Source organism: Vibrio sp. Isolate22, assembly GCF_022398115.1.
Taxonomy (GTDB): domain Bacteria; phylum Pseudomonadota; class Gammaproteobacteria; order Enterobacterales; family Vibrionaceae; genus Vibrio.
In genome coordinates, this window is sequence record NZ_JAKEUW010000001.1 from 1 (window position 1) to 230686 (window position 230686).

The following is a 230686-nucleotide window of genomic DNA, read 5'->3' on the forward strand; positions in this document are numbered from 1 at the left end:
ATGAGTAGGAAAGGAAACTGCTGGGACAATGCTTGTGTTGAGAGTTTCTTCCATTCTATGAAAGTGGAAGCGATCCAATATGAGCCGATTATGACGAGAGAGCAGATGCGCCAAACGATCTTCGAGTACATAGAGGTTGATTATAATCGAACGAGAAGGCACAGTGCTCTTGGGTATCTAAGCCCAGTTAACTTTGAACAACAAAATGTCGCTTAATGAAGTGTCCAGTCTGGCTGGAGCAGATCAGTACTCCCTAACTTACTGAAACAAACACGCCGAAGTATCCTTGAGGTGTCTGGTGATGGCGCTTACGACACGAGAGCGTGTCACGCTGCTATTAAGATTAAGGGAGCCATTGCGCTTATTCCCCCAAGAGAAGGGGCAGCCTTCTGGGAGCGTGGTCACCCTCGAAATCTCGCCGTGGGTTGCCAGAAATTATACGGCTCAAATAAGTATTGGAAAGAGCGGTATGGATACCACAAGCGTTCACTCTCAGAAACAGCGATGTATCGAGTTAAACAGTTGCTAGGAGGGAAACTGAGCTTAAGAAATTACAATGCCCAGGTGGGTGAAACTTACGCGATGATAAAAGCGTTGAACAAGCTTACTAGGTTAGGTATGCCTAAAACCTGTCGTATTGACTAAGAAATACGCGAAACGGGTTGGCTCTATATCTAAATTTAATTACGCAACACAGCCAATATTTACGTCCGCATAGATAGATTCTATTTACATTTATAGAGTACACCGTATTGGAAAGAGCGGTATGGATACCACAAGCGTTCACTCTCAGAAACAGCGATGTATCGAGTTAAACAGTTGCTAGGAGGGAAACTGAGCTTAAGAAATTACAATGCCCAGGTGGGTGAAACTTACGCGATGATAAAAGCGTTGAACAAGCTTACTAGGTTAGGTATGCCTAAAACCTGTCGTATTGACTAAGAAATACGCGAAACGGGTTGGCTCTATATCTAAATTTAATTACGCAACAAAGCCCTCCCAAGTGGGAGACCGACTCCCAATGTCCGCAACAGGGATTGGAAAAGCGTTAATGATTGATATGCCAAAGATGGAGTGGATTCGATTAATTTCATCACAAACTAATCATGACGTTGAGTCGATGCTAAAACGAATGAATGAGTATTCTAAGTATGACTATAGCTATGACTTAGAAGATAACGAAGATCTTGTGCGCTGTGTTGCCGTGCCAATTAGAAATAAATATAACAATATTATTGCGGCTATCTCAGTAACCAGTATTAAAGAATATATGTCTGACGAGAGAATGACAGAATTAATCCCTATTATTACTGAATATTGTCAGAAAATATCCAAGCAACTTAATTAACCCTACAAGTGTATGTAACTTACACTTAAATTATAAATAATAAATTAATCAGGTACGACTATGTCTAGAACCGGAAAAATTCTAGCCATTGGTGGGGTGTTTGTCGCCTCAATCATTGGTGCAGCAATTGCTACAAACTCTCAAGGTAATAGCCAATCGAGTATTGCAGCTGGTGAATCTCAAGTTCAAACACTGCGTTTCAGCATGAGCTCTAATAACAAACACCCAATTTATGATGGTGCTGCTAAATTCAAAGAGATCGTTGAAAAATTTACCGAACTGAAGGTGGATATATACCCCTCAGCACAGTTAGGTGATGATCGTGCAGCCATTGAAATGTTGCAGTTAGGTACGCTTGATGTATCTATTCCATCAACAGGTCCGCTTGCTAATTTCTACCCAGAATACAATGTGTTCGACCTACCTTTTATGATCACCAGCGAAGATGTAGCTGACAAAGTTCTCCGAAGCGAGTTTTCTGACGATATGTTGAAAAGACTAGAGTCTAAAGGCTTAGTCGGACTAGATTTCTGGGAAAATGGTTTTCGCCATCTTACCAATTCTCAGCATGCAGTTAGAACGATTGAAGATGTTAAAGGCTTGAAGATACGAACAATGGAGAGTCCACTTCACTTGGACGCATGGAATGCGATGGGCGCAACGCCAACACCAATGGCGTTCAACGAACTGTTCACAGCGCTACAACAAGGCACCGTTGACGGGCAAGAAAACCCATATCCGAATATCGCATTAAACAACTTGTTCGAAGTACAAGAAACTATTTCAAACACCGGCCATGTATACACACCCTTAGCCTTAATTGTTAGCCAAGCTACATGGAACAAGCTAAGCCGTCACGACCAAAGAGTCTTGCGCCAAGCAGCAATTGATGCTGGCGACTACGAGCGCCAGGTTAACCGTCGAGTAAACCAAGAAAGCTTGGATGTTATTAAGAAAAACATGGAAGTCGTAACCCTGACACCTGAAGCTCTGGTTGGTTTCCAAGAAGCGACTAAACCAGTTATTGAGAAATACACACCAATCATTGGTAAAGATGTTGTATCCGCTTTCCAAGAGCAAATTAAAAAAGCAGAAAGTGAATTAGCAACTCAGTAACTCAAGCCATCACTTTATATTTAGAATCTTACTTTTTTAATACTGACTATTTTAATACTTAGTTTTTCATGGTTATAAAAATAAACCATAAGAAGTAATCGTTCTAAGTAACAAGTGGATAAGGAATCTTATTATGTTGAATTGGTTAGACAAGTATTTTGAAAATACGATAGCCGTAATACTGCTCATTATTATGACGGCAGCAATATTCTTACAAGTAGTATCCAGAACATTCGATTATTCAATTGCTTGGACTGAAGAATTAGCTCGCTACTGTTTCATTTGGCTAGTTTATATCGGCATCAGTTTTGCCGTTGCAAAAAAGAGCCATATTAAAATTGAAGCGATATCTATGTTAATTGACGACAAAGAAAAGAAGTACCTAAGCCTATTCTCAGATTGTGTATTTTTGATTTTCTCCGTCGTGATCTTATTTAAATCCACACAAATGGTAGAACACCTCTATCAGTTGGGACAAACATCGCCAGCGCTTGGGCTACCGATGTGGATAGTTTACTTAGCTGGTCCAGTAGGATTTGCACTTACGACTCTCAGATTGATTCAACAGATGGTCTCGACCACTGACGACATCAAAGCAGCGAAATAAGAGGTAATCATGTCAGTATTTATTTTGTTTGCGACATTCGCACTGCTCGTTATTGCCTCTGTACCTATTGCTATCTCACTAGGTATGGCAACGCTGCTCACTATTATTTCGACGGGTACGCTAAGCGTTGATTTCCTTGTGAGTACCTTAATCACGTCTGTTGATTCGTTTCCAATCATGGCAGTGCCATTTTTCATTCTAGCAGGTGACATCATGGGCAGCGGTGGTATCTCGCAGCGTTTGGTGAACTTTGCTAACTCACTGGTAAAAAACATCACAGGTGGCTTCGCGATTGCTTCGATCATTACATGTATGTTCTTCGCTGCTATCTCTGGATCGGGTCCAGCAACGGTTGCTGCCGTCGGTGGCATCATGATCCCTGCGATGATCAAATACGGTTATGACAAAGGCTTTGCAACAGCGGTTGTTACTGCAGCTGGCGCGATTGGTGTAATGATTCCGCCAAGCATCCCTATGGTGATGTACGGTGTGTCTGCTGGCGTATCCATTGGTGATTTGTTCATTGCAGGCATCATCCCTGGCATCTTGGTTTCACTGTGCTTGATGGTATGGGCATACATCTACTCAAAGAAGAAAGGCTACAAAGGGTCAGACGAACCGTTTAGCTGGAAAGAAGTATGGGCTCAATTTAAGCATGCTCAGTTGGCACTACTCATTCCCGTGATCATTCTGGGCGGTATCTACGGCGGTATATTCACTCCAACAGAGGCGAGTGTTGTAGCTGTCGTCTATGGCCTGGTAGTAAGTCTATTTGCCTACAAAGAAATAACCTTCAAAGACTTACCGCAAATCTTCACTAAATCTGTGATTACTTCAGTGATTGTATTGTTGATTGTGGGTACAGCGACCGCTTTTGGTAAGTACTTAGCGCTTGAACAAATCCCGACGCAGATTGCTAACGCAATGCTTGAGTTTTCGGATAGCAAAGTAATTTTCATTATTTTAATGGTGGCACTGCTACTTGTCGTTGGCTGTTTCATGGAGACAGTAGCTGCAATCATTATCCTGACGCCTATTCTGGTTCCTGTGGCCATGTTATTCGGTTTCAACCCAGTTCATATCGGCATCATCATGGTAGTAACTCTGGCTATCGGGTTTATCACGCCTCCTCTGGGTCTAAACTTATTTGTCGGTTCAAGTGTTTCTGGGCTCTCTGTTGAGAAGCTCTCAAAAGCAATTATTCCGTTCTTCCTAGCCATGATGTTTGCACTAACACTGATTGTATTTATTCCCCAGATCTCTCTGGTTCTGATTTAAGTAAGGTATTTATTGTGAAAATTATTGATGTCATTCCACACGCAATCTCAGTTCCACTTGAGACACCGTTTTACTTTGCTCAGGGCTGGGTTCATAGCCGTAGCTCAATGATCATTGAAATTGTTACCGATGAAGGAGTTATCGGTTTTGGTGAAGCCTTGTGTCATGGACTGCAAAGCCCACACATCGCTGCTGCATTTGTCGAGCATACCTTTAAGCCATTGCTACTTGGACGTAGTCCGTTCGACGTAGAGGTACTTTGGGAAGAGATGTACAACGTGACTCGTCCATATGGTCAAGGTGGTTCTGCAGTAAACGCGATCAGCGGTGTTGATATTGCCCTGTGGGATGTCATTGGTAAGGCTCTCAATAAACCGATCCACTCCCTCATAGGTGGTGCATTCCGCAAGGAAGTCACCCCTTATGCTACAGGCTTCTATCGTATTGCAGACGCAAAATACCCAGAAGCCGCGATCGAAGAAGCACACCGTTATGTCGATGGTGGCTTTGAAGCCTTCAAGCTTAAGATTGGATTCGGTGTAGAGGAAGATATCGCCTTCATTCGTTCAATTCGCGAAGCCGTCGGTAATGACGTGAAAATCATGGCAGATGCTAATGGTGCTTACAACGCGGCTGCAGCACGTCGCATCATCAAGGAAACAGAAGAATTCAATCTGTATTTCTTGGAAGAACTATTGGCACCTGAAGATATCACTGGCTACCAAGAAATCAAAAACCTCTCTAAAACTTATATCGCCGCTGGTGAACAACTATTCGGAAAGATGGGATACCGCCCTTGGCTTGAACAGAGAGCACTCGATGTTATTCAACCTGACTTATGTTCTTCAGGCGGTATCACGGAATGTAAAAAGATTGCAGCAATGGCACAAGCAAACCACACCATGATGATTCCACACGTGTGGGGTTCTGGCATTGGTATTGCGGCTTCTTTGCAGTTTATTGCTTCACTACCAAGCTCACCACTATCACTCAACCCTATCGAGCCAATGCTTGAGTTTGACCAATCTTCACACCCATTCCGCAAAGATCTCATTTGCGATGGCATCAAGATGGAAAACGGCAAGGTACAAATTTCTACCAAACCGGGCATAGGCGTTGATGTGAATACCGACATCATCAAGCAATACAAAGTTAACTAACTAAGCGAAGTTAACTAAACGAAAGAGTTACCTAGATACACAAAGTAAAGACATCAACTAAACCTAAAACTGCGCGCCTTAGGGCGCATCTGTGAGCTGTAATTATGAATCAAAAAAACACAATCAGTTGGCTAATTCTGGACTGGGGAACGACAAACTTTCGTGCCTTTGCAACCGAACTTGAATCATTACTAAGTAAGTGGCTTGGCGATTACCAACACTTACCAATTTATATGGCTGGCATGGTTGGCTCAGCACAAGGTTGGGTTAACGTACCATATGTTTCCACTCCAACTAATGTGGAGTCCTTGGCTCAAAACACCCACCAATTCGAGCTTCCTTGGGGGGCAACCGCAACCATCATTCCAGGTGTCAGCCATTATGATGAACATGGCAACTACGACGTAATGCGGGGCGAAGAAGTTCAGTTATTTGGACTTCTAGAGTTAGCAGGAAAACCAACGCTTGAAGCAGCCTTTCCGGGTACTCACAGCAAACACGCAAATATTGAAGCGGGTAAGTTGGTCTCGTTTTCAACCTACATGACCGGAGAGCTTTTTTCCGCACTGTCAACACACACCATCCTAGGACGTGGCTTACCTGACCAAGTCAGCTCTAACGCTGCTTTTGTAAAAGGGGTAAAAGAAAGCTCGAACTCGTCAATTACCAATCAACTTTTCAAAACCAGAACACACCGTCTGTTCGGCAATCTAGAAGAAAATGAAGTGTTTGATTACTTATCAGGGCTGTTAATCGGCAACGAAGTGCGAGAACTGCATCAAGAGAGCATCTACTTAGTAGGCGGAAAAGCCCTATCAGAACGCTATGACCAAGCATGTCGTCAACTGGATAAAACAACCGAATACGTGAATGGCGATGACACTTTCATCGCTGGAATGTTAAAAATTAAAGAGGCAATGAACCATGACAAATAAAGACTTTAATCTAAGTGATCACCTACCACTCGTTGCCATTATCCGTGGTGTGGAACCAGTAGACTGTATTCGAGTGACACAGATTTTGATTGAAGAAGGCTTCTCAATGATCGAGGTGCCATTGAACTCACCAGACGCACTGACCAGCATTAAAATGTTGGTCGAGCACTTTGGAGACCAATATCTTATTGGTGCAGGTACTGTCACTACACCTGAAAAAGCGCAAGCAGTGATAGATACCGGTGCAAACCTAGTTGTCACACCAAACTTCAACGAACAGGTTGTGAAAATGTCAGCGGCAGCAGGTTGCGTAAGCTTCCCTGGCGTTGTCACTCCAACCGAGGCATTCGCTGCACTTGCGGCTGGTGCGACAGGGTTAAAACTATTCCCAGTATCTATGCTTGGTCTTGATGGTTTTAAAGCACTGAAATCCGTACTGCCTCCAGAAGCAATCTGCTTACCTGTAGGAGGAATCAACCCTACCACCGAGAGCATGAAACCTTACTTGGACATCGGTGCGAAAGGTTTTGGTTTAGGAGCCTCTCTCTATAAGCCTGGCTTATCTGACGACGAGATTCGAGCCAACGCCAAAGCATTCAACATCGCCTTTAAAGCGTCTATCGCTGAGTAAGTGATCCATACAAAGTAAGCTTGAAACAACGATACGGCTCATATTTTTCTACGTGATAATTCTAAATGGTCATAGAGAATAGTATGAGCCGTATTTCGTTTACATTTATTTTAGCCCGCCGCTTGTTCCCAATCAGTCAGTAACTTCATAATTACGCGAGAGTCTTGATGAGTCGCCATTGGCGCTGTGAGTTGCGTATCGCCTTGCTCGACTGCTTGGCGGATATTACGCACTTGATAATGGAAGCCATCGCCTTGCGCTTCGACTTTCACTTCACGTTTCGACGTTTCGTATATCTCAACCGTAAATGTGTTCTCTTCGGTCGGTAACCATGGGTTGGTATCGAGAGTGATACAGCCTTTACTGCCTAAAATCGTAAAACCATGCTTTAAGCCATGATCTTCTGCAGTATGAACCTGCGCAGTGAACTGGCCATTGAAGCGCATCATCGCTGACGACTCGCAGATATTGCCATCTTGACCACGTCGGCCAATTGCTGAGATCTGCACGTCATTAAACACGCTCTCACCAAACTGGTGTTGTGCGACAGAGTGGATCAGCGACATAGGGTAACAGCCAAGGTTATATAACGCGCCCTTACTCGCAGGGTTCACAAACTGGTCAATCGCCGCAACGTATGAACCTTGGATTGAGCGTACTTCACCAATTTCTCCGGTTGCCAGTTCTTGATGAAGCTTGGCGATCAATGGGTGATTTAAGTACATCAAACCTTCTGCGAAAAATACGCCCGCTTCTTTCACCGCTTGTAGTGCTTGTTCGGTTTTTTCCATATCCACCGATAACGACTTTTCACACAGAATCGCTTTGCCTTTTTGAGCGGCTTTAATCACGTATTCGTGGTGAACATGGTTAGGTAGCGCGATGTAGATAATGTCGACCGATTTATCTTCAATCAGGGCTTCATAGCTATTGAAGGTTCGTGTTGGTTGGTATTGATCAGCAAACTCATTGAGTGTTTTCTCTGTGCGTCCTGCAACAGCATAAAGCTCGCTTTGAGCATCGCCTTTAATGGCGTCTGCCATAACGCCTGAGATAAAGCTGGTTCCTAGAATTCCCCATTTCATGCTTAGATCTCCTTCTTATGAGTTTCAAAGGCTTGTACTAATTCTGTTATATCACGCTCGATAAACGCTTGGGTGTGAGGCATCCCAAAGTGCTGGTTAATGGCTTCACGGTTAGCGTATTGCTCAAGCAAGATCACTCGGTCGCTTTGGGTTTGGTCATAGGTTGCAATCGCTTGTAGGCAGCCCGGTTCGCTCTGCATATCTAGACAAAACTGTTCGATGGCTTCAACCGCAGCCTCACGTTCAATGTTGGTTTTAATCCTAAGTTCCGCAGTAACAAAGATAGTTTCGTTTGTTTGAGGCATTCCACGCTCTTATTTTAATCAACTATTGGTTTGCCATTAATATAATTAACCCCTAATAATTGATAAACTCACCTTTTGTTTATTATTTATCAACCAAGAGTGTTTAATGGATAAGTTAACTAGCATGAAAGTCTTCGTTTACGTGGTGGAGCAAGGTAGCTTTCGTAGTGCTGCCAACCACTTCAATCTATCGGCGACCATGATCAGTAAACATATCCATCATCTTGAATCGAGCCTTAACTCTCAGCTGATTCATCGCACTACGCGTAAGCAGTCTTTAACCGATTCAGGGCAGCTCTACTATCGAGAATGTAAACGAATTCTGGAAGACATCAGTAATGCTGAAAATCTAATTCAAACCTTAGAAAATCAGCCTCAAGGCACGGTCAAAATAAACTGCCCAGTGACCTATGGGAACAAAGTGCTAGCCCCTATAGTGGCGAAGTTCCTTGCCAATAATCCGACAATTAATGTCGAGCTCGTACTGAACAACGATCTTGTTGATCCCTACTCTTCGGATATTGATTTAATTGTGCGAATTGGTGACCTGTCTGACTCAAGTTTAGTCGCCAGATACTTAGGTGATTACGAGATGTGTTACTGCGCAGCGCCTGAATACCTAGACCAACATACAAAGATTCGTGTATTAGAAGATCTCGCACAGCACCCATCGCTTGGATTTAGTTACAGCAGCCGTCGTGATGTGAGTGGGCGTGAACCCCAACTACGCAATACACAAAACGGTGACTCACAATTCCTAGCCCCTAAGAACCACCAAGCGGCGCATAGCACGGGGAATAAAGGCCAAGTGCGTTTGATGTCGAACAATGGGGATGTGTTGCGATATGCCGCCCTACAAGGCGTGGGCGTGTTGTTACAGCCGACTATCTCAGTCGCAGAAGAGATTGAACGTGGTGCTCTACTGGAGATCCTACCCGGTATGGCACCTTTGCCTAAGCCGATTCACTTACTCTATAAAACCAAGCAACTGTCTTTGAAGAACAGGACCTTTGTCCAGTTCTTGTTAGCCGAGCTTTCTAAATAACTAGAGTGATCAAAGCAACTAAGGTGGTCTACGTTACTAATAGCTTTGGAGCAACGATGAAGGTTAAAGCGTTTGCCAATGACTCATCAAGTAACTGCCAAGGCCAGAAGGCGTAGTATTGTGAACGACCATCTCATCACATTGGTTGAACACCATGAAGTGTTTAAGCTCATCAGATAAGGCATGAATCAACGACTCATGGTTTTTGATTCTATCTTCCACAACCAAGTTACGAATATTGAGTAAACGACTCTTTCTGTCGACCTTGCAATCCATTCGCGCCACCAGCTCTCCTTGCCATAGAATCGGCAAACTGAAATAACCAAACTGGCGCTTGGCTTCAGGAACATAGCACTCAAGAAGGTAGTCAAAGTTAAACAATGATTGCATTCGCTTACGTTGAATCAACAGATTATCGAACGGAGAAAGTATCTTTAACTTGGTTCGAGATAGTGGCTGATTAAGTAACTCAAACGCATTTGGCAACATGTAGTAATCAGCACCTTGAACATCCACTTTCACTATTCGCTTGTCTTCAAGCATCTGTTGGAGTGTTTTCTGTATCAGTGGCTTGGTGTTCTTAAGGAGATAACTCATTTCCGATGCGATCCCCACACCGTTCGCCTCTAAATAACGAATAATCAGGTGCTCAATGTACTCTTGTTCTGTGGGTTCAGAGGTATCAATACCACTCGGTACAACTCGCTCGGTTAGGTCATACACTTTATGGAAATTCACTCGGCTCGGCACCATTAAGTCACCTTGCATAAACAAAGTTTCTAGCGCCTGTTTGGCCGGTTTACCGCCCCATCCGCCGGGGTTTGGCCTATCGCCTTCAAAATCTTTCGCCATTAATGGCCCTTCGTTCTCAATGCGTTTAAGAACATGTGCCATTAGGGCCTCGTCTTTTTTATACCAATGCTTCAGCTTATCGCTCGCAAACCCATTCTTTCGATGCAAGCTGAAGCGGTAGTCTCGCATAGGTAAATACGCAGCAGCATGCGACCAATACTCAAATACCTCTCGACGCTCTAACAACGTATCCAGAAGGTTCAGTTGGTAGTCTGGATTACGATTCCACAGCGTATGATGGTGGGCTCGCTGTATCACCGAAATAGTATCAATTTGCACATACCCAAGGTTTTCAATCGCAGACAGCGTCCTCGCCAAAGCTCCGCCATTACGTTTCTTTTTAGGCGGCAGCTTTTGCGAAAGCAGTACAATTTTTTTCGCTTGTGCGAGTGAGAGTGATTCCATGAACTTCAGACTTTAATTGATAGCAATGACCGGCTTATGATTCAGCAATAAGCTCTTGAAGGATCTGCTTGTACGTTTCGACTGTCTGCGCGCCCGTGACTGCACTCTTGCGGTTAAATACCACGGTAGGAACCGCAGAGATCCCCATGCGTTGCCATTCGAACTCTTGCGCTTCTATTTGCTTTAAGTTGTCGGTGTTCTTTAAGCGTTTCAGTGCCTTCGTTGCATCTAAGCCAACCGCTTCAAGCTCTTGCGCAATAACATCCAGATCTGACAGATCTTTCTGCTCTGAAAAATGCGCTGTGAAGAAGCGCAGCTTCAACTCAGTCTGTTTTCCGTAAGCTAGAGCAAAATCAAGCAGCACATGTAAGTGGCGTGAATTCACCATTCTCATGCTGTCATAAAAATTGAAATCGAACCCTACCGCTTTGCCGCGAGCTGCCAGTTGCTCACGTGAGCGCTGACTTTCTTCTGCACTAGAACCGTATTTTCTCATGATATGCTCACGCAGGTTTTCACCCTCTTGCGACATATCTGGATTCAACTCAAATGGCTGCCATTCAAGTTCAATCTGTTGTTCTAAACCAAGCTCTGCAACAGCCTGCTCTAGGTTTTTGTAACCGACGACGCACCATGGGCACATTACGTCAGAAATAATATCGAGTTGAAGCTTCTTACTCATCGTCATTCCAAATATCGTTGCTAAGGCGTATCCAATACAAAGTGGATATCCGTGTTGTCACTAAGACTACAACAATTTGAACACCCGTTCAAATACCAATGTATTCGCTCTCAAATTTCTCTCAATCAGCCTTTGACTTAAAGTTAACTTTAAGTTGTAGAGTGATACAAAACAGAGACAATGAGACAAAGATATGAAAAGAAAAACACCACCCTACCTTACCGGCCGCTTCTTTGATGGCATTAGCTCAGGGCTATTTATGTTGGCACTTCCGTGGTTAATGCTAGCAACGCCCAATATGGGCACTTTTGTTGCGCTCACGGCTCTGGTTTGTACGATCACCACTTTTCTTGCTACGCCCTATTTTTCAGCCTTGATCGACCGCCATTCTCGTAAAAATATTTTGATCATCGCGCAGGTAATCCAGGCTTCAACCGCATTTATTGTCGCTGCAATTTACTGGTTTGGCGTCGGTTCTATTGTCGTCCTAGGTGCAGCTCAACTCATTTTTTGGGTTTCAAGTAGCCTTGCCTGGCACACCAACAATGCCTTTACGCAAGAGAATTACGACCACCATGAATATGCCAAAATTTCGAGTCACCAAGAGATTATTTTGCAGTCAACAACCTTGGGTGCTGGCGCTCTTGGCGTTGTGTTACTCGAGCAGTGGAGCATTATTGAATTTGCGATTTTTGCAGGTATTGCCTCGAGCATTTCAGCAATAAGTTACTTGGTGACACCTTACAGAAGACAAATCACGGAGAGTGTGAACACACCATTCAAGCAGCAATTGGGCGAAATTAAGGATGTGTTCTCTCAATCGCCTCAATTCTATGGTTTCCTGATTGTTTCTTGTCTCTCATATCCGATGGTGACCTTTTTGAGCCGTTTAATTCCGATTTGGTTTTCAGAACTGAATATCACCGGAGACTGGCTTGCACTTTACAATATCTCTCTCGGCATGGGGGCACTGATTATTGGGATATCTTTACCACTGATTCTGAAGTCTGCATCTCACAAAACAATCATCCAAATAGCGATGTACATCATCGGAATCTCTTTATTGTTGATGAGCCAAGCAGAGAATCCTGCATATCTTATTGTTCTTACTTTCATTTTCGGTGCATTCAACGCACTCAATAGAATTGCCCGAACCAACTGGATGCACCATGCGGTAGCAATAAAACAAAGAGGAAGAGTAGATGGGGGGCTTGCGCTATTCGCTACATTAACCCAGAGCTTAAGTTATGTGTTGATTGCCGTATTGGCGCAAGCCGATGCGATTATTTATGGTTTTACCATTGCTGGAGCCGTGGTTCTGGCTGCCACATTTTGGATGGGTAAACTTGGCAGACAAATTAAGCCGGAGTGTACCTTAGCAAATCAATGTTAAGGCGAGTTTTAAAATTCGAAATTTCCAATAAAAAAGCCGGCTCATGTTAGTGAGTCGGCTTTGATAAAAATCTAAAAAGGATTTCGAACGTTACGCGAGAAGCTTCTCCAACACTTGGAATACGCCCGCATCAACATTACTTGGCGCACCAAAACGAGCAATCTCTTTTAGTTTTGGATGTGCATTTTCCATAGCATATGAGTGGTAACTTTCTTTAAGCATCTCGTAATCATTTAGGTAGTCGCCAAAGCTCATGGTCTGTTCGTAAGTGAAACCTAATGTGTTCTGGAGATGCTTAATTGCCGCCCCTTTTGAAGCTTCAGCATTCATCACATCCAGCCAAATTTTTGCGCTTACAACCACTTGGTAATTCTCACCAAACTTAGCGTCGATGCTTGGGTTTACTTTCTCTTGTGAGCCGTCAAAGTGGCAAATAGCAACCTTGATAAACTCATCTTCAACCGTCAACAAGTCTTCTACTTGCTCACGGCGATGGTAGTACTTAGAGATCTCTGCTAGAGCACGCTCGTCTTTGGTTTCGATGTATGCCGATTTCTTACCACACAACACAACATGGGCACCTTCTATAGCACGCGCTTCTTTGATGATATCTTTGATGGCATCTGTATCTAGCAAGCAGCTGTAGAGCTCTTCGCCTTTATGCATCACTAATGTGCCGTTTTCAGCAACAAACATCATGCGGTCTTTAATAGGAGCAAAAGTTTCCATTAAACTGTAGTACTGACGACCCGACGCAGCAGCAAAGATAATGTCTTGAGCTTCTAGTCGCTCGTAGAGGTTAAAAAATTCTGGGTCTAATTTTCCGTGTTCATTAAGCAGAGTACCGTCCATATCAGCAGCGATAAATTTGATGTTCTGTTGTGGCATTTCAGAGCTTACCTATAAATATAAATAAAATTGTAAATTATGATTTTTCGTTATCTTGGGTAACGGTTCTGCGTTCGATTATATCGTTAGAGTAGCCAGTGAGTGCAATGCTTTTCGGTCGGTTTATTTGCCTAAATCTTAGATCTTGTTTATGCCTAATGAGATTTCAAATAGATAACTGATCGGATATCAAGCGTCATCAAAACAACAAGCTGAGCAGGCCAATTTAAGGCGACTTTTAAAATTCACATTGACCGCTAAAAGAAATAGGCTTACTATTAATCGTCTTTTAACGATTAGCATTAAGTGAGCCACCTAAGTATGACTGCAACATGCCAAGCAACAGAAAGCTGTTCTCTACCTCTTCCGCCAAGTAATGCAGAAGCAGAAAAAGAAATGGCAGCGTTAGCAAAAGCACTCGCGCATCCAGCTCGAATTCGCATACTTAGCATCTTGTCTGCACTAGAAAAGTCAGGCGGCTGCTTAAACAGTGATCTGGTGAGTGAATTAGGTTTAGCTCAATCAACAGTGTCAGAACACTTAAGAATATTAAAAAACTCAGGCTTCATTACCGCTGAGTCTATTCCGCCAAAGATGTGTTACCGCATCGACCGCGACAATATTCAACGCTTCGAATCGGTATTTAACAGCATTTTAAAATAGAAGTTCACGCTTGAATGATTGGCTTTGATAGCCTTTACTTTTAAGCGTGTTTTTTTGCCATAATAAATCGTTTTTCGACGATTTACGATACAAACAAAGAGAGATTACCATGAAACCAAAATTAGGTTTTCTAGATCGCTACTTAACACTATGGATCTTCATCGCCATGGGCCTTGGTGTACTGCTGGGTACCCTATTCCCACAGATCGAACAGTGGAACGATTCAATGTCTGTTGGCACCACCAACATTCCACTTGCGATAGGCCTTATCTTAATGATGTACCCACCTCTGGCTAAGGTTAACTACAACCTGCTAGGCACCGTGGTAAAAGATAAGAAAGCCATCAAGCTCTCTTTGATCATGAACTGGTTGGTTGGCCCAATTCTAATGTTCGTATTGGCACTGACTTTCTTGGGTGATCACCCTGGTTACATGGTCGGCGTAATTCTGATTGGTCTTGCTCGTTGTGTGGCAATGGTTCTAGTTTGGAACGACATCGGTGGCGGTAACAAAGAATACGGTGCCGCGTTGGTTGCTCTAAACAGTGCTTTCCAAGTGGTTAGCTACAGCTTTATGGCGTGGTTGTTCATCAGCGTTCTTCCTCCAGTATTCGGTTACGAAGGCATGCTGGTTGATATCTCAATGATCGATATTGCACACAGCGTACTTATCTACTTAGGTATCCCATTCTTAGCAGGCTTCCTAAGCCGTAAGATCCTTGTGTCGATGAAAGGTGAGCAATGGTACACCGACGTGTTCATTCCGCGCATTTCTCCAATGACGCTAATTGCATTGCTAGCAACTATCGTTTTGATGTTCAGCCTGAAAGGTGAAATGATTGTTGAGCTGCCAATGGACGTTCTATTAATTGCGGTTCCACTGACAATCTACTTCACTGCGATGTTCTTCATCAGCTTCTTCATCGGCAAGAAAATGGGCATTGAGTACGACAAGAACGCATCGATTGCATTTACAGCAACAGGTAACAACTTTGAGTTAGCGATTGCAGTTGCAATCTCTGTATTCGGTATCAACTCAGATCAAGCATTTGCAGGCGTTATTGGGCCACTGATTGAAGTACCTGTGCTGATTTACCTAGTGAACGTTGCACTTAAGATGAAAGACAAGTACTACAACGGTCTAACAGTGAAATCTGCCAACTAAAAAATTACATATCGCTTTAAACAGAAAGGCTCACAAATTACTTTGTGAGCCTTTTCTTTATTCCAGTTCATCCAATTCTCATCCAGCTTATGTTTCGTCTAATAGGCCTTTCAATGCTTGTTCAAGCCATAGCAGTGCTGGCCCTTTCGAGCGTGTTTTCGATAAAACCAGATCAACCGGAGGCGACCACGTTTTGTGGTCAAATGAAACATTCACCTCTATCAAACGCTGTTTACTCAGCTCTTCTTCAACAAGGTGTTTAGGTAAATACGCCCAACCGACATCACTACCAAGGATCATTTCTTTGATAACGATAAAACTGTTTGACCACCATACCTTGCCCGCTATAAGTGGAAACTGATCCATCATCTTGCCTTTATCTCCCCTCAGCATGAGCTGACGATGTGGCAGTAAATCCGACAATTTCGCGACAACCGTTTTGGCTAGCTTGTGGCTTGGGTGGCACACAGCAACAAACGGTAAATGCCCAATAAAGCAAGGTTCAGAACCGACATCAAAAGCCAAGTTGGTGAACATCAAGCCAAGGTCTGCCTTCTCTTCAACTACGAAAGGATTCACTTCTGTTGTGGTACAAGCGATCAACTCAACCTCAGTAGCAGGGAAATGTTGGCTGAATTCACTCAGGGTTCTGGATAGATTGGGGACCAACAAGGAATCATCTAATGCGATTTTAATAAGCCCTTCTTCACCCGTTCCTATCGCACTAACGGAAGCATTGAGGTCTTCAACCTGAAGTACGATTGCTTTCACTTGTTTAAACAGTTGCTCCCCTTCTTTCGTTAGCGAAGGTTTGCGAGTCGAACGATCAAATAACTCTACATTGAAATCTATTTCAAGATTGCTGATGCCTTGGCTTACCGCCGATTGCACCTTACCCAAATGACGAGCACTTGCTGAGAAAGAACCCAGCTCCACTGCGTAAACGAACATTTTAAGCTGTTCAATGTTATACATGCCACCAACCTATTATCACCATTAGTGATAGTTACTATCTTTCTATAATCATAATTAAAGATAATATACCTTTCAAACAGCAAATATAGATTCAACAAAAAGAGAAAGTACATGTCACACAAAGAACGAATTCTACATATGGTGCTATTTGAAGTGTTCGCACTAATCATGATGGCAGGGCTAGCAACCTACATTACTGGTAATGGAGCCGGGGAAATGGCGGGGTTAGCGCTTGCGATGTCGCTGATAGCAATGGCTTGGAACTACGTCTACAACTACGGCTACGACAAAATCTTCGGGGCAGACAGAACAAAACGAACGAAGAAAACACGAGTTTTACACGGATTGGGGTTTGAACTTGGTTTAATGACAGTAACGCTGCCAGTTTTGATGTGGGTGTTAAAGCTCGATTTTCTAACCGTATTGATTATGGACATCGGCCTAGTCATTTTCTTTGTACTCTACGCTATCGGATTTAACTGGGCGTACGATTCAGTAAGAGACTACTTTGTTACACAAGGCAAAGTTAACGCTCTCAATTAATGCACCGATTCGCTCAAATATCATCACTGAGCGATAAACAAAACGAATTGCCAGATTCAGTATGGATCTGGCATTTTTCGTCACAACTTAAGTACATCCTTGTTTGTTAACGCTTTTCCAACATTTGAGAACCCGGGTAGGTCCACAAGATCCAAGTTTAATAAACCACCACTCGCGAATCAGCATCACAAATCCAGCCATCAACTCCTCGTACCAGTTGTGCATCTGCTTACATACAGGTACTTTTAGCGACCTCACGGGACATACATTCGCGCAATAGCGTCCATACAAGCTTCTTTTTCGAGCAAAAGTGTTCGGTTTAACATTTCAAGCCAGTTTAATTAACAATTTTATGCTCAAACGCTCATTTTTAATGTTCGTTTATTTTCGCGTTCGCAAATTTATGCACAATACGCGTGCTAGATAAGCAAAAATAACAAGGACTCGAACATGACAACAAACAAACAACCTTCTTTATTTGGGCAATGCCTCGCCGAATTTATCGGTACTGGCCTGCTCATCTTCTTTGGCGTTGGCTGTGTGGCTGCACTGGTATTAACAGGTGCAACATTCGGACAATGGGAAGTTAGTATCATCTGGGGCTTCGGCGTATCTATCGCGATTTACTGTACAGCTGGCGTTTCTGGCGCACACATAAACCCTGCAGTAACCATTGCATTAGCCATGTTCCATGGATTTGATAAGGCGAAGGTAGTGCCTTACATCATCTCTCAATTACTTGGTGCCTTCTGCTCTGCAGCTTTGGTTTACAGCCTATACAGCAACTTGTTTACAGATTACGAAATTGCTCATAACTTTGTTCGTAGCAGCCAAGACGCACTATCAACTGCTGGTATTTTCTCGACTTACCCACATGCTTCACTCTCTTTCTTCGGCGCTTTTGCTGTGGAATTCGTGATTACTGCAGTATTGATGTTTGCCATTCTGGCACTGGGTGACGAGAACAACGGCGCATCACGCGGCGCAATGAACCCTCTACTGATCGGTATTCTTATCGCGGTAATTGGTGGCTCATTAGGTCCACTAACTGGCTTTGCTATGAACCCAGCACGTGACTTCGGACCAAAACTTTTCGCTTACTTTGCAGGTTGGGATTTTGCATTAACCGGTGCTCGTGATATTCCTTACTTCATCGTTCCAATTCTTGCTCCAATCGCTGGTGCGTGTTTTGGTGGCTGGTTGTACCCACGTGTTATCGGTGCTCACCTACCAGTGGAAGGCCAAGGCTGCACAATTCCAAACCAATGTGAAACAGAAGAAGAAGCTGAACAAGCTCAAGCTTAACCCCAAGCAACCTTACATTTACTAAAATATAAATAACGGAACAAAAAGGATTCTTACCATGACCGAGCAAAAATACATTGTTGCCCTAGACCAAGGCACTACAAGCTCTCGCGCTGTAATCCTCGATCACGATGCAAACATCGTAAGCTCTTCTCAACGAGAATTTACTCAAATTTATCCAAAGGCAGGCTGGGTTGAGCATGATCCAATGGAAATCTGGGCGACTCAAAGCTCTACATTGGTTGAAGCTCTAGCTAAAGCAGGTATTCGCAGCGACGAGCTAGCGGGTATCGGTATCACTAACCAACGTGAAACCACCATCGTTTGGAACAAAGAGACAGGCAAACCGGTATACAACGCTATCGTATGGCAATGTCGTCGTACTGCAGAAATTTGTGAAGAACTAAAAGAACGTGGCCTAGAAGACTACGTGCGTGACAATACAGGTTTAGTCCTTGACCCGTATTTCTCAGGTACAAAAGTAAAATGGATTCTAGACAACGTTGAAGGCGCTCGTGAAGACGCTGAAGCAGGTAAGCTACTGTTCGGTACGGTTGATACTTGGTTGGTTTGGAAGATGACTCAAGGCCGTGTACACGTTACGGATTACACTAACGCATCACGTACTATGTTGTTTAACATCAACGACCTATGCTGGGACAGCAAGCTACTAGACGAGATGGGTATTCCAGCATCAATGATGCCTGAAGTGAAACGCTCTTCTGAAGTTTACGGCCAAACGAACCTTGGTGGTAAAGGCGGTACTCGTATTCCAATCGCTGGTATTGCGGGTGACCAACAAGCAGCGCTTTACGGTCAAATGTGTGTTGAGGCTGGCCAAGCGAAAAACACGTACGGCACGGGCTGTTTCCTACTGATGAACACAGGCCAAGAGAAAGTAACATCGAAGAACGGTCTATTAACGACATTAGCGTGTGGTCCAAAAGGCGAACCAGCTTACGCACTTGAAGGTGCTGTATTCATGGGTGGCGCATCTATCCAATGGCTACGTGATGAAATGAAACTACTGGCTGGCGCAGAAGATTCTGAGTACTTCGCAACTAAAGTAGATACGTCAAACGGTGTTTACGTTGTTCCTGCATTTACTGGTCTAGGCGCACCATACTGGGATGCTTACGCTCGCGGTACGATTGTAGGCCTAACTCGTGGCGTTAACTCTAACCACATCATCCGTGCAACACTGGAAGGCATTGCTTACCAAACTCGTGACGTACTGGATGCGATGCAAGCGGACTCTGGCATCAAGCTAGCAAACCTACGTGTTGATGGCGGTGCAGTAGCGAACAACTTCCTAATGCAATTCCAATCAGACGTGCTAGATACAGAAGTTCACCGCCCTGAAGTAACGGAAGTAACGGCTCTAGGTGCAGCGTACCTGGCTGGTCTAGCGGTTGGTTTCTGGGACAGCATCGATGAGCTTCAAGACAAAGCAGTACTAGACCGTACTTTCTTGCCACACCACGATGAAGAGAAACGTAACCGCCGTTACAAAGGTTGGAAGCGTGCTATCAAGTGTGCACAAGTTTGGTCTGAACTGCACGATGACGACGAAGAGTAAAATCGAGCGTTCGAATAATCACTCTCTTATCGATTGAATTGTTAGTTCCTCAGTAAACGAAACTAAAAAGAGCACTATTTGTGCTCTTTTTTGCGTTTGAGGCCTTTTTTTCATGTTTTGATCAACGTTTTTGCGGTTTAGACATAATTCCTTACTATCATTACTTCTCTCTGAGTATCAATTCGAGCACAATAGCGCGAGGTAATATTTAGAATTAGGTGCGCTAAAGTATTGCAGCGCGCAGGGAGTGGTAAGTTAAGTGAAGCAGATACCAAGACACCAGCAGATTGTAGACCTGGTAAAAACACAAGGATATGTGAGCACCGAAGAGCTCGTAGAGAAGTTCGATGTTAGCCCACAAACCATCAGACGAGATCTCAATGAGCTGGCTGATAGCAACAAAATCCGTCGTTATCACGGTGGTGCAACCATTCCTCTTAGCTCAGAAAACACCTCTTACAACACTCGTAAAGCGCTTAACTTCAATGAAAAAGATGTGATTGCCGACGAGCTGGTAAAACACATTCCAGATGGCGCAACCTTGTTCGTTGATATCGGCACTACGCCAGAATCAGTGGCGCGCGCGCTGAACAAAAACCACAAACAACTCAGAGTCGTGACTAACAACATCAACGTTGCCAGTATCCTGCTACCAAACCCAGAGATAAAGGTTATCTTGGCAGGTGGCGAAGTGAGAAACCGTGATGGTGGCATCGTGGGTGAAGCAACACTCGATTTCGTGAAGCAGTTCCGCCTCGATTTCGGCATTCTTGGGATAAGCGGTATCGACTTTGACGGCTCACTGCTTGATTTTGACTATCATGAAGTTCGAGTGAAGCAAGCCATCATCGAAAACAGCCGCAGCATCTTCTTGGCAGTCGACCACAGTAAGTTTGGTCGCAACGCAATGGTTAAGCTCGGTAACATCTCTCAAGCACACATGGTATTCACCAATAAACAACCACCAGAAGAGATTCTGAACATCCTTAAAGATTCAGACATTCCGTTAGAAGTTATCGAGACCGCTGCTCAACCACTAGCGTCGGACGAATAAAAAAAGCTCAGAAATCATGTTCATTAAAAGAGCTCATTATTGATAGATCACTTTATCGATAATGGGCTTTTTTGTTACTTAGAAAGTCGTACTTGAACATGAACAGTATCACTTCTATGCTCGAATAGGAGTTATTTTGAACCTTCGCTGTCATAAGCGAAGGTTTTTTTATGCGCAAATCACATAAAACGCGCATAAACGAAAATAATAAATGACCGCAAACGAAAGTTAATATAGGATTAAATTATGTTCTAAAATGCTCGTTCGCTCAGAAAGAGGTCAAAACCATGAGTGCTCAACAAACTAATTCAAACAATAGTACATCTTCAACTCTAGACTTAATCGTTATTGGCGGCGGCATCAATGGTGCGGGTATCGCGGCAGATGCTGCTGGTCGTGGTCTAAACGTTGGTTTATACGAAGCAAATGATTTCGCCTCTGCGACGTCTTCTGCAAGTTCAAAGCTAATCCACGGTGGCTTACGTTACCTTGAACATTATGAGTTTCGTTTAGTTTCGGAAGCACTCGCAGAGCGTGAAGTGTTGCTGAGAAAAGCACCTCATGTTGCACAACCAATGCGTTTCCGTTTACCGCACCGACCATTTTTACGCCCAGCTTGGATGATCCGCTGTGGCCTATTCCTTTACGATAACTTAGGTAAACGTACGACGCTTCCTGGAAGTAAAACGGTGAACTTGGCTCAATCAGGTTTGCTGAAACCAGAAATGAAAACAGGTTTTGAATACTCAGACTGCTGGGTAGATGATGCGCGTATGGTATTGCTGAACGTGTTGGCGGCGAAAGAAAACAACACAGAAGTACGCAACTACTGCCGAGTTGAAAAAGCACACCGCGAAGACGACATTTGGCACGTAACAATTCTTGATGTGATGACAAACCAACGTTTCGAGCGCAAAGCAAAAGCGTTGGTCAACGCTGCTGGCCCTTGGGTGAAACAGTTCTTTGATGATGGTTTAGAACAAACCTCACCGCGTAATATTCGCCTAATCAAAGGTTCACACATTGTGGTGCCGCGCGTTCATGACGAACCACAAGCGTACATTCTACAAAACAAAGATAACCGCATCGTGTTTATGATCCCTTACCTAGATAAGTTCTCGATCATCGGCACAACCGACCTTGAATACAAAGGCGACCCTCGCGAAGTGGCTATCGACGATGTAGAAGTTGATTACTTGATCGATATCGTTAACCAGCATTTTGTTAAGCAGCTAGAGCGTAACGATGTAGTGTGGACATACAGTGGCGTAAGACCGCTTTGTGATGATGAATCTGACTCGCCACAAGCGATCACTCGTGACTACACACTGGAGTTGGATGCAGAAATGGATCAAGCACCACTGCTATCTATCTTTGGCGGCAAGTTAACGACTTATCGTAAACTCGGTGAAGCGGCACTGAACAAGCTAGAACCTTACCTAAAACACATGGGCGTACCTTGGACAGCTAACGACACGCTACCGGGTGGTAACTTCAGCTGCAGCCGCGAACAGCTTGCCGCAATGATGCACACTAAATACCCTTGGGCATCAGAAGCACTGTTACTTCGTTACGTGACCCAATTTGGTACTTACACATGGGACCTACTTGAAGGCGCTACGTGTGAGGCGGACCTTGGTATCCAGTTCTCAAGCGAAGCACACGGTGTTTACCAAGCTGAAATTGATTACTTGATCAACCAAGAGATGGCAATGACAGACGAAGACATCTTATGGCGCAGAACCAAGCTTGGCTTGTACATGAGCGAATCTGAGCAACAAGCATTGTCTGATTACTTAAAAGAGAAGCTACAACGTAAAGTGGTAAGCTTTTCTCAAGTAGGCTAATTCCACCAGCCAACAAGCACAGTTCAAAAACCTGATTAATAACCAAGCTTAGCGTCCCCCACGCTAAGCTTTTTTATTATTTGTCTTTCAATTACTTGCCCTTCAGTAGTCGTCACTCGACCCAGATCGCCCTATTACCCTCTCTATTTTCAACAAAAACTAAATAGTGTTTTATCAAATGGGTTAATTATCAACTTTACGAAAGGTTGCTATTCTTTATCTCAACAAAACAATTCATTCAAAACGCTCACGATGTCAGCGCTTTAATAAGGAATCTATTCCATGCAAAAAGTCATTCTGATCACAGGCTCTACCGACGGTATCGGCTTCGAAACAGCAAAAGTACTCGTTCAGCAAGGTCACCACGTTTTATTGCATGGACGTAACCCAAGCAAGCTTAAAGACGTTGAGCAGCAACTTATCGCTCTCTCTACGGAAGCGAAGATCCAAAGCTACGTGGCCGATCTGTCCATTCTGGCAGATGTTGATGCGCTAGCTGACGAAGTGATTGCCGAGCATGAGAAGGTTGATGTATTGATCAACAACGCGGGTGTGTTCAATACTCCCAACCCAATCACCAAAGACGGTTTAGATGTTCGTTTTGCAGTAAACACAGTATCGCCGTATCACCTGACCAAACGCCTGTTGCCAGTGTTAAATTCGTCGAGCCGAGTGGTTAACCTTTCTTCAGCTGCGCAAGCGGCAGTGAACATCGAAGCACTAGAAGGGAAAAAGCTACTTTCTGATGGCGATGCTTACGCGCAAAGTAAACTGGCGATCGCCATGTGGACAGGTGAGATGGCAAAAGAACTAGGCTCTACTGGGCCAATGGTTGTTGCTGTTAACCCAGCTTCTTTATTGGGCAGTAAGATGGTGAAAGACGCCTACGGTATTGCGGGGGGCGACCTGAGCATTGGTTCTGACATTCTCGTTCGTGCGTCACTCTCTGACGAATTCGCACAAGCTAGCGGTCAATATTTTGATAATGACAACAATACTTTTGCTAACCCACACCCAGATGCGCTATACGGTGACAAAGCACAACAAGTTGTCACCAAAATAGAAGAGATTATCGCTACAACACTTTCTTAAGTCAGCGATATATCGTTGATTTGATGGTTCTAAGAAAAAGCCCTGCACTTTTATGATTTGACATAATGATGCAGGGCTTTATCGTTCAATCTTAGTCTTGTTCCCAATACGGCGGGTTACCGTAGTAGTCAGAAAAGTAATCAATAAACGCTCTTACTTTAGGAGCAAGCAGCCTAGTACTTGGGTACACCGCCCAGATCGCAGGTTCTGAAGTGAGTGGGTAATCTTCCAACACTTGAATCAGCTGACCACTTTTTAGTTGCTCATACGCACACCAATTCGATATCACTGTAATACCAAGCCCACCAACTGCAGCATCACGCAGTGCCTCTCCGTTATCCGCTCTAAAAGATCCTGTCGCCTTAATCGTTTTCGCTCCGTTTTCAGTATGAAAGGTCCAGTTTTCTAGACCAATCAAGCTAATACATTGATGGTCATTAAGGTCTTGAGGCGTGGCAGGCTTACCATATTTGATGAGATAATCTGGCGATGCACATACGACTCGTTTATCTGTGGCAAGCTTGCGAGCAATCAGAGTCGAATCCTTTAATTCAGAGATTCTAATCGCGATATCGAAACCGCCTTCCACAAGATCTACCACGGAATCTGACAATCTGAAATCGACTTTTAACCCTGGGTATCGTTCAAGGAACCCTAGTAATGCCGGTATTAGGTGCAGGCGTCCAAATGAAGCAGAAGCGGTAACACGCAGCGTTCCGGTTGGTAAATCACTACCGACTCCAACCGCCGATTTTGCGGCATCGACACTCGACAAGACCTCTTCGGCATGAGGTAGAAATGCTTCTCCCTCTTCAGTGAGTGACACTTTACGAGTGGTGCGATGCACCAAGCGAACACCTAAATTGTCTTCCAATTTACTGATGTGCGAACTCGCCACAGCGGGAGATAAACCCAACTCTTGGCCGGCCATGCTGATGTTATGTGTGGACGCTAAACGAACAAACAATTTGAGGTGTTCAATGTTCATGTGATTACCAACAGAATCTTAAAAATCATATCGCTATAACCCACATTATGCGTCATCCCACTAACAATACAATATGTGCCGCCCCTTAATGACATTCAGATTCTCGGAGCCAAAAAAGAAAAAGCTCCCGAAGGAGTTTTTATTGTCGATATCTAAAAGCTGTTGTTCATTAGCTGTTCAAGCGAGCATATAGCGCATCTTTCAGCACAGAACGGTCATGCTTCAGTTGGTGCATTGAGCCATCATCAATGGGTGAATCTTTCAGCTCAAGTTTACGAATCTCTTTATCAAGGTTGTCGTATGTCTTCATGTCTGTTGCAAAGCCATCATCAGTTTTAGCAAGCTCAGCAATTTTGTCTTTCATTTCAGGAAATTCGTGAACAAGAGAGTGACTTTCACCTAGCATAGAAACCTCTTCAGTTGATTAAAGTGATTGGTATTACACGTTCATTATTAACCTTAGCAAGGGACTCAAATAACAAATGGGATCCAGTACACAGCATAGAATATAGACAATTTAGATTCACAAATTTACAACATCCCCCGACAAAATCGAGGGTGTTAAATTGAATTATCTCAGTAACGATATAGGCTCACGAGAATCATGAATTCTCGTAAGCACGACTTTTATCTTGTTGGATTTAAACCCTGCTGACAGATATCAGTTTTGAGTGAGACCTGTCAGCTATCAGTGACCTACCAGGCAAAAGTTTGAATCACGCTATCCTTCGCCATTGGATTAGACGTAATCGCATGATTCACCTTGGCTAAGAACTGCTCTCTAGAATCAAGTAGGAAACCTTTCTGAGTCACGATGTTGTTGCCATGGTCACCCCAATAGAAAGTATCGATATTGAGGTTCTCGAGTAAGTATTTTTCCTCTTCTAAGATCTGAAGTTGAGTCGGCATGATGAACGTACCATCATTAACTTGCTTCTCCAGAACCGTTCCTGGTTGTATTGCTAACGCCATTGGCGCTATCTGCTCAGGTTTCATGATATTCAACAGCCTTGTTGTCTCGACAATGTGCTCGCGGGAACGCTCACGACCGCCGAGTCCAAAAATAAACGACAGTAGAGTTTCTATACCTGCATCTTTTGCCAGTGCCATGCCCTCAATCGCTTGCTCTGGTGTCATACGCTTTTTGATATTATCAAGCACTACAGGATCACCAGACTCAAGCCCCGCATACGCCATGCTTAGCCCTGCACTTTTCAGCTCTTTAAGCTCACTCAAGCTCTTCCGACGGAAATCATTCAAACCGCTATAGAGTGATATTTTCCTACTTTCAGGAAAGGTGTGACGAAGCTTATCCAAGACCTTAAGTAGATAATCCGTACGAGCCGCCATCACATTGCCATCAATAAGGAAAATCGATTCAACGTAAGGGTAGATCAAGCGAGCCTCTTCAATATCTCTAAACACGTCTTCAATGTCGCGAACCTTAAATCGCTTATCGCTGAACATATTACAAAACGTGCACGTGTTGATGCTGCAACCTAGTGTGGTTTGAATAAGAATACTCTTCGCCTCTATCCATGGACGATATACTTTTCCCTCATATTTCATATTGGTATCTCCGGTCTACAAGCACAGAACGTGCTTGGATACACCAAAGCGTATCAACGTCAGCATTCGTTGATAATCCACAATATAGTCGAATCAGTTTTTAGATTTTAAATAAAATACCCTCTCCAGATAGAGAGGGTATTAATGTACTTATTGATAGAAGAGGAACTTTAATCTCAATGTGAGATGATTAATAACCTACTGCTTAGATTCATATAATTTTGTTGGAACTTCGGTTTCACAACGCTCAAGGTCATAATCTTGAGTCGTGCCACTATTACCTTGGAATCGAATTCTCACGATCATACCTCTATCAACAAACCAACGAAGATCTTCGCAAGAATAACGATAGCTCAACTCCGAAATGTGCGCTGTTGACCATCGAGAGTCACCAGGCAGTGAAATGACATAATAAATCACGCCATTCTCTGTAATCGTCATTCCTTTTATATCGCTTAGGTGTTCAATAGCTGTATCAATTGTTTCTTGATCTGCTGTTGGTTGTAGCTCTTCAATTGGGACACTCAAACAGCCAGAAAGAGCCGTTGCTGACAGACAAGCCAAAAAAAATAGATTTCAATTTCATTTTTATTCTCATTTCAATTACATAGCGAAAATAACGCTAAAATGAGATTCTATTCACGAGATAAATGAATGTGTATCTATACATCTACTAATTTATAAAAAGTGTGATACAGAGTGCTTATTCACTTAATTTGGGGCTTTCTAAAAGAAGAAAATGACTCGCAACGCACTCTCTGAAAAAACCGCAAGCTTTTGAAAATCTGAGATTTTAATTGCACATTACCTAAAGACCAATCATTGGAAGCATCTGTCAATTGATGGTGTAACGTGCCAGAAAACACACTTGATGCTCAGAAAGCGAACTAAATGCTAGTCACTCGTCGCCAAGCGCACCGCCGCTTCTGCATGAATCGCGGTAGTGTCAAACAAAGGAACATCAGTATGTTGTTGCTGAATCAGCAAGGCGATTTCAGTACAGCCGAGAATGACAGCTTCTGCTCCTTGCAGGCTTAGCTTCTCAATGATCTGATTATAGATAGCGCGAGACTCTTCTTTTATTTCGCCTCTGCATAGCTCTTGGTAAATGATGTCGTGTACTTGCTTTCGTTCGTCCTCATCCGGGACCACCACATCAATACCAAATTTATCAGTTAAACGCCCTTTGTAGAAATCTTGTTCCATCGTGAAAGCTGTGCCGAGCAATCCGACTTTTTTCACGCCCTGCTCAAGTAGCTTCTGCGCCGTTGTATCAGCGATATGCAGAATCGGAACCGTGATCTTTTGTTCGATTTCAGGCACGACTTTATGCATGGTATTGGTACAAATTAAGATGAAGTCTGCGCCACCTTTCTCAACCGATAATGCCGCTTCAGCTAAAATATCAGCTGTCTCAGCCCAGCGGCCTAGGTGTTGTAACTTTTCAATCTCATCGAAGTTCACGCTATACATACAGATCTTTGCAGAGTTAAGACCGCCAAGCGTCGCTTTAACACCTTCGTTAATGGATTTGTAATAGCTCATGGTCGATTCCCAACTCATGCCACCAAGCAAACCGATCGTTTTCATTTTTCCAATCCTTTAATTTCCACCTATTCCGATTAAAGCTCCATGCGCTAAAAATTTATAGTACGATCTTGCTGAAAATGAGACGAAGCCTTCGCTATTTAGCAAAAAGGCTCGAATGAACCATTCGAGCCTTTGCTGTTTTATATGAATGTTTGTGTGGGTTAATACACCTCGCACCAATCGGATTTCATGTCGATCAGCGTCCAACCATCTCTAGAGTTCGCTTCGTCGAGTGCTTTATCAAGCTTACCAACATGGGATTCACGATCGTACTTCCACTCTCGTTCGGCATCGGTGTGATGAACAATCATCGCCATTGAATTTGGCTGGCTCGTTGCCCATTGCATCATCGCTTGGTCACCGTCTGAGTTACCTACTGCTAGAATCGGCTTCTTACCGATAATATGCTGAATATTAGTAACTTTTCCGGCTTTATCATCAATAGTCAAAATAGACGAGTCTTTAGTAACGGTCGGATTGCCGTCGTTATAGCTGTAGTTGTATTTAAGTGCGCTACCGATGATCTGCTCTGGCGAGATATTGTAAGCATCAGTAGCCCATACTCTCATGAAATCAACGCCGCCACCCGACACGATATAAGTTTTGAAGTCATGCTCTTGAAGGTAGGTCAGCATCTCTTTCATTGGTTGATAAGTCAGATCGGTATAGGCTTTGTTGAAGCGTTCATCTTTCGCTGCAGCTAACCATTGCTCAACATCTTTTTGGTATTGTTCGACTGTCATACCAGAGTGCGTCGCCATGATAATTTTCAATAAACCTTCTTCGCCGCTTCCTAGAACACTCTTGATGTCATCTTCAAGCACGAACTTAAACGGTGCTTCCGTTTTCCATTCAGGGTGTTCAGGCGCCATCTCTTTAATTCGATCTAATGCAAAAGCTAATTGGAAATAGTATGGCTTTTCAGACCAAAGCGTACCGTCGTTATCAAACACGGCTATACGATCTTGGACCGCAACGAATGTATCAGACTCCGCTTTTGTAGCTTGACCAACAAAATCCACGATAGCGGATTTACTCTCACTATCCTTCCATGAAGGCAGCAGATTAGGATCACAGTCTTTAGCAAGAGATGAGAATGAGAATGAGAGGCTAGATAATATCGCGAAAGATAAAAGGGTTATTTTCTTCATAGCACTACCATGTTGTTGAATTAATTAACGGACTTAATGTCATTCATCCTAGTTGCTCTACTCTGATTTTCCACTTATGAACACTATAACTGCTGTTTATGTTGCTATTGGTACAGACGTAAAACGAGGGCTAACCTCACGGCCAACCCTCATTGTTTAAACGCTAAATTAAAAGCTTAAATGCTAGGCGGAGTTCCCTCACCATTGGAAGCGATGGCGTCAATTTGCACCAAAGCGCCCATAGGAATATCAGAGACACCGATCACTGTGCGCGCAGGCAACGGACCATCAAAATAATGCGTGCAAGCGTCATTGAGCACATCTAAATCAGCCATATATCTCAATTGGATATTTAGCTTCACGATGTCATCCATGACATGTCCAACGCTCTCAATTACTTCTTTAATATTATTGAGGCACTGCATCGCCTGCTCTTTGGCACCATGCGTCGCAATCGCTCCAATTCTAGGATCAAGTGGCAACTGGGCGGAAATATTGTTGTAGTGAGAAAAAGCCACGGTTTGTGTTGAAATCTCACTGATTGGCGCATCTTTGGTGTTGTTTGCCTTAATCACAATTCCATGACGATCTTCAACCGCTTGTGGCGGAGTGCCATCGCCATGTGAAACGGTTGCATCCATTTGTACTAACGCTCCCATAGCTAAGCCTTCAACCACAGTTACTGAACGTGCTGGCATATAGCCCACAGATCTTGCAATCGCCGAGTCAGGGAAGAAGGTAGTGTACACTTCATTGATGACAGCGAGGTCATCAAAGCTTCTCACATGGATGTTAACCTTTACGATGTCATCGAGTGGGACTTCAATGCTTTCCAGTATCGACTTGATGTTTTTGAGACATTGAATGGCGTGCTCTTTTGCTCCGCCAACAACGATATTGCCCGATTTAGGATCAATCGGCAGCTGAGCTGAAATATGATTATAGTGAGAAAAAGCGACCGTCTGAGTCGATAAAGAACTGACTGGTGCGTGTTGGGTGTTTCGCGCGATTTTTACCAGCTCACAAGCATCTTGTGGGTAAGTGCCTTCACCATTAGAGAGCACAGCATCCATTTGCAAATGAGCACCTTCGAGCGGTAAATCAGCAACAGCAAGTGTCGTACACGTTGGTGTGTAAGACTGGAAAAACGATGCATAAACTTCATTCACAGTGTCGAGATCGGCAATGTTTTTCAAGTATAAGTTCACTCTCACAACATCATGCATACAATGTCCAATGCTCTCCACTATCGCTTGAATGTTCAATAGGCACTGCTTTGTTTGATCCACTAATGATCCAGAGACTAAGCTACCTGTTTTAGGATCAATCGGTAATTGAGCAGACAGGTTATTGTAGTGTGAGAATGCCACAGATTGTGTTGAGAAAGGGCTCAATGGTGCATCTTCAGTATTTCTTGAAACTTTAATAATATCGGCACTCATGTCGATACATCTCCTATTCGAGTATTGATGTCAGATAGAGCCAATTAGCTGCATGTTTACCGACATTTAAAAACAAAAGGTACAAAAATAGCCGAACCAATAAATCGTGATAAATACTGGTTCAGCTTAGTTCGAACTACACAGTGGAAGCTTTACGCTCCCATATATAAATCTCTACAGAGAACTTAGGAAGCTGCTGATTTTTTCCTCATGACGCTTAACGGTTTCTGGTGTTGGGATCACTGCATCTTTATGTGTAAAGTACACCAAAATCGCCATCTGAGCTGTTAGTCGGTTTTCAGCTTCATCGAACGCCACTGAGTATTCACTTTCTAGTGCGCCGCGAGTCACTTCTTCTTTATCATTAGCAGGTAGGCAATGCAGCAACATTGCGCCCAGACGCGCCTTAGCCATTAGCTCTTCGGTAATCACATAGTTAGGCATGAATGCCGCAAGACGCTCTTCCTTCTCATCCATTTGCGTTACCCAATAGAAGCTGTCTCCGTACACCACATCACAATCACTGATGCGCTCTACGTCATCAGTAATTTCAATCGTGCCACCAGACTCTTCACAGAAGTTCAGCGCCATCTCGATCCACTCTTGCTCCATGTGATATTTCTTAGGACCAATTTGCTTGAAGCCCATACCGTACTTGGCACACGTCAACATCAGCGAACGACACACATCTGTCGCATCACCCATGAATGCCAATGTTAAATCGGACAATTTACGTCCATCTGTGATGTGCTCTCTGATCGTGTAGAGATCCGCTAGCATTTGAGTTGGGTGGAAACGAGTATCAAGGCCGTTGATTACTGGCACTGTCGACATTTCAAGTAGGCCGTCTAGTGTTTCAGGGCTATTAGTACGAGCCATGATGATGTCGCACATACGAGATAGCACACGAGAAGTATCATCAATCGACTCTTTACCACCTAAGTGAATGTCTTTTGGTGATAGGAACAGTGCATGACCACCTAGTAGTGTTGCCGCCACCTCGAAAGAAACACGTGTACGAGTAGAACCCGCTTCGAAGATCATTCCTACCGATTTGCCTTTGAATAATGGGGGAATTGCGTTGTCTTTGCGCGCCTGTTTCAGGTAAGTCATCAGCTCCATCATGTTGTCCATCTCTTCTACAGAGAAATCTTTCATGGAAACCATGTGCTCTAGGTTTGCTTTGTTTAGTTCAGTTGCGCTAGAAGAAGGTAATTTCATAATAAGTTCCTATTTTTCATAATTTTGTGTGCGGTTCTTTTCAGTTCACTTTGATGACAGTTTGATTTCGAATACCTACCATCACTCTCAAGAGCCGCTACGTTTGGATTAAATTGGTTTTACTGTTGCAACTAGACTCTTGGCACTTGTTGAGTAATGCAGTGGATATTGCCGCCGCCTAACAAAATTTCTCGAGCCGGAACGCCATTCACTTCGTAGCCTGGATAAATATCTTCTAAGATCCCGATAACATCGTTGTCGTAGCGTTTATCCAACAAGGGCAATACAATTTGGTTATTGGTAATCAGATAATTGGCATACGATGCAGCTAAACGCTCACCGGCTTCGCGCTCCATTCCGTCGGCAATATCAATACCTGCCGCTTCTTCCTCGGTCATGAATAGAGGTCCTGGCATTGGCAGTTTGTGTACCTTTATCTGACGGCCTTTGGCATCTGTCTGACTGGTAAGGTAGTCATAGGCTTCGTTGCTGATCTCATATTGAGGATCGTTCTTGTCATCACACCACGTTAAAACCACTTCACCCGGCTTCACAACGTGGAGAATGTTGTCCACATGACCATTCGTTTCATCGTTGTATAAACCACGAGGCAGCCAAATGACCTTCTCGACATTGAGATGTTCGCAAAGCACTTCCGTCAGCTCTTCTTTGCTCATATCTGGGTTGCGGCTTTCGTGTAATAAGCACTCTTCTGTTGTGTAAAGCGTGCCTTCGCCATCGACATGAATTGAGCCGCCTTCTAGTACAATTGGAGCGCGGTATCGAGAGTCACGGATGGTTTCACACATCTTTTGAGCGACTTGGTTGTCACGATTCCAAGGAGAATACAAACCATCGACAAAACCACCCCAAGCATTGAACTCCCAATCCACACCTCGGCGTTCACCACTGTCATCAACAACATAAGTTGCCCCAATGTCACGCATCCAAGAGTCATCGGTCGAGATTTCCAATACTCGAACATCTTCGGGCAAACGAGACACCGCGTTCTCATACTGCTCTGAACTCGCTAACATAGTTACAGGTGTTGTTTGGCTTATCTTAGTGGCGACGTCTGCAAACACGGCTTGGGCTGGTTTTGCACCATTACGCCAGTTATCAGTACGTTCTGGCCAGGCCATCCAAATTTCGCTATGTGGCTCGTGCTCCCCTGGCATTCTGAAACCATCGTGTTTTGGAGTAGTCTCAATTAGTTTTTTCATCGTTATTTCCCCTAAATTATGCTCGAACTTCTTTTTGGTCTTGCGTGTCGGCTGTGTCGTTACCATCCGATCCTTGCTGCTTCTTACGCTTTAGAGCGCCTAGTAAAATCCATTCACCAGCGAGAACGGTGGCAAGTACGCCAATCAAAACAGGTCCTGTGTATCCCCAATCAGCGACAGTTAGATCAAGAGCCTCAGGGAAGATAAATAAAATCACGGCTTGTAGGATGACGAAGAAACAAACAATCGACATTACCCACTGAGCCAACATACCACCCGGTACTTTGAAAGGACGCTCACGTTGGCCATCAACCACACGAAGCTTTAGGTATGCCGGGAACATGAACAGATAAGGAAGTAAGAAAATGCAGCTAGAGAAAGCAAATATCGACCAGAACAGATCATCATTCCCTTGTGCAAACAGTGCGTAAGACAAGATAACAACTGTTGATACTGTGCCCGTGATGTTGTTGGCACCAACTGGAGAACCTTTATCTGATACCTTCGCGACAGGTGCTGGAAGCTCACCTTCTTGAGCGGCTTCAGCGGCAGCTCGGCTAGCCCCCATAGTCCAGCTCACCATATTGCCAATAAGCGTTAGTAGGGCGAATGTACCAAAGATGTAGACCATTGCTGTACCAAACACACCATTACCAAAGAGTGTTTTGAAGGTATCGATAAGGCCTGCTACTAAACCAATACTCTCGACAGGAAGCGCCATCAAGATTCCTACCGTACCGAAGATGTATAAGAAGGCAGTGATACCGATAGAAAGGAAGACGGCCTTAGGCATATCGCGAACATCTTTCATTTCCTTGGTCATGGTCGCGACTAGCTCAAAGCCCATCAGGTTGAATACAATCGCAGGCAAGAAAGACACGGCTGAATCTAATGAAGGCATCATTGCGGGTAACGTAAATTCGTTAGCAACACCGTTTTTCATTGCATAAATGAAGCCGCCGATACCTAATGTGCTGATAACTATGATTTTTAGTACAGCACCCACATTCGTAACCCAAACACCGATATCGGCTGATACATTACAGATCCAAACCGTCAGCCATGTAAGCAATATACAGATGGCGATTTGGCCCCATAAAGACAGTCCCGGCATGAAGAGTTCGGCAAACATCCCTGCAAACATGATGTATACCGCTGGCATCCATAGACCAACGTTAATCCAGTAAAACCACGTTGTTCTCACTGCCCATTTAAAGTTGAAGGCTTGTTTTACCCAGTCGTATATCCCACCTTCACCGGGGTAGGTGGTACTCAATTCGGAAGTAATTAGGCCATATGGGATTACAAAGAAGACCAGCATTAACACCCACCAACCAATGGCACTGACACCAATACTGGCTGACGCGGTTAATGTGTCGACCACCAAAACTGCACACAGTGTAAAGAGTGCAATTCCCGTAACCCCCATTTTTCCTTGCGTTTCGTTACTCATCTCTTAGCTCCTTAATCTCTAATTCGGGATTAATTAAACGGCAAAGTGATGAAGTGAACTGGGATGAAAATTGAATATCGGTTTTACATAAACGAGTTCGGGGAAAAAACAAAATAAACCCAACAAATATTAGATTTATAACGCTAAAAGTCGGAATAGTTGATTTTGGTCAATAACCATTCGATTAATAAATACATTTTCTATTTCAAAATCAAGATCACATATCTAGTTAAACTAGAGATAATTAAGGCTTTCTGTGACATATAGAATACTTAAAACATCAAATATTGAGCACAAGTCGAATTGTGATTTTTATCTCCACTGTTCCGACAATATTTAAATACTATCCAAATCAACTTATTTGCTATGAGCGAAATATCATTTGGAGAATTAAACATGTCGAAGCCTATTATTGTTGTTGCTGTCGGTGGGAATGCTTTACTACAACGTGGTGAGGTAATGAGTTGCGAAAACCAAAAAAAGAGTATTGCGCAAACCGCCGGTTCTTTAGCAGAGCTCAGTAGAGACTACCGTTTGGTTGTTGTGCACGGAAATGGCCCTCAAGTAGGCTTACTCTCTTTGCAAAATGATGCTTACAAAGATTGCCCACCTTATCCATTTGATGTGCTTGGTGCTGAGACTCAAGGAATGATTGGCTACCTGATTCAGCAAGGATTGAACGCTGCGATTAAAGACCGCTTTACAACCACCATTCTTACTCGAATCGTTATTGATGAGAACGATCCTGCTATTGCTGACCCAACCAAGTTTATTGGCCCTGTCTATACAGAAGAACAAGCCAAACAACTCGCAGAAGCTAACCATTGGATTGTGAAGCCTGACGGTTCACACTGGCGCCGTGTGGTTCCATCCCCTTCACCAAAAGAAGTGCTAGAGATAAAAGCCATCAAAGACTTGCTAGAGAAAGATCACTTAATTATCTGTGGCGGCGGCGGCGGTGCTCCAGTCGTAGAAAAAGATGGCGCTTATGTAGGTTTCGAAGCTGTAATCGATAAAGACATGACAGCTGCCCTCATTGCAGAAGAAATTGGCGCAGAACATTTGCTGATTCTCACCGACGGCTCCCATGTTTGTTTAGATTGGGGAACACCAAAAGAAGAGAAGCTTGAAAATGTATCAGTTGAGCAAATGAAAAAGTACACATTCCCAGCAGGTTCTATGGGCCCGAAAGTGGATGCATGTTGTCAATTTGTTGAGAAAACAAAACAACACGGACATATTGGCGATCTATCAAGTGCATTAGAGATCATAGAGGGTAAGACAGGGACACATATTAAAGCATAATATCTGACTATCATGTTTTATATAAATAAAGGGTTATGAAGTCTAAGTTTTAGATATTGCAGTTGGAACTTTGATTGAAAACCCTTTAAATTTTTTAGTTTAAAAAATAAGGACCATTAGATGCGCAAGGTAAAAACTGAAGAGAAATTAATTAGAATTCATGATGCTGTTGTACAACTAATGGAACGCCGTGAAGCGACAGATATTTCAATGTACGATGTAGCCAAAGAGTGTGGAATGGCTACGTCCACGGTTTACCATCACTATCCAAATATCGAGAATCTGTTCCACAACCTTTTAGATGATGTATTTATTGATTTTGATTCTCTCCTAAGTAAATGTATTGCTCCTGAAAATGTAAATCACTGGACTGATATCAACCGTATGATAGAAACAGCGTATGTGAATTACTATAACAACCATCCCATTGCTAAAAAGCTGATTTTAGGTCGCCATACATTTACAGAGTTAGGACATGCCGATACCGAAAATGATTTAATCTTAGGCAAAGAAGTGGAAACCATTTATCGACAATTTTTTGATGTCCCACAGTTACCACAATCTATAAATGTCTTCGCTATTTCACTGCAAGTCGCTGATAAAATTTACTCTTTATCATATCGCCAACACGGTCATATCACCCCAGAGCTTGCTAATGAAGCGATTAGACTGACAGAATCCTACCTACAGTTATACATTCCTCATATTTGCCCTAAAACGATGAAAAGCCAAACCCACTAATCTTCAACTATGGCTGCTTTGAGGTTTACCCCACTAAAAAATGTCGTTATGGTGATTTGTAATACATCATAAAAACAAGGACAGTCAGAGCGCTATGAATAGTACGATTGAGACCATCTTGGGGCATCGCTCCATTCGTCAATATACCGACCAACCAATAGAAAAAGAGCACCTAGATTTAATTGTCCAGGCAGGTCTCGCCGCGTCATCATCAAGCTTATTACAGGCTGTTTCCATCGTTAGAGTAACAGACAAAGAGAAGCGTAAGCTGCTAGCGGAATACGCAGGCAACCAGCCTTATGTGGAAAGTGCCGCTGAGTTTTTGGTGTTCTGTATCGACTATCAACGCCACGCTCAGATTAACCCTGAGGTAAAAACCGACTTTACCGAGCTTACCCTGATTGGCGCCGTCGATTCTGGCATTATGGCGCAGAACTGCATGTTAGCAGCAGAGTCATTGGGATTAGGTGGCGTATACATTGGTGGCTTACGTAACAGCGCTCAACAGGTTGATGAGCTATTAGAACTTCCACAGCACACCGCCGTGCTATTTGGTATGTGTTTAGGTCATCCTGCACAACAACCAGAGATTAAACCCCGACTTCCAGCTCATGTGGTGATGCACGAAAACCAATACCAACCATTGAGCCTAGATGAAATCGCTAGTTATGACGATTCAATGCAGAGCTACTACGCCAACCGCTCAAGTAACCAAAAGCAAAGCAGTTGGTCACAGCAGATCACACAAAAACTCTCTGGTGAATCTCGCCCACATATTTTGCCGTACTTGAACAGTAAGCAACTGACTAAGAGATAGCGTTCAAAACCTCGCTCTGATACACAAGCTCAGTTTCAATCACCACAAACAAAAATGTCAGCGTATATGCGCTGACATTTTTCATTATTCTGAGGTCGACTCTCTTAGAGGTATTTCTCTATCGGGAGAAGCTGTAGGAAGCCTGATTGCATGCGTTCCCACTTACCGGTTTCTGGTTCGCTGTCCCAACTTTGCTCACCGGAATACCAATACACATCACTATCTTCTAGCTCCAAACGCCAACTGTTGTCTTCGCTCATCGCCTTTTCGATGGTTTCAGCTAGCGTTTCAGCAATGGCTTTATTTTCGATGATTAACACCGACTCCGTATTTAGGTAAGTCGAACGCAGGTTGAAGTTGAATGAGCCAATACTCGCAATACTGCGGTCAAATACCACTGATTTAGCATGCAGACCATAAGCCGTCTCTGGCGCACATTTAGACACGTCTTGGGTAGATGCTTCACACAACTTGGAATCTGGTTTTAGCTCGAACAGGTCGATTCCATGCTCTAACATATCGTAGCGTCTGCCCGCGTAAGCAGAGTGGTTAGTAACCAAGTCATTTGACGCCATTGAGTTGGTCAGTGCCTTTATCTCAACGCCTTCGTTATTCAACGTTTGCCACTCTTCTAATTGGCCATCATCGAATACCAAGTAAGCCGACTCAAGCAAGATCTCTTGTTTAGATTCACGGGCTAACTGCCCTAACAGAACCGCTGTTGCTTTTGGTTCATCAGTATTGTCTGAATCGACAGGCACAGGGCGATCGTAAGCAAAGCGAGCATTCACCCAAGTCATCTCATCAAGAGCCTTTTTAAGCAGGCTATCTGCCGATTCACGATTTAATGGTAACTCAGGGTAGTTTTTGTATTGCGGAATGGTTATGTCGTCAATCTTTGAAAGATCCGGTTGCTCTTCGTCACCCAACATAGCGACAGGGTAAGACCAACGGCTGTCCCAGTATTCAATAAAGCTGGTTTGGATAGTGGTAACGACGGTCCCCATCACCAATACATCACGATCGCGGAAGTTAATCTCGTCAGAAAGATCGAAGTATTCATCACCAATATTACGTCCACCCACCACAGACAAAGTGCCATCTACAGTGAAGGATTTATTGTGCATACGACGGTTTAAACGAGAGAAATCGCCAAGGAAGCTCAACCATTTACTGAAACCACGGCGCGTTGGTGTTGGGTTAAAAATTCGGATCTCAACATTCGGGTGAGCGTCGAGTGCTGATAACAGCCCTTCACGCTCATTGAGGTTGATGTCATCCAGCATCACTCGAACCTTAACACCACGATCAGCGGCGGCTAACAAACGGCTAGCGAGATACTTGCCCGATTCGTCCGAGTTCCAGATGTAGTATTGAATATCGATGGTGTGCTCTGCACTTTCAACCAATGCCAAGCGCTGAGCCAAAGCGTCCCAACCGGATTCTTGTAAACGAACGGCCGTCGTCGCCTGTTCTGATGCAGGTTGATATTCATCCGCCAAAACCGATAAAGCGCTTGGTCCATAAGAGGTGTACGGTTCTGCTGGGTGATCGATGCCTTCTGGTAATGAAGAACAGCCGCCGAGTACAGCGACGAGTAATAAGGTTAAGCTGATGCGTTGGAGCACAGGCATGTGTTTGACTTCCTTTTCACGGTGAGGTCTTTGAATTGGCCTCGACAACTTTTCAACGACCAAATTGTTCGAGGTTATTCATTGATTATTACTGCTAAATCCAGAAATTTATAGGTAATTATCCAGTATAAGTAAAACTTAGCGACTTCATCATGAGGAACACTGTACCGAATTAACCTATTCAGGCATCAATACTGACTACAAGGTCACGATGCCTTCAATTGTTCGATACCCAAACAATAAAGGCCTAAGGGCTTTCTCACCATCTCAACAGTGATCTCAGTTCTATCCGGGTTACAGTTCAATGCAAGCGCATAGCCATGCAAGTAGTCTACTAGCAAATGAAGAGCATCTTCGGATTGCTCTGATGTAAGATTCAACGGATTCACTACCGCCTCAAAGCGCTCACTAAAGACTTCAACGGGCCCAAGCGATTTCATCGTCAGCAAAGTTTCTAGTAGCCCGCGATAGTCATTCAACACTGAAAGATAGCTCACGCTAAGCTGATACAAGTTCTCTTGCCACACTTGGTTTTGCTCAGGCTGTGCCACTTCACCTACCAATGAGACAGTGATCGACTCCAATAGATCATTTTTGTTTTTGAAGTAATGGTATATCGCCATCGCATCGACACCGAGCTCTGTGGCTAATCCTCTGATACTCGGAACTTTACCGCCTTCACGCATCATGCTCTTTGCCGTATCTAAGATCTTTTCTGCACTCAGTTGACTTGATCCACTCTTTGGTCGACCTCGCTTTTGATCCTTGACAGTCATAACACCACCTCTTAAACTTAATTTCTACACTGTAGAATATTTTAATTTAATACAGCATAAATGCCAAGTTCCTGTTCAATTTCGGAGTTAACAATGTCAAATATTGTCTTTATCGGTACGAGTCTTGATGGTTACATTGCAGACAAAAACGGTGGTCTAGATTGGTTACAAGCCATCCCAAATCCAGAGGGTGATGACATGGGGTACAACGCCCATATCGGTCGTATCGATGCTTTGGTAATGGGCCGAAACACCATGGATATGGTGTTGAGCTTCGGTATTGATTGGCCTTACACAAAATCGGTTTATGTTTTGAGTAACACGTTGACTGAAGTGCCTAAAGAGCTTGAAGGTAAAGTGTTCTTGATAAAGGGCGAACTCACTCAGATCATCGAAGACCTCAACAGCAAAGGCCTAAACAATCTATATATTGATGGCGGTGTGACCATTCAAAACTTCCTGAAAGAAGACCTGGTTGATGAACTGATTATCTCGACAATCCCTGTCGTTCTTGGTGGTGGTGCTCCGCTATTTGGTGACCTAGTCTCTCCTCTCGACTTTACGCTAAAAAGTGTCGCGACTTACCTCGATGAGATCGTAACTACTCACTATTTACGTAAGCGTTAAACTAATGTCCATATAAAGGGAATGTAACGATCAACACTGAAAACAGTGTTCACGCTGCATAACCTTTATAGCCCCTACTAAAAACCCCCCTAAAGTAGTACCATTTATCGTATCTCATTCTCAATGGTATTGATGTCTTATGAAGCTTTTAGTCGATCGCACTGGTGAACAGTTTTTAGAAATTCTGGAAGAATCAGGAGACAAACTGACAGTTCAATTCATTAGCAATGAAGGAAATCGAAAAGGTAAACCGTTTCAAGATAGCTTGAGTGGCTTGTTCCTCACAGGCTGGAAGCCTCGCACGACCTCAACCGCTATTGGCCTACAGCGCTTTAAACAAGGTAAATTACAAGATCCAAAAGTGAGCTTTGCGCTTCACCAGCTCTACCCACTTGGCCGAGATGTAAAACTACCTTCTGGTGATATCGCCACAATCGCAAGCTACGCCAATACCCACAGCGACGGCTACTATATGTTGTTCGTCTCAATGATGAATTGAAGCGCCTTAAGATGACGCCAGAATGGGAGCTATTACCTTCAGTTGTGAGATTAGCCCTGCCTTATTACCCAGCCCCAAGAAGCCAGCAAGAACTCGACAATATTGATGACTTCGATGCCTGGGCGGGCGGGTTTTGAATTTCGATTACCTTTGTTAAATAACACCTAATAGCTCCATTATTATCAATTAGTTTTTGATAATAATTCTAACCAAGCGCGGTTTATCATCATGAACCTTCCTACTATTCTTTGTTCATCGGCACTGATGATTGCTCATCCAATAGAGAACAACTCAGTGAACAGCACCACTTCGGTGAATCAAATAATATAGGTAAAGAACATGACTCAACTGACTATCATTGCAAACATTGTCGCTAACGAAGACAAAGTTGAACTGGTTAAAGCAGAGCTGCTAAAGCTGATTGCTATCACTCGCGCTGAAGAAGGTTGCATCAACTACGACCTACACCAAGACAACGAAAACCCAGCGCATTTCACTTTCTACGAAAACTGGACGTCTCGCGAACTTTGGCAAGCGCACATGGGAAATACTCATCTCGCTGAATACATGGCTGCAACCGAAGGTTGTGTAGCGTCATTCACTCTCAATGAGATGACGAAAATCGGTTAGTCACTGACTGCACACATTAACAAACAATAAAAAGCCCGTTCAGAACACCTGAACGGGCTTTTTCATTGAACTTGATATTCTCTAAGCTACTGACTCGCTCAGTGCAGGTTCAAGCACTGCCTTTTGTTGTTTCTGCCATTTATCCACGACCAGTGCAGCGATCATGTCACCTTCTACGTTCACAGCCGTACGGAATGTATCTAACGGGCGTTCAATAATCAGCAGAATCGCGATTGCTTCCAGTGGTATACCAGCGGCCAATAACACCAGCTGCATGCCAGACATAGATCCAGATGGCATACCCGGAGCCCCGACAGAAGAGACCATCGCCATAATGAAGATCATCACCAAGCCAGAAGTCGTGAGGTCCACACCAAACAGTTGAGCCAAGAAGATTGCCGCAACACCTTCAAAAAGTGCCGTCCCATCCATGTTCATCACTGCGCCAAGTGGTAACACCATGCTACTTGTACTTTGCGATACGCTGAGCTTTTCTTCTGCGCTCTGCATCGCCAGTGGCAAAGTAGCAGAGCTTGATGACGTTGCGAACGCCATCGCCATCGGTGCCGAGATACCTTTGAATAGTGTGCTAAGACGAATCCCAGTCATCACCTTCGCAATAGTCGGCAAGACAATCGCTCCGTGAATCAAAGTCAGCACAAACACGAGCAAAGCAAACAGTGCCAATTGCTCAAACAGTGACTCACCACCACGAACGGTAAAATCGAGGACAATGGCGAAAACCGCCAACGGAGCTAAACGAATTATCCAACCAACAATGGTATTGATGCTTTTGTTCAAGCCATTAAGCACCTCGAAAATCGGGTGTTTTTCTGGCAATGAAGAAAGTAGAGCAATACCCAACATAAATGAGAACACGACAATCGCGAGCAAGTTACCATTGGTTAACGCCGCTACCGGGTTCACGAGCGCCATGCTAAACAACTTGCTGGCAATCGCAGCTCCACCTGCCGCATCTTCGCTTATAAGCTGAACATCGTCTCCAATCGTAGCAACGCTAGATAAAGGCTCCCAAGCAGGTAACAGCAATGAAGCACCCAAGCCCAAAGAGATGGCTATCAGCGTCGTGAAGCTATAGAAAAGTACGGTATTGCGGCCAATTTGCTTCAATCGAGTGATCGAACCAATGCTTGTTATACCTTGCAACAACGAGAATAAAACCACTAACCCAACGACCATTTTTAGCAAGCCGATATAAGTAGTTTTGCCGAGCATTAAGAACTGATACCACCCCGTTTGGGTAATACCAGAGGTTGAAGAAATAAGTTGTGCAAAAAGCCATGCAAGCAAAGCAGCTAACATTAACTGTAGAGGTAAAGAGTGGCGAAGTTTAGTCAACATAAGGACAATTCCAGTAACCTTGTAGGACAATTCCAGTAACCTTGTAGGACAATTCAGATACCTTTATTAAAGGGAGCAACCTTTAATAAAAATATTCTTTGGTAAAGCATGCCTAAGAAAAAATAAAGTCCGTTAGATTTGATCTAACGGACTTTAAGAAAACCAAATGAGGTTTAAGATTTAAGGCTATTTATCCATGTGTAGAACAGTACGGATAGACTCGCCTTTGTGCATTAGTTCGAATGCTTCATTTACGTCTTCAAGGCCCATAGTGTGAGTGATGAACTCTTGTAGTCCGAACTCACCCGCCATGTAACGGTTTACGATTTCTGGAAGCTCAGAGCGGCCTTTTACACCACCGAAAGCAGAACCACGCCATACACGACCTGTTACTAGTTGGAACGGACGAGTTGAGATCTCTTGACCTGCACCTGCAACACCAATCACAACTGATTCACCCCAACCTTTGTGACAACATTCAAGAGCTTGACGCATCACGTTTACGTTACCGATACATTCGAATGAGTAATCAACACCACCGTCTGTCATCTCAACGATAACGTCTTGGATTGGCTTGTCGTAGTTCATTGGGTTGATGCAGTCAGTCGCGCCAAGTTGTTTTGCTAGCTCGAATTTGCTCTCATTGATATCAACACCAATGATTTTGCTTGCACCAGCCATACGAGCACCGATGATTGCAGAAAGACCGATACCGCCTAGACCGAATACAGCAACTGTGTCGCCTTTTTCAACTTTAGCTGTGTTCAGTACCGCACCCATACCAGTGGTTACGCCACAGCCTAGAAGACAAACTTCCTCAAGAGGTGCTTCTTTGTTTACTTTCGCTAGTGAGATTTCTGGAAGTACAGTGTACTCAGAGAAAGTAGAACAACCCATGTAGTGGAAGATTGGCTCACCGTTGATAGAGAAACGGCTTGTGCCGTCTGGCATTAGACCTTTACCTTGAGTTTCGCGAACTGCTTGGCAAAGGTTAGTTTTGCCAGACTTACAGAATTTACATTCGCCACACTCAGCTGTGTAAAGTGGGATAACGTGGTCGCCAACTTCAACGCTTGTTACGCCTTCGCCAACCATTTCAACGATACCGCCACCTTCGTGACCAAGGATAGAAGGGAAGATACCTTCTGGATCGTCACCTGAAAGAGTGAATGCGTCAGTGTGACAAACACCAGTAGCAACGATACGAACAAGTACTTCGCCAGCCTTTNCCGTTGATAGAGAAACGGCTTGTGCCGTCTGGCATTAGGCCTTTACCTTGAGTTTCGCGAACTGCTTGGCAAAGGTTAGTTTTGCCAGACTTACAGAATTTACATTCGCCACACTCAGCTGTGTAAAGTGGGATAACGTGGTCGCCAACTTCAACGCTTGTTACGCCTTCGCCAACCATTTCAACGATACCGCCACCTTCGTGACCAAGGATAGAAGGGAAGATACCTTCTGGATCGTCACCTGAAAGAGTGAATGCGTCAGTGTGACAAACACCAGTAGCAACGATACGAACAAGTACTTCGCCAGCCTTTGGCAGTTCAACGTCAACCGTTTCACGCTTTAGCGGCTCACCTGCTTTCCAAGCGACCATTGCTTTAGATTGGATATGAGTTTGACCAGGTTTGATTTCGATAGTCATGTGATATTTCCTATATTAGTCAGTCAACGTTGAGCCTGTTTGTTATCGCTCTCTCGTTTTGTTGAGGCTAGTATAGGTGTGACCATCCGATTTGATAATCCAATATTTTTGAGAATGATTATTACACAATGGTAATAATCAATAGTAAGATTAACTTCGTCTAACGGTAAATCAAAGGTTTAGTCTAGGCTGAATAAAATCGATAAACGCGGAGATACGCTTAGATACCGATGATGATCTATAGAATACCGCATTGACTCGCTCTCGATCTGTGTCATTCAGCTTCAAATGCTCCAATACCGGAATCAGTCGCCCTTCAGCAATATCTTGCTGCACCATAAAGCCAGATAAACAAGCGACACCATTACCTGCTAATACCAATTGGCGCACAGTCTCACCGTTGCTTGCTGTCATGGTTGGCTCTACGAAGTTTTGGTTTGGCAGTGGCCAGTGATTCAACACCTTCGCACCAGTAAAGCCCACCGTCTGATGCGTTGATAGCTCATCTGCATTTTGTGGTATGCCGCGTTTGGCCAGATAAGCAGGAGATGCCACCATATAGAGGAGACTCTTACCTAATGGGCGAGCGTGGAGCGTGGAGTCCGTTAATTTTCCTATTCGTATAGCGACATCGGTTCGTTTCTCGATTAAATCGACAAACCCTTCATTTGAGGTCAGTTCAAGCTCAATATCAGGATAAGCCTCATTAAACTCACCGACTATCGGCACTAACTGGTGGAACACAAATGGGCTAGCGGCATCGACTCGCAAACGTCCTTTTGGTAGTTCACCGCGCGACACAATCTCCTCTTCAGCGCTTTGGATCATTTGCAAACCTAACCTAACGGAATCAACAAACTGTCGCCCCTCTTCCGTCAGTTCAACTCGGCGAGTGGTTCTATTAAAGAGAGAAACGCCCAGCTGACTCTCTATTCGACTGACGCTTCGAGAGACGCGAGCCACTTGGATATCGAGCGTCTGCGCCGCTGCAGAAAATCCACCGCTATCAACAACAGTAAGCATAATTTCTAAATCATCCGATCGCGTTAACACGGGAATCTCCTAAACCATGAACAGAACAACTATTGCATTTATAACAAAAGTAATTTGTTAATCACACTGTTTTTGGCAAAGGATATTTCTCTCATAATCCTCGCCAACAAAACGAGCCAGCAAATCGGCTCCACTTTTAAGAACCACCTTTGAGAGAAATAACTATGCCTCTAGCTTTACTTGCACTGACGCTCAGCGCCTTTGCCATAGGAACCACAGAGTTTGTTATTGTTGGCTTAATACCAACGATGGCGGCCGACTTAAATGTATCACTACCATCTGCGGGATTATTAGTGAGTTTGTACGCACTTGGCGTTGCGATTGGCGCGCCAGTACTCACTGCGTTAATGGGAAAATGGAATCGCAAAGTAGTGCTGCTAACCGTAATGTCTCTGTTTGTTGTCGGGAACTTACTGGCATGGCAGGCTCCTGGCTACAACACCTTGATTGCCGCGCGTATTCTCACCGGCCTAGCACACGGTGTATTCTTCTCGATCGGCTCAACCATCGCGACTGGATTGGTGGCCAAAGAGAAAGCGGCAAGTGCGATCGCGATTATGTTTACCGGTCTAACGGTAGCACTCGTGACTGGCGTACCACTGGGCACTTATATTGGTCAAACATTTGGCTGGCAAGCGACCTTCTTGATCGTGGCTCTACTGGGGTTAATTGCTCTGATCGGCAGTACGTTATTGGTGCCTAACAACCTAAAACAGCCACCAGCAACGAAGCTTTCTGCTCAATTGAAAGTTCTGACTCAACCAAGATTGCTACTGGTTTATGCAATTACAGCACTGGGATACGGCGGCACATTTACCGCGTTTACGTTCCTTGCTCCAATCCTAGAAAATGTGTCTGGTTTCGACTCAAGTGCCATCAGCCTAATCATGTTGGTCTACGGTGTTTCAGTCGCGGTAGGCAACATCTGGGGCGGTAAGATGGCCGACAAAATGGGGCCAATCAAAGCACTAACAGTTATCTTTTCTGGTCTAGCTGCGGTACTGGTTGCATTTAACTTCACGGCGGTTAACCCGTACGCATCAGTTGCTACTATTTTGATTTGGGGTGCTTTTGCCTTCGGTAATGTTCCAGGCTTACAAGTCTATGTAGTTAAGCTCGCAGAAAAATACACGCCAGATGCAGTAGACGTAGCATCAGGCTTGAACATCGCAGCCTTCAACGTAGGCATCGCACTTGGCTCTTGGGGCGGCGGTATCATTGTCGCAGAGTCTGGCTTAATGAACACACCTTGGATTGGTGCAGTGATTGTCTTAGTCGCACTAGCACTGACTCGATTCAGTGGTCTATTAGACAAGAAACAGACTCAGCAAGTCGCTACATCTAGCATCTAGCATCTAGCATCTAGCTAGAATAGAAAAACAAAGCCCGAATCTAGGTTCGGGCTTTGTCTATTTGGTTGTTCTACTATTCATTATCAATTGGCTTCAAAACTCGGCATGGATTACCGACTGCGACCACATTGTCTGGAACATCTTTGGTCACCACACTACCCGCACCGATCACACTGTTCTTACCAATGTTCACTCCCGGACAAATGATCACACCAGCGCCAATCCAAGCATTGTCACCAATCGTGATTGGCGTACCGAACTCAACGCCTTCATCAACACGGCTCTTCACATCCAATGGGTGGCCTGCTGTAAGGACTTGTACATTCGGAGCAAACAGCACATTGTCGCCAATCGTTACTTCAGCCACATCTAACACGACACAGTTAAAGTTGGCGTAGAAGTTCTTACCCAACTTAATGTTTGAGCCGTAGTCGCAGCGAAATGGTGGCTCTAAATAAGCGCCTTCAGAATCAGGGATCAGCTTATCAATCGCCGTGCGCCATTCATCGGTATCTGGAATACTGTTGTTAAGCTTTTGCAGAACCTTACGACACTCGATTCGCTCCGCGTACAGCTCTTCATCCCACGCTAAATAAGGCTCTCCGGCCAACATTTTCTGTTTTTCTGTTTTCATCATCTTTATCTACTCACCAAAAACTTTTCGCCGATTATAGAGGCTTGTACTGACACAATAATCAACGCTGCGCACAGTTTTACTATTCAATTCTTGCGTGAAAAATAGATAACGGACAACCGATAAATAGGCTGAATCGACGCTATAGGTAAATAACAAAATGTAATGACAAGCTAAACAATCGATAATTATCAATTTATGAAATGCGCGCTATTCTAGTGATAATAGATCATGGAATAGAGGCGATAATGAAAGCAATTACCTACCAAAAATTGAGTGATACATTCTCAGTATCAGAACTTCCAACACCCAATTTAGAAAGTGAATTTGATGTCTTGGTTAAGGTTGTGGCTGTCGCGCTTAATCCCGTAGATGCGAAAATCAACCTTTGGCATGAAATGGTGCCAAACATGGACGATCAATTTGTTGGTGGCTTAGACGTTTCAGGTGAAATCATCGCAGTCGGCAGCAAGGTAGATAATTGGCAAGTTGGCGACAAGGTGCTTTATCACGGCGATATGCGACGCCATCATGGTGGTTTTGCAGAACTCGCCGTTCAAGACTCTCGCACTTTGGTTCCACACCCAGATACCTATCCAGAACAGGCAGCGGCTTTACCTTGTGCTGCGTGGACAGCCTACCGCGCTTTGGTGGATAAACTTCATGCCAGCAACAAAGAGAGTTTACTCATCACTGGTGGTTCAGGTGGTGTAGGCAGCTTTGCGATTCAAATTGCCAAAGCACTTGGGGTAAAAACCATTATTACCACTTGCTCACAAGCCAATCATGCGGCGGTTCGCCAGCTTGGTGCGACTCACACCATCGATTACCGCAGCTCAGATGTCGTTGCAGAAGTGATGAAGATTACTCAAGACCAAGGTGTGGATATTGCGCTGGATTGTGTCGGCGGAGATAACGACAAACTTGCCGCTGATGTATTGGCTTATGAAGGCGAAATGGTTGAGTTAGTGCAAGTGGTAACGCCAGAACGCTACGACAATGCTTTTCTGAAAGGACTGAGCTTTCACCAGCTTAGTCTAGGCTCAGGCCACGTGAATGGGCCTAAGGGCATGAAGACCTTGGTTGATGCAGGCAACGCCGTTAATGCTTTGGTTGAATCAGGTGACGTAGTCGTTCCGAACCTCAAGGTGATTACTCTCAACGAGATTGGTCACGCACTACTAGATATGAGAAACCAGCGCACGGTTGGCAAAATCATCGCCAAGCTAGCTGACTAGTCTCAACAACTCTACCGAACATCCCCCGCCTAGAAGTGATTCACTCCAGAACCTTCTAGGCATTCCTTTAAGTCGAGTATCTTAGCGACTGAGTACTGAATCTCGAATGACAAGACTACCCGTAGTGTCGATGGCATCTGCGTGTTCCGAATCTCCAACGATTTGTAGAATCGCCTTTTGGGTCATTTGCTCTAATGGAACGCTCACAGAGGTTAAGCTTGGTGTGAGGAACTCGCCTACTTTACTGTTATCAAAGCCGACGATAGAGAGATCTTGAGGTAATGAATACCCCAGCTCAGTTAACGCCTTAATCGCACCAATCGCCATGTCATCGTTTTCGGACAGAATTGCAGTGAAACTTGCTTTGCTTGCCACTAAAGCTTGCGCGGCACGGTAGCCACTCTCCATGGTCCAGTTGCCTTGAGCAACGTTAGATTGGTTTAGCTCAATACCATGCTTAGTGAGCACATCTTGATACGCTTGATAACGCTGTTCATCAGTCGACGAGCCAGCTTTACCACGGATAACCGCAATCTCTGTATGTCCCTGCTCTATGATGTGTTCAACCATCAAACAAGCACTTTGATAATGATCGGTAGTGATAGCATGCTCAGGCTTCGAAGGCATTTCTCGGTTGAGCACAAGAATGGGAGTGTCAGTACTCTCGATGATCTGCGCAATTTCAGATTCACTCAAGCATTGCGGGTAAATGATGATCCCGGCGCACTTCATATCGAGTAGAAAGTTAATGGCTTTTCGCTCGTCTTCAGCGCTGTGTTTACCATCGGTAATCACCAACTGATGATTGGATTTTTCGCTGTAAGAAGCGGCGTGATACATCAAAGATGAGAAGTAAGGGCCATTGAACAGCTCATTAGTGATCACAAAGCCGATGAAGTTGGTCTTCTTGGTCGCCAATTGTTGAGCTAATAGGTTTGGTCGGTAGCCCGTTTCTTGAATCGCATCAAATACCTTTTTCACCACATCTGGGCGCACGATATTCTTACCATTTAAGACACGAGAAACTGTCGACTTAGATACACCCGCACGGTTCGCGACATCAAGCATTGTGACCATTCGCTTCTTTTCCTCATATAAAAAATTAGTCGACATAAGCCGACTAATTTAATGCTAATTCATATTGCGCGTATCTTTATATTACATAGGACGACGCAACAAGAGGCATTCTAAATAGTGGCACCGTTAGATGCAATCACGCCTTTATACCACTCGAACGACTTCTTGCGCTTGCGTTCTAGTGAGCCAGATTGATCGTTGTGCTTATCTACGTAAATGAATCCGTAGCGTTTTTTCATCTCACCGGTGGTGAACGACACTAAATCGATACAGCCCCAAGGGGTATAACCCATCAAATCAACACCATCAATCGCAACGGCTTTTTTCATCTCTTTGATGTGGTCACCAAGGTAAGCAATGCGGTAGTCATCATTAATGCAGCCATCTTCTTCAATGGTATCAACAGCGCCAAAACCGTTCTCAACGATGAACAATGGCACTTCATAACGTTCATACAGAGACGCTAAACAGAAACGTAAACCCGTTGGATCAATTGGCCAGCCCCAATCGCTAGACTGGATGAACGGGTTATCAACCGAGTTCTCATGACCGCCGTCCATCGCCTCTTCTGTAGATTGGTGAGAAGAAGAATCCAAGGTATTCGACATGTAGTAGCTAAAGCCAAGGTAATCCGCTTTACCTTCTTTTAGGATCTGCTCATCTTCTGGCTGCATTTCAATATTGAAGCCTTTGATTGCCCAGTCACGCTTGGCATAATTTGGGTAATGACCACGAACCATTACATCCGAGAAGAAATAACGATCGCGCATCGCTTGCTGCGCCACCATGATGTCTTCTGGCTTTGAAGAACGAGGGTAGAAAGGCACCATCGCACACATTGCGCCGATCTGCAGATCTGGGTTGATCTCATGACCTTTCTTCACCACCAATGCGCTCGCAACAAACTGATGGTGAACCGCTTGGTACATCGCTTCTTGCGGCTTTTCGCACTGTGGGAACTTCACGCCAGAACATAGCCATCCGAAGATGTCCGCCGAGGTGTTCATCTGGTTATTGATCTCGTTAAAGGTCATCCAGTATTTCACTTTGTGCTGGTAACGCTCCATCACCGTGGTTGAGTACTTAACAAAGAAGTCGATCACTTTGCGATTCATCCAGCCGCCGTATTCTTTTGCTAGATGGTAAGGCATTTCAAAGTGGCTCAGCGTCACTACCGGCTGAATATCGTATTTCAGAAGCTCATCAAACAGGTCATCGTAAAATTTTAAGCCCGCTTCACATGGCTCAGCTTCATCACCATTCGGGAAAATACGCGTCCACGCGATACTAGTGCGGAAACACTTAAAGCCCATCTCAGCAAATAACTTAATGTCTTCTTTGTAACGATGGTAGAAATCCACAGCAACTTGGTTAGGGTAGTTTTCACCATCGATTACACCATCGGTGATTCGACGTTGTACACCATGAGCGCCTGCCGTTAATACATCAACCACACTCACACCTTTACCATTCGCATCCCAGCCGCCTTCTAGCTGATGCGCCGCAACCGCGCCACCCCATAAAAAATCGTTTGGAAATTCGTTGTTCATACCATTACTCGCTACAAGTTATTCGCTAGAAAATAGATAGGTTTAAGGTAACAAACTTAAAAGCTGCCACTCTGAAACCGATTTCAAGATGCAATAAAGATACACACTGAAACCGGTTTCAACAATATCTTTTTGATCTTTTTTTGATCCAAAAGATAAATTTGGCGTGTTCGGAAAAGTGAAAACCGTGTTTGACCCGTCTACCAGTGTAGGCTTTATGCTCAGCACCCAATCATCAAGAGGTGTGTTATGTCTATTCATCGTTCCTTCGCAGTGCCTCGTCCGCTGCTTTCATTTTTCGACGGACTGTCCGACCCAGCAAAAGGAATTGCACTGGCGCTTATCTCAAATGCGCTGTTCATATTAGTAGGCGTTATTGTCCGAGAGTTGAGCCAGACCATCGATATTTTCCAAATCTTGCTATTTCGACAACTGGTTTTCGTCACCTTATTAATGCCATCGATAATCAGCAACATAGATGCAATGCTCCACCCTAAAATGGTGTCGATGCATATATGGCGTGTTACCGGAGCGTTTATCGCACTCTACTTCAGCTTCTTAACCGTCAGTAATATTCCGTTTGCCGATGCAACCGCATTAGGGTTTCTGAAGGTGTTGTTCGTGGCTGTGATCTCTCGTCTATTCCTGAAAGAAAACGTTGGCTGGGCTCGCATGACGACGATCTTAGTTGGCTTTACTGGAGTGATGTTAGTCGTACAACCGACCTTAGAAAGTGAATCTCTGTTCTATGTTGGAACAGGGTTAGTCGCAGCATTAGGTGCTGCTATTGCGGTTATCTGTGTGAGGAAAATGGCGAATGTAGAATCGAAAACCGTTGTATTGGCGTACCAAGCCATCTTTGTTGGCGCTGTTGCGTTAATCCCAGCGATCATCGAATGGCAATGGCCGACATGGTCTGAATTGGCTTTATTAGTTCTGGTCGGCGTTATCTCTTCTATCGGACAGTGGTTTGGAGTGACAGCCTATAAATGGGGAGAAGCGAACGTGGTGTCGAATGTCGAATACTCACAAATGATCTACTCAATGGTTCTAGGCTATCTGTTGTTTGCGGAGCTGCCAAATTCACTCGCTTTGATCGGTGCGAGCGTGATTTTATTCAGTGCAATCCTGCCGTTTATCATCAAAGCGAAGCAGAAACAGTAACTGTCATTGTTCAGGCTAACTGTTAACTGATTAGCTATTTATGCCCCAAACCGCATTTAGCAAGGGGCATTGATCATTCGTTTATCAATGGTGCTCAAAATACTGATCATGTTGTGATTTAGCAGCCTGATCTTGAGTTCCCGGGTAGAACTGGACGAGCGTCTGGTCGGCGAGCGTAAGATGAATCCAACCTTCTTTAACCCTTAGCCAATTGGTGCCGTTTTTATCATAGACAATAGGAAAACGGCCCCAGCCAGAATCCGACACCTGTAATTCTTGAAAGCGCTCAATCGAGGTAAGCTGATCGCTTTCGAAACTTGCACTCGAATAAACAGGCAAAGGTGCAATCGCATCGCTTGGTTTAAAGGTATAACAACTTACAGACGCAGAAGTGCGATCAAACCATTGATATGGTTGAGCTCCGGTTAGATCATAAACCGTACAATCATTGAATTTGATAGCCCAGTCTTGATGATCTTTGAAGCCAAGGTAGCCGATCGGTTGAGATGGTTCGATTGTCGTCTCTGGTGCATCAACCTGCGCTAGCTCCGAAGACTCACACCCCACCAAGCTCAGACTAAAAACAAAAGCCAAAATGCGCTTCATCATTCCCCCTCAAATCCGTAAGTCATTCAATCAAGTCCTTACATTAAACGGTAAGTTCCAAGCGATTACCATCAGGATCGAGGACACAGCTCTCATAATAACCATCGCCCGTTCTTCTTGGACCGTCTAAACGTTCATAACCATCTTCGACTAAGCGGTGAGTCAGTTCATCGACGGCTTGTTCTGACCCCAACGAAATCGCCATATGAACAAATCCAGTGAACTGATCATAGATGTCATCTTTCGATTCCGGGACCGAGTCCATCTCCATCAGCTCTAATCGACTGCCGCTATCAAAAGATAGGAAGTAGGAAGAGAAACCTTTAGTTGGATTATGGTATTTCTGGTTAGACGTCGCACCAAAGTAATCTTCATAAAATCGTTTAAGTACTTCGAGTTGTTTGGTCCAAATCGCGATATGTTCAATCTTCATTTCTAACACCTAATGTGGATATTTAGCATCAGATTACTCGCCAAATTAGGAGCAATAAACAGAACAGATACCGCCAAATACCTTCCTATTTATTTGGTGATATTTCACCCAGTCGCTGCGCAATATTGCCATATCCAATTTGTGTAATAGATAGCTTTGCTCCATAGTCGGTGTTTTACACAATCGAGATTCAAACTGTGAGCTATTTTAAACTGATCATGCTAGCTGCCATATGGGGAGGCTCGTTCCTTTTCATGAGAATTGCAGCGAATCCTTTAGGCCCTGCGGTCCTAATTGAAGCGCGAGTTTTGTGCGCGGCAATCACCCTACTTTTGGTTTCTTTTTATCTAAAGAGAAAGCTCTCATTTAATGCTCACTCAAAACACTTTTTCATTCTTGGTTTGTTTAACACCGCGCTTCCTTTTTTGTGTTTCGCTTATGCTGCCCAAACTTTGAATGCTTCAACCCTTGCGATTTTGAACTCCACAGCACCGATATGGGCGGCGATCATAGGTGCGATATGGACCAAAACTGCACTTGAGAGCAAAGTGTTGCTTGGGCTCGGCATTGGTGTGACGGGCGTAACCGTGTTGGTTGGATGGGATGCGTTCAATATTGGACAAGAAGCCATTATTCCAATCTTTGCTGCCGTTATGGCCGCATTTAGCTACGGTATTGCATCTAACTACACCAAAACAGCACCCAAGGTTGAAGCCTTCAATAACGCGCACGGCAGCATGTGGGCAGCGGTGTTAATCGTACTGCCATTTGTGTTGTTCATGCCAATGCGAGAAGCACCCGATCTCACTATCACCACATCGGTCATCTTATTGGGTGCAGTATGTACCGGGTTAGCGTATCTACTTTACTTTAATCTCATCAATGAGCTTGGTGCGCCTTCAGCGCTATCTGTGACCTTCTTAATTCCAGTCTTTGGTATTCTCTGGGGTAACTTATTCTTAGGTGAAGCCATTGGTATTAATACTGTCGTTGGCTCTGGCTTAGTTATCACAGGCACCATGCTGGTGACCGGTTTATCACCAACACAGATGCTCAAAAACGCGCGCCAAAAGCGAAAACAAAAAGCGGAATAACCAGATATAAAAACGGCCTCATTTTGAGGCCGTTTTATTTGATTCACATGTAAGTCAGCCGATTTTAGACTTCTTCATATACTGCTGGATCTTGTCCCTCAACCACTGATGAGCAGAGTTTAAATCGGTTCTTTTATGCCAGATCATATATTGCTGCATCGGCAAGATTTCAAATGGTTGTTCGAGCACTTGAAGCTGAAAAGAGTCTGCAAACTGGTTAGCAAAATCACGCGATGTGCTGCCTACACAATCCGAGCCCGATACCAACACACACATTGTCATTAGCGAATCACACTCCGCACTGACCTTTCTTTGCTTAAGCGGCGATTTAGTAAAATAGTCAGCGGTGTATAAACGCGTACGACGCATTCGGAAAGTAATGTGCTTTTCATGATAATACTGCGCTTCTGTCACTGAGCCATTGATTCGTGGATGTCCTTTTCTGGCAATAAGTACTAGCTCATCTTCAATCAAAGGCTGCTTTAGGTACCCATTCACTTGTGGGTAGTGAATATCGATAGCTAAGTCCGCTTGTTGCATGCTCAGACTTTGCAGCAAATCCTCTTCATTATTCGGCACCATGGTGAATTCGATTGAGATATTCCCTAAAGAGTCATCCTGTTCCACAAGTGGTTGTAGCTTGGTCAAACCTATCTCATTAACCAGGACTCGAAACACATGATGCTGCTGATTGTCGAACTGCTTTAACGTACTCACCGCACTGGTAATTCCATCTAGAGCAGGTTCTACACGACTTGCCAGTTGTACCGCCGCATTGGTCGGCGAGATACCCCGCCCCTCACGAATGAAAAGGTCAGTATCAAGTTGGGATTGCAGTCGCTTCAACGCGCCACTCACCCCCGGTTGAGTCATGCCAAGAGATTCAGAGGCTAAGGTGATCGACTTCAATCGATATACCTCTAAAAACACACTCAGTAGATTCAGGTCTAGCTTTTCAACATCGCTCACAGCTGCTCTCCATGTTCGCTTGTGGTCGCACTCAACATACGACAAGGTTTAATCTTGAACCTTCACTTTAATACAACTTCAACACATAACTGTTCGTGATGTGTTAAATAAAGCTTACTTTATTTTTTGCTATATGTGTAAGTCATACACTTTCTTCATCGAAACGAAACCCGAACTGAAGAGGCTCGTATGACAACTTCACGCACTTTCAAAAACGCAACACTGTTCCTTGCAATCTCTCTTGCATTCCCTTCCATTGCAGCGAACCACGACCACGCGCACTTTAGCGAGATCGGTGATCAAGGTGGTAAAGATGCAACTGAAATGACGGCACAGGCAAACAAAGAATTCGCTAAAACCCTAAACTTCTCAGACACTCGTGCTTTCGACAATAACAACAAAGGACTGATCGCAAGCTTCGACCAAGAAACTGGCGACATCATTCGTAACAGCTTCAACTTCATTGAACCAAGCGTTGTTAATGCCGACAAAGCACCAGATTCCGTAAACCCGTCTTTGTGGCGCCAAGCCGTTCTGAACCAAGCAGCAGAAGGCCTCTATGAAGTAGTTCCTGGACAGATTTATCAAGTTCGCGGCGCCGATTTAGCCTCAATCTCTTTCATCCGTAGTGACAGCGGTTGGATCGCTTATGATGTTCTGCTGACTAAAGAAGCGGCAGAGAAATCACTGAAGTTTTTCAAAAAGAATGTTCCTGACGGCGGCGAATTACCAATCGTTGCGATGATCTATTCACACTCACACGCCGATCACTTCGGTGGTGCTCGTGCGATTAAAGACGCGTACCCAGATGTGAAAGTGTATGGCTCTAAGAACATCACTAAAGAGATCGTAGATGAAAACGTGCTAGCAGGTAATGCGATGTCTCGTCGTACTGCTTATCAATATGGTGCGACACTGAACCGCCATGAACACGGTATTGTTGATGCTGCACTCGCTAAAGGCTTATCTACCGGTAGCATCACTTACGTATTACCAGATTACGAATTGAACCATAACGAAGAGATCGAGACTTTGGTTATCGATGGTCTTGAAATGCAGTTCATGGATGCTTCAGGTACGGAAGCAGCCTCTGAGATGGTGACCTACATTCCAAGCATGAAAGCGCTATGGACGGGTGAGCTGACTTACCAAGGCATGCACAACCTTTATACTCTACGCGGTGCGAAAGTTCGTGATGGTCTGAAATGGTCTAAGAAGATCAACGAAATGCTAGTCACTTGGGGTGAAGACACCGAAGTACTGTTCGCTTCGCACTCGTCACCAATCTGGGGTGAACAAGAGATCTCTGATTACCTAAAAATGCAGCGTGACGCCTACGGCTTTACCCATAACCAAACCCTTCGTTTAGCCAACAACGGTGTGGTTCTTCAAGATATCGGTGACGAAATCTACAAAGTGATGCCAGACAGCATCCAACAATCTTGGCACACCAATGGCTACCACGGCACGTACTCACACAATGCACGTGCGGTATACAACATGTACCTTGGCTACTTCGACATGAACCCTGCAAACCTTAACCCACTACAAGTGAAACCAGAATCGGTTAAGTTTGTCGAATACATGGGTGGCAGTGACGCTGTGATTGAGAAAGCACAGCAAGACTTCAAAGAGGGTGAATACCGCTTTGTAGCAACGGCTCTGAATAAAGTGGTTCAAGCTGAACCAGACAACAAAGTTGCACGTGGTTTGCTTGCTGATACATATGAGCAACTGGGCTATCAATCAGAAGGTGCAGGTTGGAGAAACATCTACCTAACAGGTTCACAAGAGCTTCGTATCGGCACGCAACCTGGCGCACCGAAGACAGCATCACCAGATGTATTGGCGAATATGACAATTGAGAACCTGTTGGATTACTTAGCAGTAAAAGTGGATTCATTGAAAGCGCAAAACACGCCATTTACCATGAATATTCAACTGCCTGACGTGAAAGAGTTCTACTACGTAGAAATGTCTAACGGTAACCTAAACAACATTCAGGTGAGTGAGCTGCAAGATGCCGATACTACGCTGATCATTAATAAAGCAGACGTGTCTGATATCGTATTGAAGAAGACAACACTCAATAAACTGCTAGAAGACGGTCAAGCTGGCGTGAAAGGTGACAAGTCATCACTGAACAAACTGCTCTCTTCTCTGACGGAAGCCGACACCTCATTTGAGATTGTCCCACGTCCAAATAAAGGTGAAGAAGTGGACGCTGAGCTATACAAAGATTCAGCAGAACATGCCCACTAAAACCATTACGCACTAACGGAACAACAACGACAACAACGTCAAATCAAGCCTAAAAGGCAGACGGCTATTAACGACAAAGCCTCACCCATTCGATGGGTTGAGGCTTTTTTTGTTTGATAAGTCATCGAGCGATTTATTTCAGATTTCTCAATAACGGACGATCTTGTTATCGCTATCCTGTGAAGTATTAGAAATTTTGCGCAATAAAACTTTGTTATAAAAGTGCTTCGGAATCGGTATCAAGGGAAAGGTATGCAGAAAAAAATTCTGATCACAGGAGCAACTGACGGCATTGGCTTAGAGACCGCAAAAATGCTCGCTCAGCAGGGACATCACATTCTGATTCATGGCCGAAACCCTGCCAAGATCAACAAAGTTGTGGCTGCTCTATCTCGACTGTCTAAAACAGCGGTCATTGAAAATTATATAGCAGACCTATCAACACTTTCAGAGGTCGAAGCGCTCGCCACTCAGATAATGGCTGACCACCAGCGACTCGACGTTCTCATCAACAACGCAGGCGTGTATAAGGTGTCGGACATCACCACTTCAGACAACCTTGATGTACGTTTCGTGGTTAACACCATTGCACCTTATTTACTAACACAAAAGCTGCTTCCTCTTTTTGATACGCAAAGCCGTATCGTCAACCTATCTTCAGCAGCTCAGTCACCCGTAGATTTAAGTGCTCTTATCAGCCCAAATGCAGGAGAGTTAGATGGTCCCGTTTACGCACAAAGTAAACTCGCACTAACGATGTGGTCGATTGATTTGGCGAATGCCTTAGCAAATAGCCCAGCAACGAATGGCCTCGCGGTTATTCCAGTAAACCCAGCCTCTTTCTTAGGGAGCAAGCTGGTCAAAGATGCTTATGGCGTTGATGGTAATGATCTTGCGATTGGCGCAGACATCCTTTGTCGAGCAGCGCTCAGCGATGAGTTTGCCAATGCCTCAGGACGATACTTCGATAATGACTCTGGATTATTCAAAGACCCTCACAACGATGCTCTCGACCCCACTAAAAACCGTAAACTGGTGGAAGTGATCGAGCGACTGTTGCAAGAAAAGTTATCCGCCGAACCCCATTGATTCTGGCAGATACAGAGCACTATGCATACCTAATAAAAGCTTGGCTCAATTGCTGAAAGAGTGAATCTACATTGGGCATGGGCGTCACATGTTCAGATAAAAGCGTGTGAACATGTGGCTCTACAACGGTTGGATTGCCGCAAATCTTATTGTAAAAATTCACGGGCGCAACGATGTGTTCTAAGTCTGCATCTAACAAGATACAGGCTTGGGAAAGTACGATTTGACCGCCCCCTCGCTTGAGCAAAACACGTTGAGCCGTCCCTACTATTTTTTGCTTGTTGATATTGAGATTGTAATCGCCATCGCAATAAGAACCTGGAGTCGCATGCACATCCACATCAACGCCTAACTCTCTAAAAAATTGAGTTAAAACATCACATAAATGCAGATAAGCTTTTTGAATATTGTACGCTTCATCGCTCGGCCAATGATAAATGTGCGACAAGTTAATCACGCCCGGTAGCTGGGGAACGGGAGCACCACCCGTTTTACGCGAAGAGAGTTGCCAGCCTTGTGCCTCAAGCTGCATTCTGGACTCCAACGTCACTGGCCACTTTTTACCTGCAGGTAAAACAAGTGTCGGCGTTTTGGCTTGCCACAACATTAAGGCTTGCCCAATCTCACCATTCTGAATCTGCTGCAATAGCTCATCTTCTTTTTCAAACGCACGATCAACATCAATGTGCGGGTAACGCACGAGCTTATTCGTTAACTTCAATGCACTTTCCTCTACAGCTTGTTGGGTTCGAGTTATTCATTGACCCTAGATTAATAACATATCCCCCAAATCCAATACAACATAGAGCCAGAGGTTCAATATTTTATTATTCCTATCTAGGCAGTATCGGCTTAGTTAAGAACCTCGCGCTTGGACAGCTTTAGTCAAGCAAGGTTGTCTGATATGGTGGCGGCAGAACTTCAGCAATTGTTTTAGATAGTATTGAATATGAAAACACTCACCATACTTGATGGCGGCATGGGCCGAGAACTCAAAGAGATTGGCGCACCGTTCTCACAGCCTCTTTGGAGCGCTCAAGCTCTGATTGAAGCCCCGGATTTTGTTAGCCAAGCGCACCAAAACTTTATCGATGCAGGCGCTGAAATCATAATTACCAACAGCTATGCGTGTGTACCTTTTCATTTGGGTGAAGAACTGTTTGCACAAAGAGGATTTGAGCTAGCAGCGCTGTCTGGCGAATTAGCTAAAGCAGTTGCTGACCAAGCGCCTCAAGCGGTCAAAGTGGCAGGCTCTATTCCACCACCATTTGGCAGCTACCGACCTGACTTATTCAAAGTCGAAGAAGCGGCATCTATCATTCAAACCCTCTACGATGCACAAGAGCCAAATATCGACCTGTGGTTGGTAGAAACCCTATCCAGCGTACAAGAGTTTGAGTCCATTCATGGGGTACTTAAGCAATCAACGAAACCGTGTTACTACGCCTTTAGCTTAGAAGATACCAAAAGCGACTCTGCATCTATTCGTTCTGGTGAGAGCGTAAAAGAAGCCGTCAAGCTTGTTTGTCAGTCTAACGTGACAGGCATCATGTTTAACTGTTCAGTACCGGAAGTGATGGATCAAGCGATTATCGATACCAAACAGGTAATGGATGAGTTAGGCCAAGATCTAGAAATCGGTGTCTATGCAAATAACTTTGCCCCGATCAGCAGCGAGCATGAAGCGAATGACATGCTTCAAGAAATGCGCGAGTTAGATGGCCAAGGTTACTTAACCTATGCAAAACGCTGGCATGCCCTTGGCGCGAATATTATTGGCGGGTGTTGCGGCATCGGACCAAAACATATTAAAGCCCTAGCGAATTGGAAACTTGAGGTAATTGAAGAAAAGTAGTTTGGGCTCAGTGGCAGTTACGTGCCCTGTTACTTGTATTCCAATACAGGGCGAAGTCCACATATATGTTGCTTAAAGGTCATCTATCGATTCAAGTGACATTATGCGCCTATGGTCTGAGGGCTCAAAAACCGATTCTCTCAACCTAGCGATCTCATACTCTTTATCCATCGTGACACTGCTGTTTAAAATTTGACGGCGCTGCTCCAAGTAGCGCTCGATTTTTTGATTTAACGCTAATTCTCGTTGCTCTAATTCCACCATCCTTTGCGCTGCTTCAGTACCAATTAACGTCTCATAAGCGATGTAGCGTTGCTGCTCGTCTTCGTCATTCGCAACCTGACTCAATTGCACAGAAATAAGATCGTCTTGGTAAACACGACGGATCTCTTCTGGCATTTCATCCAACTCTTCTTTAAGTAAGTAATTGTAATCATTGCTCGAGACGGCAATATCTTTGAGAGACATTTTCTTAATGGTTACTTGACGATGGAGGTTTTCATCGCTGAACAGTAGTGCCTGTTCCTCTATGCTAAAGAGTGAGAGCTGATGTTCAAGTAGCTCATTATCGATTCGAATCAAATCATCAAGGCTCAATGCCTGTTCCACCTCAATTGACATCAATAGCTCTTTATAAAGTAGATATTGCTCAAAAAGACCATAGTGCTCAGGGCGATAGCGTTCATGGTTTCTTGTCATGAATTCTTTAACCCTTGTTTTTAACTGTTCGATATCCATCGTCGAGTCATCAAACCCTGACAGAAAATAATCAAACGTATCACGCAATGATGCTTGGTCGATTTCCGTATCCTGTTGGGAAGGTGCTTGAAGCTCAGGCTCTTTCAAAGAAACTTTGGGCTTTGCAAACTTTACAACTTGTTCACTCTCTTGCGGTATTTCTGCTGACGCGAGAGGCTCTTCAAATGCGACTGGTAAACTTTGCGTCTGGTGTGAGCGCGGAACAGACGCTTTAAAATAGGCTACGCTAGCAGCCACAGCAATCACAGTGATAACTAGAATAGCCTTATTCATTTTTATAAGCCCTGCAGTTTTAAGCGGTTCGCATGTTGTCGATAAATGCTTGGAACAGATAAAAACAGTGCCGTATGTCCTAGAACTTGGTTAATTTCGTCCACATGGTTCATTCGATAACTATCGTTAATCACTTTACCTAAGTGTGTGCTGCAAACACCAACCATTCCGTCGTTCTCTTCGCCACCCAAGATTGAAGAACCAAAAGCCAATAGGCTCACTGCTTTCAGCGGTCCATCAACGAGCGCATCTTTCGGGCTGGTCAGTAATCGGTTACCACTCCATGAGTAGTAGTAAACATCGTGCTCGATGTTGTTTACCTTCGTAGTAACAACAGGCGCACCTTGACCACATTCTGTTGTTGGTACACCTTCTGGGTATTTCTTGTTGAATGCCAACGACTCATGCGTAGTCAGTGCTTTTAACGCACCAGTAGCATCAACCGGTAAAGTAGAACCACTCGATAGGTATTGAGTTATTTTCGAAAGATACCCAATGATATTTGCGCCAGCGCTATTTACTAAGGTGCCATCGGGAGCGACGGTATAGAAAAGGTCAGCAAACTTGGAGCCTTTATTTACTCCACCAATACTCGTCACAGAGGCCACGAGTTCAGGGGCTACCGACGCGACATAGCGGGAAGTCGGTCCGCCGTGGCTATGCCCAACCAAGTTAACTTTTTTAGCTCCTGTTCGAGCAAGGTATTGTTTCACCTGCTTTAAAAGTTGCTCACCGCGAACCTCGGTGGTATTTGCAGAGGACACTTGCGCAGTGAATACTTTGGCTCCATCTTTACGCAAGGTTTGAGCTATCTGATAAAAATAGTCATAACCTTGAATGTCATCGAAGCCTAAAAAGCCATGAACTAATACGATTGGGTATTGTGTCTCAGTGTATCCTTTACTCGGTGCAGCACTAACCAAGTGACTAAAGATAGCCGTAAACATCATTACGATGCTTATCATGTGTTTCATTATTATTATCCTTAATTGACTCTATATGAATGAACTTACTTTCAATGTCCATTGGAGCATATCAATCAAAGAGAAAGGGTAAGTGGGAGTAATGGATTGTAAGAAGCGTAAGTATTTCAATGAGTTGAACTAGTGATATAAACCCTGAACAAATCGAAGCAAGTGTTCTCTATTTGTATGTGAGCCCACTGAGTACACTGGAACAAAACAACGATTGGAGTAAGTGATGAGTGACACGCAACGTAAGATTAAATGGGGTATCGCAGGGCTAGGCAATATCGCGAATAGATTCGCCACAGCGCTAACAGAGCACTGCTCATTTGGCGAACTCTACGCGGTGTCAGCACGTGACCAATCAAGAGCGGCTCTTTTTGCTAATAAGTTTGATTGCGATAAAGCTTATGGATCTTATGAAGCCATGGCTCAAGATCCCGATGTTGAAGCGGTGTACATTGCCACAGTACACCCATATCACAAACCTCTAGCCAAACTATTTCTGAGCCATATTAAGCACGTATTGGTAGAAAAACCTGCTTTTACCAACCTTGGTGATTGGTTAGAAATGAAAGCCCTGGCAGAGCAAAATGGCGTAATGTTGCTAGAGGCAATGAAGACCGTCGTGTTCCCAGCTTATCGCGAGCTTACATCGTTTTTAATCAGCAACCAGATTAAGCTTGACTCGATAGAAGCCAGCTTTGGTAATGAGCACGACTACGACCCTAACCTATTTATCTTCAACCCAGATTTAGCCGGCGGGGCAACACTTGATGTTGGAGTGTATGGTCTGTGGTTCTTCTACGATTTATGTCGCACTCTTGAGATTACGCCTTCTCTACCTAAAGTCGAAATGTCGAGCCTCTATGAAGGTTCGAATGTAGATACCGATTCGTGCTTCCAGTTCTCTGGAGAGATCAACGCGACCATATCGGCTTCGACGGTAAGAAACTTGCCACGCGCAGCGCGATTAACAGGCCCAGATATCGCCATTACGATTAAAGAGAAGTGGTGGAACCCAGCCCATATAACGGTGGAGTACAAACAAGAAACTTTCACCATCGAGCACCCCGTTCAAGGTAATGGGTTCGAGTATCAAATCGAGCACTTCTCGCAACTTGTATTAGAGGGCAAACTTGAGTCTGATATCCTATGCTCAAAGGTAAGTGCACAGGTTCTTGAAACCATGGAAAAAGCGCTCGCTGATGCAGGCTACCAACACTTAACTCAACCTAATATTTAGGAATTCGAATTGGGCAACCTAAAGCGCAAGCTTGAACTGTACGAAAAGATATTTCAGGCTTTTGGGCCTGGAGTATCACGCTGCCAAGTCAGCCAAATCGCAACGCTTCTACATGTGAGTGAGCGTCACGTTCAAACCCTACTCAAAGCAATGACCGCGCAAGGCTGGATTGAGTGGCAAGCCAGTTCAGGACGCAATAAAAAGGCACAACTCACGTGTCTGATTGAACCGATGGAAGCGTGCTACCAATACGCACAAAGCCAAGCAGATTCCGGCAATATCGAGCAGGTCTTCAGCACCTTAAGCTTTAATGGACGCAATGCTGGTACAGAGCTGCAAGCCTTTCTAAACAGCACGAATCAATCGGCTCAGAGCGTCGCGTACATCCCCTTCCACCGTGAATTAGAAGCGCTTCACCCTCAGGGTGTACTGAGGCGTACCGAGCGTTTCTTAGTGATGCAAATTTGCCAGCGTCTCACCTCGGTACAACAAGGTAAATTATGTGGCGACTTGGCTTATCATTGGCAACCCAATGAAGATGCAACGATCTGGCGTTTCCAAATTCGTAATGGTGTGCGATTCCACAACGGCCGAACACTGGAAGCTCAAGACATTGCACACTGTCTGACTTTGCTCTCTTCAAGCAAGTTATGGTATCGCTGCTATCAGCATATTACTGAAGTCTCTGCATCTTCAGGCAACATCATCACAATAAAACTCAGCAAGACGGATTGGCATCTACCCCACTTACTTGCTAGAGCCGAAGCATCGATTTTTGAGCCTAATTCTGTCGATAGGTTGGTCGGTTCCGGTCCATTCTCATTGGCGATATTCTCAAACAAGATGCTAAGACTGAACCGCAATGATGCGTATTCAAATCTGGTTCCGATCCTAAATCGAGTCGAATTATGGGTTTACCCAGAGTGGGCAGAGAGTAAAGCGTGTGCGCAAAATCAGGTGTGCGTAAAAATGCCTGAAAAGACACTCAAAGTTGGCGAATACAGTTGTGCACATGCGCGAGCTCACGGCTCTACTTTTTTCAAAATTCAAAATCCAGAGTTGTCTTCACCCAACCGAACATTCACCGTTGAAGACACCTCGGAATGCCAAGCTTTTTTCAAGCAATTTTCAGCGCCTGGTGAGACTAAACTCACCGTCGAGTATGGGGATTTTTCAACAATAAGAGACGTTGCTTTATGCAGCATTATCGATGAAAACCACTCATTCTCTTCTTGGTTAGGCTTCTTCACCCGTTTCCCTTTCGAAGATTTGTCGCTACCCGTTGAGATGCTCGCAAACATCGAGCAGGCTTTAATCTCAATTCAATGCGAACCAGACTTTGAGCAAGCCGCCAAGACACTCTTGAAACTCAAATGCTGGCTATACAAAACTGAAGTAGTGGTTGAGCTTAAGCAAGAGGCATTCAATCTTGAGGTATCTGAAAAAATACACGGAGCACGAGTAAATGGATTCGGTTGGTGTGACCTCGATAAGTTGTGGATTAGCCATATTTGATTCTATCTTTAACAGAGATAAGTCATTCAACACATAGACTTACCTTTAACACTCCTCTGCCATAAGCAAAGCGTGCGGGTGTTAAGTTACGATGAAACTAGGCTCAACCCTATAGAACCAGTAGAAGGTAAATCATGAATAGACACCTAAAAGGCTCAATACTGCTCCTCAGTGCATTTTCTTTTAGCAGTATGGCAAGCACGACCTGCAACTCACTTACTGGCTGTGAGAAAAAGTTCTGTGAGATCGAGCATCAAATCGAAAAAGCTAAGCAATACGATAATCAATACAAAGTCGACCGACTCACAACGGCATTGAAAGCGGCAAAAGAAAACTGTAGCAACGAAGGTTTGAAAGACGAAATTCTCGAGAAAATTGAATCTAACGAACAAGATTTAGCTGAATACCAAGCCGACTTAGAAAAAGCCAAACAAGACAACAGATCGGACAAAATTAAAAAGTATCAGCGCAAGATAGAAAAAGAGCAGCGTAAAATTGATGACTTAAAGCAAGAACTGTCTGAAATTCCTTAAATCAAATTCGCGCACTTCGAAGCAGCTTCAATAAAAACATGGTCTTACTCATTCGTAAGACCATTCGTAAAAGACCGCTATAAATCAGCATCCACAGTCAACACAACAACGCCAATGGCTTATCCAGCCAACGCGACCACAGACTCTTTATAGATGCGATTAGCCACCTTGTAGGCGGCAGGTGATGTCAGTCTCTCCTTACATCGGCTTTTAAATTGCTCGATATCGATCGCTTGAGCATCCAATAAGTACGTCAGCTCACTCAAAGAGTTAGCCTCAAACACGGCTTGGCCCAGTGGCGTACATGCGTAGCGGCTCGACTCTTGATAACCAATAGCTGTCAGTACCGACTCCGGCAACTCCCAGAACTTAGCAATGGTATAAGTGAGGCGAATAGAGTAGCTATTAATTAAGCGCTTCAACGCCAATGAGTTAGGTGGCACAGAAGGGTCAACATGCTTGAAAGCCTCCACCATCATTTGGAAAATGATCATCTTACCTAGGTTACGGATCAACCCAATAAAATAGGCGCTAGACTGGTCTTCTTGAGATGGAGACTCTTTCATTAACTCCTTTGAAAAAGAAGCCGTTTGGATGCTGTGATTCCAAATTTTCTCACCGAAGTGGCGCCAATAAATATTATTGCTTGGGGTAAAATTTTTCATGTAAGAATTAACCACACCCTCCACCAAGCCTTGAGAACCCATATTTAAGAATGCGGTTTTTAGATCGGTTACCTGTTTTTCACTGCGTTTGTAGTATGCGCTGTTCGCTAATTTAATGACATCAGCTGCCATGCTCGGCTCTCGCTCAATCACCTTAAGCAGAGCATCGACATCAAACTCATCACTCTGTAGTTCACCCATTAATGTCGTGACAGAAGCAGGCATCACAGGCAATTCATTGAGAAGCGCTTTAGGGGAACGAATCAAACGTTCAACTTGGCAGGCCACAAAGTCACTAAATGGATCCGATTCCGTTCGCAGACGTGACTCTCCAAACAGATAATCAAGAAATTCTCCATCGTGAAGGCTCATCGATTTATCGACGATTAATGATGATGGTTGATTTGATGAAGGCGGAATAAAGATTGAAGGCTTAACAGTCGCTTGCTCGAGAGAACGGTCTTGATCAGAAACGACTTGTTGAGAGGCACTTTGTGAGGAAGTTAATTGCTTACCTTGCTTGGAAGCAAAAGGGGAAAATAGTGCCTGTAATACCCTTTTAAACATCAATACGGCTCCTAGATGAATACAACATAAATCGGGATATATAACGGCGGTGATTATCGCACAGGTGACTCATAAACCATACAGTGATAAATGAATCATTAATTTTTTTAGCTGTATATAATCTATTACTCATCAATCGGTTAAAGAAAAATGATGTATATCCTCAAACAAAAAGAGCGAGCTAATAACACTTGCTCGCTCTCTCATACATTGGGACTATGAGGCTAATTAAACTAGCGCTCAGCGACTTCCAATACGATCTTACCAACGTGCTTTTTCTTCAAAAATTCATCTTGTGCTGTATGAATATCGGCAAGCGGGAAAGACTGCGCAACAATCGGCTTAATCTGCTGTTTTTCAATGCGGTTAACTAAGTTTTGGAACACTTGTGGCTCCAACACCGTGCAACCGAAAAAGCTGAGGTCTTTTAGATACAGAGTACGAACATCAAGCTGAACCATCGCACCACCAATTGCGCCAGACACGGCATAACGACCATGTGGCTTTAAGACTTCAAGGAATTCAGGCCATTTGTCACCGGCGACTAAATCGATCACAACGTTAACGCTGTTTGCACCTAGCGCTTCAACTAAATCAGCATCACGAGCAATGACTTCATCGGCACCAAGATCAAGTAACTGTTGGTTTTTACTTGGGCTAGTAATCGCAATCACATGTGCGCCACGAGCTTTTGCCAATTGAATCGCTGCGGAACCCACACCGCCTGATGCACCAGAGATCAACACGCGATCGCCTTCAGTTACATTAGCTCGAGTCAGCATGTTTTCTGCTGTCGAGTAAGAACATGGAAAAGACGCCAGCTCAACATCCGACATACTACTGTCCACCGCATACGCGTGCTTTGCTGCGACTTTCGTGTATTCAGCAAAACCGCCATCACACTCAGAACCGAAATACCATGGCTGTGGCAGCTCTCGCCCATACACTTCTGTTAAACAAGGCTCGATAAGAACACGCTCACCAATACGATCTGAAGAGACTTCATTGCCGACTGCTACGATGAAGCCGCACACATCTGCACCTTGGATACGAGGAAACTTTAGCGCTTCACCCGACCAACTGGCATCGTCTGAATCATCGCTTTTTGAATACCAACCGATTCGTGTGTTGATATCGGTATTGTTAACGCCTGCCGCCATCACTTTGATCAGCGCTTCATTAGGTTCGATTTGAGGAACAGCGATATCTTCGCGGTAGCCAAGCATTTCTGCTCCGCCGTGACCCAACATCTCTACACCTTTCATCATTTTCGGTGTTTCGAATTTCATCGTGTTTCCTCGAGTAATTTTGTCACCATATTCTGTGCCGATGCCACGGCTTCTTCGCCTAATACCGGCCACGCGCTTGAAACGCCTTCATGAAGTAAAAACAGGGGCGTTGCGAGATCATCTCGCAGGCTCTGCTTGCCAATGAGCACTCGAACCTGTTCTTTGTGTTGCGTAACGGCTTGGTTAATAAGCTCATTATCTGGGAACGCAGCAATCGCATTCATCGACATGCAGCCGTGTGGTGCATACTCTTCTAACCATTGTTGAAGCTTATTGAAAATATGAACGACAGCTTCTAAGCCAGCTTCAGGAGATGCTTCTAACAGGAAGTTCAGGTAGCGCTGATGTCGGTATTCCAATGCACCAACAATCATCGCTTCTTTTGAAGGGAAGTGTTTGTATAGGGTTCTTAGGCTAACATTACACGCCGTTTTCAGCTGCGCAACGCTCGGTTCCGCAAAACCTTGTTGGCTAAATGCCACTTCAAGGCTTGCTGCAATCTGTTCTCTCAACATAGTGCTCTCTTACGTACCCGACAAAAGGTAGAATGATTCTTCTACCTACAGGGTAGAGCGATCACTCTACCCATGTCAACTGACAACTTTACGTGCAAGATAAATGACAAATTCCGCACCTAAATAAGGTGCGGAATTTATCAATATAGATCAGGAGTTTATCTCTTCTGTTAGAGTCGACTGCGAATCGTCACTAGTACAGACAACGCGCCACAAAGTACCAGTACCACACCTAAATCTTGAATCATTCCTGCTAAACCAAGGCCGGAACCAATCAGGGTGTAATACATCAAACCAAACAATGCACCTGCACTTCCGGCTTGAGATTGGTAACGCACCAAAGCTCGGCTTAGTACATTAGGAATCGCGATTACAAACGCCATCACCACCAGCATCATTGGTAGTAAGAACCAGATCGTGCCTTGTGAAAAATACACACCAACCGCACTTAGCGTTTGAAGAGCAGCCGCTATACCGATCAAAGATGGAGAAGAAAATTGTCTCTTCAATAGTGCCTTGTTCACTAAGCTGCCGAACAAAGTTCCGAAGCCAAGTACAACACCACTATAACCAAACTGCTCTACACTGAAGCCAAGTTGTAAGAAGGTGAATGAACCCAGTTGGTAATACGAAAACAGTGCAATATTGAACGAAGCAACGAGCAACGCAGACATCCATATATCGCTATCTTTTACCATACGCATTCCAAGCGATTTTAATTGCAACGGCTGTTTAGATTGTTGCGTTTCTGGCAGAGACCATAAGCTATGAACCAATAGCGCTAACACCATAATAAATAGAGCCATAAAGACATATTGGTGTCCGCCAGCTTCGCTCAATTGACCACCAAGCAACAGTCCGATAATTGGGCTAATTGATAGCCCCATGCCCATGTAACCAAACACTTTTGCCAACTCAGGTCCGCTAAAGGCATCTCGCAACATGGTTTGGGTCACAACGGAACCAACCGCAAGTCCAAAAGCGCCCATCGCTCGAGCGACCATTAACCAGGTGAAACTATTGGTTTGCAGTGCAATAAGTGCAGAGCAAGCAAATAACCCAAGCCCCAATAACATTGTTGGTCGGCGTCCCCATTTATCAGCAAGTACACCCCATACCACCACGCCTAATGCAAATGCAGAGAAGTAGATCGAGAGAGTTTGTGCCGCTTGTGTGTAACTGACATCAAAGGATTTCGATATTGAATCCAGAGTTGGGCTATAAATGGTTTCTGCTATTTGCGGGAACATCAACAGCAATACCATTTGCCACAAAGAAGGTTTCGTTTTCATCATTTTTCCAAATCGGTGAACTTGACGAGAAGTTTATAGAAAACTAACCTTGACTCGTTAACAACATTAAAACCAAAAACAACAAGATTGGGACAAATGGCATTAATTAGCGAAACGAGTAACTTTGATGCAGACGGATTACCCGCCCCCGTAATCGGTGTTGCTGCAGATATAGGCCAGCACGATTCAGGTATCCACTACCACAAGAAAGGACAGCTGCTGTATGCTCCACAAGGCTGCATCACCTTGACCTTAGAAGATGCTCTTTGCATTTTACCGCCGACCAAAGCGGTCTGGATCCCGCCTTATACCAAACATAGAGCGCAGATGACTAACGTCGTGGCCTATCGTTCGCTCTACTTCGACAGTCATATTTACACATGCCCTGAAGACATAGAAATCATCGAAGTAAATGAGCTACTAAAGGCGCTAATCAACAAAATGTCGTTTTGGGAATGGGACATTGCATCGGAGCAAACCACCAATACTGCCAACCTATTTTGGGAGGAATTCTACTGTGCAAATAAGCACTCATTCATCTTGCCACTTCCTACAGATCGCAGATTCAAACGCTTTTGTGAACAAGTGAGAAGCGACTCATTCTTAGCCCCTGGGTTATCGACATTAGCGGATTCAGTTGGGGCAAGCACCAAAACCATCACTCGACTGTTCAAGGCAGAAACCGGCATGACTTATCAAGATTGGCGGCAACAATGGCGGTTATTTAAAGCCATCGAACTGATCTCAGAAAATCGACAGGTCGGCGATGTCGCAGAGCTATTGGAGTTCTCATCCAATAGTGCGTTTATTACCTTTTTCAAACAACAAACTGGACAAACACCCCTCGCTTTCACCAAGTTGAGAGCGTGACGGATGCGTTTCCATGAGTTCAGTTCAACGTCTCTTACATACAAAAAACCAGAACATGAGTTCTGGTTTTTATTGGGGAATAATAAACTAATCAATCAACACCAATGAATCTAAAATCCCTTTTCCGCTGTGGATCCCGCCTTCATTTTCACTAGCCGGCTTGCTGCGAATCAAGTAACCCGCATAACCATCAAGTTGAGTGACCGGCTTTCCTTGGTAATATGCGGTGAACAACCCAACCTCACTCACAAGATCATCGACCAAGGTTTGTTGAGTATCACGCACCGCAATAGTTGGAACATCACGTTCATGTGGATATAAACGCTGCATTAGAGCCCATGCATCGTACTCTTCAGGCTTAAGTCGACTCAGTTGCTGGCTAATATCGTCACCGAATACACAGTGGCCACCGCCCTCACCCTGATTTTTTAACACCCATTCTTTCTTGTTAGCTTGCGTGTTGAACCATTCAATCGACTCGCTGGTGATAGGCTTCATGTCGGCTAGAACGCTCTTCACAAGTTGAGCCTCTTCAAGCGTTAAACCCCAACGCGCATATTCTGACGCAGGCATCATAGTGACCAACATTTGCATGGTTTTACTGGTTGCTAGCTGCTGACTGATGGTGGCATTCATAGCGACATAGTGTTGTTCGATGAACAAGCGAGTTTGACTCAATGTGTGGCAACAAACGGGCTCATTTAACTCAGGCGCCCAATAATCTGAATACTGATAGCCAGCACGTAGGTACACCACATCGACGGCACCAACATCTTGTAGCAACAAGCGTTGGTTATCCCCCGTTGAAAGCTGGCAACTCAGCTGCTCAAAGGTACGACGCACCGTACGGACACCTTGCTTTTGCAGTTCCAGTTCAAGCAAGTGCTGGTCATAGACGTTATCTTCGTTCTTCTGCACCACCATCAAAAATGTAGGTTTAGCTGCATCATCAAAGTGCTCTCTTACCTTTCTTGCCGAGGTAGCAATACCGAAAGCCAATTGTTCAAGTCCTCGGTTTTCTTCCGGGATTGCTGATGAATCTTCCAACCAATTTTTATAAGTCTCTGGCCACTGATTATTCATGAACGTGTGAAATTCAGTCGCGCGCTGACCAAAGGGTGCCATACCTGCTGCGATACCATTGAACTCAATCACTTTTGCTCCATGCTGACGGTCATCCATAAAATCGGTTCGCATCAATAGCAAAGGTTGGCGGGCAGGACTCAAGCGTTCATCAGCACTACCATGAGCTTGTTGATGAAGTGCCATTAAGCGACCAAAGAATGGATCGGCTTGCGCCATATCGCTCAATGACGACTGCAGAAAATCATGATCTTCCGATACGTTGCTGATCAGCTTAGTGATAAGCGGAGTCACGCGACGCAAATGTTCATAAACCTCACGCTCCATTGTCATTGGCGCTAGGCTAAATGAGCAATGCCTTGCGGTATTGTCAGCTTGTCGAAAAGCGACACCGTGCATGATCGCCCACTCACAGGCATCTTCAATTATTTGTTGTGGAATCAATGACGCTGACATTGGATTCATTTTGCTCTCTCACTATTATCGGGAATTACGCCCCCAATTAAGACGATACTCAGTCTGAAAAGACGAACGAAAAGCGAAAAATATTTTACGAATTACAATGTATTCAACCACCATCTACTCTTGAGTGTCTTGCGTCTTATTTACGATCAGTTCTCTCAGCCAACGATGGCTAGGCTCAGAATCAAAATAACGGTGCCACAATAGGAATAATCCACCAGGCACCAAATCGATGGGAACGGGCTTCATCACTAATTCACCGCTATCGATATAATCGCGCACCGAGTTGTATGGATAGCACATCAACAGGTCGCTCTGTTTACACAGTTTGATAGCACTAGTGATATCCGACACGTTAGCGGCCTTGTTGATCTCTAACTGCTTAGCGTTAAGCACTTCCATCAATAACCAGTCGCCCGCTCCGCCCGTCACCAATTGTATATGTCGATACTTAAGAAAGGTGTCGAGGTTCCACTCTTCTTGCAAAGCAGGGTGATCGTTACGCATCAAACAAACAGAATAATCCAAACACAGCTCAACATAATCCAGTTCATCCGGAATACATTGCACATGGGTTGAAGCGCGTTCATCTAATTCAAAAATACCGATACCAAAATCGACTTCGCGCTTGAGTAAACGTTTGAAACTATCACTACTCCACGTGGAGCTGTTGATGGTGATATGGGGTGCATCGGCAAGCGCTGTCGGCATAAATTGCGGATAAACCGCAGTGTAGGCGGTCTCAACAAGGTCTATAGTGAAAGTACGCTCGCTCTCCTTAGGATCAAACACCTCAGGGACAGTTAGCTTTTCGATTTGCAGCAAAATTTGGTGGATCTTGGGCGCTAATACGAGTGCTTTTGGAGTTGGGAATAACCCTTTAGACTCACGCTCAAATAGCGGGTCGTCAAACAAAGCTCGAAGCTTGGTGAGTTGTTTACTTACCGCAGATTGGCTCAAAAACAGCCGCTCTGCCGTTTTGCTCACACTACGTTCTTCAATCAGAACATGTAAGCACAACAGCAAATTCATATCGCATTTAAGTAAGCTTTTAACATCGACCATGATATTCCCCAAATTCAGGTTAATGATGATTATTTGTCACTTTAAATCATATCATGCTCTTGGTAAATTGAGCGCATGTGAGTTAACACACTCAAAGAATAATAGAATTAAGGAATACTCATGGATTTTCTAGCACTACCAAAGATTGACTTACACTGCCACCTAGACGGAAGTGTTCGCCCAGATACGATTATTGATCTAGCAAAACAGTACAATATCGAACTACCTGAAGACCGTGATGCGGTTGTTCAATCTCTAACAGTGCCAGAAGATTGCAAAAACCTAGATGAGTACCTAGCTTGTTTCAGCCTGCCACTAAAAGTGATGCAAACTGAAGAAGCGATTGAGCGTATCTCTTTTGAGCTTTACGAAGACGCAGCACTAGAAAACGTTAAGTACCTAGAAGTTCGTTTCGCACCAATCCTGCACGTGAATAAAGGCCTGTCTCTTGACGCGATCATTGCTAGTGCAGTGAAAGGCATGAAGCGTGCTGAAGAGAAATACGACATCAAGGGCAACTACATTATGTCTGTACTGCGTATGTTCCCTAAAGATTCAATCAAAGACGTGATCGATGCAGGTAAGCCATACCTTGGTAAAGGCGTTGTAGCATTTGATATTGCTGGCGGTGAAAAGCCAGGTTTCTGTGCTGAGTTCCCTGAATACACGCAATACGCGATTGAACAAGGCTACCGAGTGACGGTTCACGCAGGTGAGCAATGGCACGGTCAAAACGTTTACGACGCAGTGACTATGCTGGACGCTGAGCGTATCGGCCACGGTGTTCACATCCAAGGTAACGAAGATGCGTACAACATTGTGAAAGAGAAGCAGGTTGCGCTTGAAACTTGCCCAACGAGTAACGTTCAAACTAAATGTATTCACAAATTCAGCGACCACCCAATTTCTGAATTCAAGAAAGATGGCATCGTTGTAACAATCAACACAGATAACCGCACTGTGTCGAACACAACAATGACTAACGAAGTGAAACGCGTATGTGAAACTTTCGACCTAACGAAAGAAGATTACGCAGAAATCTACAAGTACTCTGTAGAAAGCGCATTTGCTTCAGACGAAGTAAAGCAGCACCTAATGGGTTTTGTTGAGCAAATCTAACGGTTAAAAGCGCCTTTTGCTGAAGAGCTAGGCTCACTTAAAGCTAGTGCTTAAAAGCAAAAAATAGGAAGAGAAAGGCTGACGCTTTTCTCTTTTTTTATGTCCATTTATCAGTATTCTGATACCAATATTGATTCGCAAGATATAAACCATGAACACAAAAACAGAACTCGAAAAAATGCTCACTGGCGAGGTTTTTGACGGCGCCGACCATGAGATTAGCCAAATGCGTTCTCATGCCAGTAAAGCCCTGTCAGACTTCAATCAATGTACAGACGATACTCAACAGCCAAGTTTGCAAACAAACCTGTTTGGCAAGATTGGGAGCAGCATAGTGCGCCCCCCTTTTCATTGTGAGTTTGGTAAAACCATTGAGATAGGTGATGATACCTTCATCAACATGAATGTGGTCATGCTGGACGGTGCTAACATCAAAATTGGCAACAATGTTTTAGTGGGGCCAAGCGTTCAATTTTATACCGCTTCTCACTCTCTGGATCACCGCAGTCGTCGTCAGTGGGAAACCTTCTGCTTCCCTATTATCGTTGAAGATGATGTATGGATTGGTGGGAACTCGGTCATTAATCAAGATGTGACGATTGGCGCTCGCTCTGTTATCGCTGCCAACTCTGTCGTCAACAGTGATGTACCACCAGATTGCCTCTACGGCGGCACGCCAGCCAAACTGATTCGTTACTTAAACACCGAGCAAACAGACAACGACGGTAAATAAACAGTAAGCCAATCTAAAATGCAAAAGGGGATGTTTAATATTAGACATCCCCTTTTAGTTAGTTGAGCTTGTCTGTTTTATCCGGCAAGCTCTGTTCCATCGCTTTTTCATAATCGCTTTGAGGAGAGCTCAAATAGGTAGTTTTGACGAACTTTTCCCAATCAGAAAACAGGCTCTCTAGTGGCTTATCCGAAAACTGTGAGACATCACCATTGCTCTTAATAAGGTCCACAAATGCCTTCTTCCCCCAAGATAGTTCAATAAACTCCCCTATCGTATAACCAACCTCATAAATCGCAGGGCTGCTGTTAGGCTGGATGTAAAGCTCTTGAACCAACCCGTCGAAGCGACGATTGATCGCATTTCTATTACTCAGATGAAACCAATAATCTTCAGATTTATAGATAGCGATAGCTTCCCATAACCAACGCGGGTTATTCAGAAAGTTGGGATTCACTTGCAGCGTCAGGAGATGAACAAATTCATGCAGCGCAGTCTTTTGAATTTCACCACCAGAGTGAAGCAACCTAATTTCATGACTCTTAGGCTCTATGTATCCCGTAGAGAAAGCGTATCGATAGCCAATGCTTCGCTCTTGTTCATCTAAATAATCCTTTTGGTCCTGCCATACTCTAACGGTCACCGTCGGCATAGATTCAAGTTCGAACGCTTGCATCAACGGAACTCGGTTGAGCAACAAGGTGTTATGAATACTGGGAATGACAGAGGGTGATGTTCCATTGTAGAGGACATATTTAAACGGCCCTTTGTCTGACTCGTAACAATCGTCACATGCCTTATCACCACGAATTTGAAGCACAACAGCGACAAACAATACCAACACTGACAATGTCAGAATCAAGAATGTAACGATCGATTTAGATGGGTATCTTTTCATTTTCTACATCCTCAGTGAAGTTATCTCTCTGCGCGTCACTCTTTTAGATCAACACCTAGCCTCTGTAACGCATTTTGGCACTGTTCAGCATCGACAAATTGGATACCTGCTATGCCGACTGCTTCCGCCCCTTTGACGTTATAGGGCATGTCATCGATGAAGACTGTTTCTGACGCTTTGAGGTTGTTTTCAGATAGCAGCGCTTGGTAAATTTCGGGCTGCGGTTTGAGCATGCCAAGCTCTGCAGATACCGCCGCACCATCAAATAATGGCCAAAATTCGTAGGTCTTTTTCAAATACTCGACAATCTCAACCACATTATCGGTAAGCGCATACACGCCATAGCCAGAGCGCTTTACACGCTCAATGAGTTCTACAGAACCATGCAGTAAGATCTGCGTTTGTTTAACGTAATAAAACAGGCGATCACACTCTAATGGAGATAAGTTGAGTTCGCGTTGATAACGAAGCTTGGCCTCGCTCTCACTCAAGAAACCTTTGTTTAAATCCAACCAAATTGCACTTTGGAAGATAGAACGTGCACGTGATTCCAAATCGTTAATATCACCGAATGTAAGACGTGCTATTTCCAGTGGTGCCCAACGCACAATCACATTCCCTACGTCGAACACGACATTTTTGATTTCATTTGCACTCATACACTCTCCAGAGAGCGTCATGTAATCAATCTAGGCAAACACAAAGTGCCGCAAATTAAGAATCATGACGAACGTTTATAAATTAAAGCTTCATGTAGAATATACAATCAATTGAACATAGAAAAGGCCATCATTACGATGGCCTTCTCATTATTTGCAAGTGAGCTAATTATCAACACAAATCGGCTTCGGATGAGACGATCGTTGGCGCACCAGCTGAAGCATTCGAGCGATAAATAACAACACAAGTTTCGCTTTCTTCAGCATTCGAAAATGAATAAACGATTAGTTTAACTTCTTCCATTGGTATGGTGTTATGCCATTGGCTCGTTTAAAAGATCGAATGAATTGCGAGGAATCGGCATAACCTAAGTGAAGGGCTACATCAGAAATTGCATAGCCTTGCTGTGAAAGGACTCGCTTTGCAAACTCGAACGATAGTGACTCCTTAATTGCTTTGAAAGTGGTCTGTTCATCCTTCAGTGCTCTCTGTACTGTGCGCTTTCCTATTCCATTGAGGTCACAAAACTTATCTAAGTCGATATCCATTCTTCCTATATATGACAGCAAGGCATGTGAGACTCTATCGGAGTCTACCATCGGTTCAGGCTTAGCTGGGCTTAATGAGACAGAGTCTAGGGAGGAGTAATAAATACGTGTGTGCTCTGCCCAAGGTATTGGGGCGTATCGGACTGAACCTGTAGTTCGCGTAAGTCTTCAGCGCTGTTTGCGACTAAATCATATCGAATAGGGTTAGATAATTCCGGATATCTTATTTTCAAATAAGCATGTACATAAACAATCAGAAGCAACTCTGACTCTACATGCTTCAAGGCTAGCTTGGTCGTTTTTAGTGATACCGAAAATCCGAGCTTATCCTCGTGTATCGTCAGCTCATCAATAGAAAAACAGCGCAGAAAGCTATCCATCGAAAGCTCACTAAACCATACCTCTTGACCGATTTGCTGAGCACTTTTTAACAACAGTGAGGTAAATGAATCAGCGCTTAAATGCAGTCGCAGTTCGTGTAAGAAAAGAGCAAATACGTTAAATGGAATATAGGTAGCAGACGAGGTGCTCATACTAAAAGGTAGGTTCGCTTTTGCAGCTAGCTCATCAAGAACTCCTTGTTTGAAACCAAACGAGTTATCCTCTTGCAAAGCCTGTTGAAAATGGATTGCTATACGCTTATCTATCAGCGGTATATTAAGTCCCATTCTATACCCTTCCCCTATTTTTATGACGTAGAGTGCACATTTTGGCTTTCTAGTTTAGCCTCTATTCTCTTGAATTAACAAGATACACATTTACGATTAAGCCTCAAAATACACCGACTTAAGCCGTTTAATAAGACTCATTTCTCATCCTCCAAATGCCCTTATGTGTTATAATTCTTAGTCTCTCAAAGCGTGCTGAATCCCTGATTTAGTTCACTATTCTTTAACCACAGTGAATCCACTTTAACGTTATCGAACTATGAAAAAATACGAATTAGTTGTCCAAGATATTGTGAGTAAGATCTGTCAAAACAGTATCAGCCATAAGCTTCCAGCAGAAAGAGAACTCTCTGAAATATATGGGTTATCTCGATTTACTATTCGAAAAGCACTAGCAAAGCTAGAAGCGATTGGCATGGTCACATCTAAGGTGGGTTCAGGTTACTTCGTCAACACAGCTCTAATTGGTACACCTTTAGTCTATAACTCGATCACAGAGAACAGCTTTGAAGAGATCTCTTACAAAAAAATTCAGTTAAACAAAGCACTACCCGACAATCACGAGCAGCAAATTTTTTCATTAAGCGACAAGGAATATATTTGGAAAATTAGACGCCTTCGATTGATCAATAATAAAGTGGTTCAAATTGAAGAAGCAAAAATCCCGGTTAGCGTATTTCCTGAAATGAATGCTGAGATCATAGAAAGCTCGATTCAAAAGCACGCTTTGTCCAAAGGGCTACAGATCGATAGTTATTTGACGACTTATCAGGCTGTTAACGTATCTAAAGAAGATGCTGAACTGCTTGGTTGTAAAAAGAATGTCGCTGCGATGAATATTACTAACCGAGGTTTCTTAGCGTCTGGTGAGTTATTTATAGTCAGCGACATTATTGATATTAATTACCAATGCACGTATCACACCCCTTTTAACAGTGAGAGTATGAGCTACCGAGACAAGAAGTAATAATACTAACCAGAATAAGATGATGATGATTATATTTAGTGAAAAAGGGTGACTGACTATTAAAAATATTTATTTAATTCACCAATAATATAATCTTGTTAGTACCTAATTTTAATTAGACAATCAACTCAAAAAAATGGCCGCTAATAGCGGCCATTTTATTTTAAAAGTACGAGTTAAGGGGTATGGATAGCGCCATCAGGAAGGCGGCTTTGTGTCCACTCGTGGGGGCGATACATCACAGGAAATTCCGCAGCAGCCTCTTGGTCGATCTCAACACCGATTCCGGCAATTTCAGATGCGTATAAGTAACCATTGATTGGCTCTGCTGCATTCGGGAATACCTTATGTGTATTCTCGTTGTATTCGACATGCTCTTGAATCGCCGCATTATGTAAATGCACATTCAAATGCGTGTTCACCGCAGCACCAATTGGCGTCATATCTGGCGGACAGTGCCATGCAATACGAACACCGAAGTTCTGGCATAAGTGTCCAAGTTTAAGAGCTGGCGTAATACCACCGATTTGTGAAACATGGCAACGGATGAAGTCGATTCGACGATTCGCAATCAGAGATTTCCACTCTTCAGGGTTATTAAATAACTCACCTAAACCCAATGATACTGAGCTCTGACTACGAATGTTGTCTAACCACTCGGTTTGATTTGGCGGAAGAATATCCTCAATGAAGTACGGCCTATATTGCTCGACTTCCTTCGCAAATTGTATTGCCTGATTTGGGAAAAGACGCTCATGCACATCGTGAAGGATATGGAATTGGTTACCATATTTCTCTCTCAGCGACTTAAACATGGTTAGCGTGTTGTCCATGTACTGATCTTGGTCGTAGTAGGAACCTTCAGTCGGGTTTTGAGTGGTATGTAAATCGCTTGGAACACCGCCATAGAAGCCAAGCTGACAACGTATATGCTTGTAGCCTTTCTCTAAGAAACCTTCAACCAAATCATAAATGCCTTCCATGGTGTCGCTTGTCGCATGCGTATACACAGGGATTGCGTCACGAGACTTACCACCAAACAATTGATGCAGAGGCATACCTGCTAACTTAGCTTTAATATCCCATAATGCCATATCAACACCAGAGATCGCATTATTGATGACAGGTCCATTTCGCCAGTAAGCGTTAACCATCATCATTTGCCATAAGTCTTCAATATTATTGGCGTTTTTCCCAATAAGAATAGGTTTTAAATATTCATCGACCATTGTTTTTACAGCAAGTGGTCGCTGTTGGAATGTCGCACAGCCAAAGCCAGTCACACCTTCATTCGTTTCAACGACAACGGTAATTAGGTTGTGCCTATCTGGCTTAGTAATAATACAATGGATATCGGATATAATAGTTTCTTTCACAATTAAATAACCTAAACTTAAGTCAACTCCTATTATCTAACCGCTTTAAAAATCACATTTCAAGGGCTAATTTTTGCCTAAAAATAATTGGTACGTTAAGTGTTTTTTTTTGATAAACAAAACATACCAATTGGCAAAAAACGGTGAAAAAATAATTTTTGGGATTTTAAATGTGATTGAGATCTCTTTTTATTCCGTTGGATTTAAATTGGTTGTCGTTATGATTTCTCGAGTTAAATATATTCCAATAACAGGTGTAGTATGCAAATGGTAGAAAAGAGTGATGCCGTTGTGAATAGCTCTAAGTCATCATCGAAAAAGAAAAACTTCAAAGAAAATATACAGTTATTAGTCACTGCTCTTGGCGGTGAAGAGAATATCGTGAGCATCACGCACTGTATGACAAGACTGAGATTCAAATTAGCCGACGAGTCATTGGCTAACGAAGATGACATCAAGCAAATCACAGGTGTAAAAGGTGTCGTTCTTCAACAAGGTCAAACCCAAGTGATCATCGGGGTTGAGGTCGAGAAGTGGTTCAACGCCCTATCAAATACGCAAAAAGCTGATTCAAGTCCTGCTGATGAGCTAGAGAAAGGCAAGCTATTCCAAGGCGTAATGCGCATTGTTGCTGGCATCTTTGGCCCTGTAGTACCAGCTATTGCGGGTGCCGGTATGCTAATGGGTCTACTATCGGGCCTTATTGCTACCAATGTTATCTCTGAAACCTCAGACACGGTTTACTTCTTCCGTTCAATTTCTATTGCAGTGTTCTTCTTCTTACCTATGCTGGTTTCTTTCTCTGCAGCCAAGGTCTTTAAAGTAAATGAGTACATCGCACTTGCTGTTTCCTCAGCAATGCTAGCACCCAAGCTAGTAGATAAAGCGGCGATGCTAAAAGACGCAGGTGCAGCTCCGGAGCTAACGGTTCTTGGCGTAGTTCCGATTGAACTGCTTAACTACGGCGGTGCGATTGTTCCTGCGATTCTTGCAATCTGGTTGCTATCTAAAGTGACACCTCTGGTTGATCGAATGGTCCCTACTTCAGCTAAGCCAGTGTTCACACCGCTACTGGCGTTTACAGTAACTTCGACCATCACACTCTCTTTTGTTGGCCCTGCGGGTATTTGGCTCAGTAACGGTGCTGGTTGGGTAATGAGTTCATTGCTGGAGATCTCTCCGACATTAACAGGCTTTGTGTTTGGTCTAACTCGCCCGATTACGATTGTATTTGGTATTCACCACAGCATGACACCAATCAGCCTGAACAACTTCGCGCTGTATGGTAAGGATCTACTGATGCCTATCATGTGTTTGGGTAACATGGCGATTGCGGGTGCAACCATGGCTATCTGGCACAAACAACGCAAGACAGTTTCTAAAGAGCAATCTTCGATTACGATGGGTTCAAGTGTAACGGCGATTCTAGGTATTACAGAGCCAGCTCTGTTTGGTGTCCTAACTAAATACACCAAAGCGATGATGACCGCGAGTTTAGCAGCAGGTGTGTTCGGTGCTATTTCAGTAACGATTGATACTCACTTAACGAGCTACATTCTTTCTTCTGTATTCAGCCTGCCAGCTTACCTTGCAAGCGGTACACAAAACTTCCTTCAAGCAATAATGGGCGTGGTAGGTGTATTCACACTGTCTTTCATTCTAACCATGTTGTTTGTAAAACTAGACAACAAATAAGCTCCTTTTGACTTGCTCAAAAAATCCACGTGGCTACCTACTTTGTAGCCACGTTCCATCATTTGATACCCAGAATCCAACTTTTCGAAAAGGCACACTATGAGCCATATTGCGATTATCGGCGAATGCATGATTGAACTGAATGGCGCACCATTTGGCCCCATGCAACAAAGCTATGGCGGAGACACGCTCAACGCCGCTATTTACTTGAACCGAAGTGCCACCAGCAATGTTGAACAGACAGGTAATCCTTCAATACGTACCAGCTACGTGACTGCGCTGGGATCTGATGCCATTAGCCAACAGATGCTAGAACGCTGGCAAAGTGAGGGTATATCGACAGATCTTGTCGCTATCGACGAAAAACGTTCTCCAGGTCTGTACTTGATTCAGCTGGATGACGAGGGAGAAAGAACCTTCTTATACTGGCGCAACAACTCTGCTGCACGCTATCTAGTTCAGCACCCTAATTTCGATACGATCTGCCAATCACTAAACGATGTGGATATGATCTTTTTCAGCGGTATATCGCTCGCAATATTGCCACAAAGCGATCAAATCAAGTTACTAGCAGTCATCCAGAAACTGCGTTCAGAAGGCGTCACTATCGCTTTTGACAGTAACTACCGACCGAAGCTATGGGAATCAGAAAGCGCGACCAAAGAGTGCTATCAACTGGGTTATCAAGTCACTGATATCGCCTTGGTTACCTTTGATGATGAGCAGCAACTATGGGGCGACCAAACCCCTCAAGACACTATCGACCGACTACACAGGCTTGGTGTGAAGACCATCATTGTAAAACTCGGGGCTGAAGGCTGTTTGGTCAGTGAAACTCCAGAGAAAGCACCAAGCCTCATTGAGACCACGCCAGTCGAAACCGTCATCGATAGCACTTCGGCCGGTGATTCATTCAATGGTGGTTTCTTATCTTGTTATTTATCGGGTGGCTCTGTTGAGCAAGCCTGTCGCCAAGGTAATGCACTGGCGAGACTGGTCATTCAGCATCATGGCGCCATCATTCCTAAAACCATCACAGATACTCTTTTTACCTCTAATTAAGAATTACACTATGTCTACAATCAACGACCAACTTAAAGCCCTAAAAGTTATCCCTGTAATTGCTATCGATAACGCAGAAGACATCATCCCACTAGGTAAAGTGTTAGCAGAAAATGGACTGCCCGCAGCAGAGATCACGTTCCGTTCGGATGCTGCTGTTGAAGCAATTCGACTACTTCGCCAAGCACAACCAGAGATGCTGATTGGCGCAGGAACTATCTTAAATGGTGAGCAAGCACTCGCAGCCAAAGAAGCGGGCGCGACCTTCGTGGTTTCTCCTGGTTTTAATCCAAATACAGTAAGAGCGTGCCAAGAAATCGGCATCGATATTGTGCCTGGCGTAAACAACCCAAGCACGGTTGAAGCGGCACTAGAGATGGGGCTCACAACTCTCAAGTTCTTCCCAGCTGAAGCTTCTGGTGGCATCAGCATGGTGAAATCTTTAGTTGGACCATACGGCGATATTCGACTCATGCCGACTGGCGGCATCACACCATCTAACATCGATAACTACCTAGCCATCCCTCAAGTTTTAGCTTGCGGTGGTACTTGGATGGTCGACAAGAAGCTCGTTACCAATGGCGAGTGGGACGAGATTGCACGACTAACACGCGAGATTGTTGAACAAGTGAATCCTTAGTCGCCAACGCTCTAGAAAGAACACACTCCCTTTCTTCCAAAACAACAAAGCCACAGCAGACGCTGTGGCTTTTCTTTTCACTATAAAACGGAATCTATCAATTAAGCAGCCAATAGCTCACGGGATTGTCTGGGCACTGATAAGGTCCACATTCAACAAAGGTAGCGATAGCATTGAGTGCAACCACGACGATGGCTAATAAGCACGCCACACGCCCCAAGTTACTCATCTTATAAGCTTCTTGCGACGGCTCTTTATTAGTCAATATTAGAATGACGGCAACCGCTAATATGGTCGCAGCAAATAACACGAAAGCCCAAGTGTAATAGTGCATTCCAAAGATAGGACTGCCATAGCCAGGCGTACCTGGAATCACATGCAGCGAGACCTGCCTTAGTGAAGTGGCGACGCCATATAACGCGCCGATCAAAACAATGCCATAGTGACGAGGTTGAGGTCCATAAACCACATTCAACATAAAGCCAAACGCAACCATCACGAAGCCGATGCGCTGCAATAAACACAGCGGACAAGGCAACTCACTAAGAACAAACTGAAGGATAAAGCCTATCAACAGAACGGCAGTCATGCCGAGTAGGCCAAGCGTATTTAGGAGCGTTAACTGATTTCGATTCATGTTAGCTCCTTACAATAAGATGGGTAACGAATCAGTCGCATGGTGATTGAACCAATACAACCCAAGGATCACAGAGCCCGCAAAAAAAGCCATAAGCCGCGGTCTTCTTCTCGAAAAAAGCGCATAACATCGCCACGAGTAATAGTAGAAACAGTAAAGACATCATAAGAGGTATTCCCTCGCTATTTATCAAGTCCAGTCATATTGAACGTCAAAATGAATATCCACACCTACGCCCCAAACAGCATTCAAAATCGGCAAATCTATGGATTACGGATTAAAAATCATCAATTTAATACTTGTTAGTAAGCGTTAACCTGTCAAGTTTCCGCGACTAACAAAACGCTTCTGTGGATAGAAGATGCAAGTAACACGCCGAATCAAGAAAAGCATGCGCACCTCAAAATCAGGCATACCACGAAACGAAGCACAGATATTACGATTGGCTACACTTACCAAACAGGGATAACACTAAAAGAGCGAATGGCTAGGAAACTTAATGAAAACAACAAGATTAGTCTCTGCCCTATTTCTTACCAGCCTTGCCATTCCTAATATTATTTGGGCCAACTATGCGATCGTTCTACCCGGTCAACATGAGCAAGGGATCGACTTACAAGGTAATGAAATATCTGCCCACGACGTGATTAGTTGGGAGCTCAACCATAGTGATTTGATATTTGGAGCTAATGCTAACCAAAACCTTAAAACCAATATTCCGGCCGTTGGCTACATGTACAACCAAAAGTTAGAGTTAAACTCAGGTCCACTCGAAGACGAGATTAGAGAAATAGCAGAACGGTACGGCATCGATTACGAAGATTTCTTTTTACACTTTTCAGAAGACACCATCCTTACAGAGCCCAACCCAACTCATGGCGAGAATACGCTGTTAAACCGTAACCCCATGCTTGTGGGTTATACCGCAGACGCAATGCACGCAGGTTTTGCCCTTTACCAACCACCACCTTGGGATGCCGATGTCTTTGAACATTTCCAACAAGGTGGTGCACTCTACCTTTACCATTCAGAACAGTTCAACAGTGTCGATTTTGAGTTTTCACGCTTTGCACAAGGAGGGAGGTTTTGGATTGAATACCCTTCTGAGGCGAACAGCAACAATCAAGTCACTGCATGGTCTCATCTTGTTATAAGTGAAGATAACACCGAGAACATGACTCAAAACCAAGCGGTTAGCTGGCAATTACCCTCTGATTGGGTACGAGCAAGCACTCATGATGGTAGTGGCAAAAGTTATGGTGGCGGGCAGTATTTCGGTTCGCCTTTTGTCCGTGATGGCGGTCGTTTATACGTAGTTAGAGTGCGCTGGCAAGGTCAAGAAAGTGATATTCGACCTCGTTTAAGTCGCATCCAATTCAGAGATAGTTTTCCAATAATCGCCAAAGAGGACTTACCGTCGAAAAAAGTGACGCTTGGTTCTAAAGAGAGCAGCCACAGCCCGTCCCCTAATGAGCCAAAGCGTTGGCGAAAAATTCGTGGCTTCGACCAATCGGCCGACCTAAACCAAGACAACTACTTGTCTCCTGCTGAGTACCAGAATCGAAGTAACAAATACGCCACCGCTCGATTTCGTTGGGAATCTCGCGTTATTCCTTTTGGTCAAATGTGGGACCAAAATTCGTCATGGTCACTAACCAATCTGGCCAATCCCGGGCTATTGATGACAATGGGCAGTTATTATGGTCAAAATTGGACTAAGCTAGGTGTCTCTGGCGCCTACAACGATGACACCAATAAGCTCTTAGGTAGCAATCAATTTGATATCTACTCTGGGGGAAACATCGCTGAACTTGATGCTATCGCAGGCTCAACTGAAGCGGATGAGCGCTATAAACAACAGTTTTCCGCCTTTCTCAAACGACTAACTACCGTTAACGACAAACCGTTAATTGGACTCAACATTGGAACGGCTAACCTCTATGGTCGAAATGGACAATCTCACCTCATAGATGCAGGAAACCTGTATTTCAGGGAGCACTATATATTTCCGTCAACGGGCTTTAGCGGTTATGGCGGGCTATCGAAGTTTTGGGATAACTCAGCACTCGGATATTCAGGTTCGAAGGTTATTCAACAAGCCACTACGCGCTATGGACGAGTGCAGTTCTTTGGAAACAACCAAGAAAATTGGCAACAAGACCAGTACTCAACTCTCGCTATCTATTACCTCAACCATCACCCCGAGCACAGCTACTTCAACCAATGGAACAGTGGTTACGTATATGGGAGCAACAACACCACAACAGATAATTTCTGGAAAGCTGGCGTACCTAAAAATATGGCTTACCGGCCAACACCACTGCTCAACGTTGATCTTGGTGTACCTTCAGGAGCCATACCAAAGGGCTTCCAACCACTTGCACTGATGCTCTCAACCCGCACTCCACAACCTGAGGATTACACGATTGTTGGCAACACTTCGCAAACCCGCATCGATCACCCAAATCTACCGAATGGCAAGGTTTCACTATTACCTACTCATGCCTATTTCCTTTATCAGTCAGATAAACAGGTCATAGAAGGCGGCCCAGAAGACATGGTCATTGCCAGAGAGTTTACGCATGGACGCGTTCTCTATCGCACCGATTTTTATGGGAAAAACGCTGATTTTTATACCGTAGAGAAAGTCTCTATTCGATTAGACCCACCAATGAAGCCCGTAAGTGCTGATGGCATAGTGGGAGAATATATAGATGAAATACAGATAGGTGGTTACCAAGGTTTAATACTTCTTTACTGAAGCCGATCAAACTTGAAATGGTCACCATGAAACAAAGAAACCTAGCAAATGGTCGCTAGGTTTCAAAGATAAAAACGAATTACTCTCTGCTTACTTAAGAGGATCGTTATCAGGCAATGCGTTGTGTATCCATAACGCCAGGCGCTTCTTAATATTTGCACCATCCAACTTACTGTCTGGTAACGGAGTGATTTGATTAACTTCAACAAGAAATAGATAAACAGCCTTAACCTTGATTGGTTGAGATGAGTTCGGCAAATCGAAACCTTGCAACTTTGCCATTTTAAAACCGACTTCGAGAGCCTTCTTAACCAGCTTATCTTCATTCATGATCTTCGCGGTTTTCGACATATCATCTCCATCATCTTCGTAGAATGAACCTTGAGTATATCAAACCAAATCTTCGACAAGATTACCGCGCTCTCAATTCGAGCATTCTCTTTGATAAATTACATAAAACGATTCGTAGATCCGAAATCAATGCCCACCCAATTGACATTCACAAGATAAATACAAACACGCAAACGATATCTTAACAAAACACTCAATAAATGAGACATTCAGTCAAGAAACTGAAAGTTAGACCGTTTTTAGCTTACCAACACAAAGAATACAGAATACTATTATTGTCATATATATACTTTTAACTTTATAAAACAAGAATAAATCACTGTTATTTAACTAGTTTTATACCACATCGACTTAGATCATATTTACAGTCACCCGTAAAGAAAACTTATTTACAAAATACTCATTAAATAAATAAAATAGACCCACTAATCTTATACTGGTGTTAATAATGCGTTACCTATGGGCTTCATTCTGTCATAAAAACCCAATTCCCGGACGAATCGTTCATATCCTTGTTATCTTGATAGCATTAGCTTCTATCGTGGTTCCATTAATGACAAAAGATGCCACAACGATACTAATTTCACTTTGCGTTGCTTTGGTGTGTTTTGTGCTGTTTGTGTTCTTTGCCCTCGCCGACAAAATGCGTTCGGGTATGCACTAATCAAATATATAGCTCACTCTTAAGCACCAAGAATGATAGAAAGAAAAACGCCCAAAGTTATCCACTTTGGGCGTTTTTACTTCAGAAGCGAATCACTTTAAAACCTGTGATCAATAAAGATCTGCAAACTCTTCAATCCGATTCTTTCCTCTTAATAACAAAAAGTTAAGAAAGCGCGATGTTGAAGTCGAGATTACTTTCTCTTCAGGAACTTCATGCTTTTCCAAGAGCGCAATGGCGAGATCTAAATGTGCAATCTCCTCACAAAAGTGCGCATCAGATCCAGTCGAAAAGTAAACACCTATTTCCTTACCGATTTCCACAATGTTACTGCAGCGAACATCACTGCCTTTGCGGCTTTTCCCCGTCAAAGAGGTATTGTTCACTTCTATTGCTACATTGTGCTCTTTCGCACATTCAAGTACCGCCCGAATATCAAATGGGTAATTGGGGTTACCGAGGTGTCCAAGCACATCAACTTCCCCTCTTTTAATCACATTGATCAACGCTTGAGTATGTACCTCTTCCGTTGAAGGCGGGAACACAGGTTCGTGGAAACTGGTAATAGTCCAATCAAGGTGCTGATAGGTTGAAGGTGCTAGATCTAAATCACCTTCAACATTAAGAGTATTCGCTTCCACTCCACGTAGGATTCCAACATCGTGAAGGAAACGGGGCAAAATTCTTTGGTTATTGAAAAACCAGTAGTGGGGGGCACCCGGCATTTCAGGAGCGTGATCCGTTGTGCAAAGAAGTTTTAGCCCCTTCTCCTGTGCTGCTTTCGCATTCTCTATAATAGTGCTGTAAGCATGGCCGCTAGCAAGAGTATGAGTATGGCTGTCGACGACGATCTTCATAGCGACCTCCTAAAATCAATTGATGTCAAAAGAACCATCTTGGTTCATGTACAGTGTCAGATCTGCTTTTACTGAGTGATTCAAAACCATGTCTACATTCTTAGAATCTGAGCTTTGATAAAACGCGAGTGCCTCTTCTGGTGTTGAACCACCGCGAATCTTTCGGTTCACCAAGCGCTCTTCTAAAAACTTAGGATCGGTATCAATGAAGATAGTGAAATCAGCAAGTTCGTTAAGCCCATTCCATACAGGCTCATTGAGCAGTAGCCAGTTACCTTCAATCACTACAATTTCTTTCTCTACCGTAATAGCATCATCAACCGGATCATGTAGGTTACGGTCGTAGTATGGCCATTTCGGATCTTGGACTTTGAGCTTTTTTAGCTTGTCTATCAGGGATGTGAGGTTAAAGGTCTCGTGGGCACCTTTGATACTACGCAGCTTTATCTTCTCGTCACCGCGCATGGTGTAATTCGAATCAAGAATCTCATTTGGGTAGTGGAAACCATCAAAAGGGAGAACCTGTAATGGCACGACATTAGGAATTGTCTGGGATAGATGCTCCCAAAATGCCGCTAAGGTCGATTTCCCGCTGCCGGGAGGTGCAGCCAGGAATATCACCGTTCGTTCTTTTTTTTCTTGGTAAAGGCGAGAAAACTTTTCAACCAATGGCTTATGAATTTGTTCGATATTGTTATCTGGGAATACAGCTTCAGTCTCAAAGCCACTGACATTTAGGGAAACTTTCATATGAAAAGCCTTAATCTAAAATTTCGTTCTCCACGGTTTCTAGCAAACCCTCACAAGCGAGCTTTAACACGGTTTTGACCAGTGACTCATAGCGAGCTTGAGAAAAGGAGTCGAATGATGAAAATTTTAATTGGTTAATCGAATCAAGATAGATACTGCTATCGTACTTTGAGAGCGTTGATTGGTTGCTGATGAAGTCGTAAATCACATCATCACTAAACGAAATCGGCTCTTTTTGTTGAGCGACAAAGCCGTGCATTTGGTCAAACAAGTTAATGTCAGCGTAACTCTCTAGTGAGATCTTACCCATCGCAAACATCAATTTTGATACCACATCAATCTCGACTAATGGACCATCTTCTTTGAGAAGAGGGGTCACGGCATACTCAATCACCAAAGGATCTTGTACGAATACCCTTGGCAACAAATGCTTCAACTTGGCTGTAATTAGCTTATGAGATGCTTGAATAAAACAAGTGGCGGTTTCGCACTCTTCTAACGCATCTAATAAATTGTCTTGCACCGTAATAACATGTCCCTTATTGGTCGTGGCAGCTGTGTAGCTGCCACTAAATCATCGATTAAGCCGTTAGACTAACGCCATAGAACTCCAGCAGTGCTTTCTCCGCCAGCTCGTTCCAAACGTAGTTGTTGTCTTTCAAAATTCGGTCTAGCTCACCGAAGAACGGGTCTTGGTCTGCTAGCTTGTGGAATTCATCAATTGCCGTCAGTGGCAGGTCAATGTGCGGGTAGATTAACTTTTTACCACCAGGGATATCCAATTGATTTAGGATAGTGTGAGGTGCCGCTTCTAGACCACCAACATGAGTTAACATAAATGATGGGTTGATCTTACCCGCTTCAGAAAGTTCAATGGATTCAACCATATCCCCCGTTGAACCGCCAGAGGTTCCGACAATATGCGTTGATTCATAGTGCACATTGTAAAAATTGAACGGTACTTTAAACTGCTTGTCCGTTGGACCTGCAAAGAAGTTCAGACAGCCATCGTTACCTAATAGCTCATCAGCTTGCTCAAGCACCTGTGCAACCGCTGCATATACCATGACATCATCATAGCCATTACCGCCATTTAGCTCTTTTAAGTACGCCACAGGGTCATCAACTTTTGCCGTGTTTACGTAATGAAGTTCAATACCATTCTCGGTCGCTTTCGATACCGGGATAAGGCTTTCTGCACGAGCAAGGCGAGCTTCATCAATATCAGTCACGACAATGCGGCTTGGCTTAACTGGGCCATTAATCGCGTAATCAATCGCGCCAATGCCCATAGGGCCAGCACATGCAAGAAGTGCTAGCGCACCACCTTCTTTAATACCCATTTGATGCTCGTACACGTAAGGCGTGGTGTGGTAGCTCGCATGGAAGGCACCAATGATGCAAGACATTGGCTCAGCAAGTGATGCATTTGCGTAGTAAGAGCTCTTGTATGGCAGTACACAGTCCAAGTCGATTGCGACTTTAGGGATGATTGAGTACGTCGCGTTGCCACCAAATGTTTCGTAGCTGTAGCCTGCTGAATAGCCCGTTGGTAGGCCCATTGCTGGCTGAAGTACAAATGGTTCACCTGGTTTAAAACGGTCTTGTAAGTTAGCGCCTACTTCTACAATCACGCCTGCATATTCGTGACCCGTCATCACAGGAACTTCTGAAATGTTCTCTGGTACACGTTTGTGGTTGCTGCCTAGCAATGCTGCTTTGTAGGTAGATAGACAGATGCTGTTAGAAACGTTTTTAACCAGCAGTTCATCATCTGAAATCTTTGGTAAGTCGAAGGTTCTTAGTTGAACGTCTTTCTCACCACAAATTACCGCTGCAGTTGTTTGAACCATGATTTTTTCTCCGAAAAGTGGGGCCAGAACCTGACCCCAGAATATTAATTAAGCTTGCTGACCGATGGTGTCCATTAGGTTGTCTAATGCTGGGTCATGTAGGAAGTTCTTGATGGTCACCACAGGAAGGCCTGTTGCTTTGATTGCGCGACTCTCAAGGCTCTCGTGGGTCACGACCACGTCAGCGTTGCTTGGAACTTTCTCGATTGCGAAGTTCTTCACTTCAACATTAAAGCCTGCCTTTTCGAGTTTACGTTTGAAGGTTGATGCCCCCATCGCGCTTGACCCCATGCCTGCATCACATGCAAAGGCGACGAATTTGATGTCTTTAGCTTCTGCTTTTACCGCTGCTGTTGGAGCTTTAGCCACTACGCCTTCTGCTTTCATATCCTTCATGTCAGTCACAGATTGCTCGAACTCATCTTCAGATTCTGTCTTCTTGCTAACTTTCAGGATTGCACTTGCCACTAGGAAAGACACAATCGTTGCTGTCGTTACACCGGCAATGGTTGCGAAGAAGCTGCCTTTTGGTGTTAGTGCTAGGTAAGAGAAGATTGAGCCTGGGCTTGGACCTGCAACCAGACCACCATCAAGTAGGTTGAACGTTGCAATACCTGTCGCTGCACCTGCAATCATCGCGAGAATCATGATTGGCTTCATTAGCACGTATGGGAAGTACAGCTCATGGATACCACCGAAAAAGTGAATGATGATTGCACTTGGTGCTGATTTCTTACTTAGACCTTGGCCGAATTTCGCGTAAGCCAGAAGCATACCCAGACCAGGGCCAGGGTTAGACGCCACCATAAAGAAGATAGATTTGCCTGTTTCCGCTGCCGCTTGCAGACCTAGAGGGTAGTAAATACCTTGGTCGATAGCGTTGTTCAGGAACAGTACTTTTGCTGGCTCGTTAATAATCGCAAGCAGAGGTAGGAAGCCAGTCGCAACTAACGCTTCGATGCCAGATTTTACGAACAGGTTCGCTGCCGTTACTGATGGTCCAACAATCGCGTAAGCAAATAGACACATCAACATGCCGAAGATCCCTAGCGAGAAGTTGTTCACTACCATCTCAAAGCCAGAAGGGATCTTGTCTTGTAGGCGTTTATCAATTTGAACAATCACCCAGCCACTTAGTGGCCCCATGATCATTGCACCAACAAACATTGGAATCTCGGCGCCAGCGATAACCCCCATAGTACCGATAGCACCCGCTACAGCACCACGCTTGTCACCGACAATTTGACCACCGGTATAACCAATAAGTAACGGTAATAAATAGGTAATCATCGGGCCAACAAGTTCACCGAAATATTCATTCGGCATCCAACCTGTTGGGATAAATAATGCAGTAATAAAGCCCCATGCAATGAAGGCTCCGATATTTGGCAATACCATGGCAGTCAGATGACCACCAAAAGCTTGCACTTTGGCTCTTATATTTGTAGACACGTTATATTCCTTATTTTCAAAGGTTATTATTAGTAACTTTTAATAATTTCAAGCACTTCAGCTTTTGAAGAAGAAGCAGCCAGTTTGGCAATGTTTTCTTCATCAACCAGCATTTCGCTCAGTGCTTGAATAACCTCAATGTGTGTATCTGAATCCTTTGCAGCTAATGTTAATAAGACATTGGCAGGCCCCATATCAGACCCAAAATCCACCGGGTTAGAAAAGACATGAATACCAAGACCTGTCTTTAGTACACCTGCTTCTGGGCGGGCATGAGGCATAGCAATACCTGGACAAAGAACGTAATAAGGTCCATTATCATGCGTTGACTGAATGATCGCGTCTGCGTAGTTATCGGTAACGTACCCCTTGTCTTGCAGGTAACGAGTCGTTTCCTTAACAGCATCTTCCCACTTATATTCAGAGTGGTTAATAACATCAATTAAGTCGTGGTCAATAAGGTCATAAAGCATAATATATCCCAGTTATTCTTTGTTCGTTGTTGTTGGGATTATTATCAATGGAAGTTGAGGAATAGAGAAATGGCAACAAAATGAGACTTCTATCACTTAAACTTTACTGTCAAACGATTAGTTATTCTCTACCTCTCATATTTATCATGAAATTTAATTACAAATTTATTATTAACAACAAGTCAACATTGTAAATTTGATCGAGAAAACAAATTAAGGATTAAATTCAAATATCACAAATGTGATGAATATCTATTTATACGTATTGACCAAGCATTAATTGTGATAATGATTACATTTAATTTGGGCGCTTGGGTAATGTTAAGCGCTAAGATCAGTGACCAAGATCCCGTATGAAATACAAACACACTGCCTTGTAAGTGAGTAACATCTCGTTGACTCACTGAATTGGGCGCGCCTCATATTGAATAGTTTAGATTCCATTGGCACAGATACGGAAAAGCCCAAAGTTATTAGCTTTGGGCTTTTCTTCTAGCGACTGTGGTTGATTACAACCGAGTGATACGACAACCGAGTCTTACAGCGTCATATGCAGAATTGGAAATGGTTTCCCCATATCATCAAGTGGTGAGCGTGATTCAATTTTGAACCCCATGTGCTGATAGAAACCTACCGCTTGTGGGTTTTGCTCATTCACGTCAACTTTGGTAGCTGCCAACTGCTCAATCGCATGTTGCAACAACACCGTGCCGACACCTTGTCCTCGAACTTCATTCAAAACGAAAAGCATCTCGATTTTTGCATCATGGACTCCCACGAAGCCAACAATCGAACCACTTTCATTTTTAACGCATTTCAAAGAAACCGCAGGGAACGCATGTTCCATGATGATAGGTTTAAAAAACTCAATATCTTCTTCTGTAATAAAGTCATGAGTTGCTCGGACTGAATTCTCCCAAACCTTAAGCATTTCTGCATAATCCTCAGGAAGCACATTTTCTATAGTCATAATTTTCTCTTGATTGAACTGAATATAAACATGTGCAGTCGCGAAACCGTAGTCTAGCAGTGGTTAGAAAAGCAAAACAACCGTCTTTTCTCGGTTAATCAAAGATTTCGCTAACCCTATTAATCAGGCATTACCACAATACCCATAGTTTCAAGCAGTTGCTCTTGTTGCCAAGCGACAATTTTAATGCCCGATGTGTCAACCTTTCGAGGATCTAACCCCTCTAGTTCAGCGTGACACAAGTTTGATCCCTGCATACTGAACTGTCCCCATACATCTTCAGAGAATACGCCTCGGCTCAGATCCGACTCCTTTAACGACGCTCCCGCAAGGTAAGTTCCTACCCAACGGTTCTCAAACAGCTCACATTTTTCTAAACAAGCCTGTTCAAAGTTAGCATATGACAAGTTACAGCCTGTGATATACGCAGAGCAAAAGTACATTCGATTGCTCACCTGGTTGGCAAAGTTTGTTCTCGTAAAGTTAGCCCCTTTCAAGTCACATTCACGTAGCTCAATCCCATAGCAATTGGCGTTACTAAAATTCGCCATGGCGAGCTGGCAGTTCTGAAAACTTGCATCACGCAGGTCTGCAATACCAAAGTGACACCCTTCGATATCACCTTGCTCAATGAACTTACAATTGATAAAGGTCGTGTCACGTAGGTTACAACGCCTAAAGTCACAGCGAATGAAGGTACATGCTGTGAAAGTCATATCGGACAAATCTTGTTGAGCGAAATTGTGGTGATGATAAGTACTGTTATTAGTGTCCATTTAGCCCCCTAAAGAAAGTAAGCTAAGACTACCACTGAGATCTTCAGAAAACATCAAATTAAAAACCAACAAAAACAGCAACTTAAAACACCTGTTTTTTGCCAATTTAAGGCGCCAAATAGGCAATTTAAGCAGGTTATTTCCAGTTAATAGAACGCGCTTATTTTGAAAAAAGTTTTGTATGCTAGAGGCGCTTACAGGGAGAAAGGGTAATGAGACGAGTTAGGTCCATTTAGAATGTAAGCCCACCCCTCTAGACTGGACGGTTGGTATGCTTCTCGCTACACTGTTTGTCATTCTCGGCATAAAGAGTAAGACCAATGAAAGACATGCGACAAGCTATGCTCGATGCAGGGTTTAGCCTTATTAATGAACATGGGTTCGCAGGCGTTGGCTTGATGACTTTTTAAGTGATGAGTCACTTTCTCGTCGTGACCGTGTAAAAGCCTATTTTGACTTTTGGTGCGCATCGAAACTGACTGAAGACTTCAATATCCAGTGTCTTGTCGTCAAACTCGCTGGTGAAGTATCAGGCTCAGAAAATCCATTGCAATCGACCATGGCGGAAGGAGCAGAGAAGATCATCCTACGTATGGCAAAGCTGTTCGAAGAAGGCAATCAAGCGGGTGATTTCGATATCGCAGAACCTGAAACGCTATCACGGACACTTTATGCTCTCTGGCTAGGATCAACCTTAATGGCGGCGATGCAAAGAAACCGTTCGATTCTCAACAGTGCGATGGAAGAGACTTTACTCGCACTGAGTTCAAAGGACTAATCAACGACAATGCTCAAAGGCTCGCATGTTCCGCGAGCTTTTTTATTCCTGGACTCAACGAACGCTTTGCTTCACTTTATCGACAGATAAATCACCTTGTGCGCGGCAGCATTCCATTAGCTTTCAAAAGGGTATTAAGTGTAGGGTCGATATGTTTGAAAAACTTAAGCCAACCTTCACACAGGTAATTTAACCCAGCCTCACCGTCACGACTGGTAATGATTCTGTTCTTAGGGCACTCACCATGGCATGCAAACTTAAACTCACAAGTTTGGCACTGTTTAGGGAGTGACTTTTGCTTCGCAAATCCAAAGGTTTGTTGAGCAGGTGAAAACGCCAATGTTGATAATGGCTTGTCGTGGATATTGCCCAACTTGAATTCTGGGTAAACATAATGGTCGCATGAATACACATCGCCATTGGGTTCAACCGCTAACCCTTTGCCACAGATTTCACTCAAGGTGCACATGGTGCTGCCTCTTCCCATCCAAACACCGACAAAATTTTCAAAGTAAGGGATAAGTACTCGACCAAAATCATACTCGAACCACTCATCAAAAACGGCTTTAAGAAACTCTCCCCACTGTAAAGAACTAACACTCCAATATTCGACCTCTCCCGAAACCGGAATAATCGCTTGCTGGTTACTCAACCATTTATTGTTAGAGTGAGCCTCGCGCTTATCTACGACAGGGATGAACTGAAGCTGTTTGGATCCAACTTCGTCACGCAGAAAACGATAAACTTCTAACGGGTGTTGGCTCGTTACATCGTTCACACAGGTCAAGGTTGCAAACTCAACACTGTGCTTCTTTAAACAATCAATTCCTCGCATGGTTTGAGAGAAGGTCCCCTTGCCCGCTCGGTTGGTGCGGTAGTGATTATGCAAATGCTCGGGGCCATCAATGCTCACACCAATAATGAAGTGGTTCTTCTTGAAAAAATCACACCACTCGTCATTGAGTAAAGTGCCGTTAGTTTGCAGGTCGTTACTAATTTTGCTGTAGCTTGGGCAATACTTGTTTTGCAGTTCGACCACCTTTCTAAAGTACTCAATCCCCAGTAAGGTAGGCTCACCACCATGCCAAGAGAAGATAATTTCTGAAGTGTTTTGGCCTTCGATGTACTGCTTGATATACCGCTCTAGCAGTTCCTCATCCATCACATATTGAGTGCCCTTCGGGTATTCAAGCAGCTGTTGCTTTTCCAAGTAATAACAGTAGGAGCAACTGATATTGCACACCGCCCCAATCGGTTTTGCCAACGCTTGAAGCTTGCTGTGTGCTTTACCGTTGAATTGAGGAATAGCGCTTAGATTTGATAATGATAGTGCCGTCATGAAAAGTACCTCGATGTAAAAGTTATTGTATTTGCTAAAACAATCAGTAGTTCCTTTACACGGTATCTAGCGGCCAACTCAGCTTTACCGCGCTAAGTTGGCCAACTGATTCATTTCCTCTATTTCACGTTCTCAAACGGGTTCCACGCTTCATCAACGGGCACAATATTTTGTGCTTTTTCGTACTCTTGATACTCAGCGACCATCTCATGGAACAGATCGGGCAATTGCTCTCTTAAGTCGTGCTGTTCGGCAGGATCTTTCTTGGTGTTGTATAGATGCCACTCGCTATCACCACCCATGCCGGTAGAGATTCGAATGATCTTATAATCACCTTTCAGCAAAATTCCGCTGCCAAACAGTTCGAACGGAATCGAGTTATCTGAGCTGTGAACCTTTGGTGTCTCTCCTTTGAAGTAAGGCACTAAGCTCACACCACTCATAGGTGCCACTTCTCGACCTTGATACTCTGTTCCTGGATGCTCGACATCAGCAATTTCAAGAATGGTGGCTGCGATGTCTTTAACTTGTGACAAGTCATCGGTTTGAGTGCCCGGCTCTAATGCTTGCTCTCCCTCTAAGACGGCTTTCGCAGGTTTAACAATGAACGGAACTCGGATACCACCTTCCGCGGTATAGGCTTTATACCAAGACAAGCCACCGGTAGACGCACTCGCCCACTCAGGACCAAGTGACACACTAGAGTTTGCTTTACCTAAATTTTCAGTTGAGTTATCAAAGTGATGCGCCGTCCAAGTTCGAATCAGATCACTGATGTTTTCACCGGTAATATCTGCAGCTTCTGGGCCGTTATCTGCCAGATACATGATGTAGGTGTTGTCGTATTCCCCGATCTCTTTTAGGTAATCGACAATCTGGCCAACTTGCTGGTCTTGCATTTCCATCATGCCCATCGCCACAGCCATTTTCTTGCCGTACCATTTTTGCTCTTTCTCAGAGAGTGAATCCCAAGGACGGCTTAATGAATTACGACCTGAAATATCCGCACCTTTAGGAATCACGCCCATCTCTTTCATACGTTGAAAACGGTCTTCTCGAACCGAGTCCCAACCATGCTCGACGTAATAATCAACCTTGTCTTGATATGCGGATTCTGGTGCTTGCAGTGGAAGATGAATTCCGGTGAATGGGACGTAGGCAAAGAAAGGCTTGCCGTCGTCTTTTTTGCTGTCGATCATCTTGATGATCTCGCTGGTATAAACCTGATCTGAGTATTCACCTTTATATTTATCTTCGACGACTTCACCATTACGGTATGTTGGCTCAACTTCAACGCCTGGAATTTCACCTTTTTGAAGCGCATCGGCTGTCGCTGCATTTTTGGCAGGAAACATCATGTCGCGGTTAAAGTGATTCGATCCGCCAGCTAAAATGCCATAACTTTCCGAGAAACCTCGGTCATCAGGCAAGAAGCCATCTTCATGACCTAAGTGCCATTTACCCGATAAGTAGGTGTTATAGCCATTGTCTTTAAGTAACGTAGCTACTGTTACGCCCTTTTTGGTGAGATAACCTTCATAGCCGGGCTTGCCAATTGCCCCCGGATACACAGCATAATCAAAGGTGCCTAAACCAACCTCGTGACTATTGGCACCGGTAAGCATCATTGAACGCGTTACTGATGAGGTTGGTGAAGCGTGAAAGTTAGTGAATTTCACCCCCTCTTCAGCCAACGCCATCAAGTTAGGTGTATCGACTTCTGAGCCATAAGGCTGGGTATCTGCAAAGCCCACATCATCACCAACAATAACCACAATATTCGGTTTTTCAGATTCGGCGGCAAAGGCTGCACTGCTTGCTGCTGCCATTGCGGTGAACAGCACGGATTTCTTGAATGTCTGCATAAGACGTTCTCCAATTTCTATGATTAACTTTTTCTACGATTAACCTTTTTGTGATTAACCTGAGCTAGGATTTGAATTAGTGCGCGGCTTGGGACATCCAATGTAATAAGTCGAGCGCAGGGTCATAATCTTGAGCGGCTGCCATACCAATCCAGGTGACAGCTTCCGCTTGGCTCACTTCAACGCCACTACCAGAGAAATACATCAGGCCAAGCTGAGTTTGAGCTTCAGGGCTACCTTTACTCGCGGCGGTCTCGAACCATTGAGCAGCTTTATCATCGTTCTGCTCGACGCCCTCTCCGCTCAGGTATAAATAAGCGACAGAGAGCTGGGCATCCAATTGCCCTTGGTAAGCTTGATCCAACAGTTGCACGACATCTTGATGCTGCTGCGATTGAACCATAGTGGCCTGGTTCTTAGAGCTTTCGCTTCCAACGCTTGCTTTGGCAAAAAACACAGCAGCCAAAACACCGGTCAGAATCACGGTAGTTAAACGTTTATTGATCATTTATTTCCTCCTCGGGAATAAAAGTCACAACGTCCCTGTTGAATGGTTTAGGTGAAAATCAGGAATGGCGCGATGATGCACAAGCTAGACAGCAATACGTTTTCAATTTTCATAATTGGCTCTCGAGTAATAGTTGTGAGTGAATCAAGGACTGAACTAAATGGTCATAAAATTCAGTCAATTAAAACAAAGACTTAAATCGCTTTCTCAATGATGGTTTCAATCGCCTGTTTCGAGATTGGGTAGAACTGAAAGCAGATGTCTTTTTCAATCGCTTCCGCAATGTTGCTCTTCTCTTGCTCATCAAAGTCCCAGCTGCTGAAACGCTTCATCGCACCGACGCGGGTTTGGAAGTTGTTTAAAAAATCCAACACTCTCTGGTAAACCATCTCATCGGTTCCCGTCGTGTCGACCGAGAAAGCTTGAGCTAACTTCGTCGCATTCGGTATATAGAATTCCGGCAGAGCTTCAATCACAACCGGCATCAGTACCGTGTTAGCATCGCCATGTGGAATGTGACTAATCGCACCAAAAGCGTGAGCACAGTTATGAATCGGAATACCGCCCAATGAAGAGTAGAACGCAGAGATCGCCATGGTGCTAGCTTGAAGAAGATTGCCGCGTGCCGTGAGATTTTCAGGTTCCTCAAGTGCCACGGGTAAGTTTTCAACAATCAATTTTGCCGCTTGGATACCGTAAGCATCGGTAAAAGAGTTGCTCATTGGCGAAACAATCGCTTCAACCGCATGTGTAAGTGCATCCATCGCAGTGGAACGAGTAAGGTGAGCGGGTAATTTAGTCGTAACCGTTGGATCAAGAATCGCAATGTCAGCTTCTAAACCAGACGCCACCAAACTTGCCTTAATGTTTTCATGCTCGTTGTAAAAAACAGCAATCGGAGAAGCTTCTGCGCCCGTGCCTGCTGTTGTTGGTACCGCAATGTGAGGCACTCGAATGTCTTCGTTATTTGGCCACACTTCCATAAAGCCACCGCCGGCAATCACAGTGCGGATATTATCAATCTGTTTATGAAGTGCGTATTTCACGCCTTTCGAAGCATCAATCACACTACCGCCACCGACTGACAAAATAGCGTCTGCATTCAAGTTATTCGCAAACTCAATTGCAGAGTTAATGTTGTCGCACGTCGCATCCGGAGCAATGTCGGTATATACGCCGACGAGTTGCGCAGCATCTTGGCTAGCTTCCGGATTAACAAACAGTGCCGAGAATTGCTCAACAAAGCCCAACGATTCCAAGCCCTTATCAGAAAAAAGCACGACTCGCTTCGCACCCAATCGAGCAAACAGAGACGGAATATTTTCGATACCGTTCTCCTGAGCGTGAACAATGGTTTTCAGTTGAAAATTAAAATTATTGGCTGTCATGGTGGTTACCTCATTTCTAGTTGATGACTAAACAATAACCAATACAGACCGGTCGGTCTAGAGTGTAAATGTCAAAGATATGTCAATTAAGATCCTTGAAGATCATTTCGCACATACAAAAAAACCCGCAAATGCGGGCTTAGGAATATTTGATTCAATGAGTTAAACAACCGAGGTTAACGCAAGTGAGCGGGCACCTTGGTTTTATCTCGATTGAGGTAGTAGTAGAGATAAACCAAAGAGTAGATGGTTACAAACGCGTCAAGCGCAAACACACCACTCCAACCATAGAACCACTCATAGTCATTAATACAAACGTTGTATAAGAAGATGCCAACAAACATCGACTTCTCAAACGCGCTGTAAATCATGGTCGAAGTACGTAATGACTTGTACTTGGCAGAGAACATCAATAGCACGCCAATACAACCAACCATGACACCCCAGTGCTGATAAGTACCTAACAGATACTCTTTGTTTTCCATCATGGTCTCGTTGTAGGAAAACAGCGTCTGCATACTCCAGTCCGGTGCCAAAAAAGTCGAAAAAGCAGTAGCAGTCAACAATCCTGTGATCATCAAATACGACTTCATGGTTCTCTCAAAAAAACGTTCTAACATAAGTAACCTCTTAAACAATTTCTAAAATGAATAGCGGAATGTCAGGTGCGATTTACTTGCCTAGCATGTTCATCACAGCCGTCTTTAATTCGTTGTCTTCTTTTGAAAACAGATGCTTAACGCGATGATCTAAGCCGGTTTCCAATACTGTTTTAGCGTGAGAGAAGGTGATAAACCCTTCTTTGCCGTGATAATTGCCCTGCCCTGATTCGCCAATGCCACCAAACGGCGCATCGTCGACCGCCAAATGAAAGACACAGTCATTGATACACATACCTCCCGAATGCACTTGCTGCTTCACTTGAGACTGGAGGCTAGAGTTAAAGCTCATCAAGTACAGAGCTAAAGGTCTTGGTTTGCTATTGATGATCTGGAATGCTTCATCAATGTTTCGATAAGTGATCAACGGCAGTAACGGGCCAAAAATCTCTTCGTTCATCACTTTAGAAGACAAGCTGGGTTCAACGATCAAATGCGTCACTAATCGATGAGTATCTAAGTCCATAGCATCGTCATGGCACGCAACAATTCGTGTCCCTGCTTGCTGTTCGTCATTCAATAGGCCGACAATACGGTCACATTGGCGGGGGTTAATCAAAGAGGTCAAATTCTCGGAATAGATCCCTTCATCAAACAGCAGTTGGTACTGTTTTTTGTACTCAAGAATAAAGGCCTCGAGCTTATCTTCGGGAAGTAATACGTAATCCGGAGCAACGCATACTTGGCCGTTATTAAGGCTCTTGCCATAAATGATTCGCTCAACAGCAAGATCAACTGGCATGTCTTCGGCCACAATCACTGGCGACTTACCACCCAATTCAAGCGTGACAGGGGTTAACGCGTCAGCCGCAGACTTCATCACCTGACGCCCTACTTGAGTTGAACCCGTAAACAAAAGGTGGTCGAACGGCAGCGCAGAGAAAGCCGCAGCAACTTCAACTTCTCCTTCAACAAGGCAAACTTCATCAGAGTGGAATACCTCACCCAACAAGGCTTTCATTACTTTATTGGTTGCGGGAGTAAATTCACTCATCTTAATCATCACTCGATTGCCCGCAGCCAACGCTGAGATCAGCGGCCCTACAGACAACATGATAGGGAAATTCCACGGAGTAATAATTCCCACCACACCTTTTGGTTGATAAACCACTTCAACACGAGAAGTTGAAAGTAAAGGGCCGGAGTGGCGAATCGATGAAGTCGACCAATGAGGCAAACACTCAATGCTATGGTCGATGTTTCCCAGACAAGGAAGAATGTCGGCCATCAAGGTGTCTTGTCTGCTTCGGTGACCGTAGTCTTCACTGACCGCTGCACACAAATGGTCGGTGTAATCAATAAGTGCAGATTTCAGAGCTAATAACTGTTCAATTCTCACCGGTACCGTTGGCATCGGATCATTTGCAAAAGCTTCCTGCATTTTCTTCAACGTCGCTGTCATTTGTGTTGCCGTCAATTCATGTTTCATACGTCACCTCATCGTTGGGAGATGCACACAATAGCACAAAACAAACCGGTCGGTCTAGGTGTTTTTTGTCAGAGAATCGTTAATGCTAGTTGATGTAAGTAAATAAGTTGTTTGCAATTAGGGAACAAAATCCGAGTAATTTGAATAGACAACAGCCAGACAGCACAACTAAATGTAGCATCAGAAAGTCACCAAGACTTAGGGTGTTACGTACAAAAAAAGAGGCGAACTGCATAACAGTTCACCTCTTTCTGTATGAAGTCGGGAGTATTACTACTCCCTAAAGAGCACACATTACCCTTAATTTTTATTACTTAACTATTACCAAGAATAGGACGCACCAACACCAGCTGAAAAGTTTACATCGTTACCTTTAGTACCCGAAACGTTACCGTTAAGAGTCCAGTTCTCAGTTAGTTTGTGAGCGTAGCCAACCGCGATTGCAGATTGATCACCTGCACCACCTAAACCAACACCGAACGCTGAAGAGTGACCGTAACCAATGTATGGACGAGCTGCTGTTACTGCTTGAGCTGTAGCCATAGTAGAGTCTAGATCTTCATATACATCATCAATACGAGAGTTAATCCCCGCGATTTGGCCTTCAAGTGCTTCGATGTTTGCTTCCATGGCGTGAGTTGATGCATCAGCTTGAGACTGAATGTAAGCAACTGCTTGGCCTTCACCTACTGAACCAGGTTCATGATGACTTGGCTCACCATCTTGTGGTGGTAGAACAATGTCTGGCGCCTTCGGTACAGATGGAGCAACGTTTGAAGGTGGGTTAATACCGACCTCACCGTTGTTCCCATTTGCAAACTCCTTACGCGCATGTTGCATTACCGCTTTGGCAGTTTCCATCTTACCTTGAAGCGTTTGACCTGCTTTTTCTAGACCAACAATTAGATCAGCATTGCCTACGCCACCATTTTCAGGAACACCAACTTCGCCTTGGTTCTTGAGATCATTAATCTGAGCTTGCAGGTCAGCGATAACCTTAGTCAGGTCTGCGTTCATGTTAGAAGCTGCATGTTGGATTTTACCTTTCGCCTCTTGATTATTAGCACGAAGCTCGCCTTCCATAACTGCGCGGGTATCTTTCAACCCTTGAATAAGAGCATCATTATTACCATTACCTGTCTCTGCCAAGTGGTCGATGCGTGCATTTATGTCTGTCAACTCTGCAGATAGTTCACTCTTCGCCATATTTGCGTAAGAATTGAAAGCTACTGTCGCGTTGCCTTTCGCAAGTTTCAGCTGCGTTTCTAACTCCGCTGCACCTGTGTCAACTTTCTCATTTAGCGCGTAGATATCACCTGAGTTCTGCTCAGTTAGAGACTTCATGTAAGCAAAACTATCGCCTAATTCTGTCTTCATATCTGCCGCTTCTGAAGCAAGTGCCACTNAGTGGTCGATGCGTGCATTTATRTCTGTCAACTCTGCAGATAGTTCACTCTTCGCCATATTTGCGTAAGAATTGAAAGCTACTGTCGCGTTGCCTTTCGCAAGTTTCAGCTGCGTTTCTAACTCCGCTGCACCTGTGTCAACTTTCTCATTTAGCGCGTAGATATCACCTGAGTTCTGCTCAGTTAGAGACTTCATGTAAGCAAAACTATCGCCYAGTTCMGTCTTAGCATCTTGTGCTTCAGCACGTAGAGCGGCTTCCATAACTGCRCGGGTATCTTTCAACCCTTGAATAAGAGCATCATTATTACCATTACCTGTCTCTGCCAAGTGGTCGATGCGTGCATTTATATCTGTCAACTCTGCAGATAGTTCACTCTTCGCCATATTTGCGTAAGAATTGAAAGCTACTGTCGCGTTGCCTTTCGCAAGTTTCAGCTGCGTTTCTAACTCCGCTGCACCTGTGTCAACTTTCTCATTTAGCGCGTAGATATCACCTGAGTTCTGCTCAGTTAGAGAYTTCATGTAAGCAAAACTATCGCCTAATTCTGTCTTCATATCTGCCGCTTCTGAAGCAAGTGCCACTTTGCTAGTGTCGAGCTTATCATTAGTTGCGACAGCCAGAGAATTGATGCCTTGCTTAGTTGCTTCTGCTAATCGCTCATCGTTCTTATCAGATGCAAGTGATAACGCAGTAATCAGGTTCGCTTGAGCATCCATCTGTTTTTGCATGTCTGAGAAAGTTGTCTGAAGATCTACTTTCATATCAACTGCTTCTTGATGTAATACAGCTTCTTTACCCGCGTAGTGCGCTTCCATGTCAATAAGAGCAGTAGTGGTTGCACTAGTTACGTCTTTGAATGCTTTAGTAACAGCTACCTTTGATTCATCAAATGCAATGGTAACTTCATCTTTCGCCACTGATAAACCAGACACGAGGTCCTCATGTTGAGTGTCTAATTGACCAACAACCTCTGTCATTGCAACTTTTGCACTTGTCAGGTCAGTGATCAATTTTTCTGAAGCAAGACGAATCCCTGTTTCTGAAGCATCAAACTTGGCTATTACATTTGTCTTGCTCATAGCAAGTTCAGAATCTAGGCGGCGGATGCCAGCAGTCAGGTTGTTAAGTTCATTCTGAACTTCGACTTTAGCCACCTTTAGGCCTTCGATTACATCCGTATTCTTAGCGTCAATTTCTGCGATCTTAGAGTCTAGTAGTTGTACTGAATCTTGAAGGGCAAGTTTAGCGTTAGACGCAGCATGGATCAGTTCTTGAGTGCCGTTATCAACTCGCTCATTCAGTGCATAGATATCACCAGAATTTTGCTCAGATAGAGACTTCATGTAGGCGAATGAATCGCCTAGTTCTGTCTTCATATCTGCCGCTTCTGAAGTAAGTGCGGCTTTACCAGCATCTAACTTGTCGCTAGTAGCAACTGCTAGTGCGTTAACACCTTGCTTAGTTGCCTCTGCTAGACGCTCGTCATTCGCATCGGACTCTGTAAATGCATTAACAATCAGATCTTTAGCGGTGTTGAACGCAGCTGACATATCAGCAAACGCAGTGTCGATACGATCTGTTGTTAGTTGGATGTTAGTAGCGTTATCTTTAGTCGCCATTGTGTTTTGGCGAACTACGGCGTCAGTTTCTTCGAAGCGGTCTTCGAGTGCATTTTTGTACTCTTGCGCTTTCTTCGCTTGGTCGAACTCAGTATCGTCCATACCATGCTCACCACCTTTTGAGCCATCTTTGGCTACACCAGATAGGTAGTCTAGTAGTGAAATCGTTGTAGGCTCACCATCAGCCGCATTTGGAACTTCGAATGAAATTTGAGCAAGTTGACGAGATAACTCTTCGTTAGTTTCTGCTGCGTCGACGATTTTTTGTGCTGCGTCAGCGCGTTCTTTGTCAGTTTCAGCAGTCATGTACTCTTTAATTACAGCGTCTGCTTCTGCTTGCTTATCTTCGTCTAAGCTATCGACGATCTCGTCGATTTCGCTAACTAACTCTTCACCAGAATCAACTACTCGCTCACCATCAATTGGATCTGTTTTAGGAAAGTGTTCGTCTGCAAGTTTCTGTTTTTTCTTATCGACAACGATGTCTTCAAAATCTTCAATCGGAGTACCTTCTTCACCACTTAGGTGACCATTACCCTGCATTTTTTCTAGTAGAGATTTCTGACCATCAATAGTGATAGAAGCAAGAACATCTAGTGCTTGTTGTTTCTCATCACCTTCTAGTTCTGAGACTTTAGACGCCACTTCTTCGTAGAAGCCACCAACGTGCTTGCTCCATTGGTTGTTGCGTTTATCGTTAACGATTTTCTCGAAATCTTCAGTCGGGATGGGGTTGCCGAAACGATCTTTCGCGATCTCACCAGTTTCTGGGTCAACCTCGAACATATCAGGGTAGTGCTCCAGGAACGCTTCGTTTTTGCCTAGGAACTTAATGATGTCGTCAGATGATGTTTCGTTACCGATCATCATACCTAGAACTGCCATCTTCTGCTCACGAGTTTCAGCCATAGCGTACATCGCTTTGTAGCCTTTCTTATCGTAAGGCGCAATGGTACCCATTAGTTCGTTTACTTTCTTAGCTGTTGAGCCGTCTTTAGGTGACTTCCATTTTGGTGGATCGATATTAGGAAAATGCTTGTCTGCAAGTTCTTGCTTTTTCTTATCAATAACGATGTCTTCAAAATCTTCAATCGGAGTACCTTCTTCACCACTTAGGTGACCATTACCCTGCATTTTTTCTAGCAGAGAACTCTTACCGTCGATAGTGATAGAAGCAAGGACGTCTAGTGCGTGTTGCTTTTCATCACCTTCAAGGTCTGAGACTTTAGACGCCACTTCTTCGTAGAGGCCACCAACATGCTTGCTCCATTGGTTGTTGCGTTTATCGTTAACGATTTTCTCGAAATCTTCAGTCGGGATGGGGTTGCCGAAACGATCTTTCGCGATCTCACCAGTTTCAGGGTTAACCTCGAACATATCAGGGTAGTGCTCCAGGAACGCTTCGTTTTTGCCTAGGAACTTAATGATGTCGTCAGATGATGTTTCGTTACCGATCATCATACCTAGAACTGCCATCTTCTGCTCACGAGTTTCAGCCATAGCGTACATCGCTTTGTAGCCCTTCTTATCGTAAGGCGCAATGGTACCCATTAGTTCTTTTACTTTCTTAGCTGTTGAGCCGTCTTTAGGAGATTCCCACTCAGGCGGGTTGAAACCTACTTCAGTATTCTTCTCGCGAAGTTTTTCTTCAATCAACTCATCTGAGTACTTTTCAGTTGGTGCCGGCACGTCATCGCCAGCCAAGTAACCGTTGTTTTGAAGTGTTTCAAGCAGAGATGCGCGCCCTTGAATTGATAGAGAATCAAGAAGATTGATTGCTTTTTGAAGGTCTTCACCTTCTAGTTTAGAGATGCGAGACTCAAGATCGCTGTAGAAAGAAGCAACTTGCTTAGTCCACTGTGCGTTACGTTTACCGTTAACTAGGTCTTCAAGTTCCTGTGTTGGTGTTGGGTTGCCTTGGTAATCAACTCCATCGAAAAACTCTGGGTACGCAGCAACAAAGTCCTCATTTTTAGCAAGAATCTTAAGAATGTCTGAATCGCTAGTTTCGTTTACGATCATCATCTTAACAACAGCAGCCTTATCGTCGCGGTTATCTGCCATCATGAACAGTGCTTTGTAACCTTGCATGTCATTTTTAGACACGTTACCCATTGCGTTCTTTAGAGTTTGTAATGTTTCTACAGGTGTTGGTTGAGCTACATTTACTGTTTGGCTATACGCGCTAACAGATAGGGATGCTACTGCAATTGCTAAGATTGATTTTTTCATTGTAACCTCAAAGAGATTGGAACAGGAGTTTTGTGTGCCTTTATTGGGTACCAAGTACCCTTAAGATGTGCGTACTATATACGCATAACATTGTGTACTCAATACCCAAAAATGACAAAATCTGATCTTTTTTTGAACTTTTTGATAAAAATGAAATAAATCAGTAGATTATTAATTCGACACTAAATTTAGAAATTAAGCAGTGTGTCTAAATAAGTTAGAGTTTTGAAATACCGAGTAGGTCCGTAACAGTTAAACCAAACAACACACGAATGAGATGGAGGGCATCTTCATTCGGTAATTTTTGCTCTAGTATTTGGCCTAAACCTACCACCCGGCTACTGCTCTCTCCCCCCTTTTTATAAGCTTGCATGATAAACATACGCATAATCATACGAAATTGATGATGCTGTAAACTTCTCTGCCATGAAGCCAAGAGCGTTTCTTTATTTGAAAAGTCGAGTCGTTGAATCAGGATAGGGAACACCTTACCCTTGATAGCGACGTCAAAATTCGCGTTACTAGGGTAGTAACCTTGAAGAGTGCTTTTGCGTAAGCCGGTTTCTTTACTTAGCCTGTCATAAGTGACGTGCTCCCACCCTTCATTGAGAAAGATTTCTAAGATAAGCGCATTGTAAGATTGAAAATTTTTCTCTCTCTGCGCCTTGGTAATTCGAGCCATAGTAAATCCTTATTTTTCTAAATAGCAGCGTGAGAGAGGTAAATAGCGCCCTCTTAATTGTGTAACAGGCATCGCAGATCTTTATGCCTCATGGAAGATTCGAGTAATGACCACGTTCTGATTAAATCACTTGATGCCAATAAACTTGAATAAGCCAACTGTTAGACACTGATTTTATTTAGGCGAACTTCACCAATCCAATCACCTATAATTTAGCTGATTCTTTATCCGTAAGAACAGAGTAAATTAAGCAACCTAGTTTGGTTTACGGTGTTGGTATTGTGGCAGTTACTCTCTCACGCAAAAATACACACCAGATGCAATAGCGCGCCTTCAAACCAAAAATATGCGTAACCAGTACGCATAATAACAACTAGACTAAGTCAATGTCATTAATTTTTCGCGGAAGCGTTTATTATGGGAGAGCACAACCAACCTGACAGAAAAACGGGACGTTACTTGTGACAAGTTATTTCGTTGATTTCACAGAGAGAAGCAATCACAAATGGTGATTTACCTATTTTTGGCGAATTACACCTTTACTAAGCATGTTTGCATGGTATTTTACTTCAAATAATGCGTACATAGGCACCTATAATTTAGGTGCAGCGATCCAACAGAGTAAAAGTAATAATCAATGGCAAGAATAACTGCAGATGAGAAAGCTCGAAAACAAGAAGAACTCAACAACATCATTCTTGATATTTTCTGGAATGAGGGCTTTCATGCTGTCACATACACTGAAATTGCTAAACGCTTTGGCACGACTAAGAGTGCGATACAACGTTACTTCCCTTCTAGTGATGACTTTCCTCTAGCCTGGCAGGGAAAGATCGGTCCAATCATGATGGGGAGCCTCGATTGGTCTTCAAAAGAGCAATTTGTTGATTCTTGGATGGCGGCACTCTCCAACGAAGAGGATATTCGATTTCGCCGTATCATGGAATTACTCTACATTGAGACCTCTAAGCCTCTGTCATCTCAACCAACTAAGCTCGGTGTCGAGCGTTTCACTAAGCAAATCATAAATTCTTTTGGTGATGATTCTGTCGCACATGAGGTATTTGGACGGACATTTTACTATTTATTAAACCGCTAGGTTGGAGTTGATGTTGGCTTTTCTTCTCAATACATACTTAAATAGAACGCTGTAATGGCTTAGCTGAACATAGACCTTCAGTAGTACAACTATTGTGGATCATTCACTGAAAAGCAGCCATCACACCTACGTTTTAGATTCAGGGTTGAAAAGTTAGCTTTAAAGTCATCGTCAAGTTGATGATCAAAAATGGCCGCTCAAGGCGACCATTCATTATCTCTTTAATTCATTGTTTTAAATGAAAAATTAGCTTTTCGCGATATTAGCAATACCTTCAAGCTGAAGAACTGGAGCGGCATCAATGTCTTCCGCGTTCATCATAGATGACACACGTTGCATCGAAGAAAGCAGCAAACTTTGCTCCCACGGCTCAAGATTTTGAAATTTGTTAACGAAGCTATCTTGCAGTGGTGGTGGAGCGTTGTTTAGCAGCTCTTGACCTTTCTCGGTTAAGTTTGCATGTACTTTACGACGGTCAGCAACACTACGGATACGTTGTACATAGCCATTCACCTCTAGACGATCAATGATCGTAGTGGTGGTCGCTTGGCTTACATTGGTGTGGTTAGACAGTTCTTTGATCGTCACGTTACCCATTTCTTGGATTGCTCTCATTAAGATTAATTGAGGGCCAGTCAAACCATACTCTTTACTCAGCTTCTTCGAATGTAAATCGATAGCGCGAATAATTTGGCGAATAGCGACCAGGATTTCGTCATGTTTGTCCAAGATGCAGACCTTTGTACTAATATACGGTGAATGTTTTCACAGTGCTCAAGCGACTCGAAACTCCAATTAATAGAGCCAAAGCTGCTCGGGAATTACACTGTAAATTGATAAATTACTTCATTAATTTTTCCGCATTGTACTGATGTTCATACTATTCTCAATCTTTTCTATGCCTCTGAGTTTGAACGTGACAACACTTTTGTACTTTGAGTACTGATATTCCGGTTTGAAGCGGCGAACCATCAAAGAAAAGTCGCGAACAAGAGAAAAATAAAAAGAGAGTAGAGTCAAATAGGTAGCGAGATTTCGCTACCTATTTGTCATTAAAATCGAGTGTGCTCAACTCAAACGACTAAGCAGCATTATTGAGTTGGAAATTTCCCGTCAATGCGTTGTAAAACTCACTGTTATCCAAGATTCCGACCAATTGATTATCTTCAACCAACAAGATCGGATGGTTACTGATCTGCTTGAGCTTAATTGCGTCGCGCATGCCAATCTCAGGGCTTACCACAACCACACTCGACCCGCTGATCTCGGTTAAATCATCAGACTCATTCCACTCGACAAGTGCCAAATCCGATTCACCTTTTACAGATAGCTCCCCTTCGCTCTGCTCAACCCATAGGTCTTTTGAATCGCAGATCTGCCAGCTTTCATCTTCTTGTTTCAGAGAATCCAGAGGCTGCATCAATGAGCGACCTTTTAGTACATTCAATGGGTTAGTATGAGCAACAAAGTCCTTCACATATTCCGTTTTAGGTGTGAGTACGATCTCTTCGGGCTTACCGTGTTGGATCAGTTTGCCAGACTCCATGATTGCGATGTTATTACCAATCTTCAGCGCTTCATCTAGATCGTGACTCACGAACAGAATCGTTTTGTTTAGCTTACTTTGCAGCGTGATCAACTCATCTTGAAGCTGAGCACGAATCAATGGGTCAAGTGCCGAGAACGGTTCATCCATCAATAAAATGTCAGTATCCATAGCAAAAGCACGCGCTAAACCAACACGTTGCTGCATGCCGCCAGACAGCTCATGCGGGAATTTCGTTTCCCATTCAGCTAGACCAACCATTTCAAGCTGTTCACGCGCCTTAGCACGACGAACATCTTTGGCGACACCTTGCATTTCAAGGCCAAACGCCACGTTATCCAACACGGTTAACCAAGGCATCAGGGCGAATTTTTGGAACACCATAGAAACACGGTGAGTACGCAAGTGGCGCAGTGTCGCTTCGTCGCACTTTTCACCCAAATCAACCAGCTTATCGCCATCTTTGATTGCCAATGAACCACGGCTGATCTCGTTTAAACCATTCACGGCACGAAGCAATGAAGATTTACCCGAGCCCGATAAGCCCATCAAGACACAAATTTCGCCTTCTTCAACCGTTAGAGAGACATTATCTACGCCCACGACTTGGCCTGTTTCATCAATGATCTCTTGGCGAGTTTTCCCTTGGTCGAGTAGCTCGAGCGCTTGCTTCGACTTATCACCAAAAACGACATCAAGATTTTTAATGGTAATCGCGTCCATTGTCTTTTTTTCCTGAGAGCTAGACATGATTAAGCCTCCTTCTGATTGGGTGTTTTGCACAAGCGATCAAGAATGATAGCGACTAATACAATCGCCAGTCCGGCTTCAAAACCTTGTGAGATGTTCACTGTGTTCAATGCACGAACAACAGGCTTACCAAGCCCGTCAGCACCGACAAGAGCGGCGATAACCACCATAGAAAGCGACAACATAATGCATTGGGTAACACCTGCCATAATGCTTGGCAGAGCCGCCGGTAATTCCACTTTGAGTAACAACTTCATACGGCTAGCACCAAAGGCTTTGCCTGCTTCAATCAACTCTTCAGGCACTTTAGTCACGCCCAAGTACGTCAAGCGTATTGGCGCGGCGATAGCAAAAATAATGGTCGAGATTAAGCCAGGAACGATGCCTAAGCCGAATAGCACCAAGGTTGGGATAAGGTAGACAAACGTTGGTACCGTCTGCATTAAATCGAGGATTGGGCGCAATAAGGTGTAAAGCCAAGGGCGGTGCGCCGCCATGATGCCAACCGGCACGCCAATTAATACGGAAATCGTTGTCGCCGCAAAGACGAGAACAAAGGTTTCCAGCATTTCTTGCCAATAGCCAAGGTTGAGGATGGTCAGAAGCGCCGCGACAACGAAGATCACCAACGACAATTTACGGTGTAAATACCAAGCAATCGCAGCGGTAATCACGATAGGGAGCGCAGGCGGCATCCATTTAAATACATCGACTAAAAACAGAATAACGGTTTCTAAAAAGATAGAAATAGCATCAAAAAAACCTGCTGCGTTGATTGTTAACCAGTCAACACCAGCTTCCATCCATTGTCCGACAGGGATTTTGTTTTCCGTAATAAAATTCACAATATTGCCTTTTATTATGGGTGGGCTACTTCAAACCAATCGATAAATTGGTAAGCCCACCTTTATTATTTATGTAGCTGTTGAGATAGGTAGAACTAAGCTTTAACTTGTTTTAGGTATTCAGTAACGGCTTGCGTCGCTGATTCGCCTTTATGCGTTTTTACGTTGTCTAACCAAGCTTCCACTTGTTGTGGATTGCTGTTCAGCCATTGTTGCGCCGCTTTTTCAGGCTTCACATTCTGGTTCAGAATCTCTTCCATCAGCTGGTTTTCCATCTCTAGAGTGAACTCTAAGTTCTGTAGAAGCTGACCGACGTTTGAACACTCAGACAGGTAGTTTGAACGAACATTGGTGTAAACATTTGCGCCGCCGTAGTTCGGGCCGAAGAAGTCGTCACCACCAGATAGGTATTCCATCTCAACGTTACTGTTCATTGGGTGCGGTGCCCAACCAAGGTAAACAATCCATTGGCTACGACGTGCTGCGCGTGATACTTGCGACACCATGCCTGCTTCGCTTGATTCAACTAGGCTGAAATCTTTTAGACCGAAAGCGTCAGAGTCGATCATCGATTGGATTAGGCGGTTGCCATCGTTACCAGGCTCAATGCCGTAGATACGGTCTTTAAATTTGTCAGCATGCTTTGCTAGGTCTGCGAAGCTTTTCACACCGGCGTCGTACACATACTTAGGTACAGCGAGCGTGTATTTCGCACCTTCAAGGTTGGCACGAACGGTTTCAACGGTGCCCGCTTCACGATATTTAGCAATATCGCCTTCCATGGTTGGCATCCAGTTACCTAGGAATACATCAATGTCGCCATTGGCCATAGAAGAGTAAGTTACGGGTACTGAAAGCAAGTCTGTTTTGGTTTTGTAACCAAGACCTTTCAGTAGCTCAGAAGTGACGGCAGTCGTTGCGGTGATGTCTGTCCAACCGACATCAGCAAAGCGCACGTTTTCACATTGCTGTGGCTCAACAGTAGCGTTCGCCGCAAATGCAAATGAACTGATAGCGAGTGTTGTTAACGTTTTTTTCGCCACGTTCTGAATATTTAGAGTCGTCATAATGGTTCCTTTTGATCTTTCCTTTTGCTGCTCTATCTCAAACGGATAGCGGCAGTTCTGCTGACTTTTGACTTATGATTGGTGTTACTATTTTTGTTATTTTTAAGCAGTAACAGAGGCTTAAGCTTCTCTTACTGGCTTATTGATTCTTTGTTTTTCTTCCCATTCCGGCGCAATCCACACTGGAACATCCTGCTCTTTAAGCATTGGTTTACCCAAAATCAAATCAGATGCGCGTTCGGCAACCATGATGGTCGGCGCATTTAGGTTGCCGTTTGGAATGGTTGGGAAAACAGACGAGTCGACGACACGCAGATTATCAATGCCACGAACACGACACTCTTCATCAAGCACCGCCATTGGATCGTTATCTGAACCCATTTTGCAGCCACAAGAAGGGTGATAAGCACTTTCAACATTCTGCTTAACCCACTCATCAATCGCTTCATCGGAGGTAACGTTTAGACCCGGCTGAATCTCTTCACCACGGTAAAAATCCATCGCTGGTTGCGACAGAATTTCGCGAGTCAGACGAATACAATCACGCCAATCTTGGCGGTCTTGCTCGGTCGAAATGTAATTGAAAATGATCTCTGGTTTGGCATGTGGATCTGCCGAAGTGATCGCAACCGTACCGCGACTCTCTGGCTTATTAGGTCCAACGTGTACTTGGAAACCATGGCCATCAAAGGCCGCTTGGCCGTCGTAACGCATTGCTGCTGGTAGGAAATGATATTGAATATTTGGCCACTTCAACCCTTTGCGAGAACGAATAAACGCACACGATTCAAAGTGATTGGTCGCACCCAAACCTTTGCGCGTCAAAATCCATTCTGCGCCAATCATGCCTTTGCTCACCAAGCCAAGCTTGCTGTTAAGCGTGATAGGTTCGTTACAGTGGTATTGAAAGTACACTTCTAGGTGGTCTTGAAGGTTTTCACCTACGCCATTCAACTCGTGTTTCAGTTCAACGCCCGCTTTTTCAAGCACCGCTTTCGGGCCGATACCAGATAGTTGAAGCAGTTGAACAGAACCGATAGACCCCGCAGAAGAGATCACTTCTTTGTTCGCTACCGCCACTTGGGTATTGCCTGACTTTTCAAACTCGACACCAACCGCTTTCAAGCCTGATTGGTCTTGTGCTTCAAGTAAGAAACGACGAGCCACAATGCCTTTCATCAAAGTAAGGTTTGAGCGCTTCAATGCACGACGTAAATAAGCATTAGAGGTTGAGGCTCTAACACCTTTATCTACCGTCATGTGCATAGTGCCGAAGCCTTCTTGCTGGTAGCCGTTGTAATCTTGAGTTTCTGGGTAACCGGCGTCTTTACCTGCATCAATGAACGCTTGGTAAAGCGGGTTGAGCTCCATATCGTTGCCGTTACAAGTACCGACAGGGCCATTGTCGCCACGGTATTCGTCGCCACCTTTGTTCCACGATTCAGCACGGCGGAAATAAGGCAAACACGCTTGGTAATTCCAACCGGCAGCGCCCTCTTCTTCCCACTGGTCGAAGTCACACGCGTGACCACGAACATAAACCATTCCGTTGATCGATGAACTGCCACCTAATACCTTGCCACGTGGGCAATGCAGTTCACGCCCGTCAAGGCCCGGCTCTTTCTCTGTTTCAAATTGCCAAGCGTACTTTTCAGTATTCATTGGGTAAGAAAGCGCGGTCGGCATCTGGATAAAAATGCTCTTATCCGTACCACCAGCTTCCAGTAATAAAACGCTATGTTCACCGCTTTCCGTTAGCCTATCCGCTAACACACAGCCGGCCGAACCCGCGCCGACGATAATATAATCGTAGCGTTGTTCCATGTTATCTATTCCCTGAGGTGAGTCAGTAGAGCTAGCTACTTTAAGCTAGCCCATAAAATTGAGTGTTACGCGTTAGGCATAAGGGCTGGCGTAGTCGCCAAGTTCGATAAGAATGCTCTTAGTCTGCGTATAGTGAAGTAGAGTCTCTGGTCCATTTTCACGGCCAATACCCGAAAGTTTGTAGCCACCAACAGGCATTTCTGCCGGTGAATCACCCCACGTGTTCACCCAGCAAATACCTGCCTGCATTTGATGAATAACGCGGTGAGCGCGAGAGAGGTTTTGCGTGAATACGCCAGCAGCAAGGCCGTATTTAGTGTCGTTAGCACGGCGAATCACATCGTCTTCATCAGTAAACTTCATTACCGACATCACTGGGCCAAAGATCTCTTGCTGGACGTGTGGCATGTGGTCTTCGCAATCCACAAACACGGTTGGGATAACAAAGTTGCCGTTTTCAAGACCGTTGTCTGTCACTTGATAGCCGCCCGTCAGCAAGGTTGCACCCGACTGTTTAGCTAGCTCAATCGCTTCAAGGACTTTTGAAAGGTGTTCTTTAGAAATTAACGCACCGATCTGAGTTTCCATGTCCATTGGGTTACCAACGATCAGCTTCTCTGTGCGCGTTTTAAGTTGGTCGATAAAATCGTTGTATATATTTTCATGAACATAAACGCGAGTACCGTTAGTACACACTTCGCCTTGGGTATAGAAGTTCGCGACCATCGAAGCAGAAACTGCATCATCCAATTTCGCATCATCAAACACGATCATAGGTGATTTACCGCCAAGCTCCATAGTGACTGACTTCAGCGTTTTCGCGCTGTCAGCCATCACGGCTTTACCCGTACCGGTTTCACCCGTGAAAGAGACTTTCGCGATGTCTGGATGCGCGGTTAGCATTTGACCCACACGGTAGTCGCCCTGAACCACGTTGAACACGCCATCAGGAAGACCTGCTTCGGTAAAGATCTCAGCAAGTTTGAGAGCGGTTAGCGGTGTTTCTTCTGAAGGTTTGAAAATCATCGCATTACCCGCAGCAAGCGCCGGAGCTGATTTCCACATCGCGATTTGGATAGGGTAGTTCCACGCGCCAATGCCAGCACAGATGCCTAGCGGTTCACGGCGTGTGTAAAAGAATTGAGATTCGCTCAGCGGTTGTTGGTCGCCTTGTAGAGTTGGAGCAAGGCCCGCAAAGTATTCAATAACATCAGCGCCAGACGCCACGTCTACTTCAATTGCTTCTTGCAACGGCTTGCCCGTATCAACAACCTCAAGGTTCGCAAGGTCATTGTTTCGAGCCCTAAGGATTTCAACGGCCTTCAAAAGTATGCGACTACGCTCTACCGCTGTCATTGCTGACCATACCGCAAAGCCACGCTTCGCGGATTCGATAGCGCTATCCACATCTGCTGCAGAGGCTTGGCCTAGCGTGGCGATAGGTTCGCCGTTTGCTGGGTTGATGCTATCAAAGGTTTCACCAGACGTAGCTTTGACCGCTGCGCCATCAATGTATAACGAGTTCATTTCCATTTGAGATTCTGACTTAATTATTGTTATTAGACTCTACTGGTCTAGTTTGAATGTTAGGTGTAAGTATTGGTCGTTCTAGTGCTGTTCTAGTTCTAATACTGCGTTCTATTTGGTACTGCACGAGTAGAACGTCAGTTGTTTATCAAGGTAATCGTTGATGATGGCGCGCGCCTTCTGAGCATCGATACCATCTGGGTTTAACGTGCCTCTCAGCCATAAACCATCAATCAGAGACGCGATTCCGTGAGCAACGAGATCTGCTTGTTCATGATCCAAAATACCTTTTAATTCAAGGCGCAAATGCGAGAGCAAACGTCTTTCATTCACACGCTGTAATCGTTTTAACTGTTCGTCATGCATGGAGTATGACCAAAACGCCAACCACGCCTTCGCGACCTTATTCTCGGCTTGATAGCCTTCGAAGTTGCCATCGATGATCGCATTGATCCTCTGTTGGTGAGCATCAACAGGGAGTGCTTTTAATGAGGTTGTGATGGTATTGGACAGTTGGCGAAGGATTTCACGCATGGTCTCTTCGAGCAGGCCGTGCTTGCCACCAAAATAGTGATTAATGATGCCGGTAGAGACTCCCGCTTCTTTGCTGATCAACGCAATACTCGCGGCGTGCAAACCCACTCGGTCGATCACGGCCATGGTGGCTTGAACGAGTTGTGGTTTACGTATATCAGGCATCCCAACCTTCGGCATTTCTCAGTCCTTTTATTTTTTATTGAACGTTCAGTTAAATATAAAATGACAGAAATTTAGTTAGGGTTCAAATGATTATTTAAAACAAACCATTAACAAAGTAGCGCTAGACAAACAACAACTACCATAAAAACAGATACTTAACATTCATTTAGTGCACTAATCAAACTCATTGAAAGTTTGAACTATGATGGTTATGGCTCAATAGATATTAATTGAAACGCCTAAGTTTTAAGCAGCAGAGGAAGTAGGCTTACTAAATAAGAGCCCCTCTTTTCAGCTCTATTTTTCTTTGGAATAAAGGAAGGGAAAGCAGGTGAAAAAATAAAAGTACCCGAATATTTGGGTACTTTAAGTTGGAAATACTATCAATAATATCGCTCGATATTTTATCGAGAAGCGACACGTTACTAGAAAGCCAAATGGTAGCTATTGCTCGACTGATCGAGTGTGATCACCCAGCTCTGTTCTTGCTCCTTACTACTCATTGGCACCCAACGAGCATAGATCTGCTCCCAGTTTCCATTGACTTCTAACTCTACGACATCGGTGTGTGTTGGATAAACGGTTGTGATTCGAGAAGTAGGCTCTGCAACAACATCACCATTGCTCATGACAAATGCTGACTCAGAGTACAAATGAAGAGCCCCTGCCGTCGTTCCCGTGTAATCCATTGACAAGCTAATCTTCTCCCCAATATCAAATGAGAAACCAACAGGCGCCACAATGTCAGACGTACTGATCGCGGCAGGTTGGATTGCTGACGCAGGCAGTTGAGCTGGCGTCGGAGACGGTGTCGCAGCTGGAGTCTGCGCAGGTGATGCACTCGTATTACCACCGCCACCTCCACCACCGCCGCCACAAGCACTGACTATGAGTGAGAAGGATGTCATGGTGATTAATTTGCTTATCTTATTCATGGTGCTCTCCTACTCATCCGTCGCTGATATAACTTTGTTAGTGGTCGATGCTTTGTACCATTCACCATCGGTTTCACCGCTGCTGGTTACCCATGTAGGGAATGACGTATACGCATCACTGATATCAACCAGTTCTACAGGGTGATCCCATTCGTCTCGAATATTAATAACCCACGGCATGTTATTGCTGGTTTTGAACGACTCAGAGCCTGAAGAGCTGTCATCATGACTATTGAACAAGGTGTCATTCATATCACTAGTACCTGAAAACTCTTTCAAGTGAGTTTGCCACGTCATACCTGGTGGGGTCGCAACGAAGTCACCGTGATAAGTACCATCAGCGCCAAAGATAAACGAGTCATAAGGTGGGTAACCTATGTCATCACGTGATACTGGTGTAGTAAATTCCACGTACAGTTGGTAGTTAAGCACGTCAGCGTTTTGTACCCCAGAACACGCACTTTGGGTTCGGTAGAAAACACAGCTTTCTGTTAGTTCACCTAAGTTTTCCAGATCCTCTCTTAGGTTTTCTGACACCATCAAAATCGTCTCACTGTCTCCCGCTTGTAAAATCGTGTGACCAACAGCGACGCCGTTACGAGTCAGTGTGGTAGACGCTACATTCGCAGGCAAGACATTCGGCAACTTCACAGCATAACCATTCGAGTAGCCTGCACCCATCGCTTGAAGCGTGTAATCTACAGTCAAATTTTTGAGTTCTCGTTGACCGTTAAGCTGCTCCGTGACTTGATAACGCCAAACCACATCATTGAAGTCGCAGTCACCTTTTAGCGGCCAGTTATCCTCAAAGGCAATTGTTGCGTAGCTATTCGAACTTGGGTAGACGGTTGTCACTGTCACATCTTCATTGTTCTCTTGAACAAGCACCTCATATTTCGAGTCTGTTGTGCCATCTTCGTTAACCCCATCAACCGCAGAAAACGGAGTCACGTCAACCGTGAAGATCAAGTCGTTGAAGTCATTGTCTCCACTAGGTCGGTAGATATCTTCAAAACCAAGCACCAAGAACTCATTCTCGGTATCAAGGAAAGCCACATTGTGCCTTCTATTTTCAGCGGTCGCCTCTGGATTCAAAGCAGGATAGCTGTAGAAAGGCGTTCCCCAACCACCAAGCCAAGGGATGTTGTTATAAGATCCTTCCCAGCCCCAACCGTTAGAGATGATAAAGAAGGCCAATGTTTGACCCGCGGTGAGTTGGACATTGAGGTCGATGGTATCCCCTTCTTGCATTTCCCCAACATCAGCAACGGATGTATTAGGAAACACCACAACGTGTGCGTTGATGTCATCTTTAGTTGCAGGTGGGTTGTCGGTATCAAAAACAAAATAACCGAGGGTATTTCGATAGCCCGCCCCTTCGTTGAGGAACGTCAAAGATACAGTGGCGTATTCCGCGCCATTTAGTTCATCGTCAATATCAATACTTGAATAACGCTCTGGAGCAATGAACGCACTATTGACCGCACTCCCTTCAGGCAGCATCGAATAAACGTTAGTTAAAACATCTTGCGGAAGTGACTCTGATATTGAATAGGTATTGTTGGGTTTACCTTTTGCAGAATAGTTAGAAGCATCCGCTCCAGATTCAAATGTAAAGTCTGCGGTTGTCAACGCCATCGCAACACATGGCACCAAGCAACCCGGCAGTATGACTGAATTCCAATTCCTCATTCTGTTCCCTCTCTTCACCAGCCTTAAACGTGTAGAGAGAAACAGATCAAGTATAATGCCGAAAAACAAAGCACTAATTAACAATAACTTAGAATAGGACCTGTCACTTTTCTCAATTTGAGAATGAAGTTGAAATGGAAAAAACAAACACAAAAAAGGTCACTAGTTTGATAGCGACCTTTATTGGTTTACCTAGAGCAAGACTAGAAGTAATAAACACACAATTACTGAGTAATAATAGGTATCGATTGCCATGCCCTTTGGTGTAACATTTCGCAGCCAGATTCGGTAATCACGATGTTCTCTTCGTGGACCATCATGCGGTTTTTCGCAAATGCCATGCCCGGCTCAAGGGTGAGCACCATACCGGGTTTTAAGACTACATCTCCGTTAGGCACATGTGATGGCCACTCGGTTAGCTGCATGCCTAAGCCGTGCCCCAGGCGACCTACATCGTTGCCAAGTGCACCGTTCTTTTCGAGTACAGACCACATAGCTTGCCACACCTCCCCAGTGGTGCGTCCCGGCTCAGCAATTGCGAGCCCCGCTTCTGTCGATTGATAAACAGCATCATAAGCTGCGATAGTGTCAGGTGCTGCATGACCAAAGGCATAATTACGGTCAAAGTCGCTGAAGTATCCATCAAAATTAGCCCCCGAATCGATGATTAGCACGTCACCTGCACCAAGCACGCGGTCGGTCGGCCCCATGATAATGTTGTCGTAGCCACCTTGACCGGATGCGGATATAAGATATGGACACGCATCAGCACCCAAACGTAACATCTCCAGATGCATAGCTTTGCACGCCTGTCGTTCTGTCATCCCTATCGAAAGGTTATTGCGAAGATATTCAAAGCCCACAGCCGTGACTTGGCAGGCAAAGCGAACTTTATCGATCTCAGCTTGAGACTTTACACTACGCAAGTCTCGAATCACCAACGACACATCAACCATACTGTGGTGACTCAGTTTCTGCTGTAATAACACATAGTTTGCAGCGGGCATACGCAGATGTGTTTCAGGGCCAACCATCGAACCGATTCGGCGAGAACCTTTGGAGACTTCTAACAATGTAGCCGCGAGCAAAGAGATACCGTCGTCTTCTGGTCTTGGTGACGGCCAACTGCGCACGTCGTCAATCCATGTATCGTCGAAACCAGCGACACCAATCTCTGGCACCACGGCGATAGGCTTGCCAGTCGCAGGAACCACCAAAAACCAAGGTCGAGTTGGGCTTTCCCAGAACTGCGATTTGAAGCCACTGAAATAGCGAAATTCTGGTTCGGTCGTAAAGAACGCTGCATCGATGTTCTGAGCACGTAGACGTTGTTGTAACTCCACAGTACGTTGCTCTAGTTCTGCTGATTCAAACCCTCTCTGCGGAGGTGTTAACGGCAATATACTCATATTTCTATCCTTGATTGAATAAGGGTAACTCGACGAATTAATTGAATAAAATGTCTCTTGGTAACAAAGCGATACTTGGGAAGAAAATCAGCAAAGCAGACATCAATATCAAGATAAGGAAAAACGGTAACGTCCCACGGATGACCTCCATGTAAGGCCGATCAAAAATCGCTATCGCAGTAAAAATGTTACAACCGAATGGAGGTGTTGCCGACCCAATAGCCATTTGCAACGTTACCATCACACCGACCAAGATAGGATCAATTCCTGCGGAAGCAACTATCGGCATAAAGATAGGTGTTAAGATCAATAGAACAACCAATGAGTCCACAAACATGCAACCTACAAAGAAAGTCAGCGCGATAACAAACAGAATGTATTCAGGTGAGGCGTTTTCTAAGTCAAGAGGTGCTAGCAACTCCTGAGGAATTTGCTCAAACGAGATGTACCAAGAGAAGGCCTGCCCCACCCCAACCAGCACAAAGACAACTGCGGTAATCAAACCGGTATTCAGCGCTGCATCGCAGATGTCTTTTACGCCAAGTTTGCGATAGAAAACGCACTCAACAATGATTGCATATAACACAGCAAATGAAGCCGCTTCCGTAGGCGTGACCACGCCAGAATAGATTCCACCGATAATCAAAGCAGGGAAACCAAGAGGAAGAATCGCTTTCTTGATCGCTTCAACACGCTCGGCTGTGTTGGCCTTTTCAACCAAAGATATGGTATCGCTGTGTTTCACACTGTAGGCATAGCTGTATAACGAGAACAGGCTAGCGAGCACTAAGCCCGGACCAATACCAGCAATAAACAACTCCCCAACACCGGCGTTGGCTAAGGTGCCGTAAAGAATCAAGCCGATGCTCGGTGGAATAAGAAACGCGATGTCACTTGCATTGATGATCAACGCCATAACAAAGCTGTCTTTGTAGCCCGCTTGCAGTAACTTCGGACGCATGATTTGGCCGACCGACACGACGGTCGCTTGGGTCGAACCGGAAACAGAACCAAACAAGGTACAACTGATGCACGTCGTAATCGGCAGGCCACCACGCAGGTGTCCAACAAACGCTTGAATCAGGCCAAGTAAATTATAGGCTGTATGTCCACGCGTCATAATATCGGCCGCCAATATAAACATGGGAACGGCAATCAATGCGTTCGGTGAGATGCCCGTGACCATCTGTTGAATCAGCACTCCCGGCTCAACCTGAGAGAAATGAATCAAGCCAATCAAAGCTCCAACCGCTAACGGCACAATCATAGGGAAGCTCAAAAACAGCAAAATCACCATCACAGAGACAAGCGTAAATGTGATGACATAAATATCTAATTCGCCGGCAATAATGTCCGAGAAAAACTGAGCAACATCGTTCATTCGAACTCACCTATTTTTGTGTTTCTATTTTCAATCACGTCAAATGACACGTAGATCTCTTTGTGCAATAAGTTCATCAAGAAGCTCATGCTGTATTGCAATCCGGCAATGAAAAAACCAATTGGAATGATCGCGTATACCCAATACACAGGGAACTGCAAGGCTGGGCTTAACCGATTGATGTCTTTCAGCTCTTTAACGTAAAAGAACGCGTGGTAGGTGAGATAGAACATCAGCATTGCGGTTAATAATGCAATGATGGTTGTGAGAACTTTCTGAGCTCTAGTACTCAATGAATCGTAGACCGCGGTCATACGAATATTTCGACCTTGGCGCACCGCATAGGCGAAGCCGACGAAGGTAACAGAGACAATCAGAAACTGATTGAGCTCTTCCGAGAAAAATAGGCTTTTATTGAAGGCGTAACGACCAATCGCATTGGCAGTCGAGTTGATCATCATCGCGAGAATGGCAGTCATGATCAGAACGCGCTCTAGCTTTTCTGTCGCGACACTTATTTTATGTAGCAGTTCTTTCATAGCAGGCAGTGCTCCATACTTCGTTCAGTGACACGAGTCCATTGCCACTATTTGGAGAAGGTTGGGGGAAGCTATCCGCTGGAATATATAACGGATAGCTATCATCCTTACTAACGCTTTCTATTGCGTTGCTGAAGCAGCCTTCACTTCATCTAGGATATCTTCGAGAATAACTTTCGCACCCTCACGAGCTTCGCTTTGCTGACCTGCTGGGTATGCATTCGCCACTACGTCGTAGTATGTCGTGTGTAGTTTCTGGCTTAGCGTTTTAAAGCGCTCGCGCTCTTCATCCGTCAGCACGACCACTTGCATGTTTGGACGCTCTTTTAAGATCTTGTCCATGTTCTCTTTGTTGATTCGGATCTGATAGTCGTATGCGGCTTGGTCTGCTGCTTTGATGGCTTTATCGACCATGGCTTGTTTCTCTTCAGACAAGCCGTTATACCACTTACTGTTGGTCGAAACGGTACTCACATAAGGTTGCTGACCTGGGAACATTAAGTAGTCTTGAACCTCATGCCACTTCGCGTTATAGATGAAGTAGATAGGGTTAACCATGCTATCGATGGTCTTAAGTTGCAGTGAACCGTACACTTCACCCCAAGACAGAGGAGTAGGCGTTGCACCAAACGCTTTGTAGGTTTCAACAGGGATGGTTGAAGTAAAAGTTCGGATTTTCTGGTTAGCAAAATCTTCAGGTGTACGGATAGGTTTATTGCCGCCCCAAACCATTTCACCTTCAGACATCATCGACAGCAGCTTTAGGTTTACGCTCTCAAACTTAGGTGCCAACTTGTTGTAGATAGTTGGGCTTTCCGTTAACACCTTATGAGTGATTGCTTCATTGGTACCCAGTACATACGGCAAGCTCACCGCCTGAACCTCAGGCACATAAGACCCTAAGTGACCCGCACCTACCGACACAAATTGAATCGTGCCTTTAGCAGCCAACTCTACGATGTCGTTCTCTGTACCCAGTTGACCGTAGTAATAGATGCGAACACGGATGTCGCCATCAGATTCCTTCTTAATCACTTCCGCAAATTTTTGCGCATAGATATCTTGAACGTCTGTTTTGTCCTCTTCTGAAGCAAACTTCCATGTTTCGGCATTAACGCCAAAAACCATGCTCAAACTTAGCAGTGCTACGCCTAATCGTTTCATCCTGTCTTTCCTTTTATTATCCTAATTACACGTTAGCGACCTTGGTCACTTTACGCGCTTCAGTTTTGGCTGTGACGACAATAAACTCCGTTTAAAGTCAGCCATCTGCAGTGCCAAATGCGTCACTGCTGAATCCATATCTCTACTTATTGATTCAAATTGAATTGCTTCTAGTTGGGTCGCTTTTAAATTGATCGTGCTAAACGATCGTTCACTAGCTGAATCCAGTAACTCGCCCCGAGCTTTAATATGCCATCGTTAAAGTCGTATTCAGGGTTATGCAATGCGCAGCCACCGACCGATTCCGTGCCGTTACCCAACAGCACATAACAGCCCGGTTTAACGCGAAGCATACTTGAGAAGTCTTCCGAAATAGTCAGCGGGTCACAGGCGTCATTAACGTTCTCTACACCAAGCACCTTCTGCGCGGCCGCAACCGAGTATTGGGTTTGTTGCTCGCTGTTGATGGTTGGGTAAAAAGTATTGATGAACTCGAAATCGTAAGTCGCGCCCGCAGCCTGACAAATACCTGCCACAATCCTCTCCATACTTTGTTTGATTCGATCGAGAGAAGCTTCAGTGAAGCAACGACAATCACCTTTAATGGTTACTTGGGTCGGAATAACGTTAACTGTGCCATCGGTAATAAACTCGGTCGCAGAGACTACAGCCGTATCGTGAATCGCACTGAGATTACGAGATACTATGGTTTGAAGACCAAGAATGATTTGTGAGCCAACGACTAAAGGATCGACCCCTTGGTGAGGCAGAGCAGCATGCCCACCCACACCATTGATAGTGATCTTAAAGCTACTTTCACTGGCCATTAATGATCCGGGGCGAAGCATCAACTCACCTTCCGCTAAACCGGGGAAGTTATGAACTCCATACACTTCATCAATAGAGAATCGTTCAAATAGGCCATCATCAATCATTGCTTGCGCGCCACAACCGTGCTCTTCATCGGGTTGAAAGATGAAATACACAGTGCCATCGAAGGTTGAGTTCCCTTCCAATAGGTTTTCGGCCAAATAGCTTGCGGCGCCGAGCAGCATTGCGGAGTGACCATCGTGGCCACAAGCATGCATTTTTCCATCATGTTGTGAGCAGTGTGCGAAATTGTTTTGTTCGTGAATATGTAGCGCATCCATATCAGCTCTCAGACCAATGCTCGCGTCACTCGATCCTGAACGAAGTATCCCAACCAATCCTGTTTTACCGATGTTACGCACCACCTCGATACCAAAACTGTGTAACTTGTCAGCGATAAAATCGGAGGTCAGGTTCACATCAAAACCACACTCAGGGAAGCGATGTAAATGTTGACGCCACTCCGTCATGCTTTGAATAAGCAGCGAAGAAAGTTGGTCTGGTTTAATCGAGAAAGTAGATGGCATAGTAGTAGTCCCAAAGCGAAATTCTTTGTATTAACGTAATAATGTGGAGTTAATTTGGCTGCTCTGAATGTAAACGCGAAGCGAGCAGCTTTAATCGAAGGTCGTTACAACGACTGCGGCCTTCGGCAATTATCTGAGGGTGGGTCTAGGTGGTGCTCTAACAGTGCACCAAAACCTTTTATGGGCGAGGGGTAGTTCATCAATTGAAGCGAGTGCCAAGCCAACACTTGATTACTGCTGACAACGGGTTTATCTAGCTCCGCTTCAATGGATTCAAGCATCGAGGCTGCACGCAGTGCCGTGCAAGAGATAAACAGAAGGTCCGCGTCAGGGTCGTAAACTTGTAGTGCGGCATGTTTTATGTCCATTGGATCGATGAACGTCATCGCAGTGTCATCTTCAAAGCCAAAGCCAGCAATGCTCAACACCTCAACGCCTTGCGACTCAAAAAAAGCTGCAACGTCTTGATTCACAGCTTCGGTATAAGGCGTTAATACTGAGATGCGCTTCGCTTGGAATCTTTCAAACGCCTCTAGGGCCGCAGTCACCGGATTCGTTACTGCTGCATTTGGGCAAGATTGATGAATCAGCCGGGTAATTCGTTCACTGCCAATCGCTACCGTGCCTGAGGTGCAGGCGTAAATCACCACATCCAATTCAGTACCTGGAAGGATGGTATCAGCGCAAGCAGCGATTCCTGGCTCCATCTTCCGCAGGTTCTCTATCGTCAAAGGGTTATAGTTTCGAACTCGGCTGGTGAACGATTGCACATCGTCTGGAAACAACATGTTTAAATCACGCTCAATATTGAAATCTGTCGCTAACGCAATCACACCGACGCGTCCTGCTGGTGCCAATTTCTCCAATTCAAACTGTAAAGTAGCAGTTGCAGATTTCATACTTTCCGACTCCTTGAGCTGGCAATATCAACACTCAGCAAATGTTAACGACATGTATCATGCGAACTTCAAGCTCTGTAATTTTGAACTTTACATTTCGTTCACAAGGTTAATAATGCATCGACAACTTTAAGGATTATCATTAAATGAATACCTTATTGTGCGGAAATTCCGCATTTTTATTGCGTTATAGTGATTTTTTGTTCTGAATCCTCTTTAATTAATTTTTGGAGCCAAATACCTTTAACTCGATCACACACTGAAAAAAAGAAACAATATATTTACAAATCAACATTGGGAAGTATGGGTATGACACAACAGCCTGCATTGGTGGTCGACAGTTTCGACAAGAAGATCCTCAACATCGTACAAGACTCAAATAGAGCCACATCAGACAAGATTGCAGAGAAGGTCGGGCTCTCTCCTGCTGCCGTTCAGCGCCGTTTAAAACGTATGAGAGCACAAGGTGTAATTAAGGCTGATGTCTCGGTGATTAACCCAAAAGCGGTCGGTCACGGAATGACGTTTATCGTTCAGGTAACACTTGAACGTGAGCGTGTGGATTTGATGCATAACTTCAAAAAAGAGATGAGTTCGAACCGTTCTGTGCAGCAGTGCTATTACGTCACAGGCAGCTCTGATTTTATCTTAATCGTCACGGCTGCAGATATGGAGGGGTACGATAATTTTACTCGTGAGGCATTCTTCGATAACGCCAATATCAAAAGCTTTCAAACCAATGTGGTGATGGATAACGTCAAGGTCGGGCTGACGATACCGATTGATGAGCAGCGCGATTAGAAAGCAAGGCGTGTCATAGGATGAAGTCAAAAAGAGAAAAAAAAGACGGTATGAAGAAACTTTACATACCGCCAACTTTGGGGCTTACTTTATTATTCGTTGTTCGCAATTCGCTATTAACTGCTAACTATGTACTTATCGTTATTACATTTTATTGTCGATGATTTGTTGGTAGAGGTCCGGGTCAGTTGCCCCTTCAGTACCAATCACTAGCACTCGGCTCTCTTGCGTTAAATTCAGTTTTTCAGCGAAATTTGGTTCTTGTTTAGCGATGATCGCTGCGGCAAATCCTGGAACTGCAGATTCACCACCTTCTATTGACACTTCCGTTTTCTCGCCACTCGCCAACATGCGCATCGCTTGCGGGATCGCCTCTTCACTGAGTGTCATAAAATCATCAGCGCCGTTTTGGAGAATCGTCCATGCCAAGCTCGAAACCTCACCACAGGCAAGTCCAGCCATCAGCGTCTCCAGATCGCCCGTTACCACAATCGGTTTACCCGCTTGAGCACTCTTCTGCAAGCAGTTAGCCTGTTCAGGTTCGACAATTACAAAGCGTGGACGATCAACACCCCACAAATCCCAGAAATAGCCACAGACAGCAGATGCCAAACCACCTACTCCACCCTGCACGAAAACATGAGTTGGGATTTCACCATCAAGTTGCTCGACAATTTCAGCCAGCATCACGGTGTAGCCCAGCGCAACGTCTTTTGGGATTTCCATGTAACCTTCGTAAGAAGTATCCGATACAATCACGCGATTTTTCGCTCGCGCTTCTGAATCAGCTAAACGAACCGATTCATCGTAGTTACCTGTAATACGAACCACTTCGGCACCAAATGCTTCCATCGCTTGCTTACGGCCTTCTGATACGTCACGGTGAATGTAGATAACACAACCACAACCAAACATTTGTGCGCCCCACGCAACCGAGCGACCATGGTTTCCATCTGTCGCGCAACTGACAACGATTTCAGCAACTTCTGATTTCCATTCCCCGTTTAACAATTCACTGATGGTCGGATTCTTTCCATAGCGATTGGCGATCTCAAGCTGAAGCTGACGGGCAACAGCATAAGCACCGCCCAGAGCTTTAAAGCTTTTTAGGCCAAAACGTTGAGATTCATCTTTGTACCAGAATTTGTTTACGCCGATCTCAGCAGAAATCGCGTTCAACTCATGCAAAGGAGTAACGGCATAGCCCGGCCATTGTGAAATATCCTTAATTGCCAGCTCAGAACTCGCAACACTCAAAATTTCAAGTTGCTCATTTGAGTACTCCAATTCAGGGCGTGCTTTAGGGTTCGCATAGTGTGTCAGAGTGCCTGCCAGTAACTGCATAAATGATCGTCCTTATTAGTCATTCACATTGCTCCTTACTACAGCCAAGCCAAAAAGTAGCGGCTTGTAAGGTTTGCGGAGATTAAATTCTATCGGACAAAAAGTGCCTTAATTACGCTTTCTAAATTCAATATCTGAAGGAATTCTTTGTTACCCCACTATAAAATGCAGAATTTAGTCATCCTGAAAATATCGCAATCAAATCTCAATTCACTATAGCAACAATTCGAATTATTGAGCGTGTGTATAGCACTATCCCCCCAAGGAAATAGACGCCACAAAAAAGGTTGATAATGACAAAGCCACTATCAACCTTTAGCAATCGGTGGAGAACGCTCAGTTGTCGTCCATAAACTTACTCAATACGGGTAATGAAACTGTATTTATCAGAATCCGCTTTCGTCATCCAATGTTCACCAGACGCTGGGGCTGAATTTAGGGTAAACATGTAAAAAGCGATCCCTTTGTCTCCCATCACCTTGTTAAAGTAAGTCGCTTGACTGCGATGACTCTCATTAGTGTAAGGAAATTCTTTTGCGGTTTTATCTCCCTCAGCCCAACTGTGTACACCAACCTGCTTATTCTGTTCAATAGCTTTACTGGTGTCTGCACGTTGTAAAATACGTGGGTAGCCCGCTGCGAATAAGTCCGTCCCCCCCGAGAAAACCGAACCTCTTGGAGTCACGATGGTTGTCATCTTATTGCTATGGATCATGCGTCCGGTGTACATGTTAATTTCATCATCGGCACTCCCACCAATATGATTATCGAACTTTAATGTCATATCTCGGCCTTGAGATAACTTCACAATGTCAAACAGCTGAGAATAGGTTGATACGCCTAACGTGGAGTCAATACGCTCACCAACAGCAGACTTATTAAATCTATCTCGGTAGAAAGCTTTAAAAGCGAACGAGGTAGTAATCGTGACTTTGTTATCTTGTAGAGAGCGGGTTAGAACCGTAGAGCCTAGCGTCGTCACGTAATCTAACGCTTCGGTATAGAACTCAAATTCAATAGGCCGTTTTCTATCACTGGTTGTCGTTTGGATTAATGTGGTTTCATTCGACACTGAGCGCTGTGCAGCATTGCAATCAAACTCATCATAGAAATCCCCTTCCTTATAAATGCCACAGGTATCGACTCCAGCATCAGGGAAATACATGTCAATGGTTTGACCTAGTCGGTCGACAAGCCTGATGACTTTCTTCTGCCCGCTAATATCCTCGGCAAACATCACTTTCTCGTACAGCACACCATCGTAATTCAGTGTGAAGGCTTCTTGGAGCTCTTCTCGGTCTTGATACAACTTTCCTAGCTTGGCCGATGAGAACACATAATCGGCTTTGGGTTGAGGTAATTGTTTCTTCATGGTGTTGGAGCCAGAGTGGCATCCAGCTAAAAAGATTAGTGGTAATGCCAATAACGCGCTTCGATAGTACTTCATGCAATGATTCCCCAAACGTAAGATGGGAAAATTCTATTATTTAGCCGTCAAACTATCTGTCTTGAGAATGTAATAGAATGTACAGCGACTGATACCATTCATCAATCTATATCCAGCTCATACAAAGCCAACAAGTTAGACCAGTTACATAGCCTTACATTAGCTTATCTACAGATATATATAATGCCGTCGAAACCAACATTAGCCATATGAAATCAAACACTTACGGCTAAGCCAACTTAAATTTCAGTAAAGGTATTGTATGAAGCGGTCACTATCTTGGACCATTGTTTATCCAATCATAGTCATTGCACTTGTTTGTATTTTGCTCTTCTCCTTAATATCTACCATTATTCTGGAAAATTTTGTTCAAAGAGTATCGATTGAGAACGCGAAGAACTATGTAACAACATTCCATAGCATTCGTAATTACTACGCCTCACATGTGGTTGAAAAGGTGGTCAATAATGAACACTTAGTTGCTGGAACCGCTCACCACGCCCAAGAGAATAGTATTCCCGTACCTGCCACTTTCCTTATCGAAATGCTTGATAATTCTGATAAAGACCTCACCATCACGACGTCGTTTACTAGCCCGTATCCATTCAAAAATCGCCAAGATAGGCTGTTTGATGAGTTTCAAAAACGCGCGTGGGTTGCGATAAACAAAAAGCCCGATGACTTTTATGTAGAGTTTGTAAAAGAGAATAATCAAACACTTGTCCGAGTTGCACGCGCAGACCGCCTGAGTAACGCCAATTGCGTGAACTGCCACAACAGCCACCCAGATTCCCCCAAACATGATTGGAAACTCAACGATGTTCGCGGCCTGCTAGAGGTCACTACTGTCGTTGATGATTGGCTTGAGTACGGTGAGATGATCAACAAGTCGCTGACCCTCATCAGTATCCTAAGTTTTCTTACGGTCATGCTAATCAACTACAAGGTGGCTCGCAGGGTTTCAACACCACTAAAAAACATCACTCGTTCACTTAGCTTGTTAGCTCAAGGCAAAGATGAGAACGTGACGTTATTACCCGCGAACTACTACGAAATATCAGAACTACAGCTGGCATTTTCTGGACTATACGACAAAGAGCAACAGCGTAGAGCCTTAACTAAGAAAATCGAAACGCTCGCTTATTATGATTCGCTCACTAAATTGCCCAATCGCTTAGGCTTCTTACGCTCGCTTGATGATCTGTTAGCAATACAAGAAGAAAATAATCAGCATGTCACTGTATTAATCATTGATATTAAGCGCTTTAGAGATATCAACAACACCCTTGGCTATAAGGCAGGTGATACTATTTTGCTTCACCTATCTAAACGCCTATCTAGCTTCTCAACGATGATTGATCTTCTGTTAGGTCGACTTGATGAGAACAAATTCTGTATTGCCGTACCCGCGAAAGAGCACGATGGTGACAAGGGTGCTGAAGCGTTTTTCGCTATGTTAAGCGATGTGATCTCTAATGAGATTATTATTGATGACAACAAGATAAAACTGGTTGCTAACATTGGTGCGAGCTGCAGCTCTCACGGCGCGCAAACCAGTTCCGAAATGCTGATACAAGCCAACATTGCGCTGTATGTCTCTAAGGAAAGAGGCGAAGGTATCACGGTACGACACCAACCCGAACTGTCTTACGCAGCACTGCAACGTGTAGCGTTAATTAAGGAGATGAACAACGCCATCGAAGAGCGCGAGTTTATCCCTTATTACCAACCTCAGTTTTGTGTCCAGACAAAGCGCATTATCGGGGCTGAGGCACTTATGCGCTGGAAAAAGGCCAACGGTGAGATTGTAAGACCAGATCTATTCATACCTTTGGCTGAGCAGTCGCATTTAATCATTCCAATGGGGGCACATATCTTCGAACAGGCAACGACCGACTGCCACCACTGGCAGAGCCACAAAGAGTTAAGCGGAGTAAAAGTCGCGGTCAATATTTCCAGTATTCAGTTTTCTGCACAGAATATTTTGGAGTTGACGCAACTGATACTCGAAAAAACGGGGCTTTCTCCAGATCTATTGGAATTAGAAGTCACCGAGAGCGCCATGCTAGGTGACGTATCCAAAGTCGTAGCAATGTTGAACGACTTAAAGAGCCTAAAAATCGAAATCGCATTGGATGATTTCGGAACGGGTTATTCATCTCTAAGTTACCTAAAACTGCTGCCGATTGATCGCTTAAAAATCGACCGCGAGTTTGTCAAAGACTTACTGAAAAACACCGATGACCAATCCATTTTGAACATGATATGTAAGCTTGCAAACGAACTCTCTCTTAACGTTCTCGCTGAAGGTGTCGAGGAGAAAGCGCAGCTGGAGTTCTTGAACCAAGCAGGATGCGATGAAGTACAAGGCTTTTATTTTGCCAAACCCATGCCACTAGACAAGTTCATTGAGTTTTCGAAGCACCATAATGCCATGTATCCCGAAAGGTAGACTTAGTTCACCTCACACCTACCGCTTTCCATCTAGTCTATTGAAATAGAACCTCACCATTAAGCCCATTCCAAAGTTGGGCTTAATGGTTGCCAGTCTTACATTTGAACAATGTTTTTTATTTTTGTTATAAATGCCAATTCAGCATTGAACTAACTTATAAAGTGTTTAATCATTCGCATCAGGTATTTTTCGTGAAGCATTCGAACCTAATATGCAACTATGATTACCTAATAAGATAATTGCACTCACGGAATCTCATAAGTTAAACACACGATAAGGCTGATAATGGAATGACAAAACCTAGAATGATCATCGTGGAAGACGATTTAAAGCTTCAAAAAATGTTGCAAGACTACTTTATCGCGCAAGATTTTGACGTCTCGGTACTCGATGATGGCAGCAGTGCTGCACAGACTATCCTCGCGGAACAACCAGACATTGTATTACTGGATCTGATGCTTCCTGTAAGCGACGGACTTACAATCTGCCGACAGACGCGTACACATTACAAAGGTAAAATCCTGATGCTCACTGCTAGCGACGACGACTTTGATCATGTCGCAGGCTTAGAGACAGGGGCTGATGACTATGTCACTAAGCCAATCAAACCAAGAGTTCTGCTTGCAAGAGTTCGTTCATTATTACGCCGCCAAGACACTAATACTGCTTCAGCCGATGACTCAGACAGCCTACAGTTCGATCAACTGGTGTTAAAAAACACTTATAAGAAATGCGAACTGGCAGGTGAAGTGTTGTCACTCACAGACAGTGAATTTGACCTACTTTGGCTATTGGCGAGTAACCCTGATACACCACTATCACGTGACTACTTGACACAAACCTTGCGTGGTATTGAGTATGACGGCATTGATCGAACCATTGACAACAAAGTCGTGCGCCTGAGAAAAATACTGGGTGACGACCATACGCCAGCAGAAAAAATTCAGACCATTCGCGGTAAAGGTTACTTATTTGTTTCCACCGCTTGGCACTAAACTCGCTCAGTACGAGCGTAATGAAAGAGAACGATTATGCGACGTATCTATTTGGAGTCCCTAGTAGGGCTGTTAGTTTGTTTTATGGCAGGTATTATCGCCTATGAAATCTGTGTCTATCAGCTCAATACTGACTACGAATATGTACTGCAAGATTATGAAGCGGCAGCCCACCAACAGCTGATAGAAAACATCGCAAAGAATCAGGGGCTTGAAGCTGCTCATCAAGCCATAAACCAGTTTGTCGAAACCACACGAAATAAACTGGTGATCCTCAGCCCACAAGATGAAATACCAGGCCCCGTTTCACAATTCTTCATTGCTAATCCAGACACCTTTATCTTTCATGATGATGAACGTGACCTATGGTTTCGCTTAGCAAGTAGTGACGACACTTACCACTACCTCCCCAACAGCGAAGCGCTTGTTAGGCAAAAGATAGAGTTGGAAGATGACCTCATTTGGTTGTTCTTTTTAGGGAGCTTTATCTTATATGGCTTGTGCCATGTACTGATCATCTTCCGACGAGTTAAGAAACTTGAATCCGCTACTCTGCGTTTTGCAGAAGGAGATCTTTCGACGCGAGCTGAAACCTCAAGCGGCATCGCGATTGGCTCATTGAACAAGTCCTTCAACCTCATGGCCGATCGAATTCACCGCTTAGTTGAAAGTAATCGCTCACTCACCAATGCGGTCGCTCATGAACTACGCACGCCAATATTTCGTATTCAGTGGCAAGCTGAAATGCTGAAAGACACGCCGTTGAATGAAGAACAAGAGAAAACCATTGAGAGCATTGTTGAAGATACGGAAGAGATGGAAAAGATGGTTGATGAGCTCTTGTATTATGCCAAGCTCGATAGCACTGCTCTCGAAAGCCTTCAGCAGCCATTGGAAATAAACGACTTTCTCGAGCACGCGACGACGCGTTGGAGCAAAGAGACCGCGCTCAGTATTGACCTTTGCTTATCAGAGCACGAGCAATCGATAGTGGCAGACGAAACCCTGCTCAATCGCGCTTTGGATAACCTCGTACGTAATGCAATGAAATTTGCACGCACGCAGATTTCAATTGAAGTAACCAAACACCAAGAGCAGCTGCAAATTGCGGTACATGACGATGGTGATGGCGTTGCAGAAGAACACCGAGCACACCTGTTCGATCCCTTTTATGTTGGCGACAAAGCACGTAACAAAGCTAAGAGCGGTCATGGCTTAGGACTATCTATCGTCCATAAAATCTGCGTCCAACACAATGCAACCGTCCAAGTCGCTCAAAGCCCTAGTTTGAACGGTGCGGTCTTCACCATCACTTTCCCACTCTGTAACGAAGCAGCTGACAAAGCCATACAGTAACGACAAAACACCTCTGGAATAATGTTCACATCGGTTGGGAGGCACTGTCTCCCAATCCATTTATTCGATCTAGATAACCTTGGCACCACTATTAATGGCTTGTCACTTGAGTGCGGCGAAGAACCGCTCCGACGTTCTTTACGAGTCATTAGTGCCAAAGGCAAAGCCTCTAGATCCCATTTATTCTAAAGGTATGTTTATGAAAAAATTATTAGTTGTTTTAGGTATTGTCTCTCTTGCCGGTTGTTCAGGTATTACCCACAACGATGAGGTGTACACTGCGCACGCTGAAAGCTTCAACATCGTAGGCTTCCAAATTCCTGGCAATACACAGGATCGTGCAATGGAACTGGTGCCTGAAGGTGCAAGTGTTGATACCATCCGTTCAACAAACTCTGACACCAGCTCTGCCCTTGGTATCATCAACCGCATTATCGGTATCGACTACGTTCAAGTTGGCGGTAAAAAGCAGTAATTTGCGAGAGCTTACGTAACGTTAAACGCAAGCTAATCCAAGCAAGAATCTTCAAACCAGTGGCATTCGTCGCTGGTTTTTTTGTTCCTGACTTTTTGAGCACTGTGCCAAAAGACGTCTCAAAAATCGCGATACGAAATAAATGACAACTTAAGCAATAAGCGTCTAAAAGATAGAATCTTCGTCAAAATCATTTTTAAAATCACTTAATCGTCGCAAAGTACAACGTACGCATTTCAACCATTTACTCTTCTATCAGCTTGAACTCGATTAATTGAGGCACAGATCAATTCATACAATGGTGTTATTTCACTTCGATAAATAACAGTTAATAAATTCATCATGATTTTATAAAAAAACATATGGGTGCATTCAAAAATAAACAGAAATCATAACTATCTGTAAATACGAGAAATATAATTTTCATGAATAAAAGAGATCGCTGCCATGCTACTAATTAATCCGATCGAATGATGTAAATTCAATGTGATATTTTTGTTATGTTTCCATGGATTTTACATGGAAAGAGAAAAGAACAATGAAAATGAAAAAGCGTTTAGTTGCCGTTGCTATAGCTAGTGCTATGTCTTTATCAGTGCACGCGGGTGAATCCGTTAGCATTAATCAACCGATCAACTTTACAAGCTTCTCTGGGCTAAATACTCAGTTAGGCGTCAGCAATGCTTCAAGCTTCAAAATGGTTAAAGAAGTTAACCTGAAAAAGCGCGGTATCTACAAAGTTAAGATCCAACAAAACATTTGGGGGACGCCGGTTTGGGGACACTACCTAAACGCAACCCAAAGTGTTCAAGGTGGCGCGCTTAAGTCTGTTCAAGGCCGTTACTTGAAAACGACATCTCTAGAGCGCTCCTTCGTCAAGCCATCAATCAATAGCGCTCAAGCGGTTGAATTTGCGAGTAAAGATCTAAAGGCTCAAGGCTTAACGAGTAAGTCTTTAGACAATATCCAGCATGAGTTGTTTATCTATCAAGGTGAGAATAACCAAGGCGTCAGCAAGCAAGGTTCGGATAAAACACGCTTAGTGTACGTTGTGTCTTACCTCCTCAAGGGTGGTGACAAGCCTTCACGACCATTCACTATGCTAGATGCTCACTCGGGTGAAATCATCGACCGTTGGGAAGGTATTGCTCACGCACAGATCGGTACAGGGCCTGGTGGTAACGAAAAAACAGGTATGTACGAATATGGTACGGACTATCACTATCTTGATGTGCAAGAAAACGGTACTCAATGTGTGATGGAGTCGGACAACGTTGTCACGGTTGACCTAAATGGCGCAACAGATGGCGATACTGTTTACAGTTACGAATGCCCTCGCAACGAACACAAAGAAGTAAACGGTGCCTATTCTCCATTAAACGATGCCCACTACTTCGGCAACGTTGTCTTCGATATGTACAAAAACTGGTTCGATACTGCACCACTTTCTTTCAAACTCATGATGCGTGTTCACTACGGCTCAAACTACGAGAACGCATTCTGGGATGGTAAGGCAATGACATTTGGCGATGGTGAAAGCTTCTTCTACCCGCTTGTTAGCCTTGACGTATCAGCACACGAAGTCAGCCACGGTTTCACTGAGCAAAACTCAGGTCTGATCTACGCAAACCAATCTGGCGGTATGAATGAAGCCTTCTCAGACATCGCTGGTGAAGCTGCAGAATACTACATGAAAGGCACCAACGACTGGATGGTCGGTCGTAATATCTTCAAAGGTGACGGTGCTCTACGTTACATGGATGACCCATCACGTGACGGTTCATCAATCAACAACGCATCGGAATACTACGATGGCTTGAACGTGCACTACAGCTCAGGTGTATTCAACAAGGCCTTTTACCACCTTGCAACGACACAAGGTTGGGACACAAAGAAAGCGTTCGAGTTGTTCGTATTGGCTAACCAGATCTACTGGTCGGAAAACAGTGATTTCTGGCAAGGTGCTTGTGGCGTGAAAAGCTCAGCGACCGATCTTGGCTACAATACCGATGACGTAGTTTCTGCATTCGCATTGGTAGGAGTGACGCCATGTGATGAGCCGCCACTACCGCCAGAGCCTGAATATCAGCGTCTAGAAAATGGGGTTGAAGCACCAGTGGCTGGTGAAACAGGTTCCAAGACTTACTTTGATATCGAAGTACCCGCAGGCCAAGACAAACTAACGATTGATCTGGCTGTCTCTACGGGTGATCCAGATATGTATGTCGGTCTCGATTATGCACCAAGCCCACAAGAGAACATCTGTAAGAGTGAAAGCGTGACCAATGAAATTTGTGTCATCGAGAACCCAACAGCAGGTCGCTACACCGTTAACATTCTGGGCTACTCAGATTACACAGGTGCCAACCTGAAAGCGTCGTATGAAGCAGGCAGCACTAACGTACCACCTGTAGCTTCATTTGAGCACTCTGTGGTTGGTAAAGAAGTCGAACTTCGCAGCACCAGCTCAGATAGCGACGGCCAAATCGTCTCTTACCAATGGAACCTTGGTGATGGCAACACGCAAACGGGTGAAGTAACTCGCTACACCTACGCTGAAGCGGGCGACTACGTAGTAACACTGACCGTAACTGACGACGCTGGCGTTGCAACATCAACAAGCAAATCGATCACGATTGAAGGTGACTCTGCGGAAGGTTTCCCACTAAAACTGAAGTTCGGTAACAAAAATCCGAATGGTAAAGCTCGCGTCAAGCTGGCATGGGATTACGACACTAACGATTACTTCGTGATTAAGCGTAATGGCAAAAATGTTGGTGCAACAGACTTCAACTCATACGTCGATAAGTTCCGTCACAACGGCACAGTAGATGTGGAGTACCAAGTGTGTACCTCAAGCGATGTTTGTTCAGAAACCAAACACTACCGTTTCATCAAAACACAATAATCGATAGTTAATTCAGGGCTCCGAAAGGGGCCCTTTGACTATATGGGTAATGAAAACCCTCATAGCTAAAGCAATAAGAAAAACAACAATATAAACGATAGAAAGGACATCAAATGGCTATTCAAAAAAGTATTCTCACGGTGGCTCTATTTGGCAGCGCAACGGCTTACGCATCCCTGGGGATTACATCGCCAGAAAGCTCAGAAGTTTGGATCACCACCGATGCTGACGCTCAGCACCTGATAGTGGAACACGGCGCAACGGTTTACACAGCAGTAAACGGAAACAAGCACTCCATCGTTGCAAAAATCAACGCAAAACAATTAGCTAAACTGTCTAGCCATATGCATGAAGAGACTCACCGTTGTGGCGGCTACATGGTGCACGAAGACAAAGCAAGCGCGCTAAAAGCTTCAGCAATGCCACTAACAATGAGCACCTTCGAAAAACCGGTGATCAGCCATCAAGAGACAGTGAATGATTTACTCGCTCAGGTTGAGCCAAGCAACATGGTTACGACCATCGAAAATCTAACCAACTTCACCAACCGTTTTTATACCACTTCCACGGGTGTTGCTGCTTCAGATTGGCTGCTAGAGCGTTGGAAAAGGGAAATCAAAGATGTGCCATACGCTTCAGCACGCCAAATCACGCACGCAGAGTATCCGCAAAAGTCTGTCGAAGTCACCTTACTTGGCGCGAAGTATCCAGAAGAGATCGTTGTCGTTGGCGGACACCTCGACTCAACGGTTGGTTCTTGGACGAGTGAAGGCACAATCTCTCCAGGAGCAGACGATGATGCGTCGGGGATTGCTACGGTTACTGAATCTCTGCGTTTGATGATAGCTAGTGGTATTCAGCCAGACAAAACCATCAAGTTCTATGGCTATGCGGCGGAAGAAGTAGGACTACGTGGTTCACAAGATGTTGCTAATGCACTTAGAGACGAACAAGCAAATGTTGTCTCTGTACTTCAGTTGGACATGACTAACTACAATGGCTCGGCGCACGATATCACCTTCATCACCGACTACACTGATAGCAACCTAACGGCTTACCTAAGTGAGTTGATTGACACCTATGCTAGCGACATCAGTTACAGTTTCGACCGTTGTGGTTATGCCTGTTCCGATCACGCCTCATGGCACAACGTCGGCTACCCAGCAGCTATGCCGTTCGAGAGCATGTTCAACGATTACAACCCTAGCATCCACACTCAGCATGATACGATTGAGAACTCAGACCCGACTGCAACCCATGCCTCAAAGTTCGCTAAGTTGGCGATTGCTTATCTCGTGGAAACTAGTCTGGATTCACCTGTTGCAGGTCCAACAGAGCTTCAATATGACATCCCTGTTGAAGGACTATCCGCAGGCTACGGTGACGAGCAATTCTTTACCGTAACGACGGAATATGCAGGGAAATTGACCGTAACCATAACGGGGCCTCGCAGTGGCGATGCCGACTTATACGTCAAATATAACGGTGTGGTATCGAAAGCGAACTTTGACTGCCGCCCGTACCAGAATAGCAGCAACGAACAATGTGTATTGGACAAACCTGCGGGTGAATTCAGCATCATGGTGCGCGGCTATCGCAACTTCAGCGATGTCTCTATCGTCGCTAACTTTGTTCCTGATTGGTTGTAAGGTCGGTTGATTACTAACTAATCAACAACCCGAAAAACACTGCAAAAACTAAAAACCCGCGAGTTCAATCCTAAATAGAATTGAGCTCGCGGGTTTCTTATTCTCTCCAGAGGAAAGTTCGAACAATGACCTTAAACGATCATCACGCCGTCTTTTTCATCACCTTAGTACAAATATACTCACCAATAGGCATCGCTGAAGTCGCCGCTGGCGATGGTGCATTGCACACATGCAAGCTTCTTGGGCTTTCCGCAAACAGGAAGTCATGAACCAAGGTGCCATCTTTGAGTACCGCTTGAGCACGAATACCTGCCGGGTAAGGTTTAAAGTCAGACACCGTGATACTCGGGCAGTACTTATTAACCAACCTTAGATAGCCCGGCTTCCACCACGAGTTTTTGAACTCTATCAAACCGGTTTTTAGGTGCTTAACCGTCACCTTCCAAAAACCAGTAAAGCTCAGCATCTGCAAGGTATCCTTAATGCTAAAGTTCAGCCTACCGTAACCTTCTCGTTTCCACCCTTGAACCGCGTTGGGTCCTACCGTTACCGAGCCATCAATCATGCGTGTTAAATGTACGCCGAGGAAAGGCAGTTCAGGGTCAGGGATCGGATAGATAAGGTGATTCACCACTTGGTTATGTTTAGCATCAAGCTGATAGTATTCACCGCGATAAGGGACGATTTGGAAGTCAGTTTCAATACCGAGCATCTTAGTCATTCTGTCCGCCATTAAGCCTGAACAAGTGATCAAGAATCGACTGTTCAACTGCAAGGTCTGCCCATCCACTTTGCAGGTCAATTGCACCTCGTCGTCTTGTTCGTCCGCTAGGATAACTTCAGTGCCCAAGCTCAACTCCCCGCCCGCCTCAACAAACTGCTGAGCCATCACTTCGGTGACTTTTTTGTAGTCAACGATACTGGTAGTTTTGACGTAAATCGCCCCTAAGCCTGTGATGTTCGGCTCGGCCAGTTTGAGCTGCGCTTGATCCAACAAATCGACATCAATATCGTTATCGTGGCAGCGCTGATAGAGCGCGTTCATGCGCTCAACTTCTTGCTCATTGGTCGCAACCAATAACTTGCCGCAGTTTTCGACGGGGATATCATGTTGGCGACAAAACGCGGTGGTGCGCTCTACGCCGCGCTTACAGAAATCCGCTTTCAAGCTACCCGGAGCGTAGTAAACACCAGCGTGAATCACACCACTGTTGTGACCCGTTTGATGCTGCGCAAAGCCACGTTCCTTTTCAACTAAAAGGATACTTTTATCAGGGTGAGCTTGTTTCAGTTGCCATGCCGTCGACACGCCAACAATGCCACCACCAACGATAATATAGTCGTATATTGAGTTCATAATGTTCCTACATTCAGTCCTTTAAATTATAGGGAAGAAGCGACAGTGCCAGGCTCGGTTTGAGACAAAGACTCTTGCTCTTCATCCGACTGCTTTTTCACTTGATTGATATCGTACTTACGACCGCTGTAGACGAAGATAGCAACAAACAGTGCTACACCGACCAAGCGAATCACAATTGACACATCAGGCCAAACCAAAGCCACACCCAAGGCAATCAATACTGCGCGCAACACAAGATTGATTTCGCTCTCGAGGTAACCTTCAATCGCTGCAATAAATGCATAAGTGCCAATAATAGCAAAGCCGCCAGTCACTAAAACCGAGGTCACATCCCAACTTACCAAGTTGGTGTAAGCGATAAGCAGTGGCACCAAGTACAAGCCTTTGGCGATCTTCCATGCCATTAAGCCCGTTCTCATTGGCGGCGTTTTAGCAATCGTCGCTGCCGCAAAGGCGGTTAAACAAACCGGTGGCGTCACGTTGCTGTCTTGCGATAACCAAAAAATAATCAAGTGTGCAGAGAGCAGCGCAAGGCTGATCGCTTCTAAGCCTAAACTTTGCTCAAGCAGGGTTTCGACAAAATCAGCGGGCACTAACGCAATCAGTTCTTTTGCGGTTTCCAGAGCCATAGGTGCGTTAAGCAGTTCCAGCTTTTCTGGTGCTGCCAACATGAAAATTGCTTTCGCCTGCTCTGGTAATTGACCCGAAACCAACAGGTCAAGCAGCTGGCTTTCAGCAATCAACTTGTACAAGGCTGGAGCAGACAGAGTGCCCAACACGATATAAGCCGCGGTGACTGGCAAGCCCATACCGAGAATCAAAGATGCTAGCGCGATCAAGGCAATCATCACCAACAAGTCACCATTGGCCCAGCTATTGATCATCAATGAGAAGGTATTACCAATGCCCGTGGTGCTGATCACGTTGATCACCAAACCAATGCCCACTAGCAATACAGCTGTGGTTGCCATGTTTTTTGCGCCTTGAGAAAGCGCTTCGATGATCGCCTTTGGTCCCATTTTATGATTTTTAGAGAACCAGGAAGCGACAACTACCGAGATGATTGAGATACCCGCAGCGTACGTCGGCGTAAAGCCTTGCACCAACAGAGTCACCAGCACTGCAAGAGGGATAAGGTTATGCCAACCAGACAAGAGTACTTTTAATAGAGGCTCACAACCTGAAGAGACTTTTTGTACACCGCTACGCTTCGCTTCAATACGCACGAAAAATGCCACTGACAAGAAGTAGATAAGCGCTGGCAAGAAAGAAACCGCAATGATGTCGACATAAGGGATCTGTGTGTAAGACGCCATGATAAAGGCACCAGCCCCCATCACAGGTGGCATCAACTGCCCACCCGTTGATGCCGCCGCTTCAACACCTGCCGCAAAACGCGAAGGGAAGCCTGCTTTTTGCATCAGAGGAATACTGATAACGCCCGTCGACACCGTATTAGCCACGCTCGAACCGGACACTGAACCCATCAAACCAGAGCCAATCACCGCAATAAAACCTGGACCACCGATCACTTTGCCCGCCGCCGCGCGAGAGACATCAATGATGTAGTCACCGACGCCCGAGCGCACTAAGAAAGCGCCAAATAAGATGAACATGAATACGAAGGTCCAGCTAATTCTAGAGATAGAGCCAAACATACCTTCCGATGAATAAAAGCTTCGGTAGAGTAGTGTCTCAAGGCTCAAACCAGGAAAGTGGAAGATGCCGCTAGTCCATTGTCCCCACACCACTACGTAGCTCAAACACACCAGAATGAGTACAGGAATAAACCAGCCCATGGTACGACGAATCAGCTCAATGACGATAGCAATCGCCAAGATAGAGAAGAACCAATCACTGGCGATAAACTTCACGCCTCGTTCATAAAGGGCATCTTCTGCAAAGGGGATATAGATAAGGCAAGCCAATGCTGCCAATGCGATCCCGATATCGACCGCCAGCGCTACCTTGCTCTTTTTCAATGATATATGAGCGGGATACCAAAGCGCACAAATGATCGCGAAACCAGCAAAGTGAGTCGCAGAGATCCAAAGCTCCGGTAAGGTAGATAAGGTATTAAACCAAATGTGTAATAGGGAGAGGATCACACCCATGGTTGTTATCGCTTTGCCTACCCACGGAAAATCCGTTCGGGTCGGCAATTCAAATTTTTTCAGTTCCTGCTGCAGCGAATCGCTCATAGAAAACTCCTGCTCTCCACAGCAAAATGCGCAGAGAAAATCCATAAAGTAAGTAGGTGCACGAACCCATTCACAATGTGAACGCGCACCTAGCAGTTAAGCCATTAAAGATGGGGGGATCGACTAAAACAGTGAGTCGACGAAAGCCGTTAGTTAACAACCAACTCAGAAGGAAGCTCGATGCCCACTTCTTTGTAGTAACGCGCTGCGCCCGGGTGAAGTGGAACAGGCAGACCTGCAATCCCTTTCTCAAGCGCCATGGCTTTGGTTGCTTTGTGGATACCTTGTAGGAAAGGTAGGTTTTCATAGATAGCTTTGGTTAGTTGGTAGACATCTTCTTCTGAGATATCTTCACGAACCGCTAGGAAGTTAGGTTGAGCGATTGTGGTGATCGGCTTATCAACACCTGGGTAGGTATTGGCAGGGATCTCGTACTTGGTCCAGATGTTGTAATCGCCATTCGCTTGTTTGATCTGTTCATCGGTAAACGACAGGATTTGAATATCTTCACCTAGAGCTGCAAAAGCTTGGGTTACCGCGCCCACAGGTACACCCGCTGGGGTGTTCATGCCATCAATCGTGCCATTTTGTAGCGCACTAGCACTGCCACCGTAACCCATAAAGGCGAGTTTAAATTGTTCTGGGTTTACTGATAGACCCTGCATGATCTGACGACCTGAGTTCTCTGTACCTGAGTTTTTCTTACCGATCGAAAATTTCTTGCCGTTGAGGTTTTCTAAATCGCTCATGGTGCCGGTTTCTGTCAATTCTGAGCGTACAATAAAGTGCTCCACATTTTGCCAAAGCATAGAGACAGAGCGCAGCTGAGTTTGGCTACCCGATTTTTCGTATGGCCCTAGTCCCTGCCAAGCCCACGCGCCGTACAAGCCTTGCAAGATAGCGAACTGGGCTTCATTTTCATTAAGCAGTTTTACATTCTCGCCCGACCCGGCAGAACTGATAGCCGCCAAAGAAAAGTGCTGCTTTGGCGCAAGCTTAACTTTACTCAATGTCGCCAACGCCACGCCTACTGGGTAGTAAGTCCCACCAGTTGAAGCGGTCGCCAAGATGTAGCTGCGCTCTTCTTGAGCAGAGGCGTTGCTGATAAGGCCAATGGATGCCATTGCGATTGCTAAAGTTTTAACTAGCTTGTTGTATTTCATTGTTACTCTCCATGTAGAGTTATTCACGTTATATTTTTGTTAACAACAATCGCTAGATAGCAAATGCAATGCCAAAACTTAACTTTATGTTTTTATTAAAATTTATTTATATCACCATTTAAAGTGAGCTAATTGTTGCTTATTTGATAGTGAATGAATGAGCCATTTTTTGCTTATCCAAAACAACCATTAACATCTGTGCAGAAGTAGCTAGCTCACACTGTGACCTATTTATGTGATCAATATTTATAAAGTGCCAAATATGAGGTGAGCCATTTCTTGCTTATTGGCTCAGAGTAACCCTTAGCTCTAGCCGTCATTTATGAATCGACATAATCGCTTCGGTTTAACGCATAGCGCACCATCTTTTGATTCAACGTTCGACGAGGTAAATCTAAATCTTGCATCACGTCATTGATGCGCCCTTGATAACGCACCAGCGCATCGTGAATCACTTTACGTTCGAAACTCTGCACCTGCACCGCTAACGGAATTCCCGCGGTGGCAGATTCCGTTACCGAATTGGGGCGACACGCCAATATATCCCCAACAGTTAGGCTTTCATCCAACGCAAAACGAATCGCGACATTGCGCAGCTCACGCACATTACCCGGCCATGCATAAGACAATAAGGCGTGGCGATCGGCCTCGCTGGCAACCCGAGTTTCACTGTTCGCTTCTTGAGTAAAGTGTTCAAAAAGGATCAAAGCGTCATCTTCACGCTCACTAAGTGGCGGCAAGTGCAGTTGGGCAACGTTCAAGCGATAGAACAGATCTTGGCGAAAGTCAGGATGATTCAATAAGTCACATTTCGAGGCAGAGACTACCCTCAAGTCAACGTGTTGCTGCTGGTTACCCCCCACACGCTCAACGACATTGTCTTGTAAAGTTCGCAGCACCTTGACCTGCATAGACAAAGGCATGCTCTCTATTTCATCAAGGAAGACCGTGCCTTTATCAGCAAACTCAAGCTTACCAATGCGTCGCTTTGCTGCTCCAGTGAAGGCTCCAGCTTCATGCCCAAACAGTTCACTCTCAAACAAATTTTCAGGAATGGCACCACAGTTAAGCGGCACAAAAGGGTGTCTTTTACGTTCGCTAAACTCATGCAAGCAAGAAGCGACTAACTCCTTACCACAGCCAGTTTCACCATAAATGATCACATTAGTGTCTATGGAAGCAACCTTCTGTATTTGTTCGCGCAGTTCGCACATCACCTTGCTGCGACCAATCAGAACCTGCTCAATACCCTTTAGGTTATTTAAGTAGCTTTGACGGTTAACTCTATCTTGGCTGCTTTGGTACTTCTCGACCGCTTCAGAAACGGTTTGGGAAAGACGTTCAGGGTCAAACGGCTTTTCGATGAAATCATAGGCGCCTTGATGTAACGCCTTCACCGCCATATCAACATCACCATGCCCGGTGATCAAAATAACAGGGACTTCTGGAACCAAACTCTTAAATCTTCCAAGCAGCTCCACCCCATCAATATCGGGCAAACGCACGTCACTAATGATGGTGTGAAAGTCCCCCTGTTTGACTGCATTTAACGCATCTTGCCCAACCTCAAACGCAGTGACATCGAAGCCAGCCAACTGTAACCACTGGCTGGTTGCTTGACGCACAATCGCATCATCTTCAATCAAAGCTATACGTTGCATGGCCTATTCCTAACACTTGAACCGAATATGCCGCCCACGGTATTCAAAAACGGTGCTGACGAAAAGGAGCTAGCTCCCACTTTGAGTAACACCCCTTTAACAGTTTTGTGATGTTTGTTAGCTTCAACTTGTTTCACTCTTTAATGGTTCAAAAAGCAAGCAGAAACCTATTTAAACGACTAATTTAAAAGGATTTAATCAAGAATGATAAACAACAATCGATATTGGTTATTCCTGTTTGCCTGTTTAATCATTGGTTTAGTACAGGTCACCACCAAGAATGGAATCAGCCAATGGAAGCTTGAGCAAGCGCAGCGCTATGCTGAGCAGCGCTTCCTTGGCTACATAGCTGAAGCAAGGCGAACCCTAAAACGTTTCTATTATCTCCCCTACCTAGTCACCAATGATGAAACCACGGTTCGTTTTATCGATGGCGAAAACCACCTTGAAAAGCGTATCAAAAAACAACTTATTCAATTAGACAAAGCAGCGAATACCAAAGGTTGGTACCTACTCTCCCACAAAGGCGATTTGCTAGTATCGAGTGTGGAAAGCAGCCAACTCAGCCGTAAAAACGCCAACACGATAGTGTCTAAGATCCACCAGCAAGGTGGGGCGATTTCAGTAGTAACCAAAAGCAAAGGCGTCACCCCTGATTACTTTATTGCCGCTCCGGTGTATCGAGCCTCTGATGTAGTGGGCATTGTTGCGGTGCAAATTGACTTATCGCTACTGACTGATCAATGGTTTGCCGATGGCGAAGCAATCCTGTTCCAGAACCCTCGCGATCAGTTCTTTCTCTCGAGTGACAATAGATTGAGTGCTGACTGGTTTAACGACACCTTCAATTCGCAGCCTACGGCCACCAAACGCGAGTTGTACGACCAAACCCACATTCGCGTTTGGCGACTCCAAGGTAAGGATTACCTAATTCAGTCCATCAAGTTAGATGACCTCAACTGGCGTTTAACCTACCTCACCCCATTAACTAGCCTCAATCAAACCACTAACTGGATAAGTTGGAGCGTGGCGGTGGGCTGTCTTTTCATCATGCTATTGCTGGTCATTCTCTATCAAAGACGCCAGAAAAAACTCAGCAACCTACGAATCCAAAAGCTAATTGAAGAGTCTGAAAAACGGTTGTCTGGAATGATCAACAAGACACACGTTGGACTTGTGCTGATCGATAAACACGGTCACATCCACGACATTAATTTGATGGCGAAAAACTACTTCTGCCTATCCGATTCGATGATCAGCAACATCAAAGCATGGCAACTTTTTGAGGCCGGTAACCCGAACTCAACCACTTTGCAGTTGTTGAAGAACTTAGAACAACATCAGGAGTTGGCCGAGATCACTAGTGTTGAAACCATGGCAAGACGCAGCGATGGCAGCTACTTCCCGGTGTTGTTCTCTATTAGCCCCTTTCCTTGGCATGCTACTACCTATTACCTATGTACTGTGATTGACATCAGTAAACGTAAGAAAGCGGAGATCGCGGTACAGGAAGCAAATAAAACACTTCAGCTGAGGGTAGAAGAGCGAACGCAAGACCTAAAAGACGCTCAACAAGAGTTGGTAGAATCAAGCAAACTTGCCGCATTGGGGCGTATGTCGAGCGCGATTACTCATGAACTCAATCAACCGCTTACAGGCCTAAAAACCTTGCTTTCAAGTAATCAATTACTGATGGAGAGAGGCGAGACTAAGATGTTGAAAGCGAACATGGATCTGGTAATGAGCCTGATCGACAGAATGGCCAACATGACGAGTCAGTTAAAGTCCTTCGCCTTTCAAAGATTGGAAAAACCTTATCCGGTTTCACTAACAGACGCACTTCAAGAAACCCTACGCATTCACCAAGCCGCGTTAGAACGTGTCGATATTCGAGTACGTGTCGCCTCTAATGTTTCAATGGTGATGGGCGAAGAAGCACGACTTAGACAAGTGATTGGGAATCTCTTAAGCAATGCTATCGATGCTACGCAAAATCAGAAACCAGCGACCATTGTTATCAGTGTTCATACCGAACAAGAGCGTGTGATCATCAAGGTGCAAGATAACGGTTGTGGCGTATCCGAAGACCAACTAGAAACCATTTTCGAACCCTTTCACACCAACAAAAAAATGGGCGAAGGGCTCGGGCTCGGACTCGCCATCACCGCCAACAATGTACGCGATATGCAAGGCTATCTAATTGCTAAGAACAACCCTGAACAAGGAATGACGTTCACACTAACGCTTAAAAGTGCCGATAGTGAGTAATCGCTTACATAACATCTTAGACACATACTCTATTTGAATTCTGGAACAAAAAAACCGCCCATAGAGGGCGGTTTGGAGAGTTTATTAGCGTGTGACTTATTCTCTCTCGCTTACTTACTCAGCTGCTTGAGCAGTAACTCCGTTGGACGAACAATCGCAATGATCGATTCATCGTAGATCTTCGCAGCATCAGATAGGATAGCTTGATAGGCATTCGCGTCTGCTTCTCGAACTTGCTCACCCGCTTTCACTTTAGCAATCAAGGTTAACGCCAGATCGGCAACTTCGACCGTTTTATCTGCCACCACCACAGTCTCTACCGAAGAGACGTTAGCAGCAAAGATAGTTTCAGCGGCAAGTGCAGCCGATTTTGCTTGCTGATAATGCTCTGTAAGTTGCTCCAACGCCTGTTGATTGCCTGTCGCAACTTCGTTAACCAAGTCTTGCATCTCATACACCGCATAGCTTTCTACTGGCAGCGCATCAACAAAGCGGTTTAGGCGCTCGTATTGACTGTACAAAGTGCCTTTAGGCTCTGTTGAGTTCCATTTCTCCCAGTTACGAGCATAGTATTGTGCTGGCTCGGTATACTTTGAAAGAATACGAAGATCTTGGATATCTTGGCCTCTGGCAATACGCTTCAGCAACATATCAGCATCCGCGTGGTGACGCAGACCTACTGAGATTTCCGACCATGTATCCATCGCTTTCATGCGCTTGTACATGCTGCGCTCATCGGTCAGTTCAGCATCCGACCAGAAACGTTCTGCAATCGCGTAGCTACGAGGCCATAGGTAGTTTTCTACCGTGAGGCTGTCTTTGTTCTCAAGCCATATCGTAATCTCACCACCTAGAATCAACTCTTTTTCTTTGTCGGTAAGCTCTGCAGGGTAACCACCATTAGGCTCAGGGATTACACTACCTTCAATATCGCTACTCGCAATCACTTCACCTGTGGTTGGCCAGCGCACGTTACCAATCAATTGGTAGCTGCCCTCTGAGAATCCATTTGGATTTAGGTTCAGGTTAAACTCAGTGTAAGACATGAAGTTATCAAAGTGACCGACAAAAGTTTTGCCCGGCACATAATCAAGGATGTAGATCTCTTCACGAGACTTACCGTTGTAATCACTGAACGCGCGGAAAGTACCGTCTTTTGCTTCAATGATAGTCAGCGTTCCCTTACGTGGGCTGCCTTTAGAGCGAGGCTTTTGCCATTGGTAAGTCACGAACTTCTCGCTGCTGTGAAGCTTATCATCAACTGTGATGCCGGTTGGCATTGGGTCATTGCGGTAGTGGTAGCTCGTAGGCTGAGGCTGGTCTAGGTAGTAGCCGGTAGACAGGATACCTGGGTAACCCTCTTGCGCTGCACGGCCGATACTGTCGTGACCTTGCCAGCTTTGAATCACGATAGAAGTTGGCAGATCTTTATGCCAAATCTCATCCCAACCCGTCATCTTCTTACCGCGCTCTTCCAGCATCTTCTCAACTTTTACGTTGAGGTAAGACTGCAAACCGCGTTCGCCATCAATACCGTTCTCTTCGATGAACTTCTGATGCTTTTCGCTGTTGATCCATTGAGAGTAATTTGGCTCGTCACCACCAATGTGGAAGTACTCATCTGGGAACAACTCGGTCACTTCATCAAACACATCACCCAGCATTTCATAAAGCTCTGGGTTTAGAGGGTCCATCAATGGCTCAAACACACCCCAGCCACGCTCTTGGTCATAACTTTGGCCTTCACCACCCGACATTAAGCGTGGGTAAGCATGCGCCACAGCAGAAGAGTGTCCCGGTAGTGAGACTTCAGGAATCACACGAATACCAAGGTTACGAGCGTACTCGACTAGGTAACGAACTTGGTCTTTGGTGTAGTAATCACCATCGGTGGTTTCTGACCATAGGCGCGGCCAAGATTCCGTTTGAATGCGGATACCTTGGTCATCCCAGAAGTGCCAATGGAAGACGTTCATTTTCGCAGAAGCCATCGCATCTAGCTGACGAATCAACACATCAAATTCAATAAAGTGACGAGAGGTATCGTAGGAAACACCACGCCAACGGAAGCGAGGTTCATCAACAATCGTAACGGCAGGAATGTGGTAGCCAGTCGCTGTTGTTTCAACGAGCTGTAAAAGGGTTTCAATACCATGAATAGCGCCATAAGGACTTGGGGCGCTCAGCGTGATTTGTTCACCTTGAGTGGTAATCTTATAAGACTCTTCTGAGTCGATGTTCTGAATTTCAGACTTTGGAGCTGCGTCAATATCAATGATCAGGTTTGCTTCGTCTGCGCTATCAACCTGCCAATTCAGAATCGGGATACCGGTTTGGCGTACCAAACGATCGACAAAGCGTTTCGCCGTGTACTCAACACGATCAGAATTATAGCCTTTGATGTAAACCTTGAAGTTACCGTCGACCTTTACTTGCCCAGCTTGTAGTTCAACCGTTTGTGGGTAGGGCATTAAGTTAAGATCGGTATTCGGAGCCATTGCTAACGCCATTGGGGACACTACTGAACCTGAAATCAATAGAGACAATATAGTTTTTTTCATTATTAGTTTTCCTATATAACGGGGGTTCTGTTTTGTTTATCGGAGGCGATTCACAAAACAGAACCATCAGCCACTGCTGCTGTTTGTCGTCAATTCAAAACAAATGAGCTATTTAGCTTACTGCTATTTAATCAATAGCTATTTAAACGATGGCTACTTAACCAGCTCAACAGCTTCACGAACCAGCACGGCAATCTCGTCCCACTGCTCGTTTTCGATCATCTTTGGAGAAACCATCCACGTGCCACCACAGCACACCACGCGATCAACGGCTAAGTAATCATTCACGTTGTGCTTGCCGATACCACCTGTAGGCATTAGTGACACATCAACGTATGGCGCTAGCAAAGATTTCACCATGTTGATGCCGCCAGACGCTTCTGCTGGGAAGAACTTCAAGAAGTTAAGACCAAGTTCAAGCGCTTGCTCTACTTGGCTTGGGTTATTTACGCCAGGAACGATTGGCATGCCGATCTCTTGGCAACGTTTAACCGTGTTTGGATTCAAACCTGGCGCTACGATGAACTCACTGCCCGCCTCTTTCGCAAGATCGATCTGCTCAGGGGTTAATACTGTGCCAGCACCGATACACATCTCTGGGTAGGCATCACGCATCGCACGAATCGAATCCGCTGCCGCTTCGGTACGGAACGTCACTTCTGCTACTGGCAGGCCGTTTTCTACTAACACTTTTGCTAGTGGAATCGCGTGTTCCACCTTGTTGATTTGAATAACAGGGATAACTTTGAATTGCTTAAGTGTATTGATCATTTCTTGAGACATAATAATTTCGCTTTATCTTTCTATTTTTTGATTAAGTGGTTCATAGCGCTTACCGGGATAATGGCGCCTGAATATTGAATAACGGTAGAAGCCAGTTGGTGGCCGAGTTCAGCGGCTTCGGTAGCACTCTCGCCCGTTAAGCGTGCAGCTAAGTAACCCGCCGCAAAAGAGTCACCAGCAGCGCATGTATCAACAACGTTCGCAACAGCTGTCGCTGATACGTAGCTTTCTACTACCTTGCCGCTTTCTACCTGAACAATTTTGCATGGTTCACAGCCACGTTTGATAACGATCTCTTGGCAGCCCAAGCGAAGGCAGCGTTGTTGAACGCTCTCAGAGTTACCCCAAACCAGTAGGTCGTCGTCTTCAGTTATCAACGCGATGTCTACCAATGGCAATAACTTGGCGTACCAATGTTGAGCTTGGTCAGTCGTCCAAAGCTGTGGGCGATAGTTGTTATCGAAAATCAGCTTACCGCCTTGGTTTGAGAACACGCCAATGACTTTCAACAGGCGTTCACGTGAGGTGTCATCTAAAATCGCGATACTGATGCCACTGATGTAAACCGCGTCGACTTGTTTCTCTGTCAGCGCGATTTCAAGCTTATTCAGATCATTCGCTTGGAAATAAGATTTAACTGCCGCGTCGTTGCGCCAGTAATGAAAGTGTCGTTCACCAGTATCATCGGTTTCGACCATGTAGAGACCTGGAAGCTTGTTCGCAATGCGCTCTACGAAATTGGTTTGAATACCTTCTAACTGCCAGCTATCAATCATATTTTGAGACAGTTCATCGCCACCAAGACCTGTCGCGTAATGCACTGATAGGTCTTTGTTTTGAGTTAAGCGAGAAAGGTAAAGCGCGGTATTTAGCGTGTCACCGCCAAACTTTTTGGTTAATGGAGAGCCGCTGATTTCGACCATACATTCGCCAAAAAAAGCAATATTGTAGTGTGAAGATGTCGACATAGCCGATCCTAAAATAGAGAGATATATGGGGGAAAAGGCCCTGCCACTAAGCAGGGCCTGAATTAAGCAAACCAGTTGTGGAGACTAGGTTTAGCTTGTTTGATTTGCAGGGCGTTGAGGTGCCGCTTCTTCTTCAAGTACGCCAGTCTCAGACATTTCCATCTCCATCAGAGCACGCTCGTCATCAAGAATCGCTTTTGCCATTTCTGGTGTTACTTGGTTAGCCGGAGTCACTAGGCTCACTGCCACACCTGCTACTAGAGCGAACAAGCATGATGGGATAACAGGGTTGCCCCAGAATGCTGTGTAGTCAGCGTTTAGCATTACTACGAATGAAGCCACTGAAGCACCCACTAGCGTTGCAAGTGCACCTTGCCAGTTGTAGCGTTTCCAGAATTTACCCAACATACCGCACACGAACATGCCCGACATAACCGTTGAAATCATCTTAGTGATGTAGCCAATGATGTCGTTTGACGTCAGTGCGAATAGCAGTGCAAAACCAATCACTACAACCAAAGCTAAACGAGAGTAGTTCATCATTGATTCTTTGTTTGGTACACGGCCTGTGAACATCACATATACGTCACGCAGTAGGATAGACACACCAGCAATCGCATCTGAGCTTGCGCTCGACATGGTTGCAGATAGGCCAGCGATAAGAACAATCATGCCAACGCCAACTGGAAGTACCGTTGCTGCAATGTAAGGGAACGAGAAGTTAGGGTTATCCAGCGTCGGGTCGATAGCGTGTGCTGCCATACCGATGATTGCTGGAATGATAGAGAAGAAAAGGTACAACACACCAGACGCCACGAATGAACGACGGATAGTTGAAACGTCTTTACCTGAGTAAATGCGTTGACGGAATGAAGGCGTCGCCAGTACACCAACACCGATAACCACAGCCAGAGAAACAGCAGGCAGAATGCCTAGTTTATCGATTGCTAAAAAGCTCGTAGCAGCAGGGTCCATCGCAGCGTAAAGGTTATCCATGCCACCAATGTGGTTCACAGACATCACCGCCATCAAGATGAAGCCAGCAAAAAGGATGATTGCTTGGATAGTGTCAGTCCATACAACCGCTGTGTAACCACCGATAACCACGTAGATAGTGAATGCCGCTGCAATAATGATCTTCGCTAGGTTCAGGTCAATGTCAGCAATCCACGCTAGGTACATACCGCCACCTAGAATGTGCGCACCTAACCAACCAATTGACGCGATGAAGATAAGTAGGCCAACCACGTTTTTCACGATTCGGTTAGCACCCACGTAATACGCTAGCTCTTCACTCATTGTCATGAAGTTCAGCTTACGAACCGGAGCAAACCATAACGCAAGCAATAGGATGCCAACAGCACCGCCAATTCCGTAAAGAGCACCAGCCCAGCCATTTGCGTAGCCGAAGCCAACCGCACCCATACTTGAACCCGTACCGACCATCGTCGCTACCGTTGTACCAAGTACTAAAAATAGTGGCAGGCCACGGCCGCCTAATAAGAAATCTTCGCCAGATTTTTGATTACGCGAGACAAACCAGCCTAACCAAATTAAAAAACATACGTACACGCCGAAGCCTGTAAGAAAAAGAGTGCTGTTCATTTGACACCTCTCAGTGAAATATTAAGCTCATTCCTGAACTTTTATTTATGATTCATTCATTTTATATTTCATATAATTACTTTATTTATTTTGTATATTTTAATTAAAGTAATTTTTATAAATGTAGGGTGAGAGTATTAAGGAATAATAACAGGGATAACTACGCCCTAATACTCTCTAAGTAGGTTATTGTGATTAGGTTATTACTATACGCGGTCAGCGCGGTAGCAAGTCACATCTACTTCAACTTTCACGTCTACGACTAGGTCACAAACCATGCAGATACGTGCCGGTGGGTTAGCACCAAAGAACTCTTTGAATACCTTATTAAAAGATTGGAAGTAACGAGAGTCCGTTAGTACAACCTTTACGTGTACTACGTCTTCTAGGCCATAGCCTGCTTCAGTCATGATATCGACACAGTTTTGGATTGCTAGGCGAGACTGGTCAATAATGCCACCCTCAACTACTTCACCATCTGTCATCGGTGTCTGGCCAGAAACGTATAGGAAACCACCCGCTTCAGTTGCGCGTGCAAATGGTAAATGTTGTCCGCCTGTACCTGTTCCGCCTTCAACACCGTAACGTTTAATAGTCATTTTTTAACTCCACTTCTTTATAGATAATATTGGTTGCTTTCCAATATATTTAAATTAATTCGTCGTTTTATTTTCGTTTATTCAATTAATTACGATAAATAAAAACGCCAGAACGATTATTTCTTACTTTTCCTTTTTGGTAAGTTAACTCACCATTTACAAATACACTTTCTATTCCTTCAGCAACTGAAATAGGATTTTCAAATGTTGCTGTGTCTTTAATATTCTTTGGATCAAATAAAACTAAATCAGCAAATGCACCACATCGAACTTCACCTCGACCAGACAAGTTGTAACGCTCTGCCGACATTCCCGTCATTTTGTGAATCGCTTCTGGTAGCGAGAACAGTTTTTCATCTCGGCAGTAGTGGCCCAACACTTTCGGGAAAGTGCCCCACAACCTCGGGTGTGGATGCGGGTCATTAGGCAAACCATCGGAACCAACCATGGTCAGCTTGTATTTCAATACACGTTTTACGTCGTTCTCATCCATGCAGTGGTAAACCGCACCAGCTGGTTGAAGCGCTTTCGCAGCGTCCATCAGTGATAGGTTCATCTCATCAGCAATCTGCTTCAGGGTTTTGCCTGCATGTTCTGGTTTTGCTTCAGACCAAGTGATGAAGATATCGAAATCGTCCGTCACCTGTTTCAAATCTAATGTTGAGGAGCTCGCTGAATATGGGTAGCAGTCGCAAGACACATCTTGGTGCTCTGAAACCTTGTCCATCAAATCAAGCACTTCAACGGTTCTGCCCCAGTTGCCCGCACCTGCACATTTAAGGTGAGAAATAACAACCGGAACTTTTGCGTACTGCCCGGTTTCAAACGCCTCTTCCATAGCGCTTAAGATTTCTTCGAATTCGGTACGCATATGCGTGGTATAGATGCCACCATGGCTAGACAGCACTTTGGCTAACTGCATTACTTCATTGGCGTTTGCTTGTTTCGCACTTGCGTAAGCCAAGCCCGAGCTCAAACCTAATGCGCCTTGTTCCATCGCTAAATCAAGGTTGTTTTGCATCTCTGCAATTTCACCTTCCGTTGCAGTGCGTTGTAGGTCATCCATCACTTGGTTACGCAGCGTGGTGTGACCCACTAAAGCAGCGACGTTCACCGCTGGTTGTGCTTGCTCCACCGCTTGTGCATACGCGGCAAAGGTTGGGTATTTGAAATCAGCCTGCGCGCCTAAAAGGTTCATAGGATCTGGTGGATCACCCGCTAAAACCGTTGGTGACGCACTGATACCACAGTTACCAACAATCACGGTTGTTACACCTTGGCTGATCTTTGGTAAGCAGTCTGGGTAACGAATGACGTTGGTGTCGTCGTGTGTGTGTACATCAATAAATCCAGGAGCCAATGCTAAGCCTGCTCCTTCAACCAACTGGCCACAATCTTCATGATCAATGCTGCCAATTTCGGCGATTTTTCCATCTCGGATTGCTACATCGGCACAAAACGATTGTTCGCCGGTGCCATCGAACACCTCTACATTTTTAATTATCGTATCGAACAACATTTCTCACTCTCTCAATCCACTCTGTTGATGGAGCTATATTAAAAATCCAGCCGATTATTTTCAGTGACAAAACACACATAATATTTTAATTTGTGTGATAGTTTCTATCACAAAACAAACGCAAGATAGATTTAAACATTAAATAACAACCACTTAAATCATGTTAGGAATCAGCAATGAAACATAACCCTGCACAAAAAGATGTTATAAAGTATCAAAAAGATTGTTTCGTCTTGACTGAAAGAGGCCAAAAAGGGAGAGCAGTATCACAAACTGAGAACGGCGTTTATCGACTGGTCGATGAAGATATTTCGCTTCCGATAGCAATTATCAAACAATCAGCCTTAACGAATAACCTGAATTGGATGCAATCATTCGCCGATCATCATCAGGTGAAATTATCACCACACGGCAAAACATCGATGACGCCTAATTTCTTTCGTCAGCAGCTAGAAAATGGCGCTTGGGGAATTACTGTTGCGACACCTGCTCAAGCAGAGGTTGCAGCAATGGCGGGTGCAAAAAGAATCATCATGGCCAACCAACTAGTAGGTAAAACCAACATTGCGATCGTTGAACAACTTATTCGTGAATTCGACGTCGATTTTTACTGCTGTGTCGATTCACCAGTGAACGTGCAACAACTGAGTCAACACTTCGCTAATACCGAGCAAACACTAAAGGTTCTGATCGAGTTTGGAGTACCAGGCGGACGCTGTGGCTGTCGCTCACCACAAGAGGTTCTAGAACTTGCACAAACCATTCAAGACACACCTGCACTTTCTCTTGCGGGCATCGAAGTGTACGAAGGTGTGATTCATGGCGACAATGCTGAGCAAGATATTCGTACCTTCTTAAAGCAAGCACTGAGCTCTGTCGAAAGCCTTGCATCAGATGGGCTGATCACGGGACAGCCAATCATCACTGGCGCGGGATCGGCTTGGTATGATGTGGTGGCAGAGTGCTTGGCGAACCTAACCAATTACTTGGCGATCATCCGCCCAGGTTGCTACGCCATTCACGATACTGGGATCTACCTAGATGCTCAAAGTAAGGTGTTACAGCGCGCACAAGTAAACCAAGGTTACGCGTGTGAACTGGGTGGGGATTTAGAATCGGCACTTGAGGTTTGGGCATATGTTATCTCTCGTCCAGAGCCAACCAAACTGGTGATTGGGCTTGGTAAACGTGATGTGGCCTTCGACGCGGGATTACCTATTGCTGAACGCGGATATCGCAATGGCGAAGCAATCTCAGTTAAAGGCCTGACGGCGACTGCCGTGATGGATCAACATACTTTTGTGGAAACAGACGGCTCTGCTGAGATCGAAGTGGGTGACATGATTGCGTTCTCAACCTCACACCCTTGTTTGACTTTCGATAAGTGGCGTTACATTGCTATCAGCGATGACGACTATCAGGTAACAAACTGGGTAGAGACCTGCTTCTAGCTCGATTTTTCAATAAGCTAGAATCAGCGAAGCATTCAGATATACTAACGGGGCTAAGGCTTAGCCCCATCAACAAAGGATCAGGATTCTTGAGTTTAGAAGTAGATATCATTTCACAGATAACAGAGCGTTTTCCCGCTCTTCGTGATGCCGAGAAAAAAGTCGCCAAGCTGATCATGGATGACATCGATTTTGCTGCCAAAGCCAGCATTACAGAACTCGCTGAAAACGCGCAAGTCAGTGAAGCTACCATTACCCGATTTGCTAAGGCGATTGGCTGTAACAACGTACGTGATATGAAGATCAAGCTTGCTCAAACCCTAACGGTTGGCCAGCGCTTTATTCTCGAACCGGTTAACCAAACTGGTTATCAAGGTATCTACGAATCAATCAAGCAGAGCCTAGACATCAACCGCACTCTATTCAAAGAACAAGATGTTGAAACTGCGGTAAACTGGCTGCACAACGCCAGACAGATCATTGCAATCGGCATGGGTGGCGGCTCAACTATAGCCTCTCAAGAACTGCAACACCGACTGTTTCGTTTAGGCTATCCAGTGGTGTCGTACAATGATGGCTTAATGTCACGCATGGTTGCCGCAACAGCCGATACCAACGATGTGATGGTGATGATTTCCGCGACAGGCTTTACGCCCGTTATCACCGAAACCGCCGCATTAGCCAAACAGTATGGACTTAAGATCATCGCAATTACGCCACAAGAGACACCATTGGCAAACATTGCGGATATCTTGTTACCTATCAAGCACATGGAAACTGATTTCATCTACAAGCCATCGGCGTCTCGCTACGCAATGCTAGCGTTAGTCGATGTACTTTCAATGGGCATGGCAGTTAATCACAAGAACCGCTCGCGCGATAAACTGCGCCGCTTGAAGGTTGCACTCGATTCTTACCGAGGCGGTGGCGACCGACAGCCTCTCGGTGACTAAACGTTTGTGAACTAGAACTTCGCCAACTAAGTCTCAATAAAAAGCCCCGCATTAATCACTCAATCGAGTCGATACTGTTGGGCTTTTTTAGTTTTGATGCTTCCTGAAATCACTCATCTGAGTCAATGGAAGTTAAAATGAACTCGACTCGTTCTTCAACAGAGCTTTTCGGCACTTCCACCAGTTGATAACCAAATAGGGTATAGGCTTCTACCATCTTTTCATAGGTGGCGACCGCCTCTTCAAAATCCTGTTTACGCTCTTGGTCATTGATAAAAATCGCCTCCCAAGGAGGAAAGGTAAACACCTTAGTGCTGTATTCAAGTTCATTGCAAAGATCTAGCAAGGAGTCTGGAATAGGCAGTGCTTCTAACAGGCTGTAGCCGTATGAATCGACAATGCATCTATCAAAGAAAACGGGCAGGTTACTCGCCTGAAACGCCTGATAATTGACTAATTCTTCGCGCACCATCTCATCACGAAAAGCCACTTTATCTAGCCAAGGTAAAGCACTCCCTTGTTGGGATACTTGGTGTTGAATCACTTTACGCCCAACCTCTGGTGCGCAGCGATAGCCCTTGCTTTTCAAAGCGTCGATGACCGAGGTTTTGCCGGATCCCGGCCCACCAGTAAATACAATTAGATTGCTCAAATAGACCTCTTCAAATAATGAAATTAACGACGATCAAGCTAACGAATAAGGGAAAGGATAGGTTTAAACTCTGGGGCTCGGCAGTCTTTCACAAGCTCGTATAAGCTCATCTCCAACCCAGTGATTTGAATGCCCGACTCTCGCATTCTGCAAATGGCTAGCTCCTTATTAAGCGCCGTTCGAGAACCAATACAGTCGCTTACTACCTCAACTTTGTAGCCAAGATCCAATAACCCTATTGCCGTTTGATACACGCAAATATGAGCCTCAATCCCACACACCAACCACGTATCCACGTTCTTGGCTTGCACAGCCTCAACAAACTGGGGCTCATCACACGCGTTGAATGTGAATTTAGTTACTGACTCAACATCGCTCAATAAGTCATTCAGTTCACTGACTGTTGATCCCAATTTATCTGGATTCTGCTCCAAGTAAATGATGGGCAGCCCCAAAACCTGCGCGCCCTTAATCAGCTTCCGACAGCTAGAAATAAGTGTCTCACTCTCATCAACAAGGCGTGCGAGCTTGCCCTGAACGTCCACAACCACCAAGCCTGTATTTTGTCTCATTAGCATGTGTATTCCTTGTTTTGGCAGCCTAACTCACTAAGCAATCTGATGGATATCTTTTCTACTATGTAACGATTTAGCTTACAAAGCCATACAGTAATACGTATAAGACTACGGAATAATGCTCACCAACGGTCGAAAGGCCGAAAACAAAAATAATTGATACTGCATGACATTAAAAAGTGAGTAAGAACAATGAACAAATTCGCGAAATCAACATTAGCACTGGGCTTAATCGGTGCGGTTTCTCTTCCAGCATTAGCAGCAGGAACTGACGGCGGTGCGTACATCGGTGGTGGCCTTGGTGTGTACCAAGATTCTGATACAGACGGTCAAGGCAACCTAGACTCAGACGGCATGGGTTACAACCTATATGGTGGCTACCAGTTCAACCGTATTGTTGGTGTTGAACTTGGCTACAACGATTACGCAGACTACAAAAAAGGTGCAGAAAAACTGTCTCCAACGTCTGTTTCTGTATCTGCAAACCTAGGTTACACGTTCGACAACACAATTCGTCCGTTCGTATTGGCTGGTTTAAGCTCTGTTGACCTAAACGCAAATAAGAGTGCTGGTTACGCTGATGATAGCGGTACAGGTTTCCACTTTGGTTTGGGTGTTGAATACACGCCAATCGAAAACCTAACACTACGCCTAATTTCACAAGCTGATGCTGTGAGCGTAGAAAACTACTACGGTCCATTCAAAACCGAAGATAAGACACTGGCATTCAGCAGTGTTAGCCTAGGTGGTTCTTACAACTTCTAATGTAGCGAGCCTACGTAGAACACCCTAACGTAAATAATTCACTTTGCTGTTCCACCTTGTCATGAAGGTCACTCAGTAAAGTGAATTTTTTGTTTCTACTGCCCCAAACGCGTCATTTCACTTTAGCCAGTTATCGCTCACGATCGTCTATTTGAGCTGTGTAGGTTGATATTAGATCTTTCTTGATAGCGAGACTAAAATAAAGGGATAAAAAGCGCTGGAGACAAGCATAGTGAATCTACCAAGTGTCAATATGTCAATAAACAAACTGCCCTATGTATTGGCGGTATATTACCTGCTAATTATCAACATACCGCTCTCTCAAGAACTATTTAGTATTGTTCAGTCTTCAAAATCTGAAAGCCTCTGGTTTGTTCTATCCATTCCAATCTTCTTCCTCGCAGCGTTCAACTTCATCTTCCAAATCTTCAACTGGCCAATATTCTCCAAGCCATTTTTTATCTTCTTGCTTATCACCTCAACACTCGTCAGCTACAGCATGTTCAACTATGGCATCTATGTAGACTACGGGATGATAGAAAACGTATTCGAAACCAATAGCGATGAAGCGACCAGTTATGTAAGCGCTCACTCTGTGTTATGGCTAGTGCTGATGGGCGGCATTCCATCTATCGCCCTTTTGTTCACGAAATTAGAAAAAGAATCCTGGAAAGACTTCCTAGTATGGAAAGCCATTGGGCTACTTTCATCTTTGATCGTGATTGCCATCATCGCAGGGCTGTTCTACAAAGATTATGTCTCAATTGGTCGTAATAACTCTCACATTAAGAAGATGATTATCCCGACCGAGTACGTGGCATCGACGGTAAAATACATCAATAATACCTACATCAAACAACCGGTTCCTTATCAAGAATTAGGGTTAGACGCCCAACAAAAGCCGCAAGCAAAAGCCGCAACCAAACCGACCTTACTGGTGTTTGTGCTTGGCGAAACTGCACGCGTGTATAACTACCAATATCATGGCTACGAGCGAGAAACCAACGCTCATACCAAACCTTACAACCCAATATTTTTCTCTGACGTACAGTCATGTGGAACCGCTACCGCCGTCTCTGTACCCTGCATGTTCTCTAACATGAACCGAAGTAACTACGACCGCGACAAAGCTTACAACCAAGATAATGTTGTCGACATCATGAACCGAGCCGGTATTCACTCAGTTTGGAGAGAACACGATGGTGGAGATAAGGCAGTAGCGCACCGAATCAAAGAGATGACTCTCGTAGCCAAAGATAGCGACCCTTTGTGCAACAAAGACGCATGCTATGACACAGCGATGCTAGAGGATTTCGAGAAAGATACCCAAGATCTTAAGCAAGATAGCATCATTTTCTACCATATTTCGGGTTCTCATGGCCCAACCTACTTTGAACGTTACCCAGAAGAACATAAGAAATTCACGCCAGACTGTGCCCGTGCAGATATTGAAAACTGTACCAAAGAGGAAGTCGTCAATACCTACGACAACACCATCTTATACACGGATTTCTTTATCTCACAGGCGATCCAGAAACTTGAAACGCTGACAGAAAAATACAATGTCGCGCTGATGTACGTATCCGATCACGGAGAATCTCTGGGGGAGAACGGCGTGTACCTTCATGGGATGCCTTATTCATTAGCACCGAAAGAACAAACCCATGTCCCGATGATTGTATGGATGTCTGATGGCTTTGCCGAGCAAAAAGGGATAAGCCAGGCTTGCTTAAGAAAGGCAGGAAAAGAGCAGAGTTTTTCACACGATAACTTGTTTGACTCCCTACTTGGCTTAATGGACGTGCAAACCACTGAGTATAGGAAGAACCAAGATATCTTCGCTCCGTGCCGCTAGTTTTAACAGAGGCTTGTGTACTTTTAATTCCCAAAAGTGATTCTCGTATTCACTAACCATCACAACGAAACCAGCGGTGGTAAGGGGTTTAAGTCAACCAAAGGCGCGTTTTGCCAGTGACTTTCGCTGGCAAACAGCCACATTGGCGCAACCGAGTTTTGTTTAAGTGAAGTGACGTCCACTAACACTAGCAAGGCGTAAAAACGATGAACATAATCGACGGTCTCTTTAGGTAATCGTAAATCGGAAAACTGCCGACTGCCCGCCTTTTTGACGGCCCGTTGCACTCGTCCCTCTCCTGCGTTATATGCCGCAAGCGTGAGGTTAATATCTCCATCAAACTTGCGATACAAAAAATCGAGATACTGCATCGCCGCATGAGTGCTGGGTTCAATCTCAAACCTTTGATCTTGCCTGTCATTAACCGTCAAACCAAACCTTTCAGCCGTGGCTGGCATCAGCTGCCATAAACCTGCCGCTTTAGCGGGAGATACCGCATGAGCGTTGTACGACGACTCAAGCATAGGTACCAACACTAAGCTGTCGGGGAGTGACCGCTCAGCAAGCTGTCTAAAGATCTCGTTAGCCAATGGATCGAACTCTTCTAGCTTTTTCAATATTTGGCTTTGATATGGCTTAAGCGTATTGATGTGGGGCTGGATAGCATTATGGGGCGGACGATTTTGCGCATAACTGGAAGTAATTTGAAGACACACTAGAAACACCACCAGCCTACATAACCAGTGTACGAAAAGTTGAGCGCTCAATCCTTTAGCCAAAACATCACTCCATCATCGTATTGTTTTTTATGCGTGTTCACTGTTCTTTGGCCGTGTTAGCTGTTCTTTATCCGTGTTAACAGCGACTTTCAACCTTAGAAGCACACCTATACTCTGTTCACTCAAACACTCACCAAAAAAAGGTTAATACCACGATGGTACAACCCAAAAATACCGCGAAACAGATGGGAATCACTAAGTGCTTATCTTTCTCTAGAGAGATAAAACCTTGTGGCTGTTGAACAATAAACATCACCAACAAAATATTGTAGATAGCAATCAATAAACCTACGACAAAAACATCGAAATACAGCAAACTTGTCGCTAAATAGACGTAATATCCAATTAAGATGTAATCAATCAGTACTAGCCAAGCTAGGCACTTTCGTGTGTTAAACATGACGTTGAGTGATTCAGTCATAGCGGCTTAGCACTTCAAAAGAGGTGACTGGTTGGTTCAACTCCGCTTGTCTAACGGCCCTTCTCTTACTGTCGGGCAAAACCTTATCTAACTCATGCTGAGCAAGTGGCGAAGAGCCATTACCATTAGCGCTGCCAATCGCAAAAGACTTGTAGACCTTGTTTAATTGCGCCAACGTATTCGCTGTTAAAATATAGAGTTCGATGCGACGATTAATGCCAGACTTAGTGTTCTCATAATCGACGGGAGCGGTATCACTCATCCCAGTCACTTGGAAAATATGCCGCTCTTGAAGCCCTCCTTTATTCAAATAGTAACGTGCGCTGTTTGCTCTATTGCTTGATAGCTCCCAATTCGTCATACGGCTTCCCTTATAACGACTGGCGTCCGTATGACCAGTAATGATCATCTTATTTTCAATATTCTCCAGTAGGCCAGCAAGGTTGAGTAACAGATCCTGATAAAAAGGCGTTACTTTCGCGCCACCTCGGAAAAACATCGGCCCTTTGTCTGAATCTGCAATAACCAATTTAGCGCCCTTTGGTGTAACAAAAACACTGACACTGCCAAGTGCATCAATACCTGAAAGCTCTTGGGTTATGCGCTGTGCCAGCAGTTCAAGCTCCTGCTGACTATTGAATTCCCCTTGCAATACTGAGGTGTCGTTAATTCGATGAAGATCGGCATCATAGTGGGAGGTCGCGACATGAGGCAGTGGTAGCGGGTTAATTGAATTACCCCCACTCTCACTGGTGCCTAAATGCATGATTGGGTCGTTGCCGTAAGCAAAGTAATTGAGGAGTTTTTTCTGGTCGTCAACATCCACGACCTGCAAAATCCATAACACCAAGAAGAGACACATCAACGAAATCATCAGGTCCGCCATTGCGACCTTCCAGCCACCATGCTGCAGTTCATTGCGCTTACGGCGACCTTTTTTCTGAATAATGATTTGAGGTTGCTGCATCATCGTCTCCTTAACTTGATGACGGCTGCTGTCTTAATACTTCAACCGCTTTCTCAAGTTCAACAAATGATGGCTTGTAGCGCGTCTCGATATTTTTTCGACCGGCATTGGCACACATGTGAGCCGACTGACCTTGCGCATAAGCGGACAATATCGATTTAACACATAACAAAGGCGCTAGCTGATTCTCAGATACATCTTTAATACTGCTCGACATCGGGCCTAACACACAGTAACAACCAAAAACGCCAGTGAATGTACCCACCAATGCGCCAGCAATGTTCTTACCAATTTCGCTTATCTCACCATCTAACCCCTGCATCGTGAGGATTATCCCCATCACCGCCGCTAATATCCCTAGCCCTGGCATCGCCTCAGCAGTGGCATGCAGCTTCTCTGACGGCTTAGTATATTCGTCTTCTAGATGTTCGATTTCTTCTTCAAGAAAGGCCTCGAGTAAATGCTGAGATTGCTTGCCCGTAATCACCTGACGAAATGAATCGATAATAAACTGTGTGGTTAACGCGTCTTTGGTAATTCGAGGATACTTCGCGAAAATCTTGCTCGATTCCGGGTTCTCGACATGAATATCCAACGCTTTAATGTTCTTCACTCTCGCGGTGTTGATCAGCTCAAACATCAATGACAATAACTGCTGATAATAGTCCTTATTGTAAGGAGTAGAGCGAAACGCAATACCAACCTGTTGCACCATCAATTTAAGGGTTGAAGAGGTCGTAGACATCAGCAAGCTAGCGAAGGCTGCACCAAAAATAATGATGATCTCTGACAGCTTAAAGATGAACTCAAACTTACCACCAAGGAAAATGAAGCCACCAAAAATCACACTCAATACAACGACAATGCCGATTAACTTTTGCATACATCACTCTCCTTAATTCTGCTTTTGAGAATGTCCAAGCCTCGATGCTTGAGTCGGTGTACCTTAATCTCATTGATATCAAGGACCAACGCTGTCTCTTTGGTGCTCAAGCTCTTCACGTAAACCAGATACAAAATCCGCTGTTCCATTGCAGGGAGCGAGTTCAACACCTGTTTCACCTCGTTAAACAGCACTTCTTTATCGGTTTCGGGCACAGCGGTTACCACCGACTCCAACTCGATATCATCAAACACATCCACGAGAGTCATGGCTTGCTGGTAATCCCCCGCTTCAACTCCTAAGTGTCGGCAGACTTCATTGCTGGTTGGCTCCCTCCCGAGTTGCTGGAGTAACTGTCGCTCGGCATGTTTGATGCGGTTAACCAGTTGGCGTTTATCACGCTCCATGTAGTCACGTCGACGCAATTCATCGATCAACTCACCACGAATGCGCACCGCAACGGCACGGCGAAAGTCATCATTTGCCACATGATCAAACTTTCTCAATTCAATCACTAAGGTCATCATGGCAGTCTGTTTAAGATCTTCAAACGTGCCCTCATCCACCGCATAGCGATATTGATACAGCAACCCATTAATCAACTTAATGTTTTGCTGTAATACCAGCTTCTCAAGCTCTTGTAGCGTTGCTTGGTCATCGGTTTGAGTGTGTTGATATTTAGGCTGCATTAACATGGTGACGACCTATTGAAATACCGCTTTCGTCACAAGCACATCACCCACTTGTAAGCTGGGCAACTCGTCCAAATCGTCTTTTAAATCATCTTGAATCACATAAATAAACTGCTTGTTATAGAAGTAAGACGCCTCCTTCACACTGAATTTTTTGATGATTCGATTTTTGATTCGGCTCAGTTGCTCGTGCACGTAACCACTGTTCCTCTCTGGCGTAAACATAGAGACATCCAGTAGCAACAGGCTTTGTCGGTTACCTAAATTAATCGGCACCAGCACATTTTCTAGCTGAACCTCGATCTGTTGTGTTGGAACCGGCTCTGGCTCACTAGGGGTTAACCATGAACTCAAGACAGCCATATTCAGTTGATTGGTTTGATAAAACCAAAAACCGGTTACACATAGAGCAAGGGTTAAAGCAAAGGTGATAAAGACTTTAATCATGTTCAGACCCTCGCTATGTATGCTTGGTATTCCAAAACATACTCTGGTTGCTCTTGCGCGTGATCATCACTGGAGGACAGACGTTCTTGCCCTAAGAGCTGATTTTGTTGCTTCGACTCAGGCTGGCGATGAGTCGGCTGGTCGAGAAAGATATTTACCTCAGACAACTCGGAGTTTTGCGAAGTCAATTCGTGTCGCAAACGCTCCGATGTCGCCAAGATCGCTTCTCTAGTTAGCGCTGATGACGCACTCATTTGGATGTTAACTTTGTCACCGTCCATGCGGATGTACATCTCGACCTTGCCTAACTCAGGTGGATCAAAACGAATTCGAGCTGCCTGATTTAACGTATCGAACTGAAGCTGGATCTTGTCTCTCAAGACTTGATGTATCTGTCTTTGGCTCTCTAAACTAAGCTCTTTGGTCGCCTCTACCATCGGGGCCATCGCCCTAACATGGCTACTATCACTGGTAGTATTAACCGCTTCAACTAGGGGCAGCCCCGTTAACAGCGGTGTGTTGGAAACAGCTCCTAATTTGAGGCTTGCAGGAGTGGCGTTGAACATTGAGCTGGCTATCTGATGATTAGACGACAAAGCAAGCTCAGAGGGGGTATACCTATTGGGCGTGTGACCAACAAATGAAGGCGTGCTCGCTTGCCAATCAGTCCCTGAATATTCCACGCCTTTAGAAGAAAATAAAGCGCTGCTCGTTGAACCGAATTCAAAACCCGCTCCCCGTCTTTGATTCATCAATTCCAACTGTTGGGTAACAAAACGAGCAATCGCACTTAACTGCGGTGGTTGAATCTGTGACTGCAACACTAGCTCTTGTGGCGAATTGAACGACTGCACCGCCGCTCTATCACTTAGGTTCAACCCTTGCGCTGATGATTCCAGTTGAGCTAAAGGTAAGTAAGAGTGAGTAGTATCAAGCTCAGGATTCAATAATTCAGAATTAGATAGTTGTGAGTAAGAGAGTACCGAATGAGCAAAACCAGCCATGCCTTCAGGAGAATTGGAGGTGGTGAGATAAGCAGGATCTGGAGAGCTTGCAGCCATAGACGAACTCACCTGGTCGAGTACCGAAAATAGCGACTGAAAAGACTGTGCAAGCGGCGTCATACGTATCTCGCCCAGTTCTGAAGCCAATCGTTCAGAAGCTAAAGGGGCAGAAGCTAAGTGGTCAAAGGCTAGAGGCGCCGATAACGTACTCGCGGTGTTACTTTTCACCGAAGAACTTGCCGTCGACAGTAAATCCAAACTGCCCCGAAAAGACGACGTTTGTGCTTGCAATTCCATAATTACTCTCCCGCTCTGACCTGTGTCTGAGCATAGGCTTTGTCACGTTCACGTAGACTAATATTGTTACTAAGCTGCTGTTTTAATATGGCTTGTTCATGGTTCACCAAGATTCGGCATTGTTCATGAATCGCCTTCAGTCGCCTAACGATAACAACATAGTCAGGGTGCGACTGTTCAACGGCTATAAGCACCTTTTTCACTAACAGATTAAGTTTCGCGATCTCAGCAAATTGTTTACGATTTGCCGCATCCTCTAACTTACTGACAAGACGTTCTAGCTGTTTAGGACTGGGCTTCATCAAGCCACTCCATGGCACCTTCCCAGCCCTCTTTCAGATCGGTCACGACGCCAATCAACTTAACAATCAGCTCAGTATTCATCTCTTTTGACGCCTCAAATACAGTCGCTATGGCGTGCTCATATAAGGCGTGTATATTTTGGATAAGTTCTTCCCCGGTCGATAAATCCAAAGACGCATCGAGCCCGACTAAGATATCAATCGATTTTTGTGTCGCTTTGGATTTGAGCTCCAAGTCTTTGGTTTCAATTGAAAACTTGACACTTTCCAACTCTTGAATCAGTCGCTCATGCAACATACAGATCAATTCAAAACTCGACGACACTGAAGCATTTGCCGTCACTTGAACATTGGCATAATTGGCTTGCTGCTGTTTCCCTAAAAGCATGTGTTGCTCCTTAAATCGTGAAAAGTCCAGATACCGAATCCAATTGGCTACTGAGCGAGTTCAATTGAGTAAACTGCGACAAGTAGCGGTTGTAGTAAGTCTCATAGCGAGTGTCGAGCGCCGCTAAGGCGTCATTAATGCGGCTCTTTTCGTTATCGAGCGTATCGATTCGTCGATTAAGGGAGCCGTTAGAGAAGTCGATATAGGTTTCGAGTTTGCTTTCAAAAGCTTCAAAGACTCCACCGCTTCCAGTGAATAGGGTTTCAAAATCGACCGTCGCTGCCGCACTTTCAAATTTGCTGGAGTCCAGGCTGAGCTTGCCATCGCGGTCGATTTCGAGCCCTAACTCAAACAAGCGAGTACCGTTGTAGTCATCACGTATAACGCTAGCCAGTTGATTTTTGATGCTGCGCACTGCGCTATCTGAAGCCAAGACGCCCCTTGTCTCATCTTCATTACCAGAAGCGGTTAGGTTAGTGATCTCGGTAACGGCGCTGTTATAGGCATCGACAAATTCTTGTAAGGAAGCGACCGTGGCGGAAAGATCATCGCCAATTTCAATATTTGTTGCTACATCTCCACTGTTGTTCGATTTAGTCACCGTAAGATCAACGCCATCAATGAGCGATTCAAAGGTATTGCTTGAGTTAGTAAGTTGAGTGCCAAACTCGCCACCGAGTGCGATCACCGCATCCTGAGCTGTCTGCATGGGGGCAGCGCTTGCAGATGCCACCACCGTATCCCAACCGCTGGCGGCATCTGCAGACAAAGTAAAAGCAGCGTCGGCGCCTTCATTTTCAGAACCAAACAGCACTTTCATCGACCCTTGCGACTTAACGAGAGTGGCTTGAATAGAACCGTCAAATTGATCATTGAAGTAACTTACAAACTCGCTGTACGTAACATCACCACTTACATCAGTGTCTGCATCCATAATATTGATGTCTGTAGTGACGCCGTCTTGAGTGACAGAAAATACGCCTCCCGACGCCATAGCATCATTTGAATCGACCGAGTTGGCATCAAAAACGACTTGATGATTGGAAGCCACCTGTTGCACAAAAACATCTAAGTTGATGTCATTCACACCAGAGTCGACGGAGAGAGAGAAATAGTCATCACTCGATGTCGAGGTTGACGTTTGAGTGAGACTTGAGCCCGATTGAGTAAACTCGTAAATTTTATCTTCAAGCGACTGAAGGGCCGTTTTAACTTTACCAATCGCAGAGGTCTTTGAGGTAATCGTTGACAACTTTTGGGTATAGCGCATCTCAAAAGGCTGCACATCTAGACTGGCAAAATTGCTAGCTAACTGAACCGCGTCAACGTTCATAACCCTTCCCCTTAATTCTATAGGAGGTACAGCTCTACCCTCCTAGTGGTCGGCTATCTATAGCCGTTACTGCGTAAATAATTACTGCTCAAACTAGCCCAATAAGCTCATCGCCAACTGCGGCACCATCTTCGATGCACTCAGCATAGAAGCACCCGATTGCATGAGCATTTGCTGCTTGCTCATCATTCCAGACTCAGAGGCAAAATCGGTATCCATAATTCGACCTTTAGAAGACTCTAAGTTTTCCGTCATATTGCCAAGGTTGGTAATAGTGTGTTCAAGACGGTTAATATTCGCACCGAACTCAGCTCGCGCAGTACCCAGTAGTTCAATAAGACCACCCGCACCAGATAGAGCATCAATATTAGATGCAGCAGTTAAAGCACCACCACCGGCTGCTAGTGCGTGACCTGTCACCGCACCGACTTCAGTTGATGCATCAACCGATAAGGTTTCCGTTGATGAGGTACCTATCTGAAACACAACCGCACCGGCACCAAAGCTACCTGTAGTGAGCAAATTGGTACCACCAAAATTCGTATTCGACGCTATGTTAGCTAACTCATCACTGAGCGCATTAAACTCAACATCAATCGCAGTTTGGTCTGCTGTAGAGTTAGTCCCATTTGCATACTGAACGGCTAGGTCGTTCATTCGATATGCAATGTTGGTCATCTCATCAAAGGCCCCCTCTGCTGTTTGCATCATAGAAATCGCATCCTGAGAATTACGCATTGCGACATTCATCCCACGTGATTGAGCTTCCAAGCGGTTAGCAATTTGTAGGCCTGCCGCATCATCGGCAGCTGAGTTAATTCGAAAGCCGGTAGACAGTTTTTCCATTGATTTAGTTAACGCACTGTTGGTCGACTGCAATGTATTTTGAGTCACTAAGCTTGCGTAATTTGTATGTACTGATATAGCCATCTGATGTTCCCCATCTGTGTTTGCTGTTCACTAACTGTTAACGACAGAGGAAAAATTCCATTTCATATTTTTCGGAAAAAAGATCACTAAATTTAAAAATAGCAAGACTCAAAAATGAGAAGTGCGTAAAAATATCCTAGTATATTAATCAACAATATTCATAATAATGGTTGTTATGAGACACGTATTTAATACAGTGGCTGCAAGGCTAACAATTCCAATTGTGTTACTCATGATCTTGGCGATGGTGATTCTGCCGCTGCCACCTATTCTATTGGATGCGTTTTTTACCTTTAATATCATGCTTGCCATTGTTGTCTTACTGGTCAGCAGCACCGTTTCGCGAGTGCTTGATTTCTCTATATTTCCATCACTATTACTTGTCGCAACCTTGCTTCGATTAACTCTTAACGTCGCCTCTACCCGTATTGTTCTGCTCGAAGGTCACAATGGCGGAGACGCAGCTGGTAAGGTCATTCAATCTTTCGGTGAAGTAGTTATCGGCGGGAGCTACGTTGTCGGTATCGTGGTGTTCGTGATCTTGATGATCATTAACTTTGTGGTCATCACCAAAGGTGGCGAACGGATCTCCGAAGTATCTGCACGCTTTACTCTGGACGCCCTACCAGGGAAACAGATGGCCATTGATGCTGACTTGAACGCAGGCGCAATCGATCAGAAAGAAGCCAAAACTCGACGTTTAGAAGTAGGAGAAGAAGCGGAGTTCTACGGCGCCATGGACGGTGCCAGTAAGTTTGTTCGTGGTGATGCGATTGCCGGGCTATTGATTCTATTCATCAACTTAATCGGTGGGGTTCTAATAGGCATTTTTGAGCACAACCTCAGCGCAGAGGCGGCTTTTCAAACCTATGCCCTACTGACAATTGGTGATGGTCTGGTTGCTCAAATTCCATCGCTGTTACTGGCCACCTCTGCCGCTATCATAGTAACGAGAATCAGTGACAACGATAACGACATGGCACAAACGGTGAAAAGGCAGTTACTTGCGTCACCGAACAACTTATACATGGCAGCAGGGGTTATGTTTGTTATTGGTAGCGTTCCAAACATGCCACACTTAGCCTTTTATACCTTTGCCGTCTTGCTAGCGTTCGTCGGCTGGAGACAATCGAAATTTCAGCATGGGACACCCGAGACCAGCCCCGATTTAGATACGCTTCCTCAGCCCCACCAAGAAAACACCATCGATTGGAGCATTATTCCCAACGTCGATGTGATCGCTTTGTCATTAGGCTTCAAATTGGTTCCTTTGGCGAGCTCACAAAAGGGCGGCAATTTGATTAAAAGTATCCGTGGTAGCCGAAAAACACTCAGTGAACAAATAGGCTTTGTGATGCCAGAGGTGGTGATCACCGACAACCTTTCACTCAAGCCTTCTGAATACGCCATTAGCATTGACGGTGATGAGATTGAGCGTGGTGAGGTGTACGCCGATAAAGCAATGGCTGTAGGCAACCATATTGACCACCCCGATCTGGATGGCATTGTTGGCATCGATCCTGCCTATCAGCTTCCAGCCATATGGATTAAAAAAGGCGACAAAACCAAAGCGATCAACCATGGGTTTCAGGTCATTGAAGTACATGATGTTATCGCGACCCACGTCAGCAAAGTATGCAGTGAACACCTAGATAACATCTTCAATTACGATGATGTGAAAGCCCTCAACCAACGACTTGCTATGCAGCACCCTGAACTTGCAGAGAACCTAGCAAGCGTCATTAGCCCGAACCTACAAATGCAGGTCATCCGTCAGTTACTGGCTCAACAAGTCCCTATCATTAACGTAAGGACCATAGCTAATACCATTATTGAAAGCGTCGACACCATAAAAGACCCAATCTTGCTGTCTTCTAATATTCGGGTCGCGTTAAAACGAACCATCGTCAATTTGATCTCGCCAAACAGCAAGACCATCCATGCTTTCATTATTGGACCAACCTTAGAGGGTGAATTGAAAGGTGCTATCTCTTTGAGTCAGCAAAGCGATCCCAATATTCCTCTCGACTCGATTCCTGTTGCACCGACCATCTTGCAAAAATTCCAAAACCGCATGCCGACTATAGTACAAACCATGCAGAGCCAAAATCTGCCGCCAGTCATAGTTGTGCCGCCGACGACACGCCCGATGATCGCCAAGTTAGCTAAAGCCTTTGCCAAAGAACTGATTGTGCTGAGTTACAACGAGATCCCAAATGAGTATGGGTTGAACGTATTGGGGGATGTGGAATAAGTCATAAGGGGCAAGAAAGAAGCCCATCCAAGCTCAAGAAAGCCTATTGATGGACTTCTTTATCCATTTACCTTCCCGCAAAGCAGATTAATGCTAAAACACGCTGACAAATGAATAGGTTCACTATCCAACAGGCGGGAACCTATTCATCTTATTGAGGCAAGACAACCTGACCTGAGACGATTGGGAAAGTGTTTGTGGTTGGCTTTTTAGCCAAACGTACGGTCGTCGAGGCACCGCCGATTTCGTAAGTCACATCGTATCCATCAACTTGTGTTGATGTGGTGTATTCGGTGCTGCAGCGTTGCTCGGTGGTCGTTATTGTATCGTTTTTCTGTGCGTTATCTTGAATCTTACGCCCTGTCATTGCACCTGCTACCGTGCCAACAACTGTCGCGATGGTTTTTCCTGAGCCACCTCCAACTTGGTTGCCCAAAGCAGCCCCAGCAGCAGCGCCGCCGATCGTGCCTATAATCTTGGCTTCATCTTTCACCTCAGCTTGTCGAGTAACCAGCACATTGTGGCAAACCTGATGAGGAGTCTTGACCGATTTAGTAACGGCTTCAACTAACGTAATGTTGGCAAGTGTTGGGGCAGAAGCTTCCTCTTTACACGCTGAGAGTGTCACCACGGTTGTTGCTGCCATTACCACTGCTTTGATTTTCATTGTCTGGTGAAGAGTCAGAGCCAGATAATCACACTGTAAAATTATTATCATGGCGTGGTGATTTACTATACAACCGCCGATTTGGGTAGGGTTTAGAAGACTCGAACTCTATTTTTTTCAATGACTACGCCGCGTAGCAACTTTCCAGATTGTTGGTTCTTAACCGAGACTGTATCGCCTATCAGCCCACTTTCCAACGCCATTCCTAACGTTTCTAAACGGATACTTTTCGATTGAAAAACCACATCCACAGCGTGCCCCTTTTCAACGTCATAATCCAAATACATAGAAGATGTAGTCAATAAATCGCCCTTGTTTACTGAGCGCTTGATTTTGCTGCCAGCGATTTCGTTAGCCTTGAAGAACACTTTTTGGTCTTTGTAGAGTTTGATAGGTTCAATCGCAATATCGTCATACGTCAGTCTTTGGCCCTTCTTAAGCGCCTTATTGGCTGTCGCAGTCCAGACGGTTATTGTCGACGTGGAGGTCGCTGAAAGGGTCCATCTCTCTGGCTCACAGCGCACGTTCCACTTTTGTTTACCAAGCTTGATTTTACTTCTGTGCGTGACTTCAACCGACTCGCTACACTGTGGTAACTGATGAATAGCTCGAGAAAAGCGGATCTGAATATCCAATTGGTACTGTTGGGGATAACGGTAACGCATGGTTTGTTCAATGAGCGATTGGATTTGAGTGGAGAGTTGTTGTTCAAGAGTAATGTTACCGACTTCTGCGCTCACATTGGTCACACAACCAAGGGCGAACAGCCATGTGCTAGCTAGTTTTAATAACTTAGCCATACACCGCCTCAACCTAAACATTGACCCTTAATTGATGCTTACCAAGCGCCTCTTCCATTGCTTGATGCTGCATCACCATGACACTGCCTTGGCGCGCCAACTTAGTTTTGCACTGGTTGATCGTCAGCTCGATTTCCATATCCAAAGTTTGAACACGTTGTAGTGCTTTTCCTTTGAGCCGAGCCTGCATACTTTTTGCGTACTGTCTGTCTTCACACCCCAGTCGTTTGGCCAGAGCAAATCGCTTATCGTCAGCGTCTGCTAGCCGTTGAGTCAGTGATGTGATCGCTTGATTGAGCGATTCCAGCTTCTGATACTCGCGGTTTAATATCGCCACACGAATATCATCTAGACGTGCAGACAACTCGCCTGACAAAGCCAACACATGTTGACCATAGGTAATGTAACCAATCAGGTCGCTTCTACGTTCCATGATCCAGTCTCGTAATAACTTTTGCTAGTTCATCCATATCAAACACTAACTCTCCCGCGGAAATTTGCGCTTTAATCTGCTCGACTTTAGCCGTATCGATATCGTCTACACCGTCAAAAAGGCTCTTGGTATTATCGAGTAACTCCACTTCATGTTGAGAGAGGTTAATCGGCTTCACCTTCGCTTTTTGATCCGGCTCTGTCTTTTTGTTTTGAACCACATCTACCTGAGTATGAGGCACAACGTGTTTTACATTGTCGACCTTAATTTGACTCATCTCTGCCTACCCATCTTCTGCGCTACTAATTAACTATAACGGCAGTATTTCGTCTCTGTTTCACCTTTTTCTCAATAGTTTGATTACATTGTCTCTAGTTGGTCCGCTAAAGCCGCGATGAATAGACTTCAGCGACAGCTCTGGATTACTCACTAGCTGATGTTTAAAACTGCCCAATTTGTGCAACTCTGGGTGTGAACAAAACGCGATAAGCTGGTCAGCTTTTTGCCTTTTCATTTTCAACATTTTCGATAATGCCAAATACAGTTTATTGACCCGTTCAAGCAAAGCATCGATTTGTTGATTCGAACCCGGCTCATTGACCAGCAAGCGACTGATGTCGTCCAACACCGGATAGCGAGCTTGAGCCTGTACCGCAATCGGTGGTCCTTCAGCATATCGACCACCTTGGCCCGAAACAAAGACCTGCCCATCCCACAAACGCCATTGTTGGTCTCGAATGCCGATCACAAACTCTTGTTGTTCATTAAATCTGAGTTGCAAATGCGCATAAGCAAACATCATCTTGAATTGTTCTAGCAATACCTCTCTGTCTTCAGAGCGCTCAAACGCTAACGGTATCAAGCGGTTGTTGATGTACAGAGAGACAACTTCATCACGAAACCGCTCTCGCTGTAAGTCGAGCCCTGGAACCGTGAACTCAATAAACGGGTTGTCACCTTGAATCGGTGCAAAGCTTGAATCCACCACATAGTCACCAAACAACCGTTTCTGGCTCCAAAACACCAGCTTTTTCTTAATGACATCAATATGGTTGGCTTGTTCAGGGTTGTATTGATTCAGCTCGGCTAACTGGCGCAGCTTAATCAACTCACTCGCCACGGTTCGTAAGACTTCCCCGGCCATCATGAGCCTGCTGTACATTTTGTGAGAGTCGGAGACCTCAGCAATCAGCTTAGGCCTTTCTTGCAAGTTCATTTGCACCATTTGCTGTCGAATGAGTGCATTCTTCGGCTTGTTGCTGGTCAGCTTTTCCGGCTTCTTAATCTTTCCTGTCGTTGTCGGATTCACTTGATTCTTACGCTGCGTAATACCCGTGAGTTTCATACTGCCTCTCCAATTAGGTCAACCTTGGCTCATTAGCAAAGTTCAGCTTGATGATCTCTTCCGATTGCATTTGTTTGACGATTTCAATGATATCTTTCCGTGCTTGCTCAACCTGACTGACTGGCACCGCACCAATGCGTACCAGATTTTCTTTGAGCTCTGTCGATACCCGTTGTGGCATAGAGTTAATGATGTAAAGGCGGCAATCTTTATTGGTACCTTTCAGAGCATAGGCCCATTGCTCTAGGCTAACTCTTTCGTTAATCAGGTTGATGGTCTCTAGGTCTTGATTAAATAGGGTGAAGAAATCAAACATCGCCTCTTCCACCAGCTCTGCGGCTTCAGCGTCTTGATCATGAAGGAATTGAAATAAATTGCTTTTGTCACCGGAATAACGGTTGATGAGGTTCGCGACCACTTTCGAACCTTGCAAGCTGGCAGACCCGCCACTGTGATAATTGATTTTACAGCGATCGATAAGGTCTTTGAGTGTCTCCATCAGACCCGACGTGAGTACCTGCGTTTTAGATATTTGCAGGATTAACGCATGGCACTCTTCTTCCTCATATTCATCCATCACACGACCGCTGTATTCCAAAGGGAGATGGGCAATCAACAGCGCTTGCAGGTTGATGTGCTCTTTTTTGAGATCATTAACCAAGAGCTCCGGAGGAATCCACGCCAACTTTTCAGCATGTGAGCGGATCTCGTCACCATAAATCTCCGATACAAGATCTCTCGCTAAATTACCGTTTAACGTCTTTTCCAACACATTGGTGATGTATTGTCGTGTCCCGCCGAGAATCCCGGAGTGCTTACGAAAATCATCAAAAAAACCCGACAAAGAGACCAAGGCATCCTTGGCTTTAATGTCCTTCATCTTACTCATGGCGTGCGTGATTTGTTTTATCTCTTCATGGGTGAAGCCTTTGAGTACCTCAGAACCGATGTCTTCTCCCATCGTTAGCACCAACATCGCGACGCCATCCACTGATTGATAGGTTTGTTTGCCATCCATGCACCTTCTCCTGCTGACTTTTATTTAGTTCGTTATGCTTGTATCCAAGTACGTAAAATTTCAGCTACCCTATTCGGATCCTCTTTTGCGATTAGCTTGAGGTGTTTAATTTGAACTTCGAGTGGGCTATCTGCAGATGGCAAGTTGTCATCGAGCGCTTTAATACCGGTTGCATCAATACCTAATGATTCCAGTTTGGATTGCAATGCAGCATCAGCGGCACGCTCCTCTTTGGTAATGACGTCATCGTATTCCATGCTTTCCGCTTCCAGCTCTTCTTGCTCCGCTGACTTAGTGAGGTATTGAGCGAGAGGTCGCAGCACTACCATGATCATCAAGCCACTAAGCATCACACCTAGCAGATATTTGAGAGGCTGCATGATGTGGGTGTTCTCAAACCAAGCTATCGGAGCTTGCTCTGGAATACTCGCAATCACAAAAGGGAAGTGAGTAATGTGAATGCTATCGCCGCGCTCGGTATTAAAGCCGATTGCCGAACGAACCACATTCTCAACATTAGTGAGCTCTTCAGGAGTCCAAGTTTGATTGGGGTTCGCTAAGTCGTTAACCACAATAGAAACCGAAAGGTTCTGCAAGACACCTTGCTGGTGCTGAGTATGGCGAACCTTGCCACTCACCGCATAATCACGCGATGTTTCACTTCGATTAACCTTAGCGTTAGGCTCTGGTTGAGGCTCTCCATCGGTCACGGGTGGTGTGTTGCTCAATGCACCCGGAATACCGAGCGCCATCGACGACTCGTTCATGTCACTCAGTAAGGTCTCTTTTCGGACCACGGGGTCGGCGTAGATCTCTTCTGTTTCCTCCACCTTAGAGAAATCAATATCACTGGCAATTTGCACTCGAAAATTAGCCGCACCGAGAATCGGAGTCAGCATATCGGTCGCTTGAGCAACCAAGGTTTTTTCAAGGTTACGTTTGTAATCAGATTGCTTACCAGTCGTCACGGTAATGTCCCCAACCGTCGCGTCATTCGATAACAAACGACCGTGTTGATCGACCACTCGCACATGTTCCGATTTAAGTCCTATCACCGCACCAGACACCAGGTTAATGATTGATTCAACCTGCGTCGGCTTGAGGTCCATTCCATTGATAATATGGACAATCACAGAAGCTCTCGGCTGCTCAGCGTCATCACGCATAAACAGGCTTTCTTTGGGTATGGCCAGGTGAACACGAGCTAAACTAACAGCGCTCATGGTGGTAATACTGCGTGCCAGCTCGCCCTCTAGAGCATGTCGATAACGAGCATTCTCCATAAACTGACTTTCACCAAGGCTCTTTGAGCTATCCAGCGAATCAAAACCACTCGGCAATTGTTCTTTTAAGCCTTTCGACGCCAATATCATCCGGATCTTGGCGACATCGCCTTCGGGAACCAGTATTTGTCCATCGTCCTGACTCAGTTGGTAACGTATTGATTCCTCGTCCAACATATGCAGCACTTGGCTAGAGTCGAAGTTCGCCGATTTACTATAGAGGGGTCTAAACCTTTCCGATGACGTCCACAACATAATCACGATGATCGCCGCTGTGATCGTCGCAAAAATAGTGATGATAATGACGTTGCGCTGTGAACTCTGCCAAAACATGGTCAGCCAGCCAGAAGCTTCCGTGAGCTTCTCTTTGGCGGCTCCCATGTTGTTGGTCAACGCGGGTTGAGTTTCTGCTTCTCCTGCCATCGCTGATCCCTAGCCTAAATTGGCATTTTTATGATGTCTTGGAAGTTGGACACCATCTTGTTGCGCACTTGCATTAATGCATTGAATGAGAGCTGGGCTTTCTGAGATGCGACCGTTGCTCCCAATAAATCATCGCTTTTCCCTAACTCAACAGCGGTGATTTTTTCCGCAGCATGAGACTGGTATCTATCCACAGTATCAAGCACACTTTTTAAGGTGTTGCTGAACGCCAGTGAATTGTCCGATACCGGATTTACCGCGAGATTGTCATGTGTGATGCCTCTCACCATGTTTCCAGTGAGGGCTTGGTTAGAGAATGGGTTACTGGCAACCTCTTGCTGCTGTTCTATCTTCCCTAACATGGCTTGTTGCATTTGGACTGCAGTCATCTTTTCCATTGTTTACCCTCGCGGTTGCATCACTTGCGTACTAACCGAATTTCTACGCGACGATTCTTATCTCGGCCTTGCTGAGTCGTGTTGTCGTACTTAGGATAACGATCACCATGGCCACGTATCTCAATCATTTGCTTTGACACGCCATTGCCCATGAACCACTGCGCAACGTCGGATCCTCTCTGCTTCGAAAGTTGTAGATTAGCGACTGAGTCACCGGAGTTATCGGTGTAACCATCAATCAGAATTTTAATGATTCTCGAGTCTCGTTTAACCAAGGTGCTGATGTCGTTAATGGTGCGTTTCTGCCCTTCGGTAAGGGCCACCGCACCCTGTTGAAAGCGCAGTTCAACTCGACGCGCATGTTGGAAATTAACCGGTGGCAAGCCATAACGACATTCATTAAATTGCTCTAAAGCTGGCTTAAAGTTGGTGGTTGGGAAATAGACATCAAAGTCCATCGCATTGACGTTAAACCAAGCGCCACTCGCCATATCATCCAACATCAAGGTGGCGCCATCATCAGCCACCAGCGCCGCCCCCTGCTTGTTGACTCTTTCAATTGTGGTTGTGGTGTAAGACTGAGACGTTCCCCATACCGGCTCAGTGGTATTAAATGACGTTGAGGTCGGAAGTGAGCGCACACCTCGCTTTTCCACTCTGACTTTCATCGGGCTTGCTGCCAACAAAATGAATTGCACTGAAAAGCCAGTGTGAGGATCAAAAGAGTTCAGTTCACACATATCAACAGACTCAGTAAACCGCCACTCGACGCTATCGAAGGGAACAATGTAGCGCTGCGCCAAAGCCGGAGACGACATTACTCCCCAACTTATTAAACATGCGCTCAGCACCTTGCCAAATCGACATCGAAAAGCAGGAAAAATATCTAAGCTAGCGCTTTCCCAAAAGTAATTATTCATAACAGGTCAAACAGTGAGATTCCGGCAACACGCGCAAAGGTTTTTTGCGTCGCTTCTAGCGCGATCATGCCTTGGTTAAGTTCAACGGATGCCTCTGCATAATCCAATTCCTCTAGCTCAGAGCGAACCGTTTCTGCAAAGAACACCATATCTATACTGGTCTCTTTTAACCTTTCTAATGCGTTGTATTGACTCCCGATGTCGGTTAATGAAACCAACAAGTCTTGATGAAGCGCTTGATTGGTATTGAGCGCGTTATCCAAAGCTGTTGTAAATCCCCCGGTTGCTAACTCCAACTCTGCTATCGCATTATCTAAGTCAGTAAAAATTGCACTGCTACCTATAGTGTCGGTGATAGTTAAGTTACTCGGTACATACTGGTTATCACCTACCTTGGTTTCGCGATAATCTGAATTGGGGTTTAAGGTATAAGGCGGTGCAGTATCGATTGCTGGATTGCTGATATCCGTTCCTGAAAAGAGGTAACTGCCATCATTGGCTTGGTTCAATGTGTTCAACATTTCCGTTTTAAGTGACTTGAGTTCGAGCACGATTCCCGCCCGACTTTCCGAATCTAGAGTGCCGTTTTTCCCTTGTAGAAGCAGTTCATTCACTTGTTGGGAGAGCGACTCCAACGTGTTGACGTTGGTTTCGTAGCGCGTCAGTTGTGACTGCACATTTTCGATATTTCGCTGGTACTGCTGATTATCAGAGACCGTCTTTTTTAATCCCTCAAGGCGCACAGCGGCAATTGGGTCGTCGGATAAATGATTGATCCTCAGCCCAGTCGACATTTGCTCAAAAACTTTGTTCAAGCGGATATTGTTGTCCATTAATGAACGCTGCATCACCGCGTTAAATTGGGAGTCCGTTACACGCATCACTTTTCTCCTAGAATGCTCTTAGCAAGGTCTGGAACATCTGATTGGCCGTGCTAATGATTTTCATATTGGCCTCATAAGCGTTGAGGTAGAGCAGCATGTTGGCCGCCTCTTCATCGGAATTCACCGCGCTTACACTGTCTCTTGCCACTTGCGCGTCTTCCATGCTCACTTGAGCTGCCGTTGCTTCGCTCTGTGCCTGGCGAGTGAAGATACCGATATCACCGAGTAGCCCTGAGTAAGCGCTGTAGGGTGTTTCTCCCACCACAGAACCATTGGTTAAAGGTGTTTGTGACAGCATCGATAGGTCTTTCAACACATCGCCATTTCCGGCAAGCGTTGCACTCGATGAAAAAGCTAGGTCTTGCGCGGTAAGAGTGGGATCAATCGCCAAAGATAAAGCTTCACTGCCTGGGGTGTAGGTAAACAAGTTCTGACCCGCCACGCCATTGAGGTCAAACCCTGAGTTCAATGCCGTATTCACGCCATCAGCCAAGCCTTTAGCAAGGTCCGCGAGCAGTGTTTTGATGGGTTCATATTGATTCGTTTTTAGTGCTTCGAGCGCTCCTAACTCTCCACCTAATGAAGCATCAACAGGCGTTGTCATTGACTGAAAAGTGATGTTCAAATCCGTGCTGTAAGGGTCGCCACTGGATAGGTCTCGCGCAAGCGATGCGGCATAACCACCAATCACAAGAGGCTGGCCGTTTGGTGTAGAAAGTTCGACGCCGCCATTGCTGTAGATCACCTGAACATCGAGAGACTTAGAGAGTTCATTGAGGTGTTTATCCATCGCATCTTGTAAACCACCAACGCTCTTGCCAAGCAGCGCATCTTCTTGCAGTTTTTGATTTAGGGAAGCGATGCTTTCTAATTGGCTATTCACATGGGTCACCAAGGCTCCATAACGCTCACTTTGCGCGGCTTCCTGCTGGCTCAACTGCGCAGACACAGAATTAAACTGTTGCGCCAAAGCGTCAGCATTGGTCAGTACTTGCTGGCGAAAAGCGACACTTTCTGGTGTAACACTGGCCTCATCAATGGCAGCAAAAAAACCGTTCATCCCTTGTGTAAGGCTTAGTCCATCCGCCCCCAATAAGTTTTCCAAGTTGGAGAGACCATTGAAGTAGCTTTGGCTGTATTGAGCAGATTCCGTCGCTTCTCTTAATCGATTAATAGACGACTGATCGGCAATCCGTAGGATATCGCTAACCTCAACACCCGATCCTAGATTAATGCCATTCACAGCATTGCCCGATAAGCTGGCTTCCATGGTCACTATTTGACGGCTATACCCGGGAGTATTTACATTGGCGGTATTTTGCGCCGTCGTATTGAGGGCTACCCGGTTGGCGAGTGCGCCACTTAACCCGATGTTGGTCATGCCCATTATTGATTCTCCTTATCAAAAGGTCGTCCCATAACTTGTGATGACAACTGTTTGAAGATCATATCCGCTAATCCAAACGACGATTGGCGACTGATTCTTTGTGCAAGCTGAGCATCTAACATGCTCTGAAACATATCGTCTGATTTCATCGACAACGGATTGTCTTTATCACTCAGTGCTTGGCTGGCAGAACGCATTCGGGTCAGCATTTGTTGTAAAAACAACGCCTCGAACTGCTGTGAAGCGGCCAATAAACCTGAAGCTGAATTGTCATGCTTTAATTCGGCAAGCGCGTTGTTGTCCAAGTAAAAGTTGGTCATTGCCTGGCTCGAACCTGCGCTGGTTTTCACCATCGGCATCATTTCTGGTGCGCTGTTCAACATTAATTTTTCAAATGACTGTGGATGATCAACAGGCTTCACCGACGCAGCCATGTTAGGGTTATCGAGTATTGGCGCCGCATGGTTACTCGATACCGGCTCTAGCGACGAAGGGTTCACAACCGTTAGATTTGCCATTAGATCACCACCAAATCACCGTTAATGGCACCCACCTCATCGAGTGCCTGCAAGATTTGCATAAGCGCTTCCGGTGTCGCACCAATATTGTTAATCGCATCCACGATCTCTTGTAGGTTTGTCCCTTTCGGCCAAACCATAGTGGTCCCATCTTCCTCATCAACACTCACTTGTGAGTTCTGAATAATCGCGGTTTCCCCTGCGGTATTGAAAGCGCCACCAGGCTGAGAAACAGATTGAGATTCCTGTATTGTCACTGTGATCCCACCTTGGCTGACCGCCGCTTCAGACACCGTCACGTTCTGGCTGATAACCACTGTCCCGGTGCGAGAGTTAAACACCACCTTCGGTAATCGGCGCCCCTCTTCCACCTCAAGTTCTTGAATCATGGCAACAAACATCACGCGGTCTTCGCTATCTATCGGAGCAGAGACTTGAACCTGACCTTTATTGAGCGCTTTCGCTACCTGACCGCCAAACATCTTGTTGATGGCCTTGGAAACATTGAGCGCAGTTTCGTAATTCGGTTGCTTGAGTTGCAGGCGTATCGTTGGCTCTAAATCAGCACCAGTCGAGACCTCTCGCTCCAAGGTCGCACCATTAGGGATACGCCCGACGGTGGGTGTGTTCCTGGTTATACTGGTTCCGTTTTCACCAGTTGCATTGAAGCCACCAACCACCAGACTACCTTGCGCTATGGCATACACTTCACCATCAATGCCTCGTAGCGGAGTGAGCAATAAGGTGCCACCGCGCAAGCTTTTTGCATCCCCCAATGAAGACACCGTGACCGTCAAGGTTTGACCTGCACCTTGGTGAGGTTCCACCATGGCAGTGACACTCACGGCGGCCACGTTTTTCAGCTTAGGATTGGTCGCATCATCCAGTTGCACGCCAAATTGCTTGATCATGTTGACCACCGACTGTTGCGTGAACTTCACTTGCGATTTATCGCCAGACCCGTCCAAGCCCACAACTAATCCATAGCCAATAAGTTGGTTTTGTCTGTCGCCATACACCTCTGCGACTTCAGCAATCGGACGTGCCGCATCTGCCGAAGAAGTAAACCCAAACAAACACCAAGGCAACGCCAATGAGGTTAAGTAGAATCGAATTAGCGCACTCATTAGAATGGCATCCATGGCGAATTGAAGAACTGGGTCAACCAACCTGCAGTGTTGGTATCGGCAAACGAGCCGCGGCCAGCATAGGTGATCCTTGCATCGGCGATTCTCTGGGAAGAGAGTGTGTTGTCCGCTTGAATATCATCGACCCGCACATTGCCCGTCAGACGAATGTACTCATCTCCTTGATTAAGCTTGAGCCACTTCTCTCCTCTTACCCTAAGCACACCATTCGGCAAGACGTTGTACACGGTGACAGTAATAGAACCCGATAAGCTGTTACCTTGTTTCGAGGCAGCTGCGCCATCAAAATCTCGCGTAGCATCAACAGAAGCGCTCACATCTTCAAATGTCTTGTTGCCTAATGTAGGCGCGGTTATGTTGGCGCTGGAGTCTTTGCCATATTGGGTTGAAGCACTCTTATCGGACTCTGTTTTTTCATCCAACAGCACCGTTAAAATATCGCCCACACGGTACGCTCTTCGATCTTGGAATAAGGTCATCGAAGTGGTTCCCGTATAGAGACTACCTTTGCTAACTCTGGTCACTTGATAGTCCAACTCGGGCGGTGCGTACGCTTCATCATTTGGCGACGGCGGAATAAAATCATCTTGGCGACCCGCACAGCCAGCAACCATCACCACAAGCAAGGTGACTAAAGCGAGGTAATAAATCACACCGATTGCATGCGGCTTGCCCAACCTTGGCTTGATTGACTTTTCCATGTCAGATCTCCCTAACCACCATAGCTATTCACGCGTTAAGGCGAGAGCTATGATTGTTGTGCGATATACTGCAGCATCTCATCGGCTGCGCTGACCATCTTGGCGCTCATCTCATAAGCGCGTTGGGTGGCGATCATATCGACCATCTCTTCCACCACCTGTACGTTCGATCCTTCAAGTGCTCCTTGTTTTAGTTGACCAGAACCTTCCGTTCCGGCAACAAGTTCAACCGCTTCACCCGAGCCTTCCGTTTCAACAAACAAGTTTCCTCCCTGAGCCGAAAGCCCCGCAGGGTTCATGAATTTCACTATGGTGATTTGCCCTAGGTCTTCAGGATTCACTTGGCCCGGTATCGTGGCACTGACCACACCATCAGCAGTAATACTGACGAGAGTCGCCTCTTGAGGAATGACGACTTCAGGGATGAGAGGGTAACCTTGCGTATTGACTAGCTGACCATCAGAGTTGGTTTGAAACTGGCCATTTCGGGTATAGAGCAGCTCTCCATCTGAGCTCTCAATCTGGAAAAAACCGTCACCTAGAATAGCTAGGTCAAACTGTTGGTTGGTATTCTGGATATTCCCTTGAGTAAACACTTTCTCGGTGCCGACCACTCGAACACCGTTACCGAGCTGAATCCCCGTTGGATGTTCGTTAAGCTCTGTGGTCTCGGTACCCGCTTGTTTATCGACGCTGTAAAAAAGATCTTCGAACACCACTCGATCTCGCTTAAAACCCACCGTATTGATATTGGCAAGATTGTTCGAAATCGCCGTCATTTTTGCATCTTGTGCAGCCATCCCTGTTTTGGATATCCATAAGGCACTGTGCATAATTCCCTTCCTTAAGCTTTGAGAAGCTTATTGCCTATCTGAGCGATTTCATCCGCTGATGCCATCACTTCAATTTGCATTTCGTATTGTCGAGTCAGCGACATAATGCTGACCAGCTCTTCTAAACTGGAGACGTTACTCGCCTCTAAATAACCAGAACGAACCTGCACGCTAAAGTCTTCAGCCAGAACCTGGCCGCCTTTGGGAACAAAGTGTCCACTTGCATGCATGGTCATCTGTTCGTTCTCGGGCTTAACTAATTTAAGCGCACCAACCTCTAACGACGCCTCACCGCCAATCGGGGTAATCGACACCAGTCCATTCGAACTCACCGATACAAACTCAAAGTCTGGCAACACCATTGGACCATCAGTCGACATCACTCGGCGCTCACCAAGGTAGAGTTGACCATTGCCATCCAATCGAAAATTGCCCGCCCGCGTATAGAGCTCTGCTGGTTCATCTTCCAGCCCTTCGAGCGTAATAAACCCGTTACCATTAATGGCGACATCCAGTGGTCGCTCGGTACGTATATCTTCACCCTGAGCAAAGTTATTGATCGAAGAGTTGGTTCTGGAGGTGACGGAAGTAAGAAAGCCCGATCCTTCAAGGCGCATCGATGTTGAGTGCTCCATCAAGGCTTTAAAACCAACGGTGTCCGCATGGGACAAATTATTCGCGCGTACGTGCTGAGCGAGCATGGTTCGCTCAGCACCTTTCGCTGCACTAAATAGAATCGGATTCATAGTGCTACACCACGTTGAACAAGGCTTGCGTCAGTTGATCCGATGTCGATATCGACTTGGTATTGGCTTGATAATTACGCTGAGCCGTCATCAGGGCCACCAGCTCAGATGTCAGATCAACGTTGGAGCCTTCGAGTGCACCGGAAGTCAAATCCCCGAACACACCACTGCCTGCAGTACCCAGAACAGGCGTACCAGAACTAAAGCTTTGTAACCAAGCGGTATCACTGGTTTTGATCATGTTTTGAGGGGAAGCAAAGTCGGCAAGTACAACCTGACCTTGCAGTTGAGACTGACCATTGGTGTAGGTCGCAAAGATACGGCCATCGTTTTCCATTCGCACACTGGCATAATCACCAGAGGTGTAACCATTTGGGCTATTTTTGGAAACCACGAAGTCACTACCAAACTGGGTGACCGCGGATAGATCGATATTCACCGTGACACTATTTGCCCCATTAGCGGGATCGAAACTGACCGAGTAGTTACCACCCGATGAGATGGTGCCATCGGCATTAAAGGTAAAGTTTGCGGTATCCGTTGCGGTTGGCGAAGCGGCGGGTACCAAGGCATCAGCCCCATCAATCGCTTTACCATCAACCAAAATGTGAACATCCCAGTCATTAGACGCACCTTTAACAAAGTACTGGCTCACCGTATGAGGGTTACCCAAAGAGTCATAAACTGGCGTGGTATAAGAGTGGTTGTAGGTGGATGAATCACTGTAGTCAAACGCGCTGGCTGGAACTTGTTCTCTGGCGTCGAGGTTGGCAACAAACTCGATGCTGTCCGTTTCTCTAGCTTGCAGCGATGCCGTGCTGATCTGCACCGTGCCTACCGAGCCGAGCAATAAATTGTTATTACCATCAACCGAGTAACCTTGCAGGGCGGCACCACTGTTCGCAGTGATTACCCCATCAGCATTCATGTTGAAAATACCAGAACGCGTATAGAGAGTTTGCCCTTTACTGTCTTCAAGCACGAAGAAGCCATTGCCACTTAATGCCATATCCAGTGAGCGCCCGGTTCCGGTTACCGTTCCGCTTTTCTCAAAGTTTTGCGAAACCCCGACCACTTCAACGCCGCCCGCCTCACTACCGCTGTAAACGGACGCAAACTCGGTTCTCGACTCCTTAAAACCCGTCGTAGAAACGTTAGCAATGTTATTTGAAATGGTGTTCAGCTCTGAGTTCGAGGCATTCAGCCCGCTCAGTGCGATACTAAAACTCATAATGTCTTCCTCTTCACGCTAAAGAGGCTATCTCCGTCGACTCAAACACCACGGAGAACGACAGCCGTCATCTTACTTACTTAAAACAAAACTAAAAAATACAAACCAAAAACCGGCAAAGCCAAAAATGTAGCGAAAATTATCTAACTAATTAAAAACCTTACTCATTTGAGAAGGCAGCCACGTCATAAAACGCGACCATGCCAACCCCTTTAACCTGCAAGTGGCTAGTGCCACCAATCAAAGGCGTCGTCACATGTTCCACCTGGCCATGCTGATAAATCGATGGCTGGTAATCCTGTCCACTGTCCAATTTGATACGCATCTGATACTGACCGGTCAGCCCCATGGCTTGCGCATCCAATGTGTAATCTACTCGCCCTGCGCTATTCGGACCAAGATTCAATGATTTTACGTTGCCAAGCGAATCCACTAACTCAAGCATCACGGTATTCGACGGAGCATGCAGCTCAATGTACCCGGTATGCTGATCAACACCTGCTGCAGATAAGCGATCACTTTTTACCGTCACCGTTTTATCGATCAATGCGGCGGTGCTAAGTACTTGTAAGTTATCGAGCATTGTCGAGTTGTTTTGCGTCAGCTGAACTAGGTTTTCCGTACTTTCGACCTGAGAGAACTGCGCCAACTGTGCAACATATTCAGTGCCGTCAGTTGGGTTCAGTGGATCCTGATTTTCAATCTGAGCCACCATTAAAGTAATGAACTCATTCTTTAATGCGCTCGCACTGTTCGGATTGTCTTGAGGGGTCATCGTTGACGCAGACTCAATATTATTGACCTGCGCAGCACCGGATATCGTTGTCATGATGTCGTTCCTCTGGTGTCATTGGCAGCAGTTGGGTTAACTGCGCCAAAGCCCCATTAATGATTGTTGCATCGACTTTACGTTGCCGAGCACTTCGACGCTGGCTTCAAAACTACGAGTAGCCGATATCATGTCAGCCATTTCGTTAACGACATTGATGCCAGAGTAATAAACATACCCTTCGTCATTGGAGAGAGGATTGTTGGGCTCGTAACGCCCTTCCATCATTGAGGAGACTTCAACAACATCGGCAATGCGAATCGGCACCACACCTTGCTGTTGAGTTTGCTGTGCGTTGAAGTGGTTATAGACCGCTGAGAAAATCGGTTTTAGCGGTTTATAAACTTGTGATGGGTCACCAGATACAGAGTCGGCATTCGCCAAGTTACTGGAGATAGTATTAAGCCTGACGGTCTGCGCACTCATCGCTGAGCCTGCCGTCTCGTAGATACCTAAGAATGCCATGATGTCCCTACCTAATTCACTTATTGTCCTTTGATGGCAGACTTTATCCCGTTGATCTTAGACTGCAAAAACGCAAGGCTCTGATGATAATCCATCACATTTTTCGCGAACCTAGCTTGCTCGTTTTCTAGCTCAACAGTGTTGCCATCTCGTGTTCTTTGCACAGGAATCCGATATTGAGCCGCCGTACCTATGTACCAGTCTTTTGAGTGACCAATTCCACTGAGTACCGCCTCAAATCTGAGATCCATCGCTTTGTAATTAGGCGTATCCACGTTAGCAATATTGGAGCTCAATACTGCCGCTCTGTCCAAACGAAACTGCACCATTTTGGGGTGTACCCCAAGTGCATCGTCTAAGTGAATCATTGCCCTAGCCTCGTCGTTGTTAGGCCTAATCCCTTGTAATAAGTAGGCCTTTATCTTTTTATATTTCTCTCACAACCGAAGTTGAAATGAGATTGCTTTAACCTATAGTTAGGATTAATTAGCGTGTCAAATTTGAAAATGACCGCAAAAACCAACCATTGGTACTTGACATGAAGAAATTATCATTGACCGAATTTGGTAATCCGAGCATAAAAATGCGTAAATTTCTGTTAAGACATTCAAGCCATTTCTCAACAGAAATTATTGATATTTTTAAATTTAACTTTGCGGGTCGTCACGTCAAAGCTACGTTTTCAGAAGCGCGCCGACCACCAGCCAACAGCATCAAAACCGTTCTTCATATTGAGGAATTTGGGCATGTTTTTTTCTTTATTTCGCCACAAGCTGCCGATATTCTGCTACACAAGCACCTCAACAACCCATTACCAATCAAAAAATCTAAGCGTAGCAACCCCGATATTGCGCTAACCCAAACCCACTTAAGGCTTTTTCAAAAGTTCACCATGGCGATCACCAACGCGCTGACTGCCGATGCCAATCACTACGCTATTGAGCACACCGACCATCAACCCTCAGACATTGGCGTCACCATTACGTTTGAGTTTGACGACCAGCAGCTCGATGTGACCTTCATGATCGATAACAAGTACGTGAAAAAGCTGCGCGACATGATGGAAAGTAATGAAACATTTGATCGGGAAGAGATACTCGACAACCTGCGCTATCAGCCCGTCGAGCTAGGGTGCGTGATGCTTCACAAGCAGTGCACACTACATGAGCTTTCTCAGCTGAAACCTGGGGATTTTATGCCCATGACCCTATGCAAAAACCTGACGGTTAAGGTCAACGGGCACCCAACATTTTTTGGCAAACTTCAATCCATAAACTCTGAACTGGGAGTCGAAATCGATGGCTAACGATAAAGAGACACGCAACATTGACAGCTCAATGAGCGACCTAAACCTGCATGATGAATTGCCAGATCTTGATGATTTAGATCTAGATGATCTTTCCGACGACATCGACCTTGGTGCCGACAAAGAACACGTCAGTAACATCTCTCTGCTCAAGAGTATTCCTGTCGACATCACCGTTGAGGTTGCACGTAAGACATTGATATTAGATGAGCTACTGAATCTAAAAGCGGGCAGTGTTGTGATGCTAGAAAAACATGAAGGAGACCCTGTTGATATCAAAATCAATGGCACCGCATTCGGCACAGGAGAAATCGTATCCAAGAATGGTCAGTATGGCGTGAGATTACTGAGCATCATCAAGAAGCCAAGTAAGTAAAGCCTTTGAGTAACGCAAAGAATACGATGTCTAAACCAATATTCTTCACGCTCGCTTTGGCCTTATTTGCAGGCGCATCGCACGCAGAAGGGCTGACGATTCTCAGTGAAACCACCACATCTGACGGCACAGAATACAGCGTTAAACTGCAGATTCTGATCCTGATGACATTACTGAGCTTCGTTCCAGCTTTCGTGATTATGTGTACTAGCTTCACACGAATTGTCATTGTTTTGGCCATTTTAAGGCAAGCGCTTGGCCTACAACAAACACCGCCAAACCAGGTGCTTGTGGGGATTGCCCTGATTTTCACTTTGCTGATCATGAGGCCAGTTTGGACCAAGATTTACGACACCGCTTACATTCCATACTCAAACGATGAAGTCACCTTGATGGAGGCGTTAGACACAGCAGAAAAACCACTGCGTCGCTACATGCTCGACCAAACACAACGCAAGGCACTTGAACAAGTCTCCAAGATAGCAGGAGAAACCTCCATAGAGTCAGATCAAGATATCCCATTCTTAGTTTTACTGCCGGCCTATCTGCTGAGTGAGCTCAAGGCTGCCTTCCAAATTGGCTTCATGTTGTTTTTACCCTTTCTGGTCATCGACTTAGTGGTGGCATCCGTTTTAATGTCGATGGGTATGATGATGTTGTCACCCTTGATTGTTTCTCTGCCTTTCAAACTGTTGGTATTTGTCATCGTCGATGGCTGGGGCTTACTCATGGGGAGTTTAGCCAACAGTTTTTGGATCAGTGGATGAGCCCGGAAGAAGCCGTCACACTGGTCAGCCAAGCAATCTGGCTGATCATTCTTATGGTGTCGGTTCTTATTGTGCCTAGCCTAGTCGTCGGTTTGGTAGTAGCGATTTTCCAAGCCGTCACTCAAGTCAATGAACAAACCCTTAGCTTCCTCCCTAGGCTGCTCGTCACTTTGCTATGCATCATTCTTGCAGGTCACTGGCTATTACAAGAGATCAACGACCTATTCTTGTTTATCTTCAATACGATACCAAGCAAGGTTGGCTAGCCATGATGCAAATAACCTTTACCGATATCACCCAATGGCTAGGGGTACTTTGGTGGCCTTTTGTTCGGTTTACTGGGCTTTTTCTGATCGCACCATTTTTTGGTGATAAAACGATACCGGTAAGAGTTAAACTGCTATTTGCTTTTATTTTTTCTCTGCTTCTCGCCCCCATGGTGAAAGAGGTTCCTCCATTTAACCCATTCAGTATCGACACCCTACTGTTCTCTTTTTATCAGCTCATCTTTGGTTTTTTGATTGGTTTTGCGGTGATGATATTTTTCACCATTTTTTCAATTGCGGGTCAGGCAATTTCCATGCAAATGGGTTTAGCCATGGCTGTGATGAACGACCCTGCCAACGGAGTCAGCATTGCCATCATTGGCAGAATCATGTTCATCACTTCAATGCTGCTTTTCCTCTCTTTGGACGGGCACCTAGTGGTACTGCTTGTGTTCAAAGAGAGCTTTGAGTATTGGCCTCTCAATTCACCTTTCCCTTTCAACAGCATTGAATACGTACTGAAAATGGTGTCTTGGATGTTTGCGACCGGCTTGCTGGTAGCGGTGCCAGCTATCGTCGTGATGCTACTGAGTAATATTACGTTTGGTCTAATGAACAAAGCAGCACCGTCTCTTAATGTCTTTGCACTTGGTTTCCCAATGACCATGCTACTTGGCTTATTCGCATTAATGGCGTCCCTAACTGGTATCGGCGATCACTATTTTGATCTGGTATTAGAGTTGAACCAGCACCTGCACTACATGCTGAGGCTGCCTAATGTCTGATCATCAAGATTCCGGAGACAAGAGCGAGCAACCTAGCCAACATAAGCTCGCTAAAGCTCGGCGAGAGGGACAAGTACCGCGCGCGAAAGAGTTCGTTTCTTCCATAACTCTCATCAGCGTCGTCGCTTACTACGTGTTGAATGTAGACATGATTAAACAGACCTTCATTGAACTGTTTCTTGTAAGCTTTCAGTTTGATAGCCAAACAGTCAGCCAGCCAATGGCTATCGTAGAGTTAGTAGGCACCGCGCTTTTTTCGATGATCACGCTATTTTTCCCACTACTGATTTATCAAATGATTGCCGCAATCGTCGGCTCGACGCTACTTGGAGGGTGGATATTCAGCCCATCTTTGCTGATTCCCAAATGGGAAAAGATAAGTCCACTCAAGGGATTGAAACGTATATTTTCCTCCCAATCGATCGTCGAACTGTTCAAGAACGTTATTAAGGTCTCTCTGTTTTTTACTCTGCTGTATTGGGTCATATCGAGCTACATCTCAGTGATCACCAACCTCGTCAGCGCACACTTTGATACCGTGGTGCTTTCAGTCGCGACCATCACCATTGAGTACTTGGGCTACCTTCTTTTAATCGTCTTGCTGTTTGGCCTGTTTGATTTCCCCTATCAACGACACGAATTTACAAAGCAGATGAAAATGACCAAGCAAGAGGTCAAAGATGAACACAAAGAACAAGAAGGGCGACCTGAAGTGAAAGCTCGTATCCGTCAGATACAGACTCAAAATGCCAAGAGAAGTGCCAATGAACGAGTGCCAAAAGCGAGCGTTGTATTAACCAACCCAACCCGTTACGCCATTGCCCTAATCTATGATTTGAGCCAAGCTGAAGCCCCGTTTGTTGTCGCGAAAGGCCAAGATGATGTGGCGTTGTACATCAGAGAGCTTGCAACTAAACACGAGGTTGAAGTCGTCGAGAGCCCGGCACTCACTAGGGCGATCTACAACACCACTCAAATCGACCAGATGGTCCCAAACCAACTCTTTGTCGCAATAGCGCACATCCTAACTTATGTGAATCAGCTAAAAGCATGGCGCAAAGGCGAAAGAAACAAACCCACCAGCTTGCCCCAATTCAACATCCCTAAATCTTGGTCCGACCCAACAGATTAGATCGCTACTTCACCAAATGAAACACCCAAAGTTGTCGTTTTTGTTCAATACCCAAACCGAATAGGCACTTACACTTTCGGTCATTGAAACAACAGAGATTAACGCGATGTTAGACATCAAAAACATCACAACACTTAACGACTTAAGTGAATTAAAATCGGCTTACTTTTCAGAATCGACAGCGCCACTCGATGGCATGTGGCATTTTGGCTTTGTACCAATGTCAGACCATTTCGGTTTTTACGAGAGCGGCAAACTTGTGGGTTACTGCGTACTAAACAGTGAAGGTTACTTGCTGCAGTTTTCCCTTGTGCCAGAAGCTAATGTAAACATTGCAGACCTATTTACCATGATCATAGAGAGCAACAGCTCAGTGATTGGTGAAGTGCAAGGCGCATTCGTGAGCACCGCAGAGCCTCAATATTTATCACTGTGCTTGGACAACAGCGCATCATTTAAAGTCAATGTCATGATGTATCGTCAAAACTCTCAAGCTAGTTGCGATTTCAGTTCCAACCGGATTGAAAAGCTCGACATGAGCATCGCGACACATGAACAACTCGATAACTTCGTTGAATTTGCGGTATCAGCTATTGGTGCGCCCAAAGAATGGCTCAGCGGTTACTACAGCAACTTGATTACTCGCCAAGAGCTATGGGGTTACTGGGAAAATGGTGACATTCTCGCAGCCGGTGAGTGCCGTAAGTTTGATGAGTACCAAACGCAGTATGCAGACTTAGGCATGATCGTCGCAGAACAAGAGCGTGGCAAAGGGCTAGCAACACGCGTGCTTAACTCGCTAAAACAGCAGGCTAACCTCCAAGGTTTGGAAGTTATATGCTCAACTGAAAGCAGCAATATTGGTGCGCAAAAAGCGATTGAGCGATCCGGGATGTCATCCAAGCATCGCATCTTGCAGTTTGATTTTAACTAATTGGATACTCAGCATAGCCCTTGCTCTGCTGAGTATGCTCAGGCACCGGTCCAATACGAGGTATAGGCAGCCAGTAACGATAAAACTGTCGCCGACAACGATATCCACATATAGTTGTGGTGGTACTCATCAGAAATAGAAGTTCGAATGATCAATTGGTTACAATCTCCAAAATCTTCAGTTGTTGCTCAATACATTGATTGTTATTGGCTTATCGAGAAAGCACCCGACGCTCAAACTCACCAGTTTCCGATACTCAACCCTAACCCCTCGGCACATTTGATTCTGTCGCCCAGCGACCAACCGTATCACTACACAATTGATCTACAAGTCCAACAAGGAATTGGCAGCCACCTATTACTGCCCCATCACAAAGCAATAGAACTCGATCACTCGAAGCCATTTGTCCACTTGGGCATCAAGTTCCACGTCGGCGCTTTATACTCGCTCACTATCCCTGATTGCCAGCATCCAAGCTTAGATCGCGTCGACACCATCGACCTTGCAGTTCTACTCAACAATTCTGATGCCGATGTAACGTCACTGATTAAGCTTGCTCAAAGCGACTTTGAAGCTTGTTGCCAGCAGTTGGATGACTTGCTGCTACCTTGGTTATCCACCGCTATAACCGATAGACATAGTGAGCTCACTCGAAAAGTACTGAGTGTGCTTGGTTCAACGCCGATAGCTGAACTTGGTGACAAGCTATTTTGTTCTCAAAGAACACTCGAGCGAAGCTTTAACAAGGTGACTGGCCTAACGTTAAAGCAGTGCCAATCCATGAACAAACTCGAAGCAATGCTCGAATATCTTTATAAGAAAGAGTTGAATGACATAGATTGGCTAGACGTTGCCTTTCAATTTGGGTTTAGCGACCAACCACACCTGATTCGGTACCTAAAGAAGACCATTGGTCTCACACCAAATACCTATGCCAAGGAAGGTGGGTTAACCATAGATGTTTATGGTGGTGTCAGGTCAGAGTAACGAACGGCCCATACACGAGATCTCTGTCTATCGTGTCCCATTCGTAGCAAGTTTTATTGAGTTTAGAATTGCGACTCCATATACTGGAAACACCATCAGACGGAGGGCAATAATGAATAATAAAAACAAACACATAGTTTTAATTCATGGTCTGTATATGCCTGCGTTGGTCATGCAATATCTAGATAGAAATTTTAAGAAACGCGGCTTCACCACCCATAAGTTCGCCTACAACTCACTGCGTTTTCCATCCGCAGCAAAACGCCTAAATCGCTTCGTAAATGCACGCTTTGATGAGCACGATAAGGTCTATTTCTTTGGTCACTCACTCGGTGGCTTACTGATTCGTCATTACTTTAAATTCTACCAACCACACTTCGCTGACACCTGCATTATTACAGCGGGCACACCACACAATGGGGCAACCATAGCTAAAACGCTTTCTAATCATGGCCTTGGGTTCATTTTTGGTTCGACCAAACACATCCTCAATGATGGACTTGGTGACTACGATAATGATGTGCCGATTGGTGTGATTACTGGCACCTACGACGCTGGCGTAGGACGAATCGTATTAGGAAAAAATCACGGTGATGGTACGGTCACGCTTGAAGATGCAAACCTGAAAGGGGCAACAGACACTTGCGCGCTCAACGTCAACCACACTGCCTTGGTGTATTCTAAAGAAGTGGTACAGCGCTCCGTTGAGTTCATTCACTTCAAGGCATTCCTGGCTGCTTAATAACAAGTTCGTTCACACGTTATCTAGCGACTCGATTCTAGAATTATATCTCCCCGAAAACCAAAGTAGCTCCCGTTACTTTAACCCCTCTGTATCTCTTCAACAGTGAAATACAGAGGGTCTCGTATTGGGACTAAACTTAGAACTGATAATTAAACTCTATGCGGTGATCGCCGTCTTCGAAGTTTACTTCTTCATTCCAGTTAGCAAAGTAGCGAACATTAAAGCGAGGATTGATTTGATAAGACGCAGCAAATTCATGAGTCATGATGGAATCATCGTCGTAGAACGCGCCATTTTTGTAGGTATCTGAGCCGCTGATCGTGCCCATATACATTGGGTTATAGTTCAGCCAGATCTTGTCTGTAATTTCAATTTTCGCGTACATACCCGCCACGTAGAATGTGCCATGCATGTCGTAGCGATCATGTAGCTCATCCGCATCAGCACGAGTCTTATCTGTGAGAGGCTCCCCTGCTGCTATACCTGCGCCCGCTAAAGGGTATAAGTTTACTGGTCCGAATTTGGGTAACGCTTGAATGAAGCTGTAAGAGGCCGAACCTTGATTCGTATCGAAGTTGTAGTTCACATCAACTTGCGCACCTCGACCATTGGTTAAGTCGACAGAAAAGTTACGAAAGCGTACTGAATCTATTGAGTCATCAACAGTGCCGAACTTGGCTTTGTCATTGTCACGAAAGCCAATGGCGTCACCTGCAATACCTTTGATCTCCAGTACATTCATGCCCATGGTGGTGTCTGAGCCCGTGTCGTAGGTTTGACCAAACTTTAAGTTGAGGCCTTTATCGCTATAACCCGCTCCGGCTTGAGTATAAACAGCCAGTGGATCACTCATGTCTTGCACTGAACCTTCGGCTTTAGTTATTGAAGGTACACAAATTAAGGCTGTGACAATGCCTACCGCTAACGTGCGCGGCACAAATGTATCAAAATCGATTTTCATGGATGAGTCCTTGGTTGAGGGCGTGGCTGATGCACCCGTTTCACTGAGATTTGAAATGCTCATCCGTGAGCAAGGAAGTTACTTTGAACAAGTCACGAAATGCCTAGGGCGTGTTGACCTTTCGTGGTTAAATTTTGTTCGAGATAAAAGCGTTTTAATCGCGGCGAGGGGGAAGTAGCCTAGTCATTCTAAGCAAATCTCCCTCAACAAAGAGTAAAACGCTTTTAGCCGAACCCTTTGGGCAGCGTTTGCTGGTCATTTCTACTGCGTTATCGGCTTCTCATGTAGGCTAGCTACACATCGACGCCTCTACCTTGTATAAATACCCAGCAACTCGCTGCAAAAATCAGCTCGAAAGAGCAACACGCCCTAAAGATTGAGTGGCTTAATCTCAGGCATGTTTGCTTCCCAATCTTGTACATCGGCTACGTCAGGTAGATAAACTCGAAGCGTGAAACCCCAATTATCAGCAGGCGTTGCAGCGTAGTTAACATTGTTTTCAGCAGCATATGAGCCACATTTTTCACCACCAAAGACCACTGTGAAGGTACCGTCTTCGTTGGTCGTTAGACCTTGGTTTGTTGAAACAATATTGTTCTCGTTGGTCATTAGGAACTTATCTTCACCGTAAACGGTAATAGAGTAGTAACCGCGAGGATCGACTGACTTGGGCGCACGGTATGTCGCTGTGTAGCACGTGTTGCTTTCTGCGCCATTCAGAGCGTACACCGGGTACATAGCGGTATCATGTGGCGATAGTCCCCAAGCTCCTGCGTTGGCATAAGTTAAGCCTTCCCAGTTGGTAACATCTTTAATGTTCCATTCAACGTGCTTCTCTTGAGCGACGGATAGATGGTTGTTATAGCCCTCCATTAAAGCGCCACGCACCTTCATCATGCGTTCCATGTCTGGTCCAACAAAACCTTCACCGTCTCCACCACCAGTAATGACGATCTGATCTTGCAAAACACGTAATCGTGCCATGTCTTCTTCTGTGCCATCTGTCGCTAGACGAACACCAAAGGCTACGAAACGGGTATCGAACATGTCTGGTGTGAAGTGGTAAGTCCCTGCTTCAACTTCATACACAGGGATTGTGTGGTTAGAAGTTTGAATATGGAGAGACTGGAACTTGTCGCCATTCGAAGGAACCGTAATAGAGAACGGCTTAGATGTATCGATACCACCAACAGAATAAAGGTGGTCAAGTGCTGGGGTGACCACCCAAGTATCACCAACTTGGTTTAGCTGACGGAAGTGGTGAGGATTATTCCAACCCGCTTGGAAGTTGTTAACGAAGTTATTGATGAAGAAGCGAGCTTCTTGGTGGATGAACTCCTGAGCCGTCATACTATGGTCCTCAGGATTAACAGCCCAACCAGAAGAATCAATCGCGCTCATCAGCTTAATTGACTCCGCCGAATATAAATCAGGGTTCGCTTCATAAGCAGGCGTTGCTGCAACAGTACCAAAAGAAGTTGCGGCGACCAATACAGCTAAGGTTGTCTTTTTCATTACCATTTCCTCGTTGAATTTCTAATTTTTACCAATAACGGTGATGCGATTACTGTAATTAGAAATATTGAGAGGAAGTAGTAGTGCCAATTAATGCTCTACATAAACACGGTTTATGTAGAGACAGAAAGTTAGATGATTCGATACAAAGCTAGCTTGAAAGAGAACTAAACGTTTCTCAGAGACTGATGAAGCTGAGCACGAATGGCTGCATGGCTTTGATTATTTGCGTATTTCTTGTGATAAACCAGATCAAGCTGAATAGGATCAATGGGGAAAGGCACCTGAATTTTCTTCAACCCGAGCTGTTCGATCAATGGGTCATTATCATTCGTTGCACAGATAGCATCGGAATTTCGAACACAGAGCAGCATTGAGCTAGGGCTGGTCACCTGCTTAACAATCTTCCTCGGCAGATTCATTTTGGCGAGCTTCTCAATGCCAGAGACTTCACGAACCGTGTACGTTAGCGTTACGTGCTCAAGGTCATAAAACTCTTCTAAGGTAACAGAATCCCCGATTGTTGGATGATCTTGACGGCAAACGTAAACAAGACCGACATCCTGAATATGTTCATACACAAATGCCTGCTCTTTCTCTTGTTTGAAGCGAGACTCAATAGCCATATCGATCTTGTCGTGTCTTAAATGGTCTAACACCATATTCTCCGACAATGGATTCTCAATTAACTTCACCCCTTCAATAACAGGCGAGTGAATCACGATATGTTCTGGAGCATACACCGTAAATTCACGAGGCTGATCGAGGGCAACCTGAAGCCGATGCTCGATCTCTTTGAAGTGTTCAGCCAGAGCATGCGCATCCGATGTAGGCTGTAACCTACGACCATGACGAACGAACAGCACTTTGCCTAGCTGCTGTTCTAAACGTTTAACACTCGCAGACATTGCAGGTTGAGTGACATCCAATGCATCAGCGGCCTGAGTAATACTGTTCAGTTCGTAAACACGTAAGAAAGGGATAATTAAGTTTAAGTCCATACATTTCCAACTATTCGTCAGCCAGTCGCGCCATTGCGGTCTATTGAGCGACCAACATTTATTGGTCGCAAAACCCAGATACAAAAATACCACTCTTTATTAAAGAGTGGTATTTGATGATTCAAATAGCAAAGCTAGGCAAATAGTCTTATAGACGGTTTACTCGTGTTGGTAGGAACACTTCACCAAGCATACAACGTACTGAGCCACCGCCAATGTCCTCAATGGTTTTGACATCGAATGGTAGCAACTTTCCATGAGTCGATAGCTGGGCAAGCTGAGCTGGAGAGAACGCATCGTAAGCCGATTGAGACATCGCGATCACCTTGTCTCCATTCACGGTTTCAAGCTGCAGGATATTGCCACAGAAGCGGTTCATCTGATCGATTGAGATAGAGATAACCTGTTTATCTTTCGCGAGTGACTTAACCACAAAACGGCGCTCAAATTCTGGAATCACTTCATCACAGATCACGCAGAAGTTATCACCAATCGCCATCATTACATTGGTATGGTAAATCGGCTGACCAGATGGCAATGCCGTTTGGAACGAAACCACGCGTGAATAACCAATGCGCTTCGCATAGTCTTCTAACACTTCACGGTCACAACGCTGAGAAAGCGCTGCGTAAATGGTCTTATTGATATGGTCGATCACCATCACACCCGTACTCTCTAGGTAAGAACCTTGTGCAATGTAAGACTCTAGAGACTCACTGTGGTTAACAATGCGACCAGACGCTTCAAGCGCTTCAATAAGAGCACTTGGCTTCACTTCATTCTGACGGTTTTCACACGCCATAGGGAACGTAAATAAGCTTCCGTCACCACAAGTGCTAAACCAGTTGTTAGGGAAGACCGCATCTGGCGTTTCCACACCAAGTTCTGGGTAATCAAACTCTACAACTTGCACACCTTCTTTACGCAACGAAGCGACCATCGCCTTAAATTCGGCCATGGTTTCTAATTTTACTTCAGCTTCGGTCAGATTAACTCTGTTCTGAAACTCATTATCTTGTGCCGTTTCTTCATTAAATTTAAATTCTTTTGGCGGCACCATAACAACGCAATTGGCGTTTTGAACATTCGTAATGTGAAGTGATTTTTTGTGTAGGTTTAACATCTCAACCGTCCCTATCTTTTATTTACCTCAGAATTGTAAACAACTTGTTACGACAAGATTCACTGAAAAGAATAATGATTTGAATATTTACCCCAAACAATTCCTGCAAAACTCAGTTTATTCGGTAATTTTTACTGCAAGATAACAGCACATCAGAAAGAACCAACAGTTTGCATATGAGATACAGAATTTGCTGAATAAATATCCGAGCTTCATTCTCTAGCTTGCTGCGGGTTTAGGTTACAATTTAATCCATTTAGCGTTAGGATTATCACCGTTGCATAACAATCAATTACGTTTGAAATAAGCTTAACTTTTCCTGTCCGATTCAATCTAAAATACGCGTCATGAAAGACACGCTTTGGACCTTTCCTGCGACATCGCTTAAACAACGTATTAGTGTTAAACGAACTCGTGAGCCAAGTTTTTCGACCAAACGCTTAAACCAAAATCCATCGAATGGCTTAATGCTTATAAGAACGAATTGGCGCTTATATAATTTCAAGCTAAGACGGCAAATTTCAAACCGAACCTATAAAAACAAAGCTACACAGACGATGCAGTTGCTAATAGATGCATTCGTTATAAAGGGAAATCTATGTACAAAAAATTTGAAGGCTTTACTGAAGCCTTTCCAAAGGGAGAGCCTATACAACCTCCTACTGGAATACTGGCATTCTGCCGCCATTACACTCGAGGTTTTGAAAAACCGTTAATCTTGCTCGGCCTAATGAGCATGACCATCGCGATCATCGAAGTGGCGCTATTTGGTTACATGGGACAATTGGTTGACTGGCTATCAACAAGCAACCCAGAAACCTTTTTAGCTGACAACAAATCCACTCTAATGGGCCTTGGTGTGCTGCTGTTGGTCGTGATGCCAATCTTGATCAGTGTGTACTCACTGTTGCTTCACCAAACCTTACTCGGCAACTATCCGATGTCGATTCGCTGGTTGGCACACCGCTATCTTTTAAAGCAAAGCTTATCCTTTTACCAAGATGACTTTGCCGGACGTGTCGCCACCAAAGTAATGCAAACATCGCTCGCGGTACGTGAAACCGTGACCAAGATGGTTGATGTGTTTGTCTATGTGACGGTTTACTTCACCGCGATGCTGTTCATGCTTGCCGAGTCGGATTGGCGTTTAATGGCTCCAATGTTGATCTGGTTGTTCGTCTATATCGGTATTCAGCTTTACTACGTACCGAAACTCAAAGACGTGTCATCAGAACAGGCGGACGCTCGTTCACTCATGACAGGTCGAATTGTTGATAGCTACACCAACATCGCGACAGTAAAACTGTTTTCACACAGCAAACGTGAAACCGAATACGCAGAAGAAGGCATGGAAGGTTTCCTAGATACCGTGTATCGCCAAATGCGCCTTGTTACTGGCTTCAACATCTGTGTTGAATTCGCTAACTACCTACTGGTATTCAGTATCGCGGGTATCTCTATCTACCTATGGCTCGATAGCGCAATCACTGTGGGTGCCATTGCGATTGCGGTGAGTTTGGCTCTACGTATTAACGGCATGTCGAAATGGATCATGTGGGAGATCGGTGGCCTATTTGAAAACCTAGGTACAGTGATTGATGGCATTAAGACCATGTCGAAACCCATCGCTATCGAAGATAAGAAAGACGCACAGCCACTTAAAGTTCCACAAGGCGGCATCAACTTCGAAAACGTGAGCTTCAACTACGGTGAGAACAAAGGGGTTATCAATAAGCTAAACCTGAATATCAAACCAGGTGAAAAAGTGGGCTTAGTCGGCCGTTCAGGTGCAGGTAAATCAACCTTGGTTAACTTGCTACTGCGTTTCCATGACGTAGAAAGCGGTCGCATCCTGATTGACGATCAAGAGATCTCAACAGTGACGCAAGACTCGCTGCGCAGCAACATCGGTATGGTGACCCAAGATACTTCACTGTTGCACCGTTCGATCAAAGACAACATTCTTTACGGTCGTCCGGAAGCGACGGATGAAGAGGTGTATGCCGCAACCAAGCAAGCGCACGCGCATGAGTTTATCGAAACCCTAACCGACCCGTTTGGCAATATTGGTTACGATGCTCAAGTGGGTGAACGTGGTGTTAAGCTTTCTGGTGGTCAGCGCCAACGTGTAGCAATTTCACGTGTACTTCTGAAAAATGCACCACTGTTGGTTCTTGATGAAGCGACTTCAGCTCTAGATTCAGAGGTAGAGGCTGCAATCCAAGAGAGCTTAATTGAGCTAATGGAAGGTAAGACGGTTATCGCGATTGCACACCGCCTATCCACCATCGCAGCAATGGATCGCCTGATCGTTTTAGATGAAGGTAATATCGTTGAAGAAGGCACGCACCAAGATCTGATTAACCAAAATGGTATCTACGCGCAGCTGTGGAATCACCAGACTGGTGGCTTCATAGCCGATGATCTTGAGCAAGCTAGCAACGATTAATTTGTGTGCTATTTTAAAAGTGCGGCGTATTTCACACCAATTTGCTAAATAGCGGCAAATTACACATGGCAGAATGTTATGTCGTAATTATATAATGACTTTAACAAACCAAGACGGCTTCGCTTGCGCGTTCTGGAATAAGGCTAGACTTCGGGGGGAGGCTAGCCTTTCTTATGCCCGTAGTTCAGCGATCTTTCCCACCGGTTCCTTCAACTTCATCGATCCTTTTGTTTTTTTCTTGGCGTTTTTTTCTTAAAATGCGCGCAATATTCTTTCAAGAGATCAAGCATGAACAAAAGTGTCTTAACTAACGTCATCGCGTTAGCACTGCTTGCTGGCGGCTATGCGACAGCAAATCAATACCTACTTTACGCGGGCCTATTCGCCTTTTCTGGTGCCATCACCAACTGGCTTGCGATTCACATGTTGTTCGAGAAAGTACCCGGCCTATACGGCTCTGGCGTTATTCCAGCACGCTTTGAAGAGTTCAAAGCAGCCATCAAACAACTGATGATGGAGCAATTCTTTACTGAGAGTAACATCGACCGCTTCCTAAGCAGCGAAATGAGCGGTGGCCAATCACTGAACCTAGAGCCTGTGATTAAGAAGATCGATTTCAATCCAGCATTTGATTCACTGGTTAACGTTATCGAGAACTCACAGTTTGGCGGCATGCTAGCAATGTTTGGTGGTACAGAAGCATTAGAGCCAATGAAAGCGCCATTTGTTGAGAAGATGCAAGAATCTGTTATCGAAATCAGCAAGAGTGATTCAGTGAAGAATGCCATCAAAGAAGAACTGGAGTCACCAGCGATGATGGATGAAATCAAAGAGAACATTGAAGCTATCATCGACCAGCGTTTGAATGAACTGACACCGAAACTGGTAAAAGAGATGGTTCAAACCATGATCAAGAAACACCTTGGCTGGCTTGTCGTGTGGGGTGGTGTATTCGGTGGTGTGATTGGTCTTATTTCAGCGGCGATTACACTGTAAATCGTCTATGACCATACTTATCTGATTGCCCCTTTCTGGCAGTCACAAAAAATGGAAGCTCATTGGCTTCCATTTTTTATCTCTATCAAACTGGGTCAAGTTAGAAGCGCGCTAAGTTAAAGTCGCTAACAGCTCTGGGTTCACACCAAAGCCCTTTTTATGCTCTTCAATCACCACTTCACTGCGTGTCTGAATCACGCCAGGCAAGGTACCTAACTTGGTGGCCATAAATGCTTGGTACGCCTTCATGTCTTTCACTCGAACCTTAATCATGGTGTCGAAGTCTCCCGACAACGAGTAACACTCTTCCACCTCTGGCATCATTTCCACGGCTTGGGCAAATTTATCAAAGATTGAAAAGCTGGTTTGGTCGAGACGAATATGGATAAAGACTTGAACATCGAGCCCCAACTTCTCAGAACACAGCTCTGCGTGGTAACCCGTGATGTAACCCTCTTTTTCTAATCGCTTCAATCTATCAGAGCAAGGAGAGGTGGTTAGGTTAACTTGCTTGGCCAACTCAACCACAGGCAAGCGCCCTTTCATATGCAGAATTCTTAGTATCTCTTTATCGATACGATCAAGCTGATGCTGAGACATAACATTCCTTAAACATTATAAATTCGGCTCAGTATATTCCATACCTAGAGCAATCGAAGAAAACCCCGCTCACACATTTAAAAACTAAACGCACAAGTCGCATTCACACCAAATATAAATCCATGCAAATCGATAACAACCCTTATAAATCAAACTCTGGTTATTAACAAATTATTATAGAAATGACCCGATAAACAAATAAGTTGAGCCAGAAACGAAAGAAAGGATATATGGCAAAGTGAATAATATAATTATCAAAGAGAAAGGATGACTCTATTATGAAAACACAAGAACTCGCATATAAACCCTACGGTATCGGCTCATGGACACACGTAACAGTGTCAAAAGATGTGGCTCAAGCACTCGCTAATGAATACTCAAACTACGGATGGGAAGTAAAAATTGATGGCAATGCCATTAACAGCGAGATCGCGCTTAAAGCGGCTTAAATGACAAAAACCTCCCAAACGGAGGTTTTTTTGATACCGGTTAGTAAGCGCTTACCATCAGCTAAGCTAAGCCAACTTGAGGAGCTGAACTTCCAGTTTCACAACGGCAGTTGCATGTACGACAAAAGTGCTGCGTTTCCATATCGTAATATAAGTTGCCACTAAGTAGCTTTGAGGTCCATTGCAACATACGGCCAGAGGCTGTCTCGGGCTCTGATTCACAACGTTTCATTATAGACTTATGTAGTGTTGTTTTTTTACATCCTTTGCAATAGAGATCAGGCATACCTTTGTCCTATAGGTCTTTAGTGGTTACTGACAATTGACACATCATGTCCAATTCGGTTCCACAATTCACCGAGCTAATAACAAAAGTGAGTGCCAAGTTCAAAAATTAGCCACTTTTCTGTTTCATTTTTTGACATCACACGCCATTGAGTAAGTTGATCTTTCCCTTCTCACGCAAGATCCAACCGCTTCGATTTACATTGTAAAACCCCAACAACCGCTCGATCACGTCGGATTTCACCTCGATCTCAAGTACGACAAACGTCGCACCTCAGTAACAAAATACCGATATCGTAAGCTGTTCAAATTACCGAATCCAAACTACTCACCTATACACCTTTATACGACGCGATTAGAATACTCGGCTATCAATTAAATATGCCTGTTTAGTTCACGCTCTCGCAACCAATGAGGTAGAAATGCTCACCGTCACTCAAATTGCCAAGGCCTACAACATATCTCGTACCACCATTCTCTACTACGAGCGAGCCGGGCTGCTGCTTCCTCACAGTCGCTCCGATAATGGCTATCGTTGGTATGGCAAAAAAGAGCAAGCTCGGTTAGAAAGCATTATCTCTTACCGATCGTTTGGTCTGTCTATTCAGGAGATAAGCGCCCTGCTTGATCGCACAGACGATGTGAAACAAGAGCAGACATTAGTGAATCAGTTCAACGCCTTGGAAAAGGAAATCCAGAACCTGCGTCAACAGCAGAAAGCGATTGTGATGTTGCTTGAACAACCGGAGTTGCTAGAACAAAAGATTCTGACAAAAGAGCGCTGGGTGCGGGTGATGGAGAATGCTGGGTTTGACGAAAAAGACATGAAGAACTGGCACAAGCAGTTTGAAAAGATGGAACCAACCGCTCACCAAGAGTTTTTGGAGTCATTGAATATCGACCAAGATGAGGTCAAAAGCATTAGGGAGTGGTCAAAAAAATAGAGCCACCGAAGTGACTCTATTGTTCTTGATTAATATCTTTTGCTAATTCGCTTGCATTTTTACAATGTAAATTAGTCTAGCTCTACTAGCTTCTTCTCGAACTCAGCGTGTTGCGCTTTCACTTCGTCTTCTGGCTCGCCAGTAATTAGGCTCACGATAACGATAGAGATAGTCGATAGGATGATTCCCGGGACGATTTCGTAAACGTCGAACCAACCGCCCGTGAACTGTTTCCAAAGTACGATAGTCACACCACCAACCACGATACCCGCTAGAGCACCGTTACGGTTCATACGAGACCAGTAAAGGCTCATCACGATAGCTGGACCAAATGCCGCACCAAAACCAGCCCAAGCGTAAGACACAAGACCAAGTACAGAGCTGTCTGGCGTCATCGCTAGGAATAGCGCGATAAGAGAAATAATGATTACCGCAAAGCGACCCACACGAACGATCTCTTCAGATGTCGCATCTTTCTTAAGCACTTGCTTGTAAAGGTCTTCTGCCATTGCAGATGAAGATACAAGAAGTTGTGAATCCGCAGTACTCATGATTGCAGCAAGAATAGCCGCTAGTAGGATACCTGCGATTACTGGGTGGAACATCGCGTTAACAAGAAGCATGAAGATCTTCTCGCCATCGTCTAGCTTAGGCGCGCCAGAGTTAGTCACGTAGATAAGACCAACCAGACCCACTAGCATTGCACCAATCATAGACAGTGCAGTCCATACCACAGCGATACGACGCGCTGTTGCTAGGTCTTTATTAGTACGTGTTGCTTTGAAACGAGCAAGGATGTGTGGCTGACCGAAGTAGCCAAGACCCCAAGTCGCTAGCGAGATGATCGCGATAGCAGACAGTGGTTCACCTTTCGCATCATTCCATAGCGTCAGAAGCTCAGGGTTGATGTTGTGAAGATCAGTAGACAACTGACCAAGACCGCCGTTCATAGCCGCGATTGGTACGATCAATAGCGCAGCAGACATCAGTAGACCTTGAACCAAGTCCGTCCAAGATACCGCTAGGAAACCACCAAATAGCGTATAAGAAACCACACACACTGTGCCGATGATTACCGCTGTTGTGTAATCTAGGCCGAATACCGTTTCAAACAATTTACCACCTGCTACCAAGCCAGAACTTGTGTAGAAAAGGAAGAATAAAAGGATAAAGAAAGCAGAAATTGTTTGGATCAGCTTAGAATTATCATTGAAACGACGAGATAGGAACTCAGGTAGCGTCAGTGACTCTGTTGTAATACTGTAAGTACGCAGACGCTTAGCACTGATTAACCAGTTCGCCCAAGTACCCACTAACAAACCACCAGCAAGCCAGAATGCTTCAAAGCCAGCAGCGTAAGCGTAACCCGGTAGGCCAAGTAATAGCCAACCACTCATGTCTGATGCACCAGCAGAAAGTGCAGCAGGCCATGGGCCTAACGAACGACCACCTAGGAAGTAGTCTGTCGAGTTAGAAGTACGTTTGTAAGCAATAACACCGATTGCCAGCATCATAATTAGATACGCAATGAACGTCGTCGTTATTGCAAAACTGTTTTCTATCATTAGATAGTCCTCATTTGTAAAAAGCCTTCCATGCCTAACCCAATACCATGCCCTTACCTAAATAAAGGCAAGCCATTACATTGAGTTAGGGATTTTGGCTCCAAAGCACTGAGGTAGAAAACCAAAAGTGTTTAGAGCCAATATTACTGAAGGTTAGTGAGCTTCGCTTCCAAGTTCGAGCAAGGTCGCGTTACCGCCCACGGCTGTTATATTTATAGTTCGCGTACGCTCGGTAATGAAGCGTAGCGATAGGTGTGGATCGTGAGCAACATGCATTGCTGTCAGATCCGTTTCAGCTACTAAACTGACGATGGCACCGTCACGCTTAGCAAGTTGTAAATTGATAGCTTGAGCCGTTTGTGAATTACCTACGTAACCTGCGCTACGTACATCGCAAGACAGCAGCTGTTGAGCCGCATCGTACGAAGCAACCTGCACCAAGTTCGTCGGTAGATTCGCTTGTTTCGCCGCATCAGCGATCAACGTGTTGAATTGCACGTCATCACTGCACAGTTGCACGCTGTTACCCGCTAATAGTGCTGCGGTAATCATCGCTGTTGCTGTTTGCAGTGCTGGCTCTTTGTCTTGGCAATCATCAACAATCACCAAAGCCACACCACGACCAGCAGCATACAGCTCATTTGTTTCACCAGTAGGGCCAGCCATTAGATGCTGCTCAGAAAGCAGCGCAGACGCTTGCTCTAGGTGATAAGTTGCCACTGCCGCCAAAGACGTAGATTGGCTTTCGATCTCTGATTTGAATGCAAGTACCTGCGCACTCTTATGATCAAAGTCGGTAAGATTCCATTGTTCCCACGCCAAGAACGCATCAGAAAAACCTGTCACTTGATGAACCATGATACTGCTCCTTATGCCTTGTCTTGTGATTGAGAGAAATGAACATCAGTAAAGCGGTATAGGTAGTGAGGACCACCCGCTTTAGGGCCAGTACCAGACAAGCCTTGACCACCAAATGGTTGTACACCAACAACAGCACCTACTTGGTCACGGTTGATGTAACAGTTACCCACACGAACGTGTTTTTCGATCCAACGGTAAGTTGTCTCGTTACGGCTGTGGATACCCATGGTTAAGCCAAAACCAGTTTGGTTAATTTGGTCTACCACTTGCGCCAGTTCACTCGCTTTGAAGCGAACGATATGCAGCACAGGACCAAACTGCTCTTCTTTCAAGCAGCTAATGTCATCGATTTCAAATGCACTTGGTGGAACAAAATCACCATGTTCACAATCCGATCCTAGAGAAAGTTGAGCCACTTTCTTCTGGGTCTTGGTCATGTTTTCTAAGTGCGTCATCAACTTCTGCTTCGCGTTTTGGTCGATAACCGGGCCCACATCCGTTTTATGAAGATGTGGAATACCAACGCTCAGCTCATCCATCGCACCGTGAATCAATCCAATCACGCGGTCTGCAATGTCCTCTTGAATGTAAAGCACACGTAACGCTGAACAACGTTGACCAGCTGAAGCAAAGGCAGAACGAATGACATCACGAACCACTTGTTCAGGCAGTGCCGTACTGTCAACAATCATCGCGTTCTGACCACCAGTTTCCGCGATAAACGGCACAGGCTTAGCGTTGCGGCTTGCTAGCGACACGTTGATGCGTTGTGCAGTTGGTGTTGAACCCGTGAAGGCAACGCCTGCAATCGCATCGTGGCTAGTTAGCGCACTGCCGATCTCTGCACCACGACCAGGTAGAAGTTGAATCGTACCAGCAGGGAAACCCGCTTCCTTCATCAGTTCAACCGCGCGAGCTGCAATCAAGCTTGTTTGCTCTGCAGGTTTCGCCACAACCGTGTTACCCGCCACTAGTGCTGCGGTAATTTGGCCAAGGAAGATCGCTAATGGGAAGTTCCATGGGCTGATACAAACGAATACACCACGACCTTGTCGCGAAGCGATTCGAGTTAGACCATCAAAGCCTTTTAGCTCAAAACCTTGCAGGTTGTTCGCTTGTTTTGCGTAGTAACGACAGAAGTCGACCGCTTCACGCACTTCATCAATACTATCGTGAATAGTCTTACCCGCTTCTTGATGACAGATTGCCACCAGCTCAGCTAGGTTCTCTTCCATCAAATCAGCCAGCTTCTCAAGCGCAGCGGCTTTGGTTTCAACCGATGTCGCATTCCAATCAGCAAATGCTGCGTCTGCACCAGTGATCGCTGCGGAAACATGATCAAGGTTTGCGAAAGCCAACTGACCCACGTTAATACGACGATCGTAAGGTGCTGTTACTTGTTCAACATTCTGATCAGCCTTGATCATGCTTTCGGCAAGAGATTCACCGTTGATCACAGGTCCAGCAGTCCATTGATTGTTCAAAAAGCTTTTTACTTGCTCTTCAAAGTGATGCGCTTCGCTTTCAATATCAATGTTCACACCGTATGAGTTCTTACGCTCAGGGAATACCGCTGGCGGCAGAGGAATCTTAGTGTTGTTCAAAGTATCGAATGCCAAAAGCATGTCGACTGGGTGCTGTGTTAGCTCTGCCACAGGGCAACGAGCATCAACCAAACGGTGTACAAACGAGCTGTTTGCACCGTTCTCTAGCAAACGACGTACTAGGTATGGCAGTAGATCTTTATGGCTACCAACTGGCGCGTAAATACGTACCGACTGTTGGTAAGCTTCCATAGCATGGTTGTAAAGTGAATCACCCATGCCGTGTAAGCGTTGGAATTCAAAGTCTTTATGGTCTGTCATCACTGCAATAGCAGAAACCGTGTGAGCATTGTGGCTCGCAAACTGCGGGAAAATATTGCCGCGAACACTTGGGCTCAATAGGTAACGCGCACACGCTAGGTAAGCTACATCAGTCGCTTCTTTGCGAGTGTAAACAGGGTAGTTATCGAAGCCGGCTTGTTGCGACCATTTGATCTCGCTATCCCAGTAAGCACCTTTAACTAGGCGAAGTGGGATTAAGTCACCCTGCTCTTTTGCTAGGCGGTTTAGCCAAACTAGAACCGGTAGCGCACGCTTTGAGTACGCTTGAATAACCAGACCAAACTTGCCCCAGCCTTTCACTAGCTCGCTGCGGTACAGTTTTTCGAATAACTTAAGTGAAAGCTCTAGGCGATCCGCTTCTTCTGCATCAATCGTGATCGCAACATCAAGCTCAATCGCACGGCGCAGTAGCTGCTCTAGCGTGTCGCATAGCTCAGTCAATACGCGGTCTTCATTCGCCACTTCGTAACGAGGATGAAGTGCAGAAAGCTTGATAGACACAGATGGCGCTGGGCTAGATTTTGAAGAGACATAAGTGTCTCGACCTACGGCTTCAATCGCCATTAGGTAATCTTTAAAGTACTTATTTGCGTCAGCTGTAGTCAGTGCCGCTTCACCTAGCATGTCGTAAGAGTAGGTAAAGCCTTTGTCGCGCATAGACTTACCGTTCTTTTGCGCTTCAGCAATGCTGCGGCCAAGAACAAATTGGTGACCCATCACTTTCATCGCTTGGTGCATCGCTTTACGAATTACCGGCTCAGAAAGCTTGTTCACTAGACGGTTAACCGCTTGTCCAGCACTCTGCTCGTTCGACGAAAGTCCAACCACCTTGCCTGTTAGCATTAAGCCCCAAGTTGAAGCGTTAACAAAAACCGAATCAGAATTCTTTAGGTGAGACTTCCAATCCGCAACGCTTAGCTTGTCGCGAATCAGTGCATCAGCCGTTGCTGAATCAGGAATACGCATCAAGGCTTCCGCCAGACACATCAGCAAGATGCCCTCTTGAGTATCTAAGCTGTATTCAAGCAACAGCGCATCGATCATCTGGATAGAAGTCTTATCCGCACGGATAGCTTCGATCAAAGAAGTCGTTTTGTCTGTGATTTGCTGCTTTTCAGACTCGGAAGGGGTAGCTAGTGGCAGAAGTTGCTCTAGCCATTGGGTTTCATCCACCATATATAATGGTGAGATAAGCGACCATAGATCATCAAGCGACTGCTCGTTGAATTCTGGCTTTAACACATCAGTAGCTGTAAACATGCGTTTTCCTTAATCTCACACCCGGAATTAGCCCGGGATCTCTACAATGGCTGCAGTGTATTTAGAGTATATAAGGAATACTTGTCAAAAACTCCGAGTTTTTTGCTAAAAACTCGCTTTATTAACAAAACAAACACAATGTCACATATGAAACTTTAATATAATATGCCGTTTCGTTTCACTATTTAACAGAAATTTGCTTTTTGTATTGAGATGGTGACATGCCTTGAAGGCGTGAAAAAGTGTGGGTAAAGGAGGATTGACCGGAGAATCCAGCAAGTTCTGCGACCTGACCAAGGCTTAAATTCCCTTGCTCAATAAGGCGTCGAGCACGGTCGATTCGCTTACCTAATACATACTGGTGAGGAGTAATGCCCATTTGCTCTTTAAACAGCATGTGGAATTGGCTCTCGCCTAAGAACACGCTACCTGCTAGTTGGGCGACTGAGATCTTACTTGCTAAATGTTGCTCGATGTAACGATCTAATGCTTCAAGATCGAAGCGCGAATCCTTCACTGACGTTTCAAATGCCGAAATGTGCCTTTGCATTAAGGCGATCACCGTGTCATTGCATGCACGGCTTAATAAGAGATCATCAGGACTCGCCTGCATCTCTTGCACTAACATATGGATAAGCTTTTGAATTTGCGCATCTAATTGAAAATAGACGTTCGAAGATTCGAGCTGGTTAATCTTCTCTAGCATCAGCGGGTCGTCATCACTCGGCACGGGCATGTTAAGCACCAAAATATCGGACTGACCGACCACACCACCGAAAGCATGATCAGAGCTCGCCGTCACCACACAACCTTGTCCAGGGCCGACAAGATTCCCCTTACCACTGACTTCAAATTCAGCCTGACCTTTTAAACCAATCACCACCTGAGAATAACTATGATCATGACAATCCATGTGCGATGGCAAAGTGATGATCTCAGCAGGACGAGGGCCAGTAAGGCCTAGCGGAGAAAGGTCTAGGTTAGGAAAGGGTAAAGGTTTAGACATGACAGACAAATACTCGGGTCAACATACTAAGAATAATACTCTTAAATGCGCATAAGATGAATTTGTAAATGTTCTTGAGAGTTATTTGCTCACGTGAACGAAAAGATCATTATCGCGATCATCATGATCATGCCTCCGGAAAGATGATCAAGAGTGTACAAACTACGGGCTATGTAAAATCAATATTTCCAGTACTTTTTTATAAATTCCAACCTCATTATCCAACCCACTCGAGATAACTCATAAATGAGAATTCAACCATCAGAACATCGCTGAAAAATTTGCTTATATAGCTCAAACAATTCGCATAAAACTTATAAAAAGTGTATCCAAAGTACCGAAACGCGGCATTTGAGTAGATTGAAATACAATAAAACGGTATAAAGACGGATACTGTGTTAATTGCTAATAACTAGTGACTCACAACTAGAAAGCAAACACATTATCAATGAGCCAATTACAATCTATAAGTTGCAGGGACCTATGACTAACTTTCGAATTTCAGCGCTTTTACTTGCGCTATCCCCACTTTGGGTATCTGCATCGGTATCAGCTGAAGAACTGAATCAAGTCGATCCCGTTTCAGCCATCGATGCAAAAATCACAGAGAAAAACTCAGATATTGAGCGTATTTCAGCAACCAAAGTATCGGCGACTGAGAACCTAAAACAACTACAAAACAAAAACAGTAAGTTGTTGCGCGAAGGTGAAGAACTTAAGGCAAAACGTAACAGAGCCAAGTCTGTACTAGACAAACAGTACAGTCGTCTACTTGAAGATCCAGAAACGGATCTGGTCTCTTTTCAAAAAAGCTACCAAGATGCATGGGCTGCAGTTAAAGAAAATCAATCGGCTCAGTTAGACAATCAACAAGCGATGAATGAAGGTGAGATTCACCTTTCTCAGATCAAGCAAAAGCAAGCTCGTCTAAATAATGAGTTAGCGAATCTACGAGAGTCTAAAGTTGAAGCTCGCGTAAAACGTATTGCTACAGAACTGCGTGAAAGTGCGGTTTTGGAAACCAGCTACACCACGACATGTGCATCAACAATGACGCTTGGTGAGTGTACTGCACAAGGTAAATACCTAACGAACCAAAAAGCCGTGCAAACGTTCAAGACCCAGTTACTTGAGCAGCTCACAGAAAGCACTTTGGCGAAGCAGAACTTACAAGGTGTTCAGCTGAACATCCACGTTCAGGACAGCCAGCCAATCAAGAGCGGTTTCTCTGGCAACAACTCTTACTTCATGCAAATGCAAGCTCAGCTGCAAGCAAAACCTGAAGCAGTTGCTGCATGTAACCTATTGAACGTGTCGACACGCTACTGTTTAACTGGCAGCGATGCGGCTGCCGTTAAAAAGAGCGACAAGAAATGGGCAAACGTAACCGTGCGTTCTGACCAATACAACGACTCTGTGACCATCAACGGCATTAAGTATGGCAGCACACCTCTTGAGGTCGCGCTACCAAGTGGTCGTCACCAAGTAACCATCTCTAAGCAGGGTTACGAGTCATACAACCGCACAGTCACCATCAATGGCAGCGATACTATCTGGGTTAAGCTTCTTCCTAGCAAAGAAAGCTAATTCCCTCAGTAGAAGATCGCCATACCGATTTCACAAAGCTGAATGAACACTCGCCATTTTGTTGATAGTTATAAACTGTTGATTTTTATAAACTGTAGCTGCAGACGAAATGGCGTTGTCGTTTAGAATAGTCGATTAACCTAAATTACGATTGAAGTAGCCCATCATGCGCCAAGGTTTACCCACTCTATTATTTGCACTTGCTCCCTGCTTAATGACACCTGCTGTTTTCGCTGAAGCAACACCACCAGCAATCACGGCCGCGTCTGTTACTGACCTTGAAAGTTCGCTTTTCGAAAAGCACGCTGAGTTAACGGCTCTCGAAAAGAAAGTCGCAGACAAACAAAACCAAGTCGATAACCAAGTGCAGCAAACGGCACGTCTCGCTAAACTATCTGTGGAAGCAGAACAAAAACTTGCAGCGGCCAAAGCAAGCCTAGAGCAAGATTACACGCGCATGATTGATGAGCCAGACTTCGATATCTCAACGGCTCAAAATCACTTCCAAGACGCATGGAAAGTAGTGAAAGAAGGCAAACTTGCGATTTCTGACTCTAAGCAGAAGCAGCAAGGTTTGGCTATGGAGCTTGAAGCTATCCAAGCCGAGAAAGCAGCAACCGAAACAGCCATCGCACAGCTAGAGCAAGACAAGCTGAGAGCAAGAGCTGAAAGACTCAGAAACGAGATCACCCAAACACAAGAGCAAACTGTCAGCTTTACCAATCGCTGTAGCAGCGACATGACATTAGCTCAATGTTCTGATCAAACGGTAACCTTAGCGCTTCAGAAGGCGGTGAAACAGTTCCAACACAGCCTGATTGATAACACGACAGAGTCGAAAACCGTTAAAGAGCACTTGTCATCTACATCACTGAACATCCACGTTCTGCAACACAAAGTGACCTCTTCAGGCTTCTCGGAAGATAACCGCTACCGCGCTGTCATCTCTGCGAACCTAGAAACTCGCCCAAACAAGAACACCCCTTGTCGCCTGCTTGGTATTCAGTCATCCAACTGTTTCACACAAACTGATCAACAAGCCAACGACCAGCAAAAAGAAGTCGCTTGGGTTAACTTGGTAGTTCGCTCAAATCAGTATAACGACAAAGTACTAATCAACGGCGTCAACTACGGCAGCACCCCTGTTGAAGTCATGCTACCAACAGGTCCGCACATGGTGACGATCAAGAAAGAAGGCTACATCTCTTTCCACCAAGAGCTAAAAATAACTCGCGATCACAACCTAAGAGCAGTGTTACAAGCCAAGCAAAATACGTTAAACGTAGGCACCAAGTTTGCTGACCCGATGAAAGATAGCACTCAGAGCCCTGAAATGATTGTTGTGGGCTCTGGTCGTTACCTACTGGGTGAAAACAGTGCCAAGCAAGTGAAGATAAAGCAGCCGTTTGCCTTAGCCGCTACCCCAACACGTGTACAAGACTTTAGAGCGTTTGTTGAGAGCACTGGCTATCAAACAGATGCAGAGCTAATGAATACCTGCGATACCTTTGCCAATGCTGAAATTACCTCTGTTGCCGACAATAACTGGCAAAAGCCGGGCTTCAAGCAAGCAGATAATTCACCAGTAGTTTGTGTCAGTCAGAATGATGCGATGGCCTACACTCGTTGGTTATCTAAGAACACTGGCTTTACCTATCGCTTGCCAACACCACAAGAGTGGGAAGCGGCAGCAAGAGCAGGCCAAGAAACCAATTTCTGGTGGGGTAATGAATTCCGTTCAGGTAAAGCGAATACGGGATGGGCAGGCACACCGTGGTCAAACGTGAGTACCTCTCCGGTAAAATCATTCATGCCAACACCAACAGGTTTCTACGACATGGTAGGCAATGTATGGGAGTGGACAACCAATCAGAAAGGCCTAGCCAAAGGTGGCGCGTGGAGCTTCTCTCCTGAAGAAGCCAAAGCATTTAACGAGCTGTACGTTCCGCCTTCAACAGCAGCCAACTACCTCGGCTTTAGAGTGTTACGAGAGCTATAAGCTCTCGATAACTCGCGCCATCGTTTAAAATATTTGCTCTAGGCTCTCATTTATCGCATTCAATTGTGTTTATAGGGGAATTCCCCCCTTATGCATGAGCACGCCTAGGAGTAGATTCGTCGATAGAGTAGTAAGTCACTCTGGGTATCTAACTGATGCCTCAGCTTAATTTGCCTGACCCTCGTAAACTAAGCTGAAAATCTTCTACATGTCGACAAGGCATATCTTCTCTTTGGCCAGCCCCTCTTCAGGCTGGCTTTTTTTGCCTATCGATCACGCGGTTCGCCTATCTATTGCCCATGAATCATGCAGTTATTCAACACTCTGATTAACGAAAACTCACCCCATATTTTCTACACGTATTCCAACCTGTAATTGCCATTGCAGTGCAATAGTAAACTGATATCATTGCAACATCGCCATCTACGAGATAAAACCTTGCCAGAATCACTAAACCCCATACATCGTTCTTTGTTAGAACAACTTCCAGGCTGCTGGGGCTGTAAAGATACTGACTCTGTTTTCGTATACGCAAACCTCGCTTACAACCAATTGATCGGCTTAAAACCGGGCGAGAGTTGTACTGGATTGACAGATTTTGATATGCCGAGCCAAACCATCGAGTGCGCGCAAGACTTTAGGGCTCAAGACAAGCATGTAATGGAAACGCGCTCGACGCTTAAAATCCTTGATATTCACCCCTACCCCGACGGACGCTGGCACGCTCATATCTTCACCAAAACGCCTTGGCTTGATGATAACGACAACGTACAAGGCACCATCTTCTATGGGCAAGAGCTGACTGATACGGCGATTTTAGAAGTGGGTCACTGGGTATGTCAGGCAACTTGCGCCAAAGACAATCAAGCATCGATCGCAGGCTCAACACCGCGTGTGTCTAAACTGCAAAAAAAGCTGACCTCACGAGAATCAGAAGTCCTATTTTTACTGCTGTTCGGTAAGAAGCCTCAATACATTGCATTGACGTTGAACATCTCAATCAAGACGGTCGAGGGGCATGTCGCTAGACTGAAGCAAAAGTTCGATGCACGCAGTAAGAGCCAGTTAATCGAGTATGCATTGGATTCAGGATTAGGCTCTGTGATTCCTGAAACCTTACTCAAGAAACAGATCTCCGTGGTTCTACACAGCGACTGATTATCGACTCACAGCGCCCGTCGAGATGAAAAGACAGACCAAAAAATACCGTTGATGTGAATGAACACAAGATCAACGGTATCTTCCTAATTTTACTGTCTTTGCTGCTTAGTCCAGCAGACTCAAACTATGGCGCTAGGCGATCAATGTCCCAGCTGTTGTCTTGACGTGAGAACAAGAAGCGATCATGCAGGCGGTGCTCACCACCTTGCCAAAATTCAATGCTATCGACGCGTACTCGGAAACCACCCCAGAAAGAAGGAACTGGGATCTCACCTTTCGCAAACTTCTGTTTAAGCTCTAGATACTTGCCTTCTAAGATGCCACGAGCAGAGATACGACTACTTTGTTTACTTGCAATAGCTGCCAATTGGCTCTCTTTTGGACGAGACGAGAAGTACTTCATGTTTTCCATCGCCGTCAGCTTTTCAGCCGTGCCCGTAATATGAACTTGTCGCTCTAAAGGATGCCAAGGGAAGTGCAAACTGATCTTGCTGTTATGCTCAAGTTGCTGCGCTTTACGGCTACCTAAGTTGGTGTAGAAAACGAAACCATCTTTATCAACATTCTTCAGCAAAACAATGCGCTGGAATGGCTGTCCATTTTCATCAACCGTCGCCACTGTCATTGCCGTCGGATCCGTCAACTTAGCTTCAATCGCTTGCTCTAACCAAAGGTTAAATTGGTCAATTGGGTCTGCGGCTAAGTCTTTACGTCTCAATCCACCCTGAGCGTATTCACGACGAATGTCTGTCAGTTCCATTTGGTTGCTCCTTTTGATTTTTTTGTGATTCTGCGCCGTAATCCTTTGAAACACAAGTCTAAGCCTTGGTTTTGTCTCATTGAAGGTGCTCTGTGTTAACGAGATCTCGGTACGCTAACCGTCATATTGATAGTCTATATGTAAACTGATTGTAACTTGAGTTTCTCGTGTCTAAAAAACTGTCTAACCTGATCACGCCTTTTGTATTTTTCTCATTGATATTGGGAGCGGCAGGGCTCACTGCAACCCACTTTTTGGCAGGTCAATACCAAGAGCAAGTTGTCACACAACAACTCAACGAAGCGGCGAACAAAGCCAACCTACAGATCGATTCTGAATTAGATAAGTTCAAACAAATTCCCGACCTGCTCAGCCACGATCCACGCCTGCTGTCCTACTTTGATAAATCACTAAAGACAGACAAAATCTCCACAGCTGAACTCAACACCTTGTTATTCGAATGGTCGGGACAAAGCCAAGCCGATACCATCTACATCCACGATCCGAGCGGCACCGTGGTTGCCTCAAGTAACTATCGAAAACCTCGAACTTTCGTTGGCGAAAACTTCGCGTTTCGCCCCTACTTTGCGTCCGCAATAAAAGGCCATAAAACCCAATATGTCGCACTCGGCGCTCGCTCTGATGTACGAGGCTATTTCTTATCTTCACCACTTTATATCGACGATGACATCGTAGGCGTCATCACGGTGAAAGTAAGCTTAGAGAACCTAGAAAACATTCTAACTAGAGACGACTTTGAGATTGTAGTGCTTGATTCCAACCAAGTGGTGTTTCTCTCTAGCCAGGCACCTTGGCTTTATCACTCATTACTACCATTAACGGATCAACAGCAACAAGATATCGCAGCGCAACGCCAATACGGCCAAAACAAAATTTCGATCATTGATGCGTTTAACTCTTCGAGCCAAACAACCGATGCAAGTAAAGCGCTCACTGCGAACCAACTATTTAAACTTGGGACTTTTAACCTGTACCCTGCCGCTATCAGTGACAACCAGTACCAAGTTGTTGCTATCAAGGACACAAGATCCGAACTGCTTAAAGTGCTGCAGATCGACGTTATCTTCATCGTGATTTACAGCTTGGTCATGCTGATTGCTTGGTCGTGGCGCCAAACCTACCTCGCGAAAGTGGCACTGACAGAGCTCAATCAGAACCTAGAGCAAACCGTAGATAAGCGAACTCAATATCTGAAGCAATCCAATCAACAACTTCAACAGACACTCTTTCAGTATCAAAAGTCTCAATTGAAGTTAAAACAGACAGAGCAAGAACTAACACAAACCGCTAAGTTAGCCGTGCTGGGAGAGCTGTCAGCCAGTATTAACCACGAGATTAATCAACCACTTGCTGCACTTAGAACCTACAGCGAAAACAGTGTCAAGCTGCTTGAGATGGGACGTTCAGACTTAGTAAAAAGCAACCTGGATAAAATGATCACGCTAAACACTTCGATTACCGAGATCATTGCACGCCTTAAGGTATTTACGCGTAAGGTGACCAAGCAAGAACATCATGTGGCGAATCTACATCAAGCGATCAACAACGCCACCAGCATTCTCAGCGCACTGATGATCAAACAAGGCATCACCCTTAGGTTAAGTACCGTGCCAGATGACATTAATATCGCGATTCACCCAACCGAGCTTGAGCAAGTGTTAGTTAACCTGATGCACAATGCGACACAAGCGCTTTCGCAACAAGCCGCACTTCAAAACAACTCGGAAGCTCAACAAGGGAATCAACAGACCATCCCTCAAATTGGCGTAGAGTGGCAGCTTAATAATGATGCCTGCCAACTGATCATTTGGGATAACGGGATTGGTATCGCCAGCGACAAACTGGAACAGTTGTTCGACCCGTTTTTTACCACTAAACCTGAAGGATTAGGGCTCGGACTTTCTATATCGAAGCGAATCATTGAAGCCTATCACGGCACAATCAGCGCAACCCAGCTCGAGCCTTCAGGCATGGTATTCTCTCTGAATATTCCACTGTACCAAGACAAAGGCTAACAGCCTGTTATTAATAGCTTTCCTCAACATTAAGGACTCAACACTTGCACTCTATGCCTAAACTCTACTTTGTCGATGATGAACCCGCGATTCGCGACTCGGTAGAACAAGCCATGCTCATTGAAGGTATCGATATAACCTGCTTTCCGAATGCCATCGAGGCTCTCAAGCAGATTAACGTCACGCAAGCAGGAATTGTGATCACCGATATTCACATGCCAGTGATGGATGGCATTCAATTTACACAAAAGCTGTTAAGTCAAAATCCGAATTTTCAAATCATCGTTCTCACTGGTCACGGTGACGTACAAACCGCCGTTTCTGCGATGAAGTCCGGCGCTTATGACTTTCTTGAGAAACCGTTTGTTGTTGATGCTCTGTTAACGGCAGTAAAAAAAGCAGCCGATAAGCTAGCTTTAGTTGAAGAAAACAATCTACTCAGAAAAGAGCTCGCGATGCAGAATCAAGTTGGCCCAAATCTGATTGGTCAATCTCAATCAATGCAGACATTGCGCCGCGAATTGATCACCTTAGATTGCAAACAGAACCCACTATTACTGTTTGTTGGCGACATAGGCACTGGCAAACGAATCACCGCGCAGTACACTCACGATTTACACAGCCAGCCCACTGCTGAACTTTGTCCGGTTGCTGCGTTTAATTTGCCACGCAATGATGAAGCGACATTTCATCAGTTTGTCTTACAGCTCTTTCGCAAACATCAAGGCGGAACACTCTATATCCATGAAACAGAAGCATTAACTTCTGATCAATGGCAGTGGTTGGCGGCTTTAAAACCGACTCTACTTCGAGAAAACTCATGTAAGACCAATGCAACTTGTATCATTGTCGCAACTACAGTAGTTCCTACTACAATTACAAGTGAGCTGCGCCGATTTGACTTACTGCCTTTGGCGCAACGAACAGAAGATATTGGCTCTTTGTTCAAACACTTTGCTAGAGGTGCAGCAAGTCGTTACCAGTTGCCACCACCAGTGATCACAGAGAAAGAGATTCAACGCTTGATAGCCACTCATTGGGGGGAAAATATTCGCCAGCTTCGTCAACATGCCGAGTTGCGCGTTTTAACACAGGTGAAGCAGCCAGCACTCGACAATCAAGAATCAGATCAAGCAGACAATCCAGAGCAAGTAGATCACGGTAAACCAGACGTCAACATTGAAGAACAACAACTGTCATTAAGCCAACGTACCGACAGCTTTGAGCAAATTCTCTTGATAGAAGCACTGCATCGCCATCAAGGGCGCTTAAAAGACGTACAACAAGAGCTGCAAGTGTCGAGGAAAACCCTCTATGACAAGCTAAGAAAGCATCAACTCGACAAAACAGATTTCAAAAACAGATAAGAGTTAAAAAATATATAAATTCAAATATTTAAAGGAGCAATTTCTTAACATTTATCAAAAGTAAGAATACACTCAATAGGCTTGCACTTTTATTCAGCAAACAAGGACTGTTATGAGCCAGAAGAATTTCAGCAAATTGAACGAAACCGAACTTGAGTACGTCGACGATAAAACCGCGGCGCTACTGCTCAATACGCCGACCAGTGCGCGTATCATGTTGTGGATGATCGTTCTGTTCTTTATTGCTGCTATTGGGTGGTCCGCTTGGGCAGAGATCGACAAAGTCACCGTTGGCCAAGGCAAAGTGATCCCCTCTTCGCAGATCCAAGTTGTGCAAAACCTTGAAGGTGGCTTAGTTAAAGAGATCTTGGTTAAAGAGGGTCAACAGGTTCAAAAAGGCCAACAACTGCTATTAATCGATGACACTCGATTCCGTTCTGATTTCCGTGAGCGTGAACAGCAAGTTGCCAACTTAACCGCCAACGTATTGATGCTTTCCGCATCGTTAACCAGCGTAGTAATCAACGAGGATTTTAACGAAAAAGAGTGGAAGAAAAGTGTCACTCTTGATTATGGAAAACTCGCTTTCCCACCTAAGTTCTACGAGGTTCAACCTGAGCTTGTTAATCGTCAAAAAGCAGAATACCGCCAAGATTTAAACAACCTTAAAAACCAACTTTCCGTTTTTGATCAACAAGTTGAGCAGAAACAACAAGATCTTGTTGAAATCAAAGCACGTGTGCGAAACCTAAAACAGAGCTACCAGTTCGCTCGCCAAGAATTGGACATCACGAAACCGCTTGCCGATGAAGGCGTGGTCCCAAGAATTGAATTACTTAAGCTGCAACGACAAGTCAACGACACTCGCCGAGAAATGACCTCAAGCGAGCTTAAAATCCCTCTGCTACGCTCAGCAATCAAAGAAGCTATGCTCAGCCGTATCGACGCGGCGCTTAACTTCCGCTCTGAACAACAAGAAAAACTCAACCAAGCACAAGATAAACTCTCTGCACTAACTGAGTCTGCGGTTGGCCTAGAAGACAGAGTAAATCGTACAGTCGTCGTTTCTCCAGTAACCGGCACTGTTAAGACGTTAGGCATCAATACTGTAGGCGGTGTTATCCAACCAGGTATGGACATCGTTGAGATCGTACCGACCGAAGACTCCCTACTCGTGGAAGCAAAAATTGCCCCACAAGACATCGCATTCCTGCGCCCAGAGCTGACCGCTATTGTTAAGTTCAGTGCTTATGACTTCACAAAATATGGTGGCTTAGAAGGCGTGTTAGAACACATCAGCGCCGATACCACTCAAGATGAAGAAGGCAACAGCTTTTACATCGTACGTGTACGTACCGAACAGCACAATTTTGGACAAAATGAAGAGCTGCCAATCATTCCTGGTATGACAGCCTCTGTCGATATCATCACGGGTAAAAGAACCGTACTTGAGTACATGTTGAAACCTATCCTCAGTGCTCAAAATAATGCATTGAAAGAGTAAGGACGTTTGATGGTTAACAACGCCTTTCAATACATAGCAAACCAGCAAGAGCTGAGGCCATGAAGTCTCGAATATCGCTGTTATTGCTCGTCCTCACCTCTTTTACTTCTGTCGCTCTCAATAAGAACGACCAAAGATGGATCGATGCTGTCACGCAAACCTACGGTGAGAGAGCTGGAAAGCGCGTGGCAACTTGGCGTTCAAATATGACGTCATACGATGGTCTAAGCGAGAAAGAGAAGCTTAGGTCGGTTAACCAGTTCTTCAACCAGATGTACTTTGCCGACGACAGTATCCTGTGGGGAAAAAACGACTACTGGGCGACCCCGCTAGAGTTTCTAGGCAGTAACGCAGGTGACTGTGAAGACTTCACCATTGCGAAATACTTCTCTCTGCTTGAGCTAGGCGTTCCAGATAAGAAATTGCGATTAGTGTACGTAAAAGCATTGGAGCTAAACCAATTCCACATGGTGTTGGCTTACTACTCCACACCGAGTGCAGAGCCACTAATTTTGGACAACTTAAACCCTGAAATAAAGCGCGGTTCTAAGCGCCCTGACCTACGACCAATTTACAGTTTCAACGGTAAAAATCTTTGGTTAATCAAGTCAGCAGCAGGCAGCGGCAAGCTAGCAGGGAAATCTTCAAGATTGAGCTTATGGAACGACTTACGTTCCCGTGAGCGCTCTCTAAAATTAAACAAACCCATTATCAATTACGATGAGTAGGTACAATGACTTTATATAAACAGCTTGTGGTCGGGATGGTTGCGGTGTTCATATTACTGATGACCTCAGTCTTTATGATCGAATTCAATACTACCCGTGGATACTTAGAGGAGCAGCAACGCTCTGAGGTAAGTAATACCATTAATACTGTTGGACTGGCTCTTGCCCCTTACCTTGAAGAAAAAGACAGGGTATCGGTGGAGTCTGTTATCAACGCTCTGTTTGATGGCAGTTCTTACTCAGTCGTACGATTGATTTTTCTAGACAGCGGTGAAGACATCATCCGTTCATACCCTGTAAAACCATCGGGCGTGCCTCAGTGGTTTACCAACCTCAATCTATTTGAACCTGTCCATGATCGCCGAGTGATCACCAGTGGTTGGATGCAGCTTGCGGAAGTAGAGATCGTCAGCCACCCAGGCCCAGCCTACGATCAATTGTGGCAAGCCTTCACTCGTTTATTAAGCATCTTTGGTGTGATCTTCTTGTTGGGCTTGGTGTCGATTTCATGGATCCTTAAGCGAGCACTGCGCCCATTAGCGATGATCATTACTAAGATGGATCAGATCGCTAAGAACCAATTCGGTGAGCCGCTAACACGCCCTAAAACAAGAGATCTGATCTTGGTGGTTGATGGCATCAATCACATGTCGACTCAAGTTGAACAAGCCTTTAAAAACCAAGCGAAAGAAGCTCAAAAGCTACGTGAAAGAGCGTACATTGATCCGGTTTCTCAGCTGGGTAATCGCGCTTACTACATGTCGCAATTAAATCAGTGGTTGGAAGAATCAAGTTTAGGTGGCCTTGCTGTACTGAAAGCGGAATTTATCAGCGAAGAGTACGACGAGAAAGGCTATCAAGAAGGTGACGCGTTAGTTCATCAACTGGCAGAACAACTGCAAGCTTCTATCTCATCACCAGACATCACCATCGCGCGCATTTCGAGTGACGAGTTTGGTTTCATTATGCCGAACATTGACGAAAGCGAACTTAAATTGGTTGCTGGCAGCATCGTAAACTGTATTCAAAGCCTAGGTTCAGATCCAACAGGCATGGCAAACCCACACATTGCATTGGGTGTAACGTACAGCAACAAACGTAAAACCAGCACTGAAATCATGTCATTGGTCGATAACGCGCTCTCTAGTGCTAAAGCGAATCGTGAACTCGCTTATGGCTACGTCACTGCTGACGACCATGGCGTAGTAATGGGTAAACAACAATGGCGTATGTTGGTTGAAGAGGCGATCATCAATGACCTTGTGACATTCCGCCTGCAAGCTGCAAACAATGCGTTTGGCAAAACCTATCACCAAGAAGTGTTCTCTGCGATTGAGAAAGATGGCATTCGTTACGGTGCTAACCAGTACCTATACGCACTAGAGCAGCTTGAAATGAGCCACATTCTCGACCAATACGTTATCGAGAAGATGATTGAGAAGCTAACAGCACAAGAGGTGACGAGCCCAATCGCAATCAATATCTCACCAAGCAGCATTTCTCAACCAAGCTTTATCCGTTGGATTGGTAAAACGCTTGAGCAAAACGCTTCAGTCGCTCACCTGCTGCATTTTGAGATCCCAGAAAACTGTTTCATCAACGTTCCGCACTACACAGCACTATTGTGTAACACCATTCGTAATGCTGAAGCGATGTTTGGTGTCGATAACTACGGACGTAACTTCCAATCACTGGACTACATCAACGAGTACCGTCCTAGCTACGTGAAGCTGGATTACCTGTTCACACATAACTTGGACGATGAGAAGCAGAAATTCACGCTCACGTCTATTTCACGAACGGCTCATAACCTTGGTGTCACCACCATCGCATCTCGAATCGAAACTCAGACTCAGTTAGATATCTTGTCTGATAACTACGTAGAAGTGTTCCAAGGCTTCATTGTTGATAAATAGTTGTAAGGGTTATATCGCATGCAAGATCCACTATTGAACTCATTGATCTACGTTAGCCGATATTACGGGTTAGCGAACTCGCCTGAGGCGTTGGTCAATGGGTTGCCACTATCAGACGGAAAGCTAACCCCTTTCCTATTCCCACGTTCGGCAGAACGTGCGGGGCTAGTGGCAAAAGAAAACCGTTCCGACTTAGATAGCATTCCACACCTAATTTTGCCGGCGGTATTATTGCTTAAACAGGGCGAAGCGTGTGTGCTCAACAGCATCGACCTTGAAAAACAAGAAGCTGAAATCATCACAGCAGAGAGTGGAATGGTGCCAATCATCATTCCTGTTGCAGAACTCAAAGAGCAGTTCATTGGCCGCTACTTCTTAGTTAAAAAGCAGTTCCGCTACGACGAGCGATCACCCGAAGTTCTGAAAACACGTAAAGGTCACTGGTTTTGGAGCACCATTTGGGAATCGAAAAACATCTATCGTGATGTGTTAATTGCGTCGATTCTTATCAACATTTTTGCGATTGCCGCGCCGATGTTTACGCGTTTGGTGTATGACAAAGTAGTGCCCAACCTTGCATTTGAAACCTTGTGGGTACTAGCGAGCGGTATCTTCGTGGTATTTCTGTTCGACCTGCTCTTAAAGTTGATGCGCAGCTACTTCATCGACGTTGCGGGGAAAAAATCCGATATCCTGATTTCCTCTAAATTGTTCAGCAAGGTACTTGGCATTCGTATGGAAGCAAAACCGGCTTCAGTTGGTGCCTTCGCGAAGAACCTACAAGAGTTTGAGTCCATTCGAGAGTTCTTTACCTCAGCTACGATTGGTTCTCTCATCGACTTGCCTTTCGCGCTCATGTTCCTTGCCTTAATTTGGCTAATGGCGGGCAACTTAGTGTTTGTTCCAGTCGCGGGTGTGGTGATTCTGATCATCTACGCGTTGTTGATTCAAGGTCCATTGCGTCGCACTATTGAAGAAGGTTCACGCCTAGCCTCTCAGAAGTACGCGAACTTGATTGAAAGCTTGGCGGGCCTAGAAACCGTTAAGCTATTTAGCGCACAGAGCCAGTTCCAATTCCGTTGGGAAGAAGCTGTTGCTCATATGGCGAACTGGAACATTAAAAGCCGCCGCATTACCGACAGCATCCAAAATACCGCAGGCTTTGTTCAGCAAAGTACCAATGTAGGGATGATCATTTTTGGTGTGTATCTAATTGCGGAAGGTGAACTAACGATGGGTGGTTTGATCGCTGCGACCATGTTGAGTGGACGTGCGATTGGTCCTCTTGTTCAGTTGTCGCTGCTTTCTACACGCTACAACCAAGCCAAATCATCAATGACGCTGATTGAACAAGTGATGTCGATGCCTGACGAGCAAGAAGAAGGTAAGCGCTACATTCACCGCCCAATAATTCAAGGTCACATTGCGCTAGATAAAGTGACGTTCCACTACCCTGATTCACCCGTCGCTTCAGTGCGAGATCTCAGCCTAACCATCGCACCTGGCGAGAAGGTGGCGATCATCGGTCGTATTGGTTCAGGTAAAACTACCCTAGAACGCCTGATTATGGGCCTCTACAAGCCCACAGAAGGCCATGTACGCATTGATGATACCGATATGGAGCAACTTCACCATGTCGA

General features: G+C 44.9%; 208 protein-coding genes and 6 pseudogenes (1 of these 214 cut by a window edge). 82 read left to right on the top strand and 132 right to left on the bottom strand.

The window, feature by feature from the left end; all coding sequences use genetic code 11:
* From L1D55_RS00005 to L1D55_RS00050, 10 genes and pseudogenes are all read left to right on the top strand, one after another.
* Positions 1-216, top strand: a 216-nt coding sequence (locus tag L1D55_RS00005) for an IS3 family transposase (protein ID WP_239915817.1), incomplete at its 5' end; no start/stop codon positions are given.
* A gap of 30 nt (positions 217-246) precedes the next feature.
* Positions 247-645, top strand: a pseudogene (locus L1D55_RS00010) (transposase); the annotation flags it as partial.
* A gap of 108 nt (positions 646-753) precedes the next feature.
* A pseudogene (locus tag L1D55_RS00015) lies at positions 754-942 on the top strand (IS5/IS1182 family transposase); the annotation flags it as partial.
* Positions 943-1003: 61 nt separating this feature from the next.
* Positions 1004-1348, top strand: a complete 345-nt coding sequence (locus tag L1D55_RS00020) for an IclR family transcriptional regulator C-terminal domain-containing protein (RefSeq protein WP_345772769.1) — start codon at positions 1004-1006, stop codon at positions 1346-1348.
* Positions 1349-1408: 60 nt separating this feature from the next.
* A complete protein-coding gene (locus L1D55_RS00025) occupies positions 1409-2464 on the top strand; it encodes a TRAP transporter substrate-binding protein (protein WP_239915821.1) in 1056 nt (351 codons plus the stop codon).
* Positions 2465-2597: 133 nt separating this feature from the next.
* A complete protein-coding gene (locus L1D55_RS00030; protein WP_239915823.1) occupies positions 2598-3071 on the top strand; it encodes a TRAP transporter small permease in 474 nt (157 codons plus the stop codon).
* Between the two features lie 9 nt (positions 3072-3080).
* The gene (locus L1D55_RS00035; RefSeq protein ID WP_239915830.1) at positions 3081-4349 is read left to right on the top strand and encodes a TRAP transporter large permease; all 1269 of its coding nucleotides are present in this window, start codon (positions 3081-3083) and stop codon (positions 4347-4349) included.
* Positions 4350-4363: 14 nt separating this feature from the next.
* The gene (locus L1D55_RS00040) at positions 4364-5509 is read left to right on the top strand and encodes a mandelate racemase/muconate lactonizing enzyme family protein (protein WP_239915832.1); all 1146 of its coding nucleotides are present in this window, start codon (positions 4364-4366) and stop codon (positions 5507-5509) included.
* A gap of 104 nt (positions 5510-5613) precedes the next feature.
* Positions 5614-6444 (top strand): 2-dehydro-3-deoxygalactonokinase, encoded by an 831-nt coding sequence (locus L1D55_RS00045; RefSeq protein WP_239915833.1) that lies wholly within the window; start codon positions 5614-5616, stop codon positions 6442-6444.
* On the top strand, positions 6434-7075 hold the full coding sequence (locus L1D55_RS00050; protein ID WP_239915834.1) for a 2-dehydro-3-deoxy-6-phosphogalactonate aldolase: 642 nt from the start codon (positions 6434-6436) through the stop codon (positions 7073-7075). The genes L1D55_RS00045 and L1D55_RS00050 overlap by 11 nt, the downstream gene beginning before the upstream one ends.
* 110 nt (positions 7076-7185) lie before the next feature.
* Here L1D55_RS00050 and L1D55_RS00055 read toward each other — a convergent pair whose 3' ends face one another.
* Complete coding sequence (locus tag L1D55_RS00055; protein WP_239915835.1) at positions 7186-8160, bottom strand: Gfo/Idh/MocA family oxidoreductase; 975 nt, start codon at positions 8158-8160, stop codon at positions 7186-7188.
* Between the two features lie 2 nt (positions 8161-8162).
* Positions 8163-8465: an antibiotic biosynthesis monooxygenase gene (locus L1D55_RS00060; protein WP_239915836.1), complete on the bottom strand. Its 303-nt coding sequence runs from the start codon at positions 8463-8465 to the stop codon at positions 8163-8165.
* Between the two features lie 106 nt (positions 8466-8571).
* Here L1D55_RS00060 and L1D55_RS00065 point away from each other — a divergent pair, with 106 nt between their 5' ends.
* The gene (locus L1D55_RS00065) at positions 8572-9510 is read left to right on the top strand and encodes a LysR family transcriptional regulator (RefSeq protein WP_239915837.1); all 939 of its coding nucleotides are present in this window, start codon (positions 8572-8574) and stop codon (positions 9508-9510) included.
* A gap of 63 nt (positions 9511-9573) precedes the next feature.
* Here the strand turns inward: L1D55_RS00065 and L1D55_RS00070 are convergent, their stop codons facing one another.
* Together L1D55_RS00070 and L1D55_RS00075 are read right to left on the bottom strand one after the other, a co-directional pair.
* Positions 9574-10767 carry a crosslink repair DNA glycosylase YcaQ family protein gene (locus L1D55_RS00070; protein WP_239915838.1) on the bottom strand — a complete coding sequence of 398 codons (1194 nt, stop codon included), beginning with the start codon at positions 10765-10767 and terminating at the stop codon, positions 9574-9576.
* 34 nt (positions 10768-10801) lie between these two features.
* Positions 10802-11449 (bottom strand): DsbA family oxidoreductase, encoded by a 648-nt coding sequence (locus tag L1D55_RS00075; protein ID WP_239915839.1) that lies wholly within the window; start codon positions 11447-11449, stop codon positions 10802-10804.
* Between the two features lie 193 nt (positions 11450-11642).
* Between L1D55_RS00075 and L1D55_RS00080 the strand changes: the two genes are divergently transcribed.
* Positions 11643-12842, top strand: coding sequence for an MFS transporter (locus L1D55_RS00080; RefSeq protein ID WP_239915841.1), 1200 nt, complete (start codon positions 11643-11645; stop codon positions 12840-12842).
* A gap of 90 nt (positions 12843-12932) precedes the next feature.
* Here the strand turns inward: L1D55_RS00080 and L1D55_RS00085 are convergent, their stop codons facing one another.
* Positions 12933-13730 (bottom strand): Cof-type HAD-IIB family hydrolase, encoded by a 798-nt coding sequence (locus tag L1D55_RS00085; RefSeq protein ID WP_239915842.1) that lies wholly within the window; start codon positions 13728-13730, stop codon positions 12933-12935.
* Between the two features lie 321 nt (positions 13731-14051).
* Between L1D55_RS00085 and L1D55_RS00090 the strand changes: the two genes are divergently transcribed.
* Entirely contained in the window at positions 14052-14393 is a 342-nt protein-coding gene (locus tag L1D55_RS00090) for a metalloregulator ArsR/SmtB family transcription factor (protein ID WP_004740382.1), read from the top strand.
* A gap of 109 nt (positions 14394-14502) precedes the next feature.
* Positions 14503-15558: an ACR3 family arsenite efflux transporter gene (arsB, locus tag L1D55_RS00095; RefSeq protein ID WP_239915843.1), complete on the top strand. Its 1056-nt coding sequence runs from the start codon at positions 14503-14505 to the stop codon at positions 15556-15558.
* Positions 15559-15645: 87 nt separating this feature from the next.
* Here arsB and L1D55_RS00100 read toward each other — a convergent pair whose 3' ends face one another.
* The gene (locus tag L1D55_RS00100) at positions 15646-16533 is read right to left on the bottom strand and encodes a LysR family transcriptional regulator (RefSeq protein WP_239915844.1); all 888 of its coding nucleotides are present in this window, start codon (positions 16531-16533) and stop codon (positions 15646-15648) included.
* A gap of 111 nt (positions 16534-16644) precedes the next feature.
* Here L1D55_RS00100 and L1D55_RS00105 point away from each other — a divergent pair, with 111 nt between their 5' ends.
* The 6 genes from L1D55_RS00105 (at position 16645) to L1D55_RS00130 (ending at position 23953) form a co-directional block, all read left to right on the top strand.
* On the top strand, positions 16645-17076 hold the full coding sequence (locus L1D55_RS00105; protein ID WP_061032075.1) for a PACE efflux transporter: 432 nt from the start codon (positions 16645-16647) through the stop codon (positions 17074-17076).
* A gap of 450 nt (positions 17077-17526) precedes the next feature.
* Positions 17527-18381 (top strand): MIP/aquaporin family protein, encoded by an 855-nt coding sequence (locus tag L1D55_RS00110; protein ID WP_239915847.1) that lies wholly within the window; start codon positions 17527-17529, stop codon positions 18379-18381.
* A 58-nt stretch (positions 18382-18439) separates the two neighbouring features.
* Complete coding sequence (gene glpK, locus L1D55_RS00115) at positions 18440-19960, top strand: glycerol kinase GlpK (protein WP_063524098.1); 1521 nt, start codon at positions 18440-18442, stop codon at positions 19958-19960.
* Between the two features lie 259 nt (positions 19961-20219).
* Entirely contained in the window at positions 20220-21014 is a 795-nt protein-coding gene (locus L1D55_RS00120; protein ID WP_008215952.1) for a DeoR/GlpR family transcriptional regulator, read from the top strand.
* A 287-nt stretch (positions 21015-21301) separates the two neighbouring features.
* Positions 21302-22861, top strand: coding sequence for a glycerol-3-phosphate dehydrogenase (glpD, locus tag L1D55_RS00125; RefSeq protein WP_239915850.1), 1560 nt, complete (start codon positions 21302-21304; stop codon positions 22859-22861).
* A gap of 282 nt (positions 22862-23143) precedes the next feature.
* Positions 23144-23953: an SDR family NAD(P)-dependent oxidoreductase gene (locus L1D55_RS00130; protein ID WP_239915858.1), complete on the top strand. Its 810-nt coding sequence runs from the start codon at positions 23144-23146 to the stop codon at positions 23951-23953.
* A gap of 91 nt (positions 23954-24044) precedes the next feature.
* Here the strand turns inward: L1D55_RS00130 and L1D55_RS00135 are convergent, their stop codons facing one another.
* The 10 genes from L1D55_RS00135 to L1D55_RS00180 all read right to left on the bottom strand — a co-directional run bounded on the left by L1D55_RS00135 (position 24045) and on the right by L1D55_RS00180 (position 34590).
* Positions 24045-24941 carry a LysR family transcriptional regulator gene (locus tag L1D55_RS00135; RefSeq protein ID WP_239915859.1) on the bottom strand — a complete coding sequence of 299 codons (897 nt, stop codon included), beginning with the start codon at positions 24939-24941 and terminating at the stop codon, positions 24045-24047.
* A gap of 169 nt (positions 24942-25110) precedes the next feature.
* Complete coding sequence (locus tag L1D55_RS00140; protein ID WP_239915861.1) at positions 25111-25347, bottom strand: YdcH family protein; 237 nt, start codon at positions 25345-25347, stop codon at positions 25111-25113.
* Positions 25348-25637: 290 nt separating this feature from the next.
* Complete coding sequence (locus L1D55_RS00145; protein WP_239915862.1) at positions 25638-26510, bottom strand: radical SAM protein; 873 nt, start codon at positions 26508-26510, stop codon at positions 25638-25640.
* A 198-nt stretch (positions 26511-26708) separates the two neighbouring features.
* Positions 26709-27074, bottom strand: coding sequence for a hypothetical protein (locus L1D55_RS00150; RefSeq protein WP_239915863.1), 366 nt, complete (start codon positions 27072-27074; stop codon positions 26709-26711).
* 330 nt (positions 27075-27404) lie between these two features.
* Positions 27405-28100, bottom strand: coding sequence for an aspartate/glutamate racemase family protein (locus L1D55_RS00155; RefSeq protein WP_239915864.1), 696 nt, complete (start codon positions 28098-28100; stop codon positions 27405-27407).
* 161 nt (positions 28101-28261) lie between these two features.
* On the bottom strand, positions 28262-29251 hold the full coding sequence (locus L1D55_RS00160; protein ID WP_239915865.1) for an HAD family hydrolase: 990 nt from the start codon (positions 29249-29251) through the stop codon (positions 28262-28264).
* 176 nt (positions 29252-29427) lie between these two features.
* Entirely contained in the window at positions 29428-30693 is a 1266-nt protein-coding gene (locus L1D55_RS00165; protein ID WP_239915870.1) for a RidA family protein, read from the bottom strand.
* Between the two features lie 174 nt (positions 30694-30867).
* The gene (argF, locus tag L1D55_RS00170; protein ID WP_239915877.1) at positions 30868-31914 is read right to left on the bottom strand and encodes an ornithine carbamoyltransferase; all 1047 of its coding nucleotides are present in this window, start codon (positions 31912-31914) and stop codon (positions 30868-30870) included.
* 131 nt (positions 31915-32045) lie between these two features.
* Positions 32046-33137 carry an agmatine deiminase gene (gene aguA, locus L1D55_RS00175; RefSeq protein ID WP_239915881.1) on the bottom strand — a complete coding sequence of 364 codons (1092 nt, stop codon included), beginning with the start codon at positions 33135-33137 and terminating at the stop codon, positions 32046-32048.
* Between the two features lie 16 nt (positions 33138-33153).
* Entirely contained in the window at positions 33154-34590 is a 1437-nt protein-coding gene (locus L1D55_RS00180) for an APC family permease (RefSeq protein WP_239915882.1), read from the bottom strand.
* A 396-nt stretch (positions 34591-34986) separates the two neighbouring features.
* Between L1D55_RS00180 and arcC the strand changes: the two genes are divergently transcribed.
* The 3 genes from arcC (at position 34987) to nfsA (ending at position 37453) form a co-directional block, all read left to right on the top strand.
* The gene (arcC, locus tag L1D55_RS00185; protein ID WP_239915884.1) at positions 34987-35895 is read left to right on the top strand and encodes a carbamate kinase; all 909 of its coding nucleotides are present in this window, start codon (positions 34987-34989) and stop codon (positions 35893-35895) included.
* A gap of 120 nt (positions 35896-36015) precedes the next feature.
* Positions 36016-36636 (top strand): TetR/AcrR family transcriptional regulator, encoded by a 621-nt coding sequence (locus L1D55_RS00190; RefSeq protein ID WP_239915885.1) that lies wholly within the window; start codon positions 36016-36018, stop codon positions 36634-36636.
* Between the two features lie 94 nt (positions 36637-36730).
* Positions 36731-37453: an oxygen-insensitive NADPH nitroreductase gene (gene nfsA, locus L1D55_RS00195; protein WP_239915887.1), complete on the top strand. Its 723-nt coding sequence runs from the start codon at positions 36731-36733 to the stop codon at positions 37451-37453.
* 104 nt (positions 37454-37557) lie between these two features.
* Here nfsA and L1D55_RS00200 read toward each other — a convergent pair whose 3' ends face one another.
* Entirely contained in the window at positions 37558-39087 is a 1530-nt protein-coding gene (locus L1D55_RS00200) for a phospholipase D family protein (protein ID WP_239915890.1), read from the bottom strand.
* A gap of 206 nt (positions 39088-39293) precedes the next feature.
* Positions 39294-39863, bottom strand: a complete 570-nt coding sequence (locus L1D55_RS00205) for a TetR/AcrR family transcriptional regulator (protein WP_171368901.1) — start codon at positions 39861-39863, stop codon at positions 39294-39296.
* Between the two features lie 60 nt (positions 39864-39923).
* Between L1D55_RS00205 and L1D55_RS00210 the strand changes: the two genes are divergently transcribed.
* From L1D55_RS00210 to L1D55_RS00220, 3 genes and pseudogenes are all read left to right on the top strand, one after another.
* Entirely contained in the window at positions 39924-40490 is a 567-nt protein-coding gene (locus L1D55_RS00210; protein WP_239915891.1) for a dihydrofolate reductase family protein, read from the top strand.
* A gap of 139 nt (positions 40491-40629) precedes the next feature.
* Positions 40630-41126 (top strand): annotated as a pseudogene (locus L1D55_RS00215) (hypothetical protein).
* A gap of 202 nt (positions 41127-41328) precedes the next feature.
* On the top strand, positions 41329-41619 hold the full coding sequence (locus tag L1D55_RS00220) for a putative quinol monooxygenase (RefSeq protein ID WP_128162793.1): 291 nt from the start codon (positions 41329-41331) through the stop codon (positions 41617-41619).
* A gap of 81 nt (positions 41620-41700) precedes the next feature.
* Here the strand turns inward: L1D55_RS00220 and L1D55_RS00225 are convergent, their stop codons facing one another.
* The 4 genes and pseudogenes from L1D55_RS00225 to L1D55_RS00240 all read right to left on the bottom strand — a co-directional run bounded on the left by L1D55_RS00225 (position 41701) and on the right by L1D55_RS00240 (position 45682).
* Entirely contained in the window at positions 41701-42981 is a 1281-nt protein-coding gene (locus L1D55_RS00225) for a dicarboxylate/amino acid:cation symporter (protein ID WP_239915893.1), read from the bottom strand.
* A gap of 186 nt (positions 42982-43167) precedes the next feature.
* Positions 43168-44208, bottom strand: a pseudogene (locus L1D55_RS00230) (S-(hydroxymethyl)glutathione dehydrogenase/class III alcohol dehydrogenase); the annotation flags it as partial.
* Positions 44156-44629, bottom strand: a complete 474-nt coding sequence (locus L1D55_RS00235) for an alcohol dehydrogenase catalytic domain-containing protein (protein ID WP_345772765.1) — start codon at positions 44627-44629, stop codon at positions 44156-44158. The gene L1D55_RS00235 and the pseudogene L1D55_RS00230, both read right to left, overlap by 53 nt.
* A 171-nt stretch (positions 44630-44800) precedes the next feature.
* The gene (locus L1D55_RS00240) at positions 44801-45682 is read right to left on the bottom strand and encodes a LysR family transcriptional regulator (protein ID WP_239915895.1); all 882 of its coding nucleotides are present in this window, start codon (positions 45680-45682) and stop codon (positions 44801-44803) included.
* A 164-nt stretch (positions 45683-45846) separates the two neighbouring features.
* Between L1D55_RS00240 and L1D55_RS00245 the strand changes: the two genes are divergently transcribed.
* Complete coding sequence (locus tag L1D55_RS00245; protein ID WP_239915897.1) at positions 45847-47034, top strand: MFS transporter; 1188 nt, start codon at positions 45847-45849, stop codon at positions 47032-47034.
* Positions 47035-47107: 73 nt separating this feature from the next.
* Here the strand turns inward: L1D55_RS00245 and L1D55_RS00250 are convergent, their stop codons facing one another.
* Positions 47108-47668 (bottom strand): sugar O-acetyltransferase, encoded by a 561-nt coding sequence (locus L1D55_RS00250; RefSeq protein ID WP_239916216.1) that lies wholly within the window; start codon positions 47666-47668, stop codon positions 47108-47110.
* 248 nt (positions 47669-47916) lie between these two features.
* On the opposite strand from L1D55_RS00250, the gene L1D55_RS00255 reads away from it, so the two are divergent.
* Positions 47917-48906 (top strand): zinc-binding dehydrogenase, encoded by a 990-nt coding sequence (locus tag L1D55_RS00255; protein ID WP_239915899.1) that lies wholly within the window; start codon positions 47917-47919, stop codon positions 48904-48906.
* Positions 48907-48987: 81 nt separating this feature from the next.
* On the opposite strand, the gene L1D55_RS00260 is transcribed toward L1D55_RS00255, so the two are convergent.
* Positions 48988-49983: a LacI family DNA-binding transcriptional regulator gene (locus L1D55_RS00260; protein WP_239915907.1), complete on the bottom strand. Its 996-nt coding sequence runs from the start codon at positions 49981-49983 to the stop codon at positions 48988-48990.
* Between the two features lie 110 nt (positions 49984-50093).
* Positions 50094-51533, bottom strand: coding sequence for a 6-phospho-beta-glucosidase (locus L1D55_RS00265; protein ID WP_239915909.1), 1440 nt, complete (start codon positions 51531-51533; stop codon positions 50094-50096).
* Positions 51534-51782: 249 nt separating this feature from the next.
* Between L1D55_RS00265 and L1D55_RS00270 the strand changes: the two genes are divergently transcribed.
* Entirely contained in the window at positions 51783-52697 is a 915-nt protein-coding gene (locus tag L1D55_RS00270) for a DMT family transporter (protein WP_239915910.1), read from the top strand.
* Positions 52698-52781: 84 nt separating this feature from the next.
* Here the strand turns inward: L1D55_RS00270 and L1D55_RS00275 are convergent, their stop codons facing one another.
* Together L1D55_RS00275 and L1D55_RS00280 are read right to left on the bottom strand one after the other, a co-directional pair.
* Entirely contained in the window at positions 52782-53306 is a 525-nt protein-coding gene (locus L1D55_RS00275; protein WP_239915911.1) for a hypothetical protein, read from the bottom strand.
* Between the two features lie 40 nt (positions 53307-53346).
* Positions 53347-53736: a VOC family protein gene (locus tag L1D55_RS00280; RefSeq protein ID WP_128162807.1), complete on the bottom strand. Its 390-nt coding sequence runs from the start codon at positions 53734-53736 to the stop codon at positions 53347-53349.
* A 254-nt stretch (positions 53737-53990) separates the two neighbouring features.
* Between L1D55_RS00280 and L1D55_RS00285 the strand changes: the two genes are divergently transcribed.
* Positions 53991-54830, top strand: a complete 840-nt coding sequence (locus L1D55_RS00285) for a DMT family transporter (RefSeq protein WP_239915912.1) — start codon at positions 53991-53993, stop codon at positions 54828-54830.
* A 54-nt stretch (positions 54831-54884) separates the two neighbouring features.
* Here L1D55_RS00285 and L1D55_RS00290 read toward each other — a convergent pair whose 3' ends face one another.
* A complete protein-coding gene (locus tag L1D55_RS00290; RefSeq protein WP_239915913.1) occupies positions 54885-55799 on the bottom strand; it encodes a LysR family transcriptional regulator in 915 nt (304 codons plus the stop codon).
* 189 nt (positions 55800-55988) lie between these two features.
* Here L1D55_RS00290 and L1D55_RS00295 point away from each other — a divergent pair, with 189 nt between their 5' ends.
* Together L1D55_RS00295 and L1D55_RS00300 are read left to right on the top strand one after the other, a co-directional pair.
* The gene (locus L1D55_RS00295; RefSeq protein ID WP_239915920.1) at positions 55989-58061 is read left to right on the top strand and encodes an alkyl sulfatase dimerization domain-containing protein; all 2073 of its coding nucleotides are present in this window, start codon (positions 55989-55991) and stop codon (positions 58059-58061) included.
* Between the two features lie 252 nt (positions 58062-58313).
* A complete protein-coding gene (locus tag L1D55_RS00300) occupies positions 58314-59150 on the top strand; it encodes an SDR family NAD(P)-dependent oxidoreductase (RefSeq protein WP_239915923.1) in 837 nt (278 codons plus the stop codon).
* 19 nt (positions 59151-59169) lie between these two features.
* On the opposite strand, the gene L1D55_RS00305 is transcribed toward L1D55_RS00300, so the two are convergent.
* Positions 59170-59871 (bottom strand): lipoate--protein ligase, encoded by a 702-nt coding sequence (locus L1D55_RS00305; RefSeq protein ID WP_239915925.1) that lies wholly within the window; start codon positions 59869-59871, stop codon positions 59170-59172.
* Between the two features lie 228 nt (positions 59872-60099).
* On the opposite strand from L1D55_RS00305, the gene L1D55_RS00310 reads away from it, so the two are divergent.
* On the top strand, positions 60100-61005 hold the full coding sequence (locus L1D55_RS00310) for a homocysteine S-methyltransferase family protein (RefSeq protein ID WP_239915927.1): 906 nt from the start codon (positions 60100-60102) through the stop codon (positions 61003-61005).
* Between the two features lie 72 nt (positions 61006-61077).
* Here L1D55_RS00310 and L1D55_RS00315 read toward each other — a convergent pair whose 3' ends face one another.
* Both L1D55_RS00315 and L1D55_RS00320 read right to left on the bottom strand, forming a co-directional pair.
* Positions 61078-62037: a lipase secretion chaperone gene (locus L1D55_RS00315; protein ID WP_239915929.1), complete on the bottom strand. Its 960-nt coding sequence runs from the start codon at positions 62035-62037 to the stop codon at positions 61078-61080.
* A gap of 2 nt (positions 62038-62039) precedes the next feature.
* A complete protein-coding gene (locus L1D55_RS00320) occupies positions 62040-63011 on the bottom strand; it encodes a triacylglycerol lipase (protein ID WP_239915931.1) in 972 nt (323 codons plus the stop codon).
* 226 nt (positions 63012-63237) lie between these two features.
* Here L1D55_RS00320 and L1D55_RS00325 point away from each other — a divergent pair, with 226 nt between their 5' ends.
* From L1D55_RS00325 to L1D55_RS00335, 3 genes are all read left to right on the top strand, one after another.
* On the top strand, positions 63238-64248 hold the full coding sequence (locus L1D55_RS00325) for a Gfo/Idh/MocA family oxidoreductase (protein WP_239915932.1): 1011 nt from the start codon (positions 63238-63240) through the stop codon (positions 64246-64248).
* A gap of 9 nt (positions 64249-64257) precedes the next feature.
* On the top strand, positions 64258-65763 hold the full coding sequence (locus L1D55_RS00330) for an SgrR family transcriptional regulator (RefSeq protein ID WP_239915935.1): 1506 nt from the start codon (positions 64258-64260) through the stop codon (positions 65761-65763).
* 134 nt (positions 65764-65897) lie between these two features.
* Entirely contained in the window at positions 65898-66296 is a 399-nt protein-coding gene (locus L1D55_RS00335; protein WP_239915937.1) for a DUF1090 domain-containing protein, read from the top strand.
* Positions 66297-66415: 119 nt separating this feature from the next.
* On the opposite strand, the gene L1D55_RS00340 is transcribed toward L1D55_RS00335, so the two are convergent.
* The 4 genes from L1D55_RS00340 to L1D55_RS00355 all read right to left on the bottom strand — a co-directional run bounded on the left by L1D55_RS00340 (position 66416) and on the right by L1D55_RS00355 (position 70624).
* Positions 66416-67528, bottom strand: a complete 1113-nt coding sequence (locus L1D55_RS00340) for an HDOD domain-containing protein (RefSeq protein WP_239915939.1) — start codon at positions 67526-67528, stop codon at positions 66416-66418.
* Between the two features lie 233 nt (positions 67529-67761).
* The gene (locus L1D55_RS00345; RefSeq protein WP_239915941.1) at positions 67762-68817 is read right to left on the bottom strand and encodes an alcohol dehydrogenase family protein; all 1056 of its coding nucleotides are present in this window, start codon (positions 68815-68817) and stop codon (positions 67762-67764) included.
* The gene (locus tag L1D55_RS00350) at positions 68814-69332 is read right to left on the bottom strand and encodes a TetR/AcrR family transcriptional regulator (protein WP_128162832.1); all 519 of its coding nucleotides are present in this window, start codon (positions 69330-69332) and stop codon (positions 68814-68816) included. Before L1D55_RS00350 ends, L1D55_RS00345 begins: the two co-directional genes overlap by 4 nt.
* A 170-nt stretch (positions 69333-69502) precedes the next feature.
* Positions 69503-70624, bottom strand: coding sequence for a multidrug effflux MFS transporter (locus L1D55_RS00355; protein WP_239915942.1), 1122 nt, complete (start codon positions 70622-70624; stop codon positions 69503-69505).
* 96 nt (positions 70625-70720) lie between these two features.
* Between L1D55_RS00355 and L1D55_RS00360 the strand changes: the two genes are divergently transcribed.
* On the top strand, positions 70721-71494 hold the full coding sequence (locus L1D55_RS00360) for a helix-turn-helix transcriptional regulator (RefSeq protein WP_239915944.1): 774 nt from the start codon (positions 70721-70723) through the stop codon (positions 71492-71494).
* An 87-nt stretch (positions 71495-71581) separates the two neighbouring features.
* Here the strand turns inward: L1D55_RS00360 and L1D55_RS00365 are convergent, their stop codons facing one another.
* Both L1D55_RS00365 and L1D55_RS00370 read right to left on the bottom strand, forming a co-directional pair.
* Positions 71582-73033 carry a glutathione synthetase gene (locus L1D55_RS00365; RefSeq protein ID WP_239916217.1) on the bottom strand — a complete coding sequence of 484 codons (1452 nt, stop codon included), beginning with the start codon at positions 73031-73033 and terminating at the stop codon, positions 71582-71584.
* 123 nt (positions 73034-73156) lie between these two features.
* The gene (locus L1D55_RS00370) at positions 73157-74104 is read right to left on the bottom strand and encodes a LysR substrate-binding domain-containing protein (protein ID WP_008216036.1); all 948 of its coding nucleotides are present in this window, start codon (positions 74102-74104) and stop codon (positions 73157-73159) included.
* A gap of 120 nt (positions 74105-74224) precedes the next feature.
* Between L1D55_RS00370 and add the strand changes: the two genes are divergently transcribed.
* Together add and L1D55_RS00380 are read left to right on the top strand one after the other, a co-directional pair.
* Positions 74225-75223, top strand: coding sequence for an adenosine deaminase (gene add, locus L1D55_RS00375; protein ID WP_137408443.1), 999 nt, complete (start codon positions 74225-74227; stop codon positions 75221-75223).
* Positions 75224-75374: 151 nt separating this feature from the next.
* Entirely contained in the window at positions 75375-75956 is a 582-nt protein-coding gene (locus L1D55_RS00380) for a sugar O-acetyltransferase (RefSeq protein WP_171368088.1), read from the top strand.
* 58 nt (positions 75957-76014) lie between these two features.
* Here L1D55_RS00380 and L1D55_RS00385 read toward each other — a convergent pair whose 3' ends face one another.
* The 4 genes from L1D55_RS00385 to L1D55_RS00400 all read right to left on the bottom strand — a co-directional run bounded on the left by L1D55_RS00385 (position 76015) and on the right by L1D55_RS00400 (position 78730).
* Positions 76015-76854: a hypothetical protein gene (locus L1D55_RS00385; protein WP_239915945.1), complete on the bottom strand. Its 840-nt coding sequence runs from the start codon at positions 76852-76854 to the stop codon at positions 76015-76017.
* A 35-nt stretch (positions 76855-76889) separates the two neighbouring features.
* Positions 76890-77513, bottom strand: a complete 624-nt coding sequence (locus L1D55_RS00390) for an HAD family phosphatase (RefSeq protein ID WP_239915946.1) — start codon at positions 77511-77513, stop codon at positions 76890-76892.
* A 285-nt stretch (positions 77514-77798) separates the two neighbouring features.
* Positions 77799-78113 carry an AraC family transcriptional regulator gene (locus L1D55_RS00395; RefSeq protein ID WP_345772766.1) on the bottom strand — a complete coding sequence of 105 codons (315 nt, stop codon included), beginning with the start codon at positions 78111-78113 and terminating at the stop codon, positions 77799-77801.
* 35 nt (positions 78114-78148) lie between these two features.
* Entirely contained in the window at positions 78149-78730 is a 582-nt protein-coding gene (locus L1D55_RS00400) for a hypothetical protein (RefSeq protein WP_239915948.1), read from the bottom strand.
* 259 nt (positions 78731-78989) lie between these two features.
* Between L1D55_RS00400 and L1D55_RS00405 the strand changes: the two genes are divergently transcribed.
* On the top strand, positions 78990-79697 hold the full coding sequence (locus L1D55_RS00405) for a GntR family transcriptional regulator (RefSeq protein ID WP_239915949.1): 708 nt from the start codon (positions 78990-78992) through the stop codon (positions 79695-79697).
* A 176-nt stretch (positions 79698-79873) separates the two neighbouring features.
* Here the strand turns inward: L1D55_RS00405 and L1D55_RS00410 are convergent, their stop codons facing one another.
* Complete coding sequence (locus tag L1D55_RS00410) at positions 79874-81073, bottom strand: enolase C-terminal domain-like protein (protein WP_239915950.1); 1200 nt, start codon at positions 81071-81073, stop codon at positions 79874-79876.
* Positions 81074-81334: 261 nt separating this feature from the next.
* On the opposite strand from L1D55_RS00410, the gene L1D55_RS00415 reads away from it, so the two are divergent.
* The 3 genes from L1D55_RS00415 to L1D55_RS00425 all read left to right on the top strand — a co-directional run bounded on the left by L1D55_RS00415 (position 81335) and on the right by L1D55_RS00425 (position 84470).
* The gene (locus tag L1D55_RS00415) at positions 81335-82768 is read left to right on the top strand and encodes a PTS transporter subunit EIIC (RefSeq protein WP_239915951.1); all 1434 of its coding nucleotides are present in this window, start codon (positions 81335-81337) and stop codon (positions 82766-82768) included.
* A gap of 99 nt (positions 82769-82867) precedes the next feature.
* Complete coding sequence (locus tag L1D55_RS00420; RefSeq protein WP_239915952.1) at positions 82868-83830, top strand: sugar kinase; 963 nt, start codon at positions 82868-82870, stop codon at positions 83828-83830.
* Between the two features lie 10 nt (positions 83831-83840).
* Positions 83841-84470: a bifunctional 4-hydroxy-2-oxoglutarate aldolase/2-dehydro-3-deoxy-phosphogluconate aldolase gene (locus L1D55_RS00425; protein ID WP_239915954.1), complete on the top strand. Its 630-nt coding sequence runs from the start codon at positions 83841-83843 to the stop codon at positions 84468-84470.
* Between the two features lie 97 nt (positions 84471-84567).
* Here the strand turns inward: L1D55_RS00425 and L1D55_RS00430 are convergent, their stop codons facing one another.
* Entirely contained in the window at positions 84568-85107 is a 540-nt protein-coding gene (locus L1D55_RS00430) for a disulfide bond formation protein B (RefSeq protein WP_239915955.1), read from the bottom strand.
* 9 nt (positions 85108-85116) lie between these two features.
* Positions 85117-85273: pseudogene (locus tag L1D55_RS00435) on the bottom strand (DUF5993 family protein).
* 333 nt (positions 85274-85606) lie between these two features.
* Here L1D55_RS00435 and L1D55_RS00440 point away from each other — a divergent pair.
* Complete coding sequence (locus tag L1D55_RS00440) at positions 85607-87868, top strand: hypothetical protein (protein ID WP_239915956.1); 2262 nt, start codon at positions 85607-85609, stop codon at positions 87866-87868.
* A 90-nt stretch (positions 87869-87958) separates the two neighbouring features.
* Here L1D55_RS00440 and L1D55_RS00445 read toward each other — a convergent pair whose 3' ends face one another.
* Complete coding sequence (locus L1D55_RS00445; RefSeq protein WP_017072477.1) at positions 87959-88219, bottom strand: DUF5062 family protein; 261 nt, start codon at positions 88217-88219, stop codon at positions 87959-87961.
* Positions 88220-88667: 448 nt separating this feature from the next.
* On the opposite strand from L1D55_RS00445, the gene L1D55_RS00450 reads away from it, so the two are divergent.
* On the top strand, positions 88668-88883 hold the full coding sequence (locus L1D55_RS00450; RefSeq protein ID WP_102424727.1) for a hypothetical protein: 216 nt from the start codon (positions 88668-88670) through the stop codon (positions 88881-88883).
* 110 nt (positions 88884-88993) lie between these two features.
* Here the strand turns inward: L1D55_RS00450 and L1D55_RS00455 are convergent, their stop codons facing one another.
* From L1D55_RS00455 to L1D55_RS00490, 8 genes are all read right to left on the bottom strand, one after another.
* Entirely contained in the window at positions 88994-89740 is a 747-nt protein-coding gene (locus tag L1D55_RS00455) for a phosphatase (RefSeq protein WP_239915957.1), read from the bottom strand.
* A 15-nt stretch (positions 89741-89755) separates the two neighbouring features.
* Positions 89756-90490 carry a nucleoside/nucleotide kinase family protein gene (locus L1D55_RS00460; RefSeq protein ID WP_239915958.1) on the bottom strand — a complete coding sequence of 245 codons (735 nt, stop codon included), beginning with the start codon at positions 90488-90490 and terminating at the stop codon, positions 89756-89758.
* Between the two features lie 10 nt (positions 90491-90500).
* A complete protein-coding gene (locus L1D55_RS00465) occupies positions 90501-91019 on the bottom strand; it encodes an MltR family transcriptional regulator (RefSeq protein ID WP_239916218.1) in 519 nt (172 codons plus the stop codon).
* Between the two features lie 52 nt (positions 91020-91071).
* Positions 91072-92343 carry a zinc-binding dehydrogenase gene (locus L1D55_RS00470; RefSeq protein ID WP_239915959.1) on the bottom strand — a complete coding sequence of 424 codons (1272 nt, stop codon included), beginning with the start codon at positions 92341-92343 and terminating at the stop codon, positions 91072-91074.
* 48 nt (positions 92344-92391) lie between these two features.
* Complete coding sequence (locus L1D55_RS00475; RefSeq protein WP_345772767.1) at positions 92392-93795, bottom strand: PTS mannitol transporter subunit IICB; 1404 nt, start codon at positions 93793-93795, stop codon at positions 92392-92394.
* A 29-nt stretch (positions 93796-93824) separates the two neighbouring features.
* Complete coding sequence (locus L1D55_RS00480; protein ID WP_017065190.1) at positions 93825-94268, bottom strand: PTS sugar transporter subunit IIA; 444 nt, start codon at positions 94266-94268, stop codon at positions 93825-93827.
* A gap of 538 nt (positions 94269-94806) precedes the next feature.
* Positions 94807-95238, bottom strand: coding sequence for a GNAT family N-acetyltransferase (locus L1D55_RS00485; RefSeq protein ID WP_239915960.1), 432 nt, complete (start codon positions 95236-95238; stop codon positions 94807-94809).
* A 119-nt stretch (positions 95239-95357) separates the two neighbouring features.
* Positions 95358-96014, bottom strand: coding sequence for a Qnr family pentapeptide repeat protein (locus L1D55_RS00490; RefSeq protein ID WP_239915961.1), 657 nt, complete (start codon positions 96012-96014; stop codon positions 95358-95360).
* Positions 96015-96334: 320 nt separating this feature from the next.
* On the opposite strand from L1D55_RS00490, the pseudogene L1D55_RS00495 reads away from it, so the two are divergent.
* Positions 96335-96792 (top strand): annotated as a pseudogene (locus L1D55_RS00495) (TetR family transcriptional regulator C-terminal domain-containing protein).
* A 91-nt stretch (positions 96793-96883) separates the two neighbouring features.
* Here L1D55_RS00495 and L1D55_RS00500 read toward each other — a convergent pair.
* The 8 genes from L1D55_RS00500 to L1D55_RS00535 all read right to left on the bottom strand — a co-directional run bounded on the left by L1D55_RS00500 (position 96884) and on the right by L1D55_RS00535 (position 109921).
* A complete protein-coding gene (locus L1D55_RS00500; protein WP_239915962.1) occupies positions 96884-98131 on the bottom strand; it encodes an anaerobic sulfatase maturase in 1248 nt (415 codons plus the stop codon).
* A gap of 119 nt (positions 98132-98250) precedes the next feature.
* Positions 98251-99996, bottom strand: coding sequence for an arylsulfatase (locus tag L1D55_RS00505; RefSeq protein WP_239915963.1), 1746 nt, complete (start codon positions 99994-99996; stop codon positions 98251-98253).
* Between the two features lie 76 nt (positions 99997-100072).
* Positions 100073-100504 (bottom strand): tetratricopeptide repeat protein, encoded by a 432-nt coding sequence (locus tag L1D55_RS00510; protein WP_239915966.1) that lies wholly within the window; start codon positions 100502-100504, stop codon positions 100073-100075.
* 194 nt (positions 100505-100698) lie between these two features.
* Positions 100699-101892, bottom strand: a complete 1194-nt coding sequence (locus L1D55_RS00515) for an iron-containing alcohol dehydrogenase (protein ID WP_239915967.1) — start codon at positions 101890-101892, stop codon at positions 100699-100701.
* Positions 101893-102068: 176 nt separating this feature from the next.
* Positions 102069-102512, bottom strand: a complete 444-nt coding sequence (locus L1D55_RS00520) for a hypothetical protein (RefSeq protein ID WP_215402626.1) — start codon at positions 102510-102512, stop codon at positions 102069-102071.
* Between the two features lie 52 nt (positions 102513-102564).
* Positions 102565-103980 carry a coniferyl aldehyde dehydrogenase gene (locus L1D55_RS00525; RefSeq protein ID WP_239915969.1) on the bottom strand — a complete coding sequence of 472 codons (1416 nt, stop codon included), beginning with the start codon at positions 103978-103980 and terminating at the stop codon, positions 102565-102567.
* A 321-nt stretch (positions 103981-104301) separates the two neighbouring features.
* A complete protein-coding gene (locus L1D55_RS00530) occupies positions 104302-109239 on the bottom strand; it encodes a YadA-like family protein (RefSeq protein WP_239915973.1) in 4938 nt (1645 codons plus the stop codon).
* Positions 109240-109456: 217 nt separating this feature from the next.
* Positions 109457-109921 (bottom strand): hypothetical protein, encoded by a 465-nt coding sequence (locus L1D55_RS00535; RefSeq protein ID WP_239915975.1) that lies wholly within the window; start codon positions 109919-109921, stop codon positions 109457-109459.
* 637 nt (positions 109922-110558) lie between these two features.
* On the opposite strand from L1D55_RS00535, the gene L1D55_RS00540 reads away from it, so the two are divergent.
* A complete protein-coding gene (locus tag L1D55_RS00540; protein WP_239915976.1) occupies positions 110559-111020 on the top strand; it encodes a TetR family transcriptional regulator in 462 nt (153 codons plus the stop codon).
* A 246-nt stretch (positions 111021-111266) separates the two neighbouring features.
* Here L1D55_RS00540 and L1D55_RS00545 read toward each other — a convergent pair whose 3' ends face one another.
* From L1D55_RS00545 to L1D55_RS00615, 15 genes are all read right to left on the bottom strand, one after another.
* Positions 111267-111749 (bottom strand): MarR family winged helix-turn-helix transcriptional regulator, encoded by a 483-nt coding sequence (locus L1D55_RS00545; RefSeq protein ID WP_004736861.1) that lies wholly within the window; start codon positions 111747-111749, stop codon positions 111267-111269.
* A 352-nt stretch (positions 111750-112101) separates the two neighbouring features.
* Complete coding sequence (gene choV / locus L1D55_RS00550) at positions 112102-113316, bottom strand: choline ABC transporter ATP-binding protein (protein WP_239915978.1); 1215 nt, start codon at positions 113314-113316, stop codon at positions 112102-112104.
* Positions 113317-113318: 2 nt separating this feature from the next.
* Positions 113319-114161 carry a choline ABC transporter permease subunit gene (gene choW / locus L1D55_RS00555; RefSeq protein ID WP_004736863.1) on the bottom strand — a complete coding sequence of 281 codons (843 nt, stop codon included), beginning with the start codon at positions 114159-114161 and terminating at the stop codon, positions 113319-113321.
* Positions 114162-114256: 95 nt separating this feature from the next.
* The gene (locus L1D55_RS00560) at positions 114257-115228 is read right to left on the bottom strand and encodes a choline ABC transporter substrate-binding protein (protein WP_239915979.1); all 972 of its coding nucleotides are present in this window, start codon (positions 115226-115228) and stop codon (positions 114257-114259) included.
* A 120-nt stretch (positions 115229-115348) separates the two neighbouring features.
* Entirely contained in the window at positions 115349-117052 is a 1704-nt protein-coding gene (betA, locus tag L1D55_RS00565; protein WP_239915981.1) for a choline dehydrogenase, read from the bottom strand.
* A gap of 72 nt (positions 117053-117124) precedes the next feature.
* Complete coding sequence (gene betB / locus L1D55_RS00570; RefSeq protein WP_239915982.1) at positions 117125-118585, bottom strand: betaine-aldehyde dehydrogenase; 1461 nt, start codon at positions 118583-118585, stop codon at positions 117125-117127.
* Positions 118586-118690: 105 nt separating this feature from the next.
* The gene (betI, locus tag L1D55_RS00575) at positions 118691-119293 is read right to left on the bottom strand and encodes a transcriptional regulator BetI (protein WP_239915983.1); all 603 of its coding nucleotides are present in this window, start codon (positions 119291-119293) and stop codon (positions 118691-118693) included.
* A 410-nt stretch (positions 119294-119703) separates the two neighbouring features.
* Positions 119704-120213, bottom strand: coding sequence for a hypothetical protein (locus tag L1D55_RS00580; protein ID WP_239915984.1), 510 nt, complete (start codon positions 120211-120213; stop codon positions 119704-119706).
* A gap of 9 nt (positions 120214-120222) precedes the next feature.
* On the bottom strand, positions 120223-121905 hold the full coding sequence (locus L1D55_RS00585; RefSeq protein WP_239915985.1) for an LruC domain-containing protein: 1683 nt from the start codon (positions 121903-121905) through the stop codon (positions 120223-120225).
* A 224-nt stretch (positions 121906-122129) separates the two neighbouring features.
* On the bottom strand, positions 122130-123314 hold the full coding sequence (locus L1D55_RS00590; RefSeq protein WP_239915986.1) for a Xaa-Pro peptidase family protein: 1185 nt from the start codon (positions 123312-123314) through the stop codon (positions 122130-122132).
* 37 nt (positions 123315-123351) lie between these two features.
* Complete coding sequence (locus L1D55_RS00595) at positions 123352-124695, bottom strand: TRAP transporter large permease (protein ID WP_239915988.1); 1344 nt, start codon at positions 124693-124695, stop codon at positions 123352-123354.
* On the bottom strand, positions 124692-125234 hold the full coding sequence (locus L1D55_RS00600; protein WP_239915989.1) for a TRAP transporter small permease: 543 nt from the start codon (positions 125232-125234) through the stop codon (positions 124692-124694). Before L1D55_RS00600 ends, L1D55_RS00595 begins: the two co-directional genes overlap by 4 nt.
* Before the next feature lie 120 nt (positions 125235-125354).
* Positions 125355-126398: a TRAP transporter substrate-binding protein DctP gene (gene dctP / locus L1D55_RS00605; RefSeq protein ID WP_239915991.1), complete on the bottom strand. Its 1044-nt coding sequence runs from the start codon at positions 126396-126398 to the stop codon at positions 125355-125357.
* 185 nt (positions 126399-126583) lie between these two features.
* A complete protein-coding gene (locus L1D55_RS00610) occupies positions 126584-127795 on the bottom strand; it encodes a M20 aminoacylase family protein (RefSeq protein ID WP_239915992.1) in 1212 nt (403 codons plus the stop codon).
* A 104-nt stretch (positions 127796-127899) separates the two neighbouring features.
* The gene (locus L1D55_RS00615) at positions 127900-128694 is read right to left on the bottom strand and encodes an Asp/Glu racemase (RefSeq protein WP_239915993.1); all 795 of its coding nucleotides are present in this window, start codon (positions 128692-128694) and stop codon (positions 127900-127902) included.
* Positions 128695-129003: 309 nt separating this feature from the next.
* Here L1D55_RS00615 and L1D55_RS00620 point away from each other — a divergent pair, with 309 nt between their 5' ends.
* Positions 129004-129495 carry an Lrp/AsnC family transcriptional regulator gene (locus L1D55_RS00620; RefSeq protein ID WP_239915994.1) on the top strand — a complete coding sequence of 164 codons (492 nt, stop codon included), beginning with the start codon at positions 129004-129006 and terminating at the stop codon, positions 129493-129495.
* A gap of 144 nt (positions 129496-129639) precedes the next feature.
* On the opposite strand, the gene L1D55_RS00625 is transcribed toward L1D55_RS00620, so the two are convergent.
* A complete protein-coding gene (locus L1D55_RS00625) occupies positions 129640-130839 on the bottom strand; it encodes a diaminopropionate ammonia-lyase (protein WP_239915995.1) in 1200 nt (399 codons plus the stop codon).
* Positions 130840-131194: 355 nt separating this feature from the next.
* Positions 131195-132286: an alpha/beta hydrolase gene (locus L1D55_RS00630; protein WP_239915996.1), complete on the bottom strand. Its 1092-nt coding sequence runs from the start codon at positions 132284-132286 to the stop codon at positions 131195-131197.
* 262 nt (positions 132287-132548) lie between these two features.
* Here L1D55_RS00630 and L1D55_RS00635 point away from each other — a divergent pair, with 262 nt between their 5' ends.
* The 6 genes from L1D55_RS00635 (at position 132549) to L1D55_RS00660 (ending at position 142124) form a co-directional block, all read left to right on the top strand.
* The gene (locus L1D55_RS00635; protein ID WP_239916001.1) at positions 132549-134738 is read left to right on the top strand and encodes an EAL domain-containing protein; all 2190 of its coding nucleotides are present in this window, start codon (positions 132549-132551) and stop codon (positions 134736-134738) included.
* Between the two features lie 293 nt (positions 134739-135031).
* Positions 135032-135736: a response regulator gene (locus L1D55_RS00640; RefSeq protein WP_239916002.1), complete on the top strand. Its 705-nt coding sequence runs from the start codon at positions 135032-135034 to the stop codon at positions 135734-135736.
* A 36-nt stretch (positions 135737-135772) separates the two neighbouring features.
* Positions 135773-137092 (top strand): ATP-binding protein, encoded by a 1320-nt coding sequence (locus L1D55_RS00645; RefSeq protein WP_239916003.1) that lies wholly within the window; start codon positions 135773-135775, stop codon positions 137090-137092.
* A 199-nt stretch (positions 137093-137291) separates the two neighbouring features.
* Entirely contained in the window at positions 137292-137567 is a 276-nt protein-coding gene (locus tag L1D55_RS00650) for a hypothetical protein (RefSeq protein ID WP_008216093.1), read from the top strand.
* 538 nt (positions 137568-138105) lie between these two features.
* Entirely contained in the window at positions 138106-140475 is a 2370-nt protein-coding gene (locus tag L1D55_RS00655; RefSeq protein ID WP_239916004.1) for a M4 family metallopeptidase, read from the top strand.
* A gap of 113 nt (positions 140476-140588) precedes the next feature.
* Entirely contained in the window at positions 140589-142124 is a 1536-nt protein-coding gene (locus L1D55_RS00660) for a M28 family metallopeptidase (protein ID WP_239916005.1), read from the top strand.
* A gap of 142 nt (positions 142125-142266) precedes the next feature.
* On the opposite strand, the gene lhgO is transcribed toward L1D55_RS00660, so the two are convergent.
* The 4 genes from lhgO to L1D55_RS00680 all read right to left on the bottom strand — a co-directional run bounded on the left by lhgO (position 142267) and on the right by L1D55_RS00680 (position 148509).
* Positions 142267-143481: an L-2-hydroxyglutarate oxidase gene (gene lhgO / locus L1D55_RS00665; RefSeq protein WP_239916007.1), complete on the bottom strand. Its 1215-nt coding sequence runs from the start codon at positions 143479-143481 to the stop codon at positions 142267-142269.
* 26 nt (positions 143482-143507) lie between these two features.
* Positions 143508-145685 (bottom strand): TRAP transporter permease, encoded by a 2178-nt coding sequence (locus L1D55_RS00670; RefSeq protein ID WP_239916010.1) that lies wholly within the window; start codon positions 145683-145685, stop codon positions 143508-143510.
* 149 nt (positions 145686-145834) lie between these two features.
* Entirely contained in the window at positions 145835-146848 is a 1014-nt protein-coding gene (locus tag L1D55_RS00675) for a TAXI family TRAP transporter solute-binding subunit (RefSeq protein ID WP_239916011.1), read from the bottom strand.
* A gap of 320 nt (positions 146849-147168) precedes the next feature.
* Complete coding sequence (locus L1D55_RS00680; protein WP_239916013.1) at positions 147169-148509, bottom strand: sigma-54 dependent transcriptional regulator; 1341 nt, start codon at positions 148507-148509, stop codon at positions 147169-147171.
* A gap of 204 nt (positions 148510-148713) precedes the next feature.
* On the opposite strand from L1D55_RS00680, the gene L1D55_RS00685 reads away from it, so the two are divergent.
* Positions 148714-150777, top strand: coding sequence for an ATP-binding protein (locus tag L1D55_RS00685; RefSeq protein WP_239916015.1), 2064 nt, complete (start codon positions 148714-148716; stop codon positions 150775-150777).
* Between the two features lie 110 nt (positions 150778-150887).
* On the opposite strand, the gene L1D55_RS00690 is transcribed toward L1D55_RS00685, so the two are convergent.
* The 6 genes from L1D55_RS00690 to L1D55_RS00715 form a co-directional block, all read right to left on the bottom strand.
* Positions 150888-153338, bottom strand: coding sequence for a family 20 glycosylhydrolase (locus L1D55_RS00690; protein ID WP_239916017.1), 2451 nt, complete (start codon positions 153336-153338; stop codon positions 150888-150890).
* A 153-nt stretch (positions 153339-153491) separates the two neighbouring features.
* Positions 153492-154121: a bifunctional 4-hydroxy-2-oxoglutarate aldolase/2-dehydro-3-deoxy-phosphogluconate aldolase gene (locus L1D55_RS00695; RefSeq protein WP_102424957.1), complete on the bottom strand. Its 630-nt coding sequence runs from the start codon at positions 154119-154121 to the stop codon at positions 153492-153494.
* A 20-nt stretch (positions 154122-154141) separates the two neighbouring features.
* Positions 154142-155089, bottom strand: coding sequence for a sugar kinase (locus L1D55_RS00700; RefSeq protein ID WP_239916019.1), 948 nt, complete (start codon positions 155087-155089; stop codon positions 154142-154144).
* Between the two features lie 90 nt (positions 155090-155179).
* On the bottom strand, positions 155180-156694 hold the full coding sequence (locus L1D55_RS00705) for a sodium:solute symporter family protein (protein WP_102424959.1): 1515 nt from the start codon (positions 156692-156694) through the stop codon (positions 155180-155182).
* Positions 156695-156900: 206 nt separating this feature from the next.
* On the bottom strand, positions 156901-157293 hold the full coding sequence (locus L1D55_RS00710) for a RidA family protein (protein ID WP_008216122.1): 393 nt from the start codon (positions 157291-157293) through the stop codon (positions 156901-156903).
* A gap of 85 nt (positions 157294-157378) precedes the next feature.
* Complete coding sequence (locus tag L1D55_RS00715; protein ID WP_239916021.1) at positions 157379-158812, bottom strand: D-aminoacylase; 1434 nt, start codon at positions 158810-158812, stop codon at positions 157379-157381.
* 176 nt (positions 158813-158988) lie between these two features.
* Here L1D55_RS00715 and L1D55_RS00720 point away from each other — a divergent pair, with 176 nt between their 5' ends.
* Positions 158989-160263, top strand: coding sequence for an amino acid deaminase (locus L1D55_RS00720; protein WP_239916022.1), 1275 nt, complete (start codon positions 158989-158991; stop codon positions 160261-160263).
* Positions 160264-160352: 89 nt separating this feature from the next.
* A complete protein-coding gene (locus L1D55_RS00725; RefSeq protein ID WP_239916024.1) occupies positions 160353-161216 on the top strand; it encodes a MurR/RpiR family transcriptional regulator in 864 nt (287 codons plus the stop codon).
* A gap of 109 nt (positions 161217-161325) precedes the next feature.
* On the opposite strand, the gene L1D55_RS00730 is transcribed toward L1D55_RS00725, so the two are convergent.
* Both L1D55_RS00730 and L1D55_RS00735 read right to left on the bottom strand, forming a co-directional pair.
* Positions 161326-161868 carry an AAA family ATPase gene (locus tag L1D55_RS00730; protein WP_239916026.1) on the bottom strand — a complete coding sequence of 181 codons (543 nt, stop codon included), beginning with the start codon at positions 161866-161868 and terminating at the stop codon, positions 161326-161328.
* 38 nt (positions 161869-161906) lie between these two features.
* Positions 161907-162446 (bottom strand): hydrolase, encoded by a 540-nt coding sequence (locus L1D55_RS00735; protein ID WP_239916027.1) that lies wholly within the window; start codon positions 162444-162446, stop codon positions 161907-161909.
* Between the two features lie 189 nt (positions 162447-162635).
* On the opposite strand from L1D55_RS00735, the gene L1D55_RS00740 reads away from it, so the two are divergent.
* The gene (locus L1D55_RS00740) at positions 162636-163208 is read left to right on the top strand and encodes a porin family protein (protein WP_239916029.1); all 573 of its coding nucleotides are present in this window, start codon (positions 162636-162638) and stop codon (positions 163206-163208) included.
* Between the two features lie 232 nt (positions 163209-163440).
* Positions 163441-165063 (top strand): phosphoethanolamine--lipid A transferase, encoded by a 1623-nt coding sequence (locus L1D55_RS00745; RefSeq protein WP_239916031.1) that lies wholly within the window; start codon positions 163441-163443, stop codon positions 165061-165063.
* 59 nt (positions 165064-165122) lie between these two features.
* Here L1D55_RS00745 and L1D55_RS00750 read toward each other — a convergent pair whose 3' ends face one another.
* From L1D55_RS00750 to lafA, 11 genes are all read right to left on the bottom strand, one after another.
* Positions 165123-165725: a lytic transglycosylase domain-containing protein gene (locus tag L1D55_RS00750; RefSeq protein ID WP_239916220.1), complete on the bottom strand. Its 603-nt coding sequence runs from the start codon at positions 165723-165725 to the stop codon at positions 165123-165125.
* 247 nt (positions 165726-165972) lie between these two features.
* Complete coding sequence (locus L1D55_RS00755) at positions 165973-166263, bottom strand: hypothetical protein (RefSeq protein WP_008216133.1); 291 nt, start codon at positions 166261-166263, stop codon at positions 165973-165975.
* A complete protein-coding gene (locus L1D55_RS00760) occupies positions 166256-167230 on the bottom strand; it encodes an OmpA family protein (protein ID WP_239916033.1) in 975 nt (324 codons plus the stop codon). The genes L1D55_RS00755 and L1D55_RS00760 overlap by 8 nt, the downstream gene beginning before the upstream one ends.
* A gap of 10 nt (positions 167231-167240) precedes the next feature.
* Positions 167241-168113 (bottom strand): flagellar motor stator protein MotA, encoded by an 873-nt coding sequence (gene motA / locus L1D55_RS00765; RefSeq protein ID WP_008216137.1) that lies wholly within the window; start codon positions 168111-168113, stop codon positions 167241-167243.
* The gene (locus L1D55_RS00770) at positions 168101-168808 is read right to left on the bottom strand and encodes a sigma-70 family RNA polymerase sigma factor (RefSeq protein ID WP_239916035.1); all 708 of its coding nucleotides are present in this window, start codon (positions 168806-168808) and stop codon (positions 168101-168103) included. The genes motA and L1D55_RS00770 overlap by 13 nt, the downstream gene beginning before the upstream one ends.
* Positions 168809-168817: 9 nt before the next feature.
* Positions 168818-169252 carry a flagellar biosynthesis sigma factor gene (locus tag L1D55_RS00775; protein WP_239916036.1) on the bottom strand — a complete coding sequence of 145 codons (435 nt, stop codon included), beginning with the start codon at positions 169250-169252 and terminating at the stop codon, positions 168818-168820.
* A 2-nt stretch (positions 169253-169254) separates the two neighbouring features.
* Entirely contained in the window at positions 169255-170553 is a 1299-nt protein-coding gene (locus L1D55_RS00780; RefSeq protein WP_239916037.1) for a flagellar hook-length control protein FliK, read from the bottom strand.
* Positions 170554-170555: 2 nt separating this feature from the next.
* Entirely contained in the window at positions 170556-170855 is a 300-nt protein-coding gene (locus L1D55_RS00785) for a hypothetical protein (protein ID WP_239916038.1), read from the bottom strand.
* Positions 170839-171243, bottom strand: coding sequence for a flagellar export chaperone FliS (gene fliS / locus L1D55_RS00790; RefSeq protein ID WP_128162977.1), 405 nt, complete (start codon positions 171241-171243; stop codon positions 170839-170841). The genes L1D55_RS00785 and fliS overlap by 17 nt, the downstream gene beginning before the upstream one ends.
* A gap of 10 nt (positions 171244-171253) precedes the next feature.
* Positions 171254-172576, bottom strand: coding sequence for a flagellar filament capping protein FliD (fliD, locus tag L1D55_RS00795; RefSeq protein ID WP_239916039.1), 1323 nt, complete (start codon positions 172574-172576; stop codon positions 171254-171256).
* Positions 172577-172669: 93 nt separating this feature from the next.
* A complete protein-coding gene (lafA, locus tag L1D55_RS00800) occupies positions 172670-173506 on the bottom strand; it encodes a lateral flagellin LafA (RefSeq protein WP_239916040.1) in 837 nt (278 codons plus the stop codon).
* A 166-nt stretch (positions 173507-173672) separates the two neighbouring features.
* Here lafA and L1D55_RS00805 point away from each other — a divergent pair, with 166 nt between their 5' ends.
* Complete coding sequence (locus tag L1D55_RS00805) at positions 173673-175760, top strand: flagellar biosynthesis protein FlhA (protein ID WP_239916041.1); 2088 nt, start codon at positions 173673-173675, stop codon at positions 175758-175760.
* A 151-nt stretch (positions 175761-175911) separates the two neighbouring features.
* On the opposite strand, the gene L1D55_RS00810 is transcribed toward L1D55_RS00805, so the two are convergent.
* From L1D55_RS00810 to L1D55_RS00905, 20 genes are all read right to left on the bottom strand, one after another.
* Positions 175912-176427, bottom strand: coding sequence for a glycine zipper 2TM domain-containing protein (locus L1D55_RS00810; RefSeq protein WP_239916221.1), 516 nt, complete (start codon positions 176425-176427; stop codon positions 175912-175914).
* A gap of 92 nt (positions 176428-176519) precedes the next feature.
* Entirely contained in the window at positions 176520-177227 is a 708-nt protein-coding gene (gene flgA / locus L1D55_RS00815) for a flagellar basal body P-ring formation chaperone FlgA (RefSeq protein ID WP_239916043.1), read from the bottom strand.
* Positions 177228-177240: 13 nt separating this feature from the next.
* Positions 177241-177660, bottom strand: a complete 420-nt coding sequence (locus L1D55_RS00820; protein WP_239916045.1) for a hypothetical protein — start codon at positions 177658-177660, stop codon at positions 177241-177243.
* Positions 177650-177937 (bottom strand): flagellar biosynthesis anti-sigma factor FlgM, encoded by a 288-nt coding sequence (locus L1D55_RS00825; protein WP_061031954.1) that lies wholly within the window; start codon positions 177935-177937, stop codon positions 177650-177652. The genes L1D55_RS00820 and L1D55_RS00825 overlap by 11 nt, the downstream gene beginning before the upstream one ends.
* 60 nt (positions 177938-177997) lie before the next feature.
* On the bottom strand, positions 177998-179005 hold the full coding sequence (locus L1D55_RS00830; RefSeq protein WP_239916046.1) for a hypothetical protein: 1008 nt from the start codon (positions 179003-179005) through the stop codon (positions 177998-178000).
* A 13-nt stretch (positions 179006-179018) separates the two neighbouring features.
* On the bottom strand, positions 179019-180023 hold the full coding sequence (locus L1D55_RS00835; RefSeq protein ID WP_102423986.1) for a FliG C-terminal domain-containing protein: 1005 nt from the start codon (positions 180021-180023) through the stop codon (positions 179019-179021).
* 32 nt (positions 180024-180055) lie between these two features.
* The gene (gene fliF, locus L1D55_RS00840) at positions 180056-181729 is read right to left on the bottom strand and encodes a flagellar basal-body MS-ring/collar protein FliF (protein WP_116871143.1); all 1674 of its coding nucleotides are present in this window, start codon (positions 181727-181729) and stop codon (positions 180056-180058) included.
* A 14-nt stretch (positions 181730-181743) separates the two neighbouring features.
* The gene (locus L1D55_RS00845) at positions 181744-182019 is read right to left on the bottom strand and encodes a flagellar hook-basal body complex protein FliE (protein ID WP_239916223.1); all 276 of its coding nucleotides are present in this window, start codon (positions 182017-182019) and stop codon (positions 181744-181746) included.
* A 128-nt stretch (positions 182020-182147) separates the two neighbouring features.
* A complete protein-coding gene (locus tag L1D55_RS00850) occupies positions 182148-182945 on the bottom strand; it encodes an OmpA family protein (RefSeq protein WP_239916047.1) in 798 nt (265 codons plus the stop codon).
* Positions 182946-183043: 98 nt separating this feature from the next.
* Entirely contained in the window at positions 183044-183928 is an 885-nt protein-coding gene (gene flgL / locus L1D55_RS00855; RefSeq protein ID WP_171368028.1) for a flagellar hook-associated protein FlgL, read from the bottom strand.
* Positions 183929-183938: 10 nt separating this feature from the next.
* A complete protein-coding gene (gene flgK / locus L1D55_RS00860; RefSeq protein ID WP_239916048.1) occupies positions 183939-185318 on the bottom strand; it encodes a flagellar hook-associated protein FlgK in 1380 nt (459 codons plus the stop codon).
* On the bottom strand, positions 185318-185836 hold the full coding sequence (locus L1D55_RS00865; RefSeq protein WP_239916051.1) for a rod-binding protein: 519 nt from the start codon (positions 185834-185836) through the stop codon (positions 185318-185320). The genes flgK and L1D55_RS00865 overlap by 1 nt, the downstream gene beginning before the upstream one ends.
* Positions 185836-186963 (bottom strand): flagellar basal body P-ring protein FlgI, encoded by a 1128-nt coding sequence (locus L1D55_RS00870; RefSeq protein ID WP_239916059.1) that lies wholly within the window; start codon positions 186961-186963, stop codon positions 185836-185838. Before L1D55_RS00870 ends, L1D55_RS00865 begins: the two co-directional genes overlap by 1 nt.
* Positions 186963-187685 carry a flagellar basal body L-ring protein FlgH gene (flgH, locus tag L1D55_RS00875; RefSeq protein ID WP_275245551.1) on the bottom strand — a complete coding sequence of 241 codons (723 nt, stop codon included), beginning with the start codon at positions 187683-187685 and terminating at the stop codon, positions 186963-186965. Before flgH ends, L1D55_RS00870 begins: the two co-directional genes overlap by 1 nt.
* Positions 187686-187732: 47 nt before the next feature.
* Positions 187733-188518, bottom strand: a complete 786-nt coding sequence (gene flgG / locus L1D55_RS00880) for a flagellar basal-body rod protein FlgG (protein WP_239916060.1) — start codon at positions 188516-188518, stop codon at positions 187733-187735.
* An 11-nt stretch (positions 188519-188529) separates the two neighbouring features.
* Positions 188530-189264, bottom strand: coding sequence for a flagellar hook-basal body complex protein (locus L1D55_RS00885; protein WP_239916066.1), 735 nt, complete (start codon positions 189262-189264; stop codon positions 188530-188532).
* Positions 189265-189268: 4 nt separating this feature from the next.
* Positions 189269-190495, bottom strand: coding sequence for a flagellar hook protein FlgE (gene flgE, locus L1D55_RS00890; protein WP_116871137.1), 1227 nt, complete (start codon positions 190493-190495; stop codon positions 189269-189271).
* Positions 190496-190655: 160 nt separating this feature from the next.
* Positions 190656-191324, bottom strand: coding sequence for a flagellar hook capping FlgD N-terminal domain-containing protein (locus L1D55_RS00895; protein WP_239916068.1), 669 nt, complete (start codon positions 191322-191324; stop codon positions 190656-190658).
* A 36-nt stretch (positions 191325-191360) separates the two neighbouring features.
* Entirely contained in the window at positions 191361-191789 is a 429-nt protein-coding gene (gene flgC / locus L1D55_RS00900; protein WP_008223411.1) for a flagellar basal body rod protein FlgC, read from the bottom strand.
* 20 nt (positions 191790-191809) lie between these two features.
* Positions 191810-192157 carry a flagellar basal body protein gene (locus tag L1D55_RS00905; RefSeq protein ID WP_008223413.1) on the bottom strand — a complete coding sequence of 116 codons (348 nt, stop codon included), beginning with the start codon at positions 192155-192157 and terminating at the stop codon, positions 191810-191812.
* 170 nt (positions 192158-192327) lie between these two features.
* Here L1D55_RS00905 and L1D55_RS00910 point away from each other — a divergent pair, with 170 nt between their 5' ends.
* The 9 genes from L1D55_RS00910 (at position 192328) to L1D55_RS00950 (ending at position 199084) form a co-directional block, all read left to right on the top strand.
* Entirely contained in the window at positions 192328-193095 is a 768-nt protein-coding gene (locus tag L1D55_RS00910) for a FliM/FliN family flagellar motor C-terminal domain-containing protein (protein WP_239916070.1), read from the top strand.
* Positions 193088-193471, top strand: coding sequence for a FliM/FliN family flagellar motor switch protein (locus L1D55_RS00915; protein WP_239916072.1), 384 nt, complete (start codon positions 193088-193090; stop codon positions 193469-193471). Before L1D55_RS00910 ends, L1D55_RS00915 begins: the two co-directional genes overlap by 8 nt.
* A gap of 26 nt (positions 193472-193497) precedes the next feature.
* Positions 193498-194238: a flagellar type III secretion system pore protein FliP gene (gene fliP, locus L1D55_RS00920; protein ID WP_239916074.1), complete on the top strand. Its 741-nt coding sequence runs from the start codon at positions 193498-193500 to the stop codon at positions 194236-194238.
* Positions 194235-194504, top strand: a complete 270-nt coding sequence (gene fliQ, locus L1D55_RS00925) for a flagellar biosynthesis protein FliQ (RefSeq protein ID WP_008218029.1) — start codon at positions 194235-194237, stop codon at positions 194502-194504. Before fliP ends, fliQ begins: the two co-directional genes overlap by 4 nt.
* Before the next feature lie 2 nt (positions 194505-194506).
* Positions 194507-195289 carry a flagellar biosynthetic protein FliR gene (fliR, locus tag L1D55_RS00930; RefSeq protein ID WP_239916076.1) on the top strand — a complete coding sequence of 261 codons (783 nt, stop codon included), beginning with the start codon at positions 194507-194509 and terminating at the stop codon, positions 195287-195289.
* Positions 195282-196421, top strand: coding sequence for a flagellar biosynthesis protein FlhB (gene flhB, locus L1D55_RS00935; RefSeq protein WP_239916078.1), 1140 nt, complete (start codon positions 195282-195284; stop codon positions 196419-196421). The genes fliR and flhB overlap by 8 nt, the downstream gene beginning before the upstream one ends.
* Before the next feature lie 106 nt (positions 196422-196527).
* A complete protein-coding gene (locus L1D55_RS00940) occupies positions 196528-197355 on the top strand; it encodes a GNAT family N-acetyltransferase (RefSeq protein WP_239916079.1) in 828 nt (275 codons plus the stop codon).
* 147 nt (positions 197356-197502) lie between these two features.
* Positions 197503-198342 (top strand): AraC family transcriptional regulator, encoded by an 840-nt coding sequence (locus tag L1D55_RS00945; RefSeq protein ID WP_239916083.1) that lies wholly within the window; start codon positions 197503-197505, stop codon positions 198340-198342.
* Between the two features lie 112 nt (positions 198343-198454).
* Positions 198455-199084: an acetyltransferase gene (locus L1D55_RS00950; RefSeq protein ID WP_239916084.1), complete on the top strand. Its 630-nt coding sequence runs from the start codon at positions 198455-198457 to the stop codon at positions 199082-199084.
* A gap of 139 nt (positions 199085-199223) precedes the next feature.
* Here L1D55_RS00950 and L1D55_RS00955 read toward each other — a convergent pair whose 3' ends face one another.
* The 4 genes from L1D55_RS00955 to L1D55_RS00970 form a co-directional block, all read right to left on the bottom strand.
* Positions 199224-200048 (bottom strand): hypothetical protein, encoded by an 825-nt coding sequence (locus tag L1D55_RS00955; protein WP_345772768.1) that lies wholly within the window; start codon positions 200046-200048, stop codon positions 199224-199226.
* A gap of 369 nt (positions 200049-200417) precedes the next feature.
* Complete coding sequence (locus L1D55_RS00960) at positions 200418-201563, bottom strand: DUF1214 domain-containing protein (protein ID WP_239916085.1); 1146 nt, start codon at positions 201561-201563, stop codon at positions 200418-200420.
* Between the two features lie 167 nt (positions 201564-201730).
* Positions 201731-202564, bottom strand: a complete 834-nt coding sequence (locus tag L1D55_RS00965) for a LysR family transcriptional regulator (RefSeq protein ID WP_239916087.1) — start codon at positions 202562-202564, stop codon at positions 201731-201733.
* Between the two features lie 148 nt (positions 202565-202712).
* Entirely contained in the window at positions 202713-203687 is a 975-nt protein-coding gene (locus tag L1D55_RS00970; RefSeq protein WP_239916089.1) for an arginine deiminase-related protein, read from the bottom strand.
* 598 nt (positions 203688-204285) lie between these two features.
* Here L1D55_RS00970 and L1D55_RS00975 point away from each other — a divergent pair.
* Both L1D55_RS00975 and L1D55_RS00980 read left to right on the top strand, forming a co-directional pair.
* Complete coding sequence (locus tag L1D55_RS00975) at positions 204286-206136, top strand: ABC transporter ATP-binding protein (protein ID WP_239916091.1); 1851 nt, start codon at positions 204286-204288, stop codon at positions 206134-206136.
* A 288-nt stretch (positions 206137-206424) separates the two neighbouring features.
* Complete coding sequence (locus L1D55_RS00980) at positions 206425-207132, top strand: hypothetical protein (RefSeq protein ID WP_008218014.1); 708 nt, start codon at positions 206425-206427, stop codon at positions 207130-207132.
* Between the two features lie 111 nt (positions 207133-207243).
* Here the strand turns inward: L1D55_RS00980 and L1D55_RS00985 are convergent, their stop codons facing one another.
* Positions 207244-207732: an Lrp/AsnC ligand binding domain-containing protein gene (locus L1D55_RS00985; protein WP_004736894.1), complete on the bottom strand. Its 489-nt coding sequence runs from the start codon at positions 207730-207732 to the stop codon at positions 207244-207246.
* 278 nt (positions 207733-208010) lie between these two features.
* On the opposite strand from L1D55_RS00985, the gene L1D55_RS00990 reads away from it, so the two are divergent.
* Positions 208011-208181 (top strand): hypothetical protein, encoded by a 171-nt coding sequence (locus tag L1D55_RS00990; protein WP_004736895.1) that lies wholly within the window; start codon positions 208011-208013, stop codon positions 208179-208181.
* Positions 208182-208242: 61 nt separating this feature from the next.
* Here the strand turns inward: L1D55_RS00990 and L1D55_RS00995 are convergent, their stop codons facing one another.
* Positions 208243-208467, bottom strand: a complete 225-nt coding sequence (locus L1D55_RS00995; RefSeq protein ID WP_239916093.1) for a hypothetical protein — start codon at positions 208465-208467, stop codon at positions 208243-208245.
* Between the two features lie 421 nt (positions 208468-208888).
* Between L1D55_RS00995 and L1D55_RS01000 the strand changes: the two genes are divergently transcribed.
* The gene (locus L1D55_RS01000; protein ID WP_239916095.1) at positions 208889-209410 is read left to right on the top strand and encodes a MerR family transcriptional regulator; all 522 of its coding nucleotides are present in this window, start codon (positions 208889-208891) and stop codon (positions 209408-209410) included.
* Between the two features lie 71 nt (positions 209411-209481).
* Here L1D55_RS01000 and putP read toward each other — a convergent pair whose 3' ends face one another.
* The 4 genes from putP to L1D55_RS01020 all read right to left on the bottom strand — a co-directional run bounded on the left by putP (position 209482) and on the right by L1D55_RS01020 (position 215988).
* Complete coding sequence (putP, locus tag L1D55_RS01005) at positions 209482-210972, bottom strand: sodium/proline symporter PutP (protein WP_239916225.1); 1491 nt, start codon at positions 210970-210972, stop codon at positions 209482-209484.
* 156 nt (positions 210973-211128) lie between these two features.
* Positions 211129-211833, bottom strand: a complete 705-nt coding sequence (locus L1D55_RS01010; protein ID WP_004736898.1) for a hypothetical protein — start codon at positions 211831-211833, stop codon at positions 211129-211131.
* Positions 211834-211844: 11 nt separating this feature from the next.
* Positions 211845-214982: a bifunctional proline dehydrogenase/L-glutamate gamma-semialdehyde dehydrogenase PutA gene (gene putA / locus L1D55_RS01015; protein WP_239916104.1), complete on the bottom strand. Its 3138-nt coding sequence runs from the start codon at positions 214980-214982 to the stop codon at positions 211845-211847.
* 181 nt (positions 214983-215163) lie between these two features.
* A complete protein-coding gene (locus L1D55_RS01020; protein WP_008218001.1) occupies positions 215164-215988 on the bottom strand; it encodes an AraC family transcriptional regulator in 825 nt (274 codons plus the stop codon).
* Positions 215989-216471: 483 nt separating this feature from the next.
* Between L1D55_RS01020 and L1D55_RS01025 the strand changes: the two genes are divergently transcribed.
* The 3 genes from L1D55_RS01025 (at position 216472) to L1D55_RS01035 (ending at position 220732) form a co-directional block, all read left to right on the top strand.
* Positions 216472-217575, top strand: coding sequence for a PEGA domain-containing protein (locus L1D55_RS01025; protein ID WP_128163041.1), 1104 nt, complete (start codon positions 216472-216474; stop codon positions 217573-217575).
* A gap of 166 nt (positions 217576-217741) precedes the next feature.
* The gene (locus L1D55_RS01030) at positions 217742-219574 is read left to right on the top strand and encodes a formylglycine-generating enzyme family protein (protein WP_239916107.1); all 1833 of its coding nucleotides are present in this window, start codon (positions 217742-217744) and stop codon (positions 219572-219574) included.
* A 408-nt stretch (positions 219575-219982) separates the two neighbouring features.
* A complete protein-coding gene (locus L1D55_RS01035; protein WP_239916109.1) occupies positions 219983-220732 on the top strand; it encodes a helix-turn-helix transcriptional regulator in 750 nt (249 codons plus the stop codon).
* Between the two features lie 127 nt (positions 220733-220859).
* Here the strand turns inward: L1D55_RS01035 and pdxH are convergent, their stop codons facing one another.
* Positions 220860-221495, bottom strand: coding sequence for a pyridoxamine 5'-phosphate oxidase (gene pdxH / locus L1D55_RS01040; RefSeq protein WP_004736905.1), 636 nt, complete (start codon positions 221493-221495; stop codon positions 220860-220862).
* A 167-nt stretch (positions 221496-221662) separates the two neighbouring features.
* Here pdxH and L1D55_RS01045 point away from each other — a divergent pair, with 167 nt between their 5' ends.
* From L1D55_RS01045 to L1D55_RS01070, 6 genes are all read left to right on the top strand, one after another.
* A complete protein-coding gene (locus L1D55_RS01045) occupies positions 221663-223531 on the top strand; it encodes an ATP-binding protein (protein WP_239916110.1) in 1869 nt (622 codons plus the stop codon).
* Between the two features lie 53 nt (positions 223532-223584).
* Entirely contained in the window at positions 223585-224898 is a 1314-nt protein-coding gene (locus tag L1D55_RS01050) for a response regulator (RefSeq protein ID WP_239916227.1), read from the top strand.
* A 112-nt stretch (positions 224899-225010) separates the two neighbouring features.
* Complete coding sequence (locus tag L1D55_RS01055) at positions 225011-226402, top strand: HlyD family type I secretion periplasmic adaptor subunit (RefSeq protein WP_128163052.1); 1392 nt, start codon at positions 225011-225013, stop codon at positions 226400-226402.
* A 59-nt stretch (positions 226403-226461) separates the two neighbouring features.
* Positions 226462-227130, top strand: a complete 669-nt coding sequence (locus L1D55_RS01060; RefSeq protein ID WP_239916111.1) for a transglutaminase-like cysteine peptidase — start codon at positions 226462-226464, stop codon at positions 227128-227130.
* A gap of 5 nt (positions 227131-227135) precedes the next feature.
* The gene (locus L1D55_RS01065; protein WP_239916112.1) at positions 227136-229046 is read left to right on the top strand and encodes a LapD/MoxY N-terminal periplasmic domain-containing protein; all 1911 of its coding nucleotides are present in this window, start codon (positions 227136-227138) and stop codon (positions 229044-229046) included.
* Between the two features lie 18 nt (positions 229047-229064).
* Positions 229065-230686, top strand: partial view of a type I secretion system permease/ATPase gene (locus L1D55_RS01070; protein ID WP_004736912.1) — the 5' portion only. The gene runs 493 nt beyond the window's last position; only the first 1622 of its 2115 coding nucleotides appear in the window; its start codon is at positions 229065-229067; the stop codon falls past the right edge of the window.

Coding starts and splice junctions, on each gene's coding strand:
- L1D55_RS00975 (WP_239916091.1), top strand. CDS start 204,286: ATGTACAAAAAATTTGAAGGCTTTACTGAAGCCTTTCCAAAGGGAGAG.
- flgH (WP_275245551.1), bottom strand. CDS start 187,685: ATGGAAAAGTCAATCAAGCCAAGGTTGGGCAAGCCGCATGCAATCGGT.
- L1D55_RS00335 (WP_239915937.1), top strand. CDS start 65,898: ATGAATAGACACCTAAAAGGCTCAATACTGCTCCTCAGTGCATTTTCT.
- nfsA (WP_239915887.1), top strand. CDS start 36,731: ATGAATAGTACGATTGAGACCATCTTGGGGCATCGCTCCATTCGTCAA.
- L1D55_RS00210 (WP_239915891.1), top strand. CDS start 39,924: ATGCCAAGTTCCTGTTCAATTTCGGAGTTAACAATGTCAAATATTGTC.
- L1D55_RS00200 (WP_239915890.1), bottom strand. CDS start 39,087: ATGCCTGTGCTCCAACGCATCAGCTTAACCTTATTACTCGTCGCTGTA.
- L1D55_RS00720 (WP_239916022.1), top strand. CDS start 158,989: ATGAAACATAACCCTGCACAAAAAGATGTTATAAAGTATCAAAAAGAT.
- choV (WP_239915978.1), bottom strand. CDS start 113,316: ATGTCTAGCTCTCAGGAAAAAAAGACAATGGACGCGATTACCATTAAA.
- L1D55_RS00970 (WP_239916089.1), bottom strand. CDS start 203,687: ATGTTAAACCTACACAAAAAATCACTTCACATTACGAATGTTCAAAAC.
- L1D55_RS00420 (WP_239915952.1), top strand. CDS start 82,868: ATGAGCCATATTGCGATTATCGGCGAATGCATGATTGAACTGAATGGC.
- L1D55_RS00510 (WP_239915966.1), bottom strand. CDS start 100,504: ATGATCAATAAACGTTTAACTACCGTGATTCTGACCGGTGTTTTGGCT.
- L1D55_RS00255 (WP_239915899.1), top strand. CDS start 47,917: ATGAAAGCAATTACCTACCAAAAATTGAGTGATACATTCTCAGTATCA.
- L1D55_RS00580 (WP_239915984.1), bottom strand. CDS start 120,213: ATGAATAAGATAAGCAAATTAATCACCATGACATCCTTCTCACTCATA.
- L1D55_RS00100 (WP_239915844.1), bottom strand. CDS start 16,533: ATGTATAACATTGAACAGCTTAAAATGTTCGTTTACGCAGTGGAGCTG.
- flgC (WP_008223411.1), bottom strand. CDS start 191,789: ATGGCATTCTTAGGTATCTACGAGACGGCAGGCTCAGCGATGAGTGCG.
- flgG (WP_239916060.1), bottom strand. CDS start 188,518: ATGCACAGTGCCTTATGGATATCCAAAACAGGGATGGCTGCACAAGAT.
- L1D55_RS00220 (WP_128162793.1), top strand. CDS start 41,329: ATGACTCAACTGACTATCATTGCAAACATTGTCGCTAACGAAGACAAA.
- L1D55_RS00990 (WP_004736895.1), top strand. CDS start 208,011: ATGAAAACACAAGAACTCGCATATAAACCCTACGGTATCGGCTCATGG.
- L1D55_RS00345 (WP_239915941.1), bottom strand. CDS start 68,817: ATGAAATTCGAAACACCGAAAATGATGAAAGGTGTAGAGATGTTGGGT.
- L1D55_RS00945 (WP_239916083.1), top strand. CDS start 197,503: ATGATCAATTGGTTACAATCTCCAAAATCTTCAGTTGTTGCTCAATAC.
- fliR (WP_239916076.1), top strand. CDS start 194,507: ATGATGCAAATAACCTTTACCGATATCACCCAATGGCTAGGGGTACTT.
- L1D55_RS00490 (WP_239915961.1), bottom strand. CDS start 96,014: ATGGACACTAATAACAGTACTTATCATCACCACAATTTCGCTCAACAA.
- L1D55_RS00055 (WP_239915835.1), bottom strand. CDS start 8,160: ATGAAATGGGGAATTCTAGGAACCAGCTTTATCTCAGGCGTTATGGCA.
- argF (WP_239915877.1), bottom strand. CDS start 31,914: ATGAAATTACCTTCTTCTAGCGCAACTGAACTAAACAAAGCAAACCTA.
- fliF (WP_116871143.1), bottom strand. CDS start 181,729: ATGGCAGGAGAAGCAGAAACTCAACCCGCGTTGACCAACAACATGGGA.
- L1D55_RS00080 (WP_239915841.1), top strand. CDS start 11,643: ATGAAAAGAAAAACACCACCCTACCTTACCGGCCGCTTCTTTGATGGC.
- L1D55_RS00285 (WP_239915912.1), top strand. CDS start 53,991: ATGAGAATTGCAGCGAATCCTTTAGGCCCTGCGGTCCTAATTGAAGCG.
- putA (WP_239916104.1), bottom strand. CDS start 214,982: ATGTTTACAGCTACTGATGTGTTAAAGCCAGAATTCAACGAGCAGTCG.
- L1D55_RS01010 (WP_004736898.1), bottom strand. CDS start 211,833: ATGGTTCATCAAGTGACAGGTTTTTCTGATGCGTTCTTGGCGTGGGAA.
- L1D55_RS00350 (WP_128162832.1), bottom strand. CDS start 69,332: ATGTTGAGAGAACAGATTGCAGCAAGCCTTGAAGTGGCATTTAGCCAA.
- L1D55_RS00380 (WP_171368088.1), top strand. CDS start 75,375: ATGAACACAAAAACAGAACTCGAAAAAATGCTCACTGGCGAGGTTTTT.
- L1D55_RS00385 (WP_239915945.1), bottom strand. CDS start 76,854: ATGAAAAGATACCCATCTAAATCGATCGTTACATTCTTGATTCTGACA.
- L1D55_RS00785 (WP_239916038.1), bottom strand. CDS start 170,855: ATGAAGCCCAGTCCTAAACAGCTAGAACGTCTTGTCAGTAAGTTAGAG.
- L1D55_RS00660 (WP_239916005.1), top strand. CDS start 140,589: ATGGCTATTCAAAAAAGTATTCTCACGGTGGCTCTATTTGGCAGCGCA.
- L1D55_RS00520 (WP_215402626.1), bottom strand. CDS start 102,512: ATGTTAGAACGTTTTTTTGAGAGAACCATGAAGTCGTATTTGATGATC.
- L1D55_RS00650 (WP_008216093.1), top strand. CDS start 137,292: ATGAAAAAATTATTAGTTGTTTTAGGTATTGTCTCTCTTGCCGGTTGT.
- L1D55_RS00940 (WP_239916079.1), top strand. CDS start 196,528: ATGTTAGACATCAAAAACATCACAACACTTAACGACTTAAGTGAATTA.
- lhgO (WP_239916007.1), bottom strand. CDS start 143,481: ATGAACTCAATATACGACTATATTATCGTTGGTGGTGGCATTGTTGGC.
- L1D55_RS00540 (WP_239915976.1), top strand. CDS start 110,559: ATGGCAAGAATAACTGCAGATGAGAAAGCTCGAAAACAAGAAGAACTC.
- L1D55_RS00965 (WP_239916087.1), bottom strand. CDS start 202,564: ATGGACTTAAACTTAATTATCCCTTTCTTACGTGTTTACGAACTGAAC.
- L1D55_RS00295 (WP_239915920.1), top strand. CDS start 55,989: ATGACAACTTCACGCACTTTCAAAAACGCAACACTGTTCCTTGCAATC.
- betB (WP_239915982.1), bottom strand. CDS start 118,585: ATGGAAATGAACTCGTTATACATTGATGGCGCAGCGGTCAAAGCTACG.
- motA (WP_008216137.1), bottom strand. CDS start 168,113: ATGCAAAAGTTAATCGGCATTGTCGTTGTATTGAGTGTGATTTTTGGT.
- L1D55_RS00325 (WP_239915932.1), top strand. CDS start 63,238: ATGAGTGACACGCAACGTAAGATTAAATGGGGTATCGCAGGGCTAGGC.
- L1D55_RS00090 (WP_004740382.1), top strand. CDS start 14,052: ATGACTGCAACATGCCAAGCAACAGAAAGCTGTTCTCTACCTCTTCCG.
- pdxH (WP_004736905.1), bottom strand. CDS start 221,495: ATGGAACTGACAGACATTCGTCGTGAATACGCTCAGGGTGGATTGAGA.
- L1D55_RS00500 (WP_239915962.1), bottom strand. CDS start 98,131: ATGACGGCACTATCATTATCAAATCTAAGCGCTATTCCTCAATTCAAC.
- L1D55_RS00715 (WP_239916021.1), bottom strand. CDS start 158,812: ATGTTGTTCGATACGATAATTAAAAATGTAGAGGTGTTCGATGGCACC.
- L1D55_RS00365 (WP_239916217.1), bottom strand. CDS start 73,033: ATGTCAGCGTCATTGATTCCACAACAAATAATTGAAGATGCCTGTGAG.
- aguA (WP_239915881.1), bottom strand. CDS start 33,137: ATGAAAAAACTAATTGAGACTACTCCAAAACACGATGGTTTCAGAATG.
- L1D55_RS00640 (WP_239916002.1), top strand. CDS start 135,032: ATGACAAAACCTAGAATGATCATCGTGGAAGACGATTTAAAGCTTCAA.
- L1D55_RS00590 (WP_239915986.1), bottom strand. CDS start 123,314: ATGAGTATATTGCCGTTAACACCTCCGCAGAGAGGGTTTGAATCAGCA.
- L1D55_RS00485 (WP_239915960.1), bottom strand. CDS start 95,238: ATGACTATAGAAAATGTGCTTCCTGAGGATTATGCAGAAATGCTTAAG.
- L1D55_RS00950 (WP_239916084.1), top strand. CDS start 198,455: ATGAATAATAAAAACAAACACATAGTTTTAATTCATGGTCTGTATATG.
- betA (WP_239915981.1), bottom strand. CDS start 117,052: ATGGAACAACGCTACGATTATATTATCGTCGGCGCGGGTTCGGCCGGC.
- L1D55_RS00830 (WP_239916046.1), bottom strand. CDS start 179,005: ATGAAACTCACGGGTATTACGCAGCGTAAGAATCAAGTGAATCCGACA.
- L1D55_RS00460 (WP_239915958.1), bottom strand. CDS start 90,490: ATGAAAGTTTCCCTAAATGTCAGTGGCTTTGAGACTGAAGCTGTATTC.
- L1D55_RS00780 (WP_239916037.1), bottom strand. CDS start 170,553: ATGGAATTGCAAGCACAAACGTCGTCTTTTCGGGGCAGTTTGGATTTA.
- L1D55_RS00275 (WP_239915911.1), bottom strand. CDS start 53,306: ATGATGAAGCGCATTTTGGCTTTTGTTTTTAGTCTGAGCTTGGTGGGG.
- L1D55_RS01060 (WP_239916111.1), top strand. CDS start 226,462: ATGAAGTCTCGAATATCGCTGTTATTGCTCGTCCTCACCTCTTTTACT.
- L1D55_RS00630 (WP_239915996.1), bottom strand. CDS start 132,286: ATGAAGTACTATCGAAGCGCGTTATTGGCATTACCACTAATCTTTTTA.
- L1D55_RS00595 (WP_239915988.1), bottom strand. CDS start 124,695: ATGAACGATGTTGCTCAGTTTTTCTCGGACATTATTGCCGGCGAATTA.
- L1D55_RS00455 (WP_239915957.1), bottom strand. CDS start 89,740: ATGAAGATCGTCGTCGACAGCCATACTCATACTCTTGCTAGCGGCCAT.
- add (WP_137408443.1), top strand. CDS start 74,225: ATGGATTTTCTAGCACTACCAAAGATTGACTTACACTGCCACCTAGAC.
- L1D55_RS00370 (WP_008216036.1), bottom strand. CDS start 74,104: ATGGTCGATGTTAAAAGCTTACTTAAATGCGATATGAATTTGCTGTTG.
- fliD (WP_239916039.1), bottom strand. CDS start 172,576: ATGAACGTTGACGCGGTTCAGTTAGCTAGCAATTTTGCCAGTCTAGAT.
- L1D55_RS00430 (WP_239915955.1), bottom strand. CDS start 85,107: ATGAATCGAAATCAGTTAACGCTCCTAAATACGCTTGGCCTACTCGGC.
- L1D55_RS00735 (WP_239916027.1), bottom strand. CDS start 162,446: ATGCTAATGAGACAAAATACAGGCTTGGTGGTTGTGGACGTTCAGGGC.
- L1D55_RS00820 (WP_239916045.1), bottom strand. CDS start 177,660: ATGGAACGTAGAAGCGACCTGATTGGTTACATTACCTATGGTCAACAT.
- L1D55_RS00885 (WP_239916066.1), bottom strand. CDS start 189,264: ATGAATCCGATTCTATTTAGTGCAGCGAAAGGTGCTGAGCGAACCATG.
- L1D55_RS00480 (WP_017065190.1), bottom strand. CDS start 94,268: ATGCTTTATGACCTTATTGACCACGACTTAATTGATGTTATTAACCAC.
- L1D55_RS00690 (WP_239916017.1), bottom strand. CDS start 153,338: ATGAAAAAAACTATATTGTCTCTATTGATTTCAGGTTCAGTAGTGTCC.
- L1D55_RS00065 (WP_239915837.1), top strand. CDS start 8,572: ATGGATAAGTTAACTAGCATGAAAGTCTTCGTTTACGTGGTGGAGCAA.
- L1D55_RS00655 (WP_239916004.1), top strand. CDS start 138,106: ATGAAAATGAAAAAGCGTTTAGTTGCCGTTGCTATAGCTAGTGCTATG.
- L1D55_RS00470 (WP_239915959.1), bottom strand. CDS start 92,343: ATGGTTCAAACAACTGCAGCGGTAATTTGTGGTGAGAAAGACGTTCAA.
- L1D55_RS00415 (WP_239915951.1), top strand. CDS start 81,335: ATGCAAATGGTAGAAAAGAGTGATGCCGTTGTGAATAGCTCTAAGTCA.
- L1D55_RS00905 (WP_008223413.1), bottom strand. CDS start 192,157: ATGATTCACTTAGACGATGCACTTGGGGTACACCCCAAAATGGTGCAG.
- L1D55_RS00695 (WP_102424957.1), bottom strand. CDS start 154,121: ATGTCTCAAGAAATGATCAATACACTTAAGCAATTCAAAGTTATCCCT.
- L1D55_RS00685 (WP_239916015.1), top strand. CDS start 148,714: ATGATAAACAACAATCGATATTGGTTATTCCTGTTTGCCTGTTTAATC.
- flhB (WP_239916078.1), top strand. CDS start 195,282: ATGTCTGATCATCAAGATTCCGGAGACAAGAGCGAGCAACCTAGCCAA.
- L1D55_RS00140 (WP_239915861.1), bottom strand. CDS start 25,347: ATGCTAGGTGAAAGTCACTCTCTTGTTCACGAATTTCCTGAAATGAAA.
- L1D55_RS00870 (WP_239916059.1), bottom strand. CDS start 186,963: ATGAGTGCGCTAATTCGATTCTACTTAACCTCATTGGCGTTGCCTTGG.
- L1D55_RS00225 (WP_239915893.1), bottom strand. CDS start 42,981: ATGTTGACTAAACTTCGCCACTCTTTACCTCTACAGTTAATGTTAGCT.
- L1D55_RS00835 (WP_102423986.1), bottom strand. CDS start 180,023: ATGGATGGCAAACAAACCTATCAATCAGTGGATGGCGTCGCGATGTTG.
- L1D55_RS00680 (WP_239916013.1), bottom strand. CDS start 148,509: ATGCAACGTATAGCTTTGATTGAAGATGATGCGATTGTGCGTCAAGCA.
- L1D55_RS00340 (WP_239915939.1), bottom strand. CDS start 67,528: ATGTTTAAAAGGGTATTACAGGCACTATTTTCCCCTTTTGCTTCCAAG.
- L1D55_RS00070 (WP_239915838.1), bottom strand. CDS start 10,767: ATGGAATCACTCTCACTCGCACAAGCGAAAAAAATTGTACTGCTTTCG.
- L1D55_RS00585 (WP_239915985.1), bottom strand. CDS start 121,905: ATGAGGAATTGGAATTCAGTCATACTGCCGGGTTGCTTGGTGCCATGT.
- L1D55_RS00895 (WP_239916068.1), bottom strand. CDS start 191,324: ATGACAACGATATCCGGTGCTGCGCAGGTCAATAATATTGAGTCTGCG.
- L1D55_RS00850 (WP_239916047.1), bottom strand. CDS start 182,945: ATGTCGTCTCCGGCTTTGGCGCAGCGCTACATTGTTCCCTTCGATAGC.
- L1D55_RS00405 (WP_239915949.1), top strand. CDS start 78,990: ATGAAAAAATACGAATTAGTTGTCCAAGATATTGTGAGTAAGATCTGT.
- L1D55_RS00705 (WP_102424959.1), bottom strand. CDS start 156,694: ATGAACAGCACTCTTTTTCTTACAGGCTTCGGCGTGTACGTATGTTTT.
- L1D55_RS00035 (WP_239915830.1), top strand. CDS start 3,081: ATGTCAGTATTTATTTTGTTTGCGACATTCGCACTGCTCGTTATTGCC.
- L1D55_RS00030 (WP_239915823.1), top strand. CDS start 2,598: ATGTTGAATTGGTTAGACAAGTATTTTGAAAATACGATAGCCGTAATA.
- L1D55_RS00355 (WP_239915942.1), bottom strand. CDS start 70,624: ATGAAAACGAAACCTTCTTTGTGGCAAATGGTATTGCTGTTGATGTTC.
- L1D55_RS00865 (WP_239916051.1), bottom strand. CDS start 185,836: ATGGCAAATCTAACGGTTGTGAACCCTTCGTCGCTAGAGCCGGTATCG.
- L1D55_RS00310 (WP_239915927.1), top strand. CDS start 60,100: ATGAAAACACTCACCATACTTGATGGCGGCATGGGCCGAGAACTCAAA.
- L1D55_RS00320 (WP_239915931.1), bottom strand. CDS start 63,011: ATGAAACACATGATAAGCATCGTAATGATGTTTACGGCTATCTTTAGT.
- L1D55_RS00610 (WP_239915992.1), bottom strand. CDS start 127,795: ATGCCATCTACTTTCTCGATTAAACCAGACCAACTTTCTTCGCTGCTT.
- L1D55_RS00155 (WP_239915864.1), bottom strand. CDS start 28,100: ATGAAAACGATCGGTTTGCTTGGTGGCATGAGTTGGGAATCGACCATG.
- glpD (WP_239915850.1), top strand. CDS start 21,302: ATGAGTGCTCAACAAACTAATTCAAACAATAGTACATCTTCAACTCTA.
- L1D55_RS00645 (WP_239916003.1), top strand. CDS start 135,773: ATGCGACGTATCTATTTGGAGTCCCTAGTAGGGCTGTTAGTTTGTTTT.
- arcC (WP_239915884.1), top strand. CDS start 34,987: ATGTCGAAGCCTATTATTGTTGTTGCTGTCGGTGGGAATGCTTTACTA.
- L1D55_RS01055 (WP_128163052.1), top strand. CDS start 225,011: ATGAGCCAGAAGAATTTCAGCAAATTGAACGAAACCGAACTTGAGTAC.
- L1D55_RS00700 (WP_239916019.1), bottom strand. CDS start 155,089: ATGTCGACATCTTCACACTACAATATTGCTTTTTTTGGCGAATGTATG.
- L1D55_RS00845 (WP_239916223.1), bottom strand. CDS start 182,019: ATGGTGAGAGGCATCACACATGACAATCTCGCGGTAAATCCGGTATCG.
- L1D55_RS00110 (WP_239915847.1), top strand. CDS start 17,527: ATGACAACAAACAAACAACCTTCTTTATTTGGGCAATGCCTCGCCGAA.
- L1D55_RS00105 (WP_061032075.1), top strand. CDS start 16,645: ATGTCACACAAAGAACGAATTCTACATATGGTGCTATTTGAAGTGTTC.
- L1D55_RS01000 (WP_239916095.1), top strand. CDS start 208,889: ATGCTCACCGTCACTCAAATTGCCAAGGCCTACAACATATCTCGTACC.
- L1D55_RS00760 (WP_239916033.1), bottom strand. CDS start 167,230: ATGCAGCAACCTCAAATCATTATTCAGAAAAAAGGTCGCCGTAAGCGC.
- L1D55_RS00670 (WP_239916010.1), bottom strand. CDS start 145,685: ATGAGCGATTCGCTGCAGCAGGAACTGAAAAAATTTGAATTGCCGACC.
- L1D55_RS00145 (WP_239915862.1), bottom strand. CDS start 26,510: ATGAAATATGAGGGAAAAGTATATCGTCCATGGATAGAGGCGAAGAGT.
- L1D55_RS00810 (WP_239916221.1), bottom strand. CDS start 176,427: ATGAAAATCAAAGCAGTGGTAATGGCAGCAACAACCGTGGTGACACTC.
- L1D55_RS00770 (WP_239916035.1), bottom strand. CDS start 168,808: ATGTTAATGCAGCCTAAATATCAACACACTCAAACCGATGACCAAGCA.
- L1D55_RS00205 (WP_171368901.1), bottom strand. CDS start 39,863: ATGACTGTCAAGGATCAAAAGCGAGGTCGACCAAAGAGTGGATCAAGT.
- L1D55_RS00615 (WP_239915993.1), bottom strand. CDS start 128,694: ATGAAATCTGCAACTGCTACTTTACAGTTTGAATTGGAGAAATTGGCA.
- L1D55_RS00675 (WP_239916011.1), bottom strand. CDS start 146,848: ATGAAATACAACAAGCTAGTTAAAACTTTAGCAATCGCAATGGCATCC.
- glpK (WP_063524098.1), top strand. CDS start 18,440: ATGACCGAGCAAAAATACATTGTTGCCCTAGACCAAGGCACTACAAGC.
- dctP (WP_239915991.1), bottom strand. CDS start 126,398: ATGAAACGATTAGGCGTAGCACTGCTAAGTTTGAGCATGGTTTTTGGC.
- flgA (WP_239916043.1), bottom strand. CDS start 177,227: ATGGCTAAGTTATTAAAACTAGCTAGCACATGGCTGTTCGCCCTTGGT.
- L1D55_RS01065 (WP_239916112.1), top strand. CDS start 227,136: ATGACTTTATATAAACAGCTTGTGGTCGGGATGGTTGCGGTGTTCATA.
- L1D55_RS00515 (WP_239915967.1), bottom strand. CDS start 101,892: ATGACAGCCAATAATTTTAATTTTCAACTGAAAACCATTGTTCACGCT.
- L1D55_RS00955 (WP_345772768.1), bottom strand. CDS start 200,048: ATGAAAATCGATTTTGATACATTTGTGCCGCGCACGTTAGCGGTAGGC.
- L1D55_RS00980 (WP_008218014.1), top strand. CDS start 206,425: ATGAACAAAAGTGTCTTAACTAACGTCATCGCGTTAGCACTGCTTGCT.
- L1D55_RS00245 (WP_239915897.1), top strand. CDS start 45,847: ATGCCTCTAGCTTTACTTGCACTGACGCTCAGCGCCTTTGCCATAGGA.
- L1D55_RS00910 (WP_239916070.1), top strand. CDS start 192,328: ATGAAGAAATTATCATTGACCGAATTTGGTAATCCGAGCATAAAAATG.
- L1D55_RS01050 (WP_239916227.1), top strand. CDS start 223,585: ATGCCTAAACTCTACTTTGTCGATGATGAACCCGCGATTCGCGACTCG.
- L1D55_RS00600 (WP_239915989.1), bottom strand. CDS start 125,234: ATGAAAGAACTGCTACATAAAATAAGTGTCGCGACAGAAAAGCTAGAG.
- L1D55_RS00085 (WP_239915842.1), bottom strand. CDS start 13,730: ATGCCACAACAGAACATCAAATTTATCGCTGCTGATATGGACGGTACT.
- fliS (WP_128162977.1), bottom strand. CDS start 171,243: ATGCTTTTAGGGAAACAGCAGCAAGCCAATTATGCCAATGTTCAAGTG.
- L1D55_RS00360 (WP_239915944.1), top strand. CDS start 70,721: ATGGCATTAATTAGCGAAACGAGTAACTTTGATGCAGACGGATTACCC.
- L1D55_RS00960 (WP_239916085.1), bottom strand. CDS start 201,563: ATGAAAAAGACAACCTTAGCTGTATTGGTCGCCGCAACTTCTTTTGGT.
- L1D55_RS00560 (WP_239915979.1), bottom strand. CDS start 115,228: ATGACGACTCTAAATATTCAGAACGTGGCGAAAAAAACGTTAACAACA.
- L1D55_RS00915 (WP_239916072.1), top strand. CDS start 193,088: ATGGCTAACGATAAAGAGACACGCAACATTGACAGCTCAATGAGCGAC.
- arsB (WP_239915843.1), top strand. CDS start 14,503: ATGAAACCAAAATTAGGTTTTCTAGATCGCTACTTAACACTATGGATC.
- L1D55_RS00260 (WP_239915907.1), bottom strand. CDS start 49,983: ATGGTCACAATGCTTGATGTCGCGAACCGTGCGGGTGTATCTAAGTCG.
- flgK (WP_239916048.1), bottom strand. CDS start 185,318: ATGGGCATGACCAACATCGGGTTAAGTGGCGCACTCGCCAACCGGGTA.
- fliQ (WP_008218029.1), top strand. CDS start 194,235: ATGAGCCCGGAAGAAGCCGTCACACTGGTCAGCCAAGCAATCTGGCTG.
- L1D55_RS00755 (WP_008216133.1), bottom strand. CDS start 166,263: ATGACTGAATCACTCAACGTCATGTTTAACACACGAAAGTGCCTAGCT.
- L1D55_RS00740 (WP_239916029.1), top strand. CDS start 162,636: ATGAACAAATTCGCGAAATCAACATTAGCACTGGGCTTAATCGGTGCG.
- L1D55_RS00280 (WP_128162807.1), bottom strand. CDS start 53,736: ATGAAGATTGAACATATCGCGATTTGGACCAAACAACTCGAAGTACTT.
- L1D55_RS00165 (WP_239915870.1), bottom strand. CDS start 30,693: ATGAGTGCCGATATTATTAAAGTTTCAAGAAATACTGAAGATGCACCA.
- L1D55_RS00445 (WP_017072477.1), bottom strand. CDS start 88,219: ATGTCGAAAACCGCGAAGATCATGAATGAAGATAAGCTGGTTAAGAAG.
- L1D55_RS00805 (WP_239916041.1), top strand. CDS start 173,673: ATGGTTGTTATGAGACACGTATTTAATACAGTGGCTGCAAGGCTAACA.
- L1D55_RS00300 (WP_239915923.1), top strand. CDS start 58,314: ATGCAGAAAAAAATTCTGATCACAGGAGCAACTGACGGCATTGGCTTA.
- L1D55_RS00315 (WP_239915929.1), bottom strand. CDS start 62,037: ATGAATAAGGCTATTCTAGTTATCACTGTGATTGCTGTGGCTGCTAGC.
- L1D55_RS00060 (WP_239915836.1), bottom strand. CDS start 8,465: ATGCCTCAAACAAACGAAACTATCTTTGTTACTGCGGAACTTAGGATT.
- L1D55_RS00450 (WP_102424727.1), top strand. CDS start 88,668: ATGCGTTACCTATGGGCTTCATTCTGTCATAAAAACCCAATTCCCGGA.
- L1D55_RS00825 (WP_061031954.1), bottom strand. CDS start 177,937: ATGAGTCAAATTAAGGTCGACAATGTAAAACACGTTGTGCCTCATACT.
- L1D55_RS00160 (WP_239915865.1), bottom strand. CDS start 29,251: ATGAAGAAAATAACCCTTTTATCTTTCGCGATATTATCTAGCCTCTCA.
- L1D55_RS00190 (WP_239915885.1), top strand. CDS start 36,016: ATGCGCAAGGTAAAAACTGAAGAGAAATTAATTAGAATTCATGATGCT.
- L1D55_RS01025 (WP_128163041.1), top strand. CDS start 216,472: ATGACTAACTTTCGAATTTCAGCGCTTTTACTTGCGCTATCCCCACTT.
- L1D55_RS00270 (WP_239915910.1), top strand. CDS start 51,783: ATGTCTATTCATCGTTCCTTCGCAGTGCCTCGTCCGCTGCTTTCATTT.
- L1D55_RS00250 (WP_239916216.1), bottom strand. CDS start 47,668: ATGAAAACAGAAAAACAGAAAATGTTGGCCGGAGAGCCTTATTTAGCG.
- L1D55_RS00390 (WP_239915946.1), bottom strand. CDS start 77,513: ATGAGTGCAAATGAAATCAAAAATGTCGTGTTCGACGTAGGGAATGTG.
- lafA (WP_239916040.1), bottom strand. CDS start 173,506: ATGGCTATATCAGTACATACAAATTACGCAAGCTTAGTGACTCAAAAT.
- L1D55_RS00025 (WP_239915821.1), top strand. CDS start 1,409: ATGTCTAGAACCGGAAAAATTCTAGCCATTGGTGGGGTGTTTGTCGCC.
- fliP (WP_239916074.1), top strand. CDS start 193,498: ATGTCTAAACCAATATTCTTCACGCTCGCTTTGGCCTTATTTGCAGGC.
- L1D55_RS00075 (WP_239915839.1), bottom strand. CDS start 11,449: ATGAGTAAGAAGCTTCAACTCGATATTATTTCTGACGTAATGTGCCCA.
- L1D55_RS00635 (WP_239916001.1), top strand. CDS start 132,549: ATGAAGCGGTCACTATCTTGGACCATTGTTTATCCAATCATAGTCATT.
- L1D55_RS00625 (WP_239915995.1), bottom strand. CDS start 130,839: ATGCAGTTACTGGCAGGCACTCTGACACACTATGCGAACCCTAAAGCA.
- L1D55_RS00710 (WP_008216122.1), bottom strand. CDS start 157,293: ATGACTATTAAACGTTACGGTGTTGAAGGCGGAACAGGTACAGGCGGA.
- L1D55_RS00135 (WP_239915859.1), bottom strand. CDS start 24,941: ATGAACATTGAACACCTCAAATTGTTTGTTCGTTTAGCGTCCACACAT.
- L1D55_RS00180 (WP_239915882.1), bottom strand. CDS start 34,590: ATGAGTAACGAAACGCAAGGAAAAATGGGGGTTACGGGAATTGCACTC.
- L1D55_RS00505 (WP_239915963.1), bottom strand. CDS start 99,996: ATGCAGACATTCAAGAAATCCGTGCTGTTCACCGCAATGGCAGCAGCA.
- L1D55_RS00775 (WP_239916036.1), bottom strand. CDS start 169,252: ATGATTAAAGTCTTTATCACCTTTGCTTTAACCCTTGCTCTATGTGTA.
- L1D55_RS00440 (WP_239915956.1), top strand. CDS start 85,607: ATGAAAACAACAAGATTAGTCTCTGCCCTATTTCTTACCAGCCTTGCC.
- L1D55_RS00045 (WP_239915833.1), top strand. CDS start 5,614: ATGAATCAAAAAAACACAATCAGTTGGCTAATTCTGGACTGGGGAACG.
- L1D55_RS00395 (WP_345772766.1), bottom strand. CDS start 78,113: ATGGTAGACTCCGATAGAGTCTCACATGCCTTGCTGTCATATATAGGA.
- betI (WP_239915983.1), bottom strand. CDS start 119,293: ATGCCGAAGGTTGGGATGCCTGATATACGTAAACCACAACTCGTTCAA.
- L1D55_RS00050 (WP_239915834.1), top strand. CDS start 6,434: ATGACAAATAAAGACTTTAATCTAAGTGATCACCTACCACTCGTTGCC.
- flgL (WP_171368028.1), bottom strand. CDS start 183,928: ATGCGTGTAACGGACTCCCAATTTAACGCGGTGATGCAGCGTTCATTA.
- L1D55_RS00535 (WP_239915975.1), bottom strand. CDS start 109,921: ATGGCTCGAATTACCAAGGCGCAGAGAGAGAAAAATTTTCAATCTTAC.
- flgE (WP_116871137.1), bottom strand. CDS start 190,495: ATGAGTTTTAGTATCGCACTGAGCGGGCTGAATGCCTCGAACTCAGAG.
- L1D55_RS01020 (WP_008218001.1), bottom strand. CDS start 215,988: ATGTCTAAACCTTTACCCTTTCCTAACCTAGACCTTTCTCCGCTAGGC.
- L1D55_RS01030 (WP_239916107.1), top strand. CDS start 217,742: ATGCGCCAAGGTTTACCCACTCTATTATTTGCACTTGCTCCCTGCTTA.
- L1D55_RS00425 (WP_239915954.1), top strand. CDS start 83,841: ATGTCTACAATCAACGACCAACTTAAAGCCCTAAAAGTTATCCCTGTA.
- L1D55_RS00400 (WP_239915948.1), bottom strand. CDS start 78,730: ATGGGACTTAATATACCGCTGATAGATAAGCGTATAGCAATCCATTTT.
- L1D55_RS00985 (WP_004736894.1), bottom strand. CDS start 207,732: ATGTCTCAGCATCAGCTTGATCGTATCGATAAAGAGATACTAAGAATT.
- L1D55_RS00265 (WP_239915909.1), bottom strand. CDS start 51,533: ATGAACAACGAATTTCCAAACGATTTTTTATGGGGTGGCGCGGTTGCG.
- L1D55_RS00525 (WP_239915969.1), bottom strand. CDS start 103,980: ATGAAACATGAATTGACGGCAACACAAATGACAGCGACGTTGAAGAAA.
- L1D55_RS00620 (WP_239915994.1), top strand. CDS start 129,004: ATGACACAACAGCCTGCATTGGTGGTCGACAGTTTCGACAAGAAGATC.
- L1D55_RS00130 (WP_239915858.1), top strand. CDS start 23,144: ATGCAAAAAGTCATTCTGATCACAGGCTCTACCGACGGTATCGGCTTC.
- L1D55_RS00995 (WP_239916093.1), bottom strand. CDS start 208,467: ATGCCTGATCTCTATTGCAAAGGATGTAAAAAAACAACACTACATAAG.